The organism is Pseudomonas sp. PDM03 (assembly GCF_014852385.1).
Lineage (GTDB): Bacteria > Pseudomonadota > Gammaproteobacteria > Pseudomonadales > Pseudomonadaceae > Aquipseudomonas > Aquipseudomonas migulae.
Window position 1 is genome coordinate 450,883 of sequence record NZ_JACVBM010000001.1, and the last position, 230,686, is coordinate 681,568.

Sequence of the window (230,686 nt, forward strand, 5' to 3'; positions counted from 1 at the left end):
CGCGCGGGTCGGTGTTGCCGTTGTGGTAGGCGAAATCCGCATCGTTTTCGGTGCCGTGGTTGTGGGTCAGCTCAAGGATGCCGGGGATCGACTTCATCCATTGGGTGCGTGCGGCGGCATCGGCCGGGATCTGGTTCTTGTCGACCAGCGCCAGGAAATACAGGCTGAACTCGGCTTCCGGGAAGTCGCGCTTTTCCACCAGCGAGAAACCGAGGATCCGCGTGTAGAAATCCAGGGACTTGGTGATGTCTTTGACCCGCAGCATTGTGTGGTTGAACACGAAGTTCTGCGTTGCGGTGTCAGGTTGGGCGGTGACGCCTGGGAAGGTGTTCAATTCGTGCAGGCTCATGGGCCCTCCGGAAAATAAGTGGGGCTAACGAATGACGCCAATGATACGCAAGGGCGCAGGCATCACCAAACCCAAACCACCCGCTATTGCCTGACAGGCGGACGAGGCTCAGACTTTATCGCTCAATCCGTGAGTATTCATTGCAATGATCCGATCCTGTAAATCGCTGTTCGTTCTGATTTTCCTGCTGTCAGGCGTTACCTGTGCTCATGCCGATGCGCCGATCGTGACCTGGCCAGATGGCTGGGAAGTCGAAGCGACCCCGCCAGATCAGGCCAGGCCTCAGGTGTCCCGGCAGCGCGCGGTGAAAAACGATCAGGGCGGTGCGCCGTTGATGGTGATGGAGTTGACCATGACGCCGGTGGAAAGCGGTCATCAGGTCAATCTGCAAGGTGTGCTGCTGGAAATGCGCAAGTCCGTGCAGAAGGACTTCTTTCAGGGCGGCTATCAAAGCGTGTGCAACAAAATCCATCCGGCAACGTTGAGCCGCCTGGCGGCACTGGAAACTACCTGCACCATTACGCAGAATGGGCGCCATGTGCTTTCGCAAACATTGGTCGCGGCGGTGGATGCCGATAAGGCTTATGTTCTTTCGTACGCAGGACAGGCAGAGGCTTACAAGGCAAGCCTGGGTGAAATAGAGGCTGCTCGTAACAGCTTGAAACTTTAGATAACGGTTTGCACGGTCGTGCATTTCGCAATGTTTAGATACCCAAAGGGATTAAGCACAAAGTTAGTCGATATGTAGCGAATTGATCGATTTCAATCGTTGCATTTAACAGGTATCCATAAAAAAGCCCCGCTTGATGCAGGGCTTTTTTTTTGTCACCGCGAGTGCTTAGCCGCGAAGCCAGGAGTCAACGGTGGAAGCACCGTATTGTTCCTTCCAGGCTTTCAGGCCGCGGTGGTTGCCGCCCTTGGTTTCAATCAGTTCACCGGTGTGCGGATTCTGATAAACCTTGACCACGCGAGCGCGGCGGGTTTTCGGCGCGGCGGCCTGCTGCAGACCGGATTTTGCCGGGTTCGGATCGAGAATGGCGATGATGTCGCGCAAGCTCTTGCCGTAGGTTTTCATCAGCCCCTGGAGCTTTTCTTCGAATTCGATTTCTTTCTTGAGCCCGGCATCGTTCTTCAGGGATTCTAGCTGCTTGAGCTGCTCTTGAAGGGCCTTTTCAGCTGCACGAAATTCAGCGAGTCTGGACAATATCTTTACTCCAATAGTGTGTTTGGCTGATACCAACCGCAAACAAAGCTATAAGCCAAGAGCCTTGTAGCGACTCGGTGATAGTGGCTCACCTGCCAATTTATAGCAGGCATGAAAAATTGTAGTAGTTAATGAGCAAAGAGTAAATCCTGACTTTTTCTTCATGTAACGATAGTAGTCTTTTGATTCAAATTGGTGCGCATCGCCGTTGTCTCGTCGCTTAATGCCATAAGTTAATGGTGACTTAATGCCTTAATGAAATCAGCAGCGGGCATCGGCCGGCCGAACAGATATCCTTGCAGAAAGTTCACGCCATGGGCGGTGAGGTAGTCACTTTGCTCTTCGGTTTCCACGCCTTCGGCGACGATGCCCAGATCGAGCTTGGCCGAGAGTTCGATGATGGTGTCCAGAATGTGCCGGGAAAGGGCGTCTGCGCCGATCAGGGCGACAAAGCTCTGGTCGATTTTCAGGAAGTCGACATTGAACTGGCGCAGATAACCCAGGCTTGAATGGCCGGTGCCGAAGTCATCGATGGCGATCTTCACGCCCAGCGCATGAAGTTGCTCGAACAACTGCAGCGTGATGGCGGTGGGCTCAATCAGTTCACGCTCGGTCAGCTCCAGTACCAGGTGAATGGACCCTGGTGCAAAGTTGCTCAGAAATGCCCGGCAATCTTCGACCAGTTCCAGGTTCTTGCAGTGGCTGGCAGTGATGTTGATGCCCACATGAAACGGGCTTTCGAATGAGGTCGACAAGGGCGACAGCAATGCGGCGGTTTGCTGCATTAAAGAGCGGGTCATGGGCACGATAAGCCCGGAGTGCTCGGCGAACGGAATAAACAGATCGGGACGAACCAGCCCTTCCTTCGGGTGCTTCCAGCGCATCAGCACCTCGGTGCCTGACCATTTCTTGCTGTCGCCATGAACCACCGGCTGAAAGTAAGGAATGAACTCCGCCGCTTCCAGCGCACGCTGTAGCTCATGACTCGGCGATGAAGAGCGCTTCTGCAGAATGTGCCCGATGGACCCTGAAACCACGCCGAAGAAGATCAGCAAGCTGAACAGCGGCGGATATTCGCTACTCATGTAGCGCCACGTTTCGCCTTCGGGAAATCCGGCCGTTACAGAGAATGCATAGCGCGAGGAATCGAGCCTGGTTTGCGCCACGGGCAAGGTGGGGAGTGGGTCTTGATGGAACTGGCCATCGGCGGTCAGCCAATTAGGGCCGACTTGCAGCACCAGTATTGTCGAGCGGCCGATCATGCGCAGTGCGTTGCTCAAGTGATAACCGTCCAGCGTGCTCAGCGCGCCCTTTTTTCCTTCGCCGATGCGGTACACCAACACCGCGGAATCGGGCGTGACCAGATTGCCTTTCATCAGTTGCAACGTGCCGTTGCTGTAGTCGCCGGCCTCGATTTTTTCGCGGAAGTCGCCGAACAAAGAACTGCAGTAATTGGTGTCGTCCCACACCAGATTGGTCGAGCGCACAAACGGACGGCGGGTGACTTGCTCGCGCAAGGCCAGATTGACGTCCATACAACTTTTCCCGGCCAGCGGCAGCAATTCGCGTGCGGCCTGCGCGGTGTTGTCGAGCATCAGTTCGAATTGGCGAATGGCTTCTTCGGCGGTCAGTCGGGTGCTTTGCTCAAGCGCGCGCTCAGCTTGCAGGTAAAGAATGGCGAACCCGAGCAACATCGGGAGCAAACCACTCAATACGGTGACAATAATCCGTCTGCCGCGTTGGCGGCGGGCTTTTACAGTCAGTGGCATTTGCGAAACCTGTAGCGATGAAATAGGGCTCTCAAATGCAGGCAGGACAACGGCACGCCTCCCCAAAAGAGTTCGGTCAGAGGCCATGATAGTTGGCCTTTGTGGCTTATGCCGCTCAACGGTAGGCCAGACTTGTGGCCAGTTTGATAAAGGCCAGTGCCGCCGGTGAGCTCTGGCGTTGGTCGAGCACGGCCAGGCCGACCTGGCGTGCGATCGCTGGCGACAGCGGTTTTTTCAGGTAGCGGTCGTCGTGATGCGTGGGCAGCGAGCCTTCGGCGACCACGGTCAAGGCATCGCCCCGGCCAACGGTATCCAGCGTGCTGAGCAACTGCGAGCAACGATAACGGATGTTCGGCGTCAACCGCGCGGCACTGAACAAACGGGACACCAGCTCCGAAGAGCCGGCCTCGGTCAGCACGAACGGGTCGTGACATAAATCGCTCAGGGTCAGGCTGGTGCGAGCCGCCAGCGGATGATGGGCGGGCAGCAACGCGACCATCTGGTCCTGGAACAGCGCAAAGGTGTCGAATCGTTCTTCGGGCAACACCACGAAGCCGATGTCGATGCGTCGCTCTTCCAGCCACTGGATCACCTGGCGGTCGGGGCCTTCATCAATGTGCACCTCGATGCCGGGGTGCGCGGCGCGGTAGTGCTGCAGAATCGTCGGCAACAACTTGATCGATGAGGTCGGGCCGAACGAGCCGATGCGCAATGTGCCGCGTTTCATGCCGCGGGCATCCGCCGCTTCCTGGCGCAAGGTGTTGGCCAGCCCGAGCATTGCCCGGGCGCGTAATAGCAGCTGTTGGCCGATGTCACTGAGTTCGACCTGAGACTGATGCCGCCGCAGAAGCTCGACGCCCAGTTCCTGTTCCAACGACTTGAGGGCGTGAGACACAGCGGATTGAGAAATGCCCAGACGATTGGCCGCCGCCGTAAAGCCGTGGAGTTCGGCAACGAGCGAGAAGATCTCCAGCTGAGTGAGGGTCATGAGCTTTTACTCATTTTACGATGATCGAATATTAGCGAAATGATACGCCATCGAATCGATCTGTCGTTCTGGAGACTTATGACTGCATGTGAGCAAAGCCTGTCGGAGCCTTCCGATGTCGCGGTTTATTTCAAACTCGCGGCGGTCACCATGATTTGGGGCGGCACCTTCGTCGCGGGACGGTTTCTGGCGGACAGCCTCAGCCCGTTGTTCGCTGCCAGCCTGCGTTTTTTGCTGGCCAGCGCGGCGCTGCTCCTGTTTTTGCTGCTCGCGCGCATTCCACTGGCCCGGCCGAGTCCTCGGCAATGGTTGCAACTGGCGTTGTTGGGCTTTTTCGGGATTTTTTTCTACAACCTGTGCTTCTTCTATGGCCTGCACTACATCAATGCCTCGCGGGCGTCATTGATCGTGGCGCTGAACCCGGCCGTGATCGGACTGGCCTCGTGGCTGCTGTTCAAGGAGCGCTTGAGTCGAGCGAAAGTCATCGGCATCGCGATCTGCATTGCCGGGGCAAGCCTGGTGATTGTCAGTCGTCATCCGCAGTTGCTGGCCGGTCAGGCGGATGCCTGGTTCGGCGATCTGTTGATTTTCGGCTGCGTGCTCGGTTGGGGCATTTACTCACTGTTCTCCAAAGATCTGAATCAAACCCTGGGGCCGGTGCAAACGGTGACGTATTCGATTTTGCTGGGCACGGTGATGCTCTGGGTGGCCAGTGCCGTCAGGGGCGAGGTGAGTGTTGCGGCGCTGGTCAGCCTTGACTCGTCGCAATGGTTGAGCCTGATGTATCTGGGCGTGCTGGGCTCGGCGCTGGCGTATATTGGCTATTACGACGGCCTGCGCAAAATCGGCGCGACCCGTTCCGGGGTGTTCATCGCCTTGAATCCGCTGACCGCTGTCATCCTGGGTGCGTTGCTGCTCGGCGAGCGATTGACCCTGACGATGTGTCTGGGCGGCGGGCTGATTCTGGCGGGGATTTTCCTCTGCAACAAACCCCTTGCGCGAGCAGGGAAAAAGGGGATTTGATACAGAAGGCGGACAAACCTATTTACGCTGTGTAGAATCCGGTTACGCATATAAGAATAAATGGCTTCTGGCAGCAGAAGCCTCGCCCGTAATAGCCTTGGGTCGACAATGAAGAGTTTTGGGTTTCAATTGATCTACGGTGACTTCCTCGCGCGCAGCGTGCGGGGCATCTCCTGCGCGCCACCCGCCGGTCTCAGCATTGCCAGCAACTAACGATTCGTTAATTGACCAGAAAATGATGAGGCGCCGACCATGGCAGATTTATACGAAAACCCGATGGGCCTGATGGGCTTTGAATTCATTGAATTCGCATCGCCAACCCCGAACACGCTGGAGCCGATCTTCAAGATCATGGGCTTCACCAAAGTCGCGACCCACCGTTCCAAAGACGTGCACCTGTATCGCCAGGGCGCGATCAACCTGATCCTCAACAACGAACCCCACAGCGTCGCTTCGTACTTCGCGGCCGAGCACGGCCCGTCGGTGTGCGGCATGGCGTTCCGCGTCAAGGATTCGCAAAAGGCCTACAAGCGTGCACTGGAACTCGGCGCGCAGCCGATCCACATCGAAACCGGCCCGATGGAACTGCACCTGCCGGCAATCAAAGGCATCGGCGGCGCGCCGCTGTACCTGATCGACCGTTTCGGTGAAGGCAGTTCGATCTACGACATCGACTTCGTGTTCATCGAAGGCGTTGACCGCAACCCGGTCGGTGCCGGCCTGAAGATCATCGACCACCTGACTCACAACGTGTATCGCGGCCGCATGGCGTACTGGGCGAACTTCTACGAGAAGCTGTTCAACTTCCGTGAGATCCGCTACTTCGACATCAAGGGCGAATACACCGGCCTGACCTCCAAGGCGATGACCGCGCCGGACGGCATGATCCGCATCCCGTTGAACGAAGAGTCCTCCAAGGGCGCCGGGCAGATCGAAGAGTTCCTGATGCAGTTCAACGGCGAGGGCATCCAGCACGTGGCGTTCCTCAGCGATGATCTGATCAAGACCTGGGATCACCTGAAAAGCATCGGCATGCGCTTCATGACGGCGCCACCGGAAACTTATTACGAAATGCTTGAAGGCCGCTTGCCGAACCACGGCGAACCGGTAGATCAGCTGCAAGCGCGGGGCATCCTACTGGACGGTTCGTCCGAGTCGGGCGACAAGCGTCTGCTGTTGCAGATCTTCTCGGAAACCCTGATGGGCCCGGTGTTCTTCGAATTCATCCAGCGTAAAGGCGACGACGGGTTCGGCGAGGGCAACTTCAAGGCACTGTTCGAATCGATCGAGCGTGACCAGGTTCGTCGTGGTGTGCTCTCCACCGACTAAGTTGATTCACCGATAAAACTGTGGGAGCGAGCCTGCTCGCGATAGCGGTCTGTCAGCCAACATCAATGTTGCGTTTGACGACGCTATCGCGAGCAGGCTCGCTCCCACATTTGTTTTGTGTGTCTGTTAAGGGCGGCGTTGTCGCATCATGTGCTTGAACCCTTCGAACATCAGCACCAGCACCGCCATCCAGATCGGAATGTAGGTCAGCCATTCCCCGGTCTTGATGCTTTCCCCGAGCAACAACGCAACGCCAAGCAACAGCACCGGCTCGACGTAGCTCAACAGCCCGAACAGGCTGAAGGGCAACAGCCGGCTGGCGATGATGTAGATCACCAGCGCCGACGCACTGATCACGCCGAGAAGCGGGATCAACAGTGACAGCCACGGATGCTGATCAAACACATTGAAACCTTGCTCGCCGGTCTGTACGAACCAGAAGGCCACCGGCAGCGTCAACGCCATGTCCAGCCACAAGCCGCCAAGGTTGTCCGTCGCCAGACGCTTGCGCAGGATGAAATACGTTGGATAGCCGATGCATACCAGCAACGTCGCCCAGGAAAAACCACCGACCTGATACACCTCGTTGATCACACCGAGGCAGGCAAAAAACACGGCAATTTTCTGTAGATAGGAAAGGCGCTCACCGTAGGCGAGCCGTCCGGTCAGGACCATGGTCAGTGGCAACAGGAAATAGCCCAGCGACACATCAAGGCTGTAGCCGTTGAGCGGCGCCCACATGAACAGCCAGAGTTGCACGCCCAGCAGGGCCGAAGAGGCGATCAGGGCGGCAATCAGTTTCGGCTGGGCGATGGCTCGGCGAACGAGCTCGACCACGCGCTTCCATTCGCTGGAGACCACCATGAACACGGTCATGCACGGCACTGTCAGCAGCATGCGCCAGCCAAAAATTTCCACACCGCTCAACGGGTTGAGCAGTGAGGTGTAGTAATACATGACGGCAAACAGCACAGAGGCTGAAACCGATAGAGCGATACCTTTAGACAAACTGTCCTCGCGAAGTTGAACGTGAAACGGGGTGCGGAGGATACGTGGTTTTTGTGCTGAATATTGTCCGGATGATCAATATTTACTACACCCGACACCCTGTGGGAGCGAGCAGGCTCGCTCCCACAGTCGTCTTGTGTTGATTCAGGCGTTGCGCGCTTTACGGCCCGACACGAAATGGCTCACATCATTGAACCCTGGCGTGGACGCATGCCCCGGTGTCACCAGCGAGTCGATAAACGCTTCATCCTGCGCCGTGATCTTCACCGCCTGCGCCTTAGTGTAGGCATCCCATTGCTCTTCGGTACGCGGCCCGACAATGGCCGAGGTGACGGCGCTGTTGTTCAGCACCCAGGCAATCGCGAACTCGACGATACCGACGCCGCGATCTTGCGTGTATTGCTGGATCTGTTGGGCGATGCGCAGGGATTCGACGCGCCATTCGGTTTCCAGAATACGTTTGTCGGCGCGCCCGGCGCGGCTGTTGGCATCCGGTTTTACATCCGGCGCATATTTGCCGCTGAGCACGCCGCGCGCCAGCGGGCTGTAAGGCACAACGCCCAGACCGTAGTTCTGCGCGGCGGTGATCTGTTCGGCTTCGGCCTGGCGATTGACGATGTTGTACAGAGGCTGGCTGATGACAGGGCGGTCGACACCCAGTTTGTCGGCCACGCGAATGACCTCGGCGATGCGCCAGCCACGGTAGTTCGACAACCCCCAGTTGCGGATTTTGCCCTGGCGAATCAGGTCGCCGATGGCCGACACCGTCACTTCCAGCGGCGTGTTGTGGTCTTCGCGGTGCAGGTAATAAAGGTCGACGTAGTCGGTGCCCAGGCGCGTGAGGCTGGCATCGATGCCATTGAAAATGTGCTTGCGGCTCAGGCCGCTGCGGTTCGGCACACCGTCCACCGGGCCGAAACCGACTTTGGTGGCGAGCACCCATTCGTGGCGGTTGCCGGCGATCGCTTCGCCGACGATCTCTTCAGAGCGACCGTTGGTGTAGACGTCGGCGGTGTCGATGAAATTGATGCCCTGGTCCCAGGCCTTGTCGATGATCCGCAGGGAATCTTCGGTGCTGGTCTGTTCGCCGAACATCATGGTCCCCAGGGTCAGGGTGGACACCTGCAATCCCGAGTGACCCAGCGTGCGGTAGCTCATGACGAAATCCTTTTACCAGTGGGAAAGGCTCAATCAAATACCAGAACAACCGCATGGGGCAAACACAATTATTGACCCCCCCACAATCAAATGTGGGAGCGAGACCGGCTTGCCGGCGATTGCGGTTCAACATTCAACAGCTATGTTGACTGACACTCCGCTATCGCGAGCAGGCTCGCTCCCACAGGGGACAGGTGTCAGACGCGCAGGGTGCGGGTCATGCGCAACGCCAGCAGGCTGCCGCAGACAATCACGCCCGCCAGCAAGTACAACGCGGCATCGGTCGAGCCAGTAGTGTCCTTGACCCAACCGACCAGGTACGGGCTGAGGAAGCCGGCCATCTGGCCCATCGAGTTGATCAGCGCCAGACCACCGGCAGCCGCGCCGGCGCTCAGCAGTGCGGTCGGCACCGGCCAGAACATCGGCAGGCCGGTGAGGGCGCCCATGGTGGCGATCGTCAGGCCAAGGATGGCGATGGCAGGCGTGGTGGCGAAGTTCACGGCAATCAGCAGGCCCACTGCGCCCATCAACATTGGCACCACCAAATGCCAGCGACGTTCTTTGCGCAAGTCCGCCGAGCGGCCGACCATCAACATGAACACAGCCGCCAGCAGGTACGGGATCGCACTCAACCAGCCGATCACCAGGTTATCGTTGAAACCCAGGTTCTTGATGATCGACGGCAGCCAGAAGTTGATCGCGTAGACCCCGCTCTGGATGCAGAAGTAGATCAAACCGAACGCCCAGATCGCCGGGTTCTTGAACACCGCCAGCAGCGAGTCGGTGGTGGTTTTCGGTTTGTTGGCCAGGTCTTCAGCGTGGTCGGCTTCCAGCACCGAGCGCTCGAACGGCGTGAGCCATTTGGCATTGGCGTAACTGTCGCTCAGCAGGAAGTAGGCGAGGGCGCCGAGGATCACGGTCGGGATGCCTTGCAGCAGGAACATCCACTGCCAGCCGGCCAGGCCACCCTGGCCCGCAGCGAAGTGGTTGAGGATCCAGCCAGAGAACGGGCTGCCGAGCAGGCCGGACACCGGGATCGCCGACATGAACAGCGCCATGATGCGGCCACGGCGGAAGGTCGGGAACCACTGCGAGAGGTACAACACCACGCCCGGGAAGAACCCGGCTTCGGCCGCGCCGGTGAACAGGCGCAAGGTGTAGAACTCGGTCGGGGTGGTGACGAACAGCAGGCAGGTCGACAGTGTGCCCCAGGTGATCATCATCAGCGCGATCCAGCGGCGCGGGCCGAATTTGGTCAGTGCCAGGTTGCTCGGTACGCCGCACAGCACGTAGCCGATAAAGAAGATCCCGGCGCCGAGGCCGTACACGGTTTCACTGAATTTCAGCGCGTCGAGCATCTGCAGCTTGGCAAATCCAACGTTCACCCGGTCGAGGTAGTTGAACAGGTAGCAGATGAAGATGAAGGGGATCAAACGCAGGGCAATGCGTTTGTAGACGGCATTTTTTTCGTCAACGATGGCCTGGGTAGCGGCGGCGCTCTGTGACATGGCGGGCTCTCTCTTTATTATGATTTTTTGCGATGCAAAGGGTAACGTTGATCGCCCTGAGAGTCTCGACCACCCTCAGGGCTGCTGTCTTTGTGCCTGAGCACAGGGTTTGCAACCAAGCCCTGTGCGGGTGAACAACCGCGCTTTGAAGGACCACCACAATGTTCGAACTCGATCACGACCTGGCCCAGGACATCGTCGACCGGGCGATGGCCATCCTGCCTTACAACGTCAACGTCATGGACAGCCAGGGGTTGATTCTCGGCAGTGGTGAACCGGAGCGGGTCAACACCCGGCACGAAGGCGCGCAACTGGTGCTGGCCAACGGGCGGGTGGTGGAAATCGATGCGCAAACCGCTATCCACCTCAAGGGCGTACAACCGGGTATCAACCTGCCGCTGTTGCTCGATCAACGGCTGATTGGCGTGCTCGGCATCACCGGCGAACCCGAGCAATTGCGTACCTACGCCGAGCTGGTGCGCATGACTGCCGAGATGCTGGTGGGTCAGCGCAATCAGCAGGCCGAGCAGCAATGGCGGCGCCAGCGTTGCGATGATTTGCTGGCGTTGCTGCTCAGCGAGGCAGGGGATTCGCCGCGCTTGATCGATGAGGCGCAACAGCTTGGGCTCAAGCCGCAACTGACGCGGGTGCCGTATTTGTTCGAGCTGGGAATGGAGCACGGCCCGGGGCAAACCGTCGACGCACTCAGCGCCTGGCTGACCTCGCGCTACCCGGACAGTTGGTGCGTGAGTTCGGCCAAGTCGTCGTTGCTGTGGTGCCGGCCGGCCAACCAGGCGATCGAGAACGACCGCTTGCTGGAAAAGCTCGACGGCCTCGGCTGGAATATCTTGCGCATCGCCGTGGGCGGGCAGGCCGACGGCTTGTCGGGTTTGCGTCGTTGCTATCGGCGGGTCGGCGACTTGCTGGCTTATGGGCGCGATGTACTGCCGCATTCTCGTCTGTTGACGCTGACCCGTTATCGGTTGCCGGTGATGCTCTGGCGCCATCGCAACGATGATGCGCTTGACGAATTACTCAAGCCCTTGCGCAAAGTCATCGCCAAGGACGGCAACGGCCAATTGCTGGCGACGTTGCGCAGTTGGTGCGATCACGACGGCCAAAGCCAGGCCTGCGCCGATGCGCTGGGCATTCACCGCAACAGCCTGCGTTACCGGATGGAGCGGATTGCCGAGCTCAGCGGCGTCGACCCGTTGCGCCTCGATGGCATGTTGGCGCTGTACCTCGGTGTGCAGCTACTCCCACAAACCGAAACAACACCGCCCCTGTAGGAGCCGGCTTGCTGGCGATCCACCTAACGCGGTGTTCCTGATCCACCGCGTCGTACGCAATCGCCAGCAAGCCGGCTCCTACAGGGGATGCGTAAACCTGTCGTTTTGTGAAAATGAACAATAATCCTCCGTGCCACTTGTGCAGCGGACCGGCGTTATTGTTCAGGCCGGCTGGCAGCATGGGGGCATTGGAACTGGAGAATTCGTATGAAAATCGTCATCGCCCCCGATTCGTTCAAGGACAGCCTCAGCGCACAAGGCGTGGCCGATGCCATTGCCCTTGGTCTGGTTGAAGTCTGGCCCGATGCGCAACTGGTCAAATGCCCGATGGCCGATGGTGGCGAAGGCACGGTCGAGTCGATTCTGGCCGCCTGCGAAGGTCAACTCCGTCGCACCCGCGTCAAAGGGCCACTGGGCACAACGGTCGACGCCGCGTGGGGCTGGTTGCCCCAGAGCCTCACCGCCATCATCGAGATGGCTGAGGCCAGCGGCCTGCAACTCGTTCCGCCGGGGCAACGCGATGCGTGCATCAGCAGCACCTTCGGCACCGGTGAGTTGATCCGCGCGGCACTCGACGCCGGGGCGCAACGGGTGATCCTGGCGATTGGCGGCAGCGCCACCAACGACGGCGGTGCGGGGGCGATGCAAGCGCTGGGCGTGAAACTGTTCGATGTACAAGGCCAAACCCTGGCGCCCGGCGGATTGGCACTGGCGCAACTGGCGCGGATCGATCTCAGTGACATCGATCCGCGTCTGACCGACGTGCGCTTCGACATCGCCGCCGACGTCAACAATCCACTGTGCGGCCCCCACGGTGCCTCTGCGATTTTCGGTCCGCAAAAAGGTGCAACGCCTGCGCAGGTCGAGCAACTGGATCGCGCCCTCGGGCACTTCGCCGGGCTTTGCGCCCAGGTTCTCGGCAATGACGTGCGTGACGAGCCGGGCAGCGGCGCGGCGGGTGGCCTGGGGTTTGCCGCCAAGGCCTTCCTGGGCGCGCAGTTCAAGGCCGGGGTTGAAGTGGTCGCGGAACTGGTCGGTCTGGCCGATGCGGTCAAGGGCGCCGATCTGGTGATCACCGGCGAAGGCCGCTTCGATGCGCAAACCCTGCGCGGCAAGACACCGTTTGGTGTCGCACGCATCGCCGGGCAACACGGCGTGCCGGTCATCGTCATCGCCGGCACCTTGGGCGAGGGCTATCAGGCCCTGTACGCGCATGGCATCGACGCCGCGTTTGCCTTGGCGAGCGGGCCGATGACCCTGGAGCAGGCGTGCACCGAGGCGCCACGGTTGTTGCGTGAGCGGGCGAGCGACATCGCCCGGGTCTGGCGTATCGCCAAACGCCAATCCTGAATTCACTGCAAACCTGTAGGAGCCGGCTTGCTGGCGATAGATGCGACGCGGTGTGTCAGGTATACCGCCATCGTCGGAACGCCGCCCGCAGCAAGCCGGCTCCTACAGGGTTTGTGTGATTCTTGAGTGTTTCACGGATGAAACACTCGTAATCCCTTGAAATATATTTCGCAAATCCCCGCAAAAATCCTCAACCCCAGCCGATACAGATATCAGGCGCACACAAACCTATTACAACAGTGGCGCCCACTGACCGGTTGCGCCTCCACGCCCGCCCGCCAGTGATCACGGCAAGGACGCTCGAAGACTCAATCACCCGAGTATCGTCCTATGTCCCTGCGTAATCTGAATATCGCGCCTCGAGCTTTCCTGGGTTTTGCCTTCATTGCCTTGCTGGTGATTGTGCTGGGCGTGTTTGCCGTGAACCGCATGTCGATCATCCGCCAGGCCTCGGTTGATATGGGCTCGACGCAACTGCCCAGCGTCGGCTTCCTCGGCAACATGACTGAAAGCGTCTTGCGTATGCGCATCCTCTCGTTCCGAGTGCTGGTCAACCGTGAACCAGCGGCGTTGCAGGAAGCCCAGACCCGGATTGGCGTCCTGACTGACAAGCTGCACAGCGCCCAGGCCAGTTATGCCGCGTTGCCCGCCCAGCCGGAAGAAACCGCGCTGTACAAGACGTTCATGGCCACCCTCGACAACTACATGCAAGCGCAGAACCAGATGATGGAGCTGTCGCGGCAGAACAAACTTGATGAAATGCGCAGCCTCATCAATACGCGGATCAAGGACGGCACCGACCAGATGGGCGAGCAGCTCAATAAACTGGTGGCACTCAATACCAACTACGCCAAGTCCGCTTTGGACGAGGCGGGCAAGGAATACAACAACGCGATCACCGGCATCATCGTCGTGGCCGTAGTCGCGGCGCTGATGACTGTGTTGCTGGCCTGGTTGCTGACCCGCAGCATCGTAACGCCGCTGAACCGTGCATTACTGGCGGCCGAAACCATCGCCGGCGGCAACCTGACCAAAGCCATCGAAATCGACGGTAAAGATGAGCCGGCCCGCTTGCTCGGCGCCTTGTCCACCATGCAGGCCAACTTGCGCAAAACCATCGAGCAGATCGCCGGTTCCGCCACGCAACTGGGCGCCGCCGCCGAAGAGCTGAGCACGGTCACGCAAGAAGCGTCCCGTGGTCTGCAACAGCAAAACAATGAAATCGAACAAGCCGCCACAGCAGTCAACGAAATGACCGCAGCGGTGGAAGAAGTGGCGCGCAACGCCGTGTCGACTTCCGAAGCCTCGAACCAGTCGACCCAGGCTGCTCGTGAAGGTCGCGACCGCGTGGTGGAAACCGTCGATGCGATCCAGACCATGACCCACGACGTGCAGAACACCTCGCTGATGATTGAAGGCCTGGCCGCTCAGGGCCGGGACATCGGCAAGGTGCTGGACGTGATTCGCGCCATTGCCGAACAGACCAACCTGCTGGCACTGAACGCCGCGATTGAAGCGGCCCGTGCCGGTGAAGCCGGGCGTGGTTTTGCGGTGGTGGCGGACGAGGTGCGGGCGTTGGCGCATCGCACGGCGCAATCGACTCAGGAAATCGAGAAGATGGTCGCCGGCATCCAAAACGGTACGGGGGAGGCGGTGTCGTCGATGCAGCAAAGCAATCAGCGCACCCACAGCACCCTGGAAATGGCCCGAGCCGCCGGTGTCGCGCTGGAACAGATCACTCAGTCGATCCATCTGATCAACGAACGCAACCTGGTAATTGCCAGCGCGTCCGAAGAGCAGGCGCAGGTGTCCCGCGAAGTTGACCGCAACCTGGTGAACATCCGCGACCTGGCGACCCAGTCCGCTGCAGGGGCCAACCAGACCAGCGCTGCCACCCACGAATTGTCGCGCCTGGCCGTTGATTTGAATGCCATGGTGGCGCGTTTCGTGATTTGAGATAGGGTTGAGACTAGGAACACGCGCGATTGGAGAAATACATGCGCTATTCAGCCTTGACCCAACGAATTGCCGGAGACGGCGCTGCGGCCTGGCAGATTCATTACCGAGCATTGGAATTACGAGAGCAGGGCGTCGATGTGTTGCTGTTGTCGGTGGGTGATCCGGACTTCGATACGCCGCGTCCCATCGTCCAGGCGTGCATCGACAGCCTGTTGGCCGGCGATACCCATTACGCAGAAGTGCGCGGCAGTCGCGGGCTTCGCGACAGCATCGTCAGTCGTCATCGGCGGCGCAGTGGGCAGACGGTGGATGTCGATGAAGTGATCGTGATGCCCGGCGCGCAATGCGGGGTGTATTCGGTCGTGCAATGCCTGCTCGATCCGGGCGATGAAGTAATCGTCGCCGAACCGATGTACGTGACTTATGAAGGCGTGTTCGGCGCTTGCGGGGCGAAAGCGGTGCCGGTGGCGGTGCGTCCGGAGAATGGCTTTCGCGTTGATCCGGCGGATGTCGCGGCGCTGATCACGCCGAAAACCCGCGCGCTTTTGCTCAACAGTCCGAACAACCCTTCCGGTGCCAGTCTGTCGCTGAAGATCTGGCAGGAACTGGCGTCGCTGTGTATTCGGCACAACCTGTGGCTGATCAGTGACGAGGTTTACAGCGATCTGTTGTACGAGGGCGAGCACATCAGCCCGGCCAGCCTGCCCGGCATGGCCGAGCGCACCGCGACGCTCAACAGCCTGTCGAAATCCCATGCCATGAGCGGCTGGCGGGTCGGTTGGGTGATCGGGCCCAAACCCTTGATTGACCATCTGGAACATCTGTCGTTGTGCATGCTGTTCGGCATTCCGGACTTTGTGCAGAAGGCGGCGCAAGTTGCGCTGGAGGGTGATCTGCCGGAAGTGGCGATGATGCGCGAGGAATACCGTCAACGCCGTGATCTGGTGTGCGCGAGCCTGAATGCGTGCCCGGGGGTGCGGGCGGTTCGGCCCGATGGCGGGATGTTTGTGATGGTCGATGTGCGCCAGACCGGGTTGTCCGCCCAGCACTTCGCCGAGCGGCTGCTGGAGGGCTATGGCGTTTCGGTGCTGGCCGGCGAAGCGTTCGGGCCAAGCGCGGCGGGGCACATCCGGATCGGGTTGGTGGTGGATCAACGGAAACTGGCGGATGCGTGTCGACGGATTGCGTTGTGTGCGGCGGATCTTTTGGAAGCGCGTAGGGCCTGAAGGTTTTAGTCGTCTGTGCCGGCCTCATCGCTGGCAAGCCAGCTCCCACAGGGATCGTTGCTGAACACAGGCCTTGTGATCGACGCAAAACCTTGTGGGAGCTGGCTTGCCAGCGATGGCTATCTCCATAACGCCGAATGCCTCAATCCTTCCACGCCCGGGTATTCACCAGATTCTTCGGCCGCTCACCCGCCAACGCTGCCAACAGATTGTCCACCGCACACGTTGCCATCGCTTCGCGCGTTTCATGGGTCGCCGAGCCAATGTGCGGCGTCGCCACCACGTTGTTCAGTTGCAACAACGGCGAGTCCGGGTTCAGCGGTTCGCGCTCGAACACATCCAGCCCCGCTGCGCGAATCTGCCCGGAACGCAACGCTTCGATCAGCGCCGTTTCGTCCACCACTTTGCCCCGCGAAATATTGATGAAGATCGTCTCTGGACGCATCAGCGCAAACTGTTCAGCACCGATCAGTCCCTCGGTTTCCACTGTCAGCGGCAATGTCAGGCAAACGAAATCGGCCTGCTGCAACAGCTCCGGCAGGCTGCGGTATTGCGCATTGAAGCGTTGTTCCACCGCCGGTTTCGGCGAGTGGCTGTGATAGATCACCGGCATGCCGAAACCGAAATGCCCGCGTTGGGCCAACGCTTCGCCGATCCGCCCCATGCCAATGATGCCCAGGGTTTTACCGTGCACATCGCTGCCGAAATGCACGGGGCCGATGTTGCGGTTCCACTGGCCGGCACGAACCATGTTCGCCAGTTCCACCACGCGCCGGGCCGTCGCGAGGATCAGCGCAAAACCGGTGTCGGCGGTGGTTTCGGTGAGCACGTCCGGGGTGTTGCTGAGCAGGATTCGCCGCTCGGTCAGGTAGTCGATGTCGTAGTTGTCGACGCCCACCGAAACGCTGGCGATGGCGCGTAGATTCGGCGCCAGGTCCAGCAGGCCCGCGTCCAGTTTCAGACTGGCACCGAGCAACCCGTGAGCGCGGGGCAGGGCCTCGCGCAGTTGCGCCAGGCCATCGGCGTCGAGGTTGTCGATCAACGTCACGTCGGTCTGCTCATGCAGGCGAGCCATCAGCAACGGCGAGAGTTTCTTGTACAGCACGACCTGCTTTTTCATCGTATTCATCTCTGCATCAATTCAAGGATGGGCGGCGGTCGGGCGTGTTGGCGCAACCGCAGGACGTTCCCGGTCGCTGGCGCCGGGCTTGAGGAGAATCGTCAGCACCACCGAAAACATCAGCGCGCCGCTCATCAGAAGGTACGACGCGCCCGGCGAGCCGGTGGAGCTGTTCAGGTAACCGACCAGATAAGAGCCGCCAAACGAGCCCAGCGCGCCCATGCTGTTGATCAACGCCATGGCGCCACCGGCGACGTTGGCCGGGAGGATTTCCGGGATGATCGCGAAGAACGGTCCGTAAGGCGCGTACATGCAGGCCCCGGCAATCACCAGCAGGGTGTACGACCACCAGAAATGTTCGGCGCCCAGCGCGTACGACCCGTAGAACGCAATCGAGGCGATCAGCAGCGGCGGCCAGACAAAGCGTTTGCGCTTTTGCAGTTTGTCCGAGCCCCAGGACACCAGCAGCATCCCGATCACCGCCGCCAGATACGGCAGCGCCGACAGCCAGCCGGCTTCGACCATGTCCATTTGCGCGCCGGCCTTGAGGATCGACGGCAGCCACAGCACGAAGCCGTAGACTCCGATGCTCCAGCAGAAAAATTGCAGGGCCAGGATGATCACTTTCGGCGAGCGGAAGGCTTCGGCATAGTTCTTCACTGCCTTGATGCCTACCTGTTCGGCGGCGAGGGCGCTTTCCAGATCGTGCTTTTCGGCGTCGCTGAGCCACTTGGCCTGGGCCGGACGATCATCTGCCAGACGCCACCAGATAAACGCCCAGAGCACTGCCGGCAAACCTTCGATGATGAACATCCAGCGCCAGCTGTAATGCTGCACCAGATAGCCCGACACCACCGACATCCAGAGCATGGTCACCGGGTTGCCGAGGATCAGGAAAGTGTTGGCCCGCGAGCGTTCGGCACGGGTGAACCAGTGGCACAGGTAGATCAGCATGGCCGGCATCACCGCCGCTTCGACCACGCCGAGCATGAAGCGAATGACGATCAGCCAGTAGGCGTTGGAGACGATCCCGGTGAGCGTCGCCAGGCTGCCCCAGAGAATCAGGCTGACGAAAATCAGTTTCTTCACACTGTGTTTTTGCGCATAGATCGCGCCCGGCACCTGGAAGAAAAAGTAGCCGAGGAAGAACAGTGCGCCGAGCATCGACGACAGGCCGGGCGTGATCATCAGGTCGGCAGCCATCCCGGAGGCGGCGGCGAATCCGTAGTTGGCGCGGTCCAGGTACGCCAGGCTGTAGGTGATGAACACGATGGGCATGATGTACCACCAGCGGCGGGTGGCGAGCGTTGCGGTTTTCATGAGTGGTGCTCCTGAGCTTGTTGTTTTTGTCGCAGCAGGTAACGGGTTCAAATCTTCGGTGATTGAGCGGGCCTCATCGCTAGCAGGCTAGCTCCCACACTGGATCTATAGGCGACACAAATCCCCTGTGGGAGCCAGCCTGCTGGCGATAGCGGCCTCGAATTCGACGGACATCTCGGATCGGGTCGGCAACCCCTCCATATCCCCACGACTCTGCACCGCACGGCTACCAATCCAGTTGGCGCGTTTCACAGCGTCGGCAACGCTGTGGTTTTCCAGCAGCGCGCTGATCATGCCGACGGCAAAACCGTCGCCGGCACCGACCGTGTCGACCACCGCTTCCACGGGCACGCCCGCCACGAAACCTTCATCCAGATGCGTGCGGTAATACGCGCCGTGCGGGCCGAGCTTGATCGCCACCGCTTCGGCACCCAGGTCGAGGTAAAACGCGGCGATGTCAGCCGGGTCTTCATAGCCGGTCAGCAAGCGACCTTCGCTCAAACCCGGCAGCACCCAGTCGGCGAGGGCGGCGAGGCGGTTGATTTCGCTGATCATCTGTTGCGTGCTGGCCCACAGGCTCGGGCGCAGGTTCGGGTCGAAGGACACACTGCGCCCGGCTTCGCGCATGCGCGTCATCAGTTCGAAAGACATCTGTCGCGCCGTTTCCGACAGCGCCGGAGGAATGCCGGTGGCGTGCAAGTGCCGCGCCTTGAGCAGCTCGGGGATGATCGACTGGGGCGACAAATGACTCGCCGCCGAGCCGCGCCGAAAGTACTCGACCTTGGGATCGTCGCCATCGTCGGTGCGCGACTTGAGCTGAAACCCGGTCGGGTGTGCGGTATCGAGGGCAACGTTACTGCAATCCAGGCCTTCCTTTTTCAAGGTGTCGATCACGAAGCGCCCCAGAGAGTCGTCACCGACCCGGCTCAGCCATGCCACCTTGAACCCCAGTCGCGACAAGCCGATGGCGACGTTGCTGTCGGCCCCGGCAATGCGTTTGTGGAAGTGGTCGACGTTGGCGAGGTCGCCATTTTGATCGGCGACAAACATCGCCATGGTTTCGCCGAACGACAGGATATCGATCTCAGACATGAGCGCTCTCCAGGCGTGCTTGCCCCAAGTGGGCGAGGGCGGCGACATGCTCGGTGGTGAGCTGCACCAGGTCATCGGCTTGCAGCGGATATTCCGCGGCCCGCATCACGCCTTGGGCCATGTGCCGCAGCAGTTGTTCCCACGAATGCAGGTCGCTGGCAGCAGGTGGAATGGCGACCAGTTTGCCGTCGGCCCGGCGTGACACGGCTTTGCAGTGCACGTAGCCAACGTGGCGCCCGAGCAGGCGCGCGGCGCTGCTGGCGGACTGGTCCTGCCAGTGCCAGTTGCCGATGTCGAAGGTCATTTTGATCGGCAGATTGTGTTGCTCGACTGCGGCGAAAAAACGCTGGAACGGTTCGATGCGGCCACCGTGCAGGGTCTGATCGTTTTCCACCAGCAGTTGCACGGCGCTTTTGCCCAGGATCCGGGCGAGAGTTTGCAGGTCGCTGGTGTCGGTGAAGTAACCGAGGGACACCTTCAGCCATTTGGCGCCGAAGGCCTGGGCGCGTTGCAGGGCGGTGATCAGTTGCGGATTGGGTTTCGACTGGCCGGCCAGCCACAGTTCCATCGGCGAGGAATACACGCTTTCGAGGCCTTGCGCCTGGGTGGCATCGGCCAGTTGGACGGGGTCTTCAGCGGTCAGCAATTCTTCGCGCCATTCGATGTGGGTGGCGCCCGCAGCGGCGAGGATATCGATGAAACTGCCTTGACCGCGCTGGCGGACGAGGTCGGCGCCGTAGCTGGAGAGGCTGATGGAAACGGGTGGTTTATGCATTGTCATGGACCTCTGAAACCGGTTTCATTTTTGTTCAAAAAAAAGGATGAGGTTTGTGATGATCTTTCGGGCCTCATCGCGAGCAGGCTCGCTCCCACAGTGGCGCTATGTTCGCAAATCCAATGTGGGAGCTAGCCTGCTAGCGATGAGGCCTTCACATTCACCGAAGATTTCCTCTGGTCGACCCACGCACAATCAACCGCGCCGAAAAATCCATCGTCCGCACCGGCCCGTCATCCCCGCGCAAGCGCTTGAGCAAGCATTCAAACGCACTCGCACCCATCTCGGTCGTCGGTTGGGCGAGGGCGGTGATGCCGCTGCCCACCAGCGGGTACCAATCCAGATCATCGAGGGCGATCAAGCCGACATCCTCGAACAACGTGCACTGCAATTCGCGCAACGCATGGGTCGCGGCCAGCGCCGCAATCCCGTTCGCGCAGAACAGCGCCTTCGGGCCGGGGCCGGGTGTATCGAGAAAAGTCTTGAGGTTTGCCGTGAGGTCACTGCCGGTTTCGATCATCGTTCCGCGTAGCGCCGAACGCCGGGCGATCTGCGCCTTGAAACTGCTGACCCGTTCGATCCGCGAACTGGTGCCGTCAAACGGTTCAGTGACCAGCAGCACATCGCGATAACCGCGTTCTTCAAGGTGGGCGATGGCGATCTCGACCGCTGCCGGGTTGTCCAGCCCGACCATGTCACTTTCGAGGTGCTCGACCTTGCGGTCCACCAGCACCAGCGGCATCTCGCGATGCAGTTCCTGCAATTCGTCGCGGTGGTGGCCGAGGGTGTTCACGATCAGCCCTTCGATGTTGTACGAGCGCAGCAGGGCCAGGTGCTGGCATTCCTGCTCGTCATCGCGGTCGGTGTTGCACACCACCAGGCTGTAGCCGTGTTGACGGCAGGCGGTTTCCACCCCGTGCATCACGGCAATTGAATAAGGGTTGCGGATGTCGGCGACCAGCATGCCGATCAGGCGGGTTCGTCCACGTTTCAGACCGCGCGCCATCTGGTTCGGGCGATAGCCCAGTTCGGCAATCGACTGTTCGATGCGCAACGCAATCGCATCGGACAGCAAGGCGCGATCCTCGCCGATGAACCGTGACACGCTGGCCTTGGAGACCTTGGCATGTTCGGCGACATCAAGCATGGTCACGCGGCTGCGCTGGGCGGCGGAGAAATCGTTCACGGTCTGAAACCTTCTTATTGGAGTTATAAGGTCCGTGCGTTTGAGATCGCACTGAAACCGGTTTCAGAAGACACCAAAAGCAAATACGCCGTCAAGCCCCGCATCGTCGATTGTCCGACAATGGCCGACGAATGGGATTCAGGCCCAAAGACTCAACCAGGCCGATCCCAACAGCAACAGGGCCATGCAGCGATTGAAGCGTTGCATTGAGCGAGGTGAGCGCAACCAGCGCGTGGAGCCCGCGCCGAGCAACGCCCAGACCCCAAGGCAGGGCAGGGAAATCAGAAAGAACGCCAGCGACAAAACCATCACATGGGCCAGGCGCTGTTCGCCGGCCCCGGCAAATACACTGACAACCGCCAGCGCCATCATCCAGGTTTTCGGGTTGATCAGTTGCAGGCTGGCAGCGCCCAAAAGACCGAGCCGGGCGTTGGCATCTTGGGTGGTGACGGCCTCTGCCGGGGCGTTGAAAATCTGCCAGGCGAGGTAACTCAGCCAGGCCACGCCGATCCACTGCATAGCGGTTTGCACGAAGGGCCAAGCGGTCAACGACGCTCCGGCACCGCTGCCGACCAACAACACAATTGTCGCGGCGCTGGCACAGGCGCCTAGGATGATCGGCACGGCGGCCACCAAGCCGTATCGGGCACTGTTGCTCAACACCAGAATGTTGGTCGGGCCGGGCGTGATCGACGCTACGAACGCAAACAACAGGAAGGGCAGTAACGTCGGGAAAGTGGACAGCATCGCGGGCAAACTCCGGTGAAGATCTTTGAAGTCGATCTTCACAATCCCACGGTCAACTGTCTGGAAGATTTGAGCAGCGCTTGCGATACAACGCGGGCGTCAGGCCGTAGGCCCGCACGAACCAGCGGCCCAGATGACTCTGGTCGGCGAACCCCAGCGCCATGGCCACCGTGGCCGGTTGTTCGCCTCGGGCCAGCATTCTGCGGGCCGTGGCCAGGCGCAATTGCACCAGATAGGCGTGCGGGGCGATGCCGTAAGCAGCCTTGAAGGCACGGGTCAGGCGAAAGCGATCGACGCCCGTTGCGGCGGCCAGTTGATCGAGGCCGATGTCCTCGTGGGCATGGGCGTGCAGATACTCCCGAGCCTTCTGCGCCACCAACGGCAATCGCGGGTCTTCGCCATAACGGGCACGCCAGTGCAGGTGAGTGGTGAGGCGTTCGAGCAGGGTGTCGAGGGCCGTCTGGCGGACGATTTTCAGTTCGCCGTTGTGCAGCGCCTGAAACGCCAGGCTGGTGGCGTGGGCCAGGCGCACGTCGGTGGCCAGGGTATTGGCGAAGCTCAATTGACTGTTGTCCGGCGCGTTGTCGAACACGGCACTGAGTTCGCGCTTCAACCACTGCGGGTCGAGGTACAGCATGCGGTAGGTGAAACCGTCTGCCGTCGGTGCTTCGCCATCATGGATGTCACCCGGTTCGAGCAAAAACACCTTGCCCGGCGTGCTCTGGTGCCGGGCCCGCCGGCAGTTGAATTGCTGCACCCCTTGCTCGGTGACGCCCACCAGATAGCTGTCATGCCAGTGCGGATCGTAGGCGTGGCCCTCGAAATGCGCGCGCAACGTCTCGATGCCGGTGTCGGCGTCCTGGGCCAGGTCGATCCAGTTGTGAGTGGTCATGCTGCACCTGTGAGACGGATTGCCGGGTTATTTAACGCCCGTGGCGAGGGCGATGCCTAGAACGTTTGTGCACGGCTCAGTTGAACAGGCCCGCAGCGATGTTGATCGAGAACCCGAGAATCGCGGTGTTGAACAGAAAACCGATCAGCGACTGCGCGAGCACAATCTTGCGCAAGTCCCGAGTGGCCACGCCGACATCGGAGGTCTGCACGGCTGCGCTGATGGTGAACGAGAAATACAGGAAGTCCCAATAATTGGGGGTGGTCAGCCCTTCGGCAAAACGCAGTGCCGGGTCTTTGCCGGCCCAGGTGTAGAACAGGCGGGCGTAATGCACACTGAAAATCACCCCGATCAACAGCCATGAACCGATGACGGTCAGCGCGGTAAACCCGTAATGCAACAGCTTGCGGGTGGTTTCCAGGTCCTTGCTGCCGGCCAGTTCGAAGGTGATGGTCGCCAGGCTGGCGATGGCGGCGATGCACACCACGAACAGCACCAGCCCGGCGTTCTCGTCTTCGACTTCGGCAATGCGTTTCACATCCGGCGCTTTGGCGCGGGCGGCGAGCCAGAACATCAGCACCAGATACGACCAGACCCCGGCGTTCCAGCCGAGGAGGATTTTGCTGATGATCGAATCGGCCGGAACCAGAATGCCCACCGCAACACCGAGAGTTGCAGCGGCGGACAGGCGAGGGTGGGTGCGGGCGAGGAAGGGCATGTGAGCTCGATGGGCCGGGGTATGCAAACACCTTAGCCCAGCGTGGCCCTTTCTGACCAACACCGATCCCGTGTAGGAGCCGGCTTGCTGGCGATAGCGTCTTTTCAGGCGAAAAATATATCGACTGACACACCGCTATCGCCAGCAAGCCGGCTCCTACAAGGGGAATGTTTGCGGTCAGTTGGTTTTGTGGCGTTTGCGCACCAGCTTCATCACCACCACAAAAAACACCGGCACAAACACCACCGCCAGTGTCGCGGTGATCATCCCGCCAATCACCCCGGTGCCGATGGCTTGCTGGCTTGCCGAGCTTGCGCCAGTGGCGATCGCCAGCGGCACGACGCCAAGGATGAACGCCAGGGACGTCATGACGATTGGCCGCAGGCGCAGGCGAGCGGCTTGCAGGGTGGCGTCGATCAGGTCGTGGCCTTCGTCGTACAGGCTCTTGGCGAACTCGATGATCAGGATCGCGTTCTTCGCCGAGAGGCCGATGATGGTGATCAGCCCGACCTTGAAGAACACGTCGTTGGGCATCCCGCGCAAGGTTACGGCCAACACCGCGCCCAGCACGCCGAGCGGCACCACCAGCAGCACCGAAGTCGGAATCGACCAGCTCTCATACAACGCCGCCAGGCACAGGAACACGATCAATAACGACAACCCGAGCAGGATCGGCGCCTGGCTGCCGGACAGCCGTTCCTGCAGCGATAACCCGGTCCATTCTTGGCCCAGGCCTGCTGGCCCTTGCGCGACCAGTCGCTCGATTTCCGCCATGGCTTCACCGGTGCTGTGACCCGGTTTTGGCTCGCCGGAGATACTGATCGCCGGATAGCCGTTGTAACGGGTCAACTGCGCCGGGCCCTGAGTCCATTTGGCCTGGACGAAGGCGGACAGCGGCACCATTTTCCCGCTGCTGTTGCGCACGTGGATCTTCAGCAGGTCGGCGACCTGACTGCGTTGATCGCCTTCAGCCTGGACCACCACCCGCTGCATCCGCCCCTGATTGGGGAAGTCGTTGATGTAAGCCGAACCGACTGCGGTGGACAGCACGCTGCCGATGTCGGTAAACGAAACCCCCAGCGCATTCGCCTGTTTACGGTCGACGATCAGTTGCACTTGCGGCGCTTCGGCCAGCGCGCTTTCGCGCACGTTCATCAGGATCGGACTTTTCTCGGCGGCCGCCAGCAACGCGGTACGCGCCTGCATCAGCGTGGCATGGCCGAGGCCGCCACGGTCCTGCAAGCGGAACTCGAAACCGCTGGAGGTGCCGAGGCCGTCCACCGGCGGCGGCAGGACCGAGAACGCCATGGCGTCCTTGATCTGGCTCAGCGCGATGTTGGCGCGGTCGGCAATCGAGCTCGCCGAGTCGTCGCTGCCGCGATCCGACCAGTCTTTCAACGTGGTAAACGCCAACGCCGCGTTCTGCCCGCTGCCGGAGAAACTGAAGCCGAGAATCACCGTGCTGTCGCCGACGCCCGGTTCGGTGGCGTTGTGGGCTTCGATCTGCTCGACCACCTGCACCGTGCGATTCTTGCTCGCGCCGGGCGGCAGTTGAATGTCAGTGATGGTGTAACCCTGATCCTCCACCGGCAGGAACGAAGAGGGCAGACGACTGAAGCACAGGCCCAGACCGATCAGCAGCACGCCGTAGATCAGCAGGTAACGACCGCTGCGTTTCAGCGCATAAGCGACCCAGCCCTGATAGCGCTCGGTCAGTTGCTCGAAGCGTCGGTTGAACCAGCCGAAGAAGCCGCCCTTGGCGTGATGCTCGCCCTTGGCAATCGGCTTGAGCAGCGTTGCGCAGAGCGCCGGGGTCAAGGTCAGGGCGAGGAAGGCCGAAAACAGAATCGAGGTGGCCATCGACAGCGAGAATTGCCGGTAGATCACCCCGACCGAACCCTGCATGAATGCCATTGGAATAAATACGGCGACCAGCACCAGAGTGATGCCGATGATCGCCCCGGTGATCTGCTTCATCGCTTTGCGCGTCGCCTCTTTGGGCGACAGGCCTTCGGTGGCCATGATCCGTTCGACGTTTTCCACCACCACGATGGCGTCGTCCACCAGAATGCCGATGGCCAGCACCATGCCGAACATGGTCAGTACGTTGATCGAGAACCCCAGCGCGAGCATGGTCGCAAAGGTACCCATCAGCGCCACTGGCACCACGAGGGTCGGAATCAGCGTGTAGCGGAAGTTTTGCAGGAACAGGAACATCACCGCGAACACCAGCACCATCGCTTCGATCAGGGTGTAAACCACTTTGGTGATCGAGACTTTGACGAAAGGCGAGGTGTCGTACGGGATCTTGTATTCCACATTGGCCGGGAAGTAGCGCGCCAGTTCATCCATCTTTGCCCGCACCAGCGTCGCCGTGCTGAGGGCGTTGGCGCCGGGGGACAATTGCACGCCGACGGCGGTGGACGGCTTGCCGTTCAGACGCGTGCCAAACTGATATTCCTGGCTGCCGATCTCGACCCGCGCCACATCACCGATGCGCACGGTGGAACCGTCCGGATTGGCCTTGAGCACGATGTCAGCGAATTCTTCCGGGGTCGATAGCTGGCCTTTGACTAGAACGGTTGCGGTGATTTCCTGGGTGGTGCGGGTCGGCAAATCGCCGATGCTACCGGCCGAAACCTGGGCGTTCTGCGCAACGATGGCGGCATTGACGTCAGCCGGTGTCAGGTTGAAACCGATCAGTTTCTGCGGGTCGATCCAGATCCGCATCGCCCGCTCGGCACCGTACAGCTGGGCCTTGCCGACACCGTCCAGGCGCTTGATCTCGTTCATCACGTTACGCGCCAGGTAATCGCTGAGCGCCACGTCGTCGAGTTTGCCGTCAGTGGAGGTCAGGGTGATCAGCAGCAGGAAACCGGCGGAGACTTTCTCCACCTGCAAACCTTGCTGGTTGACCGCTTGCGGCAGGCGCGACTCGATGACTTTCAGGCGGTTTTGTACATCCACCTGGGCCATTTCCGGGTTGGTGCCCGGTTGAAAAGTCGCCTTGATCGTGGCGCTGCCGAGGCTGCTTTGCGACTCGAAATACAACAGATGATCGGCGCCGTTGAGCTCTTCCTCGATCAGGCTGACCACGCTTTCGTCCACGGTTTGCGCCGAGGCGCCCGGGTACACGGCGTAGATTTCGATCTGCGGCGGTGCGACATCGGGGTACTGCGCCACCGGCAATTGCGGAATGGACAGGGCACCGGCCAGCAGGATGAACAGGGCAACCACCCAGGCGAACACCGGGCGGTCGATAAAGAACTGCGGCATAGAAAAGCGTCCTGCTTACTGACCAGAAACCTGGGCAAGTGGAAGAGGGGAGTCGTCGATCTGTACTTTCTCGCCGGGCTTGGCGTGTTGCAGGCCTTCGATGACGATGCGGTCGCCAGACTTGAGGCCTGCGGTGACGATCCAGCGATCGTTTTGCACGGCGCCCAGCTCTACGGTTTGCTGGCCGACGCGCAGGTCTGCATCGAGCACCAGCACCTGCGCAACACCCGCGCTGTCGCGTTGAATGGCGCGTTGCGGCACGCTGATGCCTTGCTGGTTCACCGCTTGTTCCAGGCGCACCCGCACGAAGCTGCCCGGCAGCAAGTCGAGGTCGGGGTTGGGAAACTCGCTGCGCAGGATGATCTGGCCGGTGCCCGGGTCGACGGTGATGTCGGTGAACAGCAGCTTGCCCGGCAGCGGATAGAGGCTGCCGTCATCCTGAATCAGCGTGGCTTTGGCCTGACCCTGACCCACTTCCTGCAACTGGCCGGAACGGAAGGCGCGGCGCAGGTCGTTGAGTTCGCGGGTCGACTGGGTGAGGTCGGCATGAATCGGGTTCAACTGCTGGATCAATGCCAGCGGCGTGGTTTCGTTCTGCCCGACCAACGCGCCTTCGGTAACCAGTGCGCGGCCGATGCGCCCGGAAATAGGGGCGGTGACGGTGGCGTACCCGAGATTCAATTTCGCTCGATCCACGGCGGCTTTATTGGCCGCGACTTCAGCGGCGGTTTGCCGTACGGCAGCCCGGGCGTTGTCGTAATCCTGGCCGCTGATGGCATTGCCTTCGATCAACTGGGCGTAGCGCTGTTCTTGCAGCCTGGCCTGGTAGGCGTTGGCCTCGGCCTTGCGCAGCGAGGCTTCGGCGCTGTCCAGGTCAGCCTTGAACGGTGCCGGATCGATGCGGAACAGTACGTCGCCTTTTTTCACGTCGCTGCCTTCGTGGAAGGCGCGTTGCAACACCACGCCGGCGACCCGGGCGCGCACTTCGGCAATCCGTGGCGCGGCGATCCGTCCGCTCAGTTCGCTGGTGATCGACAGGGGCCGGGGTTTGATGGTCTCGATGCGCACGGTGGCCAGCGGCGCCTGCTCTTCAGCGTTCGAGGACTTGTCACACGCGCTCAGCGTCAACGCCAGGGCAAGCAGGCTGAGCTTGGCAAGCAGGTTCTTCGACATGTAAATACCCCAATAATGAACTCCCGCATCCTACGGGGAGGCGACGAGGGTAGCGGTGAAGCTTTGTTGGTGCTGTGTGAAATTGTGTAATGGTTTTGCTCAGGCACGGGTGAGGGCGTATATCCTTCACGGCTTGAAATTTATTGCGCCTGTCAGGCAGTCATCGCTAGCAGGCTAGCTCCCACAAGGGATCTCATGTGGACACAAACATTGTGAACACCACTGATCCCCTGTGGGAGCTAGCCTGCTAGCGATGGCGGCATAACAGCCGCCACTGCACTCTCTGGAAACACCCATGCCCAACATCCTCCTGGTCGAAGACGACACCGCGCTCTCCGAGTTGATTTCCAGCTACCTGGAACGCAACGGCTACTCCGTCAGCGTGATCAGCCGCGGTGACCACGTGCGCGAGCGCGCGCGGGTCAATCCGCCGGACCTGGTGATCCTCGACCTGATGTTGCCAGGCCTCGACGGCCTGCAAGTCTGTCGCTTGTTGCGCGCGGATTCGGCCACGCTACCGATCCTGATGCTCACCGCTCGCGACGACAGCCACGATCAGGTGCTGGGCCTGGAAATGGGCGCCGATGACTACGTCACCAAACCCTGCGAACCCCGCGTGTTGCTGGCCCGTGTTCGTACACTGTTGCGTCGCAGCAGCCTCAGCGAACCGCAGACCGCCAACGACCGCATCCTCATGGGCAATTTGTGCATCGACCTGTCCGAACGCACCGTGACCTGGCGTGAACAACTGGTCGAACTGTCCAGCGGCGAATACAACTTGCTGGTGGTGCTGGCCCGGCATGCCGGCGAAGTGTTGAGCCGCGACCAGATTCTGCAACGCCTGCGCGGCATCGAATTCAACGGCACCGACCGCTCGGTGGACGTGGCGATTTCCAAGCTGCGACGCAAGTTCGACGACCATGCCGGCGAGGCGCGCAAGATCAAGACCGTGTGGGGCAAGGGTTACCTGTTCAGCCGTTCCGAGTGGGAATGCTGAGGCGATGTTCAGAATTCTCTTTCGCCTGTACCTGGTGACGATCATTTCGTACAGCGCGGCGATCTATCTGGTGCCGGACGTGGTGATCAAGGTCTTCCAGGAGCGCTTTGTCACCTACAACCTCGATTACTCGCGCGGGTTGCAGTCGCTGATCGTCAAGCAGTTTCACGCCGTGCCCGAAACGCAGTGGCCAGCGTTGGCGGCCGAGATGGACAAGGAATTCAACCCGCTGCACATCGTCCTCAGCCGCAATGACGATGACGGCCTGACCCTGGCGGAACAGAAACGTTTGCAGCGTGGCGAGAATGTCGTGCGCATCGGCGACTGGGGCTGGCGCACGCTGGCGGTGGCACCGTTGAACTCGCAAACCGTGGTGCAAATGGTCGTGCCGCCGGACCCGCTGGACGTGAACTTGCTGTACTGGAGCATCAACGTGCTGATCGGCGCGACCATGCTCGCGTGTCTGTTGCTGTGGCTGCGCCCGCACTGGCGTGACCTGGAGCGGCTCAAAGGCACGGCTGAACGCTTCGGCAAGGGGCATTTGAGCGAGCGCACCCAGATCCCCACCCACTCCAACATCGGTAGCCTAGCCAACGTTTTCGACACCATGGCCGGCGATATCGAAAACCTGCTGAACCAGCAGCGGGATTTGCTCAACGCCGTTTCTCACGAACTGCGCACACCGCTGACCCGCCTGGATTTTGGCCTCGCGCTGGCGCTGTCCGACGATTTGCCGGCTGCCAGTCGGGAGCGCCTGCAAGGGCTGGTCGCGCACATTCGTGAGCTGGATGAGTTGGTGCTGGAGCTGCTGTCTTATAGCCGCTTGCAAAACCCGGCCCGGCTACCGGAACAGGTGGAAGTGTCGCTGGATGAGTTTATCGACAGCATTCTGGGCAGTGTCGACGAGGAGCTGGAATCCCCTGAAATCGTGATTGACGTGCTGCTTCACGGCCAGCTCGAACGCTTCACACTCGACCCTCGGCTGACTGCCCGGGCGATTCAGAACCTGCTGCGCAACGCGACGCGCTACTGCGAGAAGCGAATTCAGATCGGGGTTCAGGTCTGTGCCAAGGGGTGTGAAATCTGGGTCGATGACGATGGGATCGGTATTCCCGATGACGAGCGCGAGCGGATTTTCGAGCCGTTTTATCGACTGGATCGCAGTCGCGATCGGGCGACGGGCGGCTTTGGCCTGGGATTGGCGATCAGCCGCCGGGCGCTGGAGGCACAGGGCGGCACGCTCACCGTCGAACCGTCTCCGCTGGGCGGCGCACGGTTCCGTCTATGGCTGCCAACCCCGACCTGATGACCGCCGCAAAACCTGTGTAGGAGCCGGCTTGCCAGCGATGGCGTCCTTGAATTCAACGCAATGTCTGATGGCCCCATCGCCAGCAAGCCGGCTCCTTCAGGTCACGCGCTGAGCCGGCTTTTAACCAACTTCGCCATCTCTTCCAGCTCCGACGCCGGGTTGTGCCCGATCAGCATCCACGCATGTTCCATGTCCGCCCAATACACCACGTTCATTCCATGCCGACGCTCGTGGGCGAAGTGGCGACTGCCACTGTTTGAGCGGGTGACGCACAACGCCATGGGGCCGTGCGCCGGGTCCAGATACGTAATCTGGGCGATGGGCATGCCGTCGTATTCGAGGATTTGCGCACGCTTGAGCTCAACGCGTGGCAAGCTCAGTTGAGCCGGCAAAAGGCGCAGCCCCAGGCGTGCGTCGATGGTGTGCAATTGCGCGCGCTGAGTGGCTTCGTCGCTGGGCAAGTGTTCCAGGGTTTGCGGCACGTACATCGACATGTAGTCCGCCACCAGCCCTCGCCAGCTGGATTTGTGCTGGCTCGCCTGCCAGCCAAGGAACAACCGGTCCGCGAGCACGCCGCTCAACACCAGGCCGGCTGCCGCCGCGAGGAACCGGCGCCGATTTATCGCGGGCCGGGCAGGCGAGGGCAAGGTGTCGAGCATCGCTTGCAGGCGGTCCACGGGCGCCTGTTGCGCCAGTTCGTCGTAGGCGGCCTTGAACGGCAGGCTGCTGCGGGCCAGCCATTGAAGGCGCAGGTTGAGCATCGAGTCTTCGGCGATGACTGCGTCGATGCGGCTGCGCTGATCGCTATCGAGTTGGTCGTCGAGGTAGGCCACCAGTTGCTCGTCCGTAGGCATCGTGTGATCGTTCATCGACGTTCTCCTGTGGAAGGGTTCGACACCGCGTGCAAGGGCGGGTACTCGGCCAGTTTCGCCCGCGCCGCGGCCAGGCGGCTCATGACCGTGCCGATGGGCACGTCCAGGACTTCGGCGACTTCGCGATAGGACAGGCCCTCCACGTAGGCCAGAAATACCGTTTCGCGTTGCGCTTCGGGTAGCGCATCGACGCGCCGAATCACCTGCGTGGCGAGCACGTGAGTTTGCGCGGCGTATTCACCGTCGAACGACAAGGCGTTGTCGGCATCCACCAGCCCCTGGCCCTGACGCACCCGGCGCGAGCGCACTTCGTTGAGCCAGATCGAATGCAGAATGCTCAGCAGCCAGCGGTCCAGGCGGCTGCCGGGGACAAATTGCCCGGCACACTCCAGCGCCCGCACGCAGGTGGCCTGTACCAGGTCTTCGGCGACATGCCGCTGTCGGGACAGCAGCAGGCCGTAGCGCCATAAGCGCGCCAGGTGCTGGCCCAGCTCTGCCCGTATTGCCTGATCGCTGGCGATGGCGACCTCCGTCCTGTCAGGTTTTCGATGAATCGTTAATGGCTTCAGCCAGGTCCCGGTATTCTTCGCAGGTGCTGCCGCAGATCGATTTTATCTGCTGCAACTGCTCCTGGGCGAGATCCAGCCGGCCCTTGATCACATACGCCTCGCCGAGGTACTCGCGGACTTGCGCGTACTGCGGATCGAGTTTGACCGATTGCAGGTAGTAACCGATGCCCTCGTCGGTGCGCCCCAGTTTACGCGTAGCGTAGCCGCGATAGTTGAGCGCCTTGGCGGTGTCGGGTTCTTTCAGCGTGTCGAGCAGTGCCAGGGCTTCCTCGTAGCGACCGTCCTTTGCCAACCGATAGGCGTAATCGGTACGGTCGGCATCGGATACCTCGCCGCTGGTCTGCCTCACGCATTTCTGCGACCTGGAGTCGAAGACCTGGCCTTTCGGGCAGTTGGGCCTGGCCGGTGCGTCATCTTCACCATTGGCCAATGCAAGGGTAGCGGACAACGCAAAGGCGAGCAGTAGCTGAACGCTAAAAACAGCAAGACGTGTATTCATGGATGATCTCCACTGGTTTATTCGTTTCAGTTCAACCACGCCCCGGCAACATGCACGCAAGGTGTTATCCCGCAGGCCGAAATGATGAGTCTTCGCTGTCATGAACACCGCAGGGTGAACAATTATTCATTTCTATCTGGCAGTCTTTTCGAGGCACGCGCCCACAGGTCCGTGGTCGATCTGGGTGTCCACCCGTTTTGTCGCGGCTTTATCTGCGCAGGAACGGGCGAAGGTGGATGGGCAAATTCGCGGGCTGATCGCCGCTGAGCCCGAATTGCGGGGCAAGGACGTGGTGACGGTGCCTTATGTAACGGCGGCGTTTGTCGCGGTGAAGGTCAGCTAGATTTGTGGTGCGGCCAATCGCTAGCAGGCTAGCTCCCACAGGGATTTCGTGAACACTGGAGATCCACTGTGGGAGCTAGCCTGCTAGCGATGAACGATGACGCGGTATCAGCTTAGAAGGCGACTCGGCGTTCCAGCTGACCAGGCCTGAATGTCCTCGATCATCTGCGAAAAGAACTGATGGTAATTCTGCTGGCTGACGTACCCGACATGCGGCGTCGCCAGCACATTCTCCAGGGTCCTGAACGGGTGATGAGCGGGCAAGGGTTCCTGCTCGAACACGTCCAGTGCCGCACCGGCCAGCCGTCGTTTTTGCAACGCCTTGATCAGCGCCGCCTCATCGACAATCGGCCCGCGAGCCGTGTTGACCAGCAGTGCGGTGGGTTTCATCCAGTCCAGCGCTTGCGCGTCGACCAAGCCGCGACTGCGGTCGCTGAGCACCAGATGCACCGACAACACGTCGGCCTGTTCGAACAACGCCTGCTTGCTGACGTAGGTCACGCCCACTTCGGCGGCGCGTTCGGCTGTGAGGTTTTCGCTCCAGGCGATTACCCGCATGCCGAACACCTGGCCGAACTGGGCGACTCGCTGGCCAATGCTGCCCAAACCGAGAATCGCCAGGGTCTTGCCGTGCAGGTCGCCACCCAGCCCTTGTTGCCATTTACCTGCACGCAGGGCGTTGGCTTCCACGACCAGGTTGCGGGTGGCGGCCATGATCAGCGCCCAGGTCAGTTCCGGCGCGGCGTGTTTGTAACTGTCGGTGCCGCTGACCTGAATGCCAAGCGCGGCAGCGGCTTTCAGGTCGAGGGCGGCGTTGCGCATGCCGCCGGTGACCAGCAGTTTGAGGGTCGGTAGCCGACGCAGCAGGTCTTCATCGAAGCGGGTGCGCTCGCGCATTACGCAGATCACTTCAAACCCGGCCAGCCGTGTTGCCAGCGTTTCGTTATCCGCCGGGTAGTCATGGATGAAACTCACCTGGCCGATGGCGTCCAGCGCCGACCAGTCAACCACCTGCCGCGCCACATCCTGCCAGTCATCGAGTACCGCAATCTGCACAGCCATCCGCCTTACCTCATCAATGAACGGGGTTGGAATTGTTCAGCCAGGCGAGCAAGGCCTGGTGGAATTTTGCCGGTTCTTCCATTTGCGGCGCGTGGCCCATGCCGGGGAATTCGACCAGCGTCGAGTGAGGAATCAGTTTCGCCACCTGTTTGCCGAGTACGTCGTAGTGACCGATTTTCGCTTTGACCTCGGGTGAGGCGATGTCCTTGTTGATGGCCGTGGAGTCGGCAGTGCCGATCAGCAACAGCGTCGGCACCTTCAGGTCCTTGAATTCGTAGTACACCGGCTGGGTGAAGATCATGTCGTAAATCAGTGCCGAGTTCCACGCCACCCGGGTTTTGCCCGGGCCTTTGGCCATGCCTGCGTACATGTCTACCCAGCGGTCGAATTCGGGTTTCCAGCGGCCGTCGTAATAGGTGCTGCGCTGATAGTCGTGAATGCCTTGCGCCGTCACCTTGAGCTCACGCTCGTACCATTGATCCACCGTGCGATACGGCACGCCGAGGGCTTTCCAGTCCTCCAGACCGATTGGGTTGACCATCGCCAGTTGTTCGACCTGCTCGGGATATTGCAGCGCATAGCGGGTGGCGAGCATGCCGCCCGTGGAATGCCCGAGCAGGCTGGCCTTCTGGATGCCGAGGGCTTTGAGCAGTTGTTGGGTGTTCGCCGCCAGTTGCTGGAAGCTGTACTGATAATTGTCCGGTTTGCTGGAGGTGCAGAAACCGATCTGGTCCGGCGCGATGACCCGGTAACCGGCATCGCTCAAGGCCTTGATCGATGTATCCCAGGTTGCGCCGCAGAAATTCTTGCCATGCATCAGCACGATGCTGCGCCCGTTGGCCTTGCCGTGCGCGGCGACGTCCATGTAGCCCATTTGCAGGGACTGACCCTGGGACTCAAAGGCGAAATGCTTGAGCGTATAGGGGTATTCGAAGCCTTGCAGTTCGGGGCCATATTCCGGACCGTCGGCCGCGATGGCCGGCAGTGCGGCGGTCAGCAGCAGGCTCGGTAGCCAGCGGGAGCGTGCGAGGGGCATGGGGAACTCCAGAGGAAATCGGCGATGCTGGATCGGCATGATTAGGGCGGCATTAAGCACAGGCAATCGCGGCGGGTGATGGTTCAACCGATCCAGCCCAAAGTCCCCAGGGCCAGTACGCCGTAACGGGCGCCTTTGGCGAGTGTCACGATCAGCAGGAAGCGCCCCAGCGGTTCGCGCATGACGCCGGCGACCAGCGTCAGTGGATCACCGATGACAGGCACCCAACTCAACAGCAACGACCAATGACCGTAGCGCTGATAATGAATGCGGGCCTTGTCCAGATGGCGCGGACTGACCGGAAACCAGCGCCGGTCGCGAAACCGCTCGATACCGCGACCCAACCACCAGTTCAGCAGCGAGCCGAGCACGTTGCCCAGCGTCGCAACTGCCAGCAGCGACCAGAGCCAGTACTGCTCGCTGAGCAACAGCCCCACGAGGACCGCTTCGGACTGCAACGGCAGCAGGGTCGCCGCACCGAATGCGGCGAAAAACAGCCCGATGTACGCCGCAGACATCAATGGGCGGCGGGGTAGTCCGCCACCACCACGTCAGTGCCGTCCTTTTTCAGGCCAATCACCTGATAGGCGTCGCTCATGCCGTCCATTTCCATGCCGGGCGAACCCATCGGCATGCCGGGCGCGGCCACGCCCAACAGATCGTCACGCTTGCTCAAGGCCAGCACTTGATCAGCCGGGACATGGCCTTCGACGAATTTGCCATTGATTAAACCGGTGTGGCAGGACGCCAGACGTGGCGGCACGCCGTGTTGTTGCTTGAACTCGCTCATGTTGGCTTCGACGTGATCCTCGACCTTGAAGCCATTGGCCTCCAGGTGGCTGATCCACTTTTTGCAGCAGCCGCAGTTGGCATCGCGGTGGACCTCGATGGGGATGAGGTCGGCGGCCTGGGCCAGGGACGAAATGAACAGGGCGCTCAGGGCGACCAGACGCAGATGGGTTCGCATGGAGGGATCTCGACTCGGATGGCGGTCAAAAAAAGAGGCATTTTGACTATTTTAGCCGGTAAAGAGCGGCGAGATTGTTTCGAATTAATGCTGAGCTTGGGGGAGATTCTTTGTTGCACTGGCTTTGGTTGGTGTACATATCCATTGGTTTGGTGATGGCTGATATTGGTTTCGCCCTTACGGCGAGTCACTTGGAAGAGCGCCAAGTAACCAAGCGCTTTTGCCCCTTTCGTTCGGTGGCTCGCTAATGCTCGGCATGCCCTCGCTCCGGTCCTGCTCCGTGGGCCCGCCGCCATCGGCCATCCATGGCCGGGGGCGGCTAACCCGGCATCCATGCCGGGTTGCCCACTGCGCAGAACCTGCGCTCGGCCTCTCGAGGGGGCGTGCACCTCAAGATCAAAAGCTGAAGGCGAGCTAACGCTCGACCTGATGAGTGGTGAAAAGCAAAAGCGCACGCCGATCCCTGTAGGAGCCGGCTTGCTGGCGATGGCGGTGGGTCATCCAGCATATTTGTTGACTGGACGGATGCCATCGTCGGAACGCCGCCCGCAGCAAGCCGGCTCCTACAGTTGATCGTATTTATCCAAATGCAAGTGCATTTCCCTTGTAGGAGCCAGCTTGCTGGCGATGGACGCCAACGATAACGCGGGCTGTCTGAATGAACGCGTCGCCTAGACGTTTTTCGCTGGCAAGCCGGCTCCTACAGTTGATCGTATTTATCCAAACACATGTGCATTTCCCCTGTAGGAGCCAGCTTGCTGGCGATGGACGCCAACGATAACGCTGGCTGTCTGAATGAACGCGTTGCCCATACGATTTTCGCCGGCAAGCCGGCTCCTACAGGGAATCCCATACGCTTTTGATTCCCACCACTCATCAGGCCGAGCGTTAGCTCGCCTTCTGCTTTTGATCTGAGCGCCCCCTCGAGAGGCCGAGTGGAGGTTCTGCGCAGTGGGCAACCCGGCATGGATGCCGGGTTAGCCGCCCCCGGCCATGGATGGCCGATGGCGGCGGGCCCACGGAGCAGGAACGGAGCGAGGGCATGCCGAGCCTTAGCGAGGCACCGAACGAAAGGGGCAAGAGCCCTTGGTTACTTGGGGCTTTTCCAAGTGACTCGCCGTAAGGGCGAAACCCCTATCAGCCATCACCAAAACAATGGATATGCACACAAAAGCCTAATCAGCGGACCTTGAACCGCCCCATGATCGCGCTGACACGTGAGTTGGCCTCCAGCAACTGCCGGGTATTGAGCTCACTGGCCTGACCGCTTTTCACCAGTTCATCCACCATGTGGCGGATCTGCACCATGCTGCGGTTGATCTCCTCCGTCACCGCACTTTGCTGTTCGGCGGCGGTGGCGATCTGGGTGCTCAGGCTGTTGATGTGACTGACGGAACCGGCCATTTCGTCCAGCCCGGTATTGACCCGCGCCGTGGCATCGGCCGCTGACTGGCAGCTAGCCTGGGTGTTTTCCATGGCGCTGACCGACGAACTGACGCCTTGGGTCAGGCGCGTGAGCATCTCGTTGATTTCCGAGGTGCTGGCCTGGGTTCGGGCGGCGAGGGCGCGGACTTCGTCGGCCACCACCGCAAAACCGCGACCTTGCTCACCGGCACGCGCCGCTTCAATGGCTGCGTTAAGGGCCAGCAGGTTGGTCTGGCCGGCGATGGCGCCGATCACCCCGAGGATTTCGGTGATGCGCTGGGCGTCCTGCTGCATGCTTTCGACTTTATGGGTGGCGCTGGCCACTTCGTCGATCAACGCAATCACACTACTGGACGCTTCACCCACCACGACCCGCGAACGGTCGGCGTTTTCGTTGGCACGCTGAGTGAAAGCAGCGGTTTCAGCGGCGTTCTGCGCCACGCTTTCGGCGGTCGAACTCATTTCGGTAATGGCGGTGACGGTCTGATCGGTTTCCGAAGCGTGGCGCACCAGAATCTGGCTGGTATGCGCAGAGGTGCGTTGCAGGTTGTCGAGGCTGGACGCCATGGCGCCTGTGGCCTGGGTGACTTCGCCGATCATGTTTTGCAGGTAAGCGATGAACGCGTTGACCGAGTGGCCAATGGCGCCCAGCTCGTCTTCGGCACGAATGGTGATGCGTTTGGTCAGGTCGGCGTCACCGGCGGACAGCGCGTCGATATTGGCCTTCAGGGCTTTCATGCGCTGGATCAGTTGGCGGATTGCATAGATTTGCAACAGCACCAGCAGGATCACCATCGGGATTTGCAGCAGGCTCAGCGTGCTGAGCACGTCGTCGCGCTGGGCGGTGATCAGCTTGGTCGGCAGGGCGGTGGCGAGGAACCACGGCGTGCCTTCGATAGGGCGCATGAAGAAGGTGCTGGCTTCGCCTTTGTTGTCGAACTCGACCCGCTGCGCCTGATCACGGTTTTGCAGGCCGGCCTTCACTTGACTGGCGAAGGGCGAGTTACCGGCCAGTTCGCTGATGTTCTTCAGTACGATCGGTCCGCTGATGCGCGAGCTGTTGCTGATGATCTTGCCGTCGGCCTCGACGATGAGCATTTCGGCACCGAGGTCTTTTTCCTTGCGCGCCACCAGGTCGTTGAAGAAGCCCAGGGTCACGTCGATGGTCGACACGCCATAGGCTGCGCCGTTTTTCTGGATCGCCATGGCGCAGTTGGTGCGCGGCTCGGCGCTTGCGTCATCTTTATAGGCCGCTGCCCAGGCGCATTGCCCGCGTGGGGTTTGCATGCCGCCCTTGTACCAGCTCTGGTCGTAATAGTTGGGCGCGGCGTCGCTGTTCCAGAAGGTATTGACCGCCAGTTTGCCCGAGGCATCGCGATGCCAGAACGTGCTGAACTTGTTGCGTCCCGCTTCACGCTGGCCGGGCAGGGGCCAGATGCCGCCACCGAAGACTTTCAGTTCGCCGTACTGATCGACCAGGCCCGGCAGGACCGTGTCGATGGCGGCGCTGTCGAGCAGGGGGATGGTCTGGGTGATGCTGCGCTGTTGCGCCTGAACCTTGTTCAGTTCGCCCTGGATTTGCTCGGCGACTTCGGCGATGCGATTGAGCGCGACTTGTTCTTCGGTGTGGCGCAGCTTTGGCGCGACCAGTTGGCTGATGCCAACCACGGTGAGAATGGACAGCAGCAGAATGAACAGGACCAGAAACAGCGTGTAGCGAGCCTGAATAGTGCGGAATGCGGGCATGGGGCCGGGTCCTTTTGAGCAGCGATCTTATTGTGGGTATCGGTATGAAACTGGACGCTTCAAAGGGCTATCGGCTGGCTCAAGTCGAGCTTTAGGTACGATCGTACAAGAACGGAGGGAGGTGACGGACGGCGGGATTGCGCCGGCCCGTTCAGGCAATTGAACGGGCCGGACGCAGGTTAACGGTCGAGCAACTTCAGGATTTCTTCGGGGTAACGCAAGCCGGCGGTGGCATTCGCCGGGAAGATCGCTTCCAGCGCGTGCAACTCTTCACGGCCAAGTTTGATTTCCAGCGCTGCCACGTTTTCCTCCAGGTATTTACGCTGTTTGGTCCCGGGGATCGGGATCACGTAATCACCCTGGGCCAGCACCCACGCCAACGCGAGTTGACCCGCCGTCACGCCTTTTTCCGCCGCCAGGTCCTGTACTTGCTGCACCAGCAACAGGTTTTTCGCGAAGTTGTCACCCTGAAAACGCGGGCTGAACCGACGGTAGTCGTCCGCCGCAAAATCGTCCGGGCTTTTCAGTGCGCCCGTCAGAAAGCCCCGACCCAACGGGCTGTAAGGGACAAAGGCAATGCCCAATCGCTGGCACGCGGCCAGGCAGCCGTTGTCTTCCTGATCCCGGCTCCATAACGAATACTCGCTTTGCAGCGCGCTGATCGGATGAACCTGGTGTGCCCGCTCCAGCGTTGCGGCCGAGGCTTCGCTCAAGCCCAGGTAACGCACTTTGCCGGCCTTGACCAGTTCGGCCATGGCGCCGACGGTTTCCTCGATGGCTACTTGCGGGTCGATGCGGTGCTGGTAGTACAAGTCGAGGGTTTCGACGCCGAGCCGCTTGAGGGTGCCATCGATAGAAGCGCGGATGTATTCCGGGCGTCCGTCGACCCCTCGGGCGGACGGGTTCGCCGGATCGCGGACGATGCCGAACTTGCTCGCCAGGAACACTTGATCACGCTTGCCGGCGATGGCTTTGCCGATCAGTTCTTCATTGGTGTGCGGGCCGTACATGTCGGCGGTGTCGAGCAGGTTGATGCCCAGTTCCAGCGCACGGTGCAGGGTGGCCGTGGCTTCCCGGGTGTCCGTGCCGGTGGTGTAGAAATCGGTCATGCCCATGCAGCCCAGACCGATCGCGCTGACCTGCGGACCGTTTTTACCCAATTGACGTGTTTGCATGAAAATCAGCTCCCTGTGAATGTGGATCCCATTGTTCACCTCGACAGAATCCAGATAAACCAGCTAAAACTGCTATCACTATTAGTAATTTCTAAATAATCAGCCGGTACGACAGCACAATGGATCGATTCAACGCCATGCGCGTATTCACCCGGATCGTCGAGCTGGGAGGCTTTGCCAAAGCGGCAGACAGCCTGCAATTGCCCCGCGCCTCGGTGACCATTCTGATCAAACAGCTGGAGGCGCATCTGGGCGTGCAGTTACTGCAACGCACCACGCGGCAGATCAGCCTGACGCTCGACGGCGCGGCCTACTACCCGCGTTGCGTGCGTTTGCTGGCGGATCTGGAGGAAACCGAAGCGGTGTTCTCCGCCGCGCGTCAAAACCCCAAGGGTTTGTTGCGCGTGGACATGCCGGCTGGGGTAGGGCGCCTGATCGTGATCCCGGCCTTGCCGCAGTTCACGGCCCGCTATCCCTTGATCGAACTGGAAATCGGTTTGAATGACCGGCCCGTGGACCTGATTCGCGAGGGCGTCGATTGCGTGCTCCGGGGCGGTTCGTCACTGGACGACTCTCTGGTGGCGCGGCCGCTGGTCATGCTGGATCAGGTCACCTGCGCCAGCCCCGGTTATCTGCAACGGCACGGGACGCCGCAGTGCCTGGCCGATCTGGAGGGGCATGAAATGGTGGAGTACGTTTCCAGTCACAGCGGCAAACGTTTTGGACTGGAGTTTGTGGTCGATGGCCAGATACAACCGATCAATCTGTCCAAGCATGTGGCGGTCAACAGCGCCGACGGTTATCTGGCGGCGTGTGAGGCGGGGTATGGTTTGGTCCAGACCCCGTACTATCACGTGGCCAGGCAATTGAAGGAGGGCAATCTGGTCGAGGTGCTGAGGGAAGTGCCGCCACCGGGGATGCCGTTGGCGGCGCTCTATCCTCCTCACCGTCAGCTGTCGCGGCGGGTACGGGTGTTTGTCGACTGGATGGTTGAGCTTTGCGCGCAGCCGGGAAATGGCTTTGTCAAAGAACATTCAAGCCGCTGAAAAATCCTAACGGTGTTGGTAGTAACCCGGTCCGCCACGGCCGTCGTAATGGTGGCCGCCGTGCCATCCGCCGTGGGGGAAAATAATGCAGCCGCTCAGGGAAAGTATGGCCAGCAGGGGAATCAGCAGTGTGATTCGACGGAACATTTCAAAATCCTCATGGTTATCGCCGCTATGAAGCCAAAAGGCTTCATCGGCTGTAACATGAGACCCCGTTTGCAGCGCCCCATCCCCGGAAAACGGTAATGGCTTGGCATGCATTCGGATACAAACCCGATACATTTTCAGGTTCGCCTTACGTTTTAGCTTTTTGTTTAAGGAAAAGGGCAATGACCCAGTCGCAACGTTTGAAATACTCGATTCTGATCTCCTTGGTGGTGCTGGGGATCATGTTTGGCCTTTCGTATTTGCAGAATGCCGGGGTCATCAGCGAAAAACTGTTCCAGTACATCGCTATTGGCGTGGCGGTGATCGTGGTGGTGATCAATGGCGTGATGCGTCGCAAGGTCAAGCCCTGAGCGACGCACCACGGGCAGGTTATTCGCCGTGCAATGCGGCGAACGCCTGCGGGTGCAAGCTGTAGCTTTTGTCCGGGTTCAGGGTGATCACGCCTTCGCTGCACAAGCGTTTCAACACTTCGCGCACACTGAGAAAGGACAGCGGAATATCCAGGTCCAGCAGGTGACTGTGGACGCCGCGCACACCCAGGCTGCGATCGCTTTCGGCGGCGGTCAGCAAGGCGTCGATGACTTTCAGGCGGATCAGGCTGGTGCGCAGGCCGAAGCTCTTGAGCAGTACCCGGATCCGTTCGTTGCTGTGTCGTTCAGTACGCGTATTGAACAGGCCCGAGCCCATGGAAGTGCCCATTGGCGCAGTGCTACCGTCCGTTGGCAGTTGCGAGTTGTACATGCAAAATCTCCTTTTCAGAGCCTGAACCGGAAAGATGTGTTGGGTGCTCTTACTCAATAAGACGTACGAGCCACCCAAATCATGAAGGATCAGATGTAGAAATTTTGTTGCCATCACGTCAGAAGCTTGTAAATCCCCGCAGAAACGCCCTCCGGCGGCCTAAATTTTTGTCATGAATTTCGTTCCTGTAGGAGCGAGTGTGATTATTACCAGGCAGTTAACCCGATTGAGCCTTGCCGCCGTGTTGGTGGGCTTGAGTCTTGCGGCACACGCGCGCAGCCAGCCGGATGCTTCGGCGACGGCCGATATCCGCCGGACCAGCTTCGGCGTGCCGCATATTCGTGCCGACAACGAACGTGGCCTCGGCTACGGCATCGGCTACGCGTACGCGCAGGACAATCTGTGCCTGCTGGCCAATGAGATCACCACGGTGAACGGCGAGCGTTCACGTTATTTCGGCCCGGAGCAGTTCACGGTCGAAGAGCGCGAAAATCAGGTCAGCGACGTGTTTTTCAACTGGTTGAATACGCCGCAAGCCGTCGCTGCGTTCTGGCAGGCCCAAACGCCGCAAGTCCGCGACCTCATTGAAGGATATGTGGCGGGTTACAACCGCTCGCTGGCGGAACGTCGCGCTCAAGGTTTGCCGCAGCAATGCCAGGGCGAATGGGTGCGGGACATCACCGCGCAGGACCTGATCAAGCTGACCCGGCGCTTGTTGGTCGAAGGCGGCGTCGGGCAGTTTGCCGAAGCGCTGGTCGGTGCCACACCACCCAAAGCGGTCGCGCAGAATACACAGGCCTCGGCGCAGTTCCAGCTAGCCGCTGCACGTATTCAACGGTTCGCGCTGGATCGCGGCAGCAACGCAGTCGCGGTGGGCAGTGAGCGTTCCTTCAATGGCCGTGGCATGTTGTTGGCCAACCCGCATTTTCCGTGGGTCGGCGGGATGCGCTTCTATCAGATGCACCTGACCATCCCCGGTAAACTCGATGTGATGGGCGCGGCGCTGCCCGGCCTGCCGATGATCAACATCGGCTTCAACCAACACCTGGCCTGGACCCACACCGTGGACTCGTCCAAGCATTTCACCCTGTATCGCCTGCAACTCGATCCGAAGGACTCGACCCGCTATTTGCTCGACGGCAAGTCGCTGCCGATGAAGCAGCAGACCGTGACCGTGAAGGTGAAACAGCCTGACGGGCAGACCCGGTCGGTCTCTCGCGTGATTTACAGCTCGCAATTCGGCCCGATCGTGCAATGGCCGGGAAAACTGGACTGGGATAACCAGTTCGCCTACAGCCTGCGCGATGCCAACCTCGATAACGACCGGGTGTTGCAGCAGTGGTACGCGATGAATCGTGCGGTCAGCCTCAAGGAATTGCAGGCATCGGTTCACAAGATCCAGGGCATCCCGTGGGTCAACACCCTGGCGGCGGACGATCAGGGGCAGACGCTGTACATGAACCTGTCGGTGGTGCCGAACGTCAGCGCCGACAAACTGGCCGCGTGCAGCGATCCACGGGCCGGGTTGCAGATGATCGTGCTCGACGGTTCCAACAGCGCTTGTGCCTGGGACATCGACCCGGCGGCGGCGCAAAAAGGCATTTATGCCTCGGACACATTACCGCAGCTGTTGCGCAAGGACTTTGTGCAGCACTCCAACGATTCGGCGTGGATGGCCAACCCGGCACAACCGCTCACCGGTTTCTCGCCACTGATCAGCCAGGACAGTCAGCCGTTGGGCCTGCGCTCACGTTTTGCCCTGGATCGCCTGGGCGCATTGAACAAGGTCGGACCGATTGCCGCGACCGATCTGCAACAGATGGTGATGGACGATCAGGTGTACCAGGCGACTCAAGTGATGCCGGATTTGCTGAAATTCTGCGCTGAAGACCTGGGCGCCGATGCCCCGACGCTCACGCCGCTGTGTACCAGTCTGAAGGCCTGGGACCGCAGCGCGAATCTGGACAGCGGCGTGGGATTCGTACATTTCCAAAATGTCATGGAAGCGCTACAGGAAGCGCCCGATGTCTGGCGTGTGGTGTTTGATCCGAAAGACCCGCAACACACGCCTCGCGGCCTGGCGGTCGAGCGAGCGGAAGTTGCCAAGGCTGTGCGCGAGGCGATGCTGGCGTCGGTGGAATCGGTCAACACATCAGGACTCAAGACGGACAGCCGCTGGGGCGATATCCAGGTGGTCAGCAGCGGTGGCCAGCAGACGCCGATTCACGGCGGACCCGGCACCCTGGGCGTGTACAACGCGATTCAGAGCGTGCCGAGAACCGACGGCAAACGTGAAGTGGTCAGTGGCACCAGCTATTTGCAAGTGGTGACGTTCGACGACAAGGGACCGCAGGCCAAAGGGCTGTTGGCGTTCTCGCTGTCCAGCGACCCGGCCTCGAAGCACGCCAACGACCAGACGTTGGCCTTCTCGAAGAAACAGTTGAGTGTGTTGCCGTTCACCGAACAGCAGATCACTTCGGACCCGCAGTACCAGGCACAGACCATTCGCGAGCAGGATGAAAAAGCCGCGAAGGTGGCCAAACAGTAAATCGAAAAGAGTTTGAGTGCAGAAAGAAGGCCGCTCCCCGCAAGGGTTGCGGCCTTCAGCTTTTAGGCGGTTGCTGCGGCATGGAATTGAGGACCGGATTGCCGTCCTTGTTGCGGGTCAGGTAGACCGGCAACACCTTGGGCAGCGTCGCCACAAGGCTGTTGAGTTCCTTGATGTTGTAGATGCCGCCGAGGCGGATTGAGCCGGTGCTGCTGTCGGCGACCATCACCGGGGTGTTCAGGTAACGATTGATCAATGGCAGGGCTTCGGACAACGCCAGGTTATCGAGCACCAGTTTGCCGTGACGCCAGGCCAGCGAGCTGTCGTTGGCGTAGGTCTGGCTGATTTGCGGCGTGAAGTCGCCGTGTTTGTAGCGCGCCTGCATCGATGGCTCAAGCCGCAGGCCATCACCCGGCAGGTCGTTGTTGCTACTGACCAGTACCGAACCTTCGATCAGGTTGACGCGCACCTGATCCTCGTACATCCAGACATTGAACTGGGTGCCGGTGACCCGGATTCTGCCTTCTGCCGCCCGAACAATAAACGGGTGGTTCGCGTCGTGGCTGACTTTGAAGAAGGCTTCGCCTTTTTCCAGACTGACGCGGCGCTGATCCTTGTAATTGCTGTAGGTCAGCTCGGTGCCAAGGTTCAGTTCGACCTGGGTGCCATCGCTCAGTGTGACCTGACGGACCGTATTGCTGGCTTCGAAATGCTGGTACGAAGTGGGGATCCAGCCCAGATTCCACCCGCTAAAAGCCGCCAGCGGCAACGCCAGGGCGCACACGGCGGCAGCGATGCCGAACGTGCGCCAAGGCGTTGTGGGTTGGAGGCGAGCGACAGGCATGACGGCTTCGGGACGAGGCAAATCTCCCGCGACATCCCAAATCTCCAGCATGGCCTCGTACTCGAACGCATGCAGTGGATCAGCGTCAAGCCACTGTTCGAATGCTTGCCGTTCCTCGGCCGTGCAGTCGGTGGCATGCAAACGCATGCACCAGTGCGCAGCGGCATCGGTGATGGCGTCATATTGGGCTTGAGAGAGAGGGGTGTCGGTCATTGACTCATCCTGATTTCCTGCATTCTAACCTTGAGGGCAGTCTGCGAGAACAGCCGTCATGGCATTTACCCATCAAACGGCTGTTTATTTTCTGGAGTCAAGGTGTATTGAGGTGTAACTCCCGTCCGAGATGACTGATTAACCAGGCCACGCTGTCGGCATTACCAAGTTGTACCGCCAGCCGGGTCAGTGAGTTTCTTTTGAAGGTCTCGCGAGCACCGCTCAGGTTGTCTGCGCCGGTCAACGTCAAAATTTGGGCTTTTACCCGGTCAGTATTTTCATAAGTCGTACTTCCTGGGTCTTCCCATACGCCGGTGTCGGCATTCTGGGTCATGAACAATTGTGTGTAAGGTGTCTTGAGTGACAGTGCGGTGTCCTCAACGTTGGTCAATTTTTTCTTGTGTTCAATGGCCTCCGCAGTGGCCGTGCCGAACAGGTCGGTGAAGGGTTTGCCAGGTTCCTGGTAGGAAATATCCTCGGTTTCACAGACCAGATGCGAAAGCTCATGCAAAAGGGTCAACGCCCGGGCATGCGTGTGGATCGGGAAGGCCCTGTCGGAAAGATGTTGGCGATAATGCTCGTAACCGGGATCGAAGAATTTTTCTGCCAGATAGATTTTCTTCTGTGCGTCGATGGGAACGGTAAAGCCGAATGTACTGTTTACGCCTTGTCGTACTCTGCCGACGACAAAACGATCAGACTTGGCCTTTCTGAGCGTAGGGTCCAACAACGCGGTAAACATGTTGCCCACGACCTTTTCAAGTTTTTCCACATGCGCTGGCAACACCTCAGGCACATCAATGAAACGCTTGATGAGCTGATGCACGGGGTTGTTCGTGTCATCGGCGTTCTTCAGCAATTTCAGGTTTTGAAAACTGTTCCAGGCATAGCTCGTTGCCTGGTCCAGCGCCTGTTCAATCTGCCGAGCCTTATGCGGGAAAACACGTCGTATCTGCCGCATTCCATGGGCGTCGATGTTCATGCCGTCCCAAGCCGCTGCCAGAGCATCCAGCCGACGGATAAGGCTGAACTGTGGCGTCGGTGTTTCCCTGTCGAGCACCCATTGTTTCGATTCATTCTGCCGCAGATAAGGGCCAAGCGTCTTTGTGTCGGCGATGCGCCAGCGGGTGCCGCGTTTGGTCACCGGAAACACTTTGCCTTCCACCGGCCCGTAAAGTTGTTTGGTCGTCGGATGCGCGTAGAGCCCGGGCGTTGAGTCGGGCTTGAGCGAACCCAGGTCGACGTGGAGGCTTTCATGACGCTTCAAGCCTGTGCGCTCGGGGGCGGTCACCTTGATGTCCTGCCATTTGCAGCGGTCATCGGTTTTTTCCGGTGGCGGTGCGGCTGGCGTGGAAGTCGGTGGTGCGTGAGTGTCCAGCGATTGGCGCAACGACGCGAGTTGAGCAATGCCGCTGATGAATTCCCTGAGGGCCGCCCCCCATTTGTGCGTTTGCAGGTCTTCGGCGGATTGTTTGATGTCCAGGTAGCTGTGGTACACAGTGGCGGGGTAGGCGAGTTTGCCCATGAAAAATGAATACGCCTCGTGCAGGTCTTCGCCCAGAACGTGCTTGATGGTTGCCCATGCACTCTGCTTTTGGTTATCGGACTGACAACCGAGCAACCGGCCCAACAACGCGGCATTTTCATGGAACAAGTGCCCGAACAGGTGCCCCTTGATTGGGCTGGACGCCAGCTTGACGTCGGCATCGGTATTGTCCGTTGCCACAGGTGCGGCTCTTGTAGTCCGGTTACTGCGCGTTGCCATTCGCGTTTCGAGCAAGATCCGTTCGGGTTGCGGCAGGTTCATGAGCACCCAGTCGAGCAGTGCGCCGCGCGTCTTCAGTTCTGCCAGCAGCTGGTTTTCGCTTTGGTATTCCTTGATCCCGTGCCGTGGACTGTGAGGGGCGACAAGCACCTGCGGCGCTGTGCTATCGGTCGATGAACCGATCAGGTAGACACCCGGCACTTTGACGGTTTGTCCGATCCTGACACCGAGGAACTCCAGGGGCCGGATGATCGCGTGGGCGCCATCGACGGCTGCACGGGCGATGGCGTCTGGCATGTCCATGACCTGGCGGATCAGATCGAACCCGGTTTCGCTCAGGCGTTCCTGCAGTTTTTCAACGTGCGCGTGGTGCATCAGCTGCCAGGGCAGTTGCGTGTAAAAACGCTGCCGGCGATCCGCGTTCGCCACGGTGTCGGCAAGGGCCGCGCTGAGTATTTTCTGCTGATGCTCTCCCGGTTTCAGGTTGCGTATCAGGTCTTTGATGTAGCGTTCGTCCATGCCCTCCGGAATGACCGTGGTGTCCAGCGACGTCAGTTTGAGCAAGACAGTGTCCAGGTCCTTGAGGTGAGCCAGCGCAAAATCGGTCAGGGTCTGTTTGCTGGACGCAGACCAGGGGCTGGCGCTGATCTCGACCTGGACCTTGTCCGGATTGATGTTGAACGTGTCGGCCTTGAGTTGTTTTTCCAGTTCATCGTGGGCGGTGCGCTGCAATGATCGAATGCCGGTGAGGTAATCCTCGTCGTCTTTGACGTTGTGCAGATATTGCTGAAGCAGTTCGCCATGCAGGATCAGCTCTTTGACCGGCGCCTTGGCCAGCCATGCCGGCAGCTTTTGCTGGGTGATCAGGGATTGGGCGATGTCGGTCGCACGACTCAACCCGATCATCGGTTCACGCAGGGCCACCAGATTAAGCAGACTGGCCAGCGGCGCGGGGGAGAGCGGAGTGGTCAGCGCGCGGGTGACGAAGGTCTGGTCCAGATCAATAAAGGGCCTTTGCACATTGTCGAGAAAATGCCCATGGACCTGTTGCAGGGGCGCCAGTGTGTAGGCCCTGTCTGGCGATCGCTCGCTACGGCCGAGGTTTTCCAGAAGCATGGAACGATGATTCTCGTCTTTAAGACGTCGTTCGAGCTCTTCCTTTAGCGGCGTCAGTGCCTTGAAGGCTTCAAATCCCAGTGCCGGCGTCCACAGAATGGCCTTGCCTGAGTGCAACGGATCCAGGCCGCCCCGTTCTGTCAGGACAAAACAGCTGGCCAGTTTCAGTGGGGTTGCCGCGGTGCCGGCCTTCAACGCCAGGGAAAAGACCTCCGGTAAAAAACCGTTCAATGCCGCTCGGTCTGCGCGTGTAGGCGTATCGAGAACGGTTTTGATGATCGCCTGTTCCGCCGCACCCAGGGTGCGTGATACGGCGCGAAGCTTCAATTCACTGTGCAGTGCCGTTGACAGGGTATGGGTAAAGCTCGATTGCAAACTTGCCAGTGATAGGTTGACCAGGCTTTGCGCATCGGTGAACGTGCGGGTTGCCGGGGGAATGACCGGGTGTTTTTCAAGGAGTTGATCGAGCGCCTGTTCGACCGAGCTCATCAGCGACAGCTCCCGTTTGGCCGACTCGGCGCGCACGGTGGCCGGTTGCATGTACACGTCTCGGTCCGGCCGTGTGCTCCAACGTTCTGCGGTTTCAGCCCGCAGCAAGCGGTGGTCGATCAATCCCCGGACGTCCAGGGCGCTGTCAAGAAAGGCGTGAGGCTCCAGCGTGCCTTCGCTTTCACGGTAACGGCTCACGGCGTGGCTGAGGTTTTGCCGTTGCTTATCAATGATGTCAGTCATCAAGCGCGCAAACACCGAGCCGACGACAGGTTCACCAACGATCACCCGTTCGTTCGGTTCCAGCCCAAGAAATGTACTGCGTTCGTCCAATGACATGAAATTGAGCAGCGTGTGTTCATGCCCTTCGCTGTCGAGCATAGGCAGGACGATTTTCTTCACCTCTGGCAAGTTGCTTGTGGCCACGATGCCTCGGAAAGGGTTGTACAAGAAACTCAGCGTGTTTGCGCCGCCGATCATCAAGGTCGAGGCCAGTTCCGCGAAATGTTTTGAGGGGGCGGTGACTCGCACTTTCTCGATGCGAAGGGGAGCGCTCGCGATCGGTGCGAGGCTGACATTCATCAGTCGCAGGTATTGCTCTGTCGTCAAAGTGCCCTGTTGGTGCTGGTTTAACAGCTTTGCGTGAAAAGTGTCTTGCAGGCCCTCGGTGAAAAAGGCCCGGCGCGACAAGCCATTGCTCATGAGCGAGTCCCAGAACGTTTCGAGAAGGCTGTGCAGGTGAGGCGTAAAACCTTGCGCGATTTTTTTTACGGCGCTTTCCCAGGTTTGGTTATCGGTATTGCTGCTGGTGGCATGCTCGGGATGGGTAAACACCCTGGAGGCGCCCGTCGGCCACTGATTCGTCAGGTAAAAATGCAGGAGGGCCTCGCTCAATGACATCGTTGCAATCCCATGGGGGGGGCCACGGTGATCAAACGCAGAACCCGTACTGACAAAACTTTTCAGCCGCGTCAGACGCTGGTCCAGTTTGGGGAATGGCTTGGACAACGCGTGCTTGAGGACCTCGTCCAGCATTGATTGCAAGGTGGGCATCTTGACCAATTCGTCCGCCATCGCCTTGATGTTTTGTTCCTGCTGTTGCTTGAGCGTGAGTTCCTGACCTTCGAATACCGCGCCTTCGATTTCGTGAGTGGAAATATCGAGTGCAGCGGCGGCGGCCAAGGGCAGGCGTTGTTCGATGGAGTGGAAGCGCAACAGTCCACTTTTTTCAGTGGCCTGCGCCAACCATTCTTTGAGTTTGTTTTTGAGGTCGGCCATGCCCGCGAATTTGACCAGGCCTTTGCACGGTGTAAAGAGCGTGACCGCGCCATTATTGGGTCGGCTCATGGCAAAGGCGCCGGCCAATGGAATGCCGGCCTCGCCGGGCAAAGACAGCAACAGCTGGAAGGCCTGCATCGGTTTTTCATGGGTTTTGCGGGCTGTCTGTGTCGGCTTGTAAACCGTGTTCAACCAGTTCAGATCGTCCAGGGTAAAGCCCAGCGCGGTTTCCCGTTCGCCGAGTAACCCGGCAGTGGATGCAGACAAGGCTTCGTCAAAAAAATACGGCAGTGCAGGGGTCGTCATGATGTTTCCTCGATGGACTGCTGCGGTGTTCAGTGCAGTTCGTTGGGTCGAGGAGCAACAATAGGGGGCGGGAAAAGGCGGGGTGCGGTACATATTGCTTGCGCGAGAGACTTGACAGGAAGCCGGTAAAAAAGCGCTTAATCGACCTGTCGCCCGCCTCTAAAAATAACACTGGAGCTTCAGATGACCGCTTCGCCTGAAATGGCAGTCAGTTCGGCCAACTCAACCCTGGATTTTGATTCTCTCGTCCTTTTGCTCGAACGCATTTTCGTTCGTCACGGCACCTCCGCCGAAGTCGCCAGGGCACTGGCCCTCAACTGCGCCGGTGCCGAACGCGATGGCGCCCACAGTCATGGCGTGTTCCGCATTCCCGGTTACGTGTCGACGCTGAAAAGCGGCTGGGTCAATGGCCAGGCCGTGCCGGTGGTTGAAGACGTGGCATCGGGTTTTGTCCGGGTCGACGCCGGCAATGGCTTCGCCCAACCGGCGCTCGCCGCCGCACGTGCCTTGCTGGTAGAGAAGGCCCGCAGCGCCGGGATCGCGGTGTTGGCGATTCGCAATTCCCACCACTTCGCGGCGTTGTGGCCGGACGTCGAGCCGTTCGCCTATGAAGGGCTGGTGGCGTTGAGCGTGGTCAACAGCATGACCTGCGTGGTGCCGCACGGTGCCGATCGCCCACTCTTCGGCACCAACCCGATTGCCTTCGCCGCCCCCCGTGCGGACGGTGATCCGATTGTCTTCGACCTGGCCACCAGCGCCATCGCCCATGGCGATGTGCAGATCGCCGCACGCAAGGGTGAGCGCTTGCCCGCGGGCATGGGCGTGGACGGCCTCGGTCAGCCGACCCAGGACCCGAAAGCGATTCTGGAGGGTGGAGCGTTGCTGCCGTTTGGCGGGCATAAAGGTTCGGCGTTGTCGATGATGGTGGAGCTGTTGGCGGCGGCGTTGACCGGCGGCAATTTCTCCTTCGAATTCGACTGGAAAAACCACCCTGGCGCCAAGACGCCATGGACCGGCCAACTGTTGATCGTGATCGATCCGAGCAAGGCCGCCGGGCAGAGTTTTGCCGAGCGCAGCCAGGAACTGGTGCGGCAGATGCACGGTGTGGGGCTCAAACGGTTGCCGGGTGATCGCCGCCATCATCAGCGCGCCAAGTCCAACGCTGATGGTATTCAGCTGGATGCGGATACGCTGGCGAATCTGCGCGAACTAGCCGGGATCTAGCGTCAAGACACGTACTGTGTAGGAGCCGGCTTGCTGGCGATAGCGGTCGATCAGCCAACATCTATATCGGCTGATCCGCCGCCATCGCCAGCAAGCCGGCTCCTACAGTGACCGTATTTCAATAGGTGTTATCGCGGCCTTAACGACGGCCCAGCAACAACCCGACAACCAAACCGAAACCAGCAGAAATCGCCACGGTTTGCCACGGATGACCACCGATATAGGTTTCTGTCGCTTCGACTGCGGGCAAGGTCCGGTCACGAACATGGGTAACCGAATCCCGCGCCTGCTGGAGCTTCTGGGCGATTTGCCCACGGAGCGTATCCGCTTCCTCACCGACCAGCGAGGCACTGCTTTTCAGCAATTTTTCCGACTCTTCGATCAGCGCCTGAAGCTCGCTGAACGCTTGATCCTTGATTTGGTCTTCGGCGGTTTGTGCGGCGGTTTTCCGAGCCATTGGGATACTCCTTGCAGGTGAGTGGGCAGTGAACAATGGAGTCTGCGGTGATTGAAAAAGTTGCAGCGATTTTACCTGCGCAGGCCCTCCTGTAGAAAAATCCTGCGCAGGACATTTCTTCCTACAGTGTAAGATGTCGCCTATTTACGCAGCAGGTAACTCCCCATGAGCTTCAATCTGGCCGACAAACCCCTTGCCGAGCGCGCAGCGCTTGAAGACGAGAAATCCCGTCTGTTCGAACTCTGGCAAAACAACCTGGGCAAAGCCAAAGGCGAGGCCGCACGCTTGTTCGGCGAACGCGCCAAGCGCAAAGGCAAATGGGCCGAATGGGTCCGTTCCGAACTCGACGGCATGTCGCCTCCGGAATTCGCCAACATGGTGCGCAGTGAAGTCAATCGGTTGATGGCGGCCAAATAAGGCGGGCTTCACGCAAAAATCGCGACAATCGCCTCACGCACTTTCAACACCACCGGATCGAGCTGCGTGCTGGTACGCCAGCCCAGCTCGATCGGATAACGCGGCAATGCCAACGGGCAGGGCAGCAGCGTCAACCCGCTGAGTGCGGCGATGCTTCGGGCGGCATGTGCCGGGATGGTCGCCACCGCTTGACTGCCCTTGAGCAGATGTGGCAACGCCGCGAAATGCGTGGTCGAAGCGCATACCCGCCGGCTCAGGCCCAGCGCGGCCAACCCTTCGTCGGTGATCCCGATAAAACCACCCGATGACACCAGAATATGTTCACGGGTGACGAACTCCTCAAGGTCGATGGTTTGCTGGCCCTCGGCCAGACTCTTCGGGTCAACCAGACACAGATAATCACCTTCCCCCAATACCTGACGACTCAGCAACCGTTCGGCAAACCCGCCGGCCGTGATCGCCAGGTCGATGCTGCGCTCCATCAACGCGTGGGCGACGATCTGACTGTGGGTCTGGCGGAAGATCAGCCGTAAATTCGGCGCGCAACGGGCGATCTCTTCGATCAAGCGGCGGCCGTAGGCAATTTCGAAATCATCCGACATGCCCACCGTGACCGAGCGCCCTTCGTAGTGATGGGCGGCCGGATCGACCATCGCCAGGCTTTGTCGGCATTTGTTCAGCGCGTCGCTGACCACAGGTTTCAACTGATTGGCCTTGAGCGTCGGCGCCAGGCCTCGGCCGGTGCGCACAAACAACTGATCGCCATACACCTCGCGCAGTCGGCGCAACGCCGCGCTGACTGCCGACTGCGTGACGCCCAGACGCAACGCTGCACGGCTGGCGCTGGACTCTTCATGCAAGGCTTCGAAGACTTTTAGCAGGTTGAGATCGACGGTGGCGATATTCATGGTGTTCATATCATTCAGCAGCGAACGGGGCTTTATTCATGATCCGGTAGCGCCTGAGAATGAGCAACACCCGATTCCAATGGAGTTACTGCAATGCCCAAGTCAATCGTTGCTGCACTGCAAATCGGCGCACTGGCCGGCGGCAAGGCCGAGACCCTGGAGCAAATCCTCTCGTACGAAAACGCCATCCTTGAAGCCGGCGCGGCGCTGGTGGTCATGCCCGAAGCGTTGCTCGGTGGTTACCCGAAAGGCGAGGGGTTCGGCACGCAACTGGGTTATCGCCTGCCGGAAGGTCGAGAAGCATTTGCCCGGTATTTCGCCAACGCCGTCGACGTCCCGGGCGTAGAAACCGACGCGCTGGCCGGGTTGTCGGCGCGTACCGGAGCCAATCTGGTGATTGGCGTTATCGAACGCGCCGGCAGCACTTTGTATTGCACCGCGTTGTATTTCGATCCGCAGGCCGGACTGGTCGCCAAACACCGAAAACTGATGCCCACGGGCACCGAACGGCTGATCTGGGGCAAGGGCGATGGCTCGACGTTGCCGGTGATCGACAGCCAGGTCGGGCGCATTGGCGCGGTGGTGTGCTGGGAAAACATGATGCCGTTGCTGCGCACGGCGATGTACGCCAAAGGTGTGGAGGTGTGGTGCGCACCCACGGTGGACGAGCGGGAGATGTGGCAGGTGAGCATGCGCCACGTCGCCCATGAAGGGCGCTGCTTTGTGGTCAGTGCATGCCAGGTTCAGGATTCACCGCAAGCCCTGGGCGTGGAGATCGCCAACTGGCCGGCGGACCGGCCGTTGATTGCCGGTGGCAGCATAATTGTCGGGCCGATGGGCGACATTCTGGCCGGGCCGCTACGCGGCGAGCGCGGACTGCTCACCGCCGAAATCGACACCGAAGACCTGATCCGCGCGCGTTACGACTACGACGTCGTCGGCCATTACGCGCGCCCGGATGTGTTTGAGCTGACCGTGGATGAACGGGCCAAACCCGGTGTCCGGTTCAACACTTAATCCCTCTGTGGAGCGTGCTTGCTTGCGAAGGCATCGGTTCAGACGATAGAGATCCAAAGGGCCAAATCAAAATTTCCGTTACGCTTCCACTCAAGTATTGCGTCACGCGTTGTGTGCCCAATTCTCCGAGCTACGCATCCAGCGCCGGAACTTCATGAGCACTTGTATGCTCATGAAGTTCGGTCAGCGCATCCAAATCATTCACTTGGAAATTGAAAATTCTACATATTTCGAAATTAGAAAGTTCTCAATTATTCTTTTTATGTCTTAAGGTCTGTTATTTTTGACAGTGGAAATTCATTGGTTTGGCCGAGTATTCTCTGTGTGTGGTTTACTTTTTTATCGAGGAGTTGCTTGGATGAATAACAAGGAAGATGTCAAAAAAATAATTCACCCGGATTGGGGTAAGTGCGAGTTGCAAGACAAGAATGAGATTCCAGTTTTTAAAGGTGACTGGGGTAGCCTGGAAAATCGATTATATAAACATAAGCATCCTCGTGTGCCCGAGCTGAGAGGTGAAATGACATATCAGTATCATTTGCAGGATGGGTATGTGTTTTTTCATATGTTTAAATATATGCTGACTAGTCGGCCGACTGATAGAGTTTGGAGGAGGGCAAATATATATCTTAGTGCTATAAGTGAAACTGCGATGGGTGCGCAGAGCCCGGACAGTATGATTATGGACTATAAATGGCACGATCAAGGACTGGTCGTAGCTGTCAAGCTAAATCATTCGAAGGTGGCGGAATATAGTATTGGAGTTCAGTACGATGGAAGCAATAATGATGTGGGGGAGCACGAAAAGTGGGGGCCTATACTTTACGCAGAATTTTGAAGAGGCATATTGTTGGCTGATCAATTCTATGCTCGCCCCGTCACGGAGTATCCCGGTCAAGTAGGTGTTTATGAAATAAATCGTGCTGGTGGCGCGAGCGGGCATTACTATTCTTATGTTAGCGCTGAAGATGTTTTTGTGTTGTTCTTGGTTTTTTGAATGAAGGCCTATTAGGATAGTAATTGCACTGGTAAGTAAGTCCGCCAGATAAATTGGTGCCGGGGGGCAGAATCACCCAGATAGTCAGGTTGATTGTCTGGGTGAACTTGCGTTTTTTTTGTAAATAGTGTTTTTTGCATAGGCTTTTTCCGGATGGCGGCAGTCTATTCTGCGCTGACAGTCAGAATCGAGCCTTGTCCCTCCACCCTTCAAGTCCTACCACACAGACTCGCCTCCCACATTTGAACTTCAGTGTTGCTGTTGCCACTCTTCACGCGTGATCTCCCAGATTTCCCTGGGGAATCGTCCGCCGACAAAATCACCCTCATCAGTGCAGATCAAACGCATGCCGGTCCGTTCCGAGAGTTTGCGCGAACCGATATTGGGTGCGGCTTTCGGCGCACGCAGGACTGTCCGGCCAAGCGTTTCGAACCAGTATTCGGTCACGGCGGCACTGGCTTCGCTCATCAAGCCCTGGCCTTGCCATTGCAGGCCTAGCCAGAATCCACGGTGGTTGTTCTGTTCATCCATCAGGCTGACACTGCCGATCAGTTGTTCCGGCGCTGACTTCAACCGCATCGACCAGTGCCACTCTTTGCCCGCCGCCATCGCCGGCAACGCGATATCACGCAAGTAGGTCAGGGCACCGTCCGCGGGATAAGGCCAAGGCACAAGCGCGTTCAGATACTGCACCACTTCCCAGTGCGGGAACTGTTGTTGAATGCCGGCGGCATCGCTCATTTCCAGCTGCCGCAGCATCAGGCGTTCGGTGTACAGCGTAGGGATGACTTCCATGTTTTGTTTGGCATCCTTGATGCGGATTTACCAGGTGTCGGCTGTCGAGCCCGGTAGGTTGAGTGTGCCACTATCGGTGAAGCGGGACATCCGGGTTTTCCATGACCTGGAGGATCGAGGCTTCCGGGTCGAAATCGTCTTCTTCCAGCTCGATGAATTCTTCGGGCAGGAAGATGTTCAGCACGATAGCGCACAACGCGCCGACGGTAATCGGCGATTCAAAGATGTTATGCAGCGCCTTGGGCAACTCGCGCAATACCTCCGGCACGGCCGCCACGCCCAGGCCCATACCGAGGGAAATCGCCACGATCAGCATGTTGCGCCGATGCAGGCCGGCTTCGGCGAGGATCTTGATCCCGGCCACTGCAACGGTGCCGAACATCACCAGTTCAGCGCCGCCGAGCACCGGTTTCGGCATCAGTTGCAGCACCGCGCCGATCATCGGGAACAGCCCCAGCACCACCAACAGACCGGCAATGAAAAACGCCACGTAGCGGCTGGCCACGCCGGTCAGTTGAATCACGCCGTTGTTCTGCGCGAAGGTCACCATCGGCATGCTGTTGAACACCGCCGCCATGGCCGAGTTGAGGCCGTCGGCGAGCAGGCCGGATTTGATCCGGCGAATGTAGATCGGGCCTTTGACCGGCTGCCGGGAAATCATCGAGTTGGCCGTCAGGTCACCGGCAGCCTCAAGCGGCGACACGAGGAATATCACCGCCACCGGCACGAACGCCACCCAGTCGAAGTTGAAACCGTACTTGAACGGCACCGGCACGCTCATCAGCGGTACGTCGGGCATGCTGCCGAAATCCACGTGGCCCATGAGCCACGCCACGAGGTAACCGAGGGTCAGGCCGATCACGATGGCGCCGAGGCGCAGGAACGGCACATCAACACGGTTCAGCACAACGATGGTGCCCAGCACCAACGCAGCCAACGCGAGGTGACTGGCGGCGCCGAGATCCGTCGCGCCGAAGCCGCCGGCGATGTCGGTCATGGCGACTTTGATCAGCGACAACCCCATCAACGTGATGATCGTCCCGGTTACCACTGGCGTGATCAGCATCCGCAATTTGCCGATGAACTGGCTCAGCACCACTTCGATGAACGCGGCGAAAAAACACACGCCAAAGATTGTCGAAAGGATCTCATCAGTGCCGCCGCCGCGGGCCTTGACCATGAAACCGGCGCTGAGGATCACGCTGATGAACGAGAAACTGGTGCCCTGCAGACACAGCAAACCGGAACCGATCGGGCCGAATTTGCGCGCCTGGACGAAGGTGCCCAGCCCCGAGACAAACAGCGCCATGCTGATCAGATAGGGGATTTCGCTTTGCAGGCCGAGGGCGCTGCCCATGATCAGGGTCGGGGTGATGATGCCGACGAAACTGGCGAGTACGTGTTGCAGGGCGGCGAAGACGGTGGCGGTCAAATGAGGGCGATCGTCGAGGCCGTAGATCAGGTCGTTGTGGCGCGGGGCAGGGGCTTTTTCAGAGGCGGTCATGGTGGTTTGCGTGCCGAAAGGCGGGCCGGGTCAGAAAATGGAGGCGCAGGATGCCAGAAAATTCATCGACTTACACAAAACCCTTGTGGGAGCGAGCCTGCTCGCGATAGCGGTATATCAGTTGACCTTTATGCAACTCACACACCGCTATCGCGAGCAGGCTCGCTCCCACAGGGTCGTCACTGTGACTCAGGTGAATGCTGCGAGCAAATCCTCTTCAAAGGCTTTCTGCGCATCCCCCGGCACCTGCGCACGGTGGCGGGCCAGATGGAATGCCACGTCGAAACTCATATCGCTGCGGCGCACGGCCCTGAGCAATCCTTTGTCTTCCCAACTGCGGGCAAAGTGGCTGGGCAGGTAACCGACATGCTTGCCGGACAGAATGAAGGCGAGGGTGCCTTCGACCTGTTCCGAGCGCGCCGAGCACCGTTTGCCCTGAAAGGGCTCGTCGCTGCGCAAAAAACGGTAAGGGTGATCCACCCGGTCGCACGCCTGCAACGCTTGATCGTCCGGCGCCTCGTCGGTGAACAGCGGATGGCCGGCGGCGCAATACAAGTGCTGGGTTTCCGTGAACAGTTCGCGGTAGTCAAACGCGCTCTGCACTTGTGAGAAATAGCCGATCGCCAGGTCCAGCCGTTGTTGCAGCAGCAAGCGCTCCATTTCGCCGGGCATCGCGCTGATCAATTCGATACGCACCGACTCATCGCGTTCGCGAAAGCGCCGGATCGCCTCGGCCACCCGTTGCAGCACCGATTGATCCACGGCTTCGGACAGCCCCAGGCGCACCTCGCCGATCAGCCGACCGGCCACGCCATTGGATTGATGACGGAACGCTTCAATGGATTCGAACAGTCCGCGTGTCGCGGTCAACAGTTGCTCGCCTTTGGGGGTGATCCTGAATCCGCCCTTGCCGCGACTGCACAGCCGATAGCCGAGCCGGGTTTCAAGCCTGGCCATTTGCTGGCTGATGCTCGACTGGCTCAGACCCAGTTCACCCTGGGCTGCGCTGAAACCACCACATTCCACCACGCTGACGAACAGGCGCAGCAATTGCAGATCCACATCGTGAAGCTGGCCGAGCATCAAACATTACTCCGCAATAAAGTCAGGGTAACTGACTTGGTATTTTTCCAATGTATCCGACGACGCATGCTGGGGCCACTTCCTCTGGTCAGGTGTTCGTCATGGCTCCTCTATTCAAGCTGTGTTTACCCGCGCTGTTCCTTGCCGCCTCCGTGTCGGCCCATGCCGAGGAGAAGGTCGTCAATCTTTACAGTTGGGCCGATTACGTGGCCCCGGAAACCTTGCAGCGCTTCGAGCAGGAAACCGGCATTCACGTGCGCTACGACACGTTCGATTCCTCGGAAGTCCTGGAAACCAAGTTGCTCACCGGCGGCAGCGGCTATGACGTGGTGGTGCCGTCGTCCAGCGTGCTGGCGCGGGGGTTGGCAGCCGGTGCGTTGAAGGCGATTCCCCACGAAGGCCTCAAGGGCTACGCCAACCTCGATCCGGATTTGCTGGAAAAACTCGCCGCGGTCGATCCCGGCAACCGCTATGGCGTGCCATATACCTGGGGCACGCTCGGGCTCGGGATGAATGTGGAGGCGGTGAAAAAGCGCTTGCCGGATGTGCCGCTCAACAGCCTCGACTTGCTGTTCAAACCCGAATACGCCAGCAAGCTGAAAGATTGCGGCGTGGCAATCATCGATTCGCCGCAGGAAGTGATCGGCCTGGCGCTGCACTACCTCGGTAAAGATCCCTACAGCACCGACAAGTCCGATCTGTCAGCCGCCGAGGCGTTGTTGCGTCAGCTGCAGCCGAATGTGCTGTACGTCGCCAGTGGCCGGCAAATCAACGATCTGGCCAACGGCAGCGTCTGCCTGGCCTTGACCTACAACGGTGACGCGAGCATGGCCGCCGATCAGGCGCGCAAGGCCAACAAACCGTATGAAGTGGCGTACCGGATTCCCAAGGAAGGCACGCTGGTCTGGCAGGACAACCTGGCCATCCCCAAGGACGCGCCGCACCCCGAAGCCGCCCGAGTCTTCATCGAGTTCATGTTGCGTCCCGAATCCGTCGCGGCGCTGACCAACACGCTGTTCTTTGCCACCGCCAACCAGGCCGCCACACCGTTGGTGGATGAGGCGGTACGCAGCGATCCCGACATTTACCCCCTCGCCGATGTGCGCGAACGGTTGTACGCCGACCGCAGCATGAGCCTCAAGGACATGCGTCAGCGCACCCGTTTGTGGACCACTTTCCGTAGCCGCCAGTAAATAAACAAGAAGGAGCACCTGATGGACGTCCCCGTGCAAAACGACCAGGCCATGACCCGCGACAGTCTCTACGGGACTGCCGCCGAAAGTACCTACGCCGGTATCACCAGTTTCATGCGTCGCCGGTACAGCCGCGACTTGCGCGGTGTCGACGTGGCCGTCAGCGGCGTGCCGTTCGATACCGCCACCAGCAACCGTCCCGGCGCGCGTTTCGGACCGCGCGGCATTCGTGCGGCGTCCACCGGGATCGCCTGGGAGCGGCATTGGCCATGGGCGTTCGACCCGTTCGATCATCTGGCGGTGATCGACTACGGTGATTGCGACTTCGACTACGGTTCGCCGCATTCGGTGCCGGAAAGCATTGAAGCCCACGCCGAGCACATTCTGAATGCCGGTTGCGCGATGCTGACATTCGGCGGCGATCACTTCATCAGTTATCCGCTGCTCAAGGCGCATGCCCGTAAACATGGGGCGCTGTCGTTGATTCACTTCGATGCGCACAGCGACACCTGGCCAGATGAAGAGGGCAAGCGCGTCGATCACGGCACGATGTTCTGGCACGCGGCCAAGGAAGGTCTGGTGGACCCGTCGCGCTCGGTGCAGATCGGTTTGCGCACCACCAATGACGATCATCAGGGTTTTCAGGTGCTGGATGCGCGGCAGGTGCACCGGCGTGGGGTGGATGCGATTGTCGAAGCGATTCGCGCACGGGTCGGCGACAACCCGGTGTACCTGACGTTCGACATCGATTGCCTCGACCCGGCCTTCGCCCCCGGCACCGGCACACCGGTGTGTGGCGGTTTGAGCACGGTGCAGGCGCTGGAAATCCTCGGCGGCTTGCGCGGGATCAATCTGGTGGGGATGGACGTGGTGGAAGTGGCGCCGGCCTACGACAGTGCGGACATTACCTCACTGGCGGCGGCGACATTGGCGATGGAGATGCTGTGTTTGTATGCGGCGAAGCATAAGGTCGATCAGTAGTACGCGGGCCAATGTGGGAGCGAGCCTGCTCGCGATAGCGGACTGACATTCAACATTTATGTTGACTGTCTGGGGCCCATCGCGAGCAGGCTCGCTCCCACAATTTGATCGGTGTCAGGCCACCGGGATTATTGGCAGATCCAGGGTTTCGCCCCCGCTGAATCGCGCAAAAGAACCGGCAATGGACTCATGCGGCACACCTTTCGCCACTTCGCTGATGCCATCCAGCCGCGACAACTGATCGGCACTCAACTGCACATCCAACGCGCCCAATGTCGCATCCAATTGCTCACGCGTACGCGAACCCAGAATCGGAATCAGCGCCGTAGTCGAGCGTTTGGCTTTTTCCCGCAGCCAGGCAATGGCCACGTGCGTCGGGCTGGCGTCCAGCTCCGCCGCGACTGCAAGCAAGGTGTCGAGCAGGGCGGTTTCGCGGGCACTTTTCTCGGCGTGTACCAGCATGCCCAGTTTGGCGGCACGGTTGTTCTCGTCGCTGGAGCGGTATTTGCCGGTCAGGAACCCGCCACCCAGCGGCGACCATAAGGTCGCGGCCAGCCCCAACGCTTCGGCCATCGGCAGTTGTTCACGTTCAGCTGTGCGCTCGGCGAGGCTGTACTCGACCTGAATGGCGGCAATCGGCGCAAAACCGCGAACTTCAGCCAGCAGATCGGCGCGGGCGATGCGCCAGGCCGGGAAGTTCGACAGCCCTGCATAATGAATCTTGCCGGCGCGCACCAGATCATCAAAACCCCGGAGGATTTCTTCCATGGGCGTGACACCGTCGCTCATGTGCGCCCAGAACAGGTCGATGTGGTCGGTCTTGAGCCGTGTCAGGCTTTCTTCCACGGCGCGGACCATGTTCTTGCGGTTGTTGCCTGTGTGGGAAATGCCTGCGGCCGGTGTAGTCCCCAGTGTGTATTTGGTGGCGATGACCAGGCGATCGCGCTCAGCGGCGATGAACTCACTGAGCATGGCTTCCGACTGGCCACCCTGATAGCCGTTGGCGGTGTCGATGAAATTACCGCCGGCCTCCAGGTAGCCATCAAAGATGCGCTTGGCTTCATCGCGCTCGGCGCCATGACCCCAACCGGTACCAAAGTTACCGGCACCCAGCGCCAGTTCCGCAACGCGCAAGCCGGTTTTTCGGCCGAACACTTTGTAATGCATGGGATGACTCCTGAAGGAAGACGCTGCGGATTAATATAGATGTCGTAAGACATGTATTAAAGATGATGCTAGTCATGTATTCAGTCAAGGTGCTTTTTCATGAGTGGCAAAACGGGCCCGTGGTTACTGCCACTTTCTGACAGGGGGCTCTGCTAATCTGCGACATCCTTTCCGAAAAGAGCTTGCCGATTGTGTCTCGCACCACGCGTTTACTGACCTTGTTGCAAGTGCTGCGCGGCAAAAGTCGTCCGGTCACGGCGGCGACACTCGCCAGCGAGCTTGAGATTTCCGAGCGTACGCTCTATCGCGACATCGCGGAACTCACCGCGCTGGGCGCTCCGATCTACGGTGAGGCGGGGATCGGTTATGTGTTGCGCAGCGGTTTGTTCCTGCCGCCGTTGATGCTCAATGCCGATGAAACCGAAGCCATCGTGCTGGGGCTGCGTTACGTGGATCAGCGCGGCGATGAAGTGTTGAGCAAAGCGGCGGCCGATGCGTTGGCCAAGATTGCTGCGGTGCTGGCGCCCGAAGCGCTGGACGCTCTGCGCAACCCGACGGTGATGCCGGGCCCGCCCGGTTATGGCTTCGCGCCAAATGCCGTGCCGCTGAATGCGTTTCGCCAGGCGATTCGCGAACAGGCCAAGCTGCACATCGACTATGCGGACGCACAGCAAGTGCCGAGTCAGCGGCTGATCTGGCCGCTGGCGCTGGGGTTTCTCAACGAAGTGCGGATCATCGTCGCCTGGTGTGAGTTACGCGGCGCCTATCGGACTTTTCGTACCGACCGGATTTCGGCGGCGAGCGAGCAGGGCGAGCGTTATCCGGGGCGGCGCAGCGACCTGCTGCGTACCTGGCGCAAGCAGATGCAACTGGATGAAGCGGGGCGTTTCACTCCTGACAAGAACTGACACAGGCGTGTTCTAGCATGGCGTCAGAATCAACCAACAAGGAGCTGTCACCATGTCCCATCCTGCCTCTGCACTGGCGCCCGCCATCGCCGCTTACATTGCTGCCGCCAATGCCCGCGACACCTCGACGGTCGCCAGTTTTTTCGCTGAGGACGCCAATGTGTTCGATGAAGGTCAGCATCGGATTGGCACCCAGGCCATCGCCCAATGGATGCAAGACACCGCCCGGCGTTACCAGCCAAAGGTCGAAGTGCTCGACGTGCAACAGCGCACCGGCAAGGTGCTGGTGCACAACCTGATCTCCGGGACGTTTCCCGGCAGCCCGCTGGAATTGCGCTACATGTTTCGCCTGGACGAGCAGGGCAAGATCGCCCGGCTGGACATTTCACTGTAGACGTCGCGTCACGATGGCATACTGCCGCGCATGAATGCCGACTCCCCGTTAAGCGCCTGGCAACACGCCATCGAACAGAAGGGCTTCGTCCAGGACGAAGCCCAGGAACATGCTGTCTGGGCGCTGCAAAAATGCTACGAAGCGCTGCATGAAGGTCGCACCCCGGTCACGGGCGTGTACCTGTGGGGCCCCGTCGGGCGTGGCAAGACCTGGCTGATGGATCAGTTTTACCAAAGCCTGCAGGTCCCGGCCCGGCGCCAGCACTTTCACCATTTTATGGGGTGGGTGCATCAACGCTCGTTTCAGCTGACCGGCACCGCCGATCCGCTCAAGGCCCTGGCCCGCGAGCTGAGCGAAGAAGTCCGCGTGTTGTGTTTCGATGAGCTGTTCGTCAACGACATTGGCGACGCAATCATTCTCGGGCGCTTGTTTCAGGTGATGTTCGAGGAGGGCGTGGTGGTGGTCTGCACGTCCAATCAGCCGCCGGACATGCTGTACGCCGATGGCTTCAACCGCGACCGCTTCGTGCCCGCGATCGAGGCGATCAAGCAGCACATGCAGGTGATCGCGGTGGATGGCGGCGAAGATCATCGCCTGCATCCCGGCGCTGGTTTGCAACGCTATTGGGTCGCCGCGCCCGGGCAACCCGGCGCGTTGGAGGATGTGTTCAAGGCGCTGACCGCCGGCCAGTCAGTCTCCAGTGAACCGATCAAGGTCGGTTACCGTTCGCTGAATGTGGTGCAGGCCAGTGAAACCGTGCTCTGGAGCCGTTACGCCGACCTCTGTGAGCAACCCTTTGCCGCCATGGATTTCATGGCCCTGTGCGACACCTTCAGGGCTATTCTGTTGAGTGACGTGCCCAACCTCAGCGCGCAAAAACGCGCCGGCCGCATCGCCCGTGGCACCGAAGACGGGGTCGAGCGGGTGGTGGCGGGTGATCGCGAGTTGCCGCAATTGTCGGTGCACGACGACGGTGTGCGGCGCTTCATCGCGTTGGTGGACGAATGCTATGACCGCAAAGTGCCGTTGTACCTCGAAGCCCAGGTGCCGATGGAATCGCTCTACACCGAAGGCTATCTGGAATTCCCGTTCCGCCGCACACTCAGTCGCCTACAGGAAATGCAGCTGCAACGTTTCGCCGACGCTTGAACCCAAGGAGCCGCGAACATGAATCAGCCCTTGTCCCACCATTTGCTGACCATGGCTTATCAGAACGCCTGGGCCAATCATCGACTGGCCAAGGCCTGGAGCCAGTTGAGCGCACAGGAGCTGGCGGCGCCGCGTGTCAGTTTCTTCCCCAGCCTGCGTGCGACCCTCAACCACATCCTGACCTGCGACTGGTTTTACATGGATGCGCTGGAGCGGGAGTTGCGTGGCGATGTTCCGCATCCTGAATGCACGGTGTTCTTCAACAAAGACGAGCCGTTCACCGCTGCCGCTGACCTGCAGCGCGAACAGGCCCAGGTTGATCGCCGCTTGATCGCCTACTGCGAGCAGATGCGCGACGCCGATCTGGGCAAGATTGTGACAATCGCCCGAGACACGCCGCAATACGACAGTCGTTTGCGCCTGCTGTCTCATCTGTTCGAGCATCAGATCCATCATCGCGGGCAGGTACACGCCATGCTCAGCGGCACGCCGGTCGCGCCACCACAACTGGACGAGTTTTTCTGCGCCGGGGAGTCGGGCCTGAGGGCGGCGGATTTCGCCGAGCTGGGGTGGACCGAAGCATTGATCTGGGGCACCTCTGTTTAAAGATTGCGCGATGAACGGGACTCGCGATAGGGTCGCTGTGCCCTGCGGCGCGATCTGCGCGCCGGGGCAATTTCATGTGTAATCGAGGTGGAAATGGAATCCGCAGAAATTCTAGTGCTTCAGGCCAGTTACACCAATCCGGTGCATGCCGAGGCGATAGGTCAGGTGTTGAATCATTACGCCGAGGACCCGATGGGTATCGGTCATTCTTTGCCGGCCGAGGTGCTGGAGCACCTTCCGGGGGAGCTGGCCAAACGTCCCCATGCGTACAGCGTGCTGGCGTTCGTCGGGGGTGAGCCGGCAGGGCTGGTCAATTGCTTTGAAGGTTTTTCGACGTTTGCCTGTCGGCCATTGGTCAACGTGCATGACGTGGTGGTAGTGAAACAGTTTCGCGGATTGGGCCTGAGCCAGAAGATGCTGCAAAAGGTCGAGGAAATCGCCCGTCAGCGCGGCTGCTGCAAAATCACGCTGGAGGTGCTGGAAGGCAATGCCGTGGCGCAGAAGTCCTACGCCAAATTCGGCTTCAGCGCCGGCATGTTCGATCCGGAGCACGGCCGGATGCTGTTCTGGACCAAACCCCTTTAACCCTCTATGCACCGCGCACTGTAGGAGCCGGCTTGCTGGCGATGGCGTTTTTGAAATCGCCATCGCCAGCAAGCCGGCTCCTACAGGTCCGAGTTTCACATAACCCTGTTTAAGGCTTGTAGTGCTCGGTCACTTGCGCCGTTTGATCGTCCGGAACCCGGACCTCAGCGGTTTGCTGACTCTGATTCTCCTGTTGGCTGAGCCGCAGGCTTTCGTAGTAATAGCGCATGCGTTCTGCGCCACCTTCGGCAAATGCGCTGATCGAAACGAACGTCATCAGGCCGGCAACGATCAAGGGTGTACATTTCATGGTTCGCCTCCCAAAACGGATATCGGGTGCTTTTCATCCATGAAGCAATGTCGCGAGAACATTATCTGCCGATTTCGTCGATTGGGAATTAACTGCGCCTAGAGCTTCCAGTCCAGGCTCAGTGTCACCGTACGCGGATCACCCCAATACACACCGTTATAGAAACCGACGTTGTCGTAATACTTCTTGTCGAACAGGTTATCGACGTTGAGCGAGGCGGACAGGTGCGGGTCGAACTCGTAACGTGACATCAGGTTGACCACGGTGTATGCGCCTTGCCGGATGTTTGTGCGTTCAGTTATCACATTGCCAGCGGCGTTGCGTCCGACCGGGCGATTGGCGGCGCGGTAAACGTCACTTTGCCAGTTCACTGCACCGCCCACGGTCAGGGCCTGCCAGTCGCCAGGCAGGCGATACGAAGTGGACACCCGAAGCAGGTTCAGCGGCTGACTGGTATTGGTGCGTTTTTCTTCGCCATTGACCGAGTGGGTGTAGGTGTAGCCGGCGGTCATGTTCCAGTGCGGCATGACCTCGCCGGAGAGCTCGGCTTCGAAACCCTGAACCTTGTTGCCCTTACCGCTGGAGGTGTAGAACTCCTCGCCGGTAACCGGGTCCGGCGGCACCGAATCGTCGCGTTCGGCGACATTGTCCTGTTTGCTCCAGAACACGGCGGTGGCGAGGTTCAGTCGCTCCTCCAGCAGGCTGCCCTTGAGGCCAAGTTCATAGTTGCTGCCCACCACCGGTTCGAGGTATTTGCGGCTACTGTCGCGGTTGGTTTGTGGCTTGAAGATATCGGTGTAGCTGATGTAAGCCGTGTATTCGGGCGTCAAGTCGTACAGCAGCCCGGCGTATGGCGTCCATAGGTCGTTGTGTTGCTGGCGGGTAACTTCGGACTCGCTCAACTGCAGATTGTCGGTGTAACTGTTAGCCGTTTTCGATGCTTTCCAGCTGCCATAGCGGCTGCCGAGGACGGCGTGCAGATCGTCGGTCAACGTCAGGCGAGTGGCCAGGTAACCGGCCTTTTGGCGGGTGTTGTCGCTGGAGCCACGCAGGCTGGTGACGGTGTCGGGGAATTTGGGGATGCCGCCCATGTACTTCCAGTCGGGTACGTTTTCGTAGTCCTTCGGGCGGGCGCCATCGACGGTGTGTGGGCTTTCGTCGCTGCGTTCGGCTTCGCCATACCCGAGCATCATTTCGTGCTCACGCCCGAACAGGGAATAGGGTCCGGACACGTTGAAGTCGTAAGCCTTCATTTTTTGCGTGCCGATCATGTGGCTGACGTTGGCGATCATGCCGCTGCGATCCGCCTCGGGGAAGCCGCCACCGCCGTAGTAAATCTTGCCGTCGGTGTCGCTTTCGCGATGGGTGTAAGCCGCCTTGAGGTGCCAGCCCATCCCCAGTTGCTGATCCAGCGTGGCGAACGCGGTCTTGTCTTTCAGCGGCCAGGAACTCCAGGGGGTGGCCATGTTGGTGGAGCGGCCGAGGCCGGCTTTGCTGCCGTCCGCGTTCCAGTAGGGCACGGTCCCCCAGGAGGTGCCCTGTACCTGCTTGTCCTGATAGTCATAACCCACGGCGAGCAGCGTATCGTCGGTCAGATCGGCTTCGAGAATCCCGTAGCCGACTTCCCTTTGCAGCTGATACTTGTCGCGCACCGAATGACTGTCGCGATAGGCCAGCACGCTGCGCCCGCGCAAGCGTCCGTCGAACGCCAGCGGCCCGCCGACATCGACGTAACTGTAGTAATCGTCATAACTGCCGCCGCTGACACCGGTTTTGGCTTCCCACTGCGACGTCGGACGCTTGCGCACCATGTTGATGGTGGCCGAAGGGTCGCCTGCGCCCGTGGTCAGGCCGGTTGCCCCGCGCACGACTTCGATACGGTCATAGATGATGGTGTCGGAATCGGACTTCATGTAGTTGAAGGTGTTGAGCATCCCGTCGATCTGGAAATTGTTGATCGTGTAGCCGCGGGAGGAATAGACGACCCGGTCCGAGTCGTTGTGCTGAACCACCACGCCTGTGGTCTGGCGCATGGCGTCGGAGAGCGTGTCGAGTTTGAAGTCGTCCATTTGCTGGCGCGTGATCACGGACACCGATTGCGGCGTCTCTTTGATCGACAGGTTCAGGCGGGTGGCGGTGCTCATGGCGCCGGTGGTGTACGACCCGGTGTTTTCGGTGGTGCTGCCCAAGCCTTGGGCCGTGATGCTGGTGGCACCGAGTACCAGGGCGGAGGGTTGTTTGTCCGGGTCGGTTTCAGCCAGCAGGTCCGGGCTTAGTACGGCACTGCAAAACCCAAGGGTAAAGGTCATGGAACGGGTGATAGGCGCGAACATCGCGGCCGACTCCTTGTCGTCAATGAAAAAATTCCGTTTGTTCAAAGACGAAGGAGGGCGGGGGTATTTAGTTGTAAACGAGAATTATTATCTTCCATGGCAATTGTAGGAGCGAAGCTTGCTCCGGGCGGCGTTCCGACGAAGACGTCGGCTCAGCCAGCATAGATGTTGAATCTGCCGACCTCTTCGTCGGAACGCCGCCCGGAGCAAGCTTCGCTCCTACAGATCTACTGCTGAGCGACTGCCGGGGTCGGCTTCACCTTGGGTTTGATCAGGCTGAAATCGATCAGCGCTTTCTGCTCGCGCTCATAAGGATTGCCGATCAGCAGTGGGCGCGGCTTGAAACTGTCGCTGACCACGCTCTTGCTGCGATCCAGTTCATCGAAGCTCAGCCCCGCCAGATCGGCCCAGGTATGGATCAGGTGCGAGCTGCTGTACGGCCGCCCCAGATCACCGGCAAAGCTCCAGTCATGGCTTTCGCGCCATTTCGGCGAGGCCCAGGCCATGAATGGAATGGTGTACATCGGTGCCGTCGGCTTGGCCTCATTGCGACCCAGCGTGTTGTGACCGGCAGAGTCGAAAACGTCTTCGCCGTGGTCGGAGAGGTACAGCAGGAAGCCGTTAGGATCGGACTTGGCGTAATCCTTGATCAGGCTCGAAACCACGAAGTCGTTGTACAGCACCGCGTTGTCGTAGCTGTTGTAGGTCGGCAACTGATCGTCACGCACGCCAGCCGGAACGCCGTTGCGGTCCTTGAACTTGTCGAAGGTCGATGGGTAGCGGTACTGATAGCTCATGTGTGTGCCGAGCAAATGCACGACGATCAACTTGCGTGGCGCCGCGTCGGCCAAGGCCTTGTTGAACGGCTCGATCACGTCGCCATCGTACTGGGCGGCGTTCTGGTTGCGGTTGTTGTTCAGGTACACCTGCTCGTCGGCCTGCTCGGAGAAGGTCGTGAGCATGGTGTTGCGCTTGGTCATGGTTTGCTGGTTGGTGATCCAGAAAGTCTTGTAGCCTGCCTGTTTCATCATGCTGACCAGCGACGGCGTCGACAGGTACAGCTCCGGGTTTTCTTCGTCGGCGAACGTCAGGACCTGCTGCAATGCCTCGATGGTGTAAGGGCGTGGGGTGATGACGTTATTGAAGACCGCCAGTTGGTCCTTGAGCTTGTCCAGTTCCGGCGTGGTTTCACGCGGGTAACCGTAGAGACTCATGCGCTGACGGTTGGTGGATTCGCCGATCACCAACACCAGGGTGGCGGGCTGATTGGCCATCGAGTCCTTGAAATTGTGCAGCGGTGGAATCTTGCTCGCGCTGTCGAGCATGCCCTGCATGTCGGCCAGGGTGTCGAGGTAGCGGTGATAGGCCACGGCCATCTGCCACGGCACTGCCGGTTCGATGCGGGTTTCGAACTTCTCGAAACCACTGGCGAAACTGCCGGTGTGAACGGTCTGCTTGGCCAGCGGATAACCCACCACGGCCATCAGTATGGCGGTCGCCGCGACCAATGCGCGACCACGGGGCATGTACACCGGGCGCAAGCGGGTCCACAGGAAATAGGCAAACAGCGTGTGGGCGACAAATGCCGCCACCATCCACCAGGCAAAATACTGGGTCATGTACTCGCCGGCTTCAGAGATGTTCGACTCGAACATGATGAAGATGACGCTCTGGGAAAATTCCTGCTGATAGATGAAGAAGTAACCGAGACTGGCCATGGAACAGGCCCAGAGCACCACGCCGATCAGCGCCGCCAATACACGCGTCTTGCGGGGAAACAGCAGCATCGGCGCCAACCAGATGGCGCTCATGGTGAAGGCCTGGCGGAAACCGCTGAACCCGGAGGTGCCCGTCAATTGGATCAGCAGTTGGGTAATGCCGGAGAAATACCAGAAGAACAGAAACAGCCAGAGAAACCCTGCCCAATCAAACTTGTCCGCAGTCGAATTGCTGCGTTCATACAAAGCCATTGCGTGCTCCAGCCAGAAATCACTTCCACCGCCGGGACGGAAAGGTCGCCGACGAACAGGCGCCGCGCAGATACCGGGCGGCCATAAAGGACCGGAGTATCAACAAGGGCGTGTGAAAGTTTTGTGAGCTGCTGAGCGCGGGTAAATCGTGATGGCGTATCGGAAACAGCGATTGGCTGCTTCCGATTCAGGCGAGGGGATCAGGCGTGGGGAGCGCGCAAAGTGACAGGCATCGGCTGAGCCTGGATACCTTGCGTAAGCAGGCGCAATTGCTCGACTTCCTGTTTGAGCTGGTCGCGTTCGTCTTTCAACTGGCGCAATTCATCACGACGAATCGTGACGTAAAGGGTTTGTGCTGGCCGTGCTGCTTGTACTGTGCCCATTGCTCACCTCGCAAATGGCTTGCCTCAACTGTAAATCCGCCCCGACATCGGTGCTGATTTACTATCGGCGCTGATTTTGATTTCTTTTGCCCCGGAAGGGAACTTTTTTATTTTTCGTGGTCGTTGTGTCTTCGGCACGATTCCCGACGTTATCAATCAGGATCGGGCACAATGCCCGGAAACTTCATGCCAACGCTCTGGACTAACCCTCATTAGTCGCGTTGGGCTATAACCTTTGACACACATTTATTTGTAGTAGGGAGCATCAGCACATGCAACTCGGGATTATTGGACTGGGCCGCATGGGCGGCAATATTGCGCGGCGCCTGATGCTCAACGGGCATACCACCGTTGTTTACGACCGCAATACCGCCTTCGTCGACACCCTGGCCGCCGACGGCGCCAAGGGCGTCACCGACCTTCCAGCCCTGGTCGCCGGCCTGGCCAAACCACGAGCGGTCTGGGTCATGCTGCCGGCAGGCGCACCGACCGAAGACACCATCGACACCCTGAGTACCTTGCTCGAAGCCGGCGATACCATCATCGACGGCGGCAACACCTTCTATAAGGACGACATTCGCCGGGCAAAAAACCTCTCGGAAAAAGGCCTGCACTACATCGACGTCGGTACCTCCGGCGGCGTCTGGGGTCTGGAGCGTGGTTACTGCATGATGATCGGTGGCGAAGCCGAAGTGGTTAAACGCCTCGATCCACTGTTCGACAGCCTGGCGCCTGGCATGGGTGACATCCCGCGCACCAAGGACCGCAAGTCGGACGACGATCGCGCCGAACGCGGTTACATCCACGCCGGTCCCGCAGGTTCCGGCCATTTCGTGAAGATGATCCACAACGGCATCGAATACGGAATGATGCAGGCCTTCGCCGAAGGCTTCGACATCCTCAAGACCAAGGCCAGCACCAACCTGCCGGAAGACCAGCGCTTCAACCTGAACGTCGGCGACATCGCCGAAGTCTGGCGTCGTGGCAGCGTGGTCTCGTCGTGGCTGCTCGACCTGACCGCCGATGCCCTGGCTGCCGATCCGCAGCTCGATAATTTCTCCGGTTCCGTAGCGGACAGCGGTGAAGGTCAATGGACCATTGAAGCGGCCATGGAACAAGCGGTGCCGGTGCCGGTGCTGTCGAACTCGCTGTTCGCCCGCTATCGCTCGCGCGGCCAAGGCACCTTTGGCGACAAGATCCTCTCGGCCCAGCGCTTCGGCTTCGGCGGCCACGTGGAGACTGCGAAGAAATGACCCGTTTGATCCGCAATAAATCCAAGGCAGAACCCGCACCACCGACCACGCTGTTCCTGTTCGGTGCCCACGGTGACCTGGTCAAGCGCTTGCTGATGCCGGCGCTGTACAACCTGAGTCGCGACGGTCTGCTTGGCGATGGACTGCGGATCATCGGCGTTGATCACAACGCCATCACCGACGAAGCGTTTGCCCAGAAGCTCGAAGACTTCATTCGGGCCGAAGTGGCAAGCAAGGTCGGCAAGGGCGATCAAGCCCTTGACCCGGCGTTGTGGGCCAAACTGGCCAAGGGCATCAGCTACGTCCAGGGCGACTTCCTGGACGACAGCACGTATCAGGCGCTGGCGGCGAAAATCGCCGCCAGCGGCACCGGCAACGCGGTGTTCTACCTGGCCACCGCGCCTCGTTTCTTCAGCGAAGTGGTGCGTCGTCTCGGCGCTGCCGGTTTGCTGCAAGAGACGCCGCAAGCGTTCAGAAGGGTAGTCATCGAAAAACCGTTCGGCTCCGACCTGCTCACTGCCGAAGCCTTGAACGCATGCTTGCTCAAGGTCATGACGGAAAACCAGATCTACCGGATCGATCACTATCTGGGCAAGGAAACCGTGCAGAACATTCTGATCAGCCGGTTCTCCAACAGCCTGTTCGAAGCGTTCTGGAACAACCATTACATCGACCACGTACAGATCACCGCCGCGGAAACCGTCGGCGTGGAAACCCGTGGCAGTTTTTATGAACACACCGGCGCCCTGCGGGACATGGTGCCCAATCACCTGTTCCAGCTATTGGCGATGGTAGCCATGGAACCGCCGGCTGCCTTTGGCGCCGATGCGGTTCGCGGCGAGAAGGCCAAAGTAGTGGGGGCGATCCGTCCCTGGTCCACCGAAGAGGCACGGGCCAACTCGGTGCGCGGCCAATACGCCGCCGGCGAAGTCGACGGCAAGCCGTTGGCGGGTTATCGCCAGGAAACCAACGTAGCGCCCGATAGCACGACCGAAACCTATGTCGCGCTCAAAGTCATGATCGACAACTGGCGCTGGGTCGGCGTGCCGTTTTACCTGCGCACCGGCAAGCGCATGAGTGTGCGCGACACCGAGATTGTCATCTGCTTCAAACCGGCGCCTTACGCGCAGTTCCGCGATACCGAGGTCGATGAGCTGCAACCGACCTATCTGCGGATCCAGATTCAACCCAACGAAGGCATGTGGTTCGACCTGTTGGCCAAGCGCCCCGGCCCGGCGTTGAAAATGGCCAATATCGAACTGGGTTTTGCCTATAAGGATTTCTTCGAAATGCAGCCGTCCACCGGCTACGAAACCCTGATCTACGATTGCCTGACCGGCGATCAGACGCTGTTCCAGCGCGCCGACAACATCGAGAACGGCTGGCGTGCCGTGCAACCGTTCCTCGATGCCTGGCAGCAGGATGCGAGCGTGCAGACTTACGCGGCGGGCGAAGACGGGCCGGCGTCGGCAGAAGACCTGCTGACTCGCGATGGCCGCGTCTGGCATGGCCTCGGATGAGTGACGAACCGCAACAACCCATCCGCTTTTTGCTCAGTGACATGGACGGCACCTTGTTGCTGCCCGATCACAGCCTCAGTCAGCGCACCATCGAAGCGGTCCGTTCGTTGCGTGAGTCGGGCGTGCTGTTCAGCCTGGCCACCGGCCGGCCGCCGAAAGCCATGCTGCAGCAGATCGAAGCCTTGGGTGTCGATCTGCCGACGGCGGCGTTCAATGGCGGCACCATCGTAAACCCCGACGGCAGTTTGCTGGTCGCGCATTATTTGCCGGCAACCGCCGCGCTGACCACGTTGACGCAGTTTGCCGATCTGCCGGACATCGAGGTGTGGGTGTTCAGCGGCGGCGACTGGCTGGTGAAAGACTCGAATGGCCCCATGGTGCCACGGGAACAGCATGGCCTGGGGTATCCGCCGGTGGTGGTGGAGAGTTTCGAGCCCTATCTGGAGTACATCGACAAGATCGTCGCGGCGAGCAACAACACGCAGTTGTTGATTGAGCTGGAGGCGCAGTTGCTGCCCAGGGTCGAGGGCCAGGCGCAGGTGTCACGCTCGCAGCCGGTGTACCTCGACGTGACCGCGATGCAGGCAAACAAGGGGGACGCGCTGGCGACATTGGCGGAGTTCCTCGGTGTACCGCTCGGGCAGACCGCCGCCATGGGCGATGGCGGCAATGACCCGGCGATGTTTCATCGCGCCGGATTGTCGATTGCCATGGGTCAGGCGGAGGAGGCGGTGAAGCGTCAGGCCGACGTAGTGACCGGGGCCAATACCGAAGACGGCGCGGCGCAGGCGATCGAGCGGTACATCATCAACGCAGGTTAAACCGCGTCATCGTTCTTCGCGGGCAAGTCGGATCGCCGCACCGCTCGCTCCTACAGATTCACCGCTAGTTTGTAGGAGCGAGGCTTGCCCGCGAAGGCGTCAAACCTGCCGACTCAAAGCCAGAAACTCACGGCATACCACCCAAGAACACCCATCACAACGGTATACGGCAACGCCATCCACACCATCCGCCCGTACGACAGGCGAATCAGCGGGGCAATCGCCGACGTCAGCAGAAACAGAAACGCTGCCTGGCCATTCGGCGTCGCCACGCTCGGCAGGTTGGTGCCGGTGTTGATCGCAATCGCCAGTGTCTCGAAATGCTCACGGCTCATGTGGCCGGAGATGAACGCCTGTTTCACTTCGGTGATGTAAATGGTCGCGACGAACACATTGTCGCTGATCGCCGATAGCAAACCGTTGGCAATAAACAGCATGCCCGGTTGCTGGTTCGCCGGCAGTGCCAGCACCCACTGGATCAGCGGCGTGAACAACTGCTGGTCGTGAATCACCGCCACCACCGCGAAAAACACCACCAGCAGCGCCGTGAACGGCATGGCGTCCTTGAAGGCGTTGCCGATGCGGTGCTCGTCAGTGATGCCCGTGAATGCGGTAATCAGCACGATCACCATCAAGCCGATCAAACCGACTTCGGCAATATGGAACGCCAGGGCGGCAATCAATATCAGCGCCGCCAGCCCCTGAACGATCAGCGCAGCGCGTTGGTGTGAGGTGCGTTGGGCGTTGTCTTCGGCGGCGTAATTGGCCAGTACCGCGCGCACGTTGTCTGGCAGGAGCGTGCCGTAACCGAACCAGCGCATTTTCTCCAGCAGCACGCAGGTCACCAGGCCCGCCACCAGCACCGGCATGGAAACCGGGGCGACTTTCAGGAAGAACTCAGAGAAGTGCCAACCCATTTCGTGGCCGATCAGCAGGTTCTGCGGCTCGCCGACCAGCGTACAAACGCCACCCAGTGCAGTGCCCACGGCGCCGTGCATCAGCAAGCTGCGCAGGAAGGCGCGGAACTGCTCGAGGTCCCCGTGGTGCAGCGTTGGCAGCTGCTGGTCATCGTTGAATTCGCTGTCCTGGCGCGGATCGTTACCCGACGCGACACGGTGATACACCGAGTAAAACCCCACGGCGGCACTGATGATCACGGCGGTCACGGTCAAGGCATCGAGAAAAGCCGAGAGGAACGCCGAAAGAAAGCAGAACATCAATGCCAGCATGGCTTTAGAGCGAACGCCGAGCAGCAGGCGCGAAAACAGAAACAGCAGCAGGTCTTTCATGAAGTAGATGCCGGCCACCATGAACATCAGCAGCAGAATCACCGGGAAGTTGTGCAGCAGTTCGTCATACAGCGCCTGAGGCGTGGTCATCTTCAGCAACAGCGCTTCGACCAGCAGCAAGCCGCCCGGCATCAGGGGATAGCACTTGAGCGCCATGGCCAGGGTGAAGATGAATTCCAGCACCAGCAGCCAACCGGCCGCTACCGGACCTACGGTCCACAGCACCAGGGCGTTGAGAATCAGGAAACCGACAATACTGGCCTTGTACCAGCGAGGTGAGTGCCCGAGAAAATTATGCGCGAACGCCTGGGCCATTGAGCCGGACATCGGCTGCTCCTTGTATTAAGAAGCGCGCAACTTGCCGCAAGCGGTACGGAAGATCAAGCGCAGGAAAGTTCGGCAGGCCTATCCCAGATAGCGTGCGACGATTGCCCGGTAGTTGCCATCCAGCGAATAGCCGCCTACGACAATGTTGCCATCGTCCTGCACGGCCAGCGACGTTGCCGTATCCAGGCTGCGACCCAGGCGGGTACGGACCCAGCCGATGCCTTTGCCGAACAGCTCGTCGAGTTGTCCGTCAGGACGATGCCGGGCCAGGATGAAGTCGGCTTCGACACCACCGATGGTCGCGCCAACGGTCAGCACTCGCCCGTCTGCAAGGGCGTGGGCGGCGGTCCACTGGCAGCCACTGTGGCCGATTCCCAGCAAATGCGGCTGGCCACTGTTGCAATGGATGTCCGGGCGACCGTTGCTGTGTACTTTCAAGGCCATGCAATGCATCGGGTCGCGGCTGCTGCCAAAACAGTGCAGGTCGCCGTTGGTCTGCTGGACGACGTGGCTGACCTGAGCGTGACGCCCTTGTGCCAAGAAACTCATGAAGCCATCCACGGCGAAACGGTCATCCAGGCTGCCGTCGCTTAGATAACGCGCAAGCAGGCCTTCTTCAGGGAAGTTGATCGAGCCGCCCACCAGAATCCGTCCGTCGCGTTGCACCAGCAGGCTGCTGAGCCAGGTGTTCATCAGCAGGTGCCTGACCAGGACGAAGCCACGACCGTTGAAGGTGTTGTCCAGCGAACCGTCGGGGTTTAGTCGCACCAGCAGGCCGACGTGATCGGCCAGTTCAAAATGATGATTGGCCAGCAGGACCATCCGGCCGTCTTCCTGCACGCACACATCACAGGCTTCGGCGCCCGGTACGCCGGGGGGAAGCCAGGCATCCCGCACGCCCCGGGAAAGATCGCCCGGCAGGCGTACGACTCGGCGTCCGTTGTCGCCAAAGTCGGGGACCGGTTTGCCTTGCTGATCGAACAAGGCGAGGGCAGGCAGTGTCTGGTGCGCATTTTCATAGTGCAGGCCGGCCAACAGAATGCACCCGTCGGGCCGGATCAGCACTTTGCCACCCATGGCTTCGAAGCCGGGTTCGAACTGGCTGATGACACTGCCTTGTTTGCCGAACGCCAGATCCGCCGAGCCATCCGCAAGCAGGCGGGCCAGACCGAAGCGACTGCCGCCCGGGGTCCCGACCTTGGCCGCGACGAGCAGCCGGCCTTGTGAATCAATCGCGACGCCGGTGGCCATGCTCGACGTGCTGCCGGCGAAATACACCTGGGTTTTTCCGGCGCTGGCAAAGGTTTTGTCGAGCTCCCCGGCGGCGCTCAGCGTCGCAGGCAGGACCACAGCGGTCTGGGTTGACATGCACGCATCTCCTTGCGAGTCGTCTTGATCCAGGAGTTGGGGGGGGCGACTTATAGTAGAAACATTCAATCCCTGAATGATTGGTTGCACAACTGTAATAACTAACAGACGGAGGGTCGTTTTGTGCCAGAACAGTGTCTTTTCGACCCACTGACAAGCCTGCCAAGTATTTGGCCGCGTTCAGGTACAAATAAATGTTGCGCGTGTTGTCTGCTGGCAAGGCCGGCAAACTAACGATCATGGAGGAGGGTGCGGATTACCGATAAGTAATCCGCAAAAAGATTAGTGCGGCATCGACCACGACTGCAGCGTGTAACCTTCCTGGCTCAGCTCTTTACGGGCTTCTTCCAGAACATGTTCCAGTTGTGCCTGGTCGGTATAGGCACTGCTTGGGATCTGCTTGCGAATGCAGGTGTTGGTACGGTCGATGACGGTCAGGCTGAGTTCGCCGTTGCCGTCTTGTGGGGCCCAGGCCACGCATTGAAATGGCTGGAATGCGCGGTTGGCAATCAAAAGAGCTTCGTTGATACGGAGCGGGGCGGTCATGGGTTTTTCTCTCTGTATGCCCAATCAAGTGATGTGCCGTCGGTTGGGCTTACCGTTCGGCTGGTTACTTGTACTGATGCCCGCAACCGGTGGGTGGGTCACATACAATTAAAAGAATTTTCAACTTTCTTTCATCGGCTCAAGGTTTCGACGGCTTTTGAAAGCTGGCTGAAAGGTTCGAGTCGTTAGGTAACTAATAAAGTTGCTTCTTATAACTGCTTGCGCGCACTTCCTATAGTCAATCGATACAAGACAGTGTCAAATTCTTGCTAGTGTTACAGCCAGATCCGCCAAATGATTGTTTTTAATAAAATTTCATAAAATTTGGCGTCAAGGAACAGTCATGATCGAAGCGCCTGCGTTACGACGTCTGTTAGTAGTGGACCCTTGCGACGACTGTCATCGCCTGCTGCCAGGTCTGCGTTCTGTAGGTTGGGATGTTGATAGCTGTACGCTGGAAAATGCCGCTGACCGAACCTGCGACGTCGGCCTGTTGCGGCTCCAGCCTTTTCATCTGGAACACCCCGATGCGGTCAAGGAACTGATCAGCCGCAGTGGCACCGAATGGATCGCCGTGCTCAATCAGGAAGTCCTGCGGCTGCAAAACGTCGGGGACTTCGTCTGCGAATGGTTTTTCGATTTCCACACCTTGCCGTTCGATGTCTCCCGGGTTCAGGTGACGCTGGGTCGGGCGTTCGGTATGGCGCGTTTGCGTGGTCAAGGCACGGTTCACATCGATCAGCCGGAACACGAGCTGCTTGGTGACAGCAAACCGATTCGCGAACTGCGCAAACTGCTGAGCAAACTGGCGCCAACCGAATCTCCGGTGTTGATTCGCGGCGAGAGCGGGACCGGTAAAGAACTGGTCGCCCGCACGCTCCATCGGCAATCCCAGCGCCACAGCAAACCCTTTGTCGCGATCAATTGCGGCGCAATTCCCGAACACCTGATCCAGTCCGAATTGTTCGGCCACGAGAAAGGTGCCTTTACCGGCGCCCATCAGCGCAAGGTCGGGCGGATCGAAGCGGCCAATGGCGGCACTCTGTTTCTCGATGAGATCGGTGACTTGCCGCTGGAGCTACAAGCCAACCTGCTGCGTTTTCTCCAGGAAAAACACATCGAACGCGTGGGCGGCAGCCAGCCGATTCCGGTCGATGTGCGGGTGTTGGCGGCGACCCACGTCGACCTTGAAGCGGCCATCGAGAAGAAACGCTTCCGCGAGGATTTGTATTACCGCCTCAACGTGCTGCAAGTGGCCACCGCACCGCTGCGTGAGCGGCATGGCGACCTGTCGATGCTGGCCAACCATTTTTCCCATTTCTACAGTCATGAAACCGGCCGCCGTCCGCGCAGTTTCAGCGAGGACGCACTGATCGCCATGGGCAAGCACGACTGGCCGGGCAACGTGCGGGAGCTGGCCAACCGTGTACGTCGCGGGCTGGTTCTGGCGGAAGGGCGGCAGATCGAGGCGCGAGACCTCGGGCTGATCAGTCAGCACACAATCGCCGCACCGATGGGCACCCTCGAAGACTACAAGACTCGCGCCGAACGCCAAGCGTTGTGCGATGTATTGAACCGTCACAGCGACAACCTGAGTGTCGCCGCCCGAGTGCTGGGCGTGTCGCGGCCAACCTTCTACCGGCTGCTGCACAAACACCAGATCCGTTAGGGCGGGGCTAAACGAAAAGGCCCGCTGCGATGAACCTCGCAGCGGGCCTTTTTCATTCAGGTGTAGCGGTTAGAAGTAGTACGGGAATTTCAGGCTGAAGGAAAAGTCTGGCGCGTCGTCGGTCAGGCCGATGGCCAGGTTGGGGACGATCGTCAGGTTGTCGGTGGCTGCCAGGGTCATGCCAATGTTGAAGTTGGCCGCGTTGTAATCGCTGTTGGAAATTGATTGCCAATCGCCGCCGTCGGGCTTGATCTTGCTCTTGCGGGCGAACTGATCGGTGAACGAGAACGACATACTCATCTTCTCGTTCAAGGCGAATGCAATGCCGGCGCCGACTTGCCAGGAATCGCCCAGTTTCACGTCCCCTTTCACCTTGGAGCCGACCTGAGGGCTGATGTCGCTGAAAGAGTCCTCCATGTTGTAGGTGTAGGCCAGGGTGCCGAACAGCACGGCCGGGTCGAAGGTCTTGACCAGCGAGATACCAGGGGTGATCGACCAGACACCATTGCCGGTAGGCAAGTCCTCGGGGACCGCGAGGTTGTCGTTGTTCGGGTCTTCGACCAGTTTGATGCCGTAAGGGTCCTTGCCGGTCGGTGCCTTGACGCGCAGTGTAAAGACCGCGTCTGGCAGACTGACCGACTCATCCAGAAACTTGTAAGCAACGCCAACGTTCACATCACCGATGGTCGGGTCGCGGGTGACGGTTGCGTCCGACGTCACGGGGCCAGCGCCACCGGCGCCACCGGAGGAATACGTCGACTCGCGATACACCACGGGGACGTTAATGTCGAACTGCCAGCGTTGCGCCACGTTGTAGCGGGCGGTCAGGTCCAGTGTCCAGTTGTCGGCCTTGATGCGGTCGAGGTTGATGTTGCCGAGGAAAATCGAGTCCAGTGCCAGAAAACCATTGAGCGTCAGCGCGCGTGTATCGAAGTGCGTGTAGGTGAGGCCGGTTTCGACACTGAACTTGCCGCCGCCGAAGAACCCGCTGGCTTCGTCATACAGGTTGGACACGCTTTGCGCAGGCTCGGCATCTTCTTTGAGCGATTGGCCGTATGAACTGCCCGTGGTGCCCGGCGCACCGGAGGCCACCGTCTGGCCACCCCTAGTCGGCTCGGCAGGGGATTTGGTCAGGCGTTTGGGGGCCGGTGTCGCAGGTGCTTCTTCTACTTGGCGAACGCGCTGTTCAAGTACCATCAGCGCGTTCTGTTGTGCTTCGTAACGCTGTTTCAACTCCATGAGTTCTTGTTTTAATGCTTCGACCTGGGGGTCCGGTGCTGCGTACAGCAATGTGGCCGGGGCCAGGCTACTCAAACAAACGATAGCTCTGAGCGTTATGGATCGGTGCATGGGTTAGCCGTCCCTTCTGACTGCATCTGATGAGACTGAGCGTAGATCAGAATCCTAGAGTGCGAACTCCTTTGAGTTGGTCCAGATTGCCGTTCAGTGAACCGGTTGATGGCAGGTTGTCGCGCAGCACAACGTTGATCGACATCATGTTTCTGACCTGGTTACCACCGCCAAGCAGGGTCGTGTTTTGCATCAGTCCGCCTTGGGCAAGGCGCTGCACGGTGCTGCCCTGGTTGTTGTTGGCGATGATGTTGAGCTGCACGCCCGTGCCAGTGGCGGAAATACTCATCGCGCCGGCACCGTTGGTGTGGTTCAGGGTTGAGCCCGAGGCCAACGCTTGCCCCTGGTTGTCCATCTGTGGTGCCTGGCTACCCCTGCTGACGTTGAGATCAACGTTGTTGTAAGCGCTGTTGTTGTCGCCGGCAGCGCGCACAACCTGAGTTACGCCCTGGGTAGTGCTCAAACCGTTACCGCCGCTGACGGTCCCGGTGCCCTGAGAAACCGCCGAGCCATCGCCGTTCCGGTCGATCATCGACACATAGAACTGTGGCTTGATGGTCGTTTGTTGAATTTGCATCGAGGAGGATGCCCCGATCACCTGGCCGTTGGCATTTTGCCAGGTGCTGGTCATGACAATCCCGAAACTGATGACGCGTCCCGGCATGACATAGCGGCCTCTAAGGTTCGCCAATTCCTGATCGCTCAGTTCAATAGGTTTGAACGTCTGTGCCTGGGTTGGCAGGCTGGCGGCCAGACAAACCAAGGCCAGCCAGATTGGAGTCTTCATTAGATGCTCCCGGAGCGTCATGCTCCCTTGTTATTAGAAGAAGTCGCTTCGGATAAATCCGAAGTCCAACAACTCTGCGTCTTGCACCGGGCTGAAGGTGTCGAGGTGGTTCTTGGCGGTCAGTGGCACGGGAGGGTCGAGCAGCGCATTGGCTTTGTCGTAGCCCTGGCCAATGACAGCAAAGATGATGCCGTTCCAGCCTTTGACAAAGTCGTCGACTTGGTAGCGTTTATGACCGAGTACCGGATCTCCGATATATACCCAACCCTTGTGGACTTTTTGCAGGACCACAAAATGTTTGTAGCCACGGATATCCATGAGGACCACGACCGGAATTCTGATGTCGTTCAGCGTTTCTGGCGCCACCCGGTAGCCACGGGCCCGCATGCCGATACTTTCCACGTAACGCTTCATGTCGAGCATGGAGAAGCCCTGAACGCGGACAAGGTCTTGATCGGCATGTGCCAGCATGCCTTCGATGATCTGTTCTTCGTTCACGTCCAGCCAATAGGCCTGGCGCAATATGGTCGCCAGCGCAGCTGCGCCGCAACTGAAGTCGGTTTTCTGTTGCACCAGGTCGGCAAATTTACGCTCGCGTATGCTCTGGATCGGCTTGTACACCACCGCGCCGCCCGGCAGGACGGAAAGCGGCATTTGTGCAGCCTCGATCACACTGGACACACAAAGCAAAAGTACCAAGGCGATAATGCGCATGGTGGGACGCCCTCTGGTTGTGTTTAAAAAGGCCCCCGTGAGGGGGCCTCCAGAGACAGCCATCAGAACGATTGGTTGGAAATGGCCAACGAGTTGCTTTGTTGGTTACCCACACCGGCAGCCACGTTGACGCCGAGGTTGCCACTGCCGCCATTCACCGAACCGCTAAGGGTTGCAGTGTTGGTGACAGGGTTAGCCCAGCCATTTGGGGTCAGGATTTGATAGGAAACAGTGTTGCTCAATTCCCATGCATTGCTTTCGCTGTAGCCCTTCTCTTCGTGTTTGGTAGAAGCGGACGATTTCTCGCCTGATTTCTCGAACGAAGAGTCAAACGATTTTGAGAACGAAGAATCGAACTTCTTCTCGAACGAAGAGTCGGTCGATTTTGAGTGCTCTGTATCGATAGATGCTTTAAGCGATGCGTCAACCGATAGGTCGACAGACTTGCTGCGAGTGCGATCGCCATAGCCGTTATTATGAGTAACGGTTTTGGTGACATTCGCCTCTGCGGTCAAAAGAGCGTCCACAGCAGCATGGCTGGTGGAGCTCTTGTCGGTGCTTTTTGATCCGTTTGCTTCAAAGTGCTTGGTGCCGCTGACGTCAAAACTGCTAGCACCTTTCTTGGTCCAGTTGCTGGACGCGCTCTTATCAATGTTCAACTCGGAGTTATGACTGAAAGAGGAATTACCGCTTTTGGTTGTGGTTAGCGTCACCGTCGTCAGGGCGAGGTTCTGATCGGCGTTGTTATTCACTACCAGACCAGGACCATTCTGATCGGCGGAGGCGGTGGCTGTTGCGTTACCCAGCGGCGAATTGGAGTTGGCAATCGCCATAGTGTTTTTCTGTTGGTTCAGGTCGCCACCGGCAATGTTGATCCCCATATTGCCGTTGCCACCATTGCCCGATCCGCTCATCACGGCAGAGGCTGTGGTGTTGTAGTTGTCGACCTTGTTGTGGTTGCTGTACTGCTTGACGCTGGCAGTGGCAGTGGCAACCCCGAACACGAAGGAGTTATCCAGAGCGGAAGTGGCGCCAGCGTTCGCGATGGCGGCAGCGTTGTCTTGTTGGTTGCCGTCGCCTGCCGCCACGTTGATACCGACGTTGCCGTCGGCGCCTGTGGCAGAGTCGGTCATCTCTGCCTTGTTAATAGTCCCTTCGTTACGGATGCGATTGTTGGTGCTGCTTTGATTGTCGTAGGCATTGGCAGTCGCGTAAACAGGGATCTTCATTGGAGGAGGAGTGTGGTGACCGTTGTTATGATGGCCATTGTGGTGGTCATCGTGACGCCGATCGTTTTGCCCAGCTTGTACAGCAACAGCCATGACCGCAGCAATTGCGAAAACCAGAGGCTTGAGTGCCGTCGAAGGTTTCATGGTGATTCTCCGTACTTATTTTAGGTTAAGTGTTGTTCCTAACTGTTTGGGTCAATCCGCGACCCGTACGTTCAGGGTGTTGGCCATTCGGTTTCCCACCCCGGCGCTCTGATTCAACTGAATCACCCCACGGCTACCGGTGAATGCCTGGTCACTGGTAGAGACCTGGCGATAGCCTGGTGCAGAGTCAGTCGGATCGGAGTTTTTGATCAGCGCCACGTTCTGTTGCATGAGGACGCTGTCGTCGATACTTTGCGGTTGATTGCTGATGCTTATCCGCAGGGCATTGGCTTGCTGAGTGCTGGCACCGGCGCTCTGGTTCACGCCCAGTACGCCGTAGCCGCGGCTGAAGGAGTCGCCCTGAATGCTGGCTCGAGCATCCATCCTGGGGTCGACTTCGGTATGCAATCGTTGGCGAATCTGCGTGGTCGCGCTGGCGCCATGGCCCATGGCGATGGCCCGGGCATTAGCCTGTTGCTGCTGATCGCCGGCAGCCTGGTTGACCGCGAAGTTACCTTGGTACTGCGCGCCCGAATTACTGATGTCGGCATTATTGATGACGGGGGGTTGAGCAAAGCTCGATGCGCTGCAAAACATGCTGATAATCAGCAGCTTACGATTCATCTCAACGGCCTCCCGTAATGACGTTCAGACCGCTCAGGCCTCGCTGGACGCTTGAATTGACCAGGTTGGAAATACCGTTGCCCGAACCTCCCGAACGTCCGGCGGGAAGGTTGGAAAGCTGATTCTGGGTGGTGATGTTGCCGCCCAGGTTTGTGTTGCCTAACGTGACGAGGCGGGTGATCCCGGCACCACTGGCGACGTTGGCAAAGTCGCCGTCGTTCAACTCGTTCGTTTGCCTGAGGATTTGTTGGCTCGGGTTGGCATTGGCGGTCGTGGGGTTAGGGTCGGGAGCCACCGGCGCTTGCACGGCGTTTCGTGTCTGGACATCACGCTTGATAATGATGATGCCGTCGTCAGCCTGGACACTTGAGCCCAATGCGCATCCGATCAGGAGGAGGCAAGTAAAGCCTTTATTGAAAGTATTGAAAGTCCCCACAGTGGCAATTCCTTCTTTTTGTGGGCTGGCCCTAGTCAGCGATGTGAAGGAGAGAGCGAATGCTGTGCCGTTTTTTGAATTTTGTTTTAATTCAATGGGTTAAAAATTTTGTCCGGGAAGCCGATGTCGGTGCTGTTTCACGTCTGAGACGCGCGCGGGCGCTTTTGTCCAACAAAAGCGGTTGCAGTGCTCTAGATCAATGCTTTGCGCCGAGGTGTATTGGGGGCTTAACAGCTGACGGGCGAAGAGGGTGCAGGCCGCTGAAACGGCCTGTTTGGGGCGGGTGGGTGTTACAGGTATGGACACTTTTGCCCCCAAAACAGGGGAACTACTGGGTGAAAACCCCTAAAAACGGGTCAGGGGTTCAGCAGCAGTGTGACGGCTTGCAGTGCCTGAAAACGACGTTCCGCCCAGTTTCCCTGCAGAATTTGAAAAGGCTGTTGATGGGTTTCAAGCCATGCCAGGGTTGCGTCGAAAAATGCCCGGCGCTCACTCAATTCGGATTGGCAGCGCTGGCCATCATCCTTCCAGTCGACCTGATCGGGAGACAGCAACAGGTGCAAGTCGTACTGGCGCGCCAGCAGCGCCTGCTCGAGCCACGCGGGGCAATCGCCAAACAGGGTCTGGCTCCAGAGGATGTTACTCAGCAGGTGGGTATCGAGAATCAGCAACGATGGCTGCCGGGCGCGGGCCTCGTCTTCCCATTGCAATTGCCCGCGGGCGATCTCCGGAATGTCGGCCAGGCAGGTATCACGCTGGTTTTGTTCGATGAACCAGCGGACATATTCGTCGACCAGCACCCCGCCGAAATGCGCTTGCAACTCGGCCGCGAGCCAGCTCTTGCCGCTGGATTCAGGGCCGGTGAGTACCAGGACTTTCATGTGCGCAATGCCGGGTCGGTGCGCCATTCCCGCCAGCCTTGAACGGCGATCACGGCAAACAACGCATAGAGCCCGGCGGTCAAGTACATGCCCTTGTAAACGAAGAGCCCGACGAAAATCACATCCAGGGTGATCCACAGAGGCCAGCATTGAACGCGCTTTTGCGCCATCCAGACCTGCGCCACCAGGCTGAACCCCGTCAGCGCCGCATCGAGCCAGGGTTGCGCGGCATCGGTCCAGTGCGCCATGGCCGCGCCGAGCAACAGACTGCCGAGGGCACCGATGGCCAGGCCTGTCGCGATCGATTTGCCCTTGAGTTGGCTAACCTGCCGTCCTTGCCGCGCAACCCCCGCGCGGGTCCACTGCCACCAGCCATAGAGCTGCAACGCGGCGTAGATCACCTGCAACAGCATGTCCGAATACAGCTTCACTTCAAAAAAGACCCAACTGTACAGCGACACCATGACCAGACCGATTGGCCAGCACCAGGGGTTCTGTTTGACCGTCAACCAGACGGCAATGACACCGAGGGCGGCGGCAAACAGTTCAAGCCCGGACATGGAGGTTCCTTGGAGCAGACGAAGAGGGGAGCGAATTGTACCCGGATTGCAGCGGATGAGGCTGTGCTGGCGAGGGAGAAAGCACCCGCTGACTTGTAGGAGTCCGGCTTGCTGGCGATGGCGATGTCACGGGCGCTATCGCCAGCAAGCCGGCTCCTACGGATCGAGGGGGTGTTGGGGTTGTGGGTTCATCCCAAACCTGTAGGAGCCCGGCTTGCTGGCGATGGCGATTTCATGGGCGCTATCGCCAGCAAGCTGGCTCCTACGGATCGCGGGGGTGTTGGGGATTGTGGGTTCACCCAAAACCTGTAGGAGCCCGGCTTGCCGGCGATGGCGATGTCATGGGCGCCATCGCCAGCAAGCCGGCTCCTACGGATCGAGGGGGTGTTGGGGATTGTGGGTTCACCCAAAACTTGTAGGAGCCGGCTTGCTGGCGATGGCGATGTCACGGGCGCTATCGCCAGCAAGCTGGCTCCTACGGATCGAGGGGGTGTTGGGGATTGTGGGTTCACCCAAAACTTGTAGGAGCCCGGCTTGCTGGCGATGGCGATGTCATGGGCGCCATCGCCAGCAAGCCGGCTCCTACGGATCGCGGGGGTGTTGGGGATTGTGGGTTCACCCGAAACCTGTAGGAGCCGGCTTGCCGGCGATGACGATGTCACGGGCGCTATCGCCAGCAAGCTGGCTCCTACGGATCGAGGGGGTGTTGGGGATTGTGGGTTCACCCGAAACTTGTAGGAGCCGGCTTGCCGGCGATGGCGATGGCGATGTCGCGGGCGCCATCGCCGGCAAGCCAGGCGCCTACACGCGGAATTGTTTGAGCAACCCGTTCAACTGCTCACTCAGTTCCTTGAGGTGGACGCTGGCCACACTTGACTGTTCCGCCGCCAGCGCCGTGCTGTGGGACAAACCGGCTGCCTGGGTCACGTTCTGGTTGATGTCTTCGACCACATGGGCCTGTTGCAGGGTGGCGCTGGCAATGGAAGCGTTCAACCCATTGAGGTTGCGCAATGCCTGGCCAATGGCATTCAGGCTTGCACCGGCGAGGCCGGCCTGTTCGATGGTCAGTTGCGAGGCGCGGCTGCTGTCGCCGATGACCTTGACCGCCGCTTCGGAATGGCTTTGCAGGCGTTCGATCATTGCCTGGATCTCGGCGGTGGACTTCTGCGTGCGCTGGGCCAGCAGGCGCACCTCATCGGCGACGACGGCAAACCCGCGACCTTGTTCACCGGCACGAGCGGCTTCGATGGCCGCGTTGAGGGCCAGCAGGTTTGTTTGCTCGGCGATTGAGCGGATCACTTCCAGCACGCTGCCGATCTGAGTGCTTTCGGCGGCGAGGGTACGAATGACCTCCACGGCCTGATCAATCGTTGAAGACAGCTTGTCGATTTGTTGCAGGCTGCTGTCGATGTTGACCTGGCCCTGCTGCGCCTGAGACTCGGCATCGCGCATCTCGCTGGCGGCGTGCTCGGCGTTCTTCGCCACGTCCTGCACGCCATAGGTCACTTCATTGATGGCCGTGGCCACCAGTTCCATCTGTTGCGATTGCTGCTGGCTGCGTTGCTGGGCCTGGACGGCGTCGTTGCCCAGTTCGCTGGACGACTGGCCCAGGGCGCTGGCGGACACCTGCAATTCGCTGATCACCAGTCTTAGCTTGGCGGTGAACGCATTGAAGTGGTGTGCCAACTGCGTGACTTCGTCCTGGCCATGGGTGTCGAGGCTGCGAGTCAGATCGCTCTCGCCGCTGGCAATGTTGGCCATGGCGCTCACGGTGTCCTGCAGCGGACGGACGATGCTGCGGGCAATCAGGATCACCAGCAACGCCATGAAGGCGGCGATCACCAACCCGACCACTGTCGCTTTCCAGACTTGGCCCATGAACTCGGCTTGCATGTCATCTATATACACGCCCGAGCCGATCACCCAGCCCCACGGTTCGAAGAGTTTGACGTAGGAGGTTTTTGCGACCGGCTCGCTGGCGCCCGGTTTCGGCCAGCGATAGTCGATCGGGCCGGCGCCCTTGGCCTTGGCGAGGGCGACCATTTCATTGAACACCGCAAACCCGTCCGGGTCGCGGATCGCCGAGAGGTTCTGGCCATCGAGTTTCGGGTTGGCCGGGTGCATGATCATCACCGGCGTCAGGTCGTTGATCCAGAAGTAGTCGTTCTGGTCATAGCGCAGGCCGCGAACGGCGGTCAGCGCCTGTTTCTGCGCAGCTTCGCGGGTCAGCGTGCCGGCGGTTTCGAGCCCGTGGTAATAGGTCAGAATGCCGCTGGCCGTCTGCACGACGTGCTGGGTTTTCTGCGCCTTGGCGTGATACAGGTCCTCGTGAATCTGCTTGAGCATCAACACGCCCAACGTCAAAAGCATCATGACGGCCACGATCAAAATCAACCACAAACGCCGGCTGATCGACATATTGCGCAAGCTGTTCATAACGCTGTCACTCCTGTTTCTTTTTCTTGTAATAAACGACCGCCAGCATCCAACCACATTTTGCCGATCGGGCATATCCGACCCAAGTCCAATAACGTGGCAGCGTTATTCAGCCTTGTCTGATAGGATTTCGGCCCCGCACGGAAAAACCTGAATCCAAGTTGATTTTTCACGGAATTTTTACGGTTTCGTCTGGATTCTGTGCGCGTCTGGCTGCAGCTGCGCTGATCGCAGTCAATGTTTTGAAAAATATTAACGGGGCATGCCGTGGCGCATCGCTTCTTGGGGGATTGATGGATCTTTGGACCGCCTTTCAGGCATTGATACTTGGCGTTATAGAAGGGCTGACGGAGTTTTTGCCCATTTCCAGTACCGGGCACCAGATCATCGTGGCCGACTTGCTCAATTTCGGTGGTGAACGGGCCATTGCCTTCAACATCATTATTCAGCTGGGTGCGATTCTGGCGGTGGTTTGGGAGTTTCGTCGCAAGATTCTCGATGTGGTGACCGGTTTGCCAACGCAGCCCGGCGCCCGACGCTTTACCGCCAACCTGCTGATTGCCTTCATGCCGGCCGTGGTGTTGGGGGTGATTTTTTCCGACTTGATTCACCATTACCTGTTCAACCCGATTACGGTCGCGTCGGCGTTGGTGGTGGGCGGGATCATCATGTTGTGGGCTGAAAAGCGTCAGCATGAAGTGCATGCTGAAACGGTCGATGAAATCACCTGGCAAGATGCGCTTAAAGTCGGTTTCGCCCAGTGCCTGGCAATGATTCCCGGTACATCGCGTTCCGGCTCGACCATCATTGGCGGGTTGCTGTTTGGCCTGTCGCGCAAGACCGCTACCGAGTTCTCCTTCTTCCTGGCAATGCCGACCATGGTCGCTGCGGCGGTGTACTCGGGCTACAAATACCGCGACCTGTTCGTCCCGGCCGATTTTCCGGTGTTCGCCATCGGCTTTGTCACCGCATTCATTTTCGCAATGATTGCCGTACGGGGCTTGCTCAAGTTCATCGCCAGCCACAGCTATGCGGTGTTCGCCTGGTACCGTATTGCATTTGGGCTGGTCATTCTCGCCACCTGGCAGTTTGGCTGGGTTGACTGGACAGCGGTCAAGCCATGAATGACACCCGCGCACGCAACAATCCCGGGCGCCAGTCCGGGGGCGGAATCCAGAACCCACGGCTGAAACTGCTGGTGTTCGCGATGGTGTGCGCGCTGCCATTGTTCGGCTCGATGTCGTTCTGGCTGCGAGGGATTTCGCTGATTCCCCTAGCGGCCTATGGCATCGTCAGCGTGCTGGCGTTCTTCCTTTATTGGAGCGACAAGCGCAAGGCCCGGACCGATAGCTGGCGCACGCCGGAAAACGTGCTGCATGCGGTGGAACTCGCCGGCGGCTGGCCGGGCGCGTTGCTGGCCCAGCAGGTGTTTCGGCACAAGACCCGCAAAGTGTCGTTTCAGTTGCTGTTCTGGGTGATCGTGCTGCTGCATCAAGTGTTCTGGATCGATCAACTGTTCCTGGGCGCCAATCTGGCGCTGCTTTAAAGCAGCAACCCGACCTGCGTGCGTTTGGGCAGTTTGTTCACCACCAGTTGATGGGAACGTTGCAGCAGCCCTTGCAGTTCTTCGCTGCCCAGCGGGTAGGGCGCTTGCATGATGATCCACTGGGCCCGCGCCAGATACGGCGCCGGATGAATGCCCGGGCGGTCGCAATGCCCCAGAAACAGGTCCTTGTCGACCTTGAACGCCAAAGAGTCGCCCCGCAGGTTCTGCAGGGCGAACATCTTGTTCCCGGCAATCGAAAACACCCGCACGCCGCCCCATTTGTAATCTTCCCGCGCACCCGGCAGCGCGAGACAGAATTGCGCGACATCCTCTTCGCTCATACGCCCAGCCTTCATATCAGTCGGTCCCCACAGGCATTGAATGATTCGATCAAATGGTCGAGCCAGGCGCGAACGGCCGGCATCACCCCGCGCCGATGAGGGTAGACCGCTTGCAGCCAGCCGCCAGGCAAAGACCAGTCGGGCAGTAACTGCACCAGCGCGCCGCTTTCCAGTTCCTGCTCGCAATACATCATCGGCAGCATGGTAAAACCCTGGCCGGCGAGGGTGCAGGCCCTGCGCACGATAAAGTCATCGATGCCCAGTCGCGCTTCGAGGGCGAGTTCATGACTTTTACCCTGTTGGTCGAGCATGCGGATGTGCACCATGCGGTCCGCCTCCAGTGCGCCGAGCACCGGCAAGCCCTTGAGGTCTTCGGGATGATTGATTGCTCGTCCATGAAGAAACCCCGGACTGGCCACCATCAGCATCTGCGCCTGACGCAGGCGCCGGGTTACCAGCAGCGGGTCTTCATCACCCGGTTCGCGAACTCGCAACGCGACGTCGACGCCCTCGGTCACCAGATCGACCCGGCGGTTTACCAGCATGACCTCCAGCTGGACATGAGGGTACTTCTCGAGGAATTTGCTGATCACCATTGGCAGCATTTCGTGAGCCAGCCCGACGGGGGCAGACACCCGCAAGCGTCCGCGAGGTTCGCTGGACATGCTGGCCACGGCCTCATCGGCCATCTCGGCTTCCAGCAACATAGCCTGACAGTGGCGCAAATAGCGCTCACCCACAGCGGTTAGCTTGAGCTGCCGGGTGGTGCGTTGCAGCAGGCGCGCGCCCAGACGTTCTTCCAGTTCGGCGATGCGGCGCGACAACCGTGACTTGGGAATCCCCAGCAAACGCCCGGCTGCCGCGAAACCGCCGGCTTCGACCACCTTGGCGAAGTAGTAGAGGTCATTGAGGTCTTGCATGGTGTTAACTCGATTGTTCTATCAGTGAGACGAACTATCGCATTGTTGCGGTCTAATCAGCTATTGGTTTCGTCTGTAGGATTGTCTCCATCAGATCGCCTCGTGGCGGTCCTCACCTGGAGATCCCATATGAAACTGCTGCATATCGATTCGAGCATTCTTGGTGACAACTCGGCTTCCCGTCAGCTGAGCCGCGAAGTTGTCAGCGCCTGGCAAGCTGCCGAGCCGACCGCCGTCGTGACCTACCGTGACCTGGCCAGCGATGCCATCAGCCATTTCTCCGCCACGACCCTGGTCGCCGCCGGCACCTCCGCTGAACTGCGCAACGCCGCCCAGCAGCACGAAGCCGAACTGAGCGCCTCGACACTGGCCGAATTCCTCGCCGCCGATGCCGTCGTCATCGCAGCACCGATGTACAACTTCACCATCCCGACCCAACTCAAGGCGTGGATCGACCGCATCGCCGTTGCCGGCCAGACTTTCCGCTACACCGAAGCCGGCCCTGAAGGCCTGTGCGGTGGCAAGAAAGTCGTGATCGTGTCGACTGCCGGCGGTTTGCACGCAGGTCAGGCGTCCGGTGTTGCGCACGAAGAGTATTTGAAGTTGCTGTTCGGCTTCCTCGGCATCACTGACATTGAATTCGTCCGTGCCGAAGGCCTGGCGTACGGTGATGAAGTCCGCACCAAAGCCATGAGCGCTGCTCGCACTCAGATCAGCGAGCAACTGTTCGCCGCCGCGTAAGGCTTGCATAAAAGTTGTAAATCAGCTCGGGCAACACCCCAAAAAACTCTGTATTCTGACCACGCAAGGTCAGATACGGAGTTTTTTGTTTCTGATCATTGCGTAATCTTTCATGTTGTGGCCCAGGTTATGCAGTCGAGGGTTTAACGTCCCTGTTCTGTAACGACCTTGGTGGCCGCAATTGCTGGTACAAGGCCGCTTCCTCGGTAATCGATGGAGAACGGGCTTCCCGGTCAAGTAACAAAGGTGGGGCATCCCATGGTGCGTCTTTGGGCAACGTTACTGATTTGCCTGCTCAGCAGCCTGAATTCAGTGCACGCCGCGCCTGCGCCACATCCTCACTGGAGCGTCGGTTTCCATGAGATGAGTTTTCTCGACCCACTGGACCTGCAACCGATGCGCGCCATCGCGTTCTACCCCTCCAGCGACCGCGAACACTCCAGTAAACTCGAGGGCTACACGGTCGAAGCGGGCGAAGACACCCGCGTCGCCATTGGCCGCTTCCCGATGCTGATGCTGTCCCACGGCAACACCGGAACCCCGCTGGCCCTGCACGACCTCGCCACATCGCTGGCGCGCAAGGGTTTTGTGGTGGTGGCGGTGATTCATCCTGGCGACAACTCGAAAGACCACAGCCGCCTCGGCACCTTGAGCAACTTGTATGGGCGGCCGATCCAGATTTCCGAAGCCATTACCGCGACCCTGGGCGACCGTATGCTCGCACCGTTCGTCAATGCCGATCAGGTGGGGGTTATCGGTTATTCGGCCGGCGGGGAGACGGCGCTGATTCTGTCGGGGGCGACGCCGGATCTGGATCGTCTGCGTCGCTATTGCCAGGAGCGTCCGGACGACCACGATGCCTGCAACACCCAGGGCGAACTGATCGTCGACCGTGATGACCTGCAACCGGTGGCGGATCCACGGGTGCACGCGCTGCTGCTGATGGCGCCGTTGAGCCTGAAATTCGGCCGTCATACCCTGGCCGACGTGCATGTGCCGGTGCTGTTATACAGCGGTGACGGCGACAAACTGGTGGCCTTCGACAAAAACGCCGCCGCGCTGGCGCGCAAACTGCCGACCGCACCGGACTTCAAGCTACTGGCCGGGGCTGGACATTTCGTGTTCATGGCACCGTGCAACGAAGAACAGATCAAGGCGATGCCGGCGCTGTGCACCGATGCCGACGGCGTCGACCGCGAGGACATCCATCGCAACATGATCTCCGAAGCAGGGCGCTTCTTCTCCCACGCACTGGGCAAACCGACCCGTGCCGGCATGCAAACCGCCGATCAATAGGATCCACACACCACTGTAGGAGCCGGCTTGCCGGCGATAGCGCCCATGAAATCGCCATCGCCGGCAAGCCGGGCTCCTACAGGTCTTGCGGTGCACCCACAAACCTCAACATCCCCGAATCCGTAGGAGCCGGCTTGCTGGCGATAGTGCCCATGAAATCGCCATCGCCAGCAAGCCGGGCTCCTACAGGTCTTGCGGTGCACCCACAAACCCCAACATCCCCGAATCCGTAGGAGCCGGCTTGCTGGCGATGGTGCCCTTAAAATCGCCATCGCCAGCAAGCCGGGCACCTACAGATCTTGCGGTGCACCCACAAACCCCAACATCCCCGAATCCGTAGGAGCCGGCTTGCTGGCGATGGCGTCCTCGGAATCGCCATCGCCAGCAAGGTTTGTATTGATCAGGCTGTAGCGCGGCGTTTCAGTAGCAGGGTCAGGGCCAGGCCGGTGATCGACAACATTGCCGCACTGAAGAAAATCCACGAATACCCCAGGTTCAATGCCACCGCGCCCATCAGCGGTCCGGCAATCGCCAGCGCCAGATCGAAAAACACCGCGTAAGCACTCAAACCTGCGCCGCGACTGGAATTGGGCACCTGTTTAATGGCTTCTACCCCCAGCGCCGGGTACACCAGCGACAGGCCAAACCCGGCCAGACCCGCGCCAATCAGGGCGAAACCGGTCGACGGCGCGAGCCACAGCAGCACCAGGCCCGCTGTTTCAATGCTCATGCAGACAATCGCCGAGGTGAATCCACCAAAACGACTGATGCTGGAAATGAACAGCAGTCGCGCCAGAATGAAGCAGACACCGAACACCGTCAGGCAGTACGCGGCGCCGGTCCAGCCACGGTTCACGTAATACAGGGTAATAAAGGTGGTCAACGTGCCGTAGCCGATCGACGCCAGGCTCAAACTCGCGCCGAACGGCGCAATACGCCCGAACACCGCCCAGAACGGCAGGCGTTCACCGCGAACCACTGGCACCGACGGTTTATTGCGGATCAGCAGCAGCGCCAACGCAGCCAGCAATGACAGCGCGATGCCCAGGCTGGCAAAACCATACGCGGCCACCATCACGACACCCAATGGCGCACCGATCGCGATGGCGCCGTAGGACGCGATGCCATTCCACGAGATCGAGCGCGCGGTGTGTTCCGCGCCGACCTGGCCCATGCACCAACTGATGGTGCCGACGCCGATCAAGCCCTGTGCGATGCCCAGCAACAAACGGCCGGCGATCAGGATCAACAGGCTCGTCAGCGGAAAGCTTTGCAGCAGCGTCGACAGCAACGTCAGCGCGCCGCTCAAGACAATCCCCGCCAGCCCGTAAACAATCGATCGTTTCGTGCCGATGCTGTCCGACATGCGCCCGGCCATCGGGCGGCTGAGCAGGGTGGCGAGGTATTGCGAACCGATGGTCAGCCCAGCGACGACCGCGCTGAACCCGAGCTGTTCGTGGACATAACCCGGCAACACCGCAATCGGCAGGCCGATGCAGAGGAAGGCAATAAAGGTATAGAAAACGATGGAGACGATCTGCAGGGTGATCGCCATGGAGCTTTGCGGTGGCAGTTGCTGCGCAGACATGAGGGCTCGTTCGCGGGCGGCGGTGGGAGAACTGCATCATGGCGCGGGTGTGGAATAAAAGAAAGCAGGCTAACGATCAAACATCGCACCTTCCTGACTTGGAATACGGACTACTGTAGGAGCCGGTTACCGCAGGCTCAAGCTTTTTGCTATTGAAAATGCAAAAAGCCCCGTCACATGGACAGGGCTTTTCATTTATAGCGAACGCTTAGAACACAACGCCCTGACTACGCAGGTAGTCATCGTAGGTACCGCTGAAGTCGATCACGCCGCTAGGGCTCAACTCGATGATGCGGGTGGCCAGCGACGATACGAACTCACGGTCGTGGCTGACGAAGATCAGCGTGCCCGGATAGTTCTCCAGCGCCAGGTTCAGCGCCTCGATGGATTCCATGTCCAAGTGGTTGGTCGGTTCGTCCATGATCAGCACGTTCGGTTTTTGCAGGATCAGCTTGCCGAACAGCATGCGACCTTGCTCACCACCGGAGATGACCTTGACCGACTTCAGAATCTCGTCGTTGGAGAACAGCATGCGGCCGAGGGTGCCGCGAACCAGTTGCTCGCCGCCCTGGGTCCACTGGCCCATCCAGTCGAACAGGTTGCAGTCGTCTTCGAAGTCGTGCGCGTGGTCCTGGGCGTAGTAGCCCAGTTCCGCTGCGTCGGTCCACTTCACGGTGCCGGCATCCGGGGTCAATTCGTTGACCAGGGTGCGCAGCAGGGTGGTTTTACCGATACCGTTCGGGCCGATGATCGCAACGCGCTCGCCAGCTTCAACCTGGAAGCTGAAGTCCTTGAAGAGTGTCTTGCCGTCGAAGCCTTTGGCCATGCCCTCGACGATGACCGCTTGACGGTGCAGCTTCTTGGTTTGTTCGAAGCGGATGAACGGGCTCACACGGCTCGAAGGCTTGACCTCGGCCAGCTGGATCTTGTCGATCGCCTTGGCACGGGAAGTGGCCTGCTTGGCTTTCGAGGCGTTGGCCGAGAAGCGGCTGACGAACGATTGCAGTTCCGAAATCTGTGCCTTCTTCTTGGCGTTGTCCGACAGCAGTTGCTCGCGGGACTGGGTCGCCACGGTCATGTACTCGTCGTAGTTGCCCGGGAACAGGCGCAGCTCGCCGTAATCCAGGTCAGCCATGTGGGTGCACACGCTGTTCAGGAAGTGACGGTCGTGAGAGATGATGATCATCAGGCTGGAGCGCTGGGTCAGCACGTTTTCCAGCCAGCGGATGGTGTTGATGTCCAGGTGGTTGGTCGGTTCGTCGAGCAACAGCACTTCAGGATCGGAGAACAGCGCCTGCGCCAGCAATACACGGAGTTTCCAGCCTGGGGAAACCTCGCTCATCGGACCAAAGTGCTGCTCGATGCCGATACCCAGGCCCAGCAACAGTTCGCCGGCGCGGGATTCGGCGGTGTAGCCGTCCATTTCGGCGAACTCGGTTTCCAGCTCGGCCACGGCCATGCCGTCTTCTTCGGTCATTTCCGGCAGCGAGTAGATGCGGTCGCGCTCGGCTTTAACCTTCCACAGTTCTTCGTGGCCCATGATCACGGTGTCGATCACGGTGAATTCTTCGTAGGCGAACTGGTCCTGGCGCAATTTACCCAGACGCACGTTCGGCTCGAGCATGACCTGACCGCCGGAAGGCTCGAGGTCGCCACCGAGGATTTTCATGAAAGTCGACTTGCCGCAGCCGTTGGCGCCGATCAAGCCGTAGCGGTTGCCCGCGCCGAATTTGACCGAAACGTTTTCGAATAGCGGCTTGGCGCCGAACTGCATCGTGATGTTAGCTGTAGAGATCAAAGGTTTTTCCTGCGAAGCATTCAGAGTAGCTAGGGTTGCGGCAGTACCGATTCAGTACCCGTTTCCGGTATTCAAACCACGGGAAATACATCCCGATCAGAAGCGGAAGGTCCATCTGGCAATAAGTGGACAGCAGCAGTTGGAGCGCTTGGCCCGAGTCGAAGTGCGCTGAGACGGGGTTCATTCCCGTCATCAACCAAGGGGGGCGCGTAATGTTTGGCGGCGATTGTACTGGTCTGGCTCTTTAAACGATAGGGCGTTGAGGCAGCACGGCTGCTTTGGCGGTACAAGTGGACAGATTTTCACAGTTGAACGCTAACTATTTGTTACAACTCGTGGCTAAAATGCCATCTTTCAACCGGATGCCGACCGCCGGCATGCTCAAGGACGCGCCTCAGGGACGCTGTTTCGTATTCAGACGCTGCACAAGACCCTTGGGCCGTCGGGCCTGTCAGGGGACGCAGTTTGTTCACTTCTGACGTGTGACGATTTCCGTGAAACTCATCATTGCTGCTATTTATGTTGTATCGATTGCGTACGTCCACCTGCGCGGTCGGGTGCGCCACAAGCTGGGCCGCCAACTGAGCGATCACTCGACGTTTCTCGCGCCGATCAATTGCTTCCTGTACCTGTTCTCGAAAATTCCCAACAAACCGTATCTCGATCCGGCTGACTTCCCGGACCTGAGCCCGTTGCAGACCCATTGGGAAGAAATCCGCGCCGAAGGTCAGAACCTGCTCAAGGCGGGTGAGATCAAGCGCTCGAACCAGTACGACGACGTCGGCTTCAACTCGTTCTTCAAAACCGGCTGGAAGCGCTTCTACTTGAAGTGGTACGGCGACAGCCATCCTTCGGCAATGAAGCTTTGCCCGCGCACCACCGAACTGGTGCAGAGCATCGGTTCGATCAAGGCGGCGATGTTCGCCGAACTGCCGCCCGGTTCGAAACTGGTGCGTCACCGCGACCCGTATGCCGGTTCCTACCGTTATCACCTGGGCCTGGAGACGCCGAACGACACTGGTTGCTACATCAACGTCGATGGCGAGAACTATCACTGGCGTGACGGTGAAGCGGTGATGTTCGACGAGACCTTCATTCATTACGCCGAAAACACTACGCAGCAGAACCGCATCATTTTGTTCTGCGACATCGAGCGCCCCATGAAGTATCGCTGGGCGGCGGCGTTCAATGGCTGGTTCAGCCGTAACGTGATGTCGGCGGCGGGTGCGCCGAACGAAGCGGGCGACAAGACGGGTGGCATCAATCGACTGTTCACCAGGATCTACAAGATTCGCCTGCGCGGCAAAGCGTTGAAGAAGCGCAACCGCAAACTCTACTACCTGGAGAAATGGGCGATTTTTGCCGGGTTGCTGGCGATTTTTGTCTGGATCTGATTTTTGCGGCGCCGCTTATTACGCCATCGCCAGCAGGCTGGCTCCCACAATGAAATGCATTCCAACTGTGGGAGCCAGCCTGCTGGCGATGGGGCAGGTAGATTCTCCTAAAAACGCTCGGATAGCCTCGTAATCGATCAACCACTCGACCGCTTGGTCGCTTTTTTCGCCGCCGCCGGTTTCTCCGCCGATTTCGGTTTGGCAGCCGTCTTCCCGCCAGCCTTGCCGCCCAAACTGCGCTTCAGCAACTCGGTCAGATCGATAACATCCGCCGTCTTGCGTTCCTCTTCCCCCGTAGCCGACTCAACATCCTCGATCTTCCCTTCATTGGCCTTCTTCTCAACCAGCGCCATGATCTTGTCTTCGAAACTGTCGCGATAATCCTCGGGGCTCCAGTCGCCGCTCATGTCCTGCACCAGCCGTTTGGCCATGTCCAGTTCGCCCTTGGCCAACTCCGGTTTGGTCACTTCGCTTCCCAGTTCCAGCGTCTCCAGACTTCTCACTTCCGCCGGCCAGCGCAGCATCACCAGCACCATGGCTGAATCCAGCGGCATCAGCGCGGCCAAATGCTGACGGGTATGCAACACCACGTGGGCGAGGGCGACCTTGTTGGTTTTGCTCAGCGTTTCCCGTAGCAGCGCATACACCTTGCCACCGCGTTTATCCGGCGCCAGGTAATAGGGCGTGTCGATGTTCTGCAACGGAATCTGTTCACTGTCGACAAAGGAAAAAATGTCGATGGTCTGCGTGGACACTGGGTGCGCCGACTTGATTTCTTCTTCACTGAGCACCACGTAGCGACCCTTTTCGTACTGCACACCCTTGACGATGTGCTCCTTGGTCACTTCCTTTCCGGTGACTTTGTTCACGCGTTTATAGCCCACCGGCTCCATGCTGCGGCTGTCGAGCCAGTCGAAATCCACCCCTTGCGAAGACGTTGCCGACACCAGCGCCACAGGGATATGCACCAGCCCGAAACTGATTGCGCCTTTCCAGATTGCCCGTGCCATGGTCGTCTACTCGCGAGTGATGATCAGGTGACCTGTGGCCCGACGCAAAAGTTTCAGCGGTGTGCGGCCCGGCCCGGCCGGGGGATCAACTTCGTGTTACATCTTGCCAAGGAGGTTTTGGTTAACAAATCCGAACCCTGGGCGTAGCGTGCTATCGAAGGCTCTATCCATGTAGAGAGGCTGCCCATGAACCGATTTGTGCCTGGCGTGACCGCGTTGGCTTTGAGTGCTGTGCTGAGCAATCTCGCTCAGGCCGACGCCCTGTCGTCATTATCCCCCTTGCTGCTGGCCCAGAGCCCGACGGGCAACGCCAGCAATCCGTATAACAGCCCGATTCGCCGGGCCAACCCCAATAGCATGCAAGGCACACAACCCAGTGCGCCGGCGATCCGCGGGCCGAATACGGTTCCCGTTCCACGGCCACCGACGCTGGACAACGGCGGCATTGGCAACCGCTATCCCCAGGATCGGTCTGCGCCTGTCAGCCCACCGAAATTCATCCCCAATCCACCCCATCGGGACGCAGACACCAGCAACCGTTGAGCAGCAGGACGCGCGTCTTGCCAGCCATTCAGACGACAAAAGGAATCGTGCATGTTGCGTAAAACCCTCCTGGCCACCGTGTGTGCCAGCGCCCTGATCAGCGCCGCCGCACCCGTTTTCGCGGCGCCCGTGCAAACGCTGGAAAGCGAACAGGGCACCCTTGAGGTCACGCCCATCGCCAAGGGGCTGGATCATCCGTGGGCCTTGGCGTTTCTACCGGATCGGCAAGGGATGCTGGTGACCGAACGGCCCGGCAACCTGCGCGTGGTCAGCGTCGACGGCAAACTGTCGGCACCGCTCAGTGGCGTGCCGAAGGTCTGGGCCAAAGGGCAGGGTGGTCTGCTCGATGTGGTGCTGTCGCCCGATTTCAAACAGGACCGCACGGTCTATCTGTCCTACGCCGAAGGTGGCGGCGAGGGGAACAAGGCCGGCACGGCGGTCGGTCGCGGGCAACTGTCGCAAGACCTGACAGCAATCAAAAATTTCAAAGTGATCTTCCGTCAGGAGCCCAAACTCTCGGTCGGCAATCACTTTGGTTCGCGACTGGTGTTCGACCGTGACGGCTACCTGTTCATCACCCTCGGCGAGAACAATGACCGGCCAACCGCGCAGAATCTGGACAAGCTGCAAGGCAAGGTCGTGCGGATCTACCCGGACGGCAAGGTGCCCGACGACAACCCCTTTGTCGGCCAGGCGGGCGTGCGTCCGGAAATCTGGTCGTATGGCCAGCGCAACCCACAAGGCGCGGCGCTCAATCCCTGGACCGGCGTGCTCTGGGAAAACGAACACGGCCCGCGCGGCGGTGACGAGATCAACATCATCGAGCGTGGCAAGAATTACGGCTGGCCGCTGGCGACCCATGGCATCAACTACTCCGGTCAACCGATCCCGGAAGCCACGGGCAAGACCGCCGTGGGCACTGTTGCGCCACGCCACGTCTGGGAAAAATCTCCCGGCCTGAGCGGTATGGCGTTTTACGACGCCGACCGCTTCAAGGCGTGGCAGCACAACGTGTTCATCGGTGCGCTGGTCAGTCAGGAGTTGATACGCCTGCAGTTCGACGGCGACCGGGTGGTTCACGAAGAGCGCTTGATGGGCGAGCTGAACAAACGCATCCGCGACGTGCGGCAGGGGCCGGACGGGTATTTGTATGTGCTCACCGATGAAGATGATGGCGTGTTGTACAAGGTTGGCCTGAAATAAACACAATTCCTGTAGCCGCTGGCGAAACTTGTGGGAGCGAGCCTGCTCGCGATAGCGGACTTATGGCCAACATCTATGTTGATTGGTAAGGCCCCATCGCGAGCAGGCTCGCTCCCACAGGTTCCGTCAACTGCTACAGGGAGCGGCGATAAAGAATCACCGCCGCCCGCAACTTGCCGCGCCCGAAACTGCACATCTTCTCGAACTCCCCATGGCTGACCGGCAAATGCTGGCAGTCCATGGGCTGACGATGCTGGCTATGGTCGACATCCGGGTCGTGCAGGTACACAAATTCCTCATCGCAATCGGTGACGATCACCCAGTGCGGCGACTTGGAGCGGGTCAGCCGGTAACTGCTGATCAGCACCAGCGGCTGTCCGCCGTCGTTCAGTAACCGAGGCAGGTCCAGCGGACCACCGAGCACCTGTTCGACGTCGGTCGTTCCCAACTGAGCCATGAACTCCTCGTGCACCAGGCGCATGACGTCTTTTTTATGTTCATCGCGCACGCCATCGAGAAACAACGGCCCGGCCATGCTCACTTGCAGGCGCACACGAAACCCGCGTCGCGCCGCCGCCAATGCCAGGCCTTGAGGGCTGCACCCGCCGTGGCCAGAGGTCATGAACACGGTGGTCGCCTCGCGCCAGATCTGCAGTTCTTCGCGGCGCTCCAGCACGCGACCGGTTTGCAGCGCGCCCATGGCCATCAACAGACACGCGGGGCCGCAGGTGAAATCGGTGGTCTGGGCGTACCAGGGCACGTTGATATTCCGCGAGTCACGGTGCTGAAGGATGCGTTTTTCCAGACGCAGCGCATCGGCATGGTCCTGGTAATAATCATGGATCAACGCGAAGCGCCGGTAACCGTTGCGCTCATACAGGGCGATGGCGGCGGGGTTGTCGATGCGCACTTCCAGCCGCAGGTACGCGCAGTCGTGTTCCAGGGCGCAGGCCTCGATGCGTTCAAGCAATTGCTTGCCGAGCCCACTGCCGCGAGCCTGTTCGGCGATGGCAATCGAGTAGAGCCGCGCCAGCGATGTGCCCCGGTGAAACAACACCACCGCGTAACCCAGCAATTGCTCGCCACGCTGGGCCACCAGCAGTCGTCCATGAGCGCGGGTGATCATCCATTGAAAACTGCGGCTGGTGAGCCGGTCCGTGGTAAAACATTGCTGTTCGAGTGCCAGCAACGCGGGTAAGTCTTCAACTACCGCCAAGCGAAAGACAGGATTCATATGACCGCCGTAAAAGTTGCGTAACGAAACGGGACTTTCGAAAAAGTTCGTGCTTAATAGGAAAGGTCTTGTTCTCCAACGGATCAATCACTATGTCAGCGGTACAAGGTCATTGGCGCGAAGTATCCGAGCAAAGTTTGCCGGCAGCAACTTATTTAAATGACACGGTTAGAACTTCAAGTCAGTTGATTATCATCGTCGAACGCAAGGAAGACTGGGCGTCCTACTTTCCCAGCGAAGACATCGTCACGGCTCAGGAATACCTCGAGCAGACCCGCGACAACGAGCAGGGCAAACGGGTCCAGGTGATCAACCTGTGCCGCAGCTACAAGTACCTGGGGCACGGTTATTACTGCTCGCTGCTGGCCGAGGCGCGGGGGCACAAGGTTATTCCATCGGTGCGCACCATCAGCGAACTGACGCGCAAAGCCCTGTACGGCCTGGCGCTGGATGACCTGGATAAAACCCTGGAAAAAGCCCTCAGTCATCACCTTTACAGTGATACCGAAGGTTTTACCCTGACCCTGTATTTTGGCAAGACACATATAGAGCCATTGCAGGATTTGGCGAGACAGTTGTTTGAAGTGTTTCCGTGTCCGATATTGTTAGTTGAGTTTCGCCGAACTAACGGCTGGCACATCGAAGGGATAAAGTCTGGCGCCTTGCACAAGTTGCGCGAAGATCAGGAAGATCAGTTCGCCCACTCACTCGATACGTTCAGTCGCAAGATCTGGCGTGTGCCACGGTCGCGACGCCTGGCCCGTTATGACCTGGCGATCCTGCACGATCCGCAGGAAGCGTTGCCGCCGTCCAACCCCAAGGCGCTGGAAAATTTCGTACGCGTGGGCAAGACCTTGGGCATTGATGTGGAGCTGATCGAGCGCAAGGACTACGCGCGCATCGCCGAATACGACGGGCTCTTGATCCGCGAGACCACAAGCGTCGACAACCACACCTACCGTTTCGCGAAAAAAGCCGAGAGCGAAGGGTTGGTGGTGATGGACGACCCGGCATCGATTCTGCGCTGCACCAACAAGGTCTACCTGACCGACCTGCTCAACAGCCATCAATTGGGCATGCCCGCCACGGAAATCCTCTACAAGGAACGACCGGAAGACTTCGAACGTGTCGGCGAGCGCCTGGGTTTTCCGCTGGTGTTGAAGATTCCCGACGGTTGTTTCTCCCGTGGCGTGATCAAGGTCGAAAGCCAGCAAGCCTTGCTCGAAGCCACCGCCGAACTGTTCGAACACTCGGTGCTGTTGCTGGCTCAGGAGTTCTTCTACACCGAGTACGACTGGCGCATCGGCGTGCTCAACCGCAAACCGATCTTTGCCTGCCAGTACTTCATGTCCAAGGGCCATTGGCAGATCTACAACCATAAGGCCAAAGGGCAAGACATCAACGGCGAATGCCGTACCCTGGCGGTGCACGAAGCACCGCGTGCGGTGGTGGAGCTGGCGGTGAAAACCGCGAACCTCATCGGCGACGGCCTCTACGGCGTCGACCTCAAGCAGTCCGGCGACAAGGTGGTGGTGATCGAGGTCAACGATAACCCGAACATGGATGCCGGCATCGAGGACGCGTATCTGCAGGACGATTTGTACTCGTTGGTGCTGGAAGAGTTCGTCCGCCGACTGGAACTCAAACGCCGCGGCCAAGCCTGGTGAACGGCCGATGATCAAGAGCTTTCAACTGACCCACGGCGTGCTGCATGTGGTCGAACGGCTGGACGCCGAAGTGATGCTGTTCAGCAACCCCGACGCGGCTGAGCGCGACTTGCTGCACAGCCATTTCAAACTCGATGAACACGCCCTGGCGTCGGCGCTGGACCCCGATGAGGTATCGCGCATCGAGTTTCACCCCGATAACCTGTTTCTGATCTGGAAGCGCCCGGAGAACTACTCCGGCGCCGGCAGCCTGGCTTTTGAAGTGTCGTCATGCGGTTTGCTGTTTTCTACCCAGCGTTTGCTGGTGATCGCCACCGACGATTCACCGCTGCATGGGCTCGGCACCCGACAGAAACTGAACACGCCGCTGGATGTGTTGCTGGATTTGCTGTTCAACAACATCCATCACTACCTGGGCCACCTCAAGGTGATCAAGCTGGTTGCGCGGGAGTTGCAGCAGAAATTCAACGCGTCGATGCAGAACCAGCACCTGATTCAGATGTTCAACCTCAGTGAAAGCCTGATCTATTACATCAATGCGATTCACAGCAACGGCGCGGTCCTGACCCGGCTGCGCAACCACGCGGAAAAGGAGCACTTCGGCGCCGAGGCCATCGGCCTGATCGACGACCTGATCATTGAAAACAACCAGTGCTACAAACAGGCGGAAATCTATTCCACGGTGTTCTCCGGGCTGATCGACGCCCGGGGCAACCTGATGAACAACAGCATGAACAACCTGCTGCGCAAACTGACGCTGATCAACGTGGTGTTCCTGCCGCTGAACCTGATTGCGAGCATCGGCGGCATGTCCGAGTTCAGCATGATGACGGCGGGGACGCCGTGGTGGGTGTCGTATCCATTATTTTTGACGGCGATGATGCTAGGGGCGGGAGTGATGGTGTTGGGGCTCAGGCGTTTGGCCAAATGATGTGGTGAATGTCAGGCCGTAATCGCGAGCAGGCTCGCTCCCACAATGGTCCGGGTTGAACTCAGGTTTCCTGTTCAACACAAATCTCCTGTAGGAGCCGGCTTGCTGGCGATGGCGGCCTCAACCCCCCCCCAAACACTTCGGATCAGACTTCTTGCGTGGCACCCACAGACCTCTTCCGATCCTGCAAACCCCGAACCACCAGATACAACAACGGCCCAATCGATACAAAAACCGCCGTAATCACCAGATAAGGCACCACCGACCACCCCGACTGCCCACGCTTGCGCGCATCGCTGTACATCCACACCCCGGCCAGCGTCGCCAGCAGATACAGATCAATCACCACCTGCGCCGTATCAGGTCGCGACATCAGGCTGATGCCAAATTCGATCAACGATTGTTCCACCTGGAGCATCACCGCAACGGTGTAGCCAGCGAAGGCGAGCAGGGCAATCAGGGGCAGGGCGATGGACTTCATGGTTTCCTTCCTTGGACGATGAGCAGAACAGCGAGCCTACACAGGCCGGGAAAATTTGGCCATTGACTTGCCTGTCGTGCCCGGCTAATTTCCAGCCATGACTTCCACCGTATTGCGCTGCCAGCCAAGCATTATTACCGCCATTCCTTATTTGGCGGGCTAGCTCACGACTGCAGCACCCAACCCGCCCTAGAGGCGGGTTTTTACTTTCTGTCTCTTGGGTTCTGATCAGCGTCAGGAGACGAACATGAACAGCACACCCGCCCAGCAGACCTTGCTTGAGCATTACGTCAAAAAGATCCTCGCCGCGCCGGTGTACGAACTGGCGGTACGCACGCCGTTGCAAGCCGCGCCGGCGCTGTCCGAAGCCCTCGGCAATCAGATCCTGCTCAAGCGCGAAGATTTGCAGCCGACCTTTTCCTTCAAGATCCGTGGCGCCTACAACAAACTGGTGCAACTGAGCGATGAGCAGAAGGCGCGCGGCGTGATCACCGCCTCGGCAGGCAATCATGCCCAGGGCGTGGCGCTGGCGGCGCGTGAATTGGGGATTGCCGCGACCATCGTCATGCCCGCCACAACGCCGGAATTGAAGGTGCTCGGGGTGCGCAGCCGTGGTGCCGATGCCGTGCTGCACGGGGAGAGTTTTCCGTTTGCCCTGGCGTACGCCTTGAACCTGGCAGAACAAACCGGCCGCACCTTCGTTTCGCCCTTCGACGACCCGGACGTGATCGCGGGGCAGGGCACCGTCGCCATGGAAATCCTTCGTCAGCACCAAGGAGCGCTCGACGCGATCTTCGTGCCGGTGGGCGGTGGCGGCCTGATCGCGGGCATCGCTGCGTACGTCAAATACCTGCGACCTGAAATCCGCATCATAGGCGTCGAGTCGGAACATTCCGCGTGTCTGCGCGCCGCCTTACAGGTAGACGAGCGTGTTGTCCTGCCCAACGTCGGTACGTTCGCCGATGGCGTCGCCGTCGCTCAGATCGGCGCTTATGGTTTCGAGGTCTGCCGGTTTTGCGTAGATGAGGTGCTGACCGTCAGCAATGACGAACTCTGCGCGGCGATCAAGAACATCTACGACGATACCCGCTCGATCACCGAACCTTCCGGTGCTCTGGCCGTGGCTGGCATCAAAAAGTACGTGGCGCAGACTGGCGTGCGTGGTCAGACGCTGGTGGCCATCGACTCCGGCGCCAACATCAACTTCGACAGCTTGCGCCACGTCGCCGAGCGCGCCGCGCTGAGCGACGCCCCGGCGTGAGCGGGCGCAGGGCGCCAACCAATCCCCAATCCCCTGTGGGAGCGAGCCTGCTCGCGATAGCGGTCTGTCAGTCAACCACAATGTTGAAACTGAAGACGCCATCGCGAGCAAGCTTGCTCCTACAGGTTTTGCATTTGGGCGGGGATTACTCCTGAACAGCTTTTTCGACCGTGCTCGACGCCGACCAGATCCGATAACGCACTTCAACATCCTTGGGCACATACAGCACGATCGGCAGCTTGCTGTTGTAACGCAACCTGAAACCGTCACCGACCACCGGGACGAAGTCCTGTTTGCTTTTGCCATCCGGGCAGGCCATCAGCGTGCTCATCGGGCCGATCACTTTTTCCAGTCGGTAGAACGGGTAGCCCCAGCCTTCGAGGTTTTTCTCCTCGAGCATGCCGCCCAAGCGTTGGCGATTGCAGTCAACGGTCAAGGTCTTACCGGCGAGAATTTCGACTTGGTAGTTGTCTTCAGCGGATTTCGGGGCGAGGTGAATGACCTGGCGGGTGAAGCCGTTTTCGGCTTTGGGAAACGGTGCAACGTCTTCGAGTTTCGCCGCGTGAACAACGGTCGATAGCCCGGCAACAATCAGCCCGACGGTAGTGAAACGGGTCAATGAACCCATGATGCCTCCTTGCGTGTGAGTAGGGTCAGCAGATACTGACTGAACTGGCCGCAGTTTTACCACCATGGGCGGCCAATGCAACGCCGGGATCATCAGGTTGCAATTTGCAGGGGCGAGAACCTGCGTTCATGCAAACTGCATGAGCCCATTTACTTGAAGACACATTAAACCTTTGAATTACCGATGAGCTGCACGGCGAAATCCGGGGCATGTTTTATGCTTCATCTGGTCCCGAAGCTGGCCGCGAATGAGTTGAGTCGGCATTGATAGCTGATTGGCAATCTCACAAAAGGAGAAGGTCGCCATGTTTCTTTCTGCCTTGGAACTTCGCAACATCATAGAAAGCAGTTTTCTGCCGAAACGTTGTCAATGCACGCTGACACCCGACCTGTCGATGAGCATCAAGGTGTATGCCGACGGCCAGACCGATCAAGTGGATCTATTGGTCACTGGCATAGACGCCAGCACACTCAATGGCTGCCAGGAAATCAATGCCCTGATTGCCGAGCTGCGCACCGAAATTCAGCATCGGGCAGAACTCCAGACGCTGCACCCCGATCGGCAATCGCTTTAACTCGCCGTCGTCACATCACGGGTCTGGCCAGGAAGCCAGCCCCGTGTTTGTTGTTTCCGATCAATTCTGATAACTGCACGCATCCGACCATTTGCGATACGAGATCTCTGCGGGTTTGCCCGACGTATCGATGTACTTCATCTCAGCCGTAATGACTTTGCAGTCCAGCGTCGTAGGTTCGGTCAGCGCGACCACCTTGGCCACGTGCAGCGGCATCCCGTATTCGTAGGGCACGGCTTGTGAGGAAGTGGTGTCGTCGGCCTGGGCAAGCCCGGTAAACCCGGTGCAGGCGAGGGTGGCGGTGACCAGCAAAATGCGCGTATTCATGAGCAATCTCCGGTGCGGACGGAACGAGAGTTCGACGTAGTGAACGTCGAACCTGCCGCACTGGGCGTCAGAGGAACCTGAGGGCGTGCGGTCCAGTAAAGTCTTGGACCGCAGGGTTAAGCAATGGTTAACCCGGCTGAATGCCGCCTGTCGTGAGGGGCGTTTCTGTCAGGCATTTCGTTGGGGTGAAAATCTTCGGTAGCTTCGGCTTCGTCCTACAAGGATGGATGCTTTATCGACTTTCGGCTGATGGGGCGTAGCGATTACTGTTTGGGCTCGCTGCAAAATCAGCGAACAGGTTTGGTCACCTGATTCCATCACATTGTGTGCCATCATTCGCACCGCGGACTTCCAAGTCCTCGTAGAGCGTTGCAATGGCGGCTGTGTGCTGGACGCCTTCGGGCGAACCGATTTGATGGTTTCGGTTGACCAAGCCTGTACACAGCCGCCTCCCACCGTTTGGTCACGGTGCTGGCGTTATTTGCCTACCATCGAGAAATAACTATGCCAACGATAAATCCGTTCCCCGAACGTCACCGTTCAATCAAAAGCAGTGTCACCGAAACATCTCCTCTGGTCATCGACACAGAAGCCAACCCCCAAGACATCCTCGAAGCCGCCCTCCAGCGCATCCGCGCCTCCAGCGAGCTACTTGAAACACTCCACCTCCAATGTTTCAAAGACGGCGACGTGCAGGACATTCCGCACATCACGCACGCCCTTTACCTGCTGACGCAGGACGGTTGCGACTTGCTCAAGGTTGCGCAGCAACGGATGCTGGGCTGGAAGGCATCAGCCTGACGTTTGATCTTTACTGACAAATCCAGCGCCCGTAGGCGCTGGATTTTTTATGGAAGGGGCGTCGCGTCAAGGCTCGGAGGCGTTCAGTTGTATTAATGACTCGCCCTTCGAGGCCACTGGAAACTCATCTAACTCTAGAAAAAGCCCGTTTTTCCCGTAGCTCAAATATTTGTGCGAGCTTTCATTACCCGTATTCTCAAAGATCACCTGCGCACCCTGAGCGGAAATTTTTATCCAGCGAGGACGGTTCCTTTCGGCGAAATCAATACGTTGGATTTTCCCGTCCGTTGAATCGAAATAGAACAAAGCTCCTTGCAGATAGTTAGAAGTGAACACGCCCGACACCACGAGTGCATGTGCATTTTTTTGATCTGAAGTGCATTGCCATTGCACTTCGCTTCCTCGAGATGCCTCTGCATCGTCGTATATAAATCGGGTGATTTGGCCATAGCGGGTTTTGTAAATATAGGAATCGATGATTGGCGAGCCACGCAGCAGCGAAATCGTGTGTTGTGATCCTGCCAATTCGCAATCGATCATCGTTTGTAACGGCGGTTGAGCAGCCAATGTCTGAACGCAAAAAATGACAAGCCCAATGCCAGACACAACATTCTTCATTTGATCCCGCCACAATGGACGAAGTGGCCGAGCGATCGAGTCAAGACCCGTTCGCTCGCCGTAACTGTTTTAGTGAACCGTCTTCGCCTGCACCACATTCCCCGCACGATCCTGATCGGCAGGCGTCGGCACCACCGGCGGCAACTGAGCAATCCCCGTGCCCGCACCCGGCGCACCGCCCGAGTTGGCCTTCACCTCAGCCCCACTAATCGTCACACCACCCGCATCGACCTTGACGAAACTCCCGCCAGCCTTCGCCGTCAGTTCCATCCCGCCTTCAACCACGACCTTGTTCCCCGCGTGGTAGTGAATCTCTTCACCCGCCTCAACAAACTGCGCCGTCCCGACCTTCACATGCTGGGTTACACCCACCGTAAGGTGATCATCCGCCCGCGCTTCAGTCTTGCGATCCAGATGTGTGATCCGATGCTCTTCTACCTTGAACTCGCTAAACACCTTCGCCTCAACCGTGTCATGCCGCTCACTGCCGATGCGGATTTTCTGGTCGTGTTCGATGTTTTCATCCCAGTCGCGCTGGGCATGCAGGTAGATCTGTTCCGCGCCTTTTTTGTCTTCGATGCGGAATTCGTTGTAGCCCTTGCCGCCCTGGGAGCTGAGGGTCTTGAAGGTGCTGCGGGTTTTGTTGGCCGGCAGGTCGTAGGGGACGACGTTTTCCTTGTGGTACAGGCAGCCGGTGACCAGCGGTTGGTCGGGGTCGCCTTCGAGGAAGGTGACGAGCACTTCCATGCCGACACGCGGGATGGCGATGCCGCCGTAGGCGCTGCCGGCCCAGCCGGTGGCGACGCGCAGCCAGCAACTGGTGTTGTCGTTGGCCTGGCCGTCGCGGTCCCAGTGGAATTGCACTTTGACGCGGCCGTACTCGTCGCAGTGGATTTCCGAGCCGGGCGGGCCGGTGACGATGGCGGTCTGGCTGCCGAGGACTTGCGGTTTCGGGTGTTCGAGGGCAGGGCGGTAGTGCGCGTCCCACGGCGTGGCGAGGAAGCGGTTGCGGTAGCCCTGGTGGAAATCGTCTTTGTTGTGGGTGACGTCGCTGGTGACGTTGGCGCCGAGCACTTGAGGTTGCTTGCCTTCGTGGACCACTTCCAGCAGTAGCCAGAGGTCGTTCCATTCGGCGCGCGGGTGTTCGCTCAGGGCCATGAAGTGACCGCTGACCAGCGTCGGCTGGTCGCCTTTGCCTTCCGCGAGTTTGTAGTCGCTGCGGTGGCGTTCGAGGGCGCGGGTGGCCAGTTGCTTGCCACGGGCACGGTCGGTGAAACGGCCGGGGTAGTCGTAGTCTTCGAGGTCCGGAGCGAACGCACTGGAAGCGGCGCCTTCAGGCAGGATGCGCGGTTTTTCGAAGTCGTAATCGCGGCGGCTGACGCGGCTGGTGCGGGTTTCCAGGCGCAGGTTGAAGCGCTTGATCACCGGTTTCTCGGCGGCCATGCCCGAGTCTTGCTGATAGGCCACGGGCGCCAGTTTGCGGAACACCGTCTGGTCATCGCCGAACACCAGTTTGTGGCCGCTGCTGCTGTGCTGGAAGTGGAAGTGAATGCCTTCTTCTTCGCACAGGCGCTGGATGAAATGCAGGTCGGATTCGTCGTACTGCACGCAGTAGACACGCTCGGGGTAGATCGCGCCGAGCTGGAAGTCATAGGCGTCGGCCAGAATGCCGCGGGCCTCAAGGACTTGGGCGATGATCTTCGGCACCGTCAAATGCTGGAAAATCTGCTGGTCATGGTTGTGGCGCAGGTAGGCCAGTTGCGGCACCAGGCTGATGCTGTAGCGGGTCAGGCTTTTGCCGGAGTCGCCTTGCTCGATGCGATAGACCAGGCCGTTAATGATGCCTTCGCCGGTGGCGCCGAAGGTCAGGCAGCCGGGCTTGTGCAGCAATTCTTCGAGTTTCAGGTCGGGGCGCGCGCTGACCAGTTCGATGTCAAAACAGAAGGGCTGATTGAGGGCTTCGCGACCGACGAAACTGAGTACCTGAAGGTCAGCGGAAACGCCTTCCAGCGTGAGGGAAATATGGATTGCGTTTGCGTCCAGCATGCCTTGAATTCCGTCCTTTGGATAAGCAGGAGCGGATGGTGCAGGATTAAACCGCCTCGTTCAAGGCGCAAATGCCGTAGATGAGGGCGTGCCCCGGCATCGGGAAAACCCCTAATGGCACGGTTTCGACCAATAAACACGGGGGCTCTTTGCCTGCAGGCTCATCGATCAATTGCCCCCCCCGCTGGTCAGCGCCGTGCCAGAACAGGGAGTCATTTTCCGACTAAAGTCGTCTGTAGCCGGTAAAAGCCTTCTGCCATCATTGCTGCTCACCCCCGTGTGTCGCCTTCATCCTGGCCAGTTCCTGGTCCGGGGCGAAGCTATTTTCTGGCTTATTGCGCCTTGCGCAAACGCTGCACTGTTGGAGCTTTTTCATGCGTCCCCCTTTTCAACTCATCACCGCGCGCCAGTCACTCGGCTTCGGCGCTTTAGCCCTGTGCGCCGGTTTTACCGTCCAGGCTCAGGCGAGCGGTTTTCTCGATGACACCACGGCGAAGATCGAATCGCGCACGGTGTATTTCAACCGTGATTTTCGTGATGGTCATACGTCCACCGAACAGGGCGCGTCCAAGCGCGAAGAGTCGGCGCAGGGCTTCATTCTCAATCTGCAATCGGGGTACACCGAAGGCACCGTCGGCTTCGGTATCGATGCGCTGGGCATGCTCGGGTTCAAGCTCGACTCCAGCGCCGACAGCAGCAACAGCGGCTTGCTGCCATCGTCGGGTGAAAACCCGCGAGGCTCGAAAGACCAGTACGCCAAACTCGGGCTGACCGCCAAAGTGCGCGTCTCCGACAGCGTATTGAAGTACGGCGCGCTGCTGCCGGATGTGCCGCTGCTCAAGTACAACGACGGGCGTTTGCTGCCGACGATGTTCAATGGCGCGCAGCTCACGTCTAAAGAGATCAAGGACCTGACGTTCATGGCCGCGCGCCTGGACCAGTACACCGCCCGGGACTCGACCGACGCCCAGGACATCCGCGTGCACTGCAAGAACAAGCGCTACGCCTGCAACGTCACCGCCGATCACTTCGACATGTATGGCTTCGACTACAAGATCAATGAGCGCCTGACTGCGCAGTATCACTACGCCGAGCTGGAAGACATCTATCGCCAGCACTTCGTGGGTTTGCTGGCCAGTCAGCCGCTGGGTGAGGGCGTGCTCAAGGCTGATCTGCGCGTGCTCAAGAGTGCCGACAGCGGCGCCGAGCGTGCCGGCTCCATCGACAACCGCGCACTGAGCGGCATGCTCGCGTACGCCATCAGCGGCCACACCGTCAGCGCCGGTTGGCAGCGCATGAACGGCGACAACTCGATGCCGTACCTGGATGGCACCAATCCGTACCTGGTGAACTACGTGCAGGTCAATGACTTCGCCGCCGCGCAGGAGCGTTCGTGGCAACTGCGTTATGACTATGACTTCAAGTCGATCGGCATCAACGGCCTGAGTTTCCTGACCCGTTACGTCAACGGCGACCACATCAAGGTGCTTGGCAGCGATCAGGAAGGCAAGGAATGGGAGCGCGACAGCGAGCTCAAGTACGTGGTGCAGAGCGGGACGTTCAAGGATGTGAGCCTGCGTCTGCGTAATGCGACATACCGGACCAACTACGAGAAGTTCGCCCGGGATGTGGATGAGACGCGGTTGATCATCAGCTACAACTTTTCGGTGTTGTGACAACGGGGCGCCCTATCGGCGCCCTGATCATTTGCGTTCGGGTCAAGGCAACTGGACGCGAACCCCCTTGATTTGACCGGCGGCAACCTTCGCATAACCCACACCGAACGTGCCTAGAGGCGAAATTGCAGTGGCGCTGTTGTCCCCGGCTCCAAACGGAGAGCGCAAGGTGCGAAACTGTCATAAATAACATCTTGAGTGTTTTTTACGGGATTACGGGAAACACAGAAACAAGAGCGCCGATTTTATTGAGGATGTTCGAGCGAGCGAACACCTCTAACAAAAAGGCGTTCTTGTTTCTGTGTTTTCCGGTGTGAAGAAGCTTAAATTCAGGCCTGCTTTACTCGCATGAGCCCTTATTGAAGGAACATGAGCGAGGGGAAGTCATTGCATCTCAGCCATAAACGCACCATTGGATGAAATGGCATTAAGCCCGCTGTGACGGCCTCCACCCACGAACGTCACCTCAATTGGGGAGGGCGGCACGATATTGCCAGCTACGTCGGCTCCGTCGTCCTCTTTGTTAAGCAGTAGCACATTATCGTCACTTAAACGCCTTACTCGTCCGTAGGTTTGCTTTTCTGGAACCGCGATAAGGTTGAGATAACCTGAAGGTCCCCAATACCCTGCATTTAAAGTTCCCCCTAGATCGCGATATTCAAAAGCAATATTTCCGCGGCTATTAACCGCAACCCCAAGAACGCTGCTTGTATAGCTGTGCAAATCAAGTACATCAGGATTTTGATTAGGTGAATTCCAAAACGTCACCATGGTTTTATTATGCGCCGAATTACAACCTCCTACATATCTGTTCGAGTTATTGACGGCTCGAACCTGACATGATGAAAAATTTGCTGGAACAATCAAATTGACGGCGATAAAGCCTGAGTAGTCCTTATGGGCAACTTTCGCGATGCTTTGCCCGGAAGCATCGTTGCAATTGAGTGCAACACGAGGTTCGTCAGGCGCCAGCTCGTCGTTGATCGCCGCCGACTGGCAATCGTCCCTGGGTGTGGACACAGTCATTGGGGATGCAGGATTGCCAGGGGTCCACATCGTCGCGGTTGAGCGACCATTCTTATCGATACTTTGTCCCACAATAAAACCCAGATTGTTGTTTGCAACCGCCTTTGTGCTGACATCGTCAGGGTTCGCCGGGTCTTGAAAAAGTCCGCGTAGGGGGGCCAGTTTTGTGGCGTCGGTATAGGGAGGCTTCCAGATAGTCCCAAATGTCTTGCCGTAACTATCGAGACAGTTGCCTGAAATTGTATCGTCATTACCGATTGCCAGAACCTTGCAGTCTTTCCCATCTGCCAAGGCCGGTAGCATGACCAGTGCCCCAAATTTTTCGGCCATCCAGACCATTGAGTTGCCCTGTGCTGTCTTGCAGTCTCCAGTCGCACGCCCGTTGTTGTTGATGTCGATCACTTCACAGGAATATCCCGATGGTGTCGGTATATACAGGCGCGTGGCAGCTACTGTATCGGTGCCGTGTGCCAAAACGAATGCTGCCAGTGTCAAGTTCAACGAAGTTAGATTTTTAGTTGTAGTCCTTTTCATTTTTTTTTGCTCCATCTTGTCAGCGCGTCCACTCGAACCTGGGATTTGTTCGAGTCCGTTAAAGCTGCATTGCAAGAACAGTGGATATCAAAAAATTGAAGTCGACAACTGTCATATCTGACAGTAGACGGTCGCTGTTAGATCGTATTCACTTGCTTGCTGAACTCGTCGAGTTTTTTGATGAAAAATTCGTCCCGACAGCACTCCTTTACGACTGGTGACGAGTTGTCAGTTGAGTTGCTGCCGATACGGCAAATCCGGCCCGGTCTTGCTGCACGTCAACGCCGCCGCTTGCACGGCAAACTTCAACATCCCGTCGATCTGCTCGCGCGCCAGCGATTGCACGCCCTCGACCGAATCCAGCTGCTGCTCGGTCAGCCAGGTAATCAACGCCGCCTGAAACGTATCGCCAGCCCCAACGGTGTCGGCAATCTTCACCGGACAGGCCGGCACCGACCACGAACCGTGATTGCGGCTAAACACCGTCGCACCTTCGCCGCCACGGGTCAGGAACACCACCTGACAGCGATGCTGCAACCAGCCTTCAATCACTTGCTGCGGATCCTGCCCGGGATACAACAGGCTCAGGTCCTCATCACTGACTTTGATCAGGTCGGCCAGCTCAACCAGCGCCGCAACCCGCGAACGCCACAGCTCGATGTTCGGTTCAGGATTTAGCCGCACGTTCGGATCAAGGCTGATCAGGCGCTTGCCACTTTCCCGCTGCACCAGGGCCAGCAACGTGTCGGCAATCGGCTGCACCACCAGCGAGAACGAGCCAATGTGCAAGCCGCGCACCTCTGGCCCCAGTTCCGGCAAATGCTCCGGTTTCAACTGCCGATCCGCACAACCTTCGCCGCGAAAGCTGTACTGCGGTGAGCCATTGGTGCCGACTGCGACCATCGCGAGGGTGGTCGGTGCGGCGAAATCCACCAGGTAATCCGGGCGCACGCCTTCATCTTGCAGCACCTGCTGCAAACGCCGGCCCAGATAGTCCGTCGACAACCCGGCAAACAGCGCCGCGTCCACGCCCAAGCGGCGCAAACCCACCGCAACGTTGAAGGGCGAGCCGCCGGCAATCGCCTTGAAATTCACTTTTGAAGCCAGGCCGCTGGCGTCGTCTTCACTGAAGAAATCGAACAGCGCTTCGCCACACACCAGATACATAGTTGTTCACTCTTTAAAGGGTTGCGACATGCTGTTGATAGCGTTCATAGGCCTGCTGACAGGCCGTTACATTTTTTGCAATCGGCAGGGTTTCGCTCGCCGGATCGAGCTTCACGCAACGCTCGCACAAGTCCGCGAGGCTGTCTTCGTGGCCGTTTGCCCAGGATTTGCACCACGCCGCCTGAATCGCCGCGCCGAGGGCGGCAGCTTCGCTTTGTTCGGTGCAGATCACCTTGGTGTTCATGATGTCGGCGACAATCTGGCGCCACACCGGGCTTTTCGAGCCGCCGCCGATCAGGCAGATGGTGCGGCTTTGTAAGCCATTGTGGCGCAGCAGGTCCAGCCCATAACGCAAACCGAAGGTCGTGCCTTCGACCACGGCGCGGCACAAATTGGCTTGCGTCAGATTGGTCATGGTCAAGCCCAGCAGGCTGCCGGTGGCATGGGGCAGGGCTGGGACGCGCTCGCCGTTGAGAAACGGCAGCATGCTCACACCTTCGGCGCCGATCGGTGCTTGCGCGACGAGGGCGTTGAACTGCTCGATATCCAGCTCGAACAGATCGCGAATCACTCCGGTGGCATTGGTCAGGTTCATGGTGCAGATCAGCGGCAACCAGCCACCGCTGGAGGAGCAGAACGTCGCGACCGACGCGTCAGCGCTGACGGTCGGTTGATCGGCATAGGCGTACACCGTGCCCGAGGAACCGAGGCTCATGGTGATCGCGCCGGGCCGGATGTTGCCGGTGCCGATGGCGCCCATCATGTTGTCGCCACCGCCGCTGGACACCAGCGCCTTGGGGTTGATGCCCAGGTGCTCGGCGATGCCCGGCAGGATCGTGCCGACCGCTTGATGGGCGTCGATCAGCTCCGGCAGCGCCGCTTGCAAGCGACCGCTGGGGTCAATGTCGCGCAGCAGCTGCAAGTCCCACTGGCGGGTGCGCACGTTGAAATAACCGGTGCCCGAGGCATCGCCATATTCGCTGCAACTGCGGCCGGTCAGCCAGTAGTTGAGGTAGTCGTGGGGCAGCAGGATGCGCGCGATCCGGGGAAAAACCTCCGGGTGTTGTTCCTTGGTCCAGAGCAGTTTTGAAACGGTGTAGCCCGGTGCGATGACCACACCGAGGCGTTCGAGCGAGCCTTTTTCACCGCCAATGTGCGCCAGCAGACGGTCGTTCTCCGGGGTGGATTCGGTGTCGCACCAGAGCTTGGCGGGGCGCAGTACCTGGCCTTGATCGTCGAGCAGGACCAGGCCGTGTTGCTGACCGGAAACGCCGATGCCGAGGATGTCCTGACCGTCGACGTTTGCCGCGATCAGCGCACGACGCGTGGCTGAAGTGAATGCTTCCAGCCATTGCGATGTGTCCTGCTCGCGACGGCCATTGGCGCCGCTGATCAACGCGTGCGCGGCGGCGCCCTGGCCGAGGACCTGACCGTTGCGGGCATCGAGGATGATTGCCTTGGTGCCTTGGGTGCCGCAGTCGATGCCGAGGAATAGTTGTTGGTTTGCCATGGGAGGTCCTTGGTGTGTCAGGTCTATCTCGGTGAAGCCATTCGCGGGCAAGCCTCGCTCCTACAGGGGATCTTTAGTGGACGCCGATTTTGTGTACGACACCGATCCAATGTGGGAGCGAGCCTGCTCGCGATGACGGCGGTGATTTCACCGCCGCTTTTACGCCAACACCCGCTCCAGCGTCCGCGTCACACCTACCTCCCGCAAACTGTTGCAGCACCATTCAAACGCCGCGACAAACTCCGGCGAATGCGCAATCGCCGTACCAAAAATCTCCTCCACCCCCAGCAGCCGCTGGGTCATCAACGCATCATCGGCCACCAACGCCTGACAAAACGCAGCCCGCGGATCGGGAATGGCGTAGGTATCGCCATTCTCGTCCACACCCTTCAAATACAACGCCCAAGCCGCCACCACCAGCGCCGCACGCTTGGTCTCCCGGCCATCGGCAATCAAGCGGTTGATGGTCGGAATGGTGAACTTGGGAAACTTCGACGAACCGTCCGAGCACACACGCTCCAGCTGATCGGCAATCGCCTGATTGGAAAAGCGTTCCACCAGGGTGTTCTTGTAATCAGTCAGATCAATCCCCGGCACGGGCGACAGTTGCGGCGTCACGTCCAGGTCCATGTAGGCGCGCATGTAACGCACGAACAGCGGGTCGTTCATGGTCTCGTGAACGAAGCGGTAACCCTTCAAAAACCCCAGGTACGTCAGCGCCAGGTGACTGCCGTTGAGCAGTTTGATTTTCATCTCTTCGTACGGCGTGACGTCGTCGGTGAACTGTACGCCGACCTTTTCCCAGGCCGGGCGACCGTTGACGAACTTGTCCTCCAGTACCCACTGCACAAACGGTTCGCAGACCACCGGCCAGGCATCGTCGACCGCGTGTTTGTCGGCAAGTTGCAGGCGATGTTCGGTGCTGGTCATTGGCGTGATGCGGTCGACCATCGCATTCGGGAAACTGACGTTTTCGGCGATCCAGTCGTGCAGGTCTGCATCGCGCAACGCGGCGAAGGCCAGCAACGCTTTGCGGGTGACCGCGCCGTTGTGCGGCAGGTTATCGCAGGACATCAAGGTGAACGCCGGCGTGCCGGCAGAACGGCGTTTGGCCAACGCGGCGCAGAGAAAACCGAACACGGTTTTCGGCGAATCCGGGTGCGCGAGGTCGTGCTGGATCTGCGGCAGGTGGGCCATGAATTCGCCGTTGCTGTCGTCGATGCAGTAACCGCCCTCGGTGATGGTCAGCGAGACGATGCGGATCTCGGGACTCGACAGTTTGTCGATCAACGCTTGCGCGCCGTCCTCGGCCAGCAGCATGTCGCGGATCGCGCCGATGACCCGAACTTCGGTGTCGTCGGTGTCGCCGAGTTCAAACAGGGTGAACAGGTAATCCTGCTCCTTGAGGTCGTCCCGGGCGCGGCGGTCTTCGGCGCGCAGGCCGACGCCGCAAATCGCCCAGTCCAGGCCTTCGCCAGTGTTCATCAAGGCGTCGGTGTAATACGCCTGATGGGCGCGGTGGAAGCCGCCGACGCCAATGTGCGCGATGCCTTGGCGGGCGTCGCTCAGGGCGTAGGCGGGCAGGACCACTTCGGGTGCGAGGTGGTGCAGGTTCTGTTTATTCAGTTTCATCACACGCTCTCTGAAATCAGGCCGCTGCGCGCAACGGGCGGGTCAGCGCCACGCCGTCGGCATCGAATAAATGGCAGTGTTCGGCGTCCAGGTGGAGGCTCAGCGCCTCGCCATAACGGCTGGCCAGATCGCCACGAACCCGCATGGTCAGCGCTTCACCGGAGGAGGTCCGGACGTGGCAGAAGGTGTCGCTGCCCAGGCGTTCGCTGACGTCGGCGGTGACCTGCAAGGTGCAGTCGCCGGTTTGTGCCAGCTCCAGATGTTCCGGGCGAATACCCAGCGTCACCGCACCACCAACGCTCAGGCTTGCGCCGCTCAGCGGCAACGTGATGCGGGTGCCGGCATCGAGCGCCACTTCGCAGCTTTGGCTGTCGACACGGGTGACTTTGCCTTTGAGGAAGCCCATTTTCGGTGTGCCGAGAAAGCCTGCGACAAACAGGTTGGCCGGCTGGTGATACAGGTCCAGCGGCGAGCCGACCTGCTCGATCTTGCCGCCATTGAGCACGACCACTTTGTCGGCCATGGTCATGGCTTCCACCTGGTCGTGGGTCACGTAGATCATCGTGGCTTGCAGTTCTTTGTGCAGGCGCAACAGTTCCAGACGCATCTGTACGCGCAGGGCGGCGTCGAGGTTGGACAGCGGTTCGTCGAACAGGAATATTTTCGGGTTGCGCACGATGGCGCGACCGATGGCCACGCGCTGACGCTGGCCGCCCGACAGTTGCTTCGGCTTGCGCTCCAGCATCGGCCCGAGCTCAAGGATGCGCGCCGCCTCGCCGACTTTCTTCTCGACTTCGGCTTTCGGTACGCCGGCCAGATCAAGGGCAAACGACATGTTTTTGCGCACGCTCATGTGCGGGTACAGGGCGTAGGTCTGGAACACCATCGCCAGGTCACGCTTGGCCGGGCTGACTTCGGTGATGTCGCGGCCGTCGAGTTCGATGCTGCCGCCGCTGACTTCTTCCAGGCCGGCGATCAGGCGCAGCAGGGTGGACTTGCCGCAGCCGGACGGGCCGACGAAGACCACGAATTCCTTGTCGTTCACTTCCAGGTCGATGCCTTTGATGATGGAAAAGCCTTCGAAGCCTTTTTGCAGATTCTTGATTTTCAGGTTGGCCATGGTGATGGGCCTCCGCTTTTAGTTATTCAGATTGAGCCGCGCACGCTTTGTGTAGGAGCCGGCTTGCTGGCGATGACGGCCTCGAGAGCGATGCAAATATCAATGGCCTCATCGCCAGCAAGCCGGCTCCTACAAGGGATCGTGTCGTGTCAGTAATCTTCATTTCACCGCGCCAAACGACAGGCCGCGGACCAGTTGTTTCTGGCTGATCCAGCCGAAGATCAGGATCGGCGCGCAGGCCAGGGTCGACACCGCCGACAACTTGGCCCAGAACAGCCCTTCGGGGCTTGAGTACGAAGCGATCAGCGCGGTCAGTGGCGCGGCTTTCGACGAGGTCAGGTTCAGCGACCAGAAGGCTTCGTTCCAGCACAGGATCAACGACAGCAACACCGTGGACGCCAAACCGCCTTTGGCGATCGGCAACAACACGCGGACCATTTCCTGCCACAGCGTGGCGCCGTCCAGACGCGCGGCTTCGAGGATGTCTTTGGGGATGTCCTTGAAGTAGGTGTAAATCATCCAGACTACGATCGGCAGGTTGATCAGCGTGTAGATCACGATCAGCGCGATGCGTGTGTCGAGCAGACCAAAGCTCTTGGCCAACAGGTAGATCGGCATCAGCACGCCCACCGGCGGCAGCATTTTTGTGGAGAGCATCCACAGCAGCGTGCCTTTGGTGCGTTGGGTTTCGTAGAACGCCATCGAGTAGGCCGCCGGCACCGCGATCAGCAGGCACAGCGCCGTGGCGCTGAAGGAAATCACCACCGAGTTCCAGGCAAAACTGAAGTAATCGCTGCGCTCGTTGATGTGCAGGTAATTCTCCAGTGTCGGCGTGAAGATGAATTGCGGCGGCGTGGCGAACGCGTCGATTTCGGTTTTGAAACTGGTCAGCACCATCCAGAAAATCGGGAAGAAGATCAGGATCGCGATGGCCCAGGCCAGCGTGCCGAGCAGCACACTTTGCAGACGACGGGATTGTTGAAGGGTCATGGCGCGGGCCTCAGGCTTTGTCTGTCAGGTTTTTGCCGATCATGCGCACCAGCACGATGGCCGCGATGTTGGCGATCACCACCGCAATCAAACCGCCGGCGGACGCCATGCCGACGTCGAACTGCACCAGCGCCTGGTTGTAGATCAGGTAGGCGAGGTTGGTCGAGGCGTAGCCGGGGCCGCCGTTGGTGGTGGTGAAGATTTCAGCGAACACCGAGAGCAGGAAGATGGTTTCGATCATCACCACGACGGCAATCGGTCGTGCCAGGTGCGGCAGGGTCAAGTGCCAGAAGATTGCAATCGGCCCGGCACCGTCGAGGCGCGCGGCTTCTTTCTGTTCCTGGTCTAGGGACTGCATGGCGGTCATCAGGATCAGGATCGCAAAGGGCAGCCATTGCCAGGACACAATGATGATGATCGACAGCAGCGGGTAGTGCGCCAGCCAGTCCACCGGTTGCGCGCCGAACAGTTTCCAGACGTAGGCGAGAATCCCCGACACCGGGTGGAAAATCAGGTTCTTCCAGATCAGCGCACCGACGGTGGGCATGATGAAAAACGGCGAGATCAACATCACTCGCACGACGCCCCGACCGAGAAAATCACTGGCCTCCAGCAGCGCACTGATCAACACCCCGAGCACCACACTGATCAGCAATACGCTGCCCACCAGCAACAAGGTGTTGGTGGCGCCGGGCATGAACCCGGAGTCCGTCAGGAAGTAGGTGAAGTTCTCAAGCCCCACGAACTCGTTCTCGCCCGGGTTGAGCAGGTTGTAGCGGATCATCGAGAAGTAAACAGTCATGCCCAGCGGCACGATCATCCACAGCAGCAGCAAGGCCACCGAAGGACTGACCAGAAACCAGCCGGGGTTGGCCAACCGGCTTTTACGCACCGGCTGGGGAATGTCCATGTGAGCTTTGGCAGTTGAAATATTCATGGTGAAAGAACCCATTAAGAACAGGAACAGGCGAGGCGCAAAACCTGTAGGAGCCGGCTTGCTGGCGATGAACGATGACTCGGTATCACTTTGGAGCGGCGTCGTATTCATCGCCAGCAAGCCGGCTCCTACAGGGGACTGGGTTACTTGGGGTAACCCGCGCGCTTCATCTCACGCTCGGTGGTTTGCTGGGCGGCGGTCAGGGCCTGGTCGACTGTGGTCTGACCGATCAGCGCCGCCGAGAACGACTTGCCTACCTGAGTGCCAATGCCTTGGAACTCGGGGATGGTCACCAGCTGAATGCCGATGTAGGGCACAGGCTTGAGCGTCGGCTTGCTTGGGTCCGCCGTTTTCAGCGACTCGAGCGTGACCTTGGCAAATGGCGCGGCGCTCATGTACGCCTCGCTGTAAGTCGAGGCCCGCGTGCCTGGCGGTACGTTGGCAATGCCGTCCTTTTCCGCGACCAGTGCGCCGTATTCCTTGGAGGTTGCCCAGGCACTGAAGGTCTTCGCCGCGTCCTTGGCTTTGGAGCTGGTCGGAATCGCCAGCGCCCAGGAATAGAGCCAGGCCGAGCCTTTGTCAGTGGTCTGGTGCGGCGCGTAAGTAAAGCCGACGTGCTCGCTGACCTTGCTCTGGGTTTTGTCGGTGACGAACGAGCCGGCGACGCTGGCATCGACCCAGATCGCGCATTTGCCGCTGTTGAACAGTGCGAGGTTTTCGTTGAAACCGTTGCTCGACGCGCCCGGCGGGCCTGACTTCTTCATGGTGTCGACGTAGAAATTCAGGGCGTTTTTCCACTCGGGGCCGGTGAATTCCGGTTGCCATTTTTCATCGAACCAGCGCGCGCCATAAGCATTGGCGACGGTGGTGATCAGCGCCATGTTCTCGCCCCAGCCGGCCTTGCCGCGCAGGCAGATGCCGTACTGCTCTTTATCCTTGTGGGTGAGTTTGCTGGCGAATTCGCCGATCTGTTCCCAGGTCGGGTGTTCCGGCATGGTCAGCCCGGCGTCCTTGAACAGGTCGGTGCGGTAATAGGTGATAGAGCTTTCGGCGTAGAACGGCAAGGCATACAGCGAGCCCTTGACTGACAGGCCTTCACGCACCGACGGGAACACGTCGTCGAGGTCATAAGTGGCCGGCAAATCCTTCATCGGCTCCAGCCAGCCCTTGGCGCCCCAGAGTGCCGCTTCGTACATGCCGATGGTCAGCACGTCGAACTGCCCGCCTTGGGTGGCGATGTCGGTGGTCAAGCGCTGACGCAGGACGTTTTCTTCGAGCACCACCCAATTGAGCTTGATGTCCGGGTGCTCGGCTTCGAAGGTTTTCGAGAGCTTTTGCATGCGGATCATGTCGCTGTTGTTGACGGTGGCGATGGTCAGGGTCTGAGCGCCGAGGCTGACGCTGCTGAGGGTCATGCAGGTGAGGGCTAGCAGAGCTTTTACAGAAGGTTGCATCGTGCACTCCTTTTCTGCACCCGGTGGGGACAGAAGGACAGTTATTGTTTTTGTGTCTTCCGGGGCAGGAAGAATGTGCACTGATTACAGCCTTCAATTGAGGATGAGACAAATCATCCATCGCACTTGAATCGATACTATTTTGCACTGCTGTTGCGGATGGGCAATGCAGGGATAGGCGTTACAGGGGTGAGCGGACATCGGTTTTGTACAGGTTTCAATGGCCCCATCGCCAGCAAGCCGGCTCCTACGGATCGGGGGATGTTCGGGATGACGGGTTCACACCAAACCTGTAGGAGCCGGCTTGCTGGCGATTCGATCTGAAAATTGATGCATGAATTGGGGCAATCAACCCAGGTTCTGCTCAGTCAACCGCTGCACCGCCAACCGCCGATAGTGCGATGGCGTCATTCCCTTTAACTGCTGAAAACGCCGATTGAAGTTGGAGATATTGTTGAAGCCCGACTCGAAACACACATCGGTCACCGGTTTGTCGCCGTCGGCCAGCAGTTCACAGGATTTGCTGATGCGCAGCCGGTTGACGAACTCGATGAAGCAGCGCCCGGTGGCTTGCTTGAACACGCGACTGAAATAGGTCGGCTTCATGCCCAGGTGCTCGGCGACTTCCTCCAGCGGCAGTTCACGGGCGTAGTGGGCAAAGATGTAATCCACCGCGCGGTTGGTGCGATCGATATTGTGTTCATCCGCCAGTTGCGGCGTTGTGGCACCGGACAGCAGTTGGTAGTCGTCGGTGGCTGCGAGCAACTCCAGCAAAATGAAAAAGTGCCCGAGGCGGGTCATGCCTTTGGTGTCGGCGATCCGCTGCATCAAGGTCATCGCCTGGCGGATGGTGTGTTTGCAGCGAAACTCGATGCCGTACTGCGCGCGCTCCAGCAAGGGTGCCAGTGTCTTGAGTTCGGCAAACACCTGGTGCCCGCTCTCGAACAACTCGTCGGTGAAATTGACCAGCATGTCCCGCTTGGGCACCACTTCGTCCTCGGCGACCTGGCTGATCCAGTTGTGGGGCAGGTTGGGGCCGGTGAGGAAGAGTGTTTCCGGATAGAAGTTGCCGATGTAGTCGCCAATGAACACCTTGCCGGAGCTGGCGACGATCAGGTGCAGTTCGTATTCCTTGTGAAAATGCCAGCGCACCAAGGGGCAGGGGAAACCGTGCTGGCGATAGATGATCGACAACCCGTTATGGTCGTCCATCAGTTCGTAGGAAGGATCGGTGACTCTGGCAGTCCGGGTCATATCAGGGCGCTTTTATTGTTATTGCGCCCTGATCATGCCTCTTTACCGGCCGACATTGCCAGCCTGGGGCATGTCGACCGACGTCATGCGCCCGGTTACGGATGCAAGGCGTTGCCATAAACCGCCTTCATGCTCGACGCGCTCCAGCAGTAACGCACGATGTCTGACTCATCGAAAAAGTCGGTACTGACAATGCTGCATCGCGTCACCCAGTCCCGGGTCGGGTTGAACCAGGCGTTGATCTGGTTCTTGATGTCCTGAGGCCCGCCCAGAAAACCGTAGCTGGTGGCCGACAACGACCAGAGAAAGCTCTCGAACGGTGCGTCTTGCAGCTCGTTGGCTATGTGGCGTTCCAGTTCCGCCGTGTCGGTGAAGGTTTCGTCGCTCCATTTGTGCGGGATGCGCGGCCAGAAGTAATCATCATCCAGCCCCGCCACAACGTGCGCTGCCAGCACCAGCCTGCGGCGGGTGCTCATGCGTTTGAGTTGGCCCACCGTTTTCGACGCATCGTAGGGCGGTATGACTCGGTGCCCGAGTCGACTCACCAGCAGGTCATTGAGTTTTTTGTGGTCAAAACGCTTGGCACCGTCGCTCATTTGGTGGAAGTCGAAAACGATGAACTCGTCCGGGTTTTGATCAAGAAACGCGGTTGTCGCGTCGATCAGCTCATCAAGGACACGATGAGACTGAAAGCCATTGTGATGAAAGTAGAAGATCGATTGATCGTGCCCCTCGGTGTAACCAAGTCGGATATCAAATGCCCGTGCACCATTGGCCAGTTGCCACGTAAATGAATCGTTCTGGCACGTGGTCCAGTGACCAATGACAACATCATAGTTGGGTGCTTTTTTGTCCATGCCGCTGTTGTGAGCGCCTGGCCAGATCAAGTCGGTCAACTTCAGTTGGTCGATGTCGAGCACATTACTCATCCATTTCTTTTTGTCGAACGTACCTTGTAAAGATTGGGTCATTGTCATTCCTGATAGTGGCTTCAGCCCATCCGTGGGATGAAGTGGATATATGTAATTTCAAGCATAGAGCTGCGCTCCGACATTGCCAGTGACGGAAACATCTGCACAAATTAATAGTGTCAGGCGTTGGCTTTGATCAGATTGGCCATACGGCAATGGCTGACCAGATTCGACGTTTCAAAAAAGTCCGCATTGATAATGCTGCACTTCAGAATCCACTCGCTGACGGCCGGGTCAAACCATTGATCAAGCTGTTCGCCGATGTTCACCGGACCGCCCACGGCGTGGTAACTGGTGGCGGAGAGCGACCATGGCATATCGCTGGTTGGCGGGTATCGCATGACCTGCGTGATATGCGCGTTCAGCTCACTGATGCTGGTCGTCCCGATTCCGCTCCATTCGTGCGGGATGAAGCGACAAAACAAGGTTGCATCGAAGCTCGGGTGATATTCGGCGGCAACCAGCACACGCCGGGCATGACTGGCCCGTTTCAATTGACCGAGTGTCAGGCCCGCATTCCTGTACGGAATTATCCGGTCACCCAAATGAGTCAGCAGCAGGCGGTTGAATTCCTGATGGTCGAAGGCATGGTTGCCTGCATTCAACTGATGAAAATCCAGCACGATGAATTCATCAGGGTTTTCCTGCAGGAATCGGATCACGCTCGTGATCAGGTCTTCCAGCGAGCGGGAGGAGCGAAATCCGTTGTGCTGGCACCAGAATGTTCCAACGCCATTGCGGCCGATTTCATACTCCAGCCTGACATCGAGAACACGGGCGCCTTGGGTCAATTGATAGTAGAACGTATGGGTCTGGCAAGCGGCCCAGTGACTGATGCCCGGCACCGCATACGAAGCCTTTTTGTCCACGCCGGCATTATGCGCGCCAGGTAAAACAAGTTCCGCAAGCGAGAGTGAATCAATGGCGGGAAGTTGGGCCATCCAGTTGTTGGTTGTAAACCATTGGTTGTTGTAGAGGAAGTTAAGCTTAGTTGCTATTAGATCGTTGTTCATTGTGCGTCCTTGCACAGTAGGTTAATCGTTAGAGGAGACGATTCTAACGATCAGGCGTCATCTTTAGTTCGGTTTTTCGCTTCAATCCATTGCGCCATGTATTGAGTGCTTTTATGTTGATGGTGGCGCAACATGCTGCCGGTGAAGTTGTCCCGTCTTAGTGTCCGCAAGTGCTGTTGGCAATACTCTAGTTTTGCAATCAATGCCGGGCCGTGGGTGTGCAGCTGGTAACGTTCGGCCAGCAGTTCCAGGCCAACAGCCTGGGCGTTCGACCATTGGGCCTGGTCTTTATAGAGTTGCACCGCGCTATCGGCAAACTCGCGTGCCGTGCGGGTCACGGCACCCGGCCAGGGGCCTTGGCCATACATCGCTTCGGCACCGATCGGCGTGGAGACATTCGGTGTGCCGCAAATCATTGCATCGACGATTTTGCCCTTGATGCCCGCACCGAAACGCAACGGCGCCAGGCACACGCGAGCGGCGGACATCACTTGCAACGCGTCTTCTGCCCAGTTCATTACATGGAAACCTTGCGCCGCATTGTGCAGCGCGGTCGCCTTGGGTGGCGTGTAGGCTCCGTAGATGAGCAAACGAGCGGTGGGCAATTGCTCGCGGATCAGTGGCCAAATGGTGGTTTTCATCCAGAGCACCGCATCCCAGTTGGGCGCGTGACGGAAGTTGCCGATACTGAGGAAGTCCGTGCGCTCCTCAAAACCCGCCAGCGGCGCGCTCGGTGGATCGACCATCAACGGGCACCAGTGCAGCAGGCTGCGCGGCACCTTGAACTGCTCGACCAGCAACTCGATTTCCGTTTCGGAAATCATCAGGTTCAAGTCGCAGCGATACAACGCAGCGATTTCCCGTTTCGCCAGGTCGGTGTCGGCCATCAGTTCGAACTCTTCACGCAAGGCCGGTGCGAACAGCCCGCTGAAGTCATTGTCGTCGTCGCTGGCCTTCAACCGGTCCTTGAGCCGTTGATGCCGGGCATGGCGCAGGCTTTGCAAATCTTGCGTTCCGAGCACGCGCAAGGCATCGGGGCAGTGCTTCTCGACACGCCAGCCGAACTGTTCTTCCATCATGAATTGCTCGAACAACACGATATCCGGCGCCAGTTCGCGGACAAATACATCGAAACTGCTGTTGTTCAGTTCGATCGGCACTTCACGAATGCCCAGCGCCGTCAGGTCTTCCTGATGTTCACCAGCGCCGGCGGGGCTGCTGAAGGTCACGTCCCAGCCTTGTTGCAGAAACGTCCCGAGCAGTTGCATCACATACCCACCCGCCGCGGAGGAGCGTGGCTCGGGCCAGACGTAGCCGATAACCAGGACTTTGGTGGCGCGGGGCAGACTCATGCAGGGAGATTCCTTGAAGCGGGCAGGGGAATAAAAGCGGGGCGCAATTAAACCACAGCCGAGGACGATTCCTCAGCCCGCTCAACGAAGGCTAGGTAATAGCGAGAATACCTTTGACCTTGTCGCGCAATTGATCAATGGAAAACGGTTTGCCGATCACATGCATTCCGGCGGGCACCTCAATATTTTCTGCATAGCCGCTGGCAAACAGGATGGGCAGTTCCGGGCGAACCATGCGCGCCTGCGTGGCCAGTTCGCGGCCATCCATGACCGGCAAACCGACGTCGGTCATCATCAGATCGATGTATTGATCTTCATCATTGAGAAATTCCAGCGCCTGTTCGCACCCGTCAGCCTCCAGCACCTCGTATTCCAGCTCCTCGAGGACATCGACTATCAACGTGCGCACAATGTCGTCGTCTTCAACGACCAGGATGATGGATGTTTCAGCGGACATAATGGGGGTTCTCAACAGTTGAATTCGCAGTGACCGGCCGATCAAAAACGCCGGGCTCTAGCATGAGTAAGTAGCGGACCCCGACAAGTTCCCGACCCCTCTGGAAAAAGAATAGCCGTACCAGGGCGGACAAGGATAACCGCTCCTTTGCGCTGGGGCAGTTGAATGTAGGATTTCACGCACAATCACGTCAGAAAATTGGATCAATGCGGCAGATTTGAGGCAGACTCCTTGGATTCCAATAGTTCGACAAGGCCCTCCCATGACCACTGCGTCTTCGGTTGACGAGCAACGATTTCGTAAACTCCTGAGCCGCAACGTCAGCCTGCCGTTGGGTGTCGGTGTGCTCAGCGCGGTGTTCTTTGTCTCGCTGATCACCTATCTGCTGTCGGTGATCCAGTGGGTCGAGCACACCGACCGGGTGATCAATAACGCCAATGAAGCGGTCAAGCTGACCGTCGATCTGGAAACCGGCATGCGCGGTTTCCTGCTCAGTGGTGACGAGAGATTTCTTGAACCCTACGAAACCGCCAAGCCGAGAGTCGCGGTAGCGGTCAAGACCTTGCTCGAACTGACCGCGGACAACCCGGTGCAAACCGACCGCCTGCAACGGCTCCAGGCCCTGCAGGATGAATGGGCGACTTACGCGCAGAACATGATCGACTTGCAGCACGCGGGCGGTGACTACCGCAGCGTCGTCAAGGCCGGACGCGGCAAACGCCTGACTGATGAAATCCGCAAGCAATTCGAAGACGTGATCGACATGGAGCAGCAGTTACGCGCCACGCGTAACGAAGAAGTGCGCCGCACCACGATCTGGAGCATCAGCCTTTATCTGCTGTTCATTGTCGGCATCAGCGGGTTGCTCGCCTACATTGGCCGTCGGGATCTGCTCAACCTTTCGCAAAGCTACAGCGCCAACCTGGCCGCGCAACAGGCCAGTGCTCATCGACTGGAACAGCAAGCCTGGCTGCGCAACGGCCAGACCGAGCTGGCCGAGCAAGTGCTGGGGCAACTGTCGCTCAATCTGCTGGGGCGCAACATTCTGCAGTTTTGCGCGCAATACCTCGGCACGGCGGTGGCGGCTATTTATGTACGTGAAGAACATGGCGGCCTCAAGCGCATTGCCTCTTATGGTTTTTCCCGTGAGCAGGAAGCCCTTGAACAACAGATTTACAGCGACGAAGGGATTGTCGGGCAAGTGGCGCAACAGGCGAAGCTGATACGCCTCGACAATGTGCCAAGCAACTATTTCAAGGTCAGTTCCGGCCTTGGTGAAGGCTTGCCGCACAGCGTGCTGGTGGTGCCGACCAGTGATGACGATCGGGTCAACGGGGTCATCGAGCTCGGTTTCCTGCGCCCGTTGAACGACCGCGACATCGAACTGCTCGAACTGATTGCCGGCAACATCGGCACTTCCATCGAGGCCGCGCGCTATCGCCAACGCTTGCAAGAAGTGCTGGCCGAAACCCAGCAACTCAACGAAGAACTGCAAGTTCAGCAAGAAGAACTCAAGACCGCCAACGAAGAGCTTGAAGAGCAATCCAGGGTTCTCAAGGAGTCCCAGGCGCATCTGGAAACCCAGCAGGTCGAGCTGGAGCAGACCAACGAACAGCTCGCCGAACAGGCCCAGACTCTCGCCGAGCAACGCGATGCCATGGACCTGAAGAACACCGAACTCAATCAGGCCCAGGCCCAGCTCGAAGAGCGCGCCGAAGAGTTGCAGCGCTCTAGCAAGTACAAGTCCGAATTCCTCGCCAATATGTCCCACGAATTGCGCACGCCGCTGAACAGTTCGTTGATCCTGGCCAAGTTGCTGGCGGAAAACCCGCAGGAAAACCTCAGCGCCGAACAGGTCAAGTTCGCCGAGTCGATCTATTCGGCCGGTAATGATTTGCTGAACTTGATCAACGACATTCTCGATATTTCCAAGGTTGAGGCCGGCAAGCTGGATATGCGTCCGGAAAACACCAGCGTCGCCCGCCTGGTGGACGGTTTGCGCGGGATGTTCCAGCCATTGGCGACGGACAAGCAGCTGGATTTCCAGGTCGATGTGCAGCCCGGCGCACCGATGATGATTTTCACCGACCGCCAGCGTCTGGAGCAGGTGTTGAAGAATCTGCTGTCCAACGCGGTGAAGTTCACCGAGAAAGGCACGGTCAGCCTGACCGTCGCCAGCCAACCCGGCGACGGCATTGCCTTTATCATCCGCGATTCCGGGATCGGTATCGCACAGGAGCAACAGGAAAGCATTTTCGAAGCGTTCCGCCAGGCCGACGGCACCACCAATCGTCGTTACGGCGGCACCGGGCTGGGCCTGTCGATTTCCCGCGATCTGGCGGCACTGCTCGGCGGTTCCATCAGCGTCACCAGCGAACCGGGGCAGGGCAGTGTGTTCACCCTGGTCTTGCCGCAGCAATACGTTGAACCGGGCGAGACGCCGCTCGAGCCGATGCAGGCCTCACCGGTTGCGATGGCGCCGAGAGCACCGGTGCCTGCCCTGGTGCCGCTGATCGCCGAAGTCGATATCCCGCGTTTCGACGATGATCGAGGCAAGGCACCTTTCACCACACGCTGCATTCTGGTGGTGGAAGATGAGTCAAACTTCGCGCACATCCTCTACGATCTGGCCCACGAATTGGGTTATCAGTGCCTGGTGGCCCACGGCGCCGACGAAGGTTATGACCTGGCGAAGGAATACATTCCCGACGCCATCCTGCTGGACATGCGCCTGCCGGACCACTCCGGCCTCACCGTGTTGCAGCGCCTGAAGGAACACGCGGAAACCCGACACATCCCGGTGCACGTCATCTCGGTCGAAGACCGGGTCGAAGCCGCGATGCACATGGGCGCCATCGGTTACGCGGTCAAGCCGACCACCCGTGAAGAGCTCAAGGACGTGTTTGCCCGCCTCGAAGCCAAGCTGACCCAGAAGGTCAAACGCGTGCTGTTGGTGGAAGACGATGACTTGCAGCGTGACAGCATTGCCCGGTTGATCGGCGACGATGACATCGAGATCACTGCGGTCGGCCTCGCGCAGGATGCACTGAACCTGCTGCGCACCACAGTGTTCGACTGCATGATCATCGACCTGAAACTGCCGGACATGTTGGGCAATGATCTGCTCAAGCGCATGTCCACCGAGGACATCTGTTCGTTCCCGCCGGTGATCGTCTACACCGGGCGCAACCTCACTCGGGACGAAGAGGCCGAACTGCGCAAGTATTCGCGCTCGATCATCATCAAGGGTGCACGCTCGCCGGAGCGTCTGCTGGATGAGGTCACACTCTTTCTGCACAAAGTCGAATCGCGGTTGTCCCATGAACGGCAAACGATGCTCAAGACCGCGCGCAGCCGCGACAAAGTCTTCGAGGGTCGCAAAGTGCTGTTGGTGGACGACGATGTACGCAACATCTTCGCCCTCACCAGCGCGCTGGAGCAAAAGGGCGCAATCGTGGTCATCGGCCGGAACGGTCGTGAGGCGATTGAAAGACTGAATGAAGTGGAGGACGTCGATCTGGTGTTGATGGACGTGATGATGCCGGAGATGGACGGTTTCGAAGCCACCATCGAGATCCGCAAGGACCCGCGCTGGCGCAAGCTGCCGATCATTGCGGTGACGGCCAAGGCCATGAAGGACGATCAGGAGCGCTGTCTGCAGGCCGGCTCCAACGATTACCTGGCCAAACCCATCGACCTGGATCGCCTGTTCTCGCTGATTCGCGTGTGGTTACCGAAGATGGAACGCATTTAGTGGAACGCAATTATTCAGTGGAGCGAAGTAACGAAATCGAATTGCGGTTGTTGATCGAGGCGATCTACCTCAAATACAGCTACGACTTTCGTGATTATTCCGGCGCGTCGATCAAACGCCGCGTCCAGCATGCGTTGAGCCAGTTCGAGTGCGCGACCATCTCGGCGCTGCAGGAAAAGGTGCTGCACGATCCCACCGCGTTCATGCAGTTGCTGCAATTGCTGACGATCCCGGTCAGCGAGATGTTCCGCGACCCTTCGCACTTCCTCGCCATTCGCCAGGAAGTGGTGCCGCTGCTCAAGACCTACCCCTCGATCAAGATCTGGATCGCCGGTTGCAGCACCGGAGAAGAGGTGTACTCGATGGCGATTCTGCTGCGCGAGGAAGGTTTGCTCGATCGCACCATCATCTATGCCACTGACATCAATCCGCGCTCGCTGGACAAGGCCAAGCAGGGGATTTTCTCCATGGAGAATGTCCGCGCCTACACTTCTAACTATCAGCAGGCCGGTGGCCAGCGTTCATTCGCCGACTACTACACGGCGGCGTATGGCTACGCGATTTTTGACAAGAGTTTGTGCGAGAACGTGACCTTCGCCGACCACAGCCTGGCGACGGATAGTGTCTTTTCAGAAACTCAATTAATTTCGTGCCGTAATGTTTTGATTTACTTCAATAAAAAACTTCAGGACAGGGCGTTCGGGTTGTTCCACGAATCCCTTTGTCATCGCGGATTTCTGGTACTCGGCAGCAAGGAAACCCCGGATTTTTCGGCCTTCGGCACCCAGTTCGAGCCGTTGGTCAAACAAGAACGGATCTACCGTAAATCATGAACAGTGCAGCGAAATTGCCTTCTGTGGAGGCAATCGTGATCGGGGCTTCGGCCGGTGGCGTGGAGGCGTTGCTGAGCATCCTCAGCCCTCTGCGCGAAGGCTTCGTGCTGCCGATCATCGTGGTGCTGCACCTGCCGGACGAGCGTCGCAGCCATCTCGCCGACGTGTTTTCCCGAAAAGTCGCCATGCACGTTGTCGAGGCGCATGACAAGACGCTGATTGAAGCGGGCACGCTGTATTTCGCCACGCCGGGCTATCACTTGTCGGTGGAGCAGGACCGCAGCTTTTCCCTGAGCCTGGAGGACCGCGTGCATTATTCGCGGCCCGCCATCGACTTTCTGTTCTCGTCGGCGGCGGATGCCTACGGTCCCGCCCTGGCCGCCGTGCTGTTGACCGGCGCCAACCGCGATGGCGCCAGCGGCCTGGCCCAGGTCAAACAGCGTGGCGGTCTGACCATCGTCCAGGATCCGAAAGAAGCCCAAGTCGCGACCATGCCCCTGGCGGCGCTGGATGTCCACCAGCCAGACCATGTTCTCCCTATAAACGACATCGGCCGTCTGCTTGTCGAGCTGGAACGAATAGCATGCTAAGTAACATCCAAGCCAAACTGCTGATTGTCGACGATCTGCCGGAGAACCTGTTGGCGCTCGAAGCGCTGATCAAACGAGAAGACCGTATCGTCTACAAGGCCTTGTCCGCCGACGAAGCCTTGTCGCTGCTGCTGCAACACGAATTCGCCATGGCCATTCTCGACGTGCAGATGCCTGGCATGAACGGCTTCGAACTGGCCGAGTTGATGCGCGGCACGGAAAAAACCAAGAACATCCCGATTGTGTTTGTCAGCGCCGCCGGTCGTGAGCTGAACTATGCGTTCAAGGGCTACGAAAGCGGCGCCGTGGACTTCCTGCACAAGCCGCTGGATATCCACGCGGTCAAGAGCAAGGTCAATGTGTTCGTCGATCTGTTCCGCCAGAGCAAGGCCATGAAGCAGCAGGTCGAAGCGCTGGAGCAGAGCCGCCGCGAGCAGGAAGCGCTGCTTAAACAGTTGCAGAGCACCCAGCAGGAACTGGAACAGGCGGTGCGCATGCGCGATGACTTCATGTCCATCGTCGCCCACGAAGTGCGTACGCCGCTCAACGGCCTGATCCTGGAAACCCAGCTGCGCAAGATGCACCTGGCGCGCGACAACGCCGCAGCGTTCACCCTGGAAAAGATGCACGCGATGGTCGACCGCGACGAGCGGCAGATCAAAAGCCTGATTCGACTGATCGAAGACATGCTCGATGTGTCGCGCATTCGCACTGGCAAGTTGTCGATCCGACCGACACGTTTCGATCTGTCGGCGCTGGTACGCAACTTGCTGCAAAATTTTGCCCCGCAGATCGATGCCGCCGAATCCTCGGTCACCCTGTACGCCGAGCATCAAGTGGAGGGCAATTGGGACGAATTTCGCATAGAACAGGTGATTTCCAACCTGCTGACCAACGCCTTGCGATACGGCGCGAAGAGCCCGATCACCGTGAAGGTGTACAGTGAGAGCGGTCAGGCCCGGGTGGACGTACGCGATCAGGGGATCGGCATTGGTGAAGAAAACCAGAAGCGTATTTTCCAGCAGTTCGAACGGGTTTCGGCCAAACACGCCGTCGCGGGGCTGGGCCTGGGGTTGTTTATTTCAGAACAGATTGTGACCGCCCATGGCGGTACCATTACCGTCGAGAGCCGGATTGGCGAAGGCGCCTTGTTTCGCGTTTGTCTGCCGCTGTAGGAAAACAGCCATTTAAACGCAACCTCTGATCGACCTCACGGTCGTATCAGCAGCTATTGACCGAACAAAGGCTACCCATGAGTGAAGATGCACAAGATGTCGTACTGATCGTCGAAGATGACCCCTCCATCCTGATGGTGCTGTCGGCCTACCTGTCGGGTGAGGGTTACCGGGTATTGCAGGCCGAAAACGGCGAGCAGGCCTTTGAAATTCTGGCGAGCAAGCCGCATCTGGACATGATGATCACCGACTTCCGCCTGCCGGGCGGGATCTCCGGCGTGCAGATCGCCGAACCCGCCGTGAAACTGCGACCGGAGCTCAAGGTGATTTTTATCAGCGGCTACCCGCAGGAAATCCGCGAGACCGACAGTCCGATTACGCGCACGGCGCCGATTCTGGGTAAGCCGTTTGATCTGGATGTGTTGCAGGAAATAATGCAGGACATGCTGTCGTAAGCATTTGTCTGCGGACCTGTAGGAGCCGGCTTGCCGGCGAAGAGGCCCCTGAGGTTTGCATCGATCTTGCGGCCGCTATCGCCAGCAAGCTGGCTCCTACAGGGGCGATCTTCAGATTCGGATCATCTCCCGCACCTTCGCCGTCAACAGGTCGAAGGTAAACGGCTTGGTGATCATCTGCATGCCCGGATCCAGGAATCCGCCGCGCACCGCCGCGTGTTCCGCATAACCCGTAATGAACAACACCTTGAGATCGGGCCGGAACTGCCGGCCGATTTCTGCCAGTTGCCGGCCATTCATTCCCGGTAACCCGACATCGCTGATCATCAGGTCGATACGCTGCCCGGATTCAAGAATCGGCACCGCGCTGTCGGCATCGCTGGCCTCGACGAAGGCGTAACCCAGGTCACTCAGCACCGTACTCACCAGCACCCGCACTGCCGGATCATCTTCGACGATCAGCACTGTTTCGCCGTTCTGCGCGAACAGCGCATGCTGGATGTCTATCGGTTGCTCCTGGGGCAGATCACCGCCAAAGCGTGGCAGAAACAGACTCACTGTGGTGCCTTCACCCACTTCGCTTTGAATGGCGACGTGTCCGCGCGATTGTTTGCTGAAACCGTAGATCATCGATAATCCAAGGCCGGTGCCCTGGCCGATCGGCTTGGTGGTGAAGAACGGGTCGAAGGCGCGGTTGATCGTACTTTGCGGCATGCCGCAGCCGTTGTCAGTAACGCTCAGCACCACGTAATCACCGGGCTTGAGGTTGTTGTGGGCTTCGGTGAAATCGCTGTCCAGGTATTGATTGGCGGTTCTGACGACGAGTCTGCCGCCGCCAGGCATGGCGTCCCGCGCATTGATCACCAGATTGAGCAGGGCACTCTCCAGTTGATTGGGATCGGCCTCGGCCACCCACAACTGTTCGTTCAACTCCATCTCCAGTTGAATGCTTTCATTGATGCTGCGCTGCAACAGTTCACCCATGGACACCACCAGGGTGTTCATCTCCACGGGTTTGGAATCCAGCGACTGGCGCCGGGAGAACGCCAGCAAACGGTGGGTCAGGCCGGCCGCGCGGTTGGCCGACGTCACGCCCAGGTCGATCAGGCTGTCGAGGTCCTCAGTGCGTCCACGCGCCAGGCGCCGGCGCAGCAATTCCAGGCTGCCGATGATCCCGGTCAGCATGTTGTTGAAGTCGTGGGCAATACCGCCAGTGAGTTGGCCGACCGCTTCCATTTTCTGCGATTGGCGCAAGGCTTCTTCGTTGTGGCGCAACTGTGCGGTGCGTTCCTCGACCTGCTGTTCCAGGGTTTCCAGGGTGGTTTGCAGGCGCTGTTCGCTTTGACTCAGATCGATCAGCCGGTCCCTGGCTTCGTACTGTCGTCGTCGGCCGCGCAGCGCCGTGGTTACCAGACTGATCAAGGTCACCGGATGAAAAGGGCGCTCAAGGAACGTGACGTTGCCCAGTTGCGGGCCGAAGCGCGCGGCGGGGTTCTGTTCGGGGCCGCCATGGTAAGTCATCAGCACTATCGGCAGATCGGACCATGCCGGCTGCTGCTCTATCAGTCCGAACAACGGTTCGATGTCGCTGCCCAGCAAGGCCTCGGATGAGATCAGCAGCAACCCGGCGCCTTGCTGCAGCTCGGTGCACAGCCCCGACAGATCCCTTGTGATGACGCCGTCGTAACCGGCTTCGTTGAGCATCATCAGGGCAATCTGGCCGTCACGTCCCAGCGGCGCGAGAATGATCGCGCGCTCGGACGTAGCTTCCATGACCGTCACGGGTTTTTGTCCCCGAGCAATGGATTGCTCGCGCCCAGATAAGTCGGTACGCCGCGCAACACACCCTGGAATGCGTCCAGTGGTTCACCGATGGTCATGCCGTTTGCGCTGATGCGGTATTCGCGAATGGTCGATTCATGGCTGCCCGTACGTTTCTTGATGATCGAGACGGCCCGGCGAACCTTGCCCAGCGCTTCAAAGTAGCGAAGCAGGATAACCGTGTCGGCCAGGTAGGTGATATCGACCGGGGCCTGCATGTCACCGACCAGACCATGTTGGGCGACGGTCATGAAGGTCGCGGCGCCCTGGCGGTTGAGGTACAGCAGTAATTCATGCATGTGCAGCACCAGGGCATTTTCTTCCGGCATCGCCGCCTGGTAGCCGTTGATGCTGTCGATGACCACGGTCTTGATATTGCGCTCATCGACGCAGCGACGAACCCTGTGCGAAAACTCGCCGGGGGACAGCTCTGCTGCATCCACTTGCTCGATCAGCAGGTTGCCGGTGTCTTCAAGGGCCTTGAGGTCGATGCCCATGTTTTTCATGCGCTCGAACAGCAGGCCTAGCTCTTCATCGAAAATGAACAGCGCGGCTTTTTCTCCCCGAGCCACGGCAGCAGCGGCGAAAATCATCGAGATCAGCGATTTGCCCGTACCGGCGGGACCGAGGATCAGGGTGCTGGAACCGGTTTCTATACCGCCGCCAAGTAGGGAGTCCATTTCCTTGATGCCGCTGGTGAGTTGCGTGCGCACGTACTTGCCGCGATGTTCGGCGGCCACCAGGCGCGGAAAGACGTGGACGCCGTCGCCCATGATGGTGAAGTCATGGAAGCCGCCGCGGTATTTCTGGCCGCGATACTTCACCACGCGGATACGCCGGCGCTCGGCGCCATAGTTGGGGGTCAGTTCTTCAAGACGAATCACACCGTGGGCAACGCTGTGCACGGTTTTGTCGAGGGATTCGGTGGTCAGGTCGTCCAGCAGCAACACGGTGGCGTCATAGCGCACAAAGTAGTGTTTGATCGCGAGGATCTGGCGACGATAGCGCAGGGAGCTTTGGGCCAACAGGCGAATCTCGGAAAGGCTGTCGAGCACCACGCGGGTGGGTTTGACCCGTTCGACCACTTCGAAAATCTGCTTGGTGGCCTCGCCCAACTCAAGGTCCGAGGAGTACAGAAGGCTCTGCTGATGCTCGGCATTGAGCAGGCTTTCCGGCGGTGTCAGCTCGAAGATGTGGATGTTGTGATCCAGCTCCCAACCATGGGACCGCGCCCCTTGGCGCAGCTCGCGCTCGGTTTCGGACAGGGTGATGTACAACGAGCGCTCGCCGGCTCTGGCACCGGCCAACAGGAAATGCAAAGCGACGGTGGTTTTGCCGGTTCCGGGTTCACCCTCCAGCAAAAACACATGGCTGCGGGACAGTCCTCCGGCCAGGATGTCATCCAGACCTTCGATGCCGGTGGCGGCTTTTGCACTGAACAACTCGTTAGATGTAGACAAAAAATGCCCTCTCATGAACAGGGGAAGTGAGGCAGCAGGCCTGAAGTGCCTGAATGGACTGCCTGATCACTTGACCGTTGGCCGAGATGACGGTTCAACCTTTTGTTACACCTGACTTTGTAGGAGCCAGTTTGCTGGCGATGGCGTGGTGTCAGGCAACATCAATATTGACTGATACACCGCTATCGCCAGCAAGCCGGCTCCTACAGGAGTTGGCTTGCCAGTGATGGCAGCCAGAAGAGCAGCATTAGTTCAAAGCCCTTGCTGCAGAGCGGGATCGTCCGGATTGAGCTGTTCGAGTTGCGCCAACAGAATCTGCACGTTTTGCAGTTGCCCGCTTTCTTTCCAGTAGTTGATCAACAACACCCGAGCCTTGCGGTCGGCCGGATGACGCTGGACGATTTCCTGCAACTGTTTCTGCGCCGCTTCCAGCTCTTGTTCGCCGTGTAGCGTGGTGGCGAGGTCGTAGCGGTAATCCTTGTTGTCCGGTTCCAGCTCCACGGCTTTGGACAGGCCGAGCAGGGCGAACTCACTCTGCCCGTGATGCAGCAACCAGAGCCCCAGGGCATGTTGCAGGTAGGCAGAATCGGGTTGAGCCTTCAATTGTTTGGCCAATAGCAGCCGGGCGGCTTCGCCTTGGCCCTGTTTGTCCAGCACCTCGATCTGCATCACCAGTGCCGGCAGATTGTCAGGCGCCAGGCGCAAAGTGTTCTCGAGCGCCTGTTGCGCCGCCTTGAATTCGCCGTTGTGCAGATGCAGCCGGGCCAGCTGGTACTGGTTGTCCGCGCTGTCGGGCGCACTCGTGAGCACTTGCTCCCACGCGTCGATCGCCTGCTGCAACGGCCCAAAGTACAAACCAAGGTCGTCCGGCGACAGTCCCAGCAATGCGTTCACGGCGGCAAACCGCACGCTTTGTTCGCTGTCATCGAGCAACGGGCCCAACAGCAGGCTGCGCTGCCCGCTGGGGACTAAACCGCTGATGCTTTTGATCGCAGCGATGCGCACCTCGGCCGCCGGGTGTTGCAGGTCTGCGTCCGCCAGTTTCAGGGCGAGCGGGCTGGGATAATTGGGCAGTTCGGCATGCAGCCAGACGCGGCGTTTGGGCGAAATGTCAGGGCGACCCAATTGCTGGTACAAAACCCGCGCTGCGCCCGGTTGCCCGGCCCGCGCCTGGGCCAGCGCTTCGCTGAAGCCGCGCTTGATCGCCTCCGGCACCACGGGCGTTGTGCTGCGCAGCAACAGCCACGCAAGGCCGATGGCAAACAGGACACAGAGGCTGATGATCAGGTAACGGCGGGACTGGGGCATGCAGGAATCCGGTAGCAGGCAAGCTTTTGCAAGGTTGCCAGCTTCGGTCAGGCCGGGCTGTGAGTCAAACCCTGAGGCCATTGCGCGGCGAATAGTCAGTATTTTTCCTACAAGTGCTGTCGACACTGAAACCCTGTCGAGCCGCCGAAGCAGTGACTACGCTTGCTGGAGATGACTCGATGAGCGTTCCCATGCAGCCGCTGCTTCAATACTTCAAGGCAATACTCAACCCCGGGCCGGGGGTGGTGTTGTTCGCCTTGAGAACCATCGCAGCCGGGTTGTTGACGCTGTACCTGGCGTTCCTGTTCGACCTCGACCAACCCAAGTGGTCGATCATGGCGGTGGTCATCGTCAGTCAGCCATTGGGCGGAATGGCCCTGGCCCGCAGTTTCGGTCAGGTCATCGGCACCACACTCGGGGCCGTCGTCGCGGTGGTGATCATGGCGATTTTCCCCCAGGCGCCGTTGCCTTTCATCGTGACCCTGGCCTTGTGGCTGGCGTTGTGTACCGCCGGCGGCACCTTGTTGCGCTACACCAGTTCCCAGGCATTTGTCTTGAGCGGCTACACGGCGGTGGTGGTGGCACTGCTGGCAGTACCTGATCAGGACGGCACGTTCCTGTTGGCCGTGACCCGCGTCACCGAAACCTTGTTGGCGGTGGCCTGCGTGTGTGTGGTCAGCCTGCTCACCGCGCGCCCGGAAACCGTGGCCCGGGACTATTTCGCCAAAATCGATCAAGTCATCAAGCTGCTGGCAACCCATGCCGCGGCGGTCATTCGCACCGAAGAAAGCGAGGCTGACTTTTACCGTCGGCAGATGCAACTGCTGGGGGAAATCAGCGCGCTTGAAGGTGTGCGCAGGCATTTGTATTTCGACGCGCCACGGTTACGCAGCGCCAATGGTCTCGTGCAGTTACTGGGCAATCAGCTCGTGTTGCTGACCTCGCGGCTGACGGCGCTGCGTCACCAGCGAGAACTGTTGACCGAGCGTTGGCAAGGGGCGTTACCCGAGGAAATCCAGCGGTTGCGCACCGAAGAGCTGGCCTTCCTCGATCAGCTGGCCCTGCAAGGGCGCTCGCTGTCGAGCGAGGCGCGGCACCATTTCGCAGCGCTGCAACAGCGTTTCGATGATCAAGCCTACAAGGCTGAACAACTCACCGAGACGATGCCTGCCACGTTGCGCTCCCTGGCCTGGGCACTGCGTTGGGAGCAGGCCCGGATGTTGGAGCAACTGGGGCAGATGCTGGAACTGAGTGACGCAATCCAGGAAGAGCGGGCGGCCAGTTGCGTCTTTCGCGGCCAGGATAATCCGTTGCATCTGGACTATACGTTGGCGGCAATGAACGCAATCCGCGCCTTTACTGCATTGGTGGTGGCCGGGTTCATCTGGATCGAGACCGGTTGGGACGGGGCCCGGGGCGGGATGATTGTGGTGGGGATTCTCTGTTCGCTGATGGCAACTTTTCCCCGGCCATTACTGGCCAGCCAAAGCTTTGCCAGGGGGTTGGGTCTGTCGTTGGTGGTGTCGGCGCTCTACCTGTTCTTGCTGATTCCGATGATCAATGGCTTCGAGCTGCTGGCCTTGCTGCTCGCTCCGTTGCTGTATGCCGTCGCGGTGGGGCTTTCCAGCCCATCAACCACGGGCACCGGCATCGGCCTCGGATTGACGACGATGCTGTTGCTGGGCCCGCAAAACGTCGGCGTCGGGCAAAACACCGCGATTCAGTGGTTCGAATTTGCCGGCGCCTACATCAGTGCCACCGCACTCGCACTCAGTGTCTATGCCTTGATCTTCCCGTTCCGACCCGTCTTGCGGATGCGTCGGCTGTTCAATGAGAACTGCCAGCAGGTCTACGCTTTGCTGAAGACCCCGGCCACCGACGAGCAACAATTTGCGTTTGAAAGCCGCATGGTCGACCGTCTGACCATGATGTTGGGGTTGTTGCCGGCGATCAGTGACAAGCATTCCAGAGACCTGTTTGAAGTCAGCCTCGGGTGCATGGCACTGGGCGTGGCGTTGAATCAGCTCAGGCAACAGGCGCGAGACAACACGCTGCTCAGTACCGATCAATTGAACCGTTTGCTGGCGGCGGTCCGCGAAACAGGGCGATTGATTGCCGGGCGCGCCGGGATCGACCTTGAACGGTTACTGGAGAACCTGCATGTCCTGGGTGATGAAATGGACGACTTGCATCTGGACGTTCATGAACACCTGTGGTCGGTCTTCAGGATGCGCGTGGCGCTATTGATTGTGGTGTCGTTTCTGGAGCGATACCGCGCCTGGTTTCAACCCGCCGAACAGGAAGGAGACCCCATCCTTGCCCATTGACCTGGAAGTAGGCGGTGTCTACTTGCCGCCGATCGCGCAGGCGCTGTTGCTGGCCTTGCCGATTTTCCTGCTACTGGACTGGACCTTGCGCCGTCTCGGTGTCTTGCGGTTCGTCTGGCACGAAGCCTTGTTCGAAGGTGCGTTGTACGCCTGCGTTTGCGCGACGCTGATTCTGGTGATGGGAGCCTGATGCCTTGAAGAAGATCCTTGCCCGGCTCACAACGGTGGCGGTGGTGCTGCTGGCCTTTGTGCTCGGCTGGTTCGCCTGGGAGCATTACACCCGCGCGCCCTGGACTCGCGATGCACGGGTGCGGGCTGATGTGGTGACCTTGTCCGCCGATGTCTCGGGGCGCATTGTCACGCTGAGGGTTCAGGACAATCAGCATGTCGACAAAGACCAGTTACTGCTGGAGATCGACCCGGCTCGATACGTCCTCGCAGTGGAGCATGCCAAGCGCTCGGTGGAGGTTTCGAAGGCCACTCTCGGCCAATCCGAAGCAACGATTGTCGCCAGCGAAGCGCTGCTGCGCCAGCGTCAGAGTGAAGAGCGCCGGCGGCGCACACTCAAGCAACGCTTCGCGATTTCGGGCGAAGAATGGGAAAAGTCCAGCACAGAGGTGGCGGTAGCACAGGCCGAGTTGCTGCGTAATCAGGCCAACCTGGGGCTGGCACAGGCCAACGTGCAATTGGCCGTCGCGGCCTTGACCCAGGCGGAACTGGATTTGCAGCGTACCCGGGTCGAAGCGCCCGTCAGCGGTTACGTCACTAACCTGCTGACCAGACAGGGCGACTATGCCGCGGCCGGGGGCGCATTGTTGGCGTTGGTGGACAGCGACTCGTTTTATGTCAGCGGCTATTTCGAAGAAACCAAGCTGCCGAGAATCGGGGAGGGTGATCGGGTCAGGATCGAATTGATGAGCGGCGAAACCTTCGGCGGCACGGTGCAAAGCATTGCCTTCGCCATCGCCGATCGCGAGAACCTGCCCGGCGGCCGCCTGCTGGCCAACATCAACCCCAGTTACACCTGGGTCAAACTGGCGCAACGGGTGCCGGTGCGGATAAAAATCGACGCCGACTATGCCGGCAAGGACAAACTGAGGGCGGGGACAACGGCCACCGTGACCGTGCAGGAAACCCGCACCTCCCAAAATCACCCCTGATCCCCCGTAGGAGCCGGCTTGCTGGCGATGGTCGTTAACGATAAAGCGTACGGATTGTTTCACTGCGGCGCACTTGAGACCATCGCCAGCAAGCCGGCTCCTACAATGGGCCGTGTTGAGGCTGAAAATGATGTAATCCTCAATACCAAAAAAAAGCCCCGCGACCGAATGAGGCGCAGGGCTAAAAAATTGGTTGGTTGCGACCAGCCAAAAGAGCTCTATAACGTGTTACTTGCTGGCGACCGTCTCTGGTTGCCAACCGCCACCCAGGGCCTTGTAAATCGCGACGATGCCGCGATACAGATCGACTTCGGCCTGGGCCTGAGTGTCTTCCGCCGCCAGACGTTCGCGTTGGGCATCGAGCAGGACAAGGAAGTCCGCCGTGCCTTCGCGGTAGCGAATTTCAGCGAGGTCGGCTGCCGCGCGGCTTGACTCACTCTGACGAATCAGCGAAATCAGACGTTGCTGGCGTTTGCCGTAATCACTGAAGGCGTTTTCCGATTCTTCCAGGGCCAGCAACACTTGCTGTTCGTAAGTCGCCAGAGCGCCTTCGGCATCGGCATCGGCGCCGCGCAAACGAGCGCGCACGCTGCCCAGGTCGAATGCGGCCCAGGTAATGCTTGGGCCAAGTGCCCAGGCGTTGGCCGCCGAGGATCCGATCTGCGAACCACGTCCGGCGGTCCAGCCGAGGAAGCCGCTGAGGCTGACCCGCGGGAACAGATCCGCCTTGGCCACGCCGATACGCGCCGTGGCCGAAGCCAGTTTGCGCTCGGCGCTGAGAACGTCCGGACGACGTTGCAGCAGTTCGCCCGGATCACCGATCGGCAGCGCCTTGGCAATCGCCGGCAAGTCTTTCGGGCTCAAGTCGACGGTCAGTTTGTCCGGACGTTCACCCAACAAGGTGGCGATACGGTTTTTCTGCCGAACCTGTTCGGCCTGCAATTGCGGCACGCTGGCTTCGACAGACGCCAGGCGTGCGTCGGCGCGGACCACATCGAGCTGATCACCGACGCCGGCATCGCGCAGGCTTTCGGTGATCTTGCGCGACTCCTGCTGGTTGTTCAGGTTGGCCAGGGCAATTTTTTCCCGCAGTTGCGCACCGCGCAGCTGACCGTAGGCGTCCACCAGTTCGGCAATCATGGTGACTTGCAGTTGGTACAGATCGGCTTCGGCCGCTTGCTGCTCGGCCTCGCTGGATTCCAGGTTGCGCTGGATGCGACCGAACAGGTCCAGTTCCCAGGCCATGTCCAGACCCAGGTCATAGCGTTCGCTATTGACCCGCTTGGTGGTCTGCCCCGGAATCTGGCCTTTGCCCAGATCGCTGCTGACGCGGCTGGTGATGGTCGGCATGGCGTCATTGCTGGCGTCATCGCGGATCGCCCGGGCCGACTTCCAGCGAGCGAAGGCGACGCGCAAGTCACGGTTGCCTTGCAGCGATTGAGTCACCAACTGGTTGAGGGTCGGGTCTTCAAACTGCTGCCACCAGATGCCTTCGAAACGCGAGCGGTCGAAGTTTTTCTGACCGGCAGCGCCATCGGTGGCGGTGGTGATGTTCGCCGGTTCGGTGGCCGGGGTCTTGTAGTCCGGGCCGACGGCACAGGCACTCAGGGCCAGTACCAGCAGGCTCGGCAGGAAGGCTTTCAGGCTCATTGTTGCGCCTCCAGTTTCAGGGCTTTGGCCGCTTTGCGCTGCTCGCCGCGTTCCACGAAATTACGGATCAACACGTAGAACACTGGCGTCAGCAACAGACCGAAGAAGGTCACCCCGAGCATCCCGGAGAACACCGCCACACCCATGGCGTGACGCATTTCGGCACCGGCACCGCTGGAGAACACCAGTGGCACCACACCCATGATGAACGCGAAGGAGGTCATCAGGATCGGCCGCAGACGCAGGCGGCAAGCTTCAAGCACCGCAGCCAGCGGGTTCATGCCTTCTTCCTGTTTGTCCTTGGCAAACTCGACGATCAGAATCGCGTTCTTGCAGGCAAGTCCCACCAGTACGATCAAGCCGATCTGGGTGAAGATGTTGTTGTCGCCTCCCGAAGCAATCACACCGGTGATGGCTGACAGCAGGGTCATCGGTACGATCAGGATTACCGCCAGTGGCAGGCTCCAGCTTTCGTACTGTGCTGCGAGTACCAGGAACGCCAGCAATACGCAGAGCGGGAACACGAACAGTGCGGTGTTGCCGGACAGAATCTGCTGGTAGGTCAGGTCGGTCCATTCGTAGGTCATGCCGTTCGGAAGTTCTTCCTTGAGCAGTTTCTCGATGGCTTGTTCGGCCTGGCCGGAGCTGTAGCCTGGGGCTGCCGCACCGTTGATTTCAGCGGTGATGAAGCCGTTGTAGTGCATGACGCGGTCCGGGCCCGAGGTGTCGCTGACCTTGATGAAGGTCGCCAGCGGGATCATCTCGCCTTTGTTGTTACGCACTTTCAGCTGACCGATCTGGTCCGGTTCGAGGCGGAACTGCTGCTCGGCCTGGACGTTGACCTGATAAGTGCGGCCGAAGCGGTTGAAGTCGTTGGCATACAGCGAACCCAGGTAGATCTGCAGGGTGTCGAAGATGTCGCTGACGGCCACGCCATGAGTCTTGGCTTTTTCCCGGTCGATGGCGGCATCGACTTGCGGCACGTTCACCGTGTAGCTGGTGAACAGGCCTGCCAGTTCCGGCACGCCGTGGCTCTTGGTGATGATGTTCATGGTTTCTTTGTACAGCTCGTCGTAGCCCAGGTTGCCCCGGTCTTCGATCTGCAGGCGGAAACCACCGATGGTGCCAAGGCCTTGTACCGGCGGCGGCGGGAAGATCGCCATGTAGGCTTCCTGAATCCCGGCGAACTGGCCGTTCAATGCACCGGCAATCGCACCGGCGGACATGCTCGGGTCTTTACGCTCGTCGAACGGTTTCAGGGTCACGAACACGATGCCGGCGTTAGGGCTGTTGGTGAAACCGTTGATGGACAGGCCCGGGAACGCTACCGCACTTTCTACGCCAGGCTGTTTCAGGGCCAGGTCGGACATGCGTTTGATCACGTCTTCGGTACGGTCCAGGCTGGAAGCGTCCGGCAGTTGCGCGAAAGCCACCAGGTATTGCTTGTCCTGGCCGGGTACGAAACCGGTCGGGGTGTGGGCGAAACCGAAGAAGGTCAGCACCATCAGGCCTGCGTACAACAGCAGGGCAATACCGCTGCTGCGGATAACCCGGGCTACGGTGCCGACATAGCCATGGCTGGCGCGTTCGAAGAACCGGTTGAACGGACGGAACAGCCAGCCGCCCAATAGTTTATCGAGCACTTTGGTAAAGCGATCTTTCGGCGCACTGTGGCTCTTGAGCAGCACGGCGGCCAGTGCAGGGGACAGTGTCAGCGAGTTGAACGCCGAGATCACGGTCGAGATGGCAATGGTCAGGGCAAACTGTTTGTAGAACTGGCCGGTGAGTCCGGAAATGAACGCCGCCGGGATAAATACCGCACACAGCACCAGCGCCGTCGCGATGATCGGCCCGGTCACCTCTCGCATGGCTTTCTTGGTGGCTTCTACGGGCGTTTCTCCCAGCTCGATGTGCCTTTCCACGTTCTCCACCACCACGATGGCGTCGTCCACCACGATACCGATGGCCAATACCAGGCCGAACAGTGACAAGGCGTTCAGCGAGAAGCCGAACAGGTGCATCACCGCAAACGTACCGATCAGCGAAACCGGCACCGCCACCAGCGGAATGATCGAGGCACGCCAGGTTTGCAGGAACAGGATCACGACCAGAACCACGAGGATCAGTGCTTCGAAAAGGGTGTGAACCACCGCTTCGATGGAACCGCGCACGAAGATCGTCGGGTCATAAACGATGCTGAAGTCCATGCCTTCCGGGAAGTTCTTCTTCAGCTCGGCCATTTTCTCCCGAACGTCGTTGGAAATCTGGATCGCGTTGGAGCCAGGGCGCTGGAAGATCGGGATCGCCACCGCCGGCTGGTTGTTCAGCAAGGAACGCAGGGCGTATTGGCTGGAACCCAGCTCGACGCGCGCGATGTCTTTCAGACGGGTGATTTCACCGTTGTCGCCGGAGCGAATGATGATGTTCTCGAACTCTTCTTCGGAAACCAGACGACCCTGAGTGTTGACCGACAGCTGGAACGCGGTGGCATTCGGCGCAGGCGGGGCACCCAAGGCACCGGCAGCGACTTGACGGTTTTGTTCGCGGATCGCGGTTACCACATCGGTCGCGGTCAGATTGCGCGAAGCGGTTTTGTTCGGATCGAGCCATACCCGCAACGAGTAGTCGCCCATACCAAACAGCTGCACGTCACCGACACCGCCCAGACGCGCCAGCTCATCCTTGATGTTGAGCAAGGCGTAGTTGGACAGGTAGAGCATGTCGTAGCGTTTGTCCGGCGAGGTCAAGTGCACGACCATGGTCAGGTCGGGCGATGCCTTGTCCACGGTGATACCGATGCGCGTCACTTCTTCTGGAAGTTTCGGCTCGGTCCGGGTCACGCGGTTCTGTACCTGCACCTGGGCGTTGTCCAGGTCAGTGCCCAGCGCGAAGGTGATGGTCAGGGTGATCTTGCCGTCAGCGGTGGACTGCGAGGACATGTACAACATGTTCTCGACGCCGGTGATGGCTTGCTCCAGAGGAGCGGCCACGGTTTCACCGATGACTTTTGGGTTGGCACCTGGGAAGTTGGCACGGACCACAACGGTCGGCGGCACGACTTCCGGGTATTCGCTGATCGGCAACTGGAACAGCGAGATGGCACCGGCGATCAGGATCAGCAGCGACAGTACCGCTGCAAAGATCGGCCGTGAAATGAAGAATTGGGAAAAATTCATCGGAGTCGTTATCCCTTAACCGCGTGGGGTTGCAGCAGCCAGTTTCACAACCGAACCCGGCGCGACCTTGGCAGGTGCGACTTGGGGCAGGTTGCTGGCTTCCAGCGCTTGTCGTTGTTGTGCGAGTGCCGCGAGGGTTTGCTCGCTGGCCATCGGGATCACTTCAGGGGTGACTGGCGAACCGGGACGTACCCGTTGCAGGCCCTTGACGATGATCGTGTCGTCCTTGTTCAGGCCGTTGCGCACGATGCGCAGCCCTTCGATTTTCGGACCCAGCTCAACCGCGCGGTAGGCGGTTTTGTTGTCGGCATCCATCACCAGCACGAACTTTTTACCGAGGTCGGTACCGACCGCTTCATCGTTGATCAACACGGCGGAGTAGGTGCCGCTGCCGACCAGTTTCAGACGCGCATAAAGGCCCGGGGTGTAAGCGCCGTCGCTGTTGTCGAACACGGCGCGGCCACGGATGGTGCCGGTTTTCGGGTTGACCTGGTTGTCGACGAAGTTCATCACGCCCTGGTGCGGGTTGCCGTCTTCGTTGGACAGGCCGAGGTAAACCGGAGTGGTTGCACCACGTTTGCCCTGGCGAGCGAGTTGGGTGTATTTGAGGAACACACGCTCGTCAGCGTCGAAGTAGGCGTAGACCTTGTCGGTGGACACGACGCTGGTCAGCGCGGTGGTATCGGCGGTCACCAGGTTGCCGGCGGTGATTTCGGCACGGCTGACACGGCCGCTGATCGGTGCGGTGACGCGGGTGAAGCTCAGGTTCAGTTTCGCCAGGTCCAGTTGTGCCTGGAGGGCACCGACCGCAGCGCGGGCTTCTTGTGCGGCACTCGTGCGCGAATCGGCCAGCTCGGCGGAAATCGCGTTGCTGGTACGCAGACGCTCACCGCGCTGGGCTTCGTTTTCGCTGCGGGTCGCATTGGCGCGCGACTGAGCGACCAGCGCTTCGAGACGGCGGACCTCGGCCTGGAAGGGACGCGGGTCGATCTGGAACAGCAAGTCGCCTTTCTTGACCAGCGCGCCTTCGGTGAAGGCAACGTCATCGATCTGACCGGAGACCCGTGGACGAATCTCTACCGTTTCCGGCGCTTCAAGGCGCCCGGTAAATTCGTCCCACTCATTGACCGGTTGTTCCAGCACCTTGGCGACGCTGACTTTCGCCGCAGGCATGGTCGCGGCAGACTCCGGAGCCTTGCCGCAAGCGCTCATCACCACTACGGCCAGCAGGGCCAACGGGAAGCGCAAATGTTTGAGTGACTGTTCCATGGATGCATCCGCCAATGTATTGAGATGGGCGGATGATGCTCGGCGGGGGTGGTATCGCACGAATCGAATGAAGCGAAGGTAACTATCATTCGGAATGATATAAGCGCCGGGCGAGCCCTCTAGCATGCACCTCGGGTTGGAGCGCGATCAATGTGTTTGACGGCAATTCTGTGTTGCGGGGAATGCAAGGAATCGGCGTGAGACCGAGTCGCTCCCTTCGCGGGCAAGTCGGATCGCCGCACCGCTCGCTCCTACAGGAATACGCAACCGCCTGTAGGAGCGAGGCTTGCCCGCGAAGAGGCCATCAGCCCCAACAAAAATCAGAACCAAGCCAGACTGTCCGGATCGTTGTGAGCACAAACGACAAGGCGTTGAGAAAGAGCGCTCCTTTTTACACCGATCTTAAAAGTCCACCTCTTCAATTTCCGATCCGATGCATCGGTCGAATATCGTGGCCAGCGGCTTGTCATCACCAAAGTAAGAGGCAATACACGCGTCGATCCATTCCTGACGATCAGCCATCCCCCAATCAATCGAATAGCCAGCATTGAAGATGATGCATTCGAACAGGAAGCGTTGGGTCCGGCCATTACCTTCTCTGAAGGGATACGCAACGTTCAGGGTGCCGTAGGACTCGGCGATAGATGAGACGAGCAGGTCGCGGGGGTATCCCTCGAACCAACCCGTTTTGGCAATCCTTGAAAACTCCTTTTCTACTTCCGTTTCAATAAACTCGGGACTACAGAACCTTGTGGCGCCTTTGCTGATCCCTAGCGTCCGGATTTCGCCAGCCCAGCCATAAACTTCATCAAACAAGGTGCGGTGCACTTGTTTCAAGGTGTCGAGGCTGTAGGGAGGCGGGATGAACTCCATCCGCGCCGAAGCAATCTCATTGAGGTAGCGTTCAGCTTCCTCGAGGTCGTCGGCATCACGCAGGTCAAGCAGATTTATCAGGACGTCCGTATCCGGATAGCAATCCGGGGCTTGATCGGTACCGTACTTGTTGTCGCTCAAGCTTTGACATTCCGGACTGCTTTGAGAGCCGCCTCTCGAGTGGGCAGGGTGATCTCGCCGTCGCCAGGAGACGGCACGAAGCCTTCCAAGCGTAGGCTAGCTGCGAAGTTGGCTTTACGGTGCTTGGCGAACCAGGCTTTCTTGGTCTGCAAACTCAGCTTTTCCATATTCGGCGTCCTGATATCGATGTCTGGCAATTATAGCTGACCGAGTCCCTTGATAGGGACTGATGGTCCAGCATCACATAGCCCCGGTTACACCAGGCTATCCGGATCCCCGAAGAACATCTGAATCCGCGACCTCAACCAGCGCTCACCCGGATCATTGTCCTGCGACCCACGCCAGGCCATGTGCAATTCAAAGCTGCGCACCGGCAACGGTGGATCTTCCGCCCGCACACCGCCTGCTGCCGTCAACGCGTCAGCTGTGTAATCCGGCACCGTCGCAACGATATCCGTTCCGCTGAGGAGCGTGCTGAGTCCGTTGAATTGCGGCACCGCGAGTACCACGTGACGTTTGCGTCCGAGTTTTTCCAGTTCCTCGTCGATAAAGCCGCTCAAGTCACCGGCGAACGACACCAGCGCATGGGGGCGGGCGCAGAAATCATCCAGGCTCAACGGGCCCGGCACTGTATCGGCACGCAACAGTTTGGGCATGCTGCGGCGCAGCACTTTACGCTTGGCGTTGGCCGGCAGGTCGGCGGTGTAGCTGACGCCGATTGAAATCTCGCCCGAGGCCAGCAGGCTCGGCATCAGGATGTAGTTGGCCCGCCGGACTACCAGCACAATCCCGGGCGATTCGGCGCGCAGACGCTTGAGCAGCATCGGTAACAAAGCGAACTCGACATCGTCCGACAGGCCGATGCGGAACACCGCCGTACTGGTCGCCGGGTCGAACTCTGCTGCGCGGCTGACAGCCGTTGAAATCGAATCCAGGGCCGGGGAGAGCAGGGCGAAGATCTCCACCGCCCGCGCGGACGGTTCCATGCTGCGCCCGGTTCGCACGAACAATGGATCATCGAACAGCCCGCGCAGGCGCGAGAGCGCCGCACTGATCGCCGGCTGGCCGAGGAACAATTTCTCCGCAGCGCGGGTCACACTGCGTTCGTGCATCAGTGTTTCGAAAACGATCAACAGGTTCAGGTCGACACGACGCAGGTCATTACGATTCATCTGGAGTCCTGGCAGAGTCATCAAGCTTGACGGGAGCAGCCATATGAGAACAATGGCCGGCATGAATATTACGGGGAAAGGCTGCTACTCTGCACCGAGTAATTCAGTTTTCCTACAAAGGCTGCTTCGGTTTCTTACGACATTTGAAGATGTCGCCGGCGCTGCGGAATCAATGACAGGCATGTCGACTATTAATAGCCACTGATGGTCTTGGGTAGAAAGCCCAGATAGAGTTCAGGGCATTAGAGGTTTCTTTGACGAGGTTTGCGATGTCCCGCACGATCCGTTTTCACAAGTTTGGTCCAGCCGAGGTGCTCAAATGCGAAGAGCATGCGGCCGCTCTCCCTGCACCGGGCGAAGTGCAGGTGCGCGTCGAGGCGATTGGCATCAGCTGGTACGACATACTCTGGCGCCAGAACCTGGCGTCCTCCCATGCTCGCTTGCCTTCAGGCCTTGGCCATGAAATGTCCGGCGTCGTGACGGCGGTTGGCGATGGCGTCGATGACCTGGCGGTTGGCGACAAGGTCGCCAGTTTCCCGGCTGAAAGTCCGAACGACTATCCTGTCTATGGCGAGCAAATCGTTCTGCCGCGCTCGGCACTGACCCGTTATCCGGACGTGCTGAGCCCGATTGAAGCGGCGGTGCATTACACGCCGCTGTTGATTGCTTACTTTGGTTATGCCGATCTGGCACGGGTCAAGCCTGGGCAATTTGCCCTGGTGACTGACGCGAGCCACTGTGCCGGGCCTTCATTCGTCCAATTGGGTAAAGCCTTGGGTGTACGGGTGATTGCCGCCACGAAAACGGCCGAAGAGCGTGAATACCTGCTGTCGCTGGGTGCCGAGAAAGTCATCGTCACCGAGGAAGAAGATCTGCTCATGCGGATCAACAAGATCACCGATAACCGCGGTGTCGATGTGGTGTTCGATGGCCTGGGTGGCCCGCAGATGTCGCTGCTCGGCGATGTGCTCGCGCCTCGCGGCAGCCTGGTGCTGTATGGCCTGCAAGGGGGTAACCAGACGCCATTCCCGGCCTGCGCAGCGTTCCAGAAGAACATTCAGTTCTTTGTACACTGCATCGGCAATTTCACCGGCAAGCCGGAGTTGGGCATCATTCAGGACCAGGTCGCACTGCAACGGGCCTTGCGCGACATCAACCAGATGACCGCCGATCGCGTGCTGTTGCCGCTCAAGACTCGGGTCTTCCCGTTTTCCGAGTTTGTCGAAGCACACCGCTACATGGACGAATGCCCATGCCGCGAGCGGGTCGCCCTTCAGATCGAACCTGCGTAACAGCCCCTGAAAAAGTCCGTGCCTGCACGGACTTTTTTATTACCCCTCGCAAAACATGAGACGTCTCATCGATCTGTCGATGGGTCAGTTCAGCAACTGAACTGGTTTTTGCTCTCGATCTGTATCTTCTAATCAGCATCTAAGCCTTGATAATTGAATGATTACTTTCATCTCAAGGAATGAGTCATGTCTGGGTGTCAGGCTGATACTTTTCAACGCACATCGTTAATAGATATCCGACCAACAGTAATTCTTTGCGCAGCTTTCAAAAAGACATGTGCGGCTTCTATCTTTATTTCTTGTACTACCTATATGTGGGACGTTGTCGGACATTTCCTAGGATGTTCTGTTAAGTCGCCAGATGCCGGTGGTGCTGGGCTTTTGCGCCATCCGGCTTCGGCGTATGCAGCGTCGGCGATCAACCATTTCAAATAATTACCAAAAGTATAAGTGCTAGCCTTTGACAATAATGTCCAGCACTTTATCCGTGTCAGACAATCCGCTGTGCAGTGCATATCGCTGTTTATGCAGTACTGAACTTACGAGCATCAGGTAAATAAAGATGACCCATATCCATGACCAGGCGATGAACTATGTCTATCAGCAAATGCTGCAACGCTTGCTGAGTTTTTTCTCTCGGGCCGAACGCACGGCATTGCAACTCATGATTCAGCGTCTGGTGGTCGCCGCGGGGGGCATGGAGCGCATTGGCGATTACAAGGTGCTGGCGATCCAGTCCGGCTCGCGGGACAGTTGCTACACCCTGGCGCTGCTGCGCGCCGCACAACTGAGCATTGCCGGCCGGGCGCCTGCCACGTTCCAGCTGCGCGTGGCCTCCCTGCGCATGAACGGTGCCAGCTCGATGGCTCAGGAAAACATCCATCGCAGCTACAGTTCGTTGTTTCTCTACGACGATCCACGGGTCGAAGTATTGATGGTGGATAACCGCGAAGTGTTGCCGTTCAGCCACCCGGCACCGATCTCGGATGCCGGTCGAGAAGCCAATCGGCTCAATGTGCTGATGGTGGGCCACCGTCGAACCTGGAACGGGCCAATCGATCTGTGGGACGACGGCTATCTGGCGACCGGCGAGTTCTATGGGCAGATCGCGCGTTGGGACGGTGGCGTCGATGCCTTGGTCAGCAGTGACACGTCACGTCAGCAAAAGCAGTTTCTCGAAGGCTTGAAGCGGGCGGCGGCCAAGGCCGGGCTCAAGACATCCAGTCCGGTTGAAACAGGCTTCGATGAACTGTTCGCCTTGCTCGATGAGATCGGCAGTGACTGCTATCGCGCGTTTTATGCCGAACAGGGGCAGGCGGCATGGCGGCCGGCCGAGCGCTTCGAGGCCTGTCGCCGTACCACGTTCATCGACATTCAAGACATGCTGGTCAGCAACCTCGAAGAGCGCTGGCCGCTGCTCACCGAGTTTCTCGGTTTTCAACCTGACGAACTGGCAGCTCAGATCAGCGACAACGAATTCGTCAGCCTTTCGATATCCGCACACGTGCGGGGGCTGCAAGCGTGCTTTGTGCACGGTCGCAGCTATGAGGCGGGTGTCGCCGAATACTTGCAACGGGCGTTGGTGATGATGCGCCGCAAGCGACTCCCGGAGCGTTTGTGCGAGCAGGCAGTGGCGGTCTTCGGTAACCCGGCAAGGCTGTCCGAACAGCGTGGGCTGGCTGCGGCCGAGGCGCAAAAAAACCTCGGTCTGAACGAGGCTCAGCTGGTGTGCCTGCTCTTTGCACCCTTTGTCGAAAACGGTGCTGCCCTTGAGCGCTTTCTGCGTCAGTGTCATCCCGGAATGCTGGTGGCGATGCCTGATTTGCACCGGGCAATGCAGGGCAATCCGGTGTCGGAGCAGATTCTGCAATGGATGGTCGACGTCAGCGGGTTACCCGTCGGCCTGCTTGGCACACTTTACCGGATGGGGCCTGTGCCGGGGGCCGAGGGCAGGGTGGCTGACCCGGATGCTGATGGCGTGGACCTGCCATCGGAAGGCGCCAACTTTGGCGATGATGCCGCGGTGGCGGGTGAAGGGTCAGCGGGACATTGAAAGGACCACGCGAGACCGACTTTGCTTATCAGGCGGTGTACCGGTACCTGACGCACCTGATCAATGAACCGGTCAGCGACACGCGCGTGCGCCTGCCGTCGTTGCGTCAGTTGGCGGATCGTTTGAGCGTGTCGATCTCGACGATTCAGTACGCGTATTCGTTGCTGGAGAAAGAAGGGCGCGTGTATTCAGTCGCCAAGTCCGGCTATTACGCGTTGCCGGTGTCCGCCATCAATGCGCCCGGCAATGACAATGACCTGCTCGAAAGCGTTTATTTCAGTGCCAGGTGCCCGGGCATGCTGGTGTTGAGCGCCGATGAGCCAGCATTGTTGCAGCCCCTCGACAGTCCGTTATTGCTGCTGGAACGGGAACTGCTGCGTCAGTATCCGCGCCAGCCGCAACCGCCTTCGCAGCCCTGCGGCGAACTGGAACTGCGTACCGCCCTGGCGGCGCGTTACACCACAACGCCGATACGCTGCTGGCATGCCGATGACGTTTACATTGGCGCCGACTTGCGCGGCGTCCTGGAAATACTGATCGCCGTGTTGAGCCTCAAAGACGCCGCGGTGATCCTTGAGTCTCCGTGTGACTGGGCGATTCTGCGCTTGCTCCAGGCCGCCGATGTCCAGGTGATTGAGTTGCCTCTGCAAACCGATGGCGGGCTAGATGTCGAACGGCTCAAGGAGCTGCTGGAGACCCACCCGGTGCGGTTGGTCGTGCTGTCATCCGCTTTGAACATGCCGCGAGGTAGCCTCGCAACTGACGACAATCGGCGAGCCATTGCGCAGCTCCTCGAACAGCATGGCAGCTGGGTGCTGGAAAACGATTGCTACGGCGAACTCGAATTCGAACCGGGCGGCTTGCGGTTTCGTGATCTGCTCGACCCTGACCGGCTGATCGTGTTTTCCACGTTCGAGAAAATCATCGGCCCGGAAGCGCCCTACGGCTTTCTGTTGTCGCGGCATTTCAGTGCCGAATTGCAGCGGCACTTTTTACTGCGTGCCTTTCGCCTGTCGCCGATTCGCCAGAAAGCCATCGCCCGTTTGTACGGTAACGGACGGATCGACCAGCACCTTCATGTGCTGCGCAGGTTGCTCAAGGACCGCAAGGTGCAGATGACTCAGTTGTTGCAGGAACGCCTGGGCGACGCCTTGCATTTTGTCGAGCCTCAGGGAGGGGCAACGATTTGGGTGCGCTCCCTGCGTCAGGTTGATGTGCGGCGGGTGTTTCAGCGCCTGCTCAAGCATCAGGTGGTGATTGCACCGGGCGAGTTGTTCAGTTTGCAGGGCCTGCACACGCAGCACTTGCGCCTCAGTCATAGCTTTGGCGGTGATCATGATCTGGCCGCTGCACTGAGTCTGCTCGGCGATGCCTTGCGCCTGGAATCGGTAGACTGAGCATGTCCGCAAAACATCCTTTGCGTCCGTGGATCGATCCCATCGCGTTGCGGTCAAACTGCCAGTAAACTGCGTCCCTATTCCTGAACCACTCTATTCAGAGGTTTTGCATGACACTCAGTCCTTTTGCGGGCAAACCGGCACCGGCAGAGTTGTTGGTCGACATCCCGCGACTGGTAACGGCTTATTACACCGGCCAGCCCGATGCCGCGATCTCCACCCAGCGTGTCGCTTTCGGCACGTCCGGGCACCGAGGTAGCTCGTTCGACTTGAGTTTCAACGAATGGCACGTTCTGGCGATCAGCCAGGCGATCTGCCTGTACCGCGAAGCCCAGGGCATCGATGGTCCGCTGTTCGTCGGCATCGACACCCACGCGCTGTCCACCCCGGCGGGCGCAAGCGCCCTCGAAGTGCTGGCCGCCAACGGCGTGACAGTGATGATTGCCGAGGGTGACGAGTACACCCCGACACCAGCGATTTCCCACGCGATTCTCTGTTACAACCGTGGCCGCACCTCGGGCCTGGCAGACGGTATCGTCATCACGCCGTCCCATAACCCGCCGCAAAGCGGTGGCTATAAATACAACCCCACCAACGGTGGCCCGGCCGACACCCACATCACCAAGTGGATCGAAGCCAAGGCCAACGAGCTGCTGGGCAACAAGCTCGCCGGCGTCAAGCGCATCAGTTACGAGCAGGCGCTGAAGGCCAGCACTACGCACCGTCACGATTACCTCAACACCTATGTCGCCGACCTGATCAACGTGATCGACTTTGACGCCATCCGCGACGCCAAACTGCGTCTGGGCGTCGATCCGCTGGGCGGAGCAGGGGTGCGTTACTGGTCGGCGATTGCCGAGCATTACAAGCTGGATCTGGACGTGGTGAACACGCAGGTCGATCCGACCTTCCGCTTCATGACGGTCGACTGGGATGGCCAGATCCGCATGGACCCTTCGTCCAGCCACGCCATGCAAGGCCTGATCGGCCTGAAAGAGCGTTTTGACGTCGCGTTCGCCTGCGATCCGGATCACGATCGCCATGGCATCGTGACGCCGTCCGGTGGTTTGCTCGCGCCGAACAGCTACCTGGCAGTGTCCATCGACTACCTGTTCCAGAACCGCCCGCAATGGCGCGCCGATGCCGCCGTGGGTAAAACCGTGGTCAGCAGTGGCTTGATCGATCGCGTGGCCAAGCGTTTGGGCCGTCGTTTGTACGAAGTGCCGGTCGGTTTCAAATGGTTTGCGGACGGCCTGTTTGACGGCTCGCTGGGTTTTGGCGGCGAAGAAAGCGCCGGCGCCTCGTTCCTGCGCAAGGACGGTGGCGTGTGGAGCACTGACAAGGACGGTTTGATCCCGGCGCTGCTGGCCGCGGAAATGACCGCCCGCACCGGTCGCGACCCGAGCCAGGCCTATCGCGCGTTGACCGATGAACTGGGCGAACCGTTCTCGGTGCGGGTCGATGCCAAGGCCAATCCGCAGCAGAAAGCCTTGCTGAGCAAGCTGTCACCGGAGCAGGTCACGTCGACCCAGCTTGCGGGTGAAGCGATCCAGAGCATCCTCAGCCACGCGCCGGGTAATGACCAGGCGATCGGCGGTTTGAAAGTCATGACCGAAAACGGCTGGTTCGCGGCGCGTCCGTCGGGTACCGAAGACATCTACAAGATCTACGCCGAGAGTTTCGTCAGTGACGAGCATCTGAAGCAGTTGGTTGCCGAAGCTCAAACATTGGTGGATGGCGCTATCTCTGCGAAATAGTTGAGGGCCCCATCACTGGCAAGCCAGCTCCTACAAAGGATTGCGCTGGCCCTGTAGGAGCCGGCTTGCCGGCGATGGCGGCATCAGACACACCGCAAATCCGAAGCAAAAAAAGGGGCGACTATGACAGTCGCCCCTTTTTTTGCCCGGCATTTACCCAATCAAGCCAGGTCCACCAAAACAATCTCACTGTCTTCAATGGCCGTCACGCGCAACACCTGCTCATCAGCCACCGCAACACCATCTCGAGCTTGTGCTCGCAAGCCATTGACTTCAATCGCGCCCGTCGCCGGAACCAGGTAAGCACGGCGGCCATTGTCCAGACGATACTCCGCAGACTCGCCAGCCTTCAGGTTTGCCGCGACCAGACGCGCATCCGCACGGATCCGTAGGCTTTGATCATCGCCGGCCTTGCCGCTGGCCAGGGTCACGAAGCCTTCGCGCTGGCCTTTAGGGAACGGTTTTGCGCCCCAGGACGGTGCCAGGCCTGTTTCGTTCGGGATGATCCAGATCTGGAAGATTTTGGTTTCAGTCGCCTCCAGGTTGTACTCACTGTGAGCGATCCCGGTGCCGGCGCTCATGACCTGCACATCGCCTGCTTCGGTGCGGCCCTTGTTACCGAGGTTGTCTTCGTGGGTAATCGCACCTTCACGGACATACGTGATGATTTCCATGTCCCTGTGCGGGTGTTTCGGGAAACCGGTACCCGAGGCGATCACGTCGTCGTTCCACACCCGCAGGTTGCCCCAGTTCATGCGTTCAGGGTCGTAGTATTCGGCGAACGAAAAGTGGTGATGAGCATCCAGCCAGCCATGGTGGGCGCCGCCCAGGGAGTTGAAGGGTCTGAGTTCGAGCATGATCGTCTCCTGAAAGGGGTGGTGAATGGCGAGCATCATCTATCAGGCACTGATCGATAAAAAGCGTAAAAAATGCCTCAATACAATCGAATAAACTGATATCAAATCACCTCGAAACATTCTCATCCAGCCTTCACTTCATCGCATAAGCCAATGACCTGTAAGCATTTCACTAGAACTGAACGGCAAATGCAGACACCATAGCCCTCAACAGCCTCACACCCTGGAGTCAGCCCGCGTGCCGCAACACACCCCCGATCTTCCTCCTGAACTTCGTCCCTTGGCCGAGATGCCGCTGCTTAAGCGCCTGGCCGCCCGATTCTTTGGCCACGGGCTGACGCGTCTGCGTGCACAACATCGGGCGTCATGGCTGCATGGCCAGGCCGACGGTTTTCGCAGCGGTCACAGCGCCGGGGTAGATTACGGCTATAAGGAAGGCAAGCTCGAAGGGTTGGAGGAAGGTCGGCAGGTGTTGCTGATTCGTGACTCGCGCTCCACCGAACACCGGCCCCCCAACGTCGATGACAACCTGTTCGACGACTGGCGCCTGCCGTTGAGCGCCGAACTGAAGAAGCGCATGAAGGCCGATGTCGCTCGTTTGCTCGCGCCGCACGCTCAACCCAGCGCCGCGCAGTGGAAAATGATCTTCAGCGACACGCCATCGACGTCGGTCATCGCCGGCGCGGGGGCGGGCAAGTCGACCACCCTGGTGCTGCGCATTTTGCTGCTGACCCACTATCTGGGCTTCGAGCTGAGCTCAATGACCGTCGTGACCTTTACACGGGAGTCGCGCAAGGACTTCATCAACAAACTGATCGAGATGTTTGCGCTCTGGGGGCGGCCGCTCGGTTTCAAGGAGGCGCGGGACCTGGTTCGCACCTTCCATTCGCGAATCCTGCCCATGGTGCGCAGCCTGCCGGGCTTCGAGCGGCTGCAAGCGTTCGAAAACCTCAGCAACCGTGTGCAAGGCGCTGATGAGGAGGCCGATAGCAATCCTTTCGATTTGCGCATCAACGACGCCCAGCGTCAGCAGCTCAACGCCTGCTATCACAACCTGCACACGCGTGATGAGCGCTTTCGCGAACTGATCAAGCCGTTGTCGCGTCATGCCTTGCAGCTCAAGGAGCTGGAGCGCGATCACCCGGACGTGCAAAAACGCATGGCCGTGACTGAGCTGGCCGCCAAACGTGATGAAGAGTTGTGTGACTTGATTGAAGATTTGTGGTTTCGCGCAGGTGCCTGGCCCATCAAAGGCATCGAGCCCAATCGCCAGTCGTTTGATATCAACGGCTCGACCTTTCATTGTCATGGCTATATCCCGAGCCTGGATGCGTGGGTCGTGCTGGGTTTCGATCCTCGGGAAAACCCGCAGGTCAGCCGTCCGAATGCCAAGCTCAGCGTTCGCGCGGAATGGGCGGTAAAGCGAACCCTGTTTCAAGCTTTCTGTCGTAAGCCTTTGATATGGCTAGATAGTTATGAAACCTCAAAGCGTGTTTTGGCGTCCCTTGCGGGCGATGCCAGCGCCGGGCCGGGGTTCGATTACAAGGTCAAGGGCGAGCTCGGTTCCGCGCCGTTGCTGGACTGTTTTGTCGCGGCGGCCGGGTTTATCGAAAACCTGGGCCTGGATGTTCCGAATGCCGTGGGCCAGATGAGCTTCGCCAAGGACGACCCGGACCGGTTTTTCTTCGAGGCCTTGAGCCTGTTCTGGAGAGCCCTGGAAGATCATCTGCTGGATCAGAAGCCTCCGGTGATGACCTACAACCGCATGTTCGCCTTGTTCAGCGAGCATTCCCCGGAAAACCAGAAGCTGTTGAGCGATGAACTGCTGCGACCGTTGTCGCACCTGATGATCGACGAATTTCAGGACGTGTCGCCGCAGATTGTTTCCTGGATTCGTGCCAGTCTCGCCGAGATTCGCAGTCGCGGCCCGGCCATGCACGTGGGGCGCGGCGCTCAGCGTTCGTCACTGCTGTGCGTGGGCGATGACTGGCAGTCCATTTATGGATGGCGCGGCAGTTCGCCGACGTATTTCATGGACTTCAACAAGGAGTTTCCTTCGCCGAGCACGACCAAGGTCATGCTCAGCGACAACTATCGCAGCCATCAACACATCATCGATGCCGCCGAACACATCGTACGCGCCGCGCCAGCCATCGCCGGCAAGAAGGCCAAGGCCAGTGGCGAGTCGAAAGCGCTGCTGCCGGTCAACGTGTTGGATCGGGATGATCAAGGCTTGGCCAAGCGGTTGATGGAACACTACAGACAGGGCGATACAATTTTGATGCTTTATCGAAAAAGCAGCGATAAGTCATTGATACAAGAGCATATTCAGTCTGTAGTTAATGTGGATTCTAGCTTGCCGTACGAGTCACGACGACTGAAGCAGTTGACCTATCACAGCGCCAAAGGCCTTCAGGCCGACGCGGTGTTTCTGCTGGGAGACTGCCAGCACCTGACCAGTTCGCCCTACAAGAATCAGGTCTACCGCATGGCGGGCCTGGGCAAGGCTGGCGACAACGAAGCGTACGATAACGCGCAAAAAGACGAGATTTTGCGGTTGGCCTATGTCGGCATCACCCGGGCGGTCAGCCATTGCTACTGGTATGTCGATGGCCAGGACACCCAGTCGGCGAACATGCCCAAGGCCTCCGACCGGATCGGTAAGGGCAAGGCGTTTTTTGCCGATCACCGGAGCAAGACATCGGCGTAAACCCGTACTCACAAAAAAGCCCACAAGATGTGGGCTTTTTTTATGGCAATTGCGCTTCAACCTTCAGGCATAACTCTTGAGGGCCACCGGAGGAATGAAAGACTCAAGTTCATCCTCCACCGCTTCAATGATTCGTTCTACGTCCGCTGCGTTCATGACAGTGGCGCACGGAATGCCGGCAATGGCGATCATGGTCTCGCCCGTGGCACGGTCAAAAAGACGGGCAATCATGCTGCCCGGTGCGTCCATGCTCGCCTCAAAACCCATGGGATGAAAATGCCAGCGCATCAGCTGACAGGCGTTTGGAAAGGTGACTTTACTGAACCCTTTATTCATATGTTGCCCGCCTCATTCATCGAGCGCTTCCGTTAGCTCATGTTAGGAGGGAAGAGCCTTCATTGGCTCAACCGTTGACTGTCTTTAAAAGTAGCATCCGCATGTGAAAATAATGTGGATTTTTCAGGCCGATTGGCAATTGGTTGCTTTTTTTTGATTCGGGTCACAGCGCTGTGACCTTTCAGCAAAAGGCCGGTACTGCTTGCTCATTGAAGCCGGTGCGGAATTTCGGCAAGCTCGCCTTTTTCTCGTCGAGTCCTTTATGCATGCCGATGATGATGGTCCGCTGCAAACCCAGGCCACGAGCGAGACGGTCATGCGCTATCACCTGCGCTGGAAGCACCGCGACCTGGACGGCGTCATGGCGCTGTATCACCCGGACATCCAGTACAGCGACTTCTTCCAGAACCGCGTGATGGGGCTGGACGAATTGCGCGAGTACGTGCGCAGCAGCATGCCGCGCGATCCGGATGAAGCGCTGGAGCACTCGGACCGCATCCGTCTGGACGGCAGCACCGCGTTCATTCAATACCGCATCACCCTGCGCGGCGGTGAAGGGTTGGTGTCATTTCGGGCCAGCGAGGCGATTACTGTCCGCGATGGTCTGATCTGGCGAGTTAACGAATACGCCTCGTTGGTGCATGAGCAGCCCGTCAGCAAAACCGCAAACAGTGCGCGCCCGGCCGTCAGTCGGCTCGGGTTGTCGCCGCGTCAATTGAGTTTCATGGCGCAAGACCTGCAACAGTACTTCCAGCACCAGCAACCCTATCTGGACCCGGAGCTCGACCTGCAACGGGTGGCGAAGGCGTGTGGATACAGCCGCAATCAGATGTCCTATCTGCTCAACCAGGTGCTGGGCCAGAGTTTCTACCGCTACGTTAACCAGGCGCGCTTGCAACATGTGCTCGCCGCGCTGGAAAACGCCGCGCCGCCACTGCGTATCGACGATCTGGCGTTTGCCGCCGGCTTCAATTCGCTCTCGGCGTTCTATAGCTGTTTCCGCCAACACACCGGTCTGTCGCCCAAGGCCTACGTCAAACAAATTTCTTTGCGTGCACGCGCGCAAGACAGCCTCTGAGCCCACGCACTAGGATCAACGCCATCGAAGTTTGAGTGGCGGAGTCTTGCATGCCGGCGTGGCGCACTATCAGTTTGTGGATGGATCAACTCGACGAGCCGTTGTTGGCGCGTGCGGCGCTGGAATACGATCTTGACGTCGACGTCGCCATCATTGGCGCGGGGTACACCGGGCTCTGGACTGCGTACTACCTCAAGCGCCTGGCACCGGGCCTGAATATTGCCATCGTTGAAGCACAAACCGCCGGTTTTGGCGCCTCCGGGCGTAATGGCGGCTGGTTGATGGGCAACCTCCTGGGGGAAGACCGTTTGCTCGCCGATTTACCGGTCGAGCGGCGGCGGGCGTCGTATGACCTGCTGCACAGCATTCCCGATGAAGTTGAAATTGTCCTCGAACGTGAAGGCATTCACTGCGATTACCGCAAAGGCGGGGCGCTGTATTGCGCGGCGCGGTATCCGGAGCAGGAAGCCAGCCTTCGACAGTATCTGGACAAGTTGTATAGCCAGGGCCTGACGGAAAGCCATTATCGCTGGCTCGGCCCCGAGCAGTTGGCGCAACAGATCAGAATTGCCAAGCCTTATGGCGGTATCTATGCACCGCACGTGGCGACCCTGCACCCGGCAAAGTTGGTGCGAGGTCTGGCCCGGACGGTCGAACGCATGGGCGTCAGGATTTACGAAAACAGTCCGGTCACCCACTGGCAATCGGGCAGCCTGCGCACGGCGAAGGCCATGGTGCGCAGCCGCTGGATCGTTCCGGCGGTAGAAGGGTACGCGACCACGCTGCCTCCGCTAGGGCGCTATCAGTTGCCGGTGCAAAGCCTGATCGTCGCCACCGAACCGCTGTCCGCCGCCACTTGGGACGAAATCGGCCTGAGCCAGGGGCAGGCGTTCGGCGAAAGCAGTCGCCAGGTGACTTACGGTCAGCGTACGGCGGATAACCGCCTGGTGTTCGGCGCGCGGGGCGGCTATCAGTTTGCCGGCAAGCTGCGCCATGACTTCGACCTGACCGCCAGTGAAGTCGACTTGCGGCGTTACCTGTTCGGCGAACTCTTCCCGCAACTCAAGAACGTACGTATCACCCATGGCTGGGGCGGCAATCTGGGCATGTCCCGGCGGTTCAAGCCGCACATGTTGTGCGATCTAGCGAGCGGCATTGCGATTTCCGGCGGTTATGGCGGGGAGGGCGTTGGTGCCAGCAACCTGGGTGGACGGACCTTGGCTGACTTGATCCTGCAACGCGATACCGAGCTGGTTCGCCAGCCATGGGTCATTCCTCAGGGCGGTCTCGATGCACTGAAGCCCTGGGAACCGGAACCCTGCCGCTGGCTCGGCTACAACGCGATCATCCGCAGCTTCGTCCATGAAGACCAGACCCTGGCCAACCCGGCCACCGCGCCTTGGCGACGCAAACTGGCCAGCGGGGTCGCCGGGTTCATGGAAGGTTTCATGCAGTAATCGGCGCTTTCTCCATAGACAGGTACTCCCATGGGCATCACGCAGTTCAAGAACACCGCAACCCTGAAGCTGGACGAATCAAACCCGGTCGCCGTGCCGTTGGGAACTCCCGTGGCGGTGGCGTCCGCCACCAGCGTCGAACGCGACGACGGTGTCGAAACCGGCGTCTGGGAATGCACCCCCGGCCGTTGGCGTCGGCAGATCGTGGCCCAGGAATTCTGTCATTTCATCCAGGGGCGCTGCACCTTCACTCCGGATGACGGTGAAACCCTCCACATAGAAGCCGGCGACGCACTGATGTTGCCTGCCAACAGCCTCGGTATCTGGGACATCCAGGAAACCGTGCGCAAGACCTACGTTTTAATTTTTTGATCCTCTGATTGCCTGCCAACAAAAACTCACACAGGAATCCACTCATGATCCGAAAGACCCTGGCACTCGCTCCCCTGGCGCTCTTCGTGAGCCTCAGTCACGCCGCCGACACCGTGAAGATCTACAACTGGTCGGACTACATCGCCCCGGACACCACCAAAGACTTCCAGAAAGAAACCGGCATCGGCTTCAGCTATGACGTGTACGACAGCAACGAAACCCTCGACGGCAAGTTGATGACCGGTAAATCCGGTTACGACGTGGTGTTCCCGTCCAACCACTTCATGGCGCGGCAGATTGAGGGCGGGGCGCTGAAGAAGCTCGACAAGAGCCAGTTGCCGAACTGGAAGAACCTCAACCCGGTACTGCTCAAAGCCCTGCAAACCAACGACCCGGGCAACGAGCACGGCTTCCCGTATCTGTGGGGCAGCACCGGCATCGGCTACAACATTGCCAAGGTCAAGGCGGTGTTGGGCGATAACGCGCCGGTGGATTCCTGGGACCTGATCTTCAAACCCGAAAACATGGCAAAACTGCAGAAGTGCGGCGTGGCCATCCTCGACAACGGGCCCGAGCTGCTGCCGGCCGCGCTGAACTACCTGGGCTTGCCGCATCACAGCAAGAACCCGGAAGACTACAAGAAGGCTGAAGCGCTGTTGATGAAAGTCCGGCCTTACGTCAGCTATTTCCACTCGTCCAAGTACACCAGCGACCTCGCCAACGGTGACATCTGCGTGGCGGTCGGTTTCTCCGGCGACATCCTGCAGGCCGAAAATCGCGCCAAGGAAGCCAAGAACGGCGTGGACATCGGCTATGCGATTCCCAAGGAAGGCGCCGCCATCTGGTTCGACATGGTCGCCATGCCCGCCGACGCCCCGGACGAAAAAGCCGGCTACGCCTTCATGGACTACCTGTTGCGCCCGGCCGTCATGGCCAGCATCAGTAACTACGTGCACTACGCCAATGGCAACGAACAGGCTGACAGCCTGATCGACCCGGCAATCAAGAACGACACCAAGGTTTATCCGAGCCCGGAAATGATGGGAAAACTGTTCGCGCTGGAAGCGATGCCACTGAACATCGACCGGATACGGACACGGGTGTGGAACAAGATTCGCACGGGCAGCTGACAGGTTGCACCAACGCATCGGGACAGGATGTCCCGTTGCGCAATCAGCCGACCGGCTCGACCGTGCAACTCATTTGCCCTGAGCCGGGTATCTGGAACAAGGCATCGCTGCCGTTCTGCAAGAAGCTGTAGCTCCCCCGGTAATCCTTGCCGTTGAATTGGGTAGCGGAATCATTTGGCACCTGGATAAGGGTGGCAGAAGTATTTGCCCATTTCAGGTACACGACACGCGGCTCGACATTGAAGTAAGTGACGGCGATTAACGCGTTGAGCCCGGTGCAACGAAAGGCTACCGGGCCGTCGGTGAGCCTGCTCGGATCCTTGGTTCGTGCAATCACCGAGCCCTGCCGAAGCTGATGCGCACGCTCGGCATAACTACGGATCGTGCAGGCCTTGGGTTCCGCCTCGGCAGAGCAGCGATTGCGGGCGTCTACCCAGAACCGTTGCTCGATCTCGACTTTGTCAGGCCGCGGCACTGAATGATCGTCTGTGAGCGCGAGTCGATAAAGGCGCGTCAGTTCTATGTCCATCTGCTTCAGTTGTGGGGTGCGGCAGATCAGCTTCTCGATGGCAGCACTGGCCCTGGCGCAGTCGAAACTGGTTGCCAGGACCGTAGAAGTCCCGGCATTCGCGCACAGGCTCGTTGCCGCACACGCACTGGCGGTAATGAGCGCGACCCACAAGGGCGTGACCCTTTTCATCTCGACTTCACCCGGATCATTTCATGAGGTCCGCGAAGAAAGTTAACCCGGTATTCAGTGTGGTCCCATTCTTCGAAAAGTCTAATTTTTACCCATGGAAGTGCGCGAATCAAAACGCCAATAGTCGGACGATTTTGATCCCGGCAACTTACTTTTATTTAATATTTAAATTGTAGATTGTCCGACAATAACCCTGGCTCATTATTTTAAATACACCGACTTCTAATCGCGCCTATTGTTTTCGGGCATATTCTGAAGTGCGCAAACTTGACGCCAAAAAAGTAGTGGACGATTGATTTCAAATTGTGTCAGTTTTCTTTCGCCTTCATTGGGCGAGTGATAGGACGATCTCGCCAGAGATTGTTGCTATCTAAAAAAACTGTTCCATAGCAAAACAAGGAAGTGTGTTTATGTCGAAAGTAAAAGACAGCGCTATTGATTCCGCTGAACAGGCATTCCAGCCATTTCAAGCCTTGGCGGCTCCCAGTTCTGCGTTCAACCAGATCAATAGTTTCAGCCATCAGTATGACCGTGGCGGCAATCTGACGGTCAATGGCAAACCCTCGTTTTCCGTCGATCAGGCAGCCACCCAATTGCTGCGCGACGGAGCTGCCTACCAGGACAAGGACGGCAGCGGCAAAATCGAACTGACCTACACGTTCCTGACCTCGGCCTCGTCGAGCACCATGAACAAGCACGGGATTACCGGGTTCAGTCAGTTCAGTGCCCAGCAGAAAGGCCAGACCGTGCTCGCCCTGCAATCCTGGGCCGACGTCGCCAATGTCACCTTCACGGAAAAGGCCGCCGGCGGCGACGGTCACATGACCTTCGGCAATTACAGCGGCGGCCAGGACGGCGCAGCGGCATTCGCTTATTTGCCTGGCACGGGCGCAGGTTACGACGGGACTTCCTGGTACCTGATCAACAGCAGCTACACGCCCAACAAGACCCCGGACCTGAACAACTACGGCCGGCAAACCCTGACCCACGAAATCGGGCACACCCTTGGTCTGGCTCACCCCGGCGACTACAACGCCGGTGAAGGCGCACCGACCTACAATGACGCTTCCTACGGGCAAGACACCCGCGGCTACAGCGTCATGAGTTACTGGAGTGAAAGCAACACCAGCCAGAACTTCAGCAAGGGCGGCGTCGAAGCTTATGCGTCGGGCCCGTTGATCGACGATATCGCGGCCATCCAGAAACTCTACGGCGCCAACACCACCACCCGCACCGGTGACACCACTTACGGCTTCAACTCCAACACCGGTCGCGATTTCCTGAGCGCGTCTTCGTCGGCGGACAAGGTCGTGTTTTCGGTGTGGGATGCGGGCGGCAAGGACACCCTGGATTTCTCCGGGTTTACCCAAAACCAGAAGATCAACCTCAATGAGACCTCGTTCTCCGACGTTGGCGGCCTGGTGGGTAACGTGTCCATCGCCAAGGGCGTCACCGTCGAAAACGCCATTGGCGGTTCGGGCAATGATTTGCTGATCGGTAACGGCGTCTCCAACGAGCTGAAGGGCGGCGCCGGCAACGACATCCTTTACGGCGCGGGCGGCGCGGACAAGTTGTGGGGCGGTGCCGGTTCGGACACCTTCGTGTTCGCCGCCAGCAGCGACTCCAAACCGGGTGCAGTCGACCAGATCCTCGATTTTGTCAGCGGCCTCGACAAGATCGACCTGACCGGCATCACCAACGGTGCAGGCCTGCATTTCGTGAGCGCATTCACGGGTGCGGCGGGCGATGCAGTGCTGACGACCTCCGGTGGTAACAGCCTGCTGTCAGTGGACTTCTCCGGGCATGGCGTGGCGGACTTCCTGGTCAGCACCGTCGGCCAGGCGGCGTACTCGGACATCGTGGCCTGATTCAAGGCAGAAGGAGGGCGGCGCCGATGCGCCGCCCTTTGTCACTTGAGCCACGACCCTGAGTGAAACGCCTATGATTTGTAACGCTTTTACCTGCAAAACCAACGTGTGGCTGTTAGCCGCGTTCATGATGTTTTTTGGAGATATAGCCATGGCAAGCAGCCTGAAGTTGGCAGACCCGTCGGAGCTGGCGGGAAAATGGCGGGTGACGCAGCAAGACAACCCGTCGATCGTTTGCCCCCTCGAATTCAAAGCCAACCAGACGTTGGGCGACGACACCGAGTGCCTCGTCGAATGGCTGGAGGAACAACCGATCGGCTGGTTCCCTGAGCCTGACGGCATCGCGCTCACCGGCAAGGAAGGGTCGAAGATTGTGTTTTTCAGTCGTCAGCGCGACGGGCTGTATCGAGGCACTTCAAAGTCCGGGCTGATCATAATACTTGAGCACCCGCTTGATTAATCGAGATGCGCCAAGTTGTTATTAAAGTGTAAGTAACGACCTCGCCAGGCAGGCGCGGGATAACACCTCAGGAAGAGCCCATGAAGATGGCGAATAACCCGGTTTCCACACCGTTAATAAGGGCGCTGGGTGATTACAAGAGCATTCTGATCAGCGTCGGTTGTTTTACGGCGCTAATCAACATTCTGATGTTAGTGCCCTCTATTTATATGCTCCAGGTCTATGATCGGGTGCTGTCATCGCAAAATGAAACCACGCTGGCCATGTTGTCGCTGATGGTCGTGGGGTTCTTTGCGTTTATCGGTTTTCTGGAGATTATTCGCAGTTTTATCGTCATTCGTATCGGCAGCCAACTGGAACGCCGCTTCAACCTGCGGGTTTATCAGGCCGCTTTCGAGCGCAATTTGTTCAGGGGCGAAGGCAACGCCGGGCAGTCGCTGGGGGATTTGACTCACATTCGCCAGTTCGTGACCGGCCCGGCGCTGTTCGCCTTCTTCGATGCCCCCTGGTTCCCGGTGTACCTGCTCGTGATCTATCTGTTCAACGTCTGGCTCGGCGTGTTTGCCACGGCGGGCGCGGTAGTGCTGATCGGGCTGGCGTGCCTCAATGAGGCCATGACCAAAAAGCCTTTGGGAGAAGCGGCGGTTTTCTCCCAGAAGTCCAGCCAGATGGCCACCAGTCACCTGCATAACGCTGAAACCATTCAAGCCATGGGCATGCTCGGCGCCTTGCGTCATCGCTGGTTCCAGGTGCATTCGCGTTTCCTCGGCCAGCAGAACAAGGCCAGCGACACCGGCGCGGTCATCAGCTCCCTGAGTAAAACCTTGCGTCTGTGCCTGCAATCCCTGGTATTGGGGCTGGGCGCGCTGCTGGTGATCAAGGGCGACATGACCGCCGGGATGATGATTGCCGGTTCGATCCTGATGGGCCGCGTCCTGAGCCCCATCGATCAATTGATCGCGGTCTGGAAACAGTGGAGCGGCGCCAAGCTCGCTTACCGCCGTCTCGATGCTTTGCTGCAAGCCTTCCCGCCGGGCGACGACGTCATGGCGCTGCCGGCACCGAAGGGCCACATCCGTTTTGAACAGGTCAGCGCCGGTCCTCCGGGGCAGCGTGGTGCGACGTTGCACCTGGTCAATTTCAGCCTCGATGCCGGCGAAGTGCTCGGCGTGCTGGGCGCTTCCGGTTCCGGCAAATCGACCCTGGCCCGAGTGCTGGTCGGCGTCTGGCCGACCCTTGGTGGCACGGTGCGCCTCGACGGAGCCGATATCCATCGCTGGAATCGCGACGAGCTCGGTCCCTACATCGGTTATCTGCCGCAAGACATCGAACTGTTCAGCGGCAGCATCGCGCAAAACATCGCCCGGTTCCGTGAGGCCGATCCCCAAACCGTCGTCGCCGCCGCGCAACAGGCAGGTGTGCATGAACTGATCCTGCGCATGCCTCAGGGTTACGACACGCTGCTCGGCGAGGACGGCAGTGGTTTGTCCGGCGGTCAGAAGCAGCGCGTGGCACTGGCGCGTGCCTTGTACGGCAAGCCGAGCCTGGTGGTGCTGGACGAACCGAATTCCAACCTCGACACCGTCGGCGAAGCGGCGCTGGCCAGTGCCATCGCGCACATGAAGGCTCAGGGTACCAGCGTGATCCTGGTGACTCACCGCTCTTCGGCGCTGGCTCAGGCCGACAAGTTGCTGGTGCTCAACGACGGTCGTTTGCAAGCGTTCGGCCCGAGCCAGGACGTGCTCAAGGCGCTTTCCGGTGCCCAGGAACAAAAGCCCGCGCAGGCACCGGGCGGGTTGAGCATGAGCCGGCAGTATCAGCCCTCGACAAGGAGTTCGGGTGTATGAGCAACCTCAACGAAGCCAGCATGGAACACGACTACATCGCCGAACGCCCCGAGCGCGATGCGCGGTTTTTTGCGCGCATGGGCTGGATCCTGGCCATCGTCGGCGCCGGCAGTTTCTTCATTTGGGCCAGTCTGGCGCCGCTCGACCAAGGCATTCCGGTGCAAGGCACCGTGGTGGTCTCGGGCAAGCGCAAAGCGGTGCAATCGATGAGCAGCGGGGTGGTCAGCCGGATTCTGGTGCGCGAAGGTCAAGCGGTGAAGCAGGGTCAGCCGCTGTTTCAACTCGACCAGACCCAAGTCGCCGCTGACGTGCAATCCCTGCAAGCGCAATACCGCATGGCTTGGGCCAGCCTGGCGCGCTGGCAAAGCGAACGGGACAACCTCAAGCAGGTGAGTTTTCCCGCCGAACTGAGCAACGATCCCGACCCGCGTCTGGCACTGGTACTGGAAGGCCAGCGGCAGTTGTTCAGCAGCCGCCGTGAAGCGTTTTCTCGCGAGCAGGCTGCCTTGCGCGCCAGCATCGAAGGCGCTGGTGCGCAACTGGCCGGCATGCGCCGCGCACGCTCGGACTTGACCGCCCAGGCCAGTTCCCTGCAACAGCAACTGAGCAACCTTCAGCCGCTGGCGGACAACGGCTACATCCCGCGAAATCGGCTGATGGAGTACCAGCGCCAACTGTCGCAGGTGCAACAACAATTGGCAGAAAACACCGGCGAAAGCGGCCGGGTGGAGCAGGGCATCCTCGAATCGCGGCTGAAACTGCAACAACACATCGAGGAGTACCAGAAAGAAGTGCGCACCCAGTTGGCCGACGCACAGCTCAAAAGCGTGACGCTGGAGGAGCAACTGACCTCCGCCGGTTTCGATTTGCAGCACAGCGAAATCATCGCCACCGCCGACGGCATCGCGGTCAACCTCGGGGTGCATACCGAAGGTGCGGTGGTGCGCCAGGGCGAAACCCTGCTGGAAATCGTTCCGCAGGGCACTCGCCTGGAAGTGGAGGGGCATCTGCCGATCAACCTGATCGATAAGGTCGGCACGCACTTGCCGGTGGACATTTTGTTCACCGCGTTCAACCAGAGCCGCACGCCACGGGTTCCCGGCGAAGTCAGCCTGATTTCCGCCGACCAGATGGTCGATGAGAAAACCGGCGCTCCGTATTACGTACTGCGCAGCAGCGTCAGCGAACACGCCATGGAAAAACTCAACGGCCTGGTGATCAAGCCCGGCATGCCCGCGGAAATGTTCGTGCGCACCGGCGAGCGTTCGCTCCTCAACTATCTGTTCAAGCCGCTGCTCGACCGGGCAGGTTCCGCGTTGACCGAGGAATAAGGATGTTGCGCTGTATGAATAAGCTATCTGTGTTTGCGGCGAGCCTTGTGCTGCTGACCTGTAACCCGACCATGGCCATGGGACCGTTCGACCTTTACGAGCAAGCGTTGCGCAATGATCCGGTGTTCCTCGGCGCGATCAAGGAGCGCGACGCCGGCCTTGAAAACCGTGCGATCGGCCGCGCCGGGCTGCTGCCGAAACTGGGTTACAACTACAACAAGGGCCGCAACACCTCCAAGGTCACTTACCTCAACGAGCGCGGGCAAAACCAGAGCGATGACCGCAACTACAGCAGTTACGGTTCGTCGTTGACCCTGCAACAACCGCTGCTGGACTACGAGGCCTACGCGACGTACCGCAAAGGCGTGGCGCAGTCGCTGTTCGCCGATGAGAACTTTCGCGGCAAGAGCCAGCAATTGCTGGTGCGGGTGCTGGAGAACTACACCCAGGCGCTGTTCGCCCAGGACCAGATCGACATCGCCCAGGCCAGGAAGAAAGCCTTCGAACAACAGTTCCGGCAGAACGAGCAATTGTTCCGTCAGGGCGAGGGCACGCGCACCGACATCCTCGAAGCCGAGTCACGCTACGAGCTGGCAATCGCCGAAGAAATCGAAGCCCGCAACGAACGGGACGCGTCCCTGCGGGAACTGGGCGCGCTGATCGGCGTGCCGGCCGTCGATATCAGCGATCTCGCGCCGCTGGATCAACAGTTCCAGACCTTCACCCTGCAACCGGCTAATTACGACACCTGGCATGAGATGGCGGTCGCCAACAATCCGGCCCTGGCCTCGCAACGTCAGGCGCTGGAAGTGGCGCGCTACGAGGTGGAGCGCAATCGTGCCGGGCACCTGCCCAAAGTCAGCGCCTACGCAACGGTGCGCCAGAACGAATCGGAAAGCGGCAATACCTACAACCAGCGCTACGACACCAACACCATCGGCATCGAGGTCAACGTCCCGCTGTACGCCGGTGGCGGTGTCTCGGCGTCGACCCGTCAGGCCAGCCGCGCCATGGAACAGGCCGAATACGAACTGGACGGCAAGACACGGGAAACCCTGATCGAGTTGCGTCGCCAGTTCAGCGCGTGCCTGTCGGGGGTGAACAAGCTGCGGGCCTATCAGAAAGCACTGACGTCCGCCGAAGCGCTGGTGGTGTCGACCCGGCAAAGCATTCTCGTCGGTGAACGGGTCAACCTCGACGCGCTGAACGCCGAACAGCAGCTCTACACCACACGCCGCGATCTCGCGCAGAGCCGCTACGACTATTTAATGGCATGGACCAAGTTGCATTACTACGCCGGCACCTTGAACGAGCAAGACCTGGCCAAGGTTGACGAAGCATTTGGGCAAGGCCCGAAGGAACGCCGGAAAGATCTCTGACAATTCCAACAAAAGAGAGGCTTTACCATGGGTGTGTACGACTACAAAAACTTCGGCACAGCAGATTCAAAGGCGTTGTTCACCGACGCCATGGCAATCACGCTGTACTCCTATCACAACCTCGATAACGGCTTTGCCACCGGTTATCAGCACAATGGCTTCGGTCTGGGTTTGCCGGCGACGCTGGTGACCGCGTTGATTGGCGGTACTGATTCCCAGGGCGTGATTCCCGGCGTGCCGTGGAACCCGGATTCGGAAAAAGCCGCGCTGGCGGCGGTGCAGAAAGCCGGCTGGACGCCGATCACTGCTGCGCAGCTGGGTTACGACGGCAAGGTTGATGCACGCGGTACGTTCTTCGGCGAAAAGGCCGGGTACACCAGCGCCCAAGTGGAGATCCTCGGCAAGTACGATGCGCAGGGCCATCTCATTGAAATCGGCGTGGCCTTTCGCGGCACCAGTGGACCTCGGGAAAGCCTGATCAGCGATTCGATCGCCGACGTGATCAATGACGTGCTGGCAGCGTTGGGGCCCAAGGATTACGCGAAAAACTACGTGGGCGAGGCCTTCGGCGACTTGCTTGGCGATGTTGCCGCGTTTGCCCGGGCCAATGGCTTGTCGGGCAAGGACGTGCTGGTCAGTGGTCACAGCCTTGGCGGCCTGGCGGTCAATAGCCTGGCGGACCTGAGCAACGACAAGTGGGCCGGGTTCTACAAGGATGCCAACTACATTGCCTATGCCTCACCGACGCAAAGCAGCACCGATAAAGTGCTGAACGTCGGTTATGAAAACGATCCGGTTTTCCGCGCACTCGACGGCTCGTCCTTCAATCTGTCGTCGCTGGGCGTGCACGATGCGCATCAGGACTCGGCGACCAACAACATTGTCAGCTTCAACGATCATTACGCCTCGACGGCGTGGAATGTGCTGCCGTATTCCATCCTCAATATTCCGACCTGGATTTCCCACCTGCCCACGGGGTATGGCGATGGCATGACGCGGGTGCTGGAGTCGAAGTTCTACGACCTCACCAGCAAGGACTCGACCGTCATCGTTGCCAACCTCTCTGACCCGGCGCGAAGCACCACCTGGGTTCAGGACCTCAATCGCAACGCCGAAACCCACAAGGGCAGCACCTTCATCATTGGCAGCGACGGCAACGACCTGATTCAGGGCAGCAAGGGCAACGATTACCTGGAAGGCCGCGACGGCAACGACACCTTCCGCGACGGCGGCGGCTACAACATCGTGCTGGGTGGCAAGGGCAGTAACGTGCTGGATCTGCAGCAGTCAGTGAAAAACTTCGATTTCGCCAATGACGGCGCAGGGAACCTGTACATCCGCGATGCGCAGGGCGGCATCAGCATCGCCCGCGACATCGGCAGCATTGTCACGAAGGAGCCTGGGTTTCTCTGGGGGCTGTTCAAGGATGACGTGACCCATAAGGTCACCGCCAACGGCCTTGCGGTGGGCAACGACCTGACGCAGTACGCGTCCACGCTGAAGGGCGGAGCGGGGGCCGATACGTTGAAGGCGCATCCCGGCGGTGATTGGTTGTTTGGTCTGGACGGCAACGACCATCTGGTGGGCGGCCAAGGCAACGACGTGTTGGTGGGCGGGGCAGGAAATGACCTGATGGAGGCGGGTGGCGGGATCGATACGTTCCTGTTCAGTGGCGCGTTTGGCCAGGATCGGATCTTGGGTTATCAGGCGAACGACAAACTGGTGTTTCTCGGGGTTCAGGGGGTGGCGCCGAATGATGACATACGCGCCCATGCCACGGTTGTGGGGCAAGACACGGTGCTGACGTTTGGCGGTGATTCGGTGACGCTGGTCGGGGTTGGGCTGGATAGCCTGACCAATGTCGTCATCGCCTGAAGGTGATGTGGCGCCTGTAAGGGCCTCTTCGCCGGCAAGCCGGCTCCTACGAAATTTCTGTAGGAGCTGGCTTGCCAGCGATGAACGATAACGCGGTCCTCAGTCTTCCTTGCGAACCGTGGCGACGTCATTAACCTTGACCTTCACTTTCGCCCCGGAAATATCTTCGAACTCGTAAAAGCCTTCTTTGTTATTGGCTTTGGGCATGTCCTTGGTCAAATATTGAGTGCCGTTCTGCAGCGTCACCACCGTTGGCGTCGAGCAACCGGCCAGGGCCAGAAGGGCTGCCGCTACCAGTGGCAAACCCAGCGTCTTGATATTCATAACCACCTCTCATCCTCCAAAAATCAGCGCGACTGCTTCGAATCCTCCAATCGCCGCTGTACTTCTTACCGCCGTTGGTGCGACGGATCCCCAGAAAGTTCGATGGGCCACCCAAAAAAACCGGATCGCGCCGCCGCTTATCCTTTTCCGTTTGCACCGGACGGGTCGTAGCTGGTATCTGTACGCATAACCAGTATTTGCTCGCCATGGCCCTGTTTCCCTGTGACCACAAATCCCCTCGACGATCCGTTCTATTACTTGAACAACTTCATGCAAGTTCTTGATTGGCTTGAACATCGTTATGCCGATGTATTGAGTGTCGAGGAGCAATGCTTCATCCGTGAGTTCAATCGACTGCCCCGGGAACCCCGTGCGCTCCTGGTCCGGATGGTCATGCGCAAGGGCGTTCACTTCCGGGCGAGCAAACTGCATTACGTCGAGATTGGCGACATTGCCATGGCCGCTGAGCCGTTGTTGGCCCAGGGCTGGATCGATGAGCAGTCGCCGTTGCCGCTCGACGTGGTGTTCGAGTCGTTGCTCAAGGCCGAAATCCTTCAATGTTTCGGTGCCGCCATCGATCTGCCCAAAGGGAAAAAGTCCGACTGGCTGCCTGCAATGAGCGAACGGTTTCCCGAGGTACAACCCTTCAATCAGTGGTGCGCGCCACTAAATGATCGGTTGTTCAGCCTGACTATCATGGGCTTGTGCGATCGCCTGCGCCTGATGTTTTTCGGCAATCTTTACCAGGACTGGTCGGAATTCGTGCTTGCCGACCTCGGCATCTTTACCTATGAAAAAGTCGAGTTCTGCGCCGAATCACGCGGCTTGCGCAGTCGCGAGGACGTGGATGCCTGCCTGTTTCTCCATGACTGTCAGCAGCAGTTCGAGGCCGGTGAAGCGGTGGAGGCGGTTGTCGAGCAGATCAACGGGCTGGCGCTGAGCAATCCCTGGCTGCAAAAACGGCGCAGCAAATTGCTGTTCCAGATCGGTCAGCACTGCGAACGCGTGGCGAATTTCGCCAATGCCCTGGGCATATACCGCGAGTGCGCCTGGCCTGGCGCACGGTCGCGATTGATTCGTGTGCTGGAGCGCTGCGGCGAGTATCAGTTGGCCATGGACCTGGCGGTTTCTGCCGGGCAATCGCCGGAAAGCGCCGCCGAACAACAGCAATTACTGCGAGTGGTGCCCAGGCTGCGGCGCAAACTCGGCGGGCCGGCAGTGAAACGATCCTCTCCACGGGAAATGCAGCGTCTCGATCTGCAACTGCCCAGAACCGACCCGACGCTGTCGGTGGAGTTTTACGTTCAGGCGCATCTGGCGGAGGAGTCGGCGCCAGTGCATTACGTCGAAAACAGCCTGATCAACTCATTGTTCGGGTTGCTGTGCTGGCCGGCAATCTTTGCGCCGTTACCGGGGGCGTTTTTCCACCCGTTCCAGCGCGGGCCGGCGGATTTGCTCAATGAAGACTTCCAGGCGCGCCGGGCCGACCTGTTTCAGGCCTGCCTCGCCGAACTGGATGACGGGCGTTACCGCCAGACCATCCGTGAGCGGTATGTCGCCAAGTGGGGCGTGCAGTCGCCTTTCGTGTTCTGGGGCGCGTTGAGCGAACCACTGCTTGAACAGGCCCTCGATTGTCTGCCCGCCGAGCACCTTAAGCACTGGTTCAACCGCCTGCTGCTGGACATCAAGGCCAACCGCGCCGGCATGCCGGACCTGATCCAGTTCTGGCCGCAGCACAAGACCTACCGCATGATCGAAGTCAAAGGCCCGGGTGATCGCCTGCAGGACAACCAGTTGCGCTGGATCGAGTTCTGCCATGAACACCAGATGCCGATTGCTGTTTGCTACGTGCAATGGGCGGAGCAGGGCGCTTGAGTTACAGCATCGCGGTGCGGGCGTTGTGTGAATTCACCGCCAAGGTCGGGGACCTCGACCTGCGCTTCACGCCCTCGCCGACAGCACTGGAAGGGATCGTCGGCCACCGTACGGTGGCGTCCCGGCGTAGCGAGGGTTACCAGAGTGAGGTCGCGCTTGAAGGTCAGTACCAGACGTTGAAGGTCAAGGGCAGGGCGGATGGCTACGACCCGGCGCAAAACTGCCTGGAGGAAGTCAAAACCTATCGCGGGGACTTGAGCAAACAGCCGGCCAACCATCGTCAACTGCATTGGGCGCAGGCCAAGGTCTATGGCTGTTTGATGTGCCAGAAACTGGGCCTGGCGCAGATCAACTTGGCGCTGGTGTATTTCGACATCGTCAGCGAAAAGGAAACCTGCCTGGTCGAGGCCTTCAGCGCTGAGGAACTGCAGGTGTTCTTCGAGCACCATTGCCGACTGTTCCTGCATTGGGCCGAACAGGAAATGGCCCATCGCGAGGCGCGCAACGGCGCGGCGCAGCAACTGGCGTTTCCCCATGCCGGTTTTCGTCCGGGCCAACGGCATCTGGCCGAGTCGGTGTTCAAGGCGGTCAGCACTGGCCGGTGCCTGATGGCGCAGGCGCCGACCGGCATCGGCAAGACGCTTGGCACGCTGTTTCCGATGCTCAAGGCGCTGGCGCCGCAGCAACTGGACAAGGTGTTCTTTCTTACGGCAAAAACGCCGGGGCGCAAACTGGCGCTCGATGCTGCGCAGGTGATCCTCGACAGCGCGGATGCGCCGCCGCTGCGGGTTCTGGAGATGATCGCCCGGGACAAGGCCTGCGAACATCCGGATAAAGCCTGCCACGGCGAATCCTGCCCATTGGCCCAAGGCTTCTATGATCGCTTGCCGGCCGCGCGCCAGGCCGCCAGCGAGCTGTCACTGTTGAACCAGAATGCCTTGCGCGAGGTGGCCGTGAAACATGCGGTGTGCCCGTATTACCTGAGCCAGGAAATGGCCCGCTGGTCAGACGTGGTGGTCGCCGACTACAACTACTATTTCGATTTCAGTGCGCTGCTGTTCGGGCTGGCCCAGGCCAATAACTGGAAAGTCGCGGTGCTGGTGGACGAAGCCCACAACCTGGTGGAGCGCGGCCGGCAGATGTACAGCGCCAGTCTCGACCAGTCGGCCCTCAATGGCGTGCGTAAAACCGCGCCCGAGCCGTTGAAAAAATCCCTGCAACGGGTCAATCGTGAGTGGAACGCCCTGCATAACCTGCAACTCGGTGCGTATCAGGCTTACGACAAGCCTCCGGAAAAATTGCTTCAGGCGCTGTCCTCGTGCAGTGCGAGCATCGGCGATTACCTCAATGATCACCCGCAGGGCCTGGACAGCGCATTGCAGACGTTTTATTTCGACATGCTGCAATTCTGCCGCGTCGCCGAACTCTTTGATGAACAGTTTCTGTTCGACATCAGCAAGCGGGACCTCGAGCGTAACAAACCGCTCTCGCAACTGTGCCTGCGCAACGTGGTGCCTGCCGGGTTCATCCGCCCACGCCTGACGGCTGCACGCAGTACCGTGCTGTTCTCCGCGACGTTGAGCCCGCGTCATTACTATGGGGATCTCCTCGGGACGCCGGCGAACACGGTGTGGATCGATGTCGAATCACCGTTTCACGCTGACCAGTTGAAGGTCCATATCGTCAATCAGATATCCACGCGGTTCGTCCATCGGCAATCGTCGCTGGCACCGATCGTCGAGCTGATTGCCCGGCAGTTCAGTCAACGCCCTGGCAACTACCTGGCGTTTTTCAGCAGCTTCGATTACTTGCAGCAAGTGGCGCAGTTACTCGCCGAAAAACACCCACACATCACTGTGTGGGCGCAATCGCGGGGCATGGGAGAAGCCCGGCGCCAGGACTTTCTCGATCAATTCACCGCAGACAGCCAGGGAGTCGGCTTCGCAGTGCTGGGTGGGGCATTTGGCGAAGGCATCGACTTGCCCGGCGCGCGGTTGATCGGTGCATTTATCGCCACCTTGGGCCTGGCGCAACTCAACCCGGTCAATGAACAGTTGAAGCATCGCATGGCCGCGATTTTCGGTGCCGGTTACGACTACACCTACCTGTTCCCCGGCGTGCAGAAAGTGGTGCAGGCCGCAGGGCGAGTGATCCGCACCCAGCAGGATGAGGGAGTGGTGATGTTGATTGATGACCGCTTTGGCGACAGCAAGGTCAAGCAACTGCTGCCGCGCTGGTGGTCGGTTGCTCCGGCGATTTCGCTCTCGGCTGAGTAGGACTTTTACCTTTAAAAACATCGATATACCTTGAAAAACTCAGGCATTTGAACAAGTGGCGAATGCCCGCTTTATTCATAGAGGCAATCATCACTTTCAGCCAGTCTTTGATAAGGAAATCAAGGTATGTCAGCAGCACGCGGATCAAGATCGCCGGTTATACCCAGCAGGTTCCGAGTTTCGTATACAACGATTTGTATGCCTGCATTGTCAGATACGCAAACCGATAAGACTTTGCGTCAAGCGGGGCATTTCGGCTTTCCAAACCCCGGGTTTGTCGCATACTCCTCAAAAAACATTTCCGACGTGAGGGCTCAATGAACGGAGATCGAAGCAAAGCCAGCACCATCGAGGACGGACGCTTTCGCCTGTTGATCGATGCGGTCATTGACTATGCGATCTACATGATTGATCCCGACGGCATCATCACCAGCTGGAATGCCGGCGCTCGACGTTTCAAAGGGTATGAGGAAGCGGAAATCCTCGGTCAGCATTTTTCGCGTTTCTACACCGAAGAGGACCGTCTCAAGGGGATGCCCCAACGAGCCCTGGACACCGCCATTCGGGAAGGGCGTTTCGAGGGGGAAGGCTGGCGGGTGCGCAAGGACGGTACGCATTTCTGGTGCCATGTGGTGATCGATCCGATCCTCGATCCGACGGGAAAATTACTGGGGTTTGCCAAGATCACCCGGGACCTGACCGACCGCAAAATGGCTGAAGAAGTGCTCAAGCAAAGCGAACAGCAGTTCCGGCTGCTGGTGCAAAGTGTCACGGACTACGCCATCTACATGCTCGACGCTGACGGACGGCTGACCAACTGGAACCCTGGTGCCCAGCGCATCAAGGGTTACTTGCCCGAAGAAGTGATCGGCCAGCATTTTTCGATGTTTTACACCCCGGAGGACCGCGCAGCCGGCGAACCGAAGCGCACGCTGGACATTGCCGTCCGTGAGGGGCGATTCGAGAACAAAGGCTGGCGAGTGCGCAAGGACGGCACGCGGTTCCTGGCGCATGTCGTGGTCGATCCGATCTGGGGCGATACCGGGACGTTGCTTGGTTTTGCCAAGATCACCCGGGATATCACTGAAGCGACCCACGCTCAGCAGGCGCTCGAACAAACCCGTGAAGCGCTTTTCCAGGCGCAAAAAATGCAAGCCATCGGGCAATTGAGCGGGGGGATTGCCCATGATTTCAATAATTTGTTGACGGTGATCCTTGGCAATCTGGAAATCGTGCGCAAGCGAATCGGGGACGATTCGAAGATCACCCGATTGCTGGACAACGCCACTCAAGGCGCCTTGCGTGGAGTGGCGCTGACCCAGCGCATGCTGGCCTTTGCCAGGCGACAGGAACTGAAGACCGAGTCCGTCGAGATACCGACGCTGGTGGAGGGCATCACCGGCCTGTTGCGCAGTTCCCTCGGGCCTTCCGTAGTCCTCGAAACCCGTTTTACGGAAACAATCGAGCCCGTTTTGGCCGACAAAAACCAGCTCGAGCTGGCAGTCCTTAACCTGGCGACCAATGCCCGCGACGCCATGCCCCATGGCGGCAAGCTCCTGATCAGCGCACGCCCTGAAGACGCCGGCGATCACACCTCGCTCACGCCAATGACAGGTCGTTATGTTTGCCTGAGCATCAATGACACAGGGGAGGGCATGGACGACGCCACACTCGCCGTGGCGATGGACCCGTTCTTCACCACCAAAGGGGTCGGAAAAGGTACGGGGCTGGGATTGTCGATGGTGCATGGCTTCATCGAACAATTGGGTGGGCGATTCATTCTAAAGAGCCAGATGGGCAAAGGCACCACGGCCGAACTGTGGATTCCCGTCGCCACGCAAGGTTCGATCGCCAAGCCTGCCCAGGAGGAAGCCGCACCGCCGGTGCCTCGTCTGTGCGTGCTGGTGGTGGATGACGACAGCCTGGTGCTGACCAGTACCTGCCTGTTGCTCGAAGATTTGGGGCATCAGGTGATTAGTGCGGTATCCGGGGCTCAAGCGCTGACAGTGCTCGACAGCGAACAAGCCATCGATCTGGTCATTACCGACATGGCCATGCCGCAAATGAACGGTGCGCAACTGGCGCAAGCGATCCGAAGCATCAGGCCCGACCTGCCGATCATCCTCGCCACCGGTTACGCCGAGCGGCTGGAAGGATTTGCGACCAAGCTCCCGCGCCTGTCCAAGCCTTTCACTCAACTCCATCTGGTGGAAATCATCGCCTCGACTTTACGGTAATAAACCGCCCGCTCTTCGAGCGTACATGCTTATTCCCCCGCGCCCGTAGGAGCCGGCTTGCTGGCGATGATCGTTAACGGTAACGCGTGTGAACTGTTTCAACGCGGGGAGAACCTGAGTCGATCGCCAGCAAGCCGGCTCCTACAGATGAACGTAAGCCGTCGGAGCTTTTTATGTTTGTCGCTTTGATCAAGCCGCCAGATTGGCCGCGCTCATTTCTTTCTTGTACTGAGCCTTGAGGCTTTCCATCTGCGCACCCAACTCTTCAAGTGTGGCCTTGCCCAGCAGCTTTTTCGCCTGAGGAAACATTTCCGTTTCTTCCTCTTCGATGTGGTGCTCCAACAGCTCCTTGACCACTTTGACGCGACCGGCGAATTCCGGGGAGGACGGGTCAGTGACTTTCAAGTCGGGAAGTACCAGGGAGTCCACGGTGCGGTGTTCTTCCTTGGCCTCGTAGTACATGACGTCCTGTTCCTTGCCGCCTGCTTTTTTATACGCGGGGTACAAGACTTCTTCTTCGAGTCGGGTATGAATGGTGATCTCCATTTCGAGCTTGGCCAGCAACTCGGTGCGTTTTTTAAGACCGCGCTCGGTGGATTCGCTCAGTTGGGTGAGGATGCCTTTTACACGTTCATGGTCGGCTTGCAGCAGGTCAATGGCGTTCATGGTCGAGTCTCTCAAATAGTCACGGGGATGTGTGCGAACGTTCTGAAGGGCGAAGGTCGCTCATAGTCCTTGAGCATTTGTCGTGCCGATTTTTCTGCAGAAGCAACTCACTTGAAAATCAACAAGTTGAATTGGCTGGTGGCGAACTGCGGTCATGCAGGCTGCATGAGTCCGGATTTTGACTCATGCAGTTCGCGGCTTCGGTTTTCGCGGAAATTCACCGGTATCGAATCAAGCGTTTTGCTTTTTGTGCTGTTCGTACCAAGCCAACATCGGTTGCGTGCTGATGCCGTGGATGAGGATGCTCAACGCAACCACCGACAACGTCAGATCGGTGCAAAGCGTTGCAATCGACGGTGCCAGCCCATGGTTCAGGGCATAGAAAAGGTAATACAGACTACCGATGCCACGGATGCCAAACCAGCCGATCAGCAGGCGCTGATGACCGTTCAGCACGCCACGAGAGGGCAGGGCGATGACACTCAGCGGTCGGATCAGGCAGAACAAAGCGCCGCCGATCAACAGTGCTCGCCAGTCCCAGTGCGCGACCAGCACCACGCCGAGCAGCGTAACCAGAAACACTTCCATGGCCCGTTCCACCAGAGTGCCGAACGCGAGCATGTCACCCATCATGATACCGACGGCCACCTGCGTATCTTCGAGGCTTTCGGTATCGCCATGTACGGCGTGCTGCGGCTCGACGTTCTGATGGCCGACCACTGGCTGAACCAGATGCTCGGCGGGAATTTCGTCATCGCCGGTGGATTTGACCTCTTCATGGCGCAGACCGAGGCCCGCAGCGAACACGGACAGAAAGCCGTAGCCATGAATCCATTCGGCGCCCACATAAGCCAGGGCAATCAAGGCGAGGGCCAGGTAGTCGTTGGGTGAAAGGGTGCTGTCGTCATTTTTGATCCGCAGCGCCAAGGTCAGGCGACCGATACCGCGCCCCATTCCATAGCCGATCAGCAGGCCGGCGGGAACTGCCCAAAGCAAGCTGCGCAGCACCCAGTCGCCAAACCAACCGGGGTTGCCGTCGTGTTGCAACAGCAGCAACCCGAGGATCACAAACGCAAAGGCAATCCCGTCATTCAGCCCCGCTTCACCAGAGAGACCGAAGCGCACGCTGTCGTCATCCCGCGCGTCATTGACTTGCACCAGGGCGGCAAGTACCGGATCGGTCGGCGCCAGTATCGAGCCGATTAACACAGCAGCACCCCAGGAGAGTTCGAAGCCGTAGTGCAGCAGCAGGCAAACACCGGCAATGGTCAACATCATCACCGGGCCGGCCAGACCGATGGCGACACACCAGTTCTTGTCCCTGAAGGGTGAGCGCAACTTCAGGCCGCAGACAAACAGCGAAAAGAGCACCGCAACTTCCGTCAGGTGCTCCATCCAGATCGAGGCATCCTGTATGTCCAGTTTCAATAACCCGAGCGCTGCCGGCCCAATGGCGACACCCAACACCAGGCACACCGCCGACGTGGTGACCGGCATCCAGCGCAGATACGACGACGTCAGCGCCAACGTCAGCAGCACCGCACCCAACACCGCCATCCAGATAATAAAGCTCATGTGCCGTACTCGTCGGAGCGCTGATGCGATGCCGGGCCGATGAGTGCGGCCATGACGACCTCCTGAGCTGGAGCGGCCCGTGACAGGGCCCCTAAGCGTATTGAGGGGCGAGTTTTGTCAGAGGTTCACTTTTTCACGCCGGAGCCGGTCGTGGTCCGATAGAGGGAATGCTTGAAAGAAGTGGAGATCGGCGATTGACCTTGAGCCTTGCGCTGACCTTGCGGACGTCATCGCTGGCAAGCCAGCTCCTACAAGGTGCGGAGTGGCTCGCAGTGATGTGTGTCGTGACAAATTTCTGTAGGAGCCGGCTTGCCGGCGATTGGGCCTTGAGCCTTGCGGTGGTCTTGCGGACGTCATCGCTGGCAAGCCAGCTCCTACAAGGTACGGGGCGGCTGGCAGTGATGTGTGTCGCGACAAATTTCTGTAGGAGCCGGCTTGCTGGCGATGGCGTCCGTCCAGTCAACAAACTGGCTGGCGGGCCCACCGCAATCGCCAGCAAGCCGTCTCCTACAGGGGGGATGTGTTGGTTAGCGCAAACTGCGCTCCATCCGCGCAATGCCTTCCTCCAGCAACGCGCGCGGGCAGCCGAAGTTCAGGCGTACGAACTGTTGGCTGTCATCGCCGAAATCCAGGCCAGGGCTAAGCCCGACCTTCGCCTTTTCAAGGAAGAACTGCTGCGGGTTCTGCAACCCCAGCGCCGAACAGTCGAGCCAGGCCAGGTAGGTGCTCTGAGGCACATTCATGCTGATGCCGGGCAAGCGCGTGCGAACGGCTTCCACCAGATAATCGCGGTTACTTTGCAGATAGTCCTTGAGCGCGGCCAGCCACGGAGCACCTTCGGTGTAAGCAACACGTGTCGCTTCCATGCCCAGCGGATTGACGCTGTCGACCATGCCGCAGCGCGCATGGTTGACGCGCTCGCGCAGGGCGCGGTCCTGAATGATCATGAACGAAGTCTTCAGGCCTGCGATGTTGTAGGCCTTGCTCGCCGACATCAGCGTGATGGTGCGCCGGGCGATTTCCGGGCTCAACGACGCGGTGGGAATGTGTTGGCGGCCATCGAAGCACAGTTCGGCATGGATTTCGTCGGAAATGATCCAGGCTCCCTGCGCCACGCAGATATCGGCCACGGCTTGCAGTTCTTCCCTTGGGAACGCCTTGCCCAGCGGGTTATGCGGGTTGCTCAGCAGCAGCGCACCGCCGCCTTCCAGCGACTGGCGCAAGACCTGAAGCGGCGTGGCGTACGTGCCATCAGCCATCGCCTCGAAATTCAGTTCAACCTTGTTCAGCCCCCAATGCCCCGGTGCATGACGCAGCGGTGGGTAGTTGGGCGTTTGCACCACGACATTCTGTTGCGGCTCGACCAGCGCATTCAGGGCCATGTTGAAACCCGATTCCACGCCCGGCAGGAAGATCAGTTCCTGCGGCTCGACGCGCCAGGCGTACTTGTTCCAGAGGTCAGTCACGATGGCATTGCGCAAGTCATCCTGCGCCACGCTGTAGCCGAGCAACGGGTGTTCCAGACGTTTTTGCAGGGCCTGGATGATCACCGGTGGCGCGGCAAAATCCATGTCGGCAACCCACATCGGCAATACGTCGGCCGGGTAGCGGCTCCACTTGGTACTGCCGGTGTTGTGGCGGTCGAACACCTGATCAAAATCGAAGGTCATGCTCATTCTCATACAAGGCAGGGTTGTTTTCGGCGGTCATGATAAACGCCAACCCCTGTGGGAGCGAGCCTGCTAGCGAAGGCGGAGGTTCCATTGCATCGATGCGGGCTGTGACGGCCCCATCGCGAGCAAGCTTGCTCCTACAAAAAACTCAGTTCTTCGCGATAGAAAGCGACTCCAGTGTGCCCCGGAGTCGCGGCGATTGCTTAGTGTGCTTCGGAGGCGCCGAACATGGTCTTGGCGTAGATCAGGCCCAGACCGTAAGAACCACCGTTGGCAATCGAGGTTTTCACGGTTTCGTCGTAGGTTTCGGTACGTGCCCAGTCGCGCTGCAATTCAAGCAGGTATTGCAACGAAGTCATCGGCCGCGCGCCGATCTGGATCATGCGCTGCATCGCCATTTCATGGGCTTCGGTGGTGACGTCGCCACAGGCGTCGGCAATCACGTACACCTCAAAACCCTGGTCGATGGCCGACAGCGCCGGGCCGACGATGCAAACGGAGGTCCACAGGCCGGCGAGGACGATTTTCTGTTTGCCGAACTTGTTCACTTCCACGGCAATGCGCTCGTCTTCCCAGGTGTTCATGCTGGTGCGGTCGATGACGTTGTGTTCCGGGAACACCGATTTGATTTCGTCGAAGATCGGGCCGGAGAAGCTCTTTTCGGCAACGGTGGTGAGGATGGTCGAGACCTTGAAGCCACGTGCCGCCTTGGCCACCAGCGCGGCATTGTTGCGCAGGGTCACGGCGTCGATCGACTTGGTCGCAAAGGACATTTGCGACTGGTGGTCGATCATGATCAGCGTGTGGTCGGTTGGGGTCAGCAGGGTTTTGCCGGGTACTGCTTTTGCGATAGCCATGGCGATGTCCTTACGGGGTGAGTGAGGAGGCCATGGTTGCGTAGATTGGGGCGGGGATATTGAACCGATGTGCTGTGTTTTGCCTTTCTTGCGGGGCGAGGCTAGCCAGTTCCTGCAGGATCGGGGTGTACGCCCCCCCTGTAGGAGCCGGCTCGCTGGCGAAACAATGGTGGCCGTTATGCCGCCTTACCAGATCGGCAACGTATAGCTGACGATCAAACGGTTTTCATCCAGATCACTGCCAAAATTTGTCGAGCGCACCGTCGCATTGCGCCATTTCACTCCGACGTTTTTCAGCGGTCCGCTCTGCACCACATACCCGATATCGGTATCACGCTCCCATTCCTTGCCTTCAGGGCGGTTGTTACCCAGGTCTATATCGGTACCGTTGATGTAGCGGGTCATGAACGTCAGGCCGGGAATGCCGAGGGCGGCAAAGTTGTAGTCGTAACGGGCCTGCCAGGATTTTTCGTCCTTGCTGGCAAAGTCGCCGATCTGGACGAAGTTCACCAGGAACGCATCGGTGCCATTGATGTAGGCATACCCGGTATCGCCGCTCATGCCTTGATAGCCCAGGCCGAATGCATGCCCACCGAGGTTGTAGGTGAACATGGCGCCAATTGCCTTGTTGTCGACATTACTGCCGCCATCATCGATGGAGCGTGCGAACCGCAGATCAGTCTTCAACGATTGACCGACGGTGACCGGCAACACGTAGGTCAGGTTGACCAGGTGCTGGCTGTAGAAATTGTCGAGGTGGCCGTAGCTGTAACCAGTGGCGAGGTTACTGGTCCATTTGTAGTTCAGGCTGGCGAAATCGAAGCTGTCGCTGTCCAAATGGCGGCTGGTGATGCCCTTGGCGCCGGTTCGGGTGATGCCCATGTCCTCATAGTCCGAGGAGTCGCGCTGGTTGACCTGCGTCAGCCGTCCGGCATCCACGGTCAGGCCTTCGACTTCCAGCGAAGTCAGTTGGCCGCCCTTGAAGGTTTGCGGCAACAGCCGTGAATCGTTGGCCAATACCGTCGGCAGCTTGGGCAGCAATGTGCCCAGTTTCAATGTGCTTTTGGACGCACGCAGTTTGGCGGTCAGGCCCAGTTCACCGTACTCGTCTTGCGCGCCTTTGCGCGTGTCGCGATGGCGCAGGAGCAGGCCGGAGCCGGCACGATCCGGGCTGGAGTCGAGTTTGACGCCTACCAGGCCGATCGCATCAAAACCGACCCCGATCAGCCCCTCGGTAAAGCCGGATTCGTAGCGCAACAGGAAGCCTTGCGCCCATTCCTCCTGTTTCGATTGCGCCGCGTTGGTCTGACGATAGTCACGGTTGAAGTAGAAGTTGCGTAGCTCAAGGCTGGCCTTGCTGTCCTTGATAAAGTCAGCAGCGGCGGGGGCCGAGAGGCTGATGACGCCGCCGGCCAGCAACAGTCGGGTAGCGAGAGTGCGGGTGTTGCGATCCATGTGAAGCCCCTTTGTTTTTATTATGAAATGACGGCTTGCGCGACCCTCGCCAACCGGGCGAGGGCTTACCAAGAAAAAACGCGAGCGCCGAAAAGAGAGGAGCGTGGCGCCGCGTGCGGTTCAATCGTTAGAACTGCTCGGCGCTCAGACCGAACAACGAGGCACTGCCGGCGCGAATCGATTGTTCGAGGCTCAAAATGCGCGGCAGCAGGCGATGGAAGTAGAAGTCGGCGGTGGCGATCTTCGCACCGTAAAAGCCTTCGTCGTCGCTTAGCTTTTGCCGGGCAACCTGCGCCATGCGCGCCCACAGCCAGGCGTAGGCCACATACCCGAACAGGTGCAAATACTCCACGGAAGCGGCGCCGACTTCGTTGCGGTTACTCGCTGCCCGGTCCTGTAACCAGTCGCTCAGGTCTTCCAGGCGCTGCACGGCATCGAACAGTTGCGCGCTGTAGGGCGCGTCAGGCTGGTGGGCGAAATGCCGAATCTGGCCGGTGAACTGACGCAACGCGAAACCGTTATCGGCCAGCACTTTGCGCCCGAGCAGGTCCAGCGCCTGAATGCCGTTGGTGCCTTCGTAGATCTGCGCGATGCGCACGTCGCGGACCAATTGTTCCTGGCCCCATTCGCGGATGTAGCCATGGCCGCCGAACACTTGCTGGCCGTTGATGCAGCTCTCCAGACCGGTGTCGGTGAAGAAGGCCTTGGCAATCGGCGTCAGCAGCGCGACCAGGCTCTGGGCGCTCTCGCGTTCTTGCGCATCGCCGGAGAACTTCGCCAGATCGAGCTGCTGCCCGACATAACTGGCGAACGCGCGGCCACCTTCAGTCATGGCTTTCATGCTGAGCAGCATGCGGCGCACATCGGGGTGGACGATGATCGGGTCGGCGACTTTGTCCGCGGCCACGGTGCCGGTTGGGGCGCGGCTTTGAATGCGTTCACGGGCGTAGGCCACCGCACTCTGATAGGACGCTTCGGCGCAGCCAATGCCCTGAATACCGATGGACAGGCGTTCGTAGTTCATCATGGTGAACATCGCTGCGAGGCCTTTGTTGGCTTCGCCCACCAGCCAGCCGCTGGCACCGTCGAAATTCATCACACAGGTGGCCGAGGCCTTGATGCCCATCTTGTGTTCGATCGAACCGCAACTTACGGCGTTGGCCTCGCCAAGGGAACCGTCGGCATTGACCAGCACTTTGGGCACCACAAACAGCGAGATGCCTTTCGGTCCGGCCGGCGCGTCGGGCAGTTTTGCCAACACCAGGTGGACGATGTTTTCGGTCAGGTCCTGATCGCCGCCGGTAATGAATATCTTGCTGCCGCTGATGCTGAAACTGCCATCCACCCGAGGTTCGGCGCGGGTGCGGATGATCCCCAGATCGGTGCCGGCATGGGCTTCGGTCAGGCACATGGAGCCGGCCCAGCGACCTTCATACATCGGCGGCAGGTACAGGTCTTTCAAGGTGTCGCTGGCGTGGGCATCCAGCGCCAGGCACGCACCGGAACTCAATGCCGAATACAGCGCGAAACTGGAATTAGCGCCGTAGAGCATTTCTTCAAACTGCACGGCGAGCATTTTCGGCATGCCCATGCCGCCGTACTCGGGATTACCGGACAGGCCGACCCAGCCACCCTCGATGTAAGTGGCATAAGCCTGCTTGAAGCCGATGGGCGTGGTCACCTGACCTTCATGCCACTGTGCGCCTTCTTCGTCGCCGCTGCGGTTCAAGGGTGCGATCAGGTGCGCGGTGACTTTCCCCGCTTCCTCAAGGATCGCGTCGGCGATGGCGGCATCGATGTTGTCAGCCAGGGCCGGCAGGCGTGCCCACAGGGCCGGGGCGTCGAACACCTCATGCAGGACGAAGCGCAGATCGCGCAGGGGGGCTTTGAATTCGGGCATAACGTGAACCTCGACAGGACGGTTGTGCACGGCGCCGCAACCGGGCGCCGTGCCTTTCAATCAATGACTGGAAGCGCTGGCAGCACCGAGACCGGTCTGGGCGCGCACGAACTGGTCGGCGTAGGCGTCACGTTCCTTGTCGGCCCGCACACTGCGGTCGAGTCGGGACACGACGACAATCACCAGGAACGCCAGCGGCATGGAAAACAGCGCCGGGTGGTCGTACGGGAAGATGGCGTGAGCATGACCGAGCACGGTCACCCACACGGCCGGGGACAGGATCACTAGCACCAGCGCGCAGATCAGGCCGGCAAAACCGCCGATGATCGCGCCTTTGGTAGTCAGGCCTTTCCAGTACATGGCCATGATCAGTACCGGGAAGTTGGTCGAGGCGGCGATGCCGAAGGTCAGGCCGACCAGGAACGCGACGTTCATCTTCTCGAACAGGATGCCCAGCAGAATCGCGATGATGCCCAGGCCCACGGTGGCCATGCGGGTGACGCGCATTTCCTGTTTCTGGGTGGCGTTGCCTTTCTTGAATACGGTGGCGTAGAGGTCGTGGGAAATCGCCGACGCACCGGCCAGGGCCAGGCCGGAGACCACCGCAAGGATGGTGGCGAACGCTACGGCCGAGAGGAACCCGAGGAACAGGTTGCCGCCTACCGCTTTGGCCAAGTGCATCGCGACCATGTTGCCGCCGCCAATCAAGGCGCCGCCCACTTCACCGTTGACGTAGTACTGCGGATCGGTGCCGATGATCACCATCGCGGCGAAGCCCAGAGTGCAGACCACGAGGAAGAAGAAACCGATGAAACCGGTGGCGTAGAACACCGATTTACGCGCTTCCCTGGCGTTGGGTACGGTGAAGAAGCGCATCAGAATGTGCGGCAGACCGGCAATGCCGAATACCAGGCCGAGAGACATTGACGCGGTGTTGATCGGGTCGGCGAGCATTGAGCCGGGGCCCATGATATTCCAGCCGCTGGCATGCGCTTCGACCGCTTTGGTGGCCAGGGTTTCGTAGCTGAAACCGAACTGCGACATGGCCATGCCCGCGAGAGTCGTGCCGCCGGCCAGCAGCAACACCGCCTTGATGATTTGCACCCAGGTCGTTGCGATCATGCCGCCGAAGATCACATACACCAGCATCAACGCGCCGACGATCACCACCGCTACCGGGTAGTCGAGGCCGAACAGCAATTTGATTAACTGGCCGGCACCGACCATCTGCACGATCAGGTAGCAACACACCACCGTCAACGAACCGAATGCAGCGAAGATCCGCACTTTGTTCTGGTCCAGCCGGTAGGAGACGATGTCGGCAAAGGTGTAGCGCCCCAGATTGCGCAGCCGCTCGGCCATCAGGAAGGTGATGATCGGCCAACCGACAAAGAAGCCGATGGTGTAGATGAAGCCGTCGTAACCCTTGGCGAACACCAGGCTGGACAGCCCCAGCAGCGTAGCGGCGGACATGTAGTCGCCGGCAATCGCCAAGCCGTTCTGAAACCCGGTGATGCCGCCGCCGGCGGTGTAGAAGTCCGAGGTGGATTTGGTCTGGCGCGCGGCCCACCAGGTGATGGCCAGCGTGCCGAGGACGAACACGAAGAACATGCCGATCGCATGCAGGTTCAGCGGTTGTTTTTCGATGGCACCCAACGCGGGTGCAGCGAATACAACGGAGGCCGGCAATAGGCAGGCTGCGGCGAGGATGAGTTTACGCATCACTTGCTCTCCTCAAGAATGGCCGCACCCAGCGCATCGAAGCGCGTGTTGGCGCTGTAGACGTACCAACCGGTCAGCAACCAGGAAAAAACAATGATCGCCGCGCCAACCGGCATGCCCAGGGTCAACATCCGGTGCTCGCCGAGCGGCGCGTGCAGCCATTGCGGGGCAAACGCCACCACGAACATGAACAGGTAATAAGTGCCCAGCACCGCAGCACTCAACGACCAGGCCAGGCGCGAGCGACTGCTGACCAGTTGCAGGAATTTCGGGTTGGTCCGAATACGTTCACAGCGTTGGGTATCGGTTGCATGGATGTCGATCATGATGCGCTCCACATTGTTGTTGTTATCGGTGTGTGGGGGCAGGGCAGGCCGAATTCGGCCTGCACGAGCCCGAGGCGGCAGGTAAGACACCTGCCGCCTGATAGGTGAAACGTCGGTGAGGGTTAGAGGGCCTTGGCCCTGTCGCGCAGTACGTACTTCTGGATCTTGCCGGTGGATGTCTTCGGCAGGAGGGTGAAAATCACCGTGCGCGGGACTTTGAAACCGGCCAGATGCTCGCGGCAGAAACTGATGATGTCGGCCTCGCGAACGTCCTGGTGATCAGCCTTCAAGGTGATGAAGGCGCAGGGCGTTTCGCCCCATTTTTCATCGGGACGGGCGACCACGGCGGCTTCCATCACCCCCGGATGGCGATAGAGCACGCCTTCGAGTTCGATGGTGGAAATGTTCTCGCCACCGGAAATGATGATGTCTTTGAGGCGGTCTTTGATCTCGACATAACCGTCGGGGTGACACACCGCCAGGTCGCCAGTATGAAACCAGCCACCCTCGAATGCTTCGGCGGTGGCCGTCGGGTTTTTCAGGTAGCCCTTCATCACGGTGTTGCCGCGCATGAACACTTCACCGATGGTCTGGCCATCGCGCGGGGTCGGTTCCAGCGTCTTCGAATCGCCGACCATCACACCTTCGAGCGTCGGGTAGCGCACGCCCTGACGGGATTTGATCTGCGCCCGTTCTTCCAGTGGCAGTTCGTCCCATTCGGCATGCCAGGCGCAGAGGGTCACCGGACCATAGGTTTCCGTCAGGCCGTAGACGTGGGTGACTTTGATGCCCATTTCCTCCACGGCGCCGATGACTTTGGCCGGAGGCGCAGCACCGGCGACCATGGCGTTGACCGGGTGATCGATGGCCGCCTTCGCCGATTCCGGCATGTTGACCAGCGCGTTGAGCACGATCGGCGCGCCGCACAGGTGCGTGACCTGATGTTCGCGAATCAGCGTGAGGATTTTCTGCGGATCGACCCGGCGCAGGAACACGTGAACGCCGGCGAGTGCGGTGATGGTCCACGGGTAGCACCAGCCGTTGCAATGGAACATCGGCAGGGTCCAGAGGTACACCGGATGGTTGCCCATGGCCCAGGTCATCTGGTTGCCCAAGGCATTCAAATAAGCGCCGCGGTGGTGATAGACCACGCCTTTTGGATTGCCGGTGGTGCCGGAGGTGTAGTTCAGCGAGATGGCTTGCCACTCGTTGGCTGGCCATTGCCAGGCGAACGCCGGGTCGCCTTCGGCCAGCAACGCTTCATAGTCCAGATCGCTGACGGCCTGGCCTTCACCGTATTCCGGGTCGTTGACGTCGATGACCAGAGGCGGGTGATCAAGCATGCCGATGGCGGCGTGAATCACGTTATGGAACTCGCGGTCGGTGATCAGCACCTTGGCCTCGCCATGCTGGAGCATGAACGCAATGGCTTCAGCATCCAGGCGCACGTTGAGCGGGTTGAGCACGGCGCCGATCATCGGCACGCCAAAATGCACTTCCAGCATTTCCGGGATATTGGGCAGCATCACCGCCACGGTGTCGTCTTTGCCGATGCCGCGACCAGCCAGCGCCGAGGCCAGGCGTCGGCAACGGGTGTAGGTCTGCGCCCAGGTACGGCGAGTCGAACCGTGGATGACGGCGGGGTAGTCGGGGTAAACATTGGCCGTGCGCTCAAGGAAGCTGAGCGGAGACAAGGCGATGTGATTGACAGCCGAAGGGCCTAGCCCTTGTTCATAGATCGACATGTGCGGTACTCGGTGGCTGATTGTTAGCTCTATCGGTGGCCTTTCAGCGTCGCCGCTGAGGTCACCTTTATATGTCCGGTGTGCTTTATATAACAATCCTCCATAGATATGGAAGTACAACCTATGGCGTATGGTATATGTACTATATTTTATTCGTGCTGAACTAAATGACTACCGTTAAATCGCCAAGGCCGGTATATCCTTGGCTTCCCCAACGAAGCGGACCCGTGATGACCCTGACTCCCGTTCGATTGCACAGCTGGTTGCGCCTGCAGCGTGAGGCCGTGCCTCTGGCCGCCCGGGCCGATGCGTTGTGCCGGGCCTTGCAGGATTGCCCCGAGGTGCGTCGCGCGGTTTACCTGAGCTGGCAACCCCAGGCGCGAATCTACAGCCATGAAGGTGCCGCCCAGCATTTTCCCCCGGGCCAGGGCGATCCTTCGCTGGCCAGCGATCAGTTGCTGTTCGAGCGTTTGCTGGAAGCCGGGCGCCTCGATCTGGCGCAAGTGCGGCAACTGGATTGCTGGTTGGCCGGTCGACTGCGCCGCGCCGCCATCAGCCATGGCCAAGTGTTCGATCTGGCGTTGACGCCTGGGCAAGCCGGGTTGTTGCTGGTGGAAGTCTGCGAAGGCGTGAGTTTCGATTGGCTGGGGTGGGTGCAGGATTTGCTCACGACTTTGCTCAGCAGCGTCAACGGCATGCTGCGTGGCTCGCCACTGTTGGGCCACGATCCGCAACCGAGCCTGTTGCTCGATGCGCAGGGACGGCCACAGGAATTCAACGCGGCGTTGCTGGCGTTGCTGGCGGAAAAGCCGCTGAGCGACGTATTCGGGTTTCTGCCGGTCAACCATCGGGTACTGGTGCGCGCGTGTCTGGACCAGCAGCGCGCCATTGAAGGGGTCGAAGCCCAGCTCGAAACGCAGATTCTGATCTGGACATTCATTCCCGATCCCCAGGACAACCGTGTGCTCGCCCGTTGCCGCGACGCCACCGCGCAAGTGCTGGCCGAGCGCGAAGCGGCTCAGGCGCGGCGGTTGTACCGGCTGATCATCGAGAACACCACCGACTTGATTTCCCGGCACACACCGGACGGCTGTTTTCTCGATGCCTCTCCCGCGTCATGGACGTTGCTCGGCTACTGGCCGGAAGAACTGCGCGGGCAAATGGCCCAGGGCCTGTTCCATGGTCAGGACCTGGCCAGCCTGGTGCAGCGTGCCCGCGATGCGCTGGAGCAGGACGGTTATCACACCATGACCTATCGCATTCGCCATCGGGACGGCCATTATCTGTGGTTCGAAACCGCCAGTCGGGCGATTCGTGAAACCTATACCGGCGCGGTGGTCGAGGTGGTCAGCGTCTCCCGGGACATTACTGCCAGAGTGCAGGCCGAAGAGAACAAGCGGCGCCTGGCCGAAGTCGTCGAGGTCAACACCGATCCGGTGCTGTTCATCGACCCCGAGGGGCAAGTCACTTACCTCAACCCGGCGGCACGCCGCATCCTCGGCATAGGCGAGCAACAGCCGATGCCGGTCCTGGCACAACTGTTCGCCAGCGCAGACCTGACGCGTCTGCAACGTGACGGCTGGAGCGGCGCTGAACGCGACGGCGTCTGGAGCACTGATGCGCGCTTGCAACCACCGGGCGGTGGCGCATCGGTGCCGGTGTCGCTGGTGCTGTTGGCGCATCGTTCGGCCGGTGGCGAGCGCTACTATTCACTGGTGGCGCGGGACATGACCGAACGTGAACTGCGCGAAGTGCAGCAGCGCCGCCATCAGGATGAACTGGCGCACACCGCGCGCCTGGTCACCCTCGGTGAACTGGCCTCGGGCATCGCCCACGAAATCAATCAGCCGCTGGCCGCGGTGGTCAATTACGCCAACGCCAGCCAGCGCTATTTGCAGACCGTGGATTCCAATCCCCAGGCGGCCGCCCGGGTTGCGCAAGGGCTGGAACGCATCACCCATCACGCCACGCACGCCTCGGAAGTGATCCGCCGTTTGCGCGCGTTTCTGCGCAAAGGCCAGCGCCGCATGCAGGCGCTGAACGTCACCGATGTCGCCCGCGAAGCCGTGCGTTTGTGCGCCTGGGAAGCGAGCAATTGCCAAGTGACAATCGAGGATCGTCTACCGGATAATCTGCCGCCCGTTTATGCCGATCGAGTGTTGCTGGAACAAGTCCTGCTCAATCTGTTGCGCAATGCCATCGATGCCAACCGCGAACAACATCCCGGCCAGCCCTCGCTGATTGTGATGACTGCCGGGCAGGGCAGTGCCGCCACCGTGGACATCACGGTGCAGGACCAGGGGCCCGGCGTGAGCGAGCCCGAACTGGAGCTGATTTTTACCCCGTTCTATACCAGCAAGGCCGATGGCCTGGGGCTCGGTTTGTCCATGAGCCGCAGCATCATCGAAGGTTTCGGCGGCGAATTGCAGGCCCGCCGGCAACCGGTCGGGCTGCTGATGTGCTGTCGCTTGCCGCTTGCCGGTCCAACAAAACAACAACAGGAATAATGCAATGGCGGGTGTGACGGAGCACGTGGTGTATGTGGTCGATGACGATCAAGGCATGCTCGATTCAACGGTCTGGTTACTGGAATCAGTCGGCCTCAAGGCGTTGCCGTTTACCAGCGGTGTTGAGTTCCTCAACGCCTGCGATGCCAGCCTGGCGGCCTGTGTGCTGCTGGATGTACGCATGCCCGGGATGGGCGGCTTGAACGTGCAGGAAGAAATGCGATTGCGCGAACTGAACCTGCCAATCATCTTCGTCAGCGGTCACGCCGATGTGCCGATCGTGGTGCGTGCGTTCAAGGCCGGCGCTCACGACTTCATTGAAAAGCCCTACAACGAACAACTGCTGCTGGACAGCGTGCAACAGGCCCTGAGCACTTGCGCGACCCACCGTTCGGGTAATCAGGGGCATGAAGCGTTGCAGGCGCGCTTGCTCACGCTGACCCCACGGGAACGCGACGTCTTGTTGCCGCTGGTGCAGGGTTACACCACCCGCGAAATCGCCGAGCAACTGGGGGTGAGCGCAAAAACCGTCGACCTCTACCGCTCACGCGTGATGAAACGCATGCAGGCCAATACCCTGCCGGACCTGGTCGGCATGGCCATTGCCGCCGGACTGGTTGATCCATTGAAGCTGCGTTGAATCCACGCGTTTTCCGCCGAACGACTATGCTGGGCTAACCGATCCCGTACTGTTGCAGTGATCAGGAGGCCTTCATGGAGCCCACTTCGTTCTCCGAAAAAACGCTGACGCGCACGCTGCTCGATGTCCTTATCCGGGCGGGGTTGATCGCGGCTCTGGTGCTGTTCTGCTTTGAAATCTTCAGCCCGTTCCGTGACCTGATGCTGTGGTCGTTGATCCTGGCGATTACCCTTTACCCGTTGCAAGCGCGGCTGAAAGGGCCCCTGGGGCAAAGTGACGGGCGCATTGCGACGCTGATTATCCTGGTCGCCATCGTCATCCTGGTGTTGCCGATTTACTTTCTGGGCACCTCGATAGCCGACTCGGTCGAACGTGCGATGGAAGTGGTCAAGGGCGGCGACTTTCACCTGCCACCACCCGCCGAATCCATCGCCAGTTGGCCATTGGTGGGGCAGCCGCTGTTTGACTTGTGGCTTGAAGCCTCAACCAATCTTCCCGACCTGACCGCCAAATACCTCCCGCAGATCAAGCACTTCAGCCTGTCCCTTTTGAGCAAACTGGCCGGCGTCGGCATGGGTTTCCTGACCTTCATTTTCGCCTTGATCATCGCCGGTATTTTCATGGCCCATGGCGAGAGCGGTAATCGCAGCGCGGTGCAGATTGCCTCGCGGGTCAGCGACCCGGTCAGAGGGCCGAAAATTGCCGCGCTGTGCACCGCAACGATTCGTGCGGTTGCGCTGGGCGTGGTCGGGATCGCGTTTATCCAGATGCTGCTGGTGGGGCTCGGGTTTGTCTTCAAGGGTATTCCCGGCGCCGGTTTGCTGGCCCTTGCAGTGCTGTTGCTCGGCATCATGCAATTGCCGGCGACGCTGATCACGGTTCCGGTTATTGCCTTTGTGTTCGCCACCGAAGGCGCCAACACCGTGACGATCGTGTTCGCCATTTTCGTCTTCGTTGCCGGCCTGGTGGACAACGTGCTCAAACCGCTGCTGCTGGGGCGCGGTGTCGATGTGCCGATGCCGGTGGTGCTGATCGGCGCGCTTGGCGGGATGGTCACCAGCGGCATCATCGGGTTGTTCATCGGTCCGGTGGTGCTGGCGGTCGGGTATCAATTATTCTGGCAATGGGTTCGGGATCGGCCATCGGAAGGAGGAGGGCCGCCACTATGAATGCACCGGGTGATGAACTGTTGAATCGCGTACTGATCGCCCATGGTGGTCTGGAGCGCTGGAACAGTTTCAACCAGGTACGCGCCACTATCGTGACCGGTGGCTCGCTCTGGGCCATGAAAGGGCTGACCCAGGACAGCGCGCCACGGCAGATGACCGTCTGGCTGCATGAGCAGCGGGCCTCGGTGACGCCCTTTGGTGGGGCCGATCAATTCACCGCCTACACCCCGGATCGAATCGCCATCGAAAATACCGCCGGCAAGGTAATCGCCGAGCGATCGAAACCCAGAGAATCTTTCCGCGACCATGGGGAAAACAGTCCCTGGGATCCCCTGCACCGAGCGTACTTCAACGGTTACGCGCTTTGGTCGTACCTGACCATGCCTTTCCAGTTCACCTGGCCGGGTGTCGTGACCGAGGAAGTCGAGCCCTGGCACGAGGGCTCGGAGCGCTGGCGTCGATTGCGGGTGACCTTCCCCGAGACAATCGCCACGCACTGCGCGGTGCAGGATTTCTACTTCGGTGCAGACTTTCTGCTACGTCGTCACGACTACAACGTGGATGTCAGCGGTGGCCTGGCTGCCGCGCAATATGTCCATGGCTATGTTGAAACCGACGGCTTGCGCATGCCCGGCAAGCGGCGCGCCTATCGACGCAAGGCCGACGGTCAGGCGGATGAACACGCCTTGCTGGTAGCCATTGATCTCAGCGACATCGGCTATTCGTAATGCACTGCGGAGGAATGAATCATGACCCTGCATGCCTGGGAAAAACTCTATCTCGATGACCTGAGTCTGGGTCAGGAGTTTGAAAGCGACCCTGTTCGCGTCCATCAAGAAGCGATGTTGGCGTTTGCTCGCGAATACGACCCGCAACCTTTCCATTTGAGTGCCGAAGAGGCCGAGTTGAGTCTGTTCGGCGGTCTTGCGGCCAGCGGCTGGAACACTGCGGCCCTGACCATGAAGATGCTCGTGGCCAGCGTCCCCCTGGCGGACGGCATCATTGGCCTGGGCATCGAACTGAGCTGGCCGACACCGACTTATCCGGATGACGTGTTGCGCCTGTTCAGCAAGGTGCAGGCCATCGAGCCGTCGGCCTCCAAACCGGATCGGGGCGTGGTGACGCTGTTCATGGAAACGCTGAATCAGAATGACAAGGTGGTGCAGCGTGCAACCGGGAAGCTGCTGGTGTTCAGAAAACCCCCAGAGGATTGAAGCGCAAACCTGTGAGTGCTGCCGGCGTTCGCCTTTCCTCTGCTTCGGCGACGACAGATCCCCAAACAAGCTTCCCGTGGCCGCGGTCCGGCAAAGGAACCGCGGCGACCGATCAATCAGGCGGCAGGCAGCAGGCCTTTTTGTTTGGCGACATGAGTCGCCATTGCGTCCATCAAATCCGGTGACAGGCAGTCATAGGGCTCCAGGCCGATAGAGCGCAGGCGCTCACGGATGGCTTTCATTTGCGCTGGCGGTGTGCCGGTTTCGATGATGGAAGACACGAACGCCGCGAAGCCTGGCGCAGCCCAGCCTCGTTGGGGAGAGAGCTCGGTGTGGACGAAGTCCAGGCCATAAAACGGATGGTCCTTGTTCTCGATGCGCCCGAAGAGATGGGCGTGGCACTGCTTGCAGGCATGGCGCTGGATGGTGGCTTTTTCGTCGACAATGGTCAGTTTTTCGCCGTGGGCAGTGACGCTGACCTTGTCCCGAGGGACCACGGCAATGACGGCGAATATCGCGTTTTGCGGTTTCCAGCATTTGCTGCAACCGCACGCGTGGTTATGCAGGGTTTGCGCGTCGATCCGGACCTCGACTTTGTCGGTCGCACACAGGCATTGCAGGGTGCCACCGGTGAAATTCGCGTCGGCGGGTTGGATACCATTGTCCAGGGCAGGATGAAGTTTCAAGGTACTCACGTTGGCGTCTCCCTTTGAGTGGGCCAGACAGCGGCAGGGTGTGAGTGACGAAAGCTTGCCATTTAAATCCTAGACCATCTTCGGTAACCGGGTGCGCCCCCGTCATAACCTTCAAACTGCCGTTGACTGGTTTGACAGGGGCCAGGCCTTTTAGAAGCTGAACCGCTGCAGCATGACGCCCAGTCCGTCGGACATCGCCTTGAGTTCCTGGGTTGTGCGCACGATCCCGCCTTGGGCGGTGGCGTTCTCTTCCACACTTTGCGCTACTTTCTCGACGTTGCAGGCGACCTGTTCACTGGCAGCGCGTTGTTCCTGGAGCGACACCGAAATGAAACTGACCGCTGCAAGGGATTCGTCCAGTACACCCTTGATCCTGCCCATGGAAAGGCCCGCGCTTTCGACCAGTTTCTGACCATGAGTCACGCGCTCACAGCCGGCGGCCATGCTGTCTTTGGCTTTGACCATGCCGCTTTGTATGGCATTGACCAAGGCAACGATTTCCGTGGTGGATTGGGCTGTGCGGGCGGCCAGGCTGCGCACTTCATCGGCGACCACGGCGAAGCCGCGACCTTGCTCGCCCGCGCGTGCCGCTTCAATGGCGGCATTGAGGGCAAGGAGATTGGTCTGTTCGGCGATGCCGCGAATCACACCGACAATCAGGCTGATGTCGTTGGACTGAATCGCCAGTTGATCGATGTCCGATGAGCTTTGTGTCACCAGATCGGCAATCTGGCCCATTTCCTGGATGGAGGCCTGCATGACCTCCATGCCTTCGCTGGTGATTTCGCCTGCTTTCTGTGCGGTGCTCTGGGCCTGTCGAGCATTGTCGGCGATGTGAGTGATGCTGACGGAAAGCTCTTCTACCGTGGCCGCCATGGAGGAGGCTGTCTCGCTTTGCAGTGCGGCGCTGCTCAATCCTTGTTCGGAGGACGCAGACAATTGCAGTGTGGCCCCTTCGATCTGCCCGGAGGCCTGGCTGATCTTGCCGATCATCTCGCTCAGGCTGTGGCGCATCGCCTGGACGGAGTGCAGCACCCCCGTCGACTGTTGCTGATCAAACTGCGTAGCGGCGAGTTTCCCCTGGGCGATGTTCGAGCTGATGGCCGCCAGTTCTGCCGGCTCGGCACCGAGTTGACGGCTCAACAGGCGGGAGAACAAGACCGTGTAGGCCACGCCCGCGATCAGGGCCAATGCCAGAATCAACAGGCTGAGCTGGAGACTGGAGGTATAGGCGCTCTGGTTTTGTTCGAACTGGTTTTTGGCCTCCACCAGTTGAACTTCGATCAACTCGGAAAACTTGGCTGACAAGGGATCGATCAGTGGATACAGCTGATCTGTCGCGAAACGCGCGAGACCGGCGGCGTCGTTCTGGCGCAGCAGGCCCTGCAAGTTTTGCAATGGACCGTGGGTCGCGTCCATCAGCGGGTCGATTTGCGCGATCAAACGGGTTTCTGCGGGGATCAGTTCCGTTGATTTGTACGCGCGCCACGTCTGATCGATTTCCCTCTGCGCTTGCTCTATCCGGGTCAACGATTCAGCGTTGGTGAAGTTGCCATTGCGTGCCTTGTGGGTGGCATCGACGATGTCCACGGCGTACAGGTCGGCGATTTTTTTCAAGTCCCGCAGCGGCACGACCCGATCGAGGTACACGGTCTCCAGACTGCGTACCGCGGATTGCATTCCCAAGAGGCCAAGCCCGCCGACACACAACAAACCCAGGAGCAAAGTGCTGGTAAGCACAAGCAGATGAGTCCTGATTTTCCAGCTTCCCATAGTCCGTAATTCCTGAGTCAGCTAATAGATGGCGATCAAGAGGTCAGCGTAAGGTGCAATAAAGGCACATTGGCATCATTGGCTGAGACCCAGGAGAAAAAACATCGTGTGATCGGCGAGAATTTATGAATTTGCGACACTGGGAGACACGCTATTTGAGTTGGTGCGTTCGACGATGAGTGTGCAGGTTGCCTGAGCCCTCGTTGAATCTTTCACTCACTACTGAGCAAGATCGCAGACTTGACCCAGAATGAATCTACCGCACGCTGTTTGTTATCTCTGAGGGCTAAAGTCCCATGAGCGATTCGGATGCTCCGCCACCCGCTCCCGAACCGGGCCGGATTACGCACAGGCATACTGGCGATCAAACCGGCTTGAGCCATTGGCTGCCGGGGCTGCGGACGTTGAGCCGCTACAAGATGGCATGGTTGCGGCGCGACATTGTGGCCGGACTCGTGCTCACCACCATGCTGGTGCCCGTCGGCATCGCCTACGCGGTGGCATCGGGGGTGCCCGGCATTTATGGCCTTTACGCGACCATCGTTCCATTGCTCGCTTATGCGTTGTTCGGCCCCAGCCGAATCCTGGTGCTGGGGCCGGATTCCTCATTGGCAGCCATCATTCTCGCCGTCGTTTTGCCGCTGTCCGGCGGTGATCCGCATCGCGCAATCGCCCTTGCCGGCATGATGGCGATTGTCTCGGGGGTGGTGTGCATTCTGGCGGGTGTCGCACGGCTGGGCTTTGTCACCGAACTGCTATCCAAACCGATCCGCTATGGCTACATGAACGGTATCGCACTGACAGTATTGATCAGTCAACTACCCAAGTTTTTCGGCTTTTCGATTGAATCCGACGGACCGTTGCGCAACCTGTGGGCCATTGCCACCTCGGTGATGGATGGAAAAACCAACTGGACCACCTTCATGATCGGTGCAGCCACTGTGGCGGTCATCTTGTTGCTCAAGGACAAAAAGCGCGTGCCGGGGATTCTGATCGCCGTGGCAGGCGCCACCGTCGCCGTTGGCGTGCTTGACCTTACAACCCACAATGTCGCGGTCCTCGGTTCGCTGCCCCAAGGCTTGCCGGCGTTTGCCATCCCTTGGATCAGTCGCGCCGATATCGTTCCTGTAGTGATCGGAGGTTGCGCCGTTGCGCTTGTCTCGTTCGCCGACACCAGTGTGCTCTCGCGCGTTTATGCGGCGCGGACCAAGACCTATGTCGACCCAAACCAGGAGATGGTAGGGCTCGGCGTCGCCAACCTTGCCGGCGGTTTGTTCCAGGGGTTTCCAATCAGCAGCAGTTCGTCACGCACACCTGTGGCCGAGGCTGCGGGGGCCCAAACCCAACTTGCCGGCGTGGTTGGCGCGCTGGCTGTTGCCTTATTGCTGGTGTATGCCCCGGATTTGCTGAAAAACCTGCCCACCAGCGCACTGGCGGCGGTGGTCATCGCTTCGGCTATCGGCCTGATCGAGGTCGCCGATCTGCGACGGATTTATCGTATCCAGCGCTGGGAATTCTGGTTGTCGATCGTTTGTACGGCAGGCGTGGCCGTCTTTGGTGCCATTGAGGGCATTGGCTTGGCCATCGTTGTCGCAGTGATCGAGTTTCTATGGGATGGCTGGCGGCCGTATTCTGCAGTGTTGGGTCGCGCCAAAGGCGTCCAGGGCTATCACGACATCACGCGTTATCCGGATGCGCGCCTTATTCCCGGCCTGGTGCTGTTTCGCTGGGATGCGCCGTTGTTTTTTGCCAACGCAGAACTGTTTCATGACCGAGTGCTGGACGCCGTGGCGACATCACCCACGCCGGTTCGTTGGCTGGTGGTAGCAGCCGAACCGGTCACCAGCGTGGACGTGACTTCCGCCGACATGCTGGCCGAACTGGACGAAACCTTGAACGAGGCTGGCATCACATTATGCGTGGCCGAGATGAAGGACCCTGTCAAAGACAAGCTGAAGCGTTTCGGACTTTTCGAGCGGTTTGGCGAAGCTGCGTTTTTTCCGACTTTAGGCGTCGCTGTCAGCAGCTATCTCAAGGCCCATCCCGAGGAGTGGAGGGAAGGGCAGGATGAGGATCGCGATTAGACAATAGTGCGGGCACGCTATCGGGGTCGGCGTGGTAGCCGCCCCCGGTCCCGGTTACTTGCGCACGTTCTGGTACAACATCAACCTGGACGTTTCATGCATGCCGCGGGTCAGTTGCACCAGACGCTTGAACTCTTCAGGGTTTTGCCCGGCCACGTTGTCCAGCGGCGTCGCGGAGGCCAGGTCGTGCAGCGTCGGCGAGCTGCCGTCGTGCTCCATCTGCACCATGTAGTGTTGAGTGACGCCCGCAATCAACGGGAACGTGCCTTCACGCAACACCAACGGCACTACGCGTTCACCCTCGGGCGCAGGCTGCTGGATATCACGCCCCAGGCCGCTGTTGCGAAACTCAAGGCCGGCCATGCCCGCCACGGTTGGCAGCAAGTCCACCAGGCCGACCGCTTCCTTGACGGTCCGCGTGCCGAGCAGACCCGGTGCATGGATGATCATGGGCACCGCGTTACTTTCCAGCCCCAGTTGCTCATATGCCGGTGCCAGGAAAGGGATCTGGGCGATACGGGTATTGTGGTCGCCAAACAGCACGAAAATGGTGTTGTCGTAGTAACCACCCGCTTTGGCAATTTCCATCAAGCGACCGATGTTGAAGTCCAGCAGACGCACGGCGTTGTACTGCTCGACACTGCGCGATCCCGCAGCCTGAACTTCAGCGAGGGTAGGGTGCTTGACCTCAAATCCGTCATTGCTCTTGGGAATCGTGAAGGGACGATGGTTACCGGCCGTCTGCACATAGGCAAAAAACGGTTTGTCCTTGGGCAGCGCTTGCAGGATCTTGTCGGTTTCCTTGAACAGATCCAGATCTGAAATCCCCCAGACATCCACCACCGGGGATTTCCAGTCCCGCTCTTCGAATAAACGAACCCCGTCGATACTTTGCCGGATCAAGGCATTCATGTTGGCCCAACCGGAGTTGCCGCCAATGGTGTAGATCTTCTCGTAACCGTTGAAGGCATTGATCAATGTGTGCTGTTTGGTAATCAGCGGATTACGCGTCGCGGTTTCCTGTCGAGTGACATCCGGGACGCCACTAATGCTGGCCCAAACGGTTTTTGCGGTCCCGGTGACCGGAACATAGAAGTGCTCGAAGAACCAGCTCTGCGTGGCCAGGCGATCGATGTTGGGTGTCGGATTGATCGGGTTGCCATAGGCGCCGACGGCACTGGTACCCAACGACTCGAGCATGACAAACATCACGTTCGGCGCCCGTGTGCTCGAAACCTTGTAGGGTTGTGGCGCCTGGTGACGGACGAAATTCAGGGTTTGTGGATCGGGCTGATCCACGCCCAGGTACTTGGCGATCACGGCGTAGTGTTCACGCACCTGCGCTTCGTCATAACGCGACTGGCCGACCTTGACCGTGTCGTAGAGGAAAATCACCGGGTTCAAGCCCAGCGCAGCGACCTGGTTATTGCCGGAGAAGAACGCATCGCTCCAGCGCAACGGGACAGGGTTTTCCAGGTTCATGTTCTCGACACGGCCCAAAATACCCAACAGCACCAACACGACCATCAACGCGCTACCCCATGTAACGGAGAGCGGGTGAATGGCTTTACGGGGGCGGTCCAGCGTCACGCGCTCCAGGCGCACCAGGGCCAACGTCACCAGGGCGACCGTTGCCAGCCACCCCAGTGAAATCCAGATAACCGGGTAGGTTTGCCAAACCATGTCACGGGATATTTGCGCGTCGTCTATGAAGCGCAGCACGGTGGCATTGATCCGTACGCCCAGATAGGCGTAATGGCCAAAATCGACGATATAGATCAGCAGCAGGGCGCCCAGGGCGACTGACAGATACACGCGTGCCAATTGGCGAAGCAGGCGGCTGCTGACAAGATTCCAACGAGGAATCCAGGCCAGCAACGCCAGTGGCAACATCACCAGGATGGCCAGGCGCAGATCGAAACGAAAGCCGATGCCCAGGGTTTCCAGGACGGCATGGTCGTCGCTCAATGCTCGGGCGTCGAAACCGGAGAAGCCGAAAAAGAACACTACTCGCAGCAATGCAAACAGCACAAACACAATCGCTGTCGCGCCTAGCCAATAATGCAAACGTCTCGATTGCAGCCAACCCATCCCTGTACCCCTGTTAAAAATGTCGTTGAATCTCAAATGGATCCGGAGTCTTTCACTGAGCCAAACCGCGTGTTCAGCCAGCCATACGTCCAGCGCGCCGCGAGCATCAGCAGTGCCGCGCAGCAATACAGGCCCAGCAGCGGATCAACCAGGTAATCCCAATAGTTATGCGAAGGCTTTACCCCGGCGATGAAGGCCAGGGTCGCGCTGGCCAGCATCACGACGGCCAGGTAGCTGCGCAGGTAAAACAGACCTGCGGTGAGCAGAGCGAAGAAGATCAGCATCGGGCGCGGGCTGAAGCCAAACCGGTAAGGGTCCAGATGACTTAACCCCAGCGTTGCCGGATATAACGCCAGCGCCATCACAGCGAAGATAATCAATACGCGGGTTTTATCCTGCTGCGCAGCCGGCAGGAAACCCAGCCGACGCAAACAGCCCCACACCATGAACACCAAGGTCGTCATCGCAAGGTCATCAATGTGGCTGCGCAGGTAAGCTGCCAAGGACAAGCCGTCCAGCGGTATAAAGCTGACGGCCAGCAATGCAACCAACAGCACGATCCGCGCGGCCCGCTTTAAGCCAAAAGAAGGCAGCAACAGAAAGATGATCATTGTGAAACTGAGATGCGCTTGCCAAAGGTTGATCATTTGGCACGCTCCGACAGCCATGCATCGTTGAAGGTGACGTGCTTGATGAAGGTGTTGTTCCAGGAATAAACCAGGTGATACATCCCGTCGGGACTGCGGATGAAATACGGGTATTCATATTCGAAACTGCAGGCTTGCTCCTTGCAGACCCGACTGTCCAGGTTGTTCAGGAACTGCGCTTCCAGCGGTTGGCGAAGTGCGCCACTGGATCCGCGAAACTCTCTGCCGATGATTTCCTTGTAGGCCTCGGGAGAAAACGTATCGCCTTCTGGATCAGGCGATTTGTCGAGGTCCCGCAGTGAGCGCCAATCGTCCATTTTTGCGTCGGTGCCATAAAGACTCAGTTTGAAGCGCCCCTCTTGCAAGTCATTGAGTGCCACCAGCAACCCATGTTCGGGCGTCGCTATGGCCGCCAACGAGGAATTGGGATTCGAGGGATCGAGCGGATAAGGCTCGCTCCAGGTTTGCCCGGCGTCTTCAGTACGGGTCGCCAGTACTCGATGGTGGGTGTTGCCGGCATAGCGCAGCAAGGCGATGCCGCGCTGTCCATCCAGCGGAACGACCGTGGGTTGCAATGAGTTATTGCCATGGCTGATGCGGAATTTATCGATCACCTCACCGTCTGCGCTCAAGTACAGGTACTCGGAAAACTTGCCCAGAAATTCGTGGTAGACCGGTAAGCCGATGGAACCGTCGGCATGAAACACCGGGGCCGACCGTACCAGGGTGCTGATATTCAAGAAGGGCGAGGTGATCAATTGGCGCGGCGCCGACCATTGGCGTCCATAGTCTTCAGAGACCATTACATTGACCGCACTACCGGCCCAGCCCCCCATGGACACGGACACGTAGAACAACCAGAGCCGGTTGTCCGGTGCGAGCGCAACGACCGGGTTACCCAGTTTTCGAATGTATTTGCCAGTGCCCAGTTGGGTCGACTGTCGAGTCGCCAATACCTGTTCCGCACCCCATTCGCCGGTTTGCGCGTCGAAGCGGGCAGAGCGCACCTGCACGTCGGCTGCGCCTTCGCGAGTGCCGGCGAACCAGACTGTCATCAGGCTACCGTCAGGTAAGGCGGTTACCGCCGAGGAATGCACGAAGTCCACCAGCCCGGACGAGGCAAAACGGCTGGTATAAATGGGTTTGGCTACTTGCTCAGCCACAGCCCTCACCGGGTTCATCAGGGCAAAGGAAGAGTGCACAGGGGCAGGGTGGGTGAACCATGCGGCCGCAAACAGGCAGGAAAGGGCAACATAAGCCAAGAAGGCAGGGAGGGAGGGTAGGTGGATGCGCATAATCGAGGCTGTGCATCTTATGGCCGATTCAGGCAGCTCAACCTATCACTTGTAGTAGCAGACTCGGGCTTTAGCGAGCTGCTGCTTTGTAAGCAAATGTTTGTAGCGCGATATTCGGACCTTGAAATTATAAAAATACATTATTTATCAATAGCTTAAAGATGTTGGTAGACACCAGGCCGTTAATCGAAAAACTGCTCTCGAAGGCGGAAGAATAGACTGAAATTCACAACAACCCATTCAGCGGGCCGAGCGTCGCGGCCTGTTCGGCCGCCAACGCTGCCGTCGTGCTCTAAAAGCCGATCCGTTACTGATCTGCTTGCGCCTTAATTGCCAAAACATTGCAGGGCACCTTGTACAACACGTGCTCTGTAGTACTGCCAATCAGCTTGTGCAGCCCTTTACGGTGCGTATCGCCCATGATGATCACATCGGCTCGGGTGTGGGCCGCGAAGTCGGACATCACTTTGGTGGGCGGCCCTTCAATGAAGTGTTGTCGTTCAGAGGGCACGCGGTAGTTTTCAGCCAGCGTAATGAAGGACTTGTGCAGTGACCGACGTACATCGGTGCTGAAGCCCGGCATCGTCACGGCGCCGGCACCGGCGTCAGAGATATGTGTCAGCGATGGATCGAAGGCGTGCAGCAGGTGCAGCTCTGCATCGCACTGCATGGCCATCCGCTGCGCAGCCACGATGATCCGGTCATTGAGGTCGTTAATCTGGTGCTCTGGATGCGACAAATCCACTGCCGCCACAATCACCCGAGGAAGTGGACACCTGACTTCGCTGACCAGATGAACAGCAACCGGGCAATCGCGCAGCAGATGCCAATCCAGAGGCGTGACAAATACGCGTTTGAGTGCTGATTCGTGATGTACGTCCTTGATAACCAGGTCCGGTTGCAAGTCTTTCACATGCTGAAGGATTTCTTGAAGTACGTCCCGAGCCAATACAACTTCGGTGGTCACCGAAATGCCATTGCCACGTATCAGCTGGGCTTCATCTTGCAGCCACTTCTGGTTCTCTTGCTGACAGATCTCGCGAAATTGCTCATTCCCGCTCATCAACCCCAAGATGTCGACGTCTTCAATGAACACCGCGATATGCAGCACTGCGTCAGTGGCTTTGGCAAGTGCGACTGCCCGCTCCATCGCCGGCGTGTGACGCATGGTTGGACCGACAATCAGAAAGAGGCGTTGATATTGGCTCATGTCGCACCTCCAGCATTCCGGGTTATCCGTTGGTTTTTGCCAGCACTCTCGTCCGCTACAACATTGGCGAGCTCCACGGCCTCAACTTCCTGGATCGCCAATACCAATATACGCCTGCATGAAGTGAACGCGCGCGAGACGAGTTGCCCTATGCACTTATTAAAGCTGGCAGGACGAGAAGGGTCATTGTTCCCACTGTTCCAGCAGTATCGAGACGAATTTTTCCGCTGCCGGAGAGAGTGACGCGCCTCTTCGGTAAACCAGTCCCAGCGATCGGTTCACGATAGGCTCTATCAAGGGGACGCTCACCAAGGTTGGATGATCCACCGCCGGCATTGCGAGGCTCGGCATTGCCGAAACGCCTAGGCCAGCTTCTACCAGGCCCAGCGAAGTAGAGAGGTGTTGCACCTCATAGAACCACTGTGGACGCCAGCTCAAGCCCGACAAAGCGTGGTCCAGCAACATGCGGTTGCCGCTCAGGCGACCGACCCCGATAAGGCGGTAATTGCTCAGTTCAGACCAGGTGACCGAACTGCGCCCGGCCAGCTCATGATCGCGTCGACACGCCAAAACAAAAGGCTCGTTGACCAACGGCACAAACTCAATGTCCGGGTGCTGGCCGCTCATCATGTTGATGCCAAAGTCGGCTTCGCCACGCAGAACAGCCTCCAGTCCTTCGTTCGCACTGAGATCAAGCAAACGAATGCGGATTTGCGGATAGCGTTCGTTGTAGAGGCGGATGACCGAAGGAAGGAAGTAGAAGGCTGCGGTGGGGATGCAGGCGAGGGTGACACGGCCGCTCTGCCGCTCCGCCAGCTCGCGGATGTTTAGTATCGAGTCGTCGAAGTCATCCAGTAAGCGTCGTGCCTTGGGCAGGAAGTCTCGCCCAACGCTGGTGAGGCTTACCCTTCTTGTCGTGCGATCAAGAAGCGCTGTTCCCAATCCCTCTTCAAGCTTTTTCATTCTCCGACTCAACGCGGGTTGAGAGAGATGCAATGCATCGGCAGCTTCGTGGAAGCTTCCAAGTTCCGCGATCTTCACGAAAGATCGGATGTCATTGAGCTCATAATTCACTTTTTTTCTCTCGGCAGACGAGCGTTATTCAGCCAATTCATCCTAAATTTATCATGCGCCAAACGCAATAATCAGGCTGATATTTGCATTGGAAACAATTTTTAAAGCCTGCGACTCTTGCTCACAAGACATCAATAACCCCTATTGATCAACAAGAGTCAGTATTCATGCAACGAATTCCCTGTGTGCTAATGCGCGGTGGTACTTCCAAGGGCCCGGTATTTCTCGCCTGGGATCTACCTGTTGCGATCGAAGACCGTGATGAGCTGCTGCTCAACCTTATGGGTTCTGGCCACGAGCTGGAAATTGACGGCATCGGTGGCGGTAGTCCACAAACCAGCAAGGTCGCGATCGTCAGCCCGTCGCTGCATCCTGACGCGGATGTCGACTACCTGTTCGTTCAAGTCATGGTCTCCCAGCGTCGAGTCGACACTGCGCCCAATTGCGGCAACATGCTTTGCGCCGTTGGCCCGTTCGCCATTGAGCAGGGGTTGGTAAAAGGCACCAAAGACCTGACCCGTGTGCGTATTCGCAACCTCAACACGGGGACTTTTGTGAACGCCGAGGTGCAAACCCCGGGTGGCAAGGTCAGCTATGAAGGCGACACCGCCATCGATGGTGTGCCGGGTACCGCCGCTCCTGTGCAACTGACCTTCCTGGATGCGGCGGGCAGCAAGACGGGCAAGCTTTTCCCGACTGGTCAAACGCAGGATCTGATCGACGGTATTGCAGTGACCTGCATCGACATGGCGATGCCGATGATGATTGTCGAAGCCGGCCAGTTGGGTAAGCGCGGTGATGAAAGTCCTGCTGAGCTGGATGCCGACAAAGAATTTCTGCGTCGCCTGGAGGCCTTGCGACTGCAAGCTGGCCTGGCAATGGGCCTGGGTGATGTCAGCGATAAAGTGATCCCCAAGCCAGTACTGGTTTCACCGGCCAAGGCTGGCGGCACAATCCAGGTGCGCTACTTCATGCCACACAATTGCCACCGGGCCTTGGCGATCACCGGTTCCATCGGCCTGGCCACTGCTTGTGTCACTGAAGGCAGTGTGGTCGCGCAATTGCTCGGCGGGGTTAGCGAGCCGCGCTTGCAGCAAGTACGCATTGAACACCCTAGTGGTGGAATAGATGTCGTATTGTCCTACACCGGCGCTCAGGGTGAGACCATTCGTGCTTCGGTAGTGCGTACATCGCGCAGGCTGTTCTCTGGTTTTGTCTACGCCGCGGCTTCCCAACGACTCGCCGGATAACGTCCCCTAGTCATTGCCGTTTTTGCATCAGCACAATTCTAAAAATGGGTGATGCCATGAAAGTTGTAAAATCGCTCTACTTTCAGATTCTCTGCGCCGTGCTGTTGGGCGTACTGGTCGGACATTTTTGGTCGCAGCAGGCCATCGCCTTGAAGCCGCTGGGTGATGCCTTCATCAAACTGATCAAGATGATGATCGCTCCGGTGGTGTTCTGCACCATCGTCACGGGTATCGCGGGTATGAGCGATAAACGCTCCCTCGGACGCCTGTTGAGCAAGACCATGCTGCTGTTCCTGGCGTTGACCGTGATCAGCCTGATTATTGGCCTGGTGTCGGTCTACCTGTTCAAACCCGGTGTGGGCATGAACATCGACCCCACCCAGTTGAGCACCAAGGGCTTGTCGCAGTACACCGATTCCGCCGCGAAGCTGGGAGTGGTCGAGTTTTTCATGCACATCATCCCCGACACGTTCATCGGTGCCTTCAATAAAGGTGAAGTACTGCCGGTGTTGTTCATCGCGGTGCTTTGCGGTTTCGCGCTGTCGGCCATAGGCGAGCGTGGCAAGCCGGTGCTGGATGTACTGGAATCCGCCTCGCACATGGTGTTCAAGATCTTCTCCTACCTGATGCGCTTCGCTCCGATCGGTGCCTTTGGCGCTTTGGCGTTCACCGTGGGCCAGTACGGTATTACATCGCTGGGCTCGTTGGCCAAGCTGATCATGACGCTGTACGTCGCCTGCGCCTTCTTCGTCTTTGTGGTGCTGGGGAGCATTTGCCGGGCGAATGGCTTCAGTCTGTGGAAGTTGCTGCGCTACTTCCGCGAAGAATTCCTGGTGGTGCTCGGGACTTCCTCCACCGAGCCGGTGATGCCGCGGATGCTGGAAAAGCTGCAAGCCCTGGGTTGCAAGAAAGGCGTGGTGGGGCTGGTGCTGCCAACGGGTTATTCGTTCAACCTCGACGGTACGGCGATCTACCTCTCGCTGGCAGCGGTGTTCATTGCTCAGGCCTGCAACATCGAACTGAGCCTGACACAGACCGTGACCATGCTGGCAATCATGTTGTTGTCCTCCAAGGGTGCCGCGGGCGTCACCGGGGCCGGCTTTGTCGCACTGGCTTCGACGCTGACAGTGATCCATGACATTCCCTTGGCCGGCCTTGCCTTGCTGATCGGTATCGACCGTTTCATGTCTGAAGCCCGGGCTTTGACCAGTCTGGCAAGCAACGCCGTGGCTACCGTGGTGATGTCCATCTCGGAGAACGCCTGTGATCGCGAAACACTGATGCGGACTCTGGACGGCAAACCTTCGCCCGCTGCACCTCCAGCCCAAGTCCAGAACCCCGACTGGGATGGCTTGAAGGTCACCGAACACGCTTGACCGTTCGCGGCTGAATCCAGCCCCCTTAAATACCTCAATGAATAACTCCCGCCAGGCACCGTTGATCGTGCCGTCTGGCGGGGACGGGGTCGCGCGCCTGTGCGTCGGCCACGCTACTCATAAGAACAAGAGAACTGACCTATGCTCGCATTGCTTGGATTGGCCATGGTGGTGGTCTTCACCGTCCTGATAATGACCAAACGGTTATCGCCGATTGTCGCGCTGACGGTGGTGCCGATTGTGTTTGCCGTCATTGGCGGTTTCGGTGGCACTACCGGCAAGATGATGCTCGACGGCTTGAAAATGGTCGCTCCTTCGGCTGCGCTCCTGCTGTTCGCGATCTTGTTTTTTGGCTTGATGATCGACGCCGGTCTGTTTGATCCGCTGATTCGCAAGATCCTCAAACGCGTCAACGGCGATCCGATGAAAATCGCTGTCGGCACAGCGTTGCTGTCGCTGCTGGTGGCCCTGGACGGTGATGGCACCACCACCTACATGATCACCTGTGCGGCAATGCTGCCCCTGTACAAACGTATCGGGATGAATCCGATGATTCTGGCGACCATCGCCATGCTTTCTCTGAGCATCATGAGTGGCATGACGCCTTGGGGAGGGCCGGCGACCCGAGCGATCGCGGCGCTGGGCCTGGATGCCGGTGAATACTTCGTGCCGTTGCTGCCGACCATGATTGGCGGCGCCATGTGGGTGGTGTTCACCGCGTTTCTGCTGGGCCGCGCCGAGCGCAAACGGATCGGCAATATCCAGTTGGAAAGCGGCGGGGGAGATTGCTACATCAAGGCAATTCTTGAAGACACGCCACACAAACGACCGAAACTGGCCTACGTCAATCTGCTGTTGGTGATCGCGGTGATGGTCGCACTGGTGATGGGGATCATGCATTCCGCGATCCTGTTCCTGATCGGCTTCGTACTGGCGCTGATGATCAACTATCCGCAACTGGATATTCAGAAGGAACGCATCCTCGCCCATTCGGGCAACGCCATGACCGTCGTACTGTTGGTGTTTGCCGCCGGCATCTTTGCCGGGATTTTCTCCGGCACCAAGATGGTCGACTCCCTGGCGCAAACCCTGGTTGACTGGATTCCGCCGTCCTGGGGGCATCTGTTCCCGCTGGTGGTGGCGATAACCAGCATGCCGCTGACATTCGTCCTGTCCAACGATGCTTATTACTTCGGCGTAGTGCCCATTCTGGCGAATGCCGCTGCGGCGTATGGCATTGACCCGGTGGAAATCGCCCGCGCGTCGATTCTCGGGCAGCCAGTACACCTGATGAGTCCTCTGGTCGCCTCAACCCTGTTGCTGGTGGGGATGGTCGATCGCGATATCGGCGACTTCCAGAAAGCCACCGTCAAATGGGCGGTACTCACTTCACTGGTCATCACCGCGCTAGCCCTGCTGACCGGGGCGATCAGTCTCTTCACCTGATTCACCCAAGCCACCTGTTTTCTCCCAAGGCGCCTCGCCAGCGAGGCTGTCGCGCTGTTCTGCACACCAAATAACAACAATGAGTAGTTTTCCATGACCACTTTGCATTCCCAACGGGCGCTGTTTTCACTTCTTGGTTTGTTGCCGCTGGCCAGCGCCAGCGCAGAAGAATTTATCGATGACAGCAAGCTCAAGCTGCAATTACGCAACGTCTATTTCAATGAAAACTTCCGCGACGAACATGGCTTGAGTGCCAAGTCGGCAAGGACGGCGAAGAGCGAACGAACCGAATGGGCCCAGGGATTCCTGTTGGATTACCAGTCGGGATTTACCCCCGGCACCCTCGGGTTTGGTGTTGATGCCCTTGGCCTGGTCGGGGTCAAGCTCGACTCCGGCCGTGGCCGCAGCGGCACGGGCTTGCTGCCCGTCCATGATGACGGTCGTGCGGCAGACGAGTTTGCAAGCCTGGGGATGACCGCCAAGGCCCAACTGGCCAAGACCACAGTCAAATACGGCACCTTGTTACCCAAGACTCCGGTGCTGATCTACAACGACGCGCGTCTGTTGCCGCAAACGTACCAAGGCACACAGATCAGTAGCGTCGACATCGAAAACCTCACCCTCACCGGGGGCTACCTGGATCGATTCAAACTGCGCGATTCCACCGACAGCATGCCGATTGTGCCCGACGGTTACGGCGGAGATAAATCAGGGGACTTCAGCTATGCAGGGGCAGAATACAAGCTGGGGAAGAGCGTTCGTTTGAGTTACTTCTATGGCGAGCTGGAAAACTTTTACCGTCAGAATTTTGCAGGTATCCAGCACGATCTACCCTTGGGCGGCGGCGTGCTGACCAGTGACTTGCGCTACTTCAACAGTGTCGATACCGGCTCGGCCTACGGTGGCAAGATCGACAACAACATGCTGAGCGGGCAACTGTCCTACGCCATTTCCGGCCATACATTCGGCGGCGGATACCAGACCCTCAGTGGTGATGCCGGACTGCCCTTTATCAGTGGCGCAACGGTGTACTCGTTCAGCAACGCCGGGATAGGCAAGTTCATCGAGGAAGATGAAAAAACCTGGATGCTTAATTACGGCTATAACTTTGCCGCCCTCGGCGTGCCGGGCCTGACGTTCTCTACTCGCTATCTGAGCGGCAACGACGGTAAGTCCAACACCACGGTAAAAGAGTGGGAACGTGACGCCGAACTGGCTTATGTCGTGCAACAAGGCACCTTCAAAGGCTTGGGGGTGCGGTTGCGCAACTATGTTTATCGCTCTGATTATTCCCGTGGCCGAGACAGCAACCGGATCTACTTTACCTACGACATCGCGCTCTGGTGATTCCCTGATCGCGGCCTCGCGATATTCGCAGGCCGCCTTTTCAGCCTCGGCCTTACAGGATTGGGTGAAGGATTTCAACGATGTCGTTTAAAACCAAAATACTGTTGCTGACCTTGTTTCCGGTGATGTTGTTTGCCCTGGTGTCAGGTTTGAGCACCCACAGCACTTTGCAGTCCCAGGCCGAGCAAGAAGTCGCTCAAACCCGCGAGCGACTGCTTGAGGAGAGCCGCACTCGGCTCAAGGATTACGCGAGCATTGCTCGCACTTCCATAGCCGAACTTTATGATCGGGCTGCTGCCGGGGATCCGTCCAGCCGAGCCTTGGCGATCAGCCGCTTGTCGAAAATGAAGTATGGCGATGACGGCTATTTCATCGGTTATGACAGCCAGGTTGTACGCCTGTTTCGCGGTGACAGCAGCGAAGGCGTCGGCACCAACATGAGTGATCGCAAAGACATCAACGGGAAATACTTGAACCGCGAAATGGTCGCTGCGGCAAAAAATGAGACTCACTTCGTCACCTATTCAGGTGGGCTGGTCAACACCGATAAGGTGGTGGCGAAGCTCGCGTACAGTTTTTACTTGCCCAAGTGGGACATGGTCGTGGTCACGGCGATCAATCTGGACAGTATCGACGTTCAGGTCGACAAGGTGCGGGCAGATGTTGATGCGCGGGTGCACAGCTTGATGTTCAGCATCGCCATCATTGCTTGTGTGCTGGTCGGCATTATCGGTGTGTTGGCTTTACTGCTGGTCAAGCGCAGTTTGCGCCCCTTGACCCTGATTCGTGCCCACCTTGATGAAATCGCTGCGGGCGAGGGGGATCTGACGCGGCGTCTGCCGGTGGTCAGTCGAGATGAGCTTGGGCAACTTGCCGGTTCGTTCAATGCGTTTATCGATCAGATCCACAGCCTCGTCAGCCAGATCGTCGCCATGAGCGAGCAGTTGAATGGATCTGTGAGCCATGTGGCCGAGCAGAGCAGACATATTGACCGTGCCATGGATAAGCAGCGCCAGGAAACCGACCAAGTGGCCGCGGCGATAAATGAGATGTCATCGGCAGCGCAAGAAGTATCGGTCAGCGCACAAAACGCTGCCGACGCCGCCGTCGAAACTGACAGGCAGTCCCGGCACGCGAGGCAAATAGTCAATGGCAGCATGACTCGAATTCAGGCACTCACCGTGGAGCTTGATGAGAGTGGTATCTCCATGAAGAGCCTTCAAAACGATGTGACTTCTATCGTCACCGTGCTGGATGTGATCCGCTCGATTGCCGAGCAGACCAATCTCCTGGCACTCAATGCGGCTATCGAAGCCGCTCGTGCCGGTGCTGCCGGGCGAGGGTTTGCGGTGGTTGCCGATGAAGTGCGCGCGTTGGCCAGCCGTACTCAGCGCAGTACCCAGGAAATCCAGGCGATGGTCGAGCGTCTCAAGGGCACGACTGATGGCGTGGTCAGTGCAATGCTTCAATCCACCAAAGCGGCTCAAGGCGCTAACGCTCAGGCCGATCAGGCGGGTGAGTTCCTGGGCAACACTGTCGAACTGATCGCGACCATCAACGCGATGAACGCACAAATCGCGAGCGCTGCGGAGGAACAGACCTCGGTGGCTGAAGAAATCAACCGCGGGGTGCATCAGATCGCGCGGGCCATTGATTCCGTTGCCAACCAGACCAAGAGCGGGGTCAAGACCGTCGATGAGCTGTATATGATCGGCAATCGTCTGCAAAGCTTGCTCGGACAGTTCAAAATTTGATGCCGAGGGAGCAGGGCGGATAGACAGGGCAACAGGTCATTCACATCACTCAATGCTCATGGGCATGTGAATGGAGGGTCAGGGCACCCGGTACCTTGGTGCGCTCCAGCCCCCCACGTTCCAGCCACCGAAGGGTCTGCACATAGGCACGCTGCAGCAAAGACTCGGTCTGGTCAAAGTTGAACACCGAGACATCCACAGGGCACAAGGGCGGGACAATGTGCAGGCTGGTGACAGCGCGGAAGTGTTCGATGTCGCTCACCAGTTGACGCATGCTCATCAGGTTGACGGTGTGCAGGGCCAAGGCGACCAGGCCCCGGGGCGGTTGTGTCAGGGCGCAACTCACGCCGGTGGGGATTACCACGACGTTGGTGGCTCCCAAGGCTACGGCCGTCGAAATGGGTGTATTGCTTGCCACGCCGCCATCAACCAGAAACTGATCGGCGATTTGCACGCAGGGGAACACCAGCGGGATGGCAGCGCTGGCGAGTAACGCCTGCTCGAGGTCGCCACTGGACAGAACCGTCTCGGCACCACTGAGCAGATCGGTGGTGACGATGTGTAGAGGCAGCGTCGCCTCCTCAATGCGATGTATGGGAAGTGCCTGCCCCAGCAATCGGTGTAACGCCGCCGGCTGCAATAAAAAGCCACGCCGTTTGATCAGTCCTTTGCAGGTGTCGATCCAGGAGAGAGGAAAAATGTCAGTTTTACTCAGCCCACGCCAGAATCCGGCGAGCGCCTCGACGCCCTCGGAATCGGGCCTTGCGGCAAAGTAGGCACCGTTGATAGCGCCTACCGAAGCGCCGACGACCATGTCGAATCGAACATCGGCCTCGACCAAGGCCCGCAACATTCCCACCTGCACCGCACCCAAACTGCCGCCGCCAGCGAATACGATTGCGGTTTTGGTGACCATGGTCGAAGTCTCTGTGCGGAGATGTATCGAATGAGTGTAGCTGACGGGGTGGCGCTGAATTCCGTGAAGGCAGACTACGGAGTCATCCTCTCCAACCGATGTGCCTGCACCGGTTGGATGGAACGTGCCTATAGAAGAGGGATCAGCTGTTGGCTACCTTCGTCGAGGTAGTAAACCGGTAATGGATTGTCACGCTGGCGCATGTCGATATCAGACTCACAGGTGGCGCGCTCGGGCTACTTGCGTTGAAGACTGGACGCGTAAGGTGACGCGTCATTTCATGGCTGTGCAGTCACGATGACTGATGGGAAATGCTCAGAAGCGTTGAGGTTCGCCGCTTTCGATAAGGGGCAACAGGAAGAAATGATGATCGCCTGACCCTCAGTCAGCACGCTCTAACGTCGATCACCAGAGAACAAAAAAAAACAATGAATAGCCTGAACTCTAAAGATACGAACGGTCAGTTGGCACAGGGTTTCAAGCCGCGCCACGTCACTATGCTTTCCATCGCGGGGATTATCGGAGCAGGTTTGTTTGTCGGGTCGGGACATGCCATCGCTGCCGCCGGTCCGGCGGTATTGCTGGCGTATCTGTTCTCCGGGCTTTTAGTCGTTCTGGTCATGCGCATGCTGGGCGAAATGGCGGTTGCCAACCCGGACACCGGATCTTTTTCCACCTATGCAGACCAGGCAATCGGGCGTTGGGCGGGCTTCACCATCGGCTGGCTGTATTGGTGGTTCTGGGTGCTGGTGATCCCCATCGAGGCGCTCGCGGCCGGGCACGTATTGAACCAATGGTTCCCACAGATCGATACCTGGTTGTTTGCCTTGCTGTCGATCATCCTGCTGGTCGTGACCAATCTCTTCAGCGTGTCCAAATACGGCGAGTTCGAATTCTGGTTTGCGATGGCCAAGGTCGTGGCGATCATCGGGTTTATCGGCCTTGGCTTTGCGGTGCTGATGGGGTGGATTCCCGAGCGGGAAGCCAGCGGGTTGAGTCGACTCATGGACGAACATGGCGGGTTTGCGCCCAACGGTTTGTCAGCGGTCGTCGGCGCATTCATCACCATCATGTTCAGCTTCATCGGTACGGAAGCGGTGACCATTGCGGCCGCCGAATCCAGCAACCCTGCGCAGAACATCGCCAAAGCCACACGCTCGGTGATCTGGCGGATCGGGGTGTTCTACTTGCTGTCCATTTTCGTGGTCATTTCCGTGGTGCCCTGGAATGATCCGTTGTTGGCGTCTGTCGGCTCTTACCAGCGGGCACTGGAGCTGATGAACATTCCCCATGCCAAGTTGCTGGTGGATGTGGTGGTGTTGATTGCCGTGGCCAGCTGCATGAACTCGTCGATCTATATTTCCTCGCGCATGCTGTTTTCGCTGGGCAAGCGCGGTGATGCACCGAAACCATTGAAGGTGACGTCGTCGGCGGGTGTGCCGAGGGCAGCGGTGATCGCCAGCACCGTGCTGGGTGCCGGAGTGACCTTGTTCAGCTACTTCATGCCCGCCGGTTTATTCCAGTTTCTGCTCGCCAGCTCTGGCGCCATTGCGTTGCTGGTGTACCTGGTTATCGCCGTGTCGCAATTGCGCATGCGCAAGATCCTGCGTCGGCAGAACGTCACGCTGAACTTCAAGATGTGGTTGTTTCCCTGGCTGACCTGGTTTGTCATCGTCTTCATCAGCGCGGCGCTCGCGGTGATGATGGTGACGCCCGAGCACCGTATGGAGGTTTCTTCGACCATCGTCCTGGCGTTGGTGATTTCCTTTATCGGCCTTGTGACGACGCGCAATCATGGGCAGCCGCAGAGGGTGGTGTCGGCGGAAAGTGCATAGCCACTTCAGCGTAAACCTGCTTGCGATCTTATAAGTATGCGAGCAGTGGCGGGGCGGTAAACCGCCCGCGCCATGGGCCATTACCGCTCACTGGGAGAATAATCTTCGATGGCATATGACACCCCCAGGGCCGTTTCTCCCCAAGCCATTGGTTTTTTGCTGCTGGACCAATTCACTTTGATTTCTCTGGCCTCTGCAGTAGAGCCGCTACGAATGGCCAACCAGCTGACCGGTCAGGAGCTGTATCGCTGGCACACTTTCAGTTTGGGAGGCGAGCAGGTGTGGGCAAGCGACGGCATGCCGATCACTCCGGATGCGTCGATCAATAACGCACCGATGCTTGATACCGTGATTGTCTGCGGAGGCATCGGCATTCAAAGCGCCGTGACCCGGGAGCACGTTGCCTGGTTGCGAGCCCAGGCGCGACGCTCGAAGCGGATCGGGGGCGTGTGCACAGGCAGTTGGGCCTTGGCCCAGGCAGGCTTGCTCGATGGGTTCGATTGCAGCGTGCACTGGGAATTTCTGGCCGCCATGCAGGAAGCTTTTCCGCGCGTGAACCTCAGCTCCAGTTTATTCACCCTCGACCGGGACCGCTTCACCAGCTCCGGTGGAACCGCGCCAATGGACATGATGCTGCACCTGATCAGTCGCGATCATGGTCATGAACTGTCAGCGGCCATCTCCGAGATGTTCGTCTACGAGCGGATCCGCACCGAGCAGGATCACCAACGAGTGCCCCTCAAGCACATGCTCGGCACCCATCAACCGAAGTTGCAGGAAATCGTCGCCTTGATGGAGGCCAATCTGGAAGAACCGATCGAGCTCGACGAACTGGCGAGTTATGTTGGCTTGTCCCGTCGACAGCTCGAGCGGTTGTTTCAGAAATATCTACATTCCTCGCCGTCGCGGTATTACCTCAAATTGCGCCTGATCCGCGCACGTCAGTTGCTCAAGCAAACGCCGATCTCCATCGTAGAGTTGTCGGTGGTGTGCGGCTTTGTGTCCACCCCCCATTTCTCAAAGTGCTATCGCGAGTGTTTCGGCATTCCACCCAGCGATGAGCGCCTGGTGGCGCAACCGCAAGTGGCAGCAAGTCCGACTCTGCAAGTATTTCCGCCGGCAAGGCCGATGAATTTGCTGGATCAGGCGCGCGATGAGTCAACGTTCGCAAGTATCAAGATTTTGAAATCCTGAACAATCGCCGCTGTGCTACATACCCGCCCGTCACCCCCAACAACCCGGCCCGCACTAACCCGAGGTTGCGTTGTCAGTATTCACGCCTGGCGACGAGGATCGTCTCTGATAGCGGCACGTCAGACTACGACTATTTTTTTCCAATGCCTGAGGGCAAAAAGCTCGCGATGGATTGCGTCTTGGACCGACTCTTCCTTTTGCGGGCGACACTCTATGGGTTTGCTTCTCGATCCACGGCATGACATTGATGCCGCGTTATTAAGCTATCGCCGTGTGTTCTGGTCGTTGGCGCTGTTCAGTGGTGTGATCAACCTGCTGGTGCTGGTGCCGTCGCTCTACATGATGCAGGTGTACGACCGGGTCCTGACCAGTCGCAACGAAACCACCTTATTCATGCTCACCTTGATCGCCCTGGGACTGTTCATGTTCAGCGCCCTGATCGAGTGGGCACGCGGCGAGGTGATGATTCGCATGAGCGCCGGGCTGGACGAGGCCCTGGGCGAGCGGATATTCGATGCCGCCTTCGCCCGCAGCCTGCGTGAGCACAACGCGAACCCGGCGCAGGTGCTCACCGATCTGGCGACGCTACGGCAGTTAATCACCGGCCAGGGCCTGATCGCCTTGCTGGATGCACCGTGGTTGCCCATCTTCGTGCTGGTGGCGTTCATCTTTCATCCTTGGTTCGGCGTGCTGACGCTGGTTCTCGCGCTGGTACTGATCGGCCTGGCGCTGTGGGGCGAGTTAGCGACTCGCACACGCCTGGACGAAGCCAATCGCCTGGGCGTGCAGTCGTCGATCTATGTAAACAGCACGCTACAAAATGCCGAAGTCATCCGGGCTCTGGGCATGCTTGGACCGTTGCGCCAGCGCTGGAGCCTGCTGCAGCAACGCATCATTGCCGCCCAGTCCCATGCCAGCGACCGCGGGGCGCGTATCACCGCGACGACCCGCTTCGTGCGCATCTCCGGACAGTCGCTGGCCCTGGGCCTGGGGGCGCTGCTGGTACTGGAAGGCCAATTGTCTGCGGGCATGATGATTGCGATGTCGCTGCTGCTGGGGCGTGCCCTGGCTCCCGTGGAAATCGCCATTGGTTCGTGGAAGCAATTCAACTCTGGACGCCAGAGTTACCAGCGCCTGAGCCAACTGCTTGCTCAGCAACCGCGCGAGCGCCTGCGCATGCCGTTGCCACCGCCCACCGGCGCGCTGCGCCTGGATCAGGTGTATGTCGGCCCGCCCGGCGCCTCGCAACCGATCCTGAGGGGCATCAATTTCAGCCTGACCAAAGGTGATGTGCTCGCCGTCGTTGGCCCCAGCGCCAGTGGTAAATCAACGCTGGCCAAGGCGCTGGTCGGGGTATGGCCGGCCATGGGCGGGTCGGTGCGCCTGGACGACGCCGAGATCAGTCAATGGTCCCACGACGCCCTGGGCCCGCACCTTGGATACCTGCCGCAGGACATCGAGCTGTTCGACGGCAGTGTGGCCGACAACATTGCCCGCTTCGGCGAGCAGGACGCCGACAAGATCATCGCCGCAGGGTGTCACGCCGGCATTCACGAGATGATCCTCAAATTCCCCAAGGGTTACGACACGCCGCTGGGCCCCGGAGGGCTTGGCTTGTCCGGTGGACAAAAGCAACGCCTCGGCCTGGCTCGCGCGCTCTATGGGCACCCTTCGCTGATCGTGCTCGATGAACCCAACTCCAATCTCGATGAAGCCGGAGAGGTGGCGCTGGTGCAGGCCATCAATGCGCTCAAGGCTACTGGCAGCACCGTGGTGCTGATTACCCACCGGCCAAATGTGCTGGCAGTGGTTGATCACATCCTGGTGCTCAAGGACGGTACTCAACATGCATTCGGTCCAAGGGATCGGTTGCTCAAGGCATTGAGACCGGGGCCAAGACCGGCCGCGGTCAGGGAGGCTGGCGGAGATGCGTGATCTGACCCCAGAGGCACAAACGTACAGCGAGCATGGGCTGAGTGCGCGCGGCACCACAGTGCAGCCACGCGCCAGCACCGACGCCGGGGGCGCGGCACGCTATGGTGTGGGTTTCCTGGTCCTGACACTGGGCGGTTTCCTGCTCTGGGCCTGTCTGGCGCCACTCGACCAGGGTGTCGTGGGCAGCGGCACCGTGGTGGTGGCGGGCGAACGCAAGGCTGTGCAGTCGTTGGTCGGTGGGGTGGTAGAAAAGCTGCTGGTCAGCGATGGCGAGCGCGTCACCCAGGGACAGTTGCTGGTCCAGCTCAATACGGTGCAGGCGCAGGCGCAACGGGACGTGACTTTGGGCAAGTTGCTCAATGATCGTAGCGTCGAGGCGCGGTTGATCGCCGAGCGCCTGGGTTCAGCCGAGATCCAATGGCCCGTTGAACTGCTGGAGCGTGCCGACGAGCCGCGGGTCAAGGCCGCCATGGCCTTACAGAGCCAGCTGTTTCTGACCCGCCGTGCAGAACTGGGCAGCCGTTTGCAGATCATCGAACACGAAGCCGCGGCCTTGCAGCAGCAATTGCTCGGCTACGAGGGCGTCAAGCGCAACTACGACGCGCAGATGCACTTCCAGCAGCAGGAGCTGGAGGGCCTGCGCAATCTTGCCCGTGAAGGTTACATTCCGCGTAACAAACTGCTCGAGGCCGAGCGCAATGCAGCCCAATTGGCTGGACAGATTTCCTCCGGAGTGGGCGATGTTGGCAGGACCCGCCAGGCGATCAGCGAAAGCCGGCTCAAGGCCTTGCAGGTGCAGCAGGAATTTCGCCGCGATGCCGAAACGCAGCTAAGCGAAGTCTCTGCCGAGGCGGCCGGTTATACCGATCAGATTCATGCCTTGCAGTTTGAAGTCGACAACGGCGCAATCCGTGCGCCGGTATCCGGACAGGTCATGGACGTGAGCATTCACACGGTCGGGGGCGTTGCGCAGGCGGGCCAAACCCTGATGCAGGTGGTACCGCTGGATGCGCCGATGGCGATCACCGCGCGTTTCGAGCCGCTGATGGCCAATAAGCTACGCCCGGGTTTGCCGGTGCATGTGCATTTCACTGCCCTGCAACGGGTGGATACACCGACGGTCACCGGCACTGTGACTACGGTGTCGGCGGACCAGTTGATCAATGAACAGACGCACCAGCCGTACTTTTCCGCCAAGGTTGAAATTCCCGCCGACACCGTCGCCTCGCTGCAGGCCGCTGGTCTGCTGGTGCGCCCCGGCATGCTCGCCGATGTCACGGTGGTGACGGGGGAACGCACCTTGATGAATTACCTGATGAAACCTTTGCGTGAGCGCTTGCTTGCGGCCTTCAAAGAGGAATGAGCGTGAAGCCAGTCCTGCGCTGGCAGCGCGACTGGCCGTGGTGAATTGTGGCGAGGGGATAAATCCCCTCGCCACATTAGTCTGTGTTGGTCTTTGATTTTCAGGCACCGAAAAAACCCTGCGGGAGCGAGCCTGCTCGCGATGACGGCGGTACGTTCAGCATGGAAGCTGATTGACCGACCGCTATCGCGAGCAGGCTCCCTCACATCAGGTCAGGCTGTGAAATCGCTGGCCTGCAGCTCCTTGACGCCCACCATCTCGAATTCGAACTCGGGGGTGACGTCGGCGTTGACGCTGCCGGAGAGGATGCCGTCGGCAAAGCGTAGTTGGCCAGTGGCGTTGGTGGGGTCGAAGGCGTCGCTGCCAATGAACATGAATGCGTCGACGGTGGCGGTCAGCGGGTTCGCGTCCAGGCTGGTGAAATCCAGATGATCACCCTCAGTGGTCTTGAAACCGCTAATCACATCGCGTAAAGCCCCGACGCCCATGTCCGACAGCGCTCCAAACACGTAGGTGTCCGCGCCAGTGCCACCGGTGAGGTTGTCGGTGCCTGCGCCGCCGATCAGTCGGTCATCGCCCGAACCACCCACCAGGGTGTCGTTACCGGCACCACCGTTCAGGATATTCGCGGCGCTGTTGCCCGACAGACTGTCGGCGTTGGCGCTTCCCGTCACGTTTTCGAGGAATTTCAAGGTGTCGAGCCCCGACCCCGCGGTGTTTTGTTGTGCGGACGTCGACAGGTTTACAGTAACGCCCGCCAGGGCCCGCTCGAAGGACACTGTGTCGTTGCCATCGCGTCCGTCCAGCACATTGTTGCCGGCACCGGCGAACAGCGTGTTGTCCAGCGCATTGCCTGTCCCATTGGCGGCTCCAGCGCTATCGACATACAGATTCTCGACGTTGCTGCCGAGGGTATAGGCCGCCAGGCTGCTGTGCACGTTGTCGACTCCTCCAGGCACTGCATTGCTGTTGGTCTCGATCGCGGTGTCGTCGACATTGTCGACATAGTAGGTGTCGTCACCATCGCCACCGCTCATGCTGTCGGCCCCTGCGGCACCATCGAGCACGTTGTCGGCAGCATTGCCGGTGATGAAGTTACGCCGCTCATTGCCGGTGCCGTCGATTTCCGACACGCCGGTGAGCACCAGATTCTCGAGATTGGCGCCCAGCGTCCAGCTGACCGAGGCCTGCACGGTATCGATCTGCGCGGTCGAGGTGTTGGTTTCCTCCACACTGTCGAACGCGTTATCGACCACGTAGATGTCGTTGCCATCGCCACCGGTCATTGTGTCGGCGCCCAAGTCGCCATCCAGTGTGTCGTTGCCCGAGCTGCCCACCAAGGTGTCCGCTTGATCAGTGCCGGCAATCATCCCGCCCTGGTTCTGAGCGTTGTCGAAAATGGCCTGCACGCTGTTGTTGTCGGTGGGATCGCCCTGGAAGCCCAGGTCATTGGCAATGTAATCGGCCAGGCGTTGGCCAACGATTTCCGCTGATTCCTCGTGCAGGTGCCAGACGTCATCGGGATAGACCAGCGGATCGACTTCGTAGCGCAAGGGCAGGTCGGTGTAGTCCACCGCCAGCTTGACGTCGGCGCGCTCGGCGGCGATGGCCTCCTGGGTGGCGCGGACATAGCCAACCCCCGCAACGATTGAGGCAATCTTCTCTTCCGAATAACCACGGGCACGCGCAGCGTCCTGCTCGTAGTGACCGGTTTCCATCATGTACACGCTGAAGTTGCCGAACTGGGCATGCAGGTAATCAAACACATTCAGGGTCGCGGCCTTGTAGGCCGATGCTGCTGCGGCTTTGTCCGTGGAGCGACCAATCTCCTGAGCGGCTTCCTCGCCCTGGCCCCAGATGATGCCCATGGTGACGTTATCGATGGATTTGAGTTCGGTGAGCTGGTCCTGCAGCAACGCCACGGCACGCAACAGTGCAGGCCCGGGTTGGTTAGTGTCGGTCAGCCACCAGCACAACTTGAGTTCCTCGGCGCCCAAGGTCGACAGGCCATTGACCGTGCTGCCACCCACCGCGATGTCGATGCCATTGCCATCGGCGTCGGTGAACTGGCTGCGCACGTCATAGGGGGTGTAGCGGTCCAGGTCATTTACCAGCATCGAGGTGCCGGATTGATCGTCGTCCTCCGTCATGCGCAAAAGGCGTGCATTGGATTGGCCGAGAGTGGGCAGGTAGAGGATGTCTTGCTGGGCGCGCTCGCCGAACACGAAATCACTGGCGGTCAGGGTGTCGAGGTAGTTGCCGTTGAGGGCGATTTCAAAGCGATTGCCATCGGCGTCGGCCTCGGCGGATTTGATGTAGGTCTTGTCGCCGGCCGCGTTGAGAGTCATGTACAGCGTGCCATTGCTGCCATCGCCGAGGCCGAGAATACCCAGCGCCGAAACGTCGATCTTGTCGACGCCCGCGGTGAAGTCGTAGACCGTGTCGGTCGCCGTGACACCCCCGGCGTCGTAGTCGCGGTAACTGTCGAGTACGTCGGTGTAGCGGAAGGCGTCGGCCCCGTCGCCGCCGTACAGCGAATCGCGTCCGCCGCCGCCGTCGACGATGTCCGCGCCAGTACCGGCCTTGATGGTGTCGTTGCCACCGAGGCCGAGGATCAGGTCGGCGCCCGCCGTGCCGTTGAGGCTTTCGGCGTTGTTGCTGCCAGTGATGGTGTTGGCGGGCGCATCGGCCACCACCAGAGCGAAGCTGTCGCTGACCGACGCACCAGAAGGATCGGTGGCCTTGACCAGGACGTTGTAATTGCCCGACGCCGTGCTGATCGGCGTGCCGGAGAACGCCAGGCTGGTGGCGTTGAAACTCAGCCAGGCGGGCAGGGCGCTGCCGTCGGCGAGGGTCGCAGTGTAGGTCAGCACATCCTGGTTGGCGTCGGTGAAACTGTCGTGGGTTACGGTGTAGTTGAACGGCGAACTTTCGGTGGCGTTCTGGTCGAGAAGGGGGATGGCCACCACCGGCGCAACATTGCTGGGAGTGTTCTGGTCCGCGAAGACAAAATGATTGGCCGTCAGGCTGTTCACCAGGTTGCCCGCCAGCGACACTTCGAAACGGTTGCCATTGGCGTCGGCGGTGAGGTCCTTGAGGTAGGTGCGGTTGCTCGAAGCGCTGTAGGTCAGTTGCAGCGTGCCGTTCAGGCCATTGCCCAAGGCCGTGTAGCCGAGCGCCGAGACATCGATTTTGTCGGCGGTCACGTCGAAATCGAGGATCTGGTCACTGGCGCTGGTGGAAGCGGTGCGGTAGCTGTCGAGTTTTGAGGTGTAGCGGAATACATCGGCGCCCGCGCCGCCGGTGAGTTTGTCCGCGCCGGCGCCGCCGACCAGGATATCGTTGCCGGCGCCGCCATTAAGGGTGTCGTTACCAGCACCACCGAACAGTTGTTCGTTGGCAGCGGTGCCCGTCAGCGTGTCGTTGTTCGGTGTGCCATTAATCACAGTCGGTGCGGCGGGTACGTCCTGCACAGCCAGCGTAAAACTGTCGCTGACGGTTGCGTTGCTGCCATCGGATGCAGTGACCTTGATGGAGTAATTGCCCGATGCCGTGTCGTTGGGCGTGCCGCTGAAACTACGGGTAGCGGTGTCGAAGGTCAGCCAACCGGGCAGGGCGCTGCCATCGGCCAGTTGGGCGGTGTAGCTGAGGCTGTCGTTATCCGCATCGGTAAAACTGGTGGCCGGCACGACGTAGCTGAACGGGGTGTTTTCGGTGGCGCTCTGATCCAGCAACGCCGTTGCCACCACCGGCGCGTGGTTGACCGTTGGCGAAGTGGCAAAGACAAAATTGGCGCTGGTCAGCTTGTCGAGATAATTGCCGTCCAGCGCAACCTCGAAACGGTTGCCATTGGCGTCGGCGGTCAGGGTTTTGATGTAAGTCTTGGTACCGGCAGTGTTGAGCACCAGGTACACGGTGTTGTTTTTGCCGTCACCCAGGCCGGTGAAACCCATGGCCGAGAGATCGATCTTATCGGCGGCGATATTGAAGTCAGTGATCAGGTCGCCAAGGTTGGCGCCGCCGGTGTTGTAGTTGCGGTAACTGTCCAGGCGGTTGGAGAACACAAAGGTGTCCGCCCCGGCGCCACCGGTAAGGGTATCCATGCCGGCGCCGCCGTCAATTTTGTCGTCGCCTGCATCGCCGCTGAGGCTGTCGTTGCCCGCCAGACCGAGCAGGGTGTCGGCCGAATCGCTACCCAACAGCGAATCGCTGCCGCTGGTGCCGGTGACCACCCGATTGAAAATGAAGTTGCTGGCGGTAAGGGTGCTCGCCAGGTTGCCCGACAGAATCAACTCGAAGCGATTGCCGCTGACGTCGGCATCGTAGTCCTTGATGTAGGTGCGGTCGTTGCCGGCGCTGTAGCTGACCTGCAAGGTGCCACCACGGCCATTGCCCAGGCCGGTGAAACCGAGGCCGGCGAGGTCGATCTTGTCCTGGGTGACGTCGAAGTCGGTGATGGTGTCATCGAAGCTTGCGGTTGCGTTGCGGTAACTGTCGGACTGGGCGACGAAACGAAACGTATCGGCACCCGTGCCGCCGGTGAGTTTGTCGATGCCTGCACCGCCCACTAGAGTGTCGCCACCGGCCCCGCCATTGATAGTGTCGTTGCCGGCTGCGCCATAGAAAATTTCGCTGGTCGCGCTGCCCAGCAGAGTGTCGTTGCCAGCCGTGCCTTGCACGGTAGTCATGGGCACCGTGGCGTTTACGTAACTGCCGTCACCATAGACCAGTGTGGCGCCTTTGCTGGTATGGCTGATGGTGTTGCCGATGATGGCGTTGCGATCGGTGCCGTCTTCATTGCGCTCTGCAACACCGTAGGTCGACAGGTT

General features: G+C 59.3%; 187 protein-coding genes and 2 pseudogenes (2 of these 189 running past the window's edge). 82 read left to right on the forward strand and 107 right to left on the reverse strand.

What is annotated here, in order from left to right:
- Positions 1-349, reverse strand: the 5' portion of a protein-coding gene (gene gloA / locus IB254_RS02265) for a lactoylglutathione lyase (protein WP_192416225.1). Its footprint begins 173 nt before the window's first position; 349 of the gene's 522 nt are visible here — the first part of the coding sequence; the start codon lies at positions 347-349; its stop codon lies beyond the left edge, outside the window.
- Positions 350-494: 145 nt separating this feature from the next.
- Between gloA and IB254_RS02270 the strand changes: the two genes are divergently transcribed.
- Positions 495-1,019, forward strand: a complete 525-nt coding sequence (locus IB254_RS02270) for a DUF4946 domain-containing protein (RefSeq protein WP_192416226.1) — start codon at positions 495-497, stop codon at positions 1,017-1,019.
- A gap of 168 nt (positions 1,020-1,187) precedes the next feature.
- Here IB254_RS02270 and IB254_RS02275 read toward each other — a convergent pair whose 3' ends face one another.
- The 3 genes from IB254_RS02275 to IB254_RS02285 form a co-directional block, all read right to left on the reverse strand.
- A complete protein-coding gene (locus IB254_RS02275) occupies positions 1,188-1,553 on the reverse strand; it encodes a histone-like nucleoid-structuring protein, MvaT/MvaU family (protein ID WP_008031084.1) in 366 nt (121 codons plus the stop codon).
- A 233-nt stretch (positions 1,554-1,786) separates the two neighbouring features.
- Positions 1,787-3,322: an EAL domain-containing protein gene (locus tag IB254_RS02280; RefSeq protein ID WP_192416227.1), complete on the reverse strand. Its 1,536-nt coding sequence runs from the start codon at positions 3,320-3,322 to the stop codon at positions 1,787-1,789.
- 115 nt (positions 3,323-3,437) lie between these two features.
- Positions 3,438-4,310: a LysR family transcriptional regulator gene (locus IB254_RS02285; RefSeq protein WP_192416228.1), complete on the reverse strand. Its 873-nt coding sequence runs from the start codon at positions 4,308-4,310 to the stop codon at positions 3,438-3,440.
- A gap of 78 nt (positions 4,311-4,388) precedes the next feature.
- Here IB254_RS02285 and IB254_RS02290 point away from each other — a divergent pair, with 78 nt between their 5' ends.
- Positions 4,389-5,333 carry a DMT family transporter gene (locus IB254_RS02290; RefSeq protein WP_192416229.1) on the forward strand — a complete coding sequence of 315 codons (945 nt, stop codon included), beginning with the start codon at positions 4,389-4,391 and terminating at the stop codon, positions 5,331-5,333.
- Positions 5,334-5,585: 252 nt separating this feature from the next.
- A complete protein-coding gene (hppD, locus tag IB254_RS02295; RefSeq protein WP_008031092.1) occupies positions 5,586-6,662 on the forward strand; it encodes a 4-hydroxyphenylpyruvate dioxygenase in 1,077 nt (358 codons plus the stop codon).
- Positions 6,663-6,788: 126 nt separating this feature from the next.
- Here the strand turns inward: hppD and rarD are convergent, their stop codons facing one another.
- The 3 genes from rarD to IB254_RS02310 form a co-directional block, all read right to left on the reverse strand.
- Positions 6,789-7,670, reverse strand: coding sequence for an EamA family transporter RarD (gene rarD, locus IB254_RS02300; protein WP_192416230.1), 882 nt, complete (start codon positions 7,668-7,670; stop codon positions 6,789-6,791).
- Positions 7,671-7,814: 144 nt separating this feature from the next.
- Positions 7,815-8,828 (reverse strand): aldo/keto reductase, encoded by a 1,014-nt coding sequence (locus tag IB254_RS02305; protein ID WP_192416231.1) that lies wholly within the window; start codon positions 8,826-8,828, stop codon positions 7,815-7,817.
- A 197-nt stretch (positions 8,829-9,025) separates the two neighbouring features.
- The gene (locus IB254_RS02310; protein WP_192416232.1) at positions 9,026-10,336 is read right to left on the reverse strand and encodes an MFS transporter; all 1,311 of its coding nucleotides are present in this window, start codon (positions 10,334-10,336) and stop codon (positions 9,026-9,028) included.
- 161 nt (positions 10,337-10,497) lie between these two features.
- Here IB254_RS02310 and IB254_RS02315 point away from each other — a divergent pair, with 161 nt between their 5' ends.
- The 4 genes from IB254_RS02315 (at position 10,498) to IB254_RS02330 (ending at position 16,160) form a co-directional block, all read left to right on the forward strand.
- Complete coding sequence (locus tag IB254_RS02315) at positions 10,498-11,625, forward strand: sugar diacid recognition domain-containing protein (protein ID WP_008031099.1); 1,128 nt, start codon at positions 10,498-10,500, stop codon at positions 11,623-11,625.
- Positions 11,626-11,832: 207 nt separating this feature from the next.
- Entirely contained in the window at positions 11,833-12,975 is a 1,143-nt protein-coding gene (locus IB254_RS02320; protein ID WP_192416233.1) for a glycerate kinase, read from the forward strand.
- Between the two features lie 330 nt (positions 12,976-13,305).
- Entirely contained in the window at positions 13,306-14,931 is a 1,626-nt protein-coding gene (locus tag IB254_RS02325) for a methyl-accepting chemotaxis protein (RefSeq protein WP_192416234.1), read from the forward strand.
- A gap of 41 nt (positions 14,932-14,972) precedes the next feature.
- On the forward strand, positions 14,973-16,160 hold the full coding sequence (locus IB254_RS02330) for a pyridoxal phosphate-dependent aminotransferase (protein WP_192416235.1): 1,188 nt from the start codon (positions 14,973-14,975) through the stop codon (positions 16,158-16,160).
- 142 nt (positions 16,161-16,302) lie between these two features.
- Here IB254_RS02330 and IB254_RS02335 read toward each other — a convergent pair whose 3' ends face one another.
- The 10 genes from IB254_RS02335 to IB254_RS02380 all read right to left on the reverse strand — a co-directional run bounded on the left by IB254_RS02335 (position 16,303) and on the right by IB254_RS02380 (position 28,459).
- Positions 16,303-17,280, reverse strand: coding sequence for a bifunctional glyoxylate/hydroxypyruvate reductase B (locus IB254_RS02335; protein WP_008036858.1), 978 nt, complete (start codon positions 17,278-17,280; stop codon positions 16,303-16,305).
- Between the two features lie 21 nt (positions 17,281-17,301).
- The gene (locus IB254_RS02340; RefSeq protein ID WP_192416236.1) at positions 17,302-18,600 is read right to left on the reverse strand and encodes an MFS transporter; all 1,299 of its coding nucleotides are present in this window, start codon (positions 18,598-18,600) and stop codon (positions 17,302-17,304) included.
- 105 nt (positions 18,601-18,705) lie between these two features.
- Positions 18,706-19,692, reverse strand: a complete 987-nt coding sequence (locus tag IB254_RS02345) for a sugar kinase (protein WP_192416237.1) — start codon at positions 19,690-19,692, stop codon at positions 18,706-18,708.
- A complete protein-coding gene (locus tag IB254_RS02350) occupies positions 19,685-20,467 on the reverse strand; it encodes a sugar phosphate isomerase/epimerase family protein (protein ID WP_192416238.1) in 783 nt (260 codons plus the stop codon). The genes IB254_RS02345 and IB254_RS02350 overlap by 8 nt, the downstream gene beginning before the upstream one ends.
- 160 nt (positions 20,468-20,627) lie before the next feature.
- Positions 20,628-21,653 carry a LacI family DNA-binding transcriptional regulator gene (locus tag IB254_RS02355; RefSeq protein WP_008031114.1) on the reverse strand — a complete coding sequence of 342 codons (1,026 nt, stop codon included), beginning with the start codon at positions 21,651-21,653 and terminating at the stop codon, positions 20,628-20,630.
- A 138-nt stretch (positions 21,654-21,791) separates the two neighbouring features.
- A complete protein-coding gene (locus IB254_RS02360; RefSeq protein WP_192416239.1) occupies positions 21,792-22,400 on the reverse strand; it encodes a LysE family translocator in 609 nt (202 codons plus the stop codon).
- A gap of 52 nt (positions 22,401-22,452) precedes the next feature.
- A complete protein-coding gene (locus IB254_RS02365) occupies positions 22,453-23,292 on the reverse strand; it encodes an AraC family transcriptional regulator (protein WP_192416240.1) in 840 nt (279 codons plus the stop codon).
- 76 nt (positions 23,293-23,368) lie between these two features.
- Entirely contained in the window at positions 23,369-24,010 is a 642-nt protein-coding gene (locus IB254_RS02370) for a DUF1345 domain-containing protein (RefSeq protein ID WP_192416241.1), read from the reverse strand.
- Positions 24,011-24,187: 177 nt separating this feature from the next.
- On the reverse strand, positions 24,188-27,286 hold the full coding sequence (locus tag IB254_RS02375) for an efflux RND transporter permease subunit (RefSeq protein ID WP_192416242.1): 3,099 nt from the start codon (positions 27,284-27,286) through the stop codon (positions 24,188-24,190).
- A gap of 15 nt (positions 27,287-27,301) precedes the next feature.
- On the reverse strand, positions 27,302-28,459 hold the full coding sequence (locus IB254_RS02380; protein ID WP_192416243.1) for an efflux RND transporter periplasmic adaptor subunit: 1,158 nt from the start codon (positions 28,457-28,459) through the stop codon (positions 27,302-27,304).
- Positions 28,460-28,754: 295 nt separating this feature from the next.
- Between IB254_RS02380 and IB254_RS02385 the strand changes: the two genes are divergently transcribed.
- A complete protein-coding gene (locus tag IB254_RS02385) occupies positions 28,755-29,456 on the forward strand; it encodes a response regulator transcription factor (protein WP_008031130.1) in 702 nt (233 codons plus the stop codon).
- A gap of 4 nt (positions 29,457-29,460) precedes the next feature.
- Positions 29,461-30,762, forward strand: coding sequence for an ATP-binding protein (locus IB254_RS02390; RefSeq protein WP_192416244.1), 1,302 nt, complete (start codon positions 29,461-29,463; stop codon positions 30,760-30,762).
- A gap of 104 nt (positions 30,763-30,866) precedes the next feature.
- Here the strand turns inward: IB254_RS02390 and IB254_RS02395 are convergent, their stop codons facing one another.
- From IB254_RS02395 to IB254_RS02405, 3 genes are read right to left on the reverse strand one after another with little or no spacing between them, the layout of a single operon-like run.
- Complete coding sequence (locus IB254_RS02395; RefSeq protein ID WP_192416245.1) at positions 30,867-31,634, reverse strand: anti-sigma factor family protein; 768 nt, start codon at positions 31,632-31,634, stop codon at positions 30,867-30,869.
- Entirely contained in the window at positions 31,631-32,128 is a 498-nt protein-coding gene (locus IB254_RS02400) for an RNA polymerase sigma factor (RefSeq protein WP_202949142.1), read from the reverse strand. The genes IB254_RS02395 and IB254_RS02400 overlap by 4 nt, the downstream gene beginning before the upstream one ends.
- A gap of 46 nt (positions 32,129-32,174) precedes the next feature.
- On the reverse strand, positions 32,175-32,705 hold the full coding sequence (locus IB254_RS02405; protein ID WP_192416246.1) for a tetratricopeptide repeat protein: 531 nt from the start codon (positions 32,703-32,705) through the stop codon (positions 32,175-32,177).
- A gap of 187 nt (positions 32,706-32,892) precedes the next feature.
- On the opposite strand from IB254_RS02405, the pseudogene IB254_RS02410 reads away from it, so the two are divergent.
- Positions 32,893-33,048, forward strand: a pseudogene (locus IB254_RS02410) (SAM-dependent methyltransferase); the annotation flags it as partial.
- A 107-nt stretch (positions 33,049-33,155) separates the two neighbouring features.
- Here the strand turns inward: IB254_RS02410 and IB254_RS02415 are convergent.
- The 6 genes from IB254_RS02415 to IB254_RS02440 all read right to left on the reverse strand — a co-directional run bounded on the left by IB254_RS02415 (position 33,156) and on the right by IB254_RS02440 (position 40,458).
- Positions 33,156-34,109 carry a D-2-hydroxyacid dehydrogenase family protein gene (locus tag IB254_RS02415; RefSeq protein ID WP_192416247.1) on the reverse strand — a complete coding sequence of 318 codons (954 nt, stop codon included), beginning with the start codon at positions 34,107-34,109 and terminating at the stop codon, positions 33,156-33,158.
- 13 nt (positions 34,110-34,122) lie between these two features.
- Positions 34,123-35,145, reverse strand: coding sequence for an alpha/beta fold hydrolase (locus IB254_RS02420; protein WP_192416248.1), 1,023 nt, complete (start codon positions 35,143-35,145; stop codon positions 34,123-34,125).
- 83 nt (positions 35,146-35,228) lie between these two features.
- A complete protein-coding gene (locus IB254_RS02425; RefSeq protein ID WP_192416249.1) occupies positions 35,229-35,663 on the reverse strand; it encodes a YqaA family protein in 435 nt (144 codons plus the stop codon).
- Positions 35,663-36,112 (reverse strand): DUF411 domain-containing protein, encoded by a 450-nt coding sequence (locus IB254_RS02430; RefSeq protein ID WP_192416250.1) that lies wholly within the window; start codon positions 36,110-36,112, stop codon positions 35,663-35,665. The genes IB254_RS02425 and IB254_RS02430 overlap by 1 nt, the downstream gene beginning before the upstream one ends.
- A 1,179-nt stretch (positions 36,113-37,291) precedes the next feature.
- Positions 37,292-39,283, reverse strand: a complete 1,992-nt coding sequence (locus tag IB254_RS02435) for a methyl-accepting chemotaxis protein (protein WP_192416251.1) — start codon at positions 39,281-39,283, stop codon at positions 37,292-37,294.
- 179 nt (positions 39,284-39,462) lie between these two features.
- Positions 39,463-40,458: an aldo/keto reductase gene (locus IB254_RS02440; protein ID WP_192416252.1), complete on the reverse strand. Its 996-nt coding sequence runs from the start codon at positions 40,456-40,458 to the stop codon at positions 39,463-39,465.
- A gap of 119 nt (positions 40,459-40,577) precedes the next feature.
- On the opposite strand from IB254_RS02440, the gene IB254_RS02445 reads away from it, so the two are divergent.
- Positions 40,578-41,504, forward strand: coding sequence for a LysR family transcriptional regulator (locus IB254_RS02445; RefSeq protein WP_192416253.1), 927 nt, complete (start codon positions 40,578-40,580; stop codon positions 41,502-41,504).
- Positions 41,505-41,510: 6 nt separating this feature from the next.
- Here IB254_RS02445 and IB254_RS02450 read toward each other — a convergent pair whose 3' ends face one another.
- Positions 41,511-41,651 carry a hypothetical protein gene (locus IB254_RS02450; RefSeq protein WP_008024803.1) on the reverse strand — a complete coding sequence of 47 codons (141 nt, stop codon included), beginning with the start codon at positions 41,649-41,651 and terminating at the stop codon, positions 41,511-41,513.
- 182 nt (positions 41,652-41,833) lie between these two features.
- Here IB254_RS02450 and IB254_RS02455 point away from each other — a divergent pair, with 182 nt between their 5' ends.
- Entirely contained in the window at positions 41,834-42,022 is a 189-nt protein-coding gene (locus IB254_RS02455; protein WP_008024801.1) for a hypothetical protein, read from the forward strand.
- Between the two features lie 19 nt (positions 42,023-42,041).
- Here IB254_RS02455 and IB254_RS02460 read toward each other — a convergent pair whose 3' ends face one another.
- Positions 42,042-42,413: a fe2+ zn2+ uptake regulation protein gene (locus tag IB254_RS02460; RefSeq protein WP_192416254.1), complete on the reverse strand. Its 372-nt coding sequence runs from the start codon at positions 42,411-42,413 to the stop codon at positions 42,042-42,044.
- 199 nt (positions 42,414-42,612) lie between these two features.
- On the opposite strand from IB254_RS02460, the gene IB254_RS02465 reads away from it, so the two are divergent.
- Complete coding sequence (locus IB254_RS02465) at positions 42,613-44,961, forward strand: acylase (RefSeq protein WP_192416255.1); 2,349 nt, start codon at positions 42,613-42,615, stop codon at positions 44,959-44,961.
- Positions 44,962-45,016: 55 nt separating this feature from the next.
- Here the strand turns inward: IB254_RS02465 and IB254_RS02470 are convergent, their stop codons facing one another.
- Together IB254_RS02470 and IB254_RS02475 are read right to left on the reverse strand one after the other, a co-directional pair.
- The gene (locus tag IB254_RS02470; protein ID WP_192416256.1) at positions 45,017-46,018 is read right to left on the reverse strand and encodes a FecR family protein; all 1,002 of its coding nucleotides are present in this window, start codon (positions 46,016-46,018) and stop codon (positions 45,017-45,019) included.
- Positions 46,019-46,115: 97 nt separating this feature from the next.
- Positions 46,116-50,972, reverse strand: coding sequence for a dermonecrotic toxin domain-containing protein (locus tag IB254_RS02475; protein ID WP_192416257.1), 4,857 nt, complete (start codon positions 50,970-50,972; stop codon positions 46,116-46,118).
- Positions 50,973-51,155: 183 nt separating this feature from the next.
- Between IB254_RS02475 and IB254_RS02480 the strand changes: the two genes are divergently transcribed.
- Positions 51,156-52,196: an Ldh family oxidoreductase gene (locus IB254_RS02480; RefSeq protein WP_192416258.1), complete on the forward strand. Its 1,041-nt coding sequence runs from the start codon at positions 51,156-51,158 to the stop codon at positions 52,194-52,196.
- Between the two features lie 139 nt (positions 52,197-52,335).
- On the opposite strand, the gene IB254_RS02485 is transcribed toward IB254_RS02480, so the two are convergent.
- Entirely contained in the window at positions 52,336-52,653 is a 318-nt protein-coding gene (locus tag IB254_RS02485) for a DUF883 family protein (RefSeq protein ID WP_192416259.1), read from the reverse strand.
- A 165-nt stretch (positions 52,654-52,818) separates the two neighbouring features.
- On the opposite strand from IB254_RS02485, the gene IB254_RS02490 reads away from it, so the two are divergent.
- Positions 52,819-53,070: a hypothetical protein gene (locus tag IB254_RS02490; RefSeq protein WP_007937833.1), complete on the forward strand. Its 252-nt coding sequence runs from the start codon at positions 52,819-52,821 to the stop codon at positions 53,068-53,070.
- An 8-nt stretch (positions 53,071-53,078) separates the two neighbouring features.
- Here IB254_RS02490 and IB254_RS02495 read toward each other — a convergent pair whose 3' ends face one another.
- Complete coding sequence (locus IB254_RS02495) at positions 53,079-53,987, reverse strand: LysR family transcriptional regulator (RefSeq protein ID WP_192416260.1); 909 nt, start codon at positions 53,985-53,987, stop codon at positions 53,079-53,081.
- 84 nt (positions 53,988-54,071) lie between these two features.
- On the opposite strand from IB254_RS02495, the gene IB254_RS02500 reads away from it, so the two are divergent.
- Positions 54,072-54,995, forward strand: coding sequence for a carbon-nitrogen hydrolase family protein (locus IB254_RS02500; protein WP_192416261.1), 924 nt, complete (start codon positions 54,072-54,074; stop codon positions 54,993-54,995).
- A 358-nt stretch (positions 54,996-55,353) separates the two neighbouring features.
- Positions 55,354-55,833, forward strand: a complete 480-nt coding sequence (locus IB254_RS02505) for a hypothetical protein (protein WP_192416262.1) — start codon at positions 55,354-55,356, stop codon at positions 55,831-55,833.
- Positions 55,834-56,241: 408 nt separating this feature from the next.
- Here the strand turns inward: IB254_RS02505 and IB254_RS02510 are convergent, their stop codons facing one another.
- The 3 genes from IB254_RS02510 to IB254_RS02520 form a co-directional block, all read right to left on the reverse strand.
- Positions 56,242-56,787, reverse strand: coding sequence for a GNAT family N-acetyltransferase (locus IB254_RS02510; protein ID WP_192416263.1), 546 nt, complete (start codon positions 56,785-56,787; stop codon positions 56,242-56,244).
- 70 nt (positions 56,788-56,857) lie between these two features.
- Entirely contained in the window at positions 56,858-58,291 is a 1,434-nt protein-coding gene (locus IB254_RS02515) for a nucleobase:cation symporter-2 family protein (protein ID WP_192416264.1), read from the reverse strand.
- A 189-nt stretch (positions 58,292-58,480) separates the two neighbouring features.
- Complete coding sequence (locus IB254_RS02520; RefSeq protein ID WP_192416265.1) at positions 58,481-59,374, reverse strand: LysR family transcriptional regulator; 894 nt, start codon at positions 59,372-59,374, stop codon at positions 58,481-58,483.
- A gap of 101 nt (positions 59,375-59,475) precedes the next feature.
- Here IB254_RS02520 and IB254_RS02525 point away from each other — a divergent pair, with 101 nt between their 5' ends.
- Both IB254_RS02525 and speB read left to right on the forward strand, forming a co-directional pair.
- A complete protein-coding gene (locus IB254_RS02525) occupies positions 59,476-60,567 on the forward strand; it encodes a polyamine ABC transporter substrate-binding protein (RefSeq protein WP_192416266.1) in 1,092 nt (363 codons plus the stop codon).
- A 21-nt stretch (positions 60,568-60,588) separates the two neighbouring features.
- Positions 60,589-61,548 carry an agmatinase gene (speB, locus tag IB254_RS02530; protein WP_192416267.1) on the forward strand — a complete coding sequence of 320 codons (960 nt, stop codon included), beginning with the start codon at positions 60,589-60,591 and terminating at the stop codon, positions 61,546-61,548.
- 114 nt (positions 61,549-61,662) lie between these two features.
- Here speB and IB254_RS02535 read toward each other — a convergent pair whose 3' ends face one another.
- The gene (locus IB254_RS02535) at positions 61,663-62,715 is read right to left on the reverse strand and encodes an aldo/keto reductase (RefSeq protein ID WP_192416268.1); all 1,053 of its coding nucleotides are present in this window, start codon (positions 62,713-62,715) and stop codon (positions 61,663-61,665) included.
- A 191-nt stretch (positions 62,716-62,906) separates the two neighbouring features.
- On the opposite strand from IB254_RS02535, the gene IB254_RS02540 reads away from it, so the two are divergent.
- From IB254_RS02540 to IB254_RS02560, 5 genes are all read left to right on the forward strand, one after another.
- Complete coding sequence (locus IB254_RS02540) at positions 62,907-63,623, forward strand: helix-turn-helix transcriptional regulator (protein WP_008029933.1); 717 nt, start codon at positions 62,907-62,909, stop codon at positions 63,621-63,623.
- 52 nt (positions 63,624-63,675) lie between these two features.
- Complete coding sequence (locus IB254_RS02545; protein ID WP_192416269.1) at positions 63,676-64,017, forward strand: nuclear transport factor 2 family protein; 342 nt, start codon at positions 63,676-63,678, stop codon at positions 64,015-64,017.
- A 30-nt stretch (positions 64,018-64,047) separates the two neighbouring features.
- Positions 64,048-65,166 (forward strand): cell division protein ZapE, encoded by a 1,119-nt coding sequence (gene zapE / locus IB254_RS02550; RefSeq protein WP_192416270.1) that lies wholly within the window; start codon positions 64,048-64,050, stop codon positions 65,164-65,166.
- A gap of 18 nt (positions 65,167-65,184) precedes the next feature.
- A complete protein-coding gene (locus IB254_RS02555; RefSeq protein WP_192416271.1) occupies positions 65,185-65,772 on the forward strand; it encodes a DinB family protein in 588 nt (195 codons plus the stop codon).
- A gap of 93 nt (positions 65,773-65,865) precedes the next feature.
- Positions 65,866-66,357 (forward strand): GNAT family N-acetyltransferase, encoded by a 492-nt coding sequence (locus IB254_RS02560; protein ID WP_192416272.1) that lies wholly within the window; start codon positions 65,866-65,868, stop codon positions 66,355-66,357.
- Between the two features lie 109 nt (positions 66,358-66,466).
- On the opposite strand, the gene IB254_RS02565 is transcribed toward IB254_RS02560, so the two are convergent.
- The 4 genes from IB254_RS02565 to IB254_RS02580 form a co-directional block, all read right to left on the reverse strand.
- Positions 66,467-66,667, reverse strand: coding sequence for a hypothetical protein (locus IB254_RS02565; protein ID WP_192416273.1), 201 nt, complete (start codon positions 66,665-66,667; stop codon positions 66,467-66,469).
- Between the two features lie 98 nt (positions 66,668-66,765).
- Positions 66,766-69,000: a TonB-dependent siderophore receptor gene (locus tag IB254_RS02570; RefSeq protein ID WP_192416274.1), complete on the reverse strand. Its 2,235-nt coding sequence runs from the start codon at positions 68,998-69,000 to the stop codon at positions 66,766-66,768.
- Positions 69,001-69,227: 227 nt separating this feature from the next.
- Positions 69,228-70,970, reverse strand: coding sequence for a phosphoethanolamine transferase CptA (locus tag IB254_RS02575; RefSeq protein ID WP_192416275.1), 1,743 nt, complete (start codon positions 70,968-70,970; stop codon positions 69,228-69,230).
- 200 nt (positions 70,971-71,170) lie between these two features.
- Positions 71,171-71,353 (reverse strand): DUF6026 family protein, encoded by a 183-nt coding sequence (locus IB254_RS02580; protein WP_008029917.1) that lies wholly within the window; start codon positions 71,351-71,353, stop codon positions 71,171-71,173.
- 272 nt (positions 71,354-71,625) lie between these two features.
- Between IB254_RS02580 and gnd the strand changes: the two genes are divergently transcribed.
- The 3 genes from gnd to IB254_RS02595 are packed head-to-tail and all read left to right on the forward strand — an operon-like array spanning position 71,626 to position 74,947.
- The gene (gene gnd, locus IB254_RS02585) at positions 71,626-72,606 is read left to right on the forward strand and encodes a phosphogluconate dehydrogenase (NAD(+)-dependent, decarboxylating) (protein WP_192416276.1); all 981 of its coding nucleotides are present in this window, start codon (positions 71,626-71,628) and stop codon (positions 72,604-72,606) included.
- Positions 72,603-74,126 carry a glucose-6-phosphate dehydrogenase gene (gene zwf / locus IB254_RS02590; RefSeq protein ID WP_192416277.1) on the forward strand — a complete coding sequence of 508 codons (1,524 nt, stop codon included), beginning with the start codon at positions 72,603-72,605 and terminating at the stop codon, positions 74,124-74,126. The genes gnd and zwf overlap by 4 nt, the downstream gene beginning before the upstream one ends.
- Positions 74,123-74,947, forward strand: a complete 825-nt coding sequence (locus IB254_RS02595) for an HAD family hydrolase (protein ID WP_192416278.1) — start codon at positions 74,123-74,125, stop codon at positions 74,945-74,947. Before zwf ends, IB254_RS02595 begins: the two co-directional genes overlap by 4 nt.
- Before the next feature lie 113 nt (positions 74,948-75,060).
- Here the strand turns inward: IB254_RS02595 and nhaB are convergent, their stop codons facing one another.
- The 3 genes from nhaB to IB254_RS02610 all read right to left on the reverse strand — a co-directional run bounded on the left by nhaB (position 75,061) and on the right by IB254_RS02610 (position 78,477).
- Complete coding sequence (nhaB, locus tag IB254_RS02600; protein ID WP_192416279.1) at positions 75,061-76,563, reverse strand: sodium/proton antiporter NhaB; 1,503 nt, start codon at positions 76,561-76,563, stop codon at positions 75,061-75,063.
- 78 nt (positions 76,564-76,641) lie between these two features.
- A complete protein-coding gene (locus IB254_RS02605; RefSeq protein WP_192416280.1) occupies positions 76,642-77,931 on the reverse strand; it encodes a hypothetical protein in 1,290 nt (429 codons plus the stop codon).
- Between the two features lie 282 nt (positions 77,932-78,213).
- Positions 78,214-78,477 carry a hypothetical protein gene (locus IB254_RS02610; protein ID WP_192416281.1) on the reverse strand — a complete coding sequence of 88 codons (264 nt, stop codon included), beginning with the start codon at positions 78,475-78,477 and terminating at the stop codon, positions 78,214-78,216.
- 343 nt (positions 78,478-78,820) lie between these two features.
- Here IB254_RS02610 and IB254_RS02615 point away from each other — a divergent pair, with 343 nt between their 5' ends.
- The gene (locus IB254_RS02615; RefSeq protein ID WP_192416282.1) at positions 78,821-80,146 is read left to right on the forward strand and encodes a sigma-54 dependent transcriptional regulator; all 1,326 of its coding nucleotides are present in this window, start codon (positions 78,821-78,823) and stop codon (positions 80,144-80,146) included.
- Between the two features lie 69 nt (positions 80,147-80,215).
- On the opposite strand, the gene IB254_RS02620 is transcribed toward IB254_RS02615, so the two are convergent.
- From IB254_RS02620 to IB254_RS02660, 9 genes are all read right to left on the reverse strand, one after another.
- Positions 80,216-81,496 carry a hypothetical protein gene (locus tag IB254_RS02620; protein ID WP_192416283.1) on the reverse strand — a complete coding sequence of 427 codons (1,281 nt, stop codon included), beginning with the start codon at positions 81,494-81,496 and terminating at the stop codon, positions 80,216-80,218.
- A 46-nt stretch (positions 81,497-81,542) separates the two neighbouring features.
- Positions 81,543-82,283, reverse strand: a complete 741-nt coding sequence (locus IB254_RS02625) for a hypothetical protein (protein WP_192416616.1) — start codon at positions 82,281-82,283, stop codon at positions 81,543-81,545.
- 33 nt (positions 82,284-82,316) lie between these two features.
- Positions 82,317-82,997: a C39 family peptidase gene (locus IB254_RS02630; RefSeq protein ID WP_192416284.1), complete on the reverse strand. Its 681-nt coding sequence runs from the start codon at positions 82,995-82,997 to the stop codon at positions 82,317-82,319.
- A gap of 62 nt (positions 82,998-83,059) precedes the next feature.
- A complete protein-coding gene (locus IB254_RS02635) occupies positions 83,060-84,370 on the reverse strand; it encodes a heme utilization protein (RefSeq protein ID WP_192416285.1) in 1,311 nt (436 codons plus the stop codon).
- Positions 84,371-84,421: 51 nt separating this feature from the next.
- Positions 84,422-84,994 carry a hypothetical protein gene (locus IB254_RS02640; protein ID WP_008040271.1) on the reverse strand — a complete coding sequence of 191 codons (573 nt, stop codon included), beginning with the start codon at positions 84,992-84,994 and terminating at the stop codon, positions 84,422-84,424.
- 1 nt (position 84,995) lies between these two features.
- The gene (locus IB254_RS02645; protein WP_192416286.1) at positions 84,996-85,430 is read right to left on the reverse strand and encodes a hypothetical protein; all 435 of its coding nucleotides are present in this window, start codon (positions 85,428-85,430) and stop codon (positions 84,996-84,998) included.
- A 356-nt stretch (positions 85,431-85,786) separates the two neighbouring features.
- Positions 85,787-86,311, reverse strand: coding sequence for an AAA family ATPase (locus IB254_RS02650; protein ID WP_192416617.1), 525 nt, complete (start codon positions 86,309-86,311; stop codon positions 85,787-85,789).
- Positions 86,308-86,871 (reverse strand): nicotinamide riboside transporter PnuC, encoded by a 564-nt coding sequence (gene pnuC / locus IB254_RS02655; protein WP_192416287.1) that lies wholly within the window; start codon positions 86,869-86,871, stop codon positions 86,308-86,310. The genes IB254_RS02650 and pnuC overlap by 4 nt, the downstream gene beginning before the upstream one ends.
- Positions 86,872-87,672: 801 nt before the next feature.
- Positions 87,673-89,307 (reverse strand): methyl-accepting chemotaxis protein, encoded by a 1,635-nt coding sequence (locus tag IB254_RS02660; protein ID WP_192416288.1) that lies wholly within the window; start codon positions 89,305-89,307, stop codon positions 87,673-87,675.
- A gap of 293 nt (positions 89,308-89,600) precedes the next feature.
- On the opposite strand from IB254_RS02660, the gene IB254_RS02665 reads away from it, so the two are divergent.
- Positions 89,601-90,431, forward strand: coding sequence for an undecaprenyl-diphosphate phosphatase (locus IB254_RS02665; protein ID WP_008043777.1), 831 nt, complete (start codon positions 89,601-89,603; stop codon positions 90,429-90,431).
- On the forward strand, positions 90,428-90,853 hold the full coding sequence (locus tag IB254_RS02670; RefSeq protein ID WP_192416289.1) for a DUF1294 domain-containing protein: 426 nt from the start codon (positions 90,428-90,430) through the stop codon (positions 90,851-90,853). The genes IB254_RS02665 and IB254_RS02670 overlap by 4 nt, the downstream gene beginning before the upstream one ends.
- Here IB254_RS02670 and IB254_RS02675 read toward each other — a convergent pair.
- Both IB254_RS02675 and IB254_RS02680 read right to left on the reverse strand, forming a co-directional pair.
- Positions 90,850-91,209, reverse strand: coding sequence for an MmcQ/YjbR family DNA-binding protein (locus tag IB254_RS02675; protein WP_192416290.1), 360 nt, complete (start codon positions 91,207-91,209; stop codon positions 90,850-90,852). The genes IB254_RS02670 and IB254_RS02675 overlap by 4 nt on opposite strands.
- Positions 91,206-92,114: a LysR substrate-binding domain-containing protein gene (locus IB254_RS02680; protein WP_192416291.1), complete on the reverse strand. Its 909-nt coding sequence runs from the start codon at positions 92,112-92,114 to the stop codon at positions 91,206-91,208. The genes IB254_RS02675 and IB254_RS02680 overlap by 4 nt, the downstream gene beginning before the upstream one ends.
- Positions 92,115-92,243: 129 nt before the next feature.
- Here IB254_RS02680 and IB254_RS02685 point away from each other — a divergent pair, with 129 nt between their 5' ends.
- Both IB254_RS02685 and IB254_RS02690 read left to right on the forward strand, forming a co-directional pair.
- Positions 92,244-92,855, forward strand: coding sequence for an FMN-dependent NADH-azoreductase (locus IB254_RS02685; protein ID WP_008043774.1), 612 nt, complete (start codon positions 92,244-92,246; stop codon positions 92,853-92,855).
- 258 nt (positions 92,856-93,113) lie between these two features.
- On the forward strand, positions 93,114-94,151 hold the full coding sequence (locus IB254_RS02690; protein WP_008043773.1) for an alpha/beta hydrolase family protein: 1,038 nt from the start codon (positions 93,114-93,116) through the stop codon (positions 94,149-94,151).
- Positions 94,152-94,551: 400 nt separating this feature from the next.
- Here the strand turns inward: IB254_RS02690 and IB254_RS02695 are convergent, their stop codons facing one another.
- Positions 94,552-95,739, reverse strand: coding sequence for an MFS transporter (locus tag IB254_RS02695; protein ID WP_008026597.1), 1,188 nt, complete (start codon positions 95,737-95,739; stop codon positions 94,552-94,554).
- 208 nt (positions 95,740-95,947) lie between these two features.
- Positions 95,948-97,537, reverse strand: a complete 1,590-nt coding sequence (locus IB254_RS02700) for an ABC-F family ATPase (protein WP_008026595.1) — start codon at positions 97,535-97,537, stop codon at positions 95,948-95,950.
- 494 nt (positions 97,538-98,031) lie between these two features.
- Between IB254_RS02700 and lpxO the strand changes: the two genes are divergently transcribed.
- On the forward strand, positions 98,032-98,931 hold the full coding sequence (lpxO, locus tag IB254_RS02705; RefSeq protein WP_192416292.1) for a lipid A hydroxylase LpxO: 900 nt from the start codon (positions 98,032-98,034) through the stop codon (positions 98,929-98,931).
- Positions 98,932-99,068: 137 nt separating this feature from the next.
- On the opposite strand, the gene IB254_RS02710 is transcribed toward lpxO, so the two are convergent.
- Complete coding sequence (locus tag IB254_RS02710) at positions 99,069-99,941, reverse strand: Ku protein (RefSeq protein WP_192416293.1); 873 nt, start codon at positions 99,939-99,941, stop codon at positions 99,069-99,071.
- Between the two features lie 186 nt (positions 99,942-100,127).
- Between IB254_RS02710 and IB254_RS02715 the strand changes: the two genes are divergently transcribed.
- Complete coding sequence (locus tag IB254_RS02715) at positions 100,128-100,484, forward strand: hypothetical protein (protein WP_192416294.1); 357 nt, start codon at positions 100,128-100,130, stop codon at positions 100,482-100,484.
- Between the two features lie 51 nt (positions 100,485-100,535).
- Positions 100,536-101,687, forward strand: a complete 1,152-nt coding sequence (locus IB254_RS02720) for a PQQ-dependent sugar dehydrogenase (RefSeq protein ID WP_192416295.1) — start codon at positions 100,536-100,538, stop codon at positions 101,685-101,687.
- 133 nt (positions 101,688-101,820) lie between these two features.
- Here the strand turns inward: IB254_RS02720 and rimI are convergent, their stop codons facing one another.
- A complete protein-coding gene (rimI, locus tag IB254_RS02725; protein WP_192416296.1) occupies positions 101,821-102,921 on the reverse strand; it encodes a ribosomal protein S18-alanine N-acetyltransferase in 1,101 nt (366 codons plus the stop codon).
- Positions 102,922-103,013: 92 nt separating this feature from the next.
- Between rimI and IB254_RS02730 the strand changes: the two genes are divergently transcribed.
- Together IB254_RS02730 and IB254_RS02735 are read left to right on the forward strand one after the other, a co-directional pair.
- Positions 103,014-104,588, forward strand: coding sequence for a RimK family protein (locus tag IB254_RS02730; RefSeq protein ID WP_223434350.1), 1,575 nt, complete (start codon positions 103,014-103,016; stop codon positions 104,586-104,588).
- A gap of 7 nt (positions 104,589-104,595) precedes the next feature.
- On the forward strand, positions 104,596-105,519 hold the full coding sequence (locus IB254_RS02735) for a magnesium transporter CorA family protein (RefSeq protein WP_192416297.1): 924 nt from the start codon (positions 104,596-104,598) through the stop codon (positions 105,517-105,519).
- Positions 105,520-105,664: 145 nt separating this feature from the next.
- Here IB254_RS02735 and IB254_RS02740 read toward each other — a convergent pair whose 3' ends face one another.
- Complete coding sequence (locus IB254_RS02740) at positions 105,665-106,000, reverse strand: DUF2834 domain-containing protein (protein WP_192416298.1); 336 nt, start codon at positions 105,998-106,000, stop codon at positions 105,665-105,667.
- Between the two features lie 247 nt (positions 106,001-106,247).
- Here IB254_RS02740 and ilvA point away from each other — a divergent pair.
- Positions 106,248-107,249 (forward strand): annotated as a pseudogene (gene ilvA, locus IB254_RS02745) (threonine ammonia-lyase, biosynthetic); the annotation flags it as partial.
- 157 nt (positions 107,250-107,406) lie between these two features.
- On the opposite strand, the gene eco reads toward ilvA, so the two are convergent.
- Positions 107,407-107,889 carry a serine protease inhibitor ecotin gene (eco, locus tag IB254_RS02750; RefSeq protein ID WP_192416300.1) on the reverse strand — a complete coding sequence of 161 codons (483 nt, stop codon included), beginning with the start codon at positions 107,887-107,889 and terminating at the stop codon, positions 107,407-107,409.
- A 304-nt stretch (positions 107,890-108,193) separates the two neighbouring features.
- Here eco and IB254_RS02755 point away from each other — a divergent pair, with 304 nt between their 5' ends.
- A complete protein-coding gene (locus tag IB254_RS02755; protein WP_192416301.1) occupies positions 108,194-108,463 on the forward strand; it encodes a DUF1652 domain-containing protein in 270 nt (89 codons plus the stop codon).
- A 60-nt stretch (positions 108,464-108,523) separates the two neighbouring features.
- Here IB254_RS02755 and IB254_RS02760 read toward each other — a convergent pair whose 3' ends face one another.
- Positions 108,524-108,790, reverse strand: a complete 267-nt coding sequence (locus IB254_RS02760; protein ID WP_192416302.1) for a DUF2790 domain-containing protein — start codon at positions 108,788-108,790, stop codon at positions 108,524-108,526.
- Between the two features lie 504 nt (positions 108,791-109,294).
- Between IB254_RS02760 and IB254_RS02765 the strand changes: the two genes are divergently transcribed.
- Positions 109,295-109,591 carry a hypothetical protein gene (locus IB254_RS02765; protein ID WP_192416303.1) on the forward strand — a complete coding sequence of 99 codons (297 nt, stop codon included), beginning with the start codon at positions 109,295-109,297 and terminating at the stop codon, positions 109,589-109,591.
- Positions 109,592-109,657: 66 nt separating this feature from the next.
- Here the strand turns inward: IB254_RS02765 and IB254_RS02770 are convergent, their stop codons facing one another.
- Both IB254_RS02770 and IB254_RS02775 read right to left on the reverse strand, forming a co-directional pair.
- Complete coding sequence (locus tag IB254_RS02770; RefSeq protein WP_192416304.1) at positions 109,658-110,209, reverse strand: hypothetical protein; 552 nt, start codon at positions 110,207-110,209, stop codon at positions 109,658-109,660.
- A 69-nt stretch (positions 110,210-110,278) separates the two neighbouring features.
- The gene (locus tag IB254_RS02775) at positions 110,279-112,255 is read right to left on the reverse strand and encodes a type VI secretion system tip protein VgrG (RefSeq protein WP_192416305.1); all 1,977 of its coding nucleotides are present in this window, start codon (positions 112,253-112,255) and stop codon (positions 110,279-110,281) included.
- A gap of 374 nt (positions 112,256-112,629) precedes the next feature.
- Here IB254_RS02775 and IB254_RS02780 point away from each other — a divergent pair, with 374 nt between their 5' ends.
- Positions 112,630-113,931: an OprD family porin gene (locus tag IB254_RS02780; protein WP_192416306.1), complete on the forward strand. Its 1,302-nt coding sequence runs from the start codon at positions 112,630-112,632 to the stop codon at positions 113,929-113,931.
- A 384-nt stretch (positions 113,932-114,315) separates the two neighbouring features.
- Here the strand turns inward: IB254_RS02780 and IB254_RS02785 are convergent, their stop codons facing one another.
- From IB254_RS02785 to IB254_RS02845, 13 genes are all read right to left on the reverse strand, one after another.
- Positions 114,316-115,506 carry a hypothetical protein gene (locus IB254_RS02785; protein WP_192416307.1) on the reverse strand — a complete coding sequence of 397 codons (1,191 nt, stop codon included), beginning with the start codon at positions 115,504-115,506 and terminating at the stop codon, positions 114,316-114,318.
- A 213-nt stretch (positions 115,507-115,719) separates the two neighbouring features.
- Entirely contained in the window at positions 115,720-116,658 is a 939-nt protein-coding gene (locus IB254_RS02790) for a carbohydrate kinase family protein (RefSeq protein WP_192416308.1), read from the reverse strand.
- A 13-nt stretch (positions 116,659-116,671) separates the two neighbouring features.
- Positions 116,672-118,168, reverse strand: a complete 1,497-nt coding sequence (gene xylB / locus IB254_RS02795) for a xylulokinase (protein WP_192416309.1) — start codon at positions 118,166-118,168, stop codon at positions 116,672-116,674.
- 159 nt (positions 118,169-118,327) lie between these two features.
- On the reverse strand, positions 118,328-119,800 hold the full coding sequence (locus IB254_RS02800) for a mannitol dehydrogenase family protein (protein WP_192416310.1): 1,473 nt from the start codon (positions 119,798-119,800) through the stop codon (positions 118,328-118,330).
- Between the two features lie 16 nt (positions 119,801-119,816).
- Entirely contained in the window at positions 119,817-120,920 is a 1,104-nt protein-coding gene (locus IB254_RS02805) for an ABC transporter ATP-binding protein (RefSeq protein WP_192416311.1), read from the reverse strand.
- Between the two features lie 159 nt (positions 120,921-121,079).
- Complete coding sequence (locus IB254_RS02810) at positions 121,080-121,910, reverse strand: carbohydrate ABC transporter permease (RefSeq protein ID WP_008026557.1); 831 nt, start codon at positions 121,908-121,910, stop codon at positions 121,080-121,082.
- Between the two features lie 10 nt (positions 121,911-121,920).
- Positions 121,921-122,847 (reverse strand): carbohydrate ABC transporter permease, encoded by a 927-nt coding sequence (locus IB254_RS02815; protein WP_032828623.1) that lies wholly within the window; start codon positions 122,845-122,847, stop codon positions 121,921-121,923.
- Positions 122,848-122,990: 143 nt separating this feature from the next.
- Positions 122,991-124,301, reverse strand: a complete 1,311-nt coding sequence (locus IB254_RS02820; RefSeq protein ID WP_192416312.1) for an ABC transporter substrate-binding protein — start codon at positions 124,299-124,301, stop codon at positions 122,991-122,993.
- A gap of 348 nt (positions 124,302-124,649) precedes the next feature.
- Positions 124,650-125,555, reverse strand: a complete 906-nt coding sequence (locus IB254_RS02825) for an AraC family transcriptional regulator (RefSeq protein WP_008026553.1) — start codon at positions 125,553-125,555, stop codon at positions 124,650-124,652.
- 95 nt (positions 125,556-125,650) lie between these two features.
- Entirely contained in the window at positions 125,651-126,526 is an 876-nt protein-coding gene (locus IB254_RS02830) for a phospholipase (RefSeq protein ID WP_192416313.1), read from the reverse strand.
- A 119-nt stretch (positions 126,527-126,645) separates the two neighbouring features.
- Positions 126,646-127,539, reverse strand: a complete 894-nt coding sequence (locus tag IB254_RS02835; RefSeq protein ID WP_192416314.1) for a phospholipase — start codon at positions 127,537-127,539, stop codon at positions 126,646-126,648.
- A 50-nt stretch (positions 127,540-127,589) separates the two neighbouring features.
- Positions 127,590-128,891, reverse strand: coding sequence for a glycosyltransferase (locus IB254_RS02840; RefSeq protein WP_192416315.1), 1,302 nt, complete (start codon positions 128,889-128,891; stop codon positions 127,590-127,592).
- A gap of 91 nt (positions 128,892-128,982) precedes the next feature.
- On the reverse strand, positions 128,983-129,348 hold the full coding sequence (locus IB254_RS02845; protein WP_192416316.1) for a response regulator: 366 nt from the start codon (positions 129,346-129,348) through the stop codon (positions 128,983-128,985).
- 262 nt (positions 129,349-129,610) lie between these two features.
- On the opposite strand from IB254_RS02845, the gene IB254_RS02850 reads away from it, so the two are divergent.
- The 5 genes from IB254_RS02850 to IB254_RS02870 all read left to right on the forward strand — a co-directional run bounded on the left by IB254_RS02850 (position 129,611) and on the right by IB254_RS02870 (position 136,155).
- Complete coding sequence (locus tag IB254_RS02850) at positions 129,611-133,102, forward strand: response regulator (protein WP_192416317.1); 3,492 nt, start codon at positions 129,611-129,613, stop codon at positions 133,100-133,102.
- Positions 133,102-133,935 carry a CheR family methyltransferase gene (locus tag IB254_RS02855; protein WP_192416318.1) on the forward strand — a complete coding sequence of 278 codons (834 nt, stop codon included), beginning with the start codon at positions 133,102-133,104 and terminating at the stop codon, positions 133,933-133,935. Before IB254_RS02850 ends, IB254_RS02855 begins: the two co-directional genes overlap by 1 nt.
- Positions 133,932-134,525 (forward strand): chemotaxis protein CheB, encoded by a 594-nt coding sequence (locus IB254_RS02860; RefSeq protein ID WP_192416319.1) that lies wholly within the window; start codon positions 133,932-133,934, stop codon positions 134,523-134,525. Before IB254_RS02855 ends, IB254_RS02860 begins: the two co-directional genes overlap by 4 nt.
- A complete protein-coding gene (locus tag IB254_RS02865) occupies positions 134,519-135,700 on the forward strand; it encodes a hybrid sensor histidine kinase/response regulator (protein WP_192416320.1) in 1,182 nt (393 codons plus the stop codon). The genes IB254_RS02860 and IB254_RS02865 overlap by 7 nt, the downstream gene beginning before the upstream one ends.
- 77 nt (positions 135,701-135,777) lie before the next feature.
- Entirely contained in the window at positions 135,778-136,155 is a 378-nt protein-coding gene (locus IB254_RS02870; RefSeq protein WP_008026542.1) for a response regulator, read from the forward strand.
- A 111-nt stretch (positions 136,156-136,266) separates the two neighbouring features.
- Here IB254_RS02870 and IB254_RS02875 read toward each other — a convergent pair whose 3' ends face one another.
- The 3 genes from IB254_RS02875 to IB254_RS02885 all read right to left on the reverse strand — a co-directional run bounded on the left by IB254_RS02875 (position 136,267) and on the right by IB254_RS02885 (position 140,744).
- A complete protein-coding gene (locus tag IB254_RS02875) occupies positions 136,267-137,937 on the reverse strand; it encodes a response regulator (protein WP_192416321.1) in 1,671 nt (556 codons plus the stop codon).
- On the reverse strand, positions 137,934-139,436 hold the full coding sequence (locus IB254_RS02880; protein ID WP_192416322.1) for an ATPase domain-containing protein: 1,503 nt from the start codon (positions 139,434-139,436) through the stop codon (positions 137,934-137,936). The genes IB254_RS02875 and IB254_RS02880 overlap by 4 nt, the downstream gene beginning before the upstream one ends.
- A 252-nt stretch (positions 139,437-139,688) precedes the next feature.
- Positions 139,689-140,744 (reverse strand): tetratricopeptide repeat protein, encoded by a 1,056-nt coding sequence (locus tag IB254_RS02885; protein ID WP_192227135.1) that lies wholly within the window; start codon positions 140,742-140,744, stop codon positions 139,689-139,691.
- Between the two features lie 179 nt (positions 140,745-140,923).
- Between IB254_RS02885 and IB254_RS02890 the strand changes: the two genes are divergently transcribed.
- From IB254_RS02890 to IB254_RS02900, 3 genes are read left to right on the forward strand one after another with little or no spacing between them, the layout of a single operon-like run.
- The gene (locus IB254_RS02890; RefSeq protein WP_192416323.1) at positions 140,924-143,071 is read left to right on the forward strand and encodes an FUSC family protein; all 2,148 of its coding nucleotides are present in this window, start codon (positions 140,924-140,926) and stop codon (positions 143,069-143,071) included.
- Positions 143,061-143,261 carry a DUF1656 domain-containing protein gene (locus tag IB254_RS02895; RefSeq protein WP_008026537.1) on the forward strand — a complete coding sequence of 67 codons (201 nt, stop codon included), beginning with the start codon at positions 143,061-143,063 and terminating at the stop codon, positions 143,259-143,261. The genes IB254_RS02890 and IB254_RS02895 overlap by 11 nt, the downstream gene beginning before the upstream one ends.
- Positions 143,262-143,265: 4 nt before the next feature.
- Positions 143,266-144,231 carry an HlyD family secretion protein gene (locus IB254_RS02900; RefSeq protein WP_192416324.1) on the forward strand — a complete coding sequence of 322 codons (966 nt, stop codon included), beginning with the start codon at positions 143,266-143,268 and terminating at the stop codon, positions 144,229-144,231.
- Positions 144,232-144,459: 228 nt separating this feature from the next.
- On the opposite strand, the gene IB254_RS02905 is transcribed toward IB254_RS02900, so the two are convergent.
- The 6 genes from IB254_RS02905 to IB254_RS02930 form a co-directional block, all read right to left on the reverse strand.
- Positions 144,460-145,881: an efflux transporter outer membrane subunit gene (locus IB254_RS02905; RefSeq protein ID WP_192416325.1), complete on the reverse strand. Its 1,422-nt coding sequence runs from the start codon at positions 145,879-145,881 to the stop codon at positions 144,460-144,462.
- Positions 145,878-149,057 carry an efflux RND transporter permease subunit gene (locus IB254_RS02910; RefSeq protein ID WP_192416326.1) on the reverse strand — a complete coding sequence of 1,060 codons (3,180 nt, stop codon included), beginning with the start codon at positions 149,055-149,057 and terminating at the stop codon, positions 145,878-145,880. The genes IB254_RS02905 and IB254_RS02910 overlap by 4 nt, the downstream gene beginning before the upstream one ends.
- 15 nt (positions 149,058-149,072) lie before the next feature.
- On the reverse strand, positions 149,073-150,326 hold the full coding sequence (mexE, locus tag IB254_RS02915) for a multidrug efflux RND transporter periplasmic adaptor subunit MexE (protein ID WP_008026285.1): 1,254 nt from the start codon (positions 150,324-150,326) through the stop codon (positions 149,073-149,075).
- Between the two features lie 402 nt (positions 150,327-150,728).
- Complete coding sequence (locus IB254_RS02920) at positions 150,729-151,340, reverse strand: Fic/DOC family protein (protein ID WP_192416327.1); 612 nt, start codon at positions 151,338-151,340, stop codon at positions 150,729-150,731.
- The gene (locus tag IB254_RS02925) at positions 151,337-151,507 is read right to left on the reverse strand and encodes a YhfG family protein (protein WP_192416328.1); all 171 of its coding nucleotides are present in this window, start codon (positions 151,505-151,507) and stop codon (positions 151,337-151,339) included. Before IB254_RS02925 ends, IB254_RS02920 begins: the two co-directional genes overlap by 4 nt.
- An 87-nt stretch (positions 151,508-151,594) precedes the next feature.
- Positions 151,595-152,512: a LysR family transcriptional regulator gene (locus tag IB254_RS02930; RefSeq protein ID WP_225602231.1), complete on the reverse strand. Its 918-nt coding sequence runs from the start codon at positions 152,510-152,512 to the stop codon at positions 151,595-151,597.
- 269 nt (positions 152,513-152,781) lie between these two features.
- On the opposite strand from IB254_RS02930, the gene IB254_RS02935 reads away from it, so the two are divergent.
- The 4 genes from IB254_RS02935 to pgm all read left to right on the forward strand — a co-directional run bounded on the left by IB254_RS02935 (position 152,782) and on the right by pgm (position 159,011).
- Positions 152,782-153,804, forward strand: a complete 1,023-nt coding sequence (locus IB254_RS02935) for a zinc-dependent alcohol dehydrogenase family protein (protein WP_192416329.1) — start codon at positions 152,782-152,784, stop codon at positions 153,802-153,804.
- Positions 153,805-154,366: 562 nt separating this feature from the next.
- Positions 154,367-155,857 (forward strand): hypothetical protein, encoded by a 1,491-nt coding sequence (locus IB254_RS02940; RefSeq protein ID WP_192416330.1) that lies wholly within the window; start codon positions 154,367-154,369, stop codon positions 155,855-155,857.
- Positions 155,854-157,254 carry a PLP-dependent aminotransferase family protein gene (locus IB254_RS02945; protein ID WP_192416331.1) on the forward strand — a complete coding sequence of 467 codons (1,401 nt, stop codon included), beginning with the start codon at positions 155,854-155,856 and terminating at the stop codon, positions 157,252-157,254. The genes IB254_RS02940 and IB254_RS02945 overlap by 4 nt, the downstream gene beginning before the upstream one ends.
- Before the next feature lie 110 nt (positions 157,255-157,364).
- Positions 157,365-159,011 carry a phosphoglucomutase (alpha-D-glucose-1,6-bisphosphate-dependent) gene (gene pgm, locus IB254_RS02950; protein WP_192416332.1) on the forward strand — a complete coding sequence of 549 codons (1,647 nt, stop codon included), beginning with the start codon at positions 157,365-157,367 and terminating at the stop codon, positions 159,009-159,011.
- A gap of 161 nt (positions 159,012-159,172) precedes the next feature.
- Here the strand turns inward: pgm and IB254_RS02955 are convergent, their stop codons facing one another.
- Positions 159,173-159,868 (reverse strand): pirin family protein, encoded by a 696-nt coding sequence (locus IB254_RS02955; RefSeq protein ID WP_192416333.1) that lies wholly within the window; start codon positions 159,866-159,868, stop codon positions 159,173-159,175.
- A 238-nt stretch (positions 159,869-160,106) separates the two neighbouring features.
- Here IB254_RS02955 and IB254_RS02960 point away from each other — a divergent pair, with 238 nt between their 5' ends.
- Positions 160,107-162,578 carry a UvrD-helicase domain-containing protein gene (locus tag IB254_RS02960; RefSeq protein ID WP_192416334.1) on the forward strand — a complete coding sequence of 824 codons (2,472 nt, stop codon included), beginning with the start codon at positions 160,107-160,109 and terminating at the stop codon, positions 162,576-162,578.
- A gap of 63 nt (positions 162,579-162,641) precedes the next feature.
- Here the strand turns inward: IB254_RS02960 and IB254_RS02965 are convergent, their stop codons facing one another.
- Positions 162,642-162,914 carry a DUF1652 domain-containing protein gene (locus IB254_RS02965; protein WP_192227150.1) on the reverse strand — a complete coding sequence of 91 codons (273 nt, stop codon included), beginning with the start codon at positions 162,912-162,914 and terminating at the stop codon, positions 162,642-162,644.
- A gap of 262 nt (positions 162,915-163,176) precedes the next feature.
- On the opposite strand from IB254_RS02965, the gene IB254_RS02970 reads away from it, so the two are divergent.
- From IB254_RS02970 to IB254_RS02985, 4 genes are read left to right on the forward strand one after another with little or no spacing between them, the layout of a single operon-like run.
- Positions 163,177-163,992 carry a helix-turn-helix transcriptional regulator gene (locus IB254_RS02970; RefSeq protein WP_192416335.1) on the forward strand — a complete coding sequence of 272 codons (816 nt, stop codon included), beginning with the start codon at positions 163,177-163,179 and terminating at the stop codon, positions 163,990-163,992.
- Between the two features lie 50 nt (positions 163,993-164,042).
- Complete coding sequence (locus IB254_RS02975) at positions 164,043-165,449, forward strand: NAD(P)/FAD-dependent oxidoreductase (protein ID WP_192416336.1); 1,407 nt, start codon at positions 164,043-164,045, stop codon at positions 165,447-165,449.
- 30 nt (positions 165,450-165,479) lie between these two features.
- Positions 165,480-165,821 (forward strand): cupin domain-containing protein, encoded by a 342-nt coding sequence (locus IB254_RS02980; protein ID WP_192416337.1) that lies wholly within the window; start codon positions 165,480-165,482, stop codon positions 165,819-165,821.
- Positions 165,822-165,865: 44 nt separating this feature from the next.
- The gene (locus IB254_RS02985; RefSeq protein WP_192416338.1) at positions 165,866-166,951 is read left to right on the forward strand and encodes a polyamine ABC transporter substrate-binding protein; all 1,086 of its coding nucleotides are present in this window, start codon (positions 165,866-165,868) and stop codon (positions 166,949-166,951) included.
- A 43-nt stretch (positions 166,952-166,994) separates the two neighbouring features.
- Here the strand turns inward: IB254_RS02985 and IB254_RS02990 are convergent, their stop codons facing one another.
- Positions 166,995-167,651, reverse strand: coding sequence for a lysozyme inhibitor LprI family protein (locus tag IB254_RS02990; protein WP_192416339.1), 657 nt, complete (start codon positions 167,649-167,651; stop codon positions 166,995-166,997).
- Between the two features lie 410 nt (positions 167,652-168,061).
- On the opposite strand from IB254_RS02990, the gene IB254_RS02995 reads away from it, so the two are divergent.
- The 6 genes from IB254_RS02995 (at position 168,062) to IB254_RS03020 (ending at position 176,411) form a co-directional block, all read left to right on the forward strand.
- On the forward strand, positions 168,062-169,519 hold the full coding sequence (locus IB254_RS02995) for a serralysin family metalloprotease (RefSeq protein WP_192416340.1): 1,458 nt from the start codon (positions 168,062-168,064) through the stop codon (positions 169,517-169,519).
- Positions 169,520-169,592: 73 nt separating this feature from the next.
- A complete protein-coding gene (locus IB254_RS03000; RefSeq protein ID WP_192416341.1) occupies positions 169,593-169,979 on the forward strand; it encodes an AprI/Inh family metalloprotease inhibitor in 387 nt (128 codons plus the stop codon).
- An 80-nt stretch (positions 169,980-170,059) separates the two neighbouring features.
- Positions 170,060-171,826, forward strand: a complete 1,767-nt coding sequence (locus IB254_RS03005; protein ID WP_192416342.1) for a type I secretion system permease/ATPase — start codon at positions 170,060-170,062, stop codon at positions 171,824-171,826.
- Complete coding sequence (locus tag IB254_RS03010; RefSeq protein ID WP_192416343.1) at positions 171,823-173,157, forward strand: HlyD family type I secretion periplasmic adaptor subunit; 1,335 nt, start codon at positions 171,823-171,825, stop codon at positions 173,155-173,157. Before IB254_RS03005 ends, IB254_RS03010 begins: the two co-directional genes overlap by 4 nt.
- 2 nt (positions 173,158-173,159) lie before the next feature.
- Positions 173,160-174,536, forward strand: coding sequence for a TolC family outer membrane protein (locus IB254_RS03015; RefSeq protein ID WP_192416344.1), 1,377 nt, complete (start codon positions 173,160-173,162; stop codon positions 174,534-174,536).
- A gap of 27 nt (positions 174,537-174,563) precedes the next feature.
- Positions 174,564-176,411 carry a polyurethanase gene (locus tag IB254_RS03020; RefSeq protein ID WP_192416345.1) on the forward strand — a complete coding sequence of 616 codons (1,848 nt, stop codon included), beginning with the start codon at positions 174,564-174,566 and terminating at the stop codon, positions 176,409-176,411.
- A 99-nt stretch (positions 176,412-176,510) separates the two neighbouring features.
- On the opposite strand, the gene IB254_RS03025 is transcribed toward IB254_RS03020, so the two are convergent.
- A complete protein-coding gene (locus tag IB254_RS03025; RefSeq protein ID WP_192416346.1) occupies positions 176,511-176,735 on the reverse strand; it encodes a YgdI/YgdR family lipoprotein in 225 nt (74 codons plus the stop codon).
- 222 nt (positions 176,736-176,957) lie between these two features.
- On the opposite strand from IB254_RS03025, the gene IB254_RS03030 reads away from it, so the two are divergent.
- From IB254_RS03030 to IB254_RS03040, 3 genes are all read left to right on the forward strand, one after another.
- Complete coding sequence (locus tag IB254_RS03030; protein WP_192416347.1) at positions 176,958-178,610, forward strand: VRR-NUC domain-containing protein; 1,653 nt, start codon at positions 176,958-176,960, stop codon at positions 178,608-178,610.
- Positions 178,607-180,886 carry an ATP-dependent DNA helicase gene (locus IB254_RS03035; RefSeq protein ID WP_192416348.1) on the forward strand — a complete coding sequence of 760 codons (2,280 nt, stop codon included), beginning with the start codon at positions 178,607-178,609 and terminating at the stop codon, positions 180,884-180,886. Before IB254_RS03030 ends, IB254_RS03035 begins: the two co-directional genes overlap by 4 nt.
- Positions 180,887-181,203: 317 nt before the next feature.
- Positions 181,204-183,123 carry a PAS domain-containing sensor histidine kinase gene (locus IB254_RS03040; protein ID WP_192416349.1) on the forward strand — a complete coding sequence of 640 codons (1,920 nt, stop codon included), beginning with the start codon at positions 181,204-181,206 and terminating at the stop codon, positions 183,121-183,123.
- A 189-nt stretch (positions 183,124-183,312) separates the two neighbouring features.
- Here the strand turns inward: IB254_RS03040 and IB254_RS03045 are convergent, their stop codons facing one another.
- The 9 genes from IB254_RS03045 to IB254_RS03085 all read right to left on the reverse strand — a co-directional run bounded on the left by IB254_RS03045 (position 183,313) and on the right by IB254_RS03085 (position 195,042).
- Complete coding sequence (locus IB254_RS03045; protein ID WP_192416350.1) at positions 183,313-183,789, reverse strand: hemerythrin domain-containing protein; 477 nt, start codon at positions 183,787-183,789, stop codon at positions 183,313-183,315.
- Positions 183,790-184,020: 231 nt separating this feature from the next.
- Positions 184,021-185,364 (reverse strand): cation:proton antiporter, encoded by a 1,344-nt coding sequence (locus tag IB254_RS03050; protein ID WP_192416351.1) that lies wholly within the window; start codon positions 185,362-185,364, stop codon positions 184,021-184,023.
- A 527-nt stretch (positions 185,365-185,891) separates the two neighbouring features.
- Positions 185,892-187,034 carry a MalY/PatB family protein gene (locus IB254_RS03055; RefSeq protein ID WP_192416352.1) on the reverse strand — a complete coding sequence of 381 codons (1,143 nt, stop codon included), beginning with the start codon at positions 187,032-187,034 and terminating at the stop codon, positions 185,892-185,894.
- Between the two features lie 206 nt (positions 187,035-187,240).
- The gene (locus IB254_RS03060; protein ID WP_192416353.1) at positions 187,241-187,894 is read right to left on the reverse strand and encodes a hydrolase; all 654 of its coding nucleotides are present in this window, start codon (positions 187,892-187,894) and stop codon (positions 187,241-187,243) included.
- A 186-nt stretch (positions 187,895-188,080) separates the two neighbouring features.
- Positions 188,081-189,349 (reverse strand): OprD family porin, encoded by a 1,269-nt coding sequence (locus IB254_RS03065; RefSeq protein ID WP_192416354.1) that lies wholly within the window; start codon positions 189,347-189,349, stop codon positions 188,081-188,083.
- 127 nt (positions 189,350-189,476) lie between these two features.
- Positions 189,477-191,249 (reverse strand): acyl-CoA dehydrogenase C-terminal domain-containing protein, encoded by a 1,773-nt coding sequence (locus IB254_RS03070; RefSeq protein WP_192416355.1) that lies wholly within the window; start codon positions 191,247-191,249, stop codon positions 189,477-189,479.
- Between the two features lie 60 nt (positions 191,250-191,309).
- Positions 191,310-192,971: a cation acetate symporter gene (locus IB254_RS03075; RefSeq protein WP_192416356.1), complete on the reverse strand. Its 1,662-nt coding sequence runs from the start codon at positions 192,969-192,971 to the stop codon at positions 191,310-191,312.
- The gene (locus IB254_RS03080; RefSeq protein ID WP_008026350.1) at positions 192,971-193,297 is read right to left on the reverse strand and encodes a DUF485 domain-containing protein; all 327 of its coding nucleotides are present in this window, start codon (positions 193,295-193,297) and stop codon (positions 192,971-192,973) included. The genes IB254_RS03075 and IB254_RS03080 overlap by 1 nt, the downstream gene beginning before the upstream one ends.
- Positions 193,298-193,419: 122 nt before the next feature.
- Entirely contained in the window at positions 193,420-195,042 is a 1,623-nt protein-coding gene (locus IB254_RS03085; protein WP_192416357.1) for an acyl-CoA synthetase, read from the reverse strand.
- A gap of 230 nt (positions 195,043-195,272) precedes the next feature.
- Between IB254_RS03085 and IB254_RS03090 the strand changes: the two genes are divergently transcribed.
- The 5 genes from IB254_RS03090 to IB254_RS03110 all read left to right on the forward strand — a co-directional run bounded on the left by IB254_RS03090 (position 195,273) and on the right by IB254_RS03110 (position 200,572).
- A complete protein-coding gene (locus tag IB254_RS03090; protein WP_192416358.1) occupies positions 195,273-197,549 on the forward strand; it encodes a PAS domain S-box protein in 2,277 nt (758 codons plus the stop codon).
- A gap of 4 nt (positions 197,550-197,553) precedes the next feature.
- The gene (locus IB254_RS03095) at positions 197,554-198,189 is read left to right on the forward strand and encodes a response regulator transcription factor (RefSeq protein WP_192416359.1); all 636 of its coding nucleotides are present in this window, start codon (positions 197,554-197,556) and stop codon (positions 198,187-198,189) included.
- A 74-nt stretch (positions 198,190-198,263) separates the two neighbouring features.
- The gene (locus IB254_RS03100) at positions 198,264-199,358 is read left to right on the forward strand and encodes an AI-2E family transporter (protein ID WP_192416360.1); all 1,095 of its coding nucleotides are present in this window, start codon (positions 198,264-198,266) and stop codon (positions 199,356-199,358) included.
- Positions 199,355-200,086: a hypothetical protein gene (locus tag IB254_RS03105; protein WP_192416361.1), complete on the forward strand. Its 732-nt coding sequence runs from the start codon at positions 199,355-199,357 to the stop codon at positions 200,084-200,086. Before IB254_RS03100 ends, IB254_RS03105 begins: the two co-directional genes overlap by 4 nt.
- A 21-nt stretch (positions 200,087-200,107) precedes the next feature.
- Complete coding sequence (locus tag IB254_RS03110) at positions 200,108-200,572, forward strand: MaoC family dehydratase (protein ID WP_008026361.1); 465 nt, start codon at positions 200,108-200,110, stop codon at positions 200,570-200,572.
- 116 nt (positions 200,573-200,688) lie between these two features.
- Here the strand turns inward: IB254_RS03110 and gfa are convergent, their stop codons facing one another.
- Both gfa and IB254_RS03120 read right to left on the reverse strand, forming a co-directional pair.
- The gene (gene gfa, locus IB254_RS03115) at positions 200,689-201,267 is read right to left on the reverse strand and encodes an S-(hydroxymethyl)glutathione synthase (protein WP_192416362.1); all 579 of its coding nucleotides are present in this window, start codon (positions 201,265-201,267) and stop codon (positions 200,689-200,691) included.
- A 150-nt stretch (positions 201,268-201,417) separates the two neighbouring features.
- Positions 201,418-203,040 carry a methyl-accepting chemotaxis protein gene (locus IB254_RS03120; RefSeq protein ID WP_192416363.1) on the reverse strand — a complete coding sequence of 541 codons (1,623 nt, stop codon included), beginning with the start codon at positions 203,038-203,040 and terminating at the stop codon, positions 201,418-201,420.
- Between the two features lie 296 nt (positions 203,041-203,336).
- On the opposite strand from IB254_RS03120, the gene IB254_RS03125 reads away from it, so the two are divergent.
- The gene (locus tag IB254_RS03125; RefSeq protein WP_192416364.1) at positions 203,337-205,124 is read left to right on the forward strand and encodes a SulP family inorganic anion transporter; all 1,788 of its coding nucleotides are present in this window, start codon (positions 203,337-203,339) and stop codon (positions 205,122-205,124) included.
- A gap of 54 nt (positions 205,125-205,178) precedes the next feature.
- Here IB254_RS03125 and IB254_RS03130 read toward each other — a convergent pair whose 3' ends face one another.
- The 5 genes from IB254_RS03130 to IB254_RS03150 all read right to left on the reverse strand — a co-directional run bounded on the left by IB254_RS03130 (position 205,179) and on the right by IB254_RS03150 (position 211,441).
- Entirely contained in the window at positions 205,179-207,215 is a 2,037-nt protein-coding gene (locus IB254_RS03130; protein ID WP_192416365.1) for an LTA synthase family protein, read from the reverse strand.
- A 32-nt stretch (positions 207,216-207,247) separates the two neighbouring features.
- A complete protein-coding gene (locus tag IB254_RS03135; protein ID WP_192416366.1) occupies positions 207,248-207,862 on the reverse strand; it encodes a hypothetical protein in 615 nt (204 codons plus the stop codon).
- Positions 207,859-209,157, reverse strand: coding sequence for a sialidase family protein (locus IB254_RS03140; protein WP_008041507.1), 1,299 nt, complete (start codon positions 209,155-209,157; stop codon positions 207,859-207,861). The genes IB254_RS03135 and IB254_RS03140 overlap by 4 nt, the downstream gene beginning before the upstream one ends.
- Positions 209,158-209,464: 307 nt before the next feature.
- Positions 209,465-210,367 (reverse strand): universal stress protein, encoded by a 903-nt coding sequence (locus tag IB254_RS03145; RefSeq protein WP_192416367.1) that lies wholly within the window; start codon positions 210,365-210,367, stop codon positions 209,465-209,467.
- Positions 210,368-210,550: 183 nt separating this feature from the next.
- Positions 210,551-211,441 (reverse strand): LysR family transcriptional regulator, encoded by an 891-nt coding sequence (locus IB254_RS03150; RefSeq protein ID WP_032828620.1) that lies wholly within the window; start codon positions 211,439-211,441, stop codon positions 210,551-210,553.
- Positions 211,442-211,608: 167 nt separating this feature from the next.
- On the opposite strand from IB254_RS03150, the gene IB254_RS03155 reads away from it, so the two are divergent.
- From IB254_RS03155 to IB254_RS03175, 5 genes are all read left to right on the forward strand, one after another.
- The gene (locus tag IB254_RS03155; protein WP_008026398.1) at positions 211,609-212,691 is read left to right on the forward strand and encodes a 4-oxalomesaconate tautomerase; all 1,083 of its coding nucleotides are present in this window, start codon (positions 211,609-211,611) and stop codon (positions 212,689-212,691) included.
- Between the two features lie 44 nt (positions 212,692-212,735).
- Positions 212,736-214,067 carry a dicarboxylate/amino acid:cation symporter gene (locus IB254_RS03160; RefSeq protein ID WP_192227181.1) on the forward strand — a complete coding sequence of 444 codons (1,332 nt, stop codon included), beginning with the start codon at positions 212,736-212,738 and terminating at the stop codon, positions 214,065-214,067.
- Between the two features lie 141 nt (positions 214,068-214,208).
- On the forward strand, positions 214,209-215,513 hold the full coding sequence (locus tag IB254_RS03165; RefSeq protein ID WP_008041516.1) for a CitMHS family transporter: 1,305 nt from the start codon (positions 214,209-214,211) through the stop codon (positions 215,511-215,513).
- A 93-nt stretch (positions 215,514-215,606) separates the two neighbouring features.
- Positions 215,607-216,860: an OprD family porin gene (locus IB254_RS03170; RefSeq protein ID WP_192416368.1), complete on the forward strand. Its 1,254-nt coding sequence runs from the start codon at positions 215,607-215,609 to the stop codon at positions 216,858-216,860.
- 80 nt (positions 216,861-216,940) lie between these two features.
- On the forward strand, positions 216,941-218,614 hold the full coding sequence (locus tag IB254_RS03175) for a methyl-accepting chemotaxis protein (RefSeq protein WP_192416369.1): 1,674 nt from the start codon (positions 216,941-216,943) through the stop codon (positions 218,612-218,614).
- A 49-nt stretch (positions 218,615-218,663) separates the two neighbouring features.
- On the opposite strand, the gene IB254_RS03180 is transcribed toward IB254_RS03175, so the two are convergent.
- Positions 218,664-219,530, reverse strand: a complete 867-nt coding sequence (locus IB254_RS03180; protein WP_192416370.1) for a patatin-like phospholipase family protein — start codon at positions 219,528-219,530, stop codon at positions 218,664-218,666.
- A 428-nt stretch (positions 219,531-219,958) separates the two neighbouring features.
- Here IB254_RS03180 and gabP point away from each other — a divergent pair, with 428 nt between their 5' ends.
- The 4 genes from gabP (at position 219,959) to IB254_RS03200 (ending at position 225,857) form a co-directional block, all read left to right on the forward strand.
- Positions 219,959-221,365 carry a GABA permease gene (gene gabP, locus IB254_RS03185; RefSeq protein ID WP_192416371.1) on the forward strand — a complete coding sequence of 469 codons (1,407 nt, stop codon included), beginning with the start codon at positions 219,959-219,961 and terminating at the stop codon, positions 221,363-221,365.
- Positions 221,366-221,473: 108 nt separating this feature from the next.
- The gene (locus IB254_RS03190) at positions 221,474-222,559 is read left to right on the forward strand and encodes a GlxA family transcriptional regulator (RefSeq protein ID WP_192416372.1); all 1,086 of its coding nucleotides are present in this window, start codon (positions 221,474-221,476) and stop codon (positions 222,557-222,559) included.
- A 213-nt stretch (positions 222,560-222,772) separates the two neighbouring features.
- On the forward strand, positions 222,773-224,494 hold the full coding sequence (locus IB254_RS03195; protein ID WP_008041537.1) for a type I secretion system permease/ATPase: 1,722 nt from the start codon (positions 222,773-222,775) through the stop codon (positions 224,492-224,494).
- On the forward strand, positions 224,487-225,857 hold the full coding sequence (locus tag IB254_RS03200) for an HlyD family type I secretion periplasmic adaptor subunit (RefSeq protein ID WP_192416373.1): 1,371 nt from the start codon (positions 224,487-224,489) through the stop codon (positions 225,855-225,857). The genes IB254_RS03195 and IB254_RS03200 overlap by 8 nt, the downstream gene beginning before the upstream one ends.
- 212 nt (positions 225,858-226,069) lie before the next feature.
- Here the strand turns inward: IB254_RS03200 and IB254_RS03205 are convergent, their stop codons facing one another.
- Positions 226,070-230,686 carry the 3' portion of a putative Ig domain-containing protein gene (locus IB254_RS03205; protein ID WP_192416374.1) on the reverse strand. Its footprint extends 999 nt past the window's final position, so the window shows 4,617 of its 5,616 coding nt (coding positions 1,000-5,616); its start codon lies beyond the right edge, outside the window; the stop codon is at positions 226,070-226,072.

What these genes read in the sequence shown, in the direction of transcription:
- IB254_RS02305 (WP_192416231.1), bottom strand. Translation starts at nt 8,828, where the DNA reads ATGAGCTACCGCACGCTGGGTCACTCGGGATTGCAGGTGTCCACCCTG.
- IB254_RS02290 (WP_192416229.1), top strand. Translation starts at nt 4,389, where the DNA reads ATGACTGCATGTGAGCAAAGCCTGTCGGAGCCTTCCGATGTCGCGGTT.
- IB254_RS02340 (WP_192416236.1), bottom strand. Translation starts at nt 18,600, where the DNA reads ATGAAAACCGCAACGCTCGCCACCCGCCGCTGGTGGTACATCATGCCC.
- IB254_RS02535 (WP_192416268.1), bottom strand. Translation starts at nt 62,715, where the DNA reads ATGCATTACAAAGTGTTCGGCCGAAAAACCGGCTTGCGCGTTGCGGAA.
- IB254_RS02980 (WP_192416337.1), top strand. Translation starts at nt 165,480, where the DNA reads ATGGGCATCACGCAGTTCAAGAACACCGCAACCCTGAAGCTGGACGAA.
- IB254_RS03175 (WP_192416369.1), top strand. Translation starts at nt 216,941, where the DNA reads ATGTCGTTTAAAACCAAAATACTGTTGCTGACCTTGTTTCCGGTGATG.
- IB254_RS02455 (WP_008024801.1), top strand. Translation starts at nt 41,834, where the DNA reads ATGACCCAGTCGCAACGTTTGAAATACTCGATTCTGATCTCCTTGGTG.
- IB254_RS02360 (WP_192416239.1), bottom strand. Translation starts at nt 22,400, where the DNA reads ATGCTGTCCACTTTCCCGACGTTACTGCCCTTCCTGTTGTTTGCGTTC.
- IB254_RS03120 (WP_192416363.1), bottom strand. Translation starts at nt 203,040, where the DNA reads ATGGGAAGCTGGAAAATCAGGACTCATCTGCTTGTGCTTACCAGCACT.
- zwf (WP_192416277.1), top strand. Translation starts at nt 72,603, where the DNA reads ATGACCCGTTTGATCCGCAATAAATCCAAGGCAGAACCCGCACCACCG.
- zapE (WP_192416270.1), top strand. Translation starts at nt 64,048, where the DNA reads ATGAATGCCGACTCCCCGTTAAGCGCCTGGCAACACGCCATCGAACAG.
- IB254_RS02850 (WP_192416317.1), top strand. Translation starts at nt 129,611, where the DNA reads ATGACCACTGCGTCTTCGGTTGACGAGCAACGATTTCGTAAACTCCTG.
- IB254_RS02810 (WP_008026557.1), bottom strand. Translation starts at nt 121,910, where the DNA reads ATGACCCTTCAACAATCCCGTCGTCTGCAAAGTGTGCTGCTCGGCACG.
- IB254_RS02575 (WP_192416275.1), bottom strand. Translation starts at nt 70,970, where the DNA reads ATGGCTTTGTATGAACGCAGCAATTCGACTGCGGACAAGTTTGATTGG.
- IB254_RS03045 (WP_192416350.1), bottom strand. Translation starts at nt 183,789, where the DNA reads ATGAACGCCATTGACCTGCTGCAAGCCGACCATGAACGTGTAAAAGGC.
- IB254_RS02870 (WP_008026542.1), top strand. Translation starts at nt 135,778, where the DNA reads ATGAGTGAAGATGCACAAGATGTCGTACTGATCGTCGAAGATGACCCC.
- IB254_RS02420 (WP_192416248.1), bottom strand. Translation starts at nt 35,145, where the DNA reads ATGCCCCTCGCACGCTCCCGCTGGCTACCGAGCCTGCTGCTGACCGCC.
- IB254_RS02935 (WP_192416329.1), top strand. Translation starts at nt 152,782, where the DNA reads ATGTCCCGCACGATCCGTTTTCACAAGTTTGGTCCAGCCGAGGTGCTC.
- IB254_RS02780 (WP_192416306.1), top strand. Translation starts at nt 112,630, where the DNA reads ATGCGTCCCCCTTTTCAACTCATCACCGCGCGCCAGTCACTCGGCTTC.
- IB254_RS02965 (WP_192227150.1), bottom strand. Translation starts at nt 162,914, where the DNA reads ATGAATAAAGGGTTCAGTAAAGTCACCTTTCCAAACGCCTGTCAGCTG.
- IB254_RS02525 (WP_192416266.1), top strand. Translation starts at nt 59,476, where the DNA reads ATGGCTCCTCTATTCAAGCTGTGTTTACCCGCGCTGTTCCTTGCCGCC.
- IB254_RS02835 (WP_192416314.1), bottom strand. Translation starts at nt 127,539, where the DNA reads ATGAACAACGATCTAATAGCAACTAAGCTTAACTTCCTCTACAACAAC.
- IB254_RS03165 (WP_008041516.1), top strand. Translation starts at nt 214,209, where the DNA reads ATGCTCGCATTGCTTGGATTGGCCATGGTGGTGGTCTTCACCGTCCTG.
- IB254_RS02610 (WP_192416281.1), bottom strand. Translation starts at nt 78,477, where the DNA reads ATGACCGCCCCGCTCCGTATCAACGAAGCTCTTTTGATTGCCAACCGC.
- IB254_RS02845 (WP_192416316.1), bottom strand. Translation starts at nt 129,348, where the DNA reads ATGTCCGCTGAAACATCCATCATCCTGGTCGTTGAAGACGACGACATT.
- IB254_RS02685 (WP_008043774.1), top strand. Translation starts at nt 92,244, where the DNA reads ATGAAACTGCTGCATATCGATTCGAGCATTCTTGGTGACAACTCGGCT.
- IB254_RS02515 (WP_192416264.1), bottom strand. Translation starts at nt 58,291, where the DNA reads ATGACCGCCTCTGAAAAAGCCCCTGCCCCGCGCCACAACGACCTGATC.
- IB254_RS02730 (WP_223434350.1), top strand. Translation starts at nt 103,014, where the DNA reads ATGTCAGCGGTACAAGGTCATTGGCGCGAAGTATCCGAGCAAAGTTTG.
- IB254_RS03010 (WP_192416343.1), top strand. Translation starts at nt 171,823, where the DNA reads ATGAGCAACCTCAACGAAGCCAGCATGGAACACGACTACATCGCCGAA.
- IB254_RS02510 (WP_192416263.1), bottom strand. Translation starts at nt 56,787, where the DNA reads ATGGAAGTCATCCCTACGCTGTACACCGAACGCCTGATGCTGCGGCAG.
- IB254_RS03020 (WP_192416345.1), top strand. Translation starts at nt 174,564, where the DNA reads ATGGGTGTGTACGACTACAAAAACTTCGGCACAGCAGATTCAAAGGCG.
- IB254_RS03110 (WP_008026361.1), top strand. Translation starts at nt 200,108, where the DNA reads ATGACCCTGCATGCCTGGGAAAAACTCTATCTCGATGACCTGAGTCTG.
- IB254_RS03095 (WP_192416359.1), top strand. Translation starts at nt 197,554, where the DNA reads ATGGCGGGTGTGACGGAGCACGTGGTGTATGTGGTCGATGACGATCAA.
- IB254_RS02885 (WP_192227135.1), bottom strand. Translation starts at nt 140,744, where the DNA reads ATGCCCCAGTCCCGCCGTTACCTGATCATCAGCCTCTGTGTCCTGTTT.
- IB254_RS03055 (WP_192416352.1), bottom strand. Translation starts at nt 187,034, where the DNA reads ATGACCTTCGATTTTGATCAGGTGTTCGACCGCCACAACACCGGCAGT.
- IB254_RS02485 (WP_192416259.1), bottom strand. Translation starts at nt 52,653, where the DNA reads ATGGCTCGGAAAACCGCCGCACAAACCGCCGAAGACCAAATCAAGGAT.
- IB254_RS02505 (WP_192416262.1), top strand. Translation starts at nt 55,354, where the DNA reads ATGAATAACAAGGAAGATGTCAAAAAAATAATTCACCCGGATTGGGGT.
- IB254_RS02330 (WP_192416235.1), top strand. Translation starts at nt 14,973, where the DNA reads ATGCGCTATTCAGCCTTGACCCAACGAATTGCCGGAGACGGCGCTGCG.
- IB254_RS02370 (WP_192416241.1), bottom strand. Translation starts at nt 24,010, where the DNA reads ATGCCCTTCCTCGCCCGCACCCACCCTCGCCTGTCCGCCGCTGCAACT.
- IB254_RS02790 (WP_192416308.1), bottom strand. Translation starts at nt 116,658, where the DNA reads ATGTATCTGGTGTGTGGCGAAGCGCTGTTCGATTTCTTCAGTGAAGAC.
- gnd (WP_192416276.1), top strand. Translation starts at nt 71,626, where the DNA reads ATGCAACTCGGGATTATTGGACTGGGCCGCATGGGCGGCAATATTGCG.
- IB254_RS03000 (WP_192416341.1), top strand. Translation starts at nt 169,593, where the DNA reads ATGATTTGTAACGCTTTTACCTGCAAAACCAACGTGTGGCTGTTAGCC.
- IB254_RS03025 (WP_192416346.1), bottom strand. Translation starts at nt 176,735, where the DNA reads ATGAATATCAAGACGCTGGGTTTGCCACTGGTAGCGGCAGCCCTTCTG.
- IB254_RS02755 (WP_192416301.1), top strand. Translation starts at nt 108,194, where the DNA reads ATGTTTCTTTCTGCCTTGGAACTTCGCAACATCATAGAAAGCAGTTTT.
- pgm (WP_192416332.1), top strand. Translation starts at nt 157,365, where the DNA reads ATGACACTCAGTCCTTTTGCGGGCAAACCGGCACCGGCAGAGTTGTTG.
- IB254_RS02720 (WP_192416295.1), top strand. Translation starts at nt 100,536, where the DNA reads ATGTTGCGTAAAACCCTCCTGGCCACCGTGTGTGCCAGCGCCCTGATC.
- IB254_RS02925 (WP_192416328.1), bottom strand. Translation starts at nt 151,507, where the DNA reads ATGGAAAAGCTGAGTTTGCAGACCAAGAAAGCCTGGTTCGCCAAGCAC.
- IB254_RS02905 (WP_192416325.1), bottom strand. Translation starts at nt 145,881, where the DNA reads ATGAGCCTGAAAGCCTTCCTGCCGAGCCTGCTGGTACTGGCCCTGAGT.
- IB254_RS02560 (WP_192416272.1), top strand. Translation starts at nt 65,866, where the DNA reads ATGGAATCCGCAGAAATTCTAGTGCTTCAGGCCAGTTACACCAATCCG.
- IB254_RS02995 (WP_192416340.1), top strand. Translation starts at nt 168,062, where the DNA reads ATGTCGAAAGTAAAAGACAGCGCTATTGATTCCGCTGAACAGGCATTC.
- IB254_RS03130 (WP_192416365.1), bottom strand. Translation starts at nt 207,215, where the DNA reads ATGGGTTGGCTGCAATCGAGACGTTTGCATTATTGGCTAGGCGCGACA.
- IB254_RS02735 (WP_192416297.1), top strand. Translation starts at nt 104,596, where the DNA reads ATGATCAAGAGCTTTCAACTGACCCACGGCGTGCTGCATGTGGTCGAA.
- IB254_RS02450 (WP_008024803.1), bottom strand. Translation starts at nt 41,651, where the DNA reads ATGTTCCGTCGAATCACACTGCTGATTCCCCTGCTGGCCATACTTTCC.
- IB254_RS02320 (WP_192416233.1), top strand. Translation starts at nt 11,833, where the DNA reads ATGAAAATCGTCATCGCCCCCGATTCGTTCAAGGACAGCCTCAGCGCA.
- IB254_RS02310 (WP_192416232.1), bottom strand. Translation starts at nt 10,336, where the DNA reads ATGTCACAGAGCGCCGCCGCTACCCAGGCCATCGTTGACGAAAAAAAT.
- IB254_RS02805 (WP_192416311.1), bottom strand. Translation starts at nt 120,920, where the DNA reads ATGGCCAACCTGAAAATCAAGAATCTGCAAAAAGGCTTCGAAGGCTTT.
- pnuC (WP_192416287.1), bottom strand. Translation starts at nt 86,871, where the DNA reads ATGTCCGGGCTTGAACTGTTTGCCGCCGCCCTCGGTGTCATTGCCGTC.
- IB254_RS02640 (WP_008040271.1), bottom strand. Translation starts at nt 84,994, where the DNA reads ATGAATCGTAAGCTGCTGATTATCAGCATGTTTTGCAGCGCATCGAGC.
- IB254_RS02430 (WP_192416250.1), bottom strand. Translation starts at nt 36,112, where the DNA reads ATGCGAACCCATCTGCGTCTGGTCGCCCTGAGCGCCCTGTTCATTTCG.
- IB254_RS02580 (WP_008029917.1), bottom strand. Translation starts at nt 71,353, where the DNA reads ATGGGCACAGTACAAGCAGCACGGCCAGCACAAACCCTTTACGTCACG.
- IB254_RS02940 (WP_192416330.1), top strand. Translation starts at nt 154,367, where the DNA reads ATGACCCATATCCATGACCAGGCGATGAACTATGTCTATCAGCAAATG.
- speB (WP_192416267.1), top strand. Translation starts at nt 60,589, where the DNA reads ATGGACGTCCCCGTGCAAAACGACCAGGCCATGACCCGCGACAGTCTC.
- IB254_RS02325 (WP_192416234.1), top strand. Translation starts at nt 13,306, where the DNA reads ATGTCCCTGCGTAATCTGAATATCGCGCCTCGAGCTTTCCTGGGTTTT.
- IB254_RS02930 (WP_225602231.1), bottom strand. Translation starts at nt 152,512, where the DNA reads ATGAATCGTAATGACCTGCGTCGTGTCGACCTGAACCTGTTGATCGTT.
- IB254_RS02675 (WP_192416290.1), bottom strand. Translation starts at nt 91,209, where the DNA reads ATGAAGGCTGGGCGTATGAGCGAAGAGGATGTCGCGCAATTCTGTCTC.
- IB254_RS02480 (WP_192416258.1), top strand. Translation starts at nt 51,156, where the DNA reads ATGACCGCTTCGCCTGAAATGGCAGTCAGTTCGGCCAACTCAACCCTG.
- IB254_RS03170 (WP_192416368.1), top strand. Translation starts at nt 215,607, where the DNA reads ATGACCACTTTGCATTCCCAACGGGCGCTGTTTTCACTTCTTGGTTTG.
- IB254_RS03040 (WP_192416349.1), top strand. Translation starts at nt 181,204, where the DNA reads ATGAACGGAGATCGAAGCAAAGCCAGCACCATCGAGGACGGACGCTTT.
- IB254_RS02970 (WP_192416335.1), top strand. Translation starts at nt 163,177, where the DNA reads ATGCATGCCGATGATGATGGTCCGCTGCAAACCCAGGCCACGAGCGAG.
- IB254_RS03075 (WP_192416356.1), bottom strand. Translation starts at nt 192,971, where the DNA reads ATGCGTAAACTCATCCTCGCCGCAGCCTGCCTATTGCCGGCCTCCGTT.
- IB254_RS02890 (WP_192416323.1), top strand. Translation starts at nt 140,924, where the DNA reads ATGAGCGTTCCCATGCAGCCGCTGCTTCAATACTTCAAGGCAATACTC.
- IB254_RS02380 (WP_192416243.1), bottom strand. Translation starts at nt 28,459, where the DNA reads ATGTCGAAGAACCTGCTTGCCAAGCTCAGCCTGCTTGCCCTGGCGTTG.
- rimI (WP_192416296.1), bottom strand. Translation starts at nt 102,921, where the DNA reads ATGAATCCTGTCTTTCGCTTGGCGGTAGTTGAAGACTTACCCGCGTTG.
- IB254_RS03065 (WP_192416354.1), bottom strand. Translation starts at nt 189,349, where the DNA reads ATGGATCGCAACACCCGCACTCTCGCTACCCGACTGTTGCTGGCCGGC.
- IB254_RS03155 (WP_008026398.1), top strand. Translation starts at nt 211,609, where the DNA reads ATGCAACGAATTCCCTGTGTGCTAATGCGCGGTGGTACTTCCAAGGGC.
- IB254_RS02840 (WP_192416315.1), bottom strand. Translation starts at nt 128,891, where the DNA reads ATGAGTCTGCCCCGCGCCACCAAAGTCCTGGTTATCGGCTACGTCTGG.
- IB254_RS02350 (WP_192416238.1), bottom strand. Translation starts at nt 20,467, where the DNA reads ATGCATAAACCACCCGTTTCCATCAGCCTCTCCAGCTACGGCGCCGAC.
- IB254_RS02570 (WP_192416274.1), bottom strand. Translation starts at nt 69,000, where the DNA reads ATGTTCGCGCCTATCACCCGTTCCATGACCTTTACCCTTGGGTTTTGC.
- IB254_RS02615 (WP_192416282.1), top strand. Translation starts at nt 78,821, where the DNA reads ATGATCGAAGCGCCTGCGTTACGACGTCTGTTAGTAGTGGACCCTTGC.
- IB254_RS02335 (WP_008036858.1), bottom strand. Translation starts at nt 17,280, where the DNA reads ATGAAAAAGCAGGTCGTGCTGTACAAGAAACTCTCGCCGTTGCTGATG.
- IB254_RS02595 (WP_192416278.1), top strand. Translation starts at nt 74,123, where the DNA reads ATGAGTGACGAACCGCAACAACCCATCCGCTTTTTGCTCAGTGACATG.
- IB254_RS02445 (WP_192416253.1), top strand. Translation starts at nt 40,578, where the DNA reads ATGGATCGATTCAACGCCATGCGCGTATTCACCCGGATCGTCGAGCTG.
- IB254_RS02955 (WP_192416333.1), bottom strand. Translation starts at nt 159,868, where the DNA reads ATGCTCGAACTCAGACCCTTCAACTCCCTGGGCGGCGCCCACCATGGC.
- IB254_RS03070 (WP_192416355.1), bottom strand. Translation starts at nt 191,249, where the DNA reads ATGCCCGAATTCAAAGCCCCCCTGCGCGATCTGCGCTTCGTCCTGCAT.
- IB254_RS02650 (WP_192416617.1), bottom strand. Translation starts at nt 86,311, where the DNA reads ATGAAAGTCCTGGTACTCACCGGCCCTGAATCCAGCGGCAAGAGCTGG.
- IB254_RS02690 (WP_008043773.1), top strand. Translation starts at nt 93,114, where the DNA reads ATGGTGCGTCTTTGGGCAACGTTACTGATTTGCCTGCTCAGCAGCCTG.
- IB254_RS02565 (WP_192416273.1), bottom strand. Translation starts at nt 66,667, where the DNA reads ATGAAATGTACACCCTTGATCGTTGCCGGCCTGATGACGTTCGTTTCG.
- IB254_RS03050 (WP_192416351.1), bottom strand. Translation starts at nt 185,364, where the DNA reads ATGAGCTTTATTATCTGGATGGCGGTGTTGGGTGCGGTGCTGCTGACG.
- IB254_RS02365 (WP_192416240.1), bottom strand. Translation starts at nt 23,292, where the DNA reads ATGACCACTCACAACTGGATCGACCTGGCCCAGGACGCCGACACCGGC.
- IB254_RS02830 (WP_192416313.1), bottom strand. Translation starts at nt 126,526, where the DNA reads ATGACCCAATCTTTACAAGGTACGTTCGACAAAAAGAAATGGATGAGT.
- IB254_RS02625 (WP_192416616.1), bottom strand. Translation starts at nt 82,283, where the DNA reads ATGAAGACTCCAATCTGGCTGGCCTTGGTTTGTCTGGCCGCCAGCCTG.
- IB254_RS02975 (WP_192416336.1), top strand. Translation starts at nt 164,043, where the DNA reads ATGCCGGCGTGGCGCACTATCAGTTTGTGGATGGATCAACTCGACGAG.
- IB254_RS02280 (WP_192416227.1), bottom strand. Translation starts at nt 3,322, where the DNA reads ATGCCACTGACTGTAAAAGCCCGCCGCCAACGCGGCAGACGGATTATT.
- IB254_RS03060 (WP_192416353.1), bottom strand. Translation starts at nt 187,894, where the DNA reads ATGGCTATCGCAAAAGCAGTACCCGGCAAAACCCTGCTGACCCCAACC.
- IB254_RS03200 (WP_192416373.1), top strand. Translation starts at nt 224,487, where the DNA reads ATGCGTGATCTGACCCCAGAGGCACAAACGTACAGCGAGCATGGGCTG.
- IB254_RS03145 (WP_192416367.1), bottom strand. Translation starts at nt 210,367, where the DNA reads ATGAGCCAATATCAACGCCTCTTTCTGATTGTCGGTCCAACCATGCGT.
- IB254_RS02825 (WP_008026553.1), bottom strand. Translation starts at nt 125,555, where the DNA reads ATGACCCGGACTGCCAGAGTCACCGATCCTTCCTACGAACTGATGGAC.
- IB254_RS03135 (WP_192416366.1), bottom strand. Translation starts at nt 207,862, where the DNA reads ATGATCAACCTTTGGCAAGCGCATCTCAGTTTCACAATGATCATCTTT.
- IB254_RS02815 (WP_032828623.1), bottom strand. Translation starts at nt 122,847, where the DNA reads ATGAATATTTCAACTGCCAAAGCTCACATGGACATTCCCCAGCCGGTG.
- IB254_RS02270 (WP_192416226.1), top strand. Translation starts at nt 495, where the DNA reads ATGATCCGATCCTGTAAATCGCTGTTCGTTCTGATTTTCCTGCTGTCA.
- IB254_RS02440 (WP_192416252.1), bottom strand. Translation starts at nt 40,458, where the DNA reads ATGCAAACACGTCAATTGGGTAAAAACGGTCCGCAGGTCAGCGCGATC.
- IB254_RS02670 (WP_192416289.1), top strand. Translation starts at nt 90,428, where the DNA reads ATGAATGACACCCGCGCACGCAACAATCCCGGGCGCCAGTCCGGGGGC.
- IB254_RS02605 (WP_192416280.1), bottom strand. Translation starts at nt 77,931, where the DNA reads ATGTCAACCCAGACCGCTGTGGTCCTGCCTGCGACGCTGAGCGCCGCC.
- IB254_RS02425 (WP_192416249.1), bottom strand. Translation starts at nt 35,663, where the DNA reads ATGTCTGCGGCGTACATCGGGCTGTTTTTCGCCGCATTCGGTGCGGCG.
- IB254_RS03125 (WP_192416364.1), top strand. Translation starts at nt 203,337, where the DNA reads ATGAGCGATTCGGATGCTCCGCCACCCGCTCCCGAACCGGGCCGGATT.
- IB254_RS02520 (WP_192416265.1), bottom strand. Translation starts at nt 59,374, where the DNA reads ATGCTCGGCCAGCTTCACGATGTGGATCTGCAATTGCTGCGCCTGTTC.
- nhaB (WP_192416279.1), bottom strand. Translation starts at nt 76,563, where the DNA reads ATGTCCGGCTCAATGGCCCAGGCGTTCGCGCATAATTTTCTCGGGCAC.
- IB254_RS02695 (WP_008026597.1), bottom strand. Translation starts at nt 95,739, where the DNA reads ATGTCTGCGCAGCAACTGCCACCGCAAAGCTCCATGGCGATCACCCTG.
- IB254_RS02635 (WP_192416285.1), bottom strand. Translation starts at nt 84,370, where the DNA reads ATGAAACCTTCGACGGCACTCAAGCCTCTGGTTTTCGCAATTGCTGCG.
- gabP (WP_192416371.1), top strand. Translation starts at nt 219,959, where the DNA reads ATGAATAGCCTGAACTCTAAAGATACGAACGGTCAGTTGGCACAGGGT.
- IB254_RS02460 (WP_192416254.1), bottom strand. Translation starts at nt 42,413, where the DNA reads ATGTACAACTCGCAACTGCCAACGGACGGTAGCACTGCGCCAATGGGC.
- IB254_RS02800 (WP_192416310.1), bottom strand. Translation starts at nt 119,800, where the DNA reads ATGAAACTGAATAAACAGAACCTGCACCACCTCGCACCCGAAGTGGTC.
- eco (WP_192416300.1), bottom strand. Translation starts at nt 107,889, where the DNA reads ATGGGTTCATTGACCCGTTTCACTACCGTCGGGCTGATTGTTGCCGGG.
- IB254_RS02910 (WP_192416326.1), bottom strand. Translation starts at nt 149,057, where the DNA reads ATGAATTTTTCCCAATTCTTCATTTCACGGCCGATCTTTGCAGCGGTA.
- IB254_RS02660 (WP_192416288.1), bottom strand. Translation starts at nt 89,307, where the DNA reads ATGAACAGCTTGCGCAATATGTCGATCAGCCGGCGTTTGTGGTTGATT.
- IB254_RS02390 (WP_192416244.1), top strand. Translation starts at nt 29,461, where the DNA reads ATGTTCAGAATTCTCTTTCGCCTGTACCTGGTGACGATCATTTCGTAC.
- IB254_RS02375 (WP_192416242.1), bottom strand. Translation starts at nt 27,286, where the DNA reads ATGCCGCAGTTCTTTATCGACCGCCCGGTGTTCGCCTGGGTGGTTGCC.
- IB254_RS02760 (WP_192416302.1), bottom strand. Translation starts at nt 108,790, where the DNA reads ATGAATACGCGCATTTTGCTGGTCACCGCCACCCTCGCCTGCACCGGG.
- IB254_RS02405 (WP_192416246.1), bottom strand. Translation starts at nt 32,705, where the DNA reads ATGAATACACGTCTTGCTGTTTTTAGCGTTCAGCTACTGCTCGCCTTT.
- mexE (WP_008026285.1), bottom strand. Translation starts at nt 150,326, where the DNA reads ATGGAACAGTCACTCAAACATTTGCGCTTCCCGTTGGCCCTGCTGGCC.
- IB254_RS02315 (WP_008031099.1), top strand. Translation starts at nt 10,498, where the DNA reads ATGTTCGAACTCGATCACGACCTGGCCCAGGACATCGTCGACCGGGCG.
- IB254_RS02715 (WP_192416294.1), top strand. Translation starts at nt 100,128, where the DNA reads ATGAACCGATTTGTGCCTGGCGTGACCGCGTTGGCTTTGAGTGCTGTG.
- IB254_RS03005 (WP_192416342.1), top strand. Translation starts at nt 170,060, where the DNA reads ATGAAGATGGCGAATAACCCGGTTTCCACACCGTTAATAAGGGCGCTG.
- IB254_RS02470 (WP_192416256.1), bottom strand. Translation starts at nt 46,018, where the DNA reads ATGACCGACACCCCTCTCTCTCAAGCCCAATATGACGCCATCACCGAT.
- IB254_RS03160 (WP_192227181.1), top strand. Translation starts at nt 212,736, where the DNA reads ATGGGTGATGCCATGAAAGTTGTAAAATCGCTCTACTTTCAGATTCTC.
- IB254_RS02545 (WP_192416269.1), top strand. Translation starts at nt 63,676, where the DNA reads ATGTCCCATCCTGCCTCTGCACTGGCGCCCGCCATCGCCGCTTACATT.
- IB254_RS02775 (WP_192416305.1), bottom strand. Translation starts at nt 112,255, where the DNA reads ATGCTGGACGCAAACGCAATCCATATTTCCCTCACGCTGGAAGGCGTT.
- IB254_RS02860 (WP_192416319.1), top strand. Translation starts at nt 133,932, where the DNA reads ATGAACAGTGCAGCGAAATTGCCTTCTGTGGAGGCAATCGTGATCGGG.
- IB254_RS03015 (WP_192416344.1), top strand. Translation starts at nt 173,160, where the DNA reads ATGTTGCGCTGTATGAATAAGCTATCTGTGTTTGCGGCGAGCCTTGTG.
- IB254_RS03180 (WP_192416370.1), bottom strand. Translation starts at nt 219,530, where the DNA reads ATGGTCACCAAAACCGCAATCGTATTCGCTGGCGGCGGCAGTTTGGGT.
- IB254_RS02385 (WP_008031130.1), top strand. Translation starts at nt 28,755, where the DNA reads ATGCCCAACATCCTCCTGGTCGAAGACGACACCGCGCTCTCCGAGTTG.
- IB254_RS02395 (WP_192416245.1), bottom strand. Translation starts at nt 31,634, where the DNA reads ATGAACGATCACACGATGCCTACGGACGAGCAACTGGTGGCCTACCTC.
- xylB (WP_192416309.1), bottom strand. Translation starts at nt 118,168, where the DNA reads ATGGCAAACCAACAACTATTCCTCGGCATCGACTGCGGCACCCAAGGC.
- IB254_RS03195 (WP_008041537.1), top strand. Translation starts at nt 222,773, where the DNA reads ATGGGTTTGCTTCTCGATCCACGGCATGACATTGATGCCGCGTTATTA.
- IB254_RS02820 (WP_192416312.1), bottom strand. Translation starts at nt 124,301, where the DNA reads ATGCAACCTTCTGTAAAAGCTCTGCTAGCCCTCACCTGCATGACCCTC.
- IB254_RS02990 (WP_192416339.1), bottom strand. Translation starts at nt 167,651, where the DNA reads ATGAAAAGGGTCACGCCCTTGTGGGTCGCGCTCATTACCGCCAGTGCG.
- IB254_RS02865 (WP_192416320.1), top strand. Translation starts at nt 134,519, where the DNA reads ATGCTAAGTAACATCCAAGCCAAACTGCTGATTGTCGACGATCTGCCG.
- IB254_RS02620 (WP_192416283.1), bottom strand. Translation starts at nt 81,496, where the DNA reads ATGCACCGATCCATAACGCTCAGAGCTATCGTTTGTTTGAGTAGCCTG.
- IB254_RS03085 (WP_192416357.1), bottom strand. Translation starts at nt 195,042, where the DNA reads ATGTCGATCTATGAACAAGGGCTAGGCCCTTCGGCTGTCAATCACATC.
- IB254_RS02665 (WP_008043777.1), top strand. Translation starts at nt 89,601, where the DNA reads ATGGATCTTTGGACCGCCTTTCAGGCATTGATACTTGGCGTTATAGAA.
- IB254_RS03140 (WP_008041507.1), bottom strand. Translation starts at nt 209,157, where the DNA reads ATGCGCATCCACCTACCCTCCCTCCCTGCCTTCTTGGCTTATGTTGCC.
- IB254_RS03100 (WP_192416360.1), top strand. Translation starts at nt 198,264, where the DNA reads ATGGAGCCCACTTCGTTCTCCGAAAAAACGCTGACGCGCACGCTGCTC.
- IB254_RS02500 (WP_192416261.1), top strand. Translation starts at nt 54,072, where the DNA reads ATGCCCAAGTCAATCGTTGCTGCACTGCAAATCGGCGCACTGGCCGGC.
- IB254_RS02555 (WP_192416271.1), top strand. Translation starts at nt 65,185, where the DNA reads ATGAATCAGCCCTTGTCCCACCATTTGCTGACCATGGCTTATCAGAAC.
- IB254_RS03090 (WP_192416358.1), top strand. Translation starts at nt 195,273, where the DNA reads ATGACCCTGACTCCCGTTCGATTGCACAGCTGGTTGCGCCTGCAGCGT.
- IB254_RS03105 (WP_192416361.1), top strand. Translation starts at nt 199,355, where the DNA reads ATGAATGCACCGGGTGATGAACTGTTGAATCGCGTACTGATCGCCCAT.
- IB254_RS02345 (WP_192416237.1), bottom strand. Translation starts at nt 19,692, where the DNA reads ATGTCTGAGATCGATATCCTGTCGTTCGGCGAAACCATGGCGATGTTT.
- IB254_RS02740 (WP_192416298.1), bottom strand. Translation starts at nt 106,000, where the DNA reads ATGAAGTCCATCGCCCTGCCCCTGATTGCCCTGCTCGCCTTCGCTGGC.
- IB254_RS02475 (WP_192416257.1), bottom strand. Translation starts at nt 50,972, where the DNA reads ATGACGACCCCTGCACTGCCGTATTTTTTTGACGAAGCCTTGTCTGCA.
- IB254_RS02415 (WP_192416247.1), bottom strand. Translation starts at nt 34,109, where the DNA reads ATGGCTGTGCAGATTGCGGTACTCGATGACTGGCAGGATGTGGCGCGG.
- IB254_RS02785 (WP_192416307.1), bottom strand. Translation starts at nt 115,506, where the DNA reads ATGGAGCAAAAAAAAATGAAAAGGACTACAACTAAAAATCTAACTTCG.
- IB254_RS02285 (WP_192416228.1), bottom strand. Translation starts at nt 4,310, where the DNA reads ATGACCCTCACTCAGCTGGAGATCTTCTCGCTCGTTGCCGAACTCCAC.
- IB254_RS02435 (WP_192416251.1), bottom strand. Translation starts at nt 39,283, where the DNA reads ATGCCCGCATTCCGCACTATTCAGGCTCGCTACACGCTGTTTCTGGTC.
- IB254_RS02490 (WP_007937833.1), top strand. Translation starts at nt 52,819, where the DNA reads ATGAGCTTCAATCTGGCCGACAAACCCCTTGCCGAGCGCGCAGCGCTT.
- hppD (WP_008031092.1), top strand. Translation starts at nt 5,586, where the DNA reads ATGGCAGATTTATACGAAAACCCGATGGGCCTGATGGGCTTTGAATTC.
- IB254_RS02765 (WP_192416303.1), top strand. Translation starts at nt 109,295, where the DNA reads ATGCCAACGATAAATCCGTTCCCCGAACGTCACCGTTCAATCAAAAGC.
- IB254_RS02985 (WP_192416338.1), top strand. Translation starts at nt 165,866, where the DNA reads ATGATCCGAAAGACCCTGGCACTCGCTCCCCTGGCGCTCTTCGTGAGC.
- IB254_RS02710 (WP_192416293.1), bottom strand. Translation starts at nt 99,941, where the DNA reads ATGGCACGGGCAATCTGGAAAGGCGCAATCAGTTTCGGGCTGGTGCAT.
- IB254_RS02630 (WP_192416284.1), bottom strand. Translation starts at nt 82,997, where the DNA reads ATGCGCATTATCGCCTTGGTACTTTTGCTTTGTGTGTCCAGTGTGATC.
- IB254_RS03190 (WP_192416372.1), top strand. Translation starts at nt 221,474, where the DNA reads ATGGCATATGACACCCCCAGGGCCGTTTCTCCCCAAGCCATTGGTTTT.
- IB254_RS02495 (WP_192416260.1), bottom strand. Translation starts at nt 53,987, where the DNA reads ATGAACACCATGAATATCGCCACCGTCGATCTCAACCTGCTAAAAGTC.
- IB254_RS02770 (WP_192416304.1), bottom strand. Translation starts at nt 110,209, where the DNA reads ATGAAGAATGTTGTGTCTGGCATTGGGCTTGTCATTTTTTGCGTTCAG.
- IB254_RS02680 (WP_192416291.1), bottom strand. Translation starts at nt 92,114, where the DNA reads ATGCAAGACCTCAATGACCTCTACTACTTCGCCAAGGTGGTCGAAGCC.
- IB254_RS03080 (WP_008026350.1), bottom strand. Translation starts at nt 193,297, where the DNA reads ATGATCGACATCCATGCAACCGATACCCAACGCTGTGAACGTATTCGG.